Raw genomic sequence first — 177,159 nt, 5'->3', positions numbered from 1 at the left:
AAGTCTTTGTACATATTACTATGAACATTCATCGTTGCATTGAGTTTAAATTTTTGATTGCCAACATTCCGAAGAACAGAAGACAATTTCGAATAACTCAATACCTGTGAATGTCCACACAGATTTCTTGTTTAGATTGTTAAAGAACGTGATGTCGATTTTTCAGACATCGCCGTAAGACGCTAGGTCGTTGGCTTGGGGTGCGTATTCTACGCTTTCCCGTGTCGGCGTCAAGTGTTTTTTTCAAACTTTCTTTTCGCCTTGAATCCAGTGTTTTGAAGCACTTAATTCAACCTAACTCGGTAACCGCTTTCGCTATCTGCCGTGTCAGTGGATGCGCATTATAGGCACCACAAGATTTTGTGCAAGGCCTTTTTAAACGTTTTTAGCAAAACAGCATTCAACCGAACACTATTCAAACAACACAGTACTAAAATCATTCAATGAGGTTTATTTTTATGCAAAATAGCTATTGGTAACTGGAACCTTGCAATCACCCAGATCCCCTTTTAATACCAATAGGGATAAAAACTATAGTACAAACTTTAAGGATTGGTCAAAAAAGACATCATTTTATTAAGTTTTGCGAGAAAATGTTAGCTGGCTTTACTCTTTATACCTATTAGCAATAACGGTGAACCCTGTTGATAAGCACTATGCTAATAATTGAGTGTATTTTAAGTTTCACTTTTCTTATTTGCATTATGGCTATTACCACCTGCGTGAGTGATGTCATTAGACGAATCTGGAATTGGGGTTTGTTGTAGGTCTGGTGCGATCGGCTCATCACCAACCATGTGCGCTACTTTTAACTTCTTTATGGTGTTAATAGTAATCACAGGACCAGATAGTGCATATATATAGAAACCAAGGCAAAGGATAATAGCAGGTTCAACAGAGATAATGACGAATACCCCCACCAGCAATAACATCACGACAAAATTCACTTTTCCTCGCCAATCAACTTCCTTAAACGAGTGATAGCGAAAATTACTGACCATGAGCAGTCCAGTCATTGTCGTTATTAATGCCGCAAGATAATTTATGTCTGTAGGATCGAGCTTATATTCGGATCCACTCCAAATACTGCCAGCAATTAATGCCGCAGCAGCTGGACTGGCAAGGCCTTGAAAAAATCGTTTGTCAGCAACACCAACCTGAGTATTAAATCGAGCTAATCTTAATGCTGCGCATGCACAATAGATAAATGCCGCTAACCAACCTATTTTACCTAAATCCTGTAAAGCCCAGTTGTAGACAAGAATAGCTGGAGCCATGCCAAATGAGACCATATCGGCCAAGCTATCATATTCAGCACCAAAATCACTTTGAGTATTTGTTAGCCTGGCAACCCTGCCATCAAGTCCGTCACAAATCATGGCAATAAAGATAGCAATAGCAGCAGACTCGAAGTGACCATTCATAGATGAAATGACAGCATAGAAACCGGAAAACAATCCAGCTGTGGTAAATAAGTTAGGTAATAAGTAAATACCTTTATTTTTTACTGGGTGATTGGGTGAATTTTGCATACACTTTATACACTATCGTTTCAAATGTTGGATTTATACTCAAAGATAGCATATTTTTGAAACGTTCAAGCATAACGTCAATTAGCTCTAGGATACTCAAATGGGAATTATGCGTTTAGTTATCAGTTTAGCCGCTTTAGCATTTAGCACATCCTTATTTGCAGGGACTATTTACACTTGGGTAGATGATGCTGGAGTTGTACATTACAGTCAGCAACAACCTTCAAATGTAGATGCTCGCAAAATTTATACCGAAGATATGGAACCCGCAAAAATTGGCACTTATGTGCCCCAAAAAAAATCTTCTACTAAGGTTGAGACTGAACTAGAGAAATCGGCAAAAATTATTAACGAAAAAGATAAGCAACAAGCCAAAGATATCTGTGAAAATGCTAAACATAGCCTCAGTGTGTTACAAACTCACAGCAAATTAAATCAACAAAATAAAGACACTGGTGAGACTGTTGCGATGACGGAAGAGCAAAGACAAGCTGCAATAGCCGAAAATACCGAGCGAGTCAGCTTATTTTGTCAGAGTAAATAATCGAAAAAGGGAGCAAATGCTCCCTTTATTATAACCACTTTAGATGTTCAGGTTAGCGAGTCTTATTGAATGAAGGCTAGCTTGCCATCTTCCACAACGACTTTAATCATTTTACCTGGTAGTAATTGGCCGCGAAGTAGTTTTTGCGCTAAAGGATTTTCTACTTCTTGTTGCAATGCTCGTTTTAATGGCCTTGCACCATATACAGGATCAAATCCAGCTTCAGCAATTAAAGATAATGCGTCATCAGATAACTCTATATCGAACTCTTTTTCAATCAAACGCTTGCGCAGTAACTCGAATTGAATACTGGCAATGTGTTTAATGTTTTCTGCATCTAAGGGATGGAATACCACAGACTCATCGATGCGATTTAAAAACTCTGGACGAAAACTCTGCATCACCACATTCATGACTCCCGCTTTCATATCCTCATAACTTGTATGACCAAAGCCCTCTTGGATAATATCTGAACCGAGATTTGAGGTCATAATGATAACAGTGTTTTTAAAGTCAACCGTTCTGCCTTGGCCGTCGGTTAACCGACCATCATCTAAGACTTGCAGTAATACATTAAATACGTCTGGATGTGCTTTCTCAACTTCATCTAACAAAATGACTGAGTAAGGTTTACGTCGAACGGTTTCGGTTAAATATCCACCTTCTTCATAGCCAACATAACCTGGAGGTGCACCAACTAGACGAGAGACTGTGTGCTTTTCCATAAACTCAGACATATCAATACGCACTAAGGCTGACTCAGTATCAAACAAAAACTTGGCTAATGCTTTACACAACTCAGTTTTACCGACACCGGTTGGACCAAGAAATAAAAACGAGCCGATTGGACGTTGAGGATCAGCAAGTCCTGCACGACTTCGACGAATGGCATTAGCGACTGCATCAACAGCTTCATTTTGACCAATAACACGATGATGAAGCGCATCTTCCATGTGCAATAGCTTTTCTCGTTCACCTTCAAGCATTTTTGATACCGGTATACCAGTAGCTTTTGATAACACTTCGGCAATTTCAACATCGGTCACTTTATTGCGCAGCAATGTCATGTCTTGCATTTCAGCCTGTGAAGCTAAATCTAACTGTTTTTCAAGTTCAGGGATCCGTCCATACTGCAATTCTGACATCCGCGTTAAATCACCCGCACGCCTAGCCACTTCTAAGTCCATTCTTGCCTGTTCCAAATCGGCTTTAATGTGTTGGGTGCCCGCTAATGCAGCTTTTTCGGTATGCCAAATTTCATTCATCTCAGCCGCTTTACTTGCAACGTCTCTTAACTCAAGTTGCAAAAACTCGAGACGTTTACGGCTGGCCTCATCAGACTCTTTACTTAACGCCTGCTCTTCTAATTTTAGCTGAATAGCACGACGCTCTAATCGATCGAGAGCTTCAGGTTTTGAGTCAATTTGCATTCTAATACTCGACGCAGCTTCATCAATTAAGTCGATGGCTTTATCGGGTAGTTTTCGATCAGAAATATAACGATGTGACATAGTTGCCGCGGCTACAATGGCAGGATCGGTAATTTCCACATGGTGATGTAATTCGTAGCGCTCTTTTAAACCACGTAAAATAGCAATAGTGTCTTCAACACTGGGCTCATCAACAATCACTTTTTGAAAGCGACGTTCTAATGCTGCATCTTTTTCAATATATTGACGATATTCATCCAGAGTTGTTGCACCGACACAATGTAAATCACCGCGTGCTAATGCAGGTTTGAGCATATTACCCGCATCCATTGCCCCCTCACCTTTACCTGCGCCGACCATGGTATGCAGCTCATCAATAAAGAGAATGACTTGGCCTTCTTCTTGAGAGAGTTCATTTAATACCGCTTTTAGGCGTTCTTCAAATTCACCGCGATATTTGGCACCCGCTATTAACGAACCCATGTCTAATGATAATACCCGTTTATTTTTAATCCCTTCAGGGACTTCACCATTAACAATGCGTTGTGCTAAGCCTTCGACAATAGCCGTTTTACCTACACCGGGCTCACCAATAAGTACGGGGTTATTTTTAGAACGGCGTTGTAAAACTTGGATCGTGCGGCGGATTTCTTCGTCACGGCCAATAACAGGGTCTAATTTACCTTGTTCTGCGCGTTCGGTTAAATCAACGGTAAACTTTTTCAGTGCTTGACGTTGATCTTCTGCATTAGGATCATCGACTTTCTGTCCACCGCGCATATCTTCAATGGTTTTTTCCATTAATTCTTTAGTCGCACCAGAATCTTTTAAGGCTTTGGCGAGCGGATCGTTATTTTCCAATGCAGCCAAAACAAAGAGTTCTGATGAAATATATTTATCTTTACGTTTTTGGGCCAGTTTGTCGCACAGGTTAAGTAATCGAATTAATCCTTGTGCCAACTGGACATCCCCACCAGTGCCTTCAACTTGCGGTAAACGCTCTAAGTCTTGGCTAATTGCAGAGCGAAGCGCGCTTACGCGAATACCCGCTTGAGTGAGTAGAGAATGAATAGAGCCAGAATCTTGATTTAATAGTGCCATCATTAAATGAATAGGTTCAATAAATTGATGGTCGCGCCCCAATGCTAATGATTGGGCATCAGAAATGGCAATTTGAAACTTATTAGTCATACGATCGAGTCTCATACAACCTCCTAGGAATCTGATACTGATAAAATGGGAAATTAATTCAGAAACGAATAATTTGTTAACTTAAAGATGGGGCCATTTAATGTAAATTCAAGGTTAAAACTTAATCTAGATCAACAAATCGATTATTTTTTAGACTTGGATACTGTCAATAATAGCAGGTTAAGATTTAAGCCAAATTAATGATGCCATTCGACCTGTTTGCTGATCGCGGCGATAGGAAAAAAAATGTGGATCTGCAAAGGTACAAACATCGGCATTATAGGTTTGATGTACACCAGCGGCAGATAAGCGCAACTTAGCTAATCCGACTAAATCTCCGAAATATTTGGTGTTATGAGGAATAAAGCACTTTGAAGCCTGTGGATCTTTACTCATAAAAGCATCGCGCACTTCACTACCCACTTCAAATGCACTAGGGCCAATTGCTGGTCCAAAGTAAGCGATTAATGTTGCCGCTGGAGACTGAAACATCGCTAATGCTTGCTCGATTACTCCCTCACATAAGCCACGCCAACCAGCATGAACAGCAGCAACTTCAGTGCCCTGTTGATTACATAATAATATCGGTAAACAATCCGCCGTCATTACCGCACACACATGACCAAACTGATTACTGTAACTGCCATCGGCAAAGGTTAAAACACTATCAGCCGTCAATGTTTGAAGTTCGACAATGTTAGTACCATGAACTTGCTCGAGCCAAGTAGGCTCTGCCGGTAATGCAAATTGCTGACTTAATATCGCACGATTAGTCAATACATCTTGAGGCTTGTCGCCTACATGTAAGCCTAAATTTAAACTATCAAAAGGGCTAACACTAACACCACCAAAGCGATTTGTTATCGCAATGGCAACATTTTCAGGTATTGGCCAATCGTGCTTAAGCATTATAAATAGACTATCGGGTTAAGCTCAGTGTCAACTCGTAGTGCTTTTGTCAGCTCAACCATGTCATCAGGAATAGGCGCATGCCAAGTCATGATTTCACAGGTAAACGGATGAGCAAGTTCTAAACGCACCGCGTGTAAAGCTTGACGCTTAAAACCTTTGAGTAATTCAAAAAACTCAGGGCTAGCTGACTTAGGTGGGCGGGGACGACCACCATAAACAGGATCGCCAACTAACTCATGACCAATATGCGCCATATGAACACGAATTTGATGTGTACGACCAGATTCCAAACGTAAACGTAAACGAGTATGAGCACGGAATTTTTCAGCAACACGGTAATGAGTCACCGATGGGCGACCACCATGGATCACTGCCATTTGAGTACGTCGAGTAGCATGACGCTCGATAGGTTCATCAACCGTGCCACCAGCAGTCATAGTGCCCAATACAATCGCTTCGTATTCACGAACAATATCGCGAGCTTGTAATGCGGCAACTAAATGCGTTTGCGCTTCAACCGTTTTGGCTACAACCATTAGCCCAGTGGTGTCTTTATCTAAACGGTGCACGATACCAGCGCGTGGAACGAGCTCGATACTAGGACAATGATGCAACAGTGCATTCATCAATGTGCCGTCGGCATTGCCCGCACCAGGATGCACAACTAAACCTGCTTGCTTATTAACCACGATAATATGATCATCTTCATAAATAATATCGAGATCGATTTTTTGCGCTTGTGCACGCACTTCTTCTTCAAGAGTGGCGGTCACTTCAATCAGTTGAGTTTCGAAAACCTTTTCCCGTGGCTTGTCGACTGTGATACCGTCAACAGTAATTGCACCAGATAGGATCCATTCCTTGATGCGTGTGCGCGAGTAGTCAGGGAACAAACCAGCTAATGCTTGGTCTAATCTCAGACCAGTTTGTGTTGCTGTTATCTCGCTTTTTAGATTAATCTCTTGTGTCATAGGAACCGTACCCCAGTTTAGGGGTCCAAAGTGAATGTGCTATCTGTTACAATCGGATGTTTTCTATTTTACCGTGAAATGGAAAAATTCTTAACAACAACTTAAAAAGAATTAAATTCAAGTATGAATAAAATTGCCAAAGGTGCCGCCCTAGTATTACTTTCACTGGCTATAACAGCCTGTAGTAGCAGTCCTGAAGACGATGATGTTGCCAGTAAAGCATCACCTGAGGTCCTGTATTCTCAAGCAAGAACGTCAATGGAATTAGGTAATTACTCTAAAGCCGTCCGTTCACTTGAAGCATTGGACTCTCGTTTTCCATTTGGTCCGCACAAAACTCAAGTTCAATTAGACTTGATTTATGCGTATTACAAAATGGATGATGCTGCATCAGGACTTGCCAATATTGATCGCTTTTTACGCCTCAATCCAACGCATCCTAATATAGATTACGTCTATTATATGCGTGGTTTAACGAATATGCAGGCAGATAATTACTTATTTCACGATTTAATGAATATTGATCGTACCGATCGTGATCCTAAATATGCCCAAGATGCATTTAAAGATTTCGATAGATTGATTAAATCGTATCCAGACAGTAAGTATTCTGCTGATGCACAACAACGTATGCAGTTCTTAAAGAACCGTTTAGCTAAATATTCTATCCAAGTTGCTGAATATTATATTAAAATGAATGCATGGAGTGCTGCTGCTGTTCGTGCTCAATCAGTGATGGAGAAGTTTCCAGGAACGCCTTCAACCGAACGAGCATTAGAAATTATGGCTCAAGCGTATGAGGAGCTAGGTCAGGAAAAGCTTCAACAAAACGTCAAAACAGTAATGAAAGCTAACTTCCCAAATAATGAGCTTGTATCTAACTAGTCAAATGACAGCAACTGGTATTTAGTATTAAACGCTCCTAGGAGCGTTTTTTTATACCTAACTCAACAATATCAGCAGATCTCATCGCTACATAGTTAACGGTATTTTTACTTTGCGTGCTGATGCCACGGGTAAAAAAGGCACCTTAACATCATTTAATCCACTAACCATCATGAAATGCAATATTGATTACAATACGATGCTTTGGCCGAATAATATTCGATACGACCAAAATACGTTCAAATGAAACAAATTTTGATAAAAACATTAAAAACAAGTTGACTCAACAGGTCAAAATCCTTTAAATTGCGTCCGTCGCCCGAATAGCTCAGTCGGTAGAGCAGAGGATTGAAAATCCTCGTGTCCCTGGTTCGATTCCGGGTTCGGGCACCATATTGATATTGGTGGCTACTGCGACTAATAAAAATAAAGTTATTTCGCGATACATGTTTTGCAGGTGTGGTGGAATTGGTAGACACGTCAGCTTCAGGTGCTGATGCTCGCAAGGGCGTGGAGGTTCAAGTCCTCTCACCTGTACCAAATAACTTTATAAGATTTAACAAAAAGGCCTCGCATTGCGAGGCCTTTTTGTTTTAGTTGTATCGACAAGTTAACGCTACAGTGCTGTTGGTCTTAGAACACAGAACAAACCTAAAGCTCTAAGCTAAATAACAGTTAAATTGCGATCACAAGGGTTCAATGTAATCCACCATTAACTGCACGGTTTGGTTACCTCTAAACTCATTCACATCAAGCTTATAAACCACGCGAGCATGTTTAATCGTTGCATCTGGCCATATGGCTAAGTCCACATTAAAGGCAATTGCATCTAACATAGTGCTGCCACACTGCGTCTCTAATAATAGCTTTAAATGTTTCTCGCCGACGATACGCTGCTGGACAACATTAAACATGCCATCAAATAGCGGCTCTTCAAATGACTGCCCCCAAGGCCCAGCATTACGTAATAAAAAGGCCATATCGAGCGTCATTAAATCACTCGGTAACTCACCATCAGACAGAAGCTCTCCTGTGAGTTGCTCATAATCTAATACCTCCCTCACGGCATCATCAAAGGCTTGGGTAAAGAGTTCAAACACATCAGCTTTTAACGAGAGTCCTGCCGCCATCGCATGGCCGCCAAATTTAGTTATCATCCCTGGATAGAGGCTATTGATACGCTCGAGCACATCGCGCATGTGCAAGCCTTTAATTGAACGAGCCGAGCCTTTAATCGTCCCATCACCGGCATCAGCAAAAGCAATAACCGGCCGATGATAGCGATCCTTAATCCGTGAGGCCAAAATACCAATCACCCCTTGATGCCAATCATCCTGAAAGATAGCAATCCCCCAAGGTAAATGATCCTCATTTAGTGATACTTTCGATAGACTCTTTAATGCCTCTTGCTGCATACCCGTTTCAAGTTCACGGCGCTCTTGGTTCAAGCCATCTAATTCGGCAGCCATTCTTCTTGCAAGCATGATGTCTTCACACAGTAAGATCTCAACCCCTAAAGCCATTTCATCCAAACGACCAGCAGCATTTAATCTGGGGCCCACCGCAAAGCCAAAATCGGCGGCAACCATCTTTTCAGGGCTACGTTTTGCCACTTCAAGTAAAGTAGTAATACCGACACGACAACGACCACTTCTAACACGCTGTAAACCTGCATTAACTAAAATACGATTATTAGTGTCTAGCGACACCACATCAGCAACCGTCCCTAAAGCGACAATATCCAACAATGAGCCGAGATTAGGCTCTACAATGTGTTGTAGTTGATACCAATTACGTTGCCTTAATTCGGCGCGCAGTGCTGACATAAGATAAAATGCCACCCCAACACCAGCAATAGACTTACTGGCAAACTGACACCCTGGCTGGTTTGGATTTACAATAACATCAGCGTTAGGCAAGGTATTACCGGGCAAGTGATGATCTGTCACGACAACGGTCATCCCCAATAACTTGGCTGCAGCCACGCCTTCAATCGAAGAGATACCATTATCAACAGTAATTAATACATCAGCATTTTTAGAGTATGCCACGGCAACAATTTCAGGACTTAAACCATAGCCATAATCAAAACGGTTTGGAATGAGGTAATCAATATGCTGAGCCCCCATCATTTTCAGTGCCAACATACATACACTGGTTGAGGTAGCACCATCAGCGTCAAAATCCCCAACTATGAGTATCGACCGCTGAGCAGCAATGGCATCGGCAATGACAATGGCAGCTTCCGCTAGCCCTTTCATCGTCTCGGGGCGTAATAACTTACTGAGTAATAAATCACAGTTGTCTTCAGTCACGCCACGGCGAGCATAAAGTTGTTTCAATAATGGTGATAAAGAGGCGGGTAAATGGCTATCATCAACCTGAGGACGTCGGACTATTCTATGAGACAAAAGGCAACCTTAACCGGGTAATATGAGAAATAAGCATAACAAAAAGGTGAGCCTAAGCTCACCTTAATTTTACGTTTTTAGCACACGTTTTACGACATTGATTTATCAATATGCTTTATAAGTTTGCTTCTATCGTACGTAATAAGTCAGCTGGCGCTTGATAACCCGGCACCATAACACCATTTTCTAAAATCAACGCAGGAGTACCGTTAATACCAAAAGATGTGCCTAACTTATACTGGGCAGCGATATCGATATCACAACTCGCGGCAGTGACCTTACCACCTGACTTTGCTTCTGACATCGCTTTGAGAGGATCTTTAGCACACCATACCGCTTGCATCTCATCAGCATTAGCAGAAGGAATACCCGCACGAGGATATGCTAAATAGCGAATGGTAATACCTAAATCATTATAGCCTTGCATCTGACTGTGTAGCTTACGGCAATAACCACAATCGACATCAGTAAACACAGTGACAACGTGTTTCTCATTTTTAGCTTTATAAACCAACATCTCATCTTCAAATGGTTTCAACAGTTCGATACGAGGACCGGCCAATGCAGCCTCGGTTAAATTTTTCATCCCTTTGTCGATATCATACAGATTGCCATGAAACAGCTTAGCGCCATCTTTGGTTACGTATAACACTCCACGATCGGTTAGTACTTGATATAAACCATCAATTGGAGATTGTTGAATTAACGACACGTTGACACCCAAGGTATCTGTAAGCTTTTGCTTTAATGCAGATTCATTTGAGACATCAGTCGCAGGTGCAGCTGACACAATAGGAGCAATAACAAGGCTGGCAACAAGGGCTAATGTTTTGGTTAACTTCATGATAATTCCTAAATGGCACGGGTTCAGTTCAATAGACCCGACTTAGTGAATAAAACTTACAGACTTAGTTTCGTTAACGCAACTAGACTGACATGCTTAAAATGTAACGATTTGATCATTATCGCACTCAACCGCGCGGATGATGCTGGCTATGCAATTGCTGTAAACGCACTTTCGCTACATGAGTATATATTTGCGTGGTGGATAAATCACTATGTCCCAATAAAAGTTGAACAACTCGAAGATCTGCACCGTGATTCAATAAATGAGTAGCAAAAGCATGACGTAACGTATGCGGTGATATATGACAGCTAATCCCCGCCCTTGCAGCATACAACTTAACCCGATGCCAAAAGGTTTGCCGTGTCATCATTTGCCCTCGTCGTGATGGAAATAATACATCAGACTGCTTCATACTTAATAACTCAGCACGAGCAAACTTGATGTACTGCTCAACGGCTGAAATAGCCAACTCACCTAAAGGAACTAAGCGCTCTTTGCCGCCTTTACCCATCACCCTGACCAAGCCTTGGCGCAAACTAATTTGCTCCATGGTTAAACTGACCAACTCGGTTACACGCAAGCCGGTGGCATATAAGAGTTCCAACATGGCTTTATCACGATGCTCAATAGGCTCATCGGTATTCGGCTCAGATAATAAGCTGTCAATTTGTGCCTCCGACAAGGTATCAGGTAGTTGACGCGCGAGTTTTGGCGACTTAATTAATGCGGTCGGATCTTGGCTAATTTTTTGCTTCACTAATAAGTAAGCATAAAAACGCCGTAAACTGCTAAGCAATCTAGCGGTACTGCTTTTGGCAAATTGTTTATCAAAGCGCATAGCAAGATAGTCGCGTAATTGGGCTTGGTCAACATCGAGTAAATGGATCCCTTGAGCCGATACATAACGATCCAAATGTTGTAAATCAGTACGATAGGACACCAAAGTATTGTCACTTAACCCCTTGGTTGACCATAGATCATCAAGAAACTGGTTAATTAATGGATCCGGTTGATAAGCAGGTTTGGCCAAAGCATTATCCAATAAATAATAAAAAACGACGTTAGATAATTTATCATAACGTCGTTATATTGATGGGTATATTATGACTTATTTAAAGTTTAAATATCGGCTTTTTGAGGCATATTTTTAGGTAAAAACAAACACACTATCGCCGTTAACGCCGTGGGTAGCAACCAAGCCATTCCCTCGGCATGCAATGGCATAAAATCAAGGAAACTCATGTCCATACCAGCGGTTTGTAACCCGTCAAAAATACCAAAAAATAGTGCAACACTTAACACAATACGATGCGAAAACTCAGGTCTAGCAAAACGCTCCGTTAAAAACGTTACTAATACCAAGGCTATGGCGACCGGGTAAATGGTCATTAGCACTGGAATACTAATGCTAATTAACTGGGTTAACCCAACGTTAGCAACGGTAGCACAAATCACACTGAGCAAAACGACCAACAATTTATAAGACAAGCTTGGCATTAACTCGTTAAAAAATTCAGAACAAGCAGTGACTAAACCAACCGCAGTCGTTAAGCATGCTAGCGTTACTACCGTTGACAACATTAATGTGCCAATTGAGCCAAAATGATAAGTGACATAATTAGTTAAAATTTGACCACCATTGTCTGCGCCAATAGCAAAATCGCCAGCAGATGCACCAAGATAAAATAGCGACACATACACAAACGCGAGACCACCAGCAGCAATAAATGCTGCACGGACTAAATACTTAGTTTGATCGGCTGCGTCGTTAACACCTTTTTTGCGTAACAAATCAATAATCAACATACCAAACATCAATGATGCCAGGGTATCCATGGTGTTATAGCCTTCAATTATCCCTTTTGTTAATGGATTATTAATATACTCACCAACGGGTAAATTTACCGCTGCACCGGGGAGAATAATCACTGAACTGGCTAAACCGACTAATAATATAATTAATACTGGAGTAAGTATTTTACCTACGCTATCGAGTAATTTGCCTGGAAATAAAGATAAAAACATCACAACAGAGAAAAACACTAACGTATAAATCAATTGCGCAATATTAAACTCTTGCCCACCGAGTAACATCAATGCATCTGGGTGACTAATAAACGGTCTTGCACCAATTTCAAACGCCACCAAAGCGGTACGCGGGGCGGCAAATGCAGGGCCAATAATAATATAAATCGCCACTGCTAATGCGGTGGCAGCAAAGGCTGGTAATAACGCCATCACTTTACCGTTGGCTTTCGCCACGGCGATTAAGCCTATCAAAGGCATTCCTACTGCAGTTATTAAGAATCCAAACATTGCAAAAGACATATTCTCGCCAGCAAGCATGCCAGCAAAAGGTGGGAAAATTAAGTTACCCGCACCTAAAAAGAACGCAAAGGTCATAAAGCCTAACCCTAGCGTATCAGTTACACTCATTTTAGTTGTTTGCACTACTAGCCTCGTTTTATTGTTATGTTTTTTAACAAACCTAATTGATTACGCTTTAATTAGCTACTGATGAGCTGAACGAACAATAAATTGTAAAGTTAAAAATACACTTAAAAATAGTAAAACTTTTTTTGAAAGTAACGAAATAAATCGCTAGCTCAGTACTCAGCATCACATCCCTGTTAAAACAGTCTTAATTAGACCTTTTACTCAGCTTTAAGCCTAAAAAAGTGCGCAAACTAATAGCAAACATCGCTTAAATACTCAAGCTTCAGCACCTCATAAAAGCAAAATAAACGATTTAGTTACTATTTATGGCAAGACTTGCGCACATATTCACCACACCTATGAATGTTAAGTTAATTAACATAACAAAAAATCAACCACGATAGAGGTCGGTAATTAAAACGCGACAGTAAAAACTAAAGCAGTTATGATCCCGTCCGAGTCATTCAAACAGCCGAAAGAGTAATCAATTATCTATGTCTTTTACGTTTAAACAATTTCATATTGATGATAAAGAATGTGGTATGGCTGTTAGTACAGATGCGGTTTTACTCGGAGCTTGGGCTGAATTAACACAGTCGAACCATATTCTTGATATTGGTGCAGGAAGTGGCTTACTCAGCCTAATGGCGGCCCAACGCAGTCCTGAACACCGCCGTATTATTGCTGTAGAAATAGACGCTGCAGCAGCAAATGCTTGCCAACATAATATTAGACAAAGCCCTTGGCATGAAACGGTACAACTCTACCATGGTGCAATTCAAGATTTTCAACTACAGCACCTCAACGATTCGGCGCCATTATTTGATCATATTATTTGTAATCCTCCCTACTTTGAGCAAGGTACCCAGGCTAAAAATAGCGCTCGAGCAGACGCAAGACACACGAACACCTTATCTTTCGGTGAGTTACAAAGCGTGATCAGCAAATTACTTGCTCCCCAGGGCACTGCAAGTGTTATTTTACCGCAACAAAGTTTAGCGAGCTTTACACAACAACTTAATGCTTATGGTCTATTCGTTGCCAAGCAACTTGATATCATTAGCATTGAGGGAAAGCTCGCTAACCGATCAATATTGGCCATTCAGCATCACCTAGCGGTAACTGAACAACCAATATTGACTGTTCCACCGGTTGAAACTCAGTATCAGCAGATGACGATCCGCGATAAACAAGGGCGATACAGCGAAACGATGATAGATTTATGCCGCCCATTCTACTTAAAGCTTTAGCCTACTCATTAGGTCAGCTATAATACTCAACTATTTTTCAGCGAGACCAGCGCATGCAATTTGAAGATTTCCAGCTCGACCCTAGCTTATTAGAGTCACTCAAGGCCATGGGACACAACACCCCTACCACTATTCAGCAGCAAACCATTCCATTGGCCATGGATCAGCGGGATATTTTAGCGCGTGCGCCAACAGGCACCGGTAAAACGGCCAGTTTTTTACTGCCAGCTTTACAGCATCTTATCGATTTCCCACGCCGTTTTGAGGGGCAAGCACGTATTTTAGTGCTGACACCAACTCGCGAATTAGCCAGTCAAATTCATCGTTATGCGAGTCACTTAGCAACAGGGCTTGATCTCAACATCGTTATTATTACCGGTGGTGTGCCATATGGCCCACAAGAAGAAGCTCTTGCAGACAATGTTGATTTATTAATCGCTACCCCAGGTCGATTAATGGAATATTTAGACAAAGATAAATTTGACGCGACTGAAGTTGAAATTTTAATTATTGATGAAGCTGACCGCATGCTCGATATGGGGTTCTCATCCGTCGTGCAATCAATTGCCATCGAAGCTCAGGGTCGAAAACAGAACATGTTGTTCTCTGCCACGCTTGAAGGTAATGGGGTTAATCGTTTTGCACGTGAATTGTTAAACGATCCCGTAATGGTCGATGTTGAAGCACCGCGCAGTGAAAAAGCCAAAGTACATCAGTGGGTACACTTGGCCGATGATCAAGCTCATAAATTTGCCTTGTTGTGTCATATTCTTCAACAAGAAAATGTTAAACGCACCATAGTGTTTGTTAAAACGCGCGAAATGGTTGCCAGCCTTGAAGGCCTATTACTCAAAGCGAATATCCCTTGTGCATTTATGCGCGGCGATATGGAACAGAAAAAGCGCTTCCAAGCACTTGGACGTTTCTCTAAAGGCGAGGTCAATGTGCTATTGGCCACTGATGTTGCAGCTCGCGGTATTGATGTTGATGACATTACTCATGTGATTAACTTTGACATGCCTCGCTCTGCTGATGCATATGTTCATCGCATTGGGCGAACTGCACGTGCTGGTGCAAAGGGCACTGCAATTTCATTAGTTGAAGCACATGACATGCGCATAGTGTCTAAAATTGAACGCTACATTGAGCTCCCGCTAAAACGCCGTGTTATTGAAGAGCTTCGCCCTAAGCACAAAGAAGCCAAGGTGCCAGGAAAGAAAAAAGCCAACGCAAAAGATGCTCGAGTGAAATCAAAAAAATACAAGAAAAAGTAGTATTTAGGTTTATCTAGGCTTCCTTAGACAGCCTTAACTAGACAGCATTAAAGCGAATTACTCTGTAATTCGCTTTTTTTATATCTAAACCGTTATATATCATTATTAACTAGAGGCAATAGAGCAAGAAAGTGTCAACAAATGTTAATTTCAGCTCAAAAAACACCCAGGCAAATATTTCAACCTAAGCAACTAATTAATAACAATTTAAAATTTAATGGTATGGTATACCCCGATACGAACACCATAAAAAAATCAATTTACTGATATTTCGGGACCAAATGATAAAAAACATGAAACCCTGAAACATTTTATTTACATTAAGCTATTCAGATACGCTTCATACTCTGTTAATTTAGAGATAATGAGTAAAAATATTAATCAGTAAAACTTGTTAGCCAACGTAGTTAACAATCTTTCAGCATTATTTCAGCATGGATACGCAAAAAGAAATGATAAAAACCATACTTAGAAGATTATCACCGCTATTGATCATCGCCGTGTTTGCCGCCGCAGCGATATTATTAGTCAGCACCAAAGAAGCCCCTGAACAAAAAGATGAAGTGATCAGTGTGCCGATTATTAATGTGCAAACCGTCACCCCGCAAACCTTGTCGCTGAACTTACCATCATACGGCGTAGTGAATCCTAAGTATAAAACCCAGTTAGTCACAGAAGTTCAAGGACGCTTGCTCAGTATTTCAGCTAACTTTGTTGCTGGTGGTGTGGCTAAAAAAGGTGAGCAACTTGCCATTATAGAACCGTCAGATTATGAAGCCGACCTCATGCAGGCTGAAGCAACGCTTGCTCAAGCGACGGCGGCATTGAATGAAGAAAAAGCCCGCGGCGAAGTCGCTAAAATTGAATTTAAAGATTTTGGTAATGGCTTACCACCAGAGCTGGGATTACGTATCCCACAACTCAAAAAAGAACAAGCTAACGTTAAATATGCCGAAGCAGCACTCGCCCGTGCACAACGAAACTTAGCCCGCACCGTTATCCGAGCACCATTTGACGGTATCATTAAGGCGCGTAATGTTGACTTAGGTCAGTACGTTACACTAGGTACTAATTTAGGCGAGCTATACGACACCAGTATTGCTGAAATTAGATTGCCTTTAGCAAATGAAGATCTCGCGTATTTAGAATCTGTTGATAACCCTGAAACTGCAGTCACATTGACTGCATTGTTAGCCGGCAAGCAAGTCACTTGGCAAGGCGAAATTGTTCGCAGCGAAAACGTTATCGACGAACAAACTCGCATGGTATATCTAGTCGCAGAAATACATGACCCGTATTTACGTAACCATAAAACCGAAGGCCAATTACCGTTAAAATACGGCAGCTTTGTTAATGCTGTAATTACTGGGCGAACGGTGAATGATGTGGTAAAGCTGCCACGTCACGTAGTGCGCAATGGTCAAGTAGCAGTGGTTAGCGCAGACAATATTATCGAAATACGCCCTGTGAATATTATTCGTTCAGACGTTGACAATATTTATATTCAAGGCAGTTTCAAAGCAAAAGAGCGCGTATCAACCACGAGTATTAATAGCTTGAATGCTGGTCAGAAAATAAAAGTACTCGGCGAAGAAAGCAAGATCACTCCAGTCGATACTAATGTCCAAGTCGCGCCGACGGCAGGTGAATAAGCATGGAAACGAATAAAGGAATTATCGCCTGGTTTGCTCGCAACAGTGTCGCGGCCAACTTACTCATGGCAGCATTGCTTATTGGCGGTTTGTTTAGTGCCGTTCTTATTAATAAAGAAATATTTCCAACCTTCGAATTAAACCTCATCAATATTAATGTGGCCTATCCAGGTGCTGCGCCACAAGAAATTGAAGAAGGGATTAATATTAAAATCGAAGAAGCAATTCAAGATATTAGCGGCATCAAAAAAGTCACGTCAGTTGCCAGCGACAGTGTGGGCTCGGTGACCATTGAAGTTGAAGACGGTTACGATGTTCAGCAAGTCCTAGATGAAGCTAAGTTGCGTATTGATGCTATTGCCACCTTCCCAGATAACATCGAAAAACCTAATATTTACCAAATAAAGCCAGAAAACAATGTTATTTGGGTATCTGTCTATGGCGACATGAGCCTACATGACATGAAGGAAATGGCTAAAGCAATCAGAGACGACATCACCGACTTACCTGCAGTTACTCGCGCAAAAGTCACTGGTGTTCGCGACTACGAAATTGGTATTGAGCTGTCTGAAGACAAACTGCGCGAATATGGCATTACTTTCACCCAAGTGGCATTAGCGGTTCAAAACTCATCCATTGATTTGCCCGGTGGATCAATTCGTGCCCAAGACGGTGACATTCTTCTGCGGACTAAAGGCCAAGCTTATACTGCCGATGATTTTGCCCAAATAGTGGTAGAAACCCGTGCCGATGGCAGCCGAATTATGCTACCGCAAGTGGCCACCATTAATGATGATTTTGAAGAGCGTTTAGAATACACCCGCTTTAACGGCAAGCCCGCTGCAGTGATTGAAATCACCAGTATTGACGATCAAAACGCGTTAGATATTTCGTCGCAAGTTAAAGCTTATGTCGCTGAACGAAAAAAAACCTTACCGAACAATATTCAACTGGATACCTGGGGTGATTTAACCCACTACTTGCAAGGCCGTTTGAACATGATGCTGTCGAACATGTTTTACGGTGCTCTATTAGTGTTTATTATTTTAGCCTTATTCTTAGATCTTAAACTGGCCTTTTGGGTGATGATGGGCTTGCCTGTGTGTTTTTTAGGCACCATGTTATTAATGCCGCTTGAACCATTTAATATGTCGATCAACATGTTGACACTGTTTGCATTTATTCTCGTGCTAGGGATCGTGGTCGATGACGCCATTGTCATCGGAGAAAGCGCCTATACCGAGCTAGAAGAAAACGGCCACTCTTTAGATAACGTGGTAAAAGGAGTGCAAAAAGTGGCAATGCCGGCCACATTTGGGGTACTCACTACCATTGCCGCCTTTGTACCTATGATCATGGTCTCTGGCCCCATGGGTATCATTTGGAAATCCATCGGCATGGTGGTGATTTTATGTTTAGCATTTTCGTTGATTGAATCAAAATTGATTTTACCGGCGCATTTGGCTCACATGAAAATCAAAAAACGCACCACACCAACTAATCCTTTCTCGCGGCTTAAATTTGCCATCAATGAATGGTTACAGCACTTTATCCACCACACTTATCGTCACTTTTTAGAGCGTTGCATTTCGCGTCGTTACAGCGTAGTGGCGGTATTTGTTGGGGTACTGATTTTGTCACTTGCATTAGTACAAAGCGGCAAAGTGCGCTGGGTTTTCTTTCCTGATATTCCGTCGGACTTTATTCAAGTTCAGCTTGAAATGGAAGAAGGCAGCTCTGAGCAAAATACCTTAAAAGTACTGCAACAAGTCGAAGATGCGTTATATAAAATGAACACTAAGCTTGAAGAACAGTACGGTTACCCTATGGTAAAGCATAGCTATATCGAATTGAAATCACGCAGCAGTGCCTTTGTATTTACCGAACTGACTAAAGGCGAAGACCGTGAAATCGACGGTGTCGCAATTGCTGAAGAATGGCGTAAACAGTTACCGGAATTATTATCGGTTAAAAAACTTAATATCAATGCTAGCACCAACGATGCCGGTGGTGACTTATCATTCCGCTTAACGGCAACGGACTTAGACCAGTTATCTGAAGCCGCTAAAGTGCTTAAAGCAAAACTGGCTACCTATGAAGGCGTGTATGATATTACCGATAACTTCTCATCGGGTTCACACGAAATCCGCTTAAACATTCGTCCAGAAGCTGAAGCACAAGGATTAACACTGTCAGATTTAGCACGCCAAGTTCGTTACGGCTTTTATGGTTATGAAGCCCAACGAATTTTACGTAATAAAGAAGAAGTCAAAGTCATGGTGCGTTACCCACTAGAACAACGTCGTACTATGGGTGATCTTGAAAACATGCTGATCCGCACTCCATCTGGCGCCTCGGTGCCATTTTCAACCGTAGCCGATATCGAACTGGGTGAGTCGTACGCATCGATCACTCGGGTTGATGGTCGCCGAGCGATCACCATTAGTGCCAATGTGAATAAAAACAATGTTGAACCATCAAAAGTGGTCGCCGAAATTCAGCAAGACTTCTTGCCAGAATTAACCGCGCGTTTCCCCAAAGTGGCTTCGGCTTTGGATGGCGGCAGCTTGGATGAGCAAAATGCCATGCTCGGTTTAGCCCAAGGCTTCTTCTTTGCCATGTTCACTATTTATGCCTTAATGGCCATCCCATTAAAGTCGTACACACAACCGTTAATCATTATGTCGGTTATTCCATTTGGTATGATTGGCGCCTTGTTTGGCCACTATATTCTCGGGCTTTCAATGAGTGTACTGAGCTTATGTGGCATTGTGGCACTCGCTGGAGTGGTGGTAAACGACTCGCTTATTTTAGTCGACTTTGTTAACCGAGCGCGTGAAGAAGGCAAGTCGCTGCTGCAATCGGCTATCGATTCTGGTTGTTACCGCTTTAGAGCGATTATCTTAACCTCACTCACCACTTTTGTTGGCTTAGTGCCCATCATTATGGAAAAAAGCTTACAGGCTAAAATTGTTATTCCAATGGCGACATCACTAGCATTCGGTATTTTATTCTCTACCGTAGTGACGTTAATTCTAGTGCCGATTTTATACATTATTCTTGATGATATAAAACGCCTATGGCGACGATTTTTCTCTTGGTGGTGGCAACCTAAAACCCTTGCTGACCCCTTAGGTTCTGACGAGCACCATTAAGCCAATGAAACTCGATTATTAACCTAAAAAAACAGAGCTGACATGGCTCTGTTTTTTTTGCTTTAAAAACTGCGAGCTAAGCAACATAGTCACGCTGAATATTTAGCTAGAATACTCGCTATAATCTTGATGATAAAAAGCCATTATGAACACCTCCTCAGCCATGCCAACCTTAGTTTACGATATAGGTAATCACCGTTATCTGAACATTACCGCAAGATGTACCTTAAGATGCCAGTTCTGTCCTAAGCATAATGGCTCTAAGCAAATACATGAATATGACTTATCCTTGTCTCAACGTATTACAGCTGACGATATATTCCCCCTATTGGGTAATGTGCATGAAGTAGCAGAATATGTTTTTTGCGGTTTTGGTGAACCCACCTTAAACCTTGAGTGTTTGCTGCAGGTTGCACACGCGATAAAAGCCCAAGGTGGACGTGTAAGGCTAAATAGCGATGGCTTGGGTAACCATTTTCATCGCCGTAATATTTTACCCGAGCTAAGCCAATGTGTAGACAGTCTGTCAATTTCACTTAATGCCGATACCCCTGAAGCATACCAGCAACATTGCCGGCCTAAACTAGCAGGGTCCTATGAAGCGTTACTTGAATTTATTCATCTTGCGCCGAAATTCATACCTGAAGTCCATGTCAGTGCGATCAACGGGCTGGCTAATGTAAACATTGAACATTGCCGCAATATCGCTGAAAAAAACGGCGCAATATTTAAACAACGCGAGTTAGATATAATCGGTTAAACAAATCTATTCGATTAGTGTACAGACATTTTCGCCAACGCCGGCTTCATGCTAGTATTGCCAGCATGAGAATGCTAAAAAAGTGGCACCATGTCTAAACACACAGCAGTGAGTTCTTCAAACTCGTTATTAATTTCTTCACAAGCGACCCATTGGTCGCAACAGCATATTCTTTCGCTGCTAAGCCAATTGATTATTTTATTAATTGCGGTGTTTATCGTTACGAGTATGGTGGTTAATTTAGGCGAGCGTCGTCTGCAGGAAGATTGGGCCGATCAACGTTACAGTGAATTACAGACTGTTGCGTCGTTAGCCTCCGACAAAGTGTCATTTTTGCAGTTTAGAACCCAGACATTTGCCAAAGGTGAATTACTGCGACAATACCTGCAAAAACCCTCTGCACAACTACAATCAAGAACGATCGAAAGCTGGGACTCATTAACGAAAAATATTCCAGAACTGCTTGGACTTGCATTATTTAATCCCCAAGGACAACTGCAATTTTCGACCACAGGGAGTTTCAATAACATGCAACTTCCCGCAGCATTATTGGGCTCAGGGAGGAATATGGGGGGTAATGATATTTACACCTCACCCATGGCGTTTACACCTGTTGATGGCATATTAGAGCCGTATTTCTACCAGTTATCATGGATAGAAAATCCTGATCAGAGTATTAAAGGTTATTTGGTCACTTATAATTCTATTGTTAAATTACTTGAAACAATAAAACCTGCTTTTTTTAATCAGAATTCCCCCTTACTTTTACTTGATACCCAAGGCTTTCTGTATGCAGGTGCCAATCAACCTGAGCCATTAGACAGCATGCCTGACACTCTGGGGTCCAGTTTAAAACAAACTTATCCAGAATTATGGCGTGTAATGGCAATGAATAATTTTGGCCAGTTTCATAGTGAAGATGCCACATTTGTATACCTTAAGGTTGAGTTAACCAGCCAATATGAAACCAAGAGAGAATACTTTTTATTGTCGTACATTCGCCATGATGATATTTCTGCTCGGTATGAGCAATGGCGCATAGTACTCATTATCGCTGGATGCTTAGTCGCACTATTAGCCAGTTTACTAGTAATATTAAGACATAGATTTGTGCTTGAGCGTCGCTCAAACCAAAATAGTCTTCAATTGAGTAACGGTTTGTTTAACAGTGAATTAAGCTGTTTAATTGTTAATGATAGCGGCCGGATCCAGAGCGCTAATGCCAAAGCGGCTTCGGCGCTATCGCTGTCAATTGATGCCCTAAAAGATCGCAGTTTACAACGGGTACTGCATCTGGATGATGATCGTTTAAATCAGATTAAAGAGGCGTTAATCCAAGATAAACAATGGCATGGTGAGATCAGCTTGGAAACGCAGAATAGTAGTATGTTGCAAACTCATATTCGGAGTGAAAAGTGCCCCAACAGTAATGAACACTATTGGCTGATCACTTTTGAAGATATTAGTGCCTTATTTGATAGTCAGCGCCAAGCCTATCTGTATCAACTAATGAGTAATAGCGCCGTTGCTACCGCGCTAACCGATGCCAACGGAGTGCTCATAAAATGTAATGACCAATTTGATCAACTGATGTCTTTACACGGAGACACTGATATTTCACTGACGACATTACTCGGCGACGAAGTCAGTAATCAATGGCAAAATATTACCGCGCAAATCAGTTTACAGGGAGAATGGACTGCACAGATAATGCCGTTTAACCACAGTCGATATGATCATTGTTTAAAAACAACATTAGTAGGCCAATTAACATTTGACGGTGACATTGAATACCTTATTTGTACGTTTGAGCAAACAACCCCCACTGTATTAGCTAAAAACAGCAGTAATGTTATTGGCCATCGTAGTGCGATAGTGCTGCGTTTAAATGAACTTGAAAATTATTTTATCAACCTAGGTGACTCAATTAAAAAATACTCTAGCCTACTGGTGATGGACATTAATCCTGAAGGTATTTTTAGCAACATGGGTAATGTGAGTCAGCTTGAGAAACGCCAAAAAGACATTGAGCTACAATTACTGATTGAGTTACCGCTTCATTATCAAATAGCGCAATGGCAGCTCGGAAAGCTGGTTATCTTACTTACAGATACCAATGCCAATTCAGCGCATCAATATGCAATTAACATGATGAAAACCTTGGAAGAGAAAAATTTAGCAGAAGGTATTAATATCGGTATTGCCAGCTACCAGCCAGCACAAAGTTTAGACCAATATCTTACCAATGCTGAAATAGCCTTAAAACGCGCGAAACAGTCTGTAGATCAAAATATTTGCCAAGCTTTTACTCGACCAAGTAATAATGAAACGAATAACATTGGCTAAAATTGACGGCTTACATCACCTAACAAAGCATGGCTTAACGTCAGGTGATGTGCTTGTTGACAACCTTGATAATGTAACAGGAAATGGGGCATCAATGGCCTTATTCCTGAGTAACTTAAGTGTGCGACTGCGCAGGGCTAACAACTTCAGGAAGGACTTCGTCAGACTCTAATCTGAAAGGTTGAACATTATCAGGCAGTTTACTTTCATTAATTTCCACAATACTTGAACGGTTCATGGTCACTTTAAAACGAGCATATTCAGGTTGTTCCTTGCCATCACGGAGCACAGCAACCAGGTTAACTTGATAACGACGTTCAACAGACTCATTACTAATATTACCTTCACTTTCTGAGTATATTTTGGCTTTGCCTCGCTCTAGATGACGGGCAAAAGGAACTAAGCTGAAGTTCACTTGTTCTTGTATTTGCGAATAATCAGCCTCAAAAGGCTTGTTTGTCACCTTAGTCGCAATGCGATAATGCAGCACTTCTGAGTCGACTTTATTCTGACTGTGACGTTGCCTCATGATATCCGAAACCGCTTTGGGAATATCTTGACTACGCATAAATTCGAGCCAAACTAACTGCTTAGCAACTACAGTTTGAGTAGTGGTATCACGTAAAATACGGCTCCATCTTGGACGGCCACGTTGGATGTAACGCCACATCGCATTACGAAAATCCTCTTTAAATATTTCCCTGAAACCATAAATCACCGCTAATGTTAACAACAGGGTCATGGTTAATTCATTAAAAAAACCTTGGGCTTTAATAATCAATGCCGACACCACCAACATCACCATCCCAGTAGCGACTCCAGTAACAAATTTTTTGAGACCGACACCTAAGGGTTTTAACTCTTCTTTTAACACCACACCTTGTTGGATTAAGCGTCTTAACAAGAGCATTTTATTGGAAATTCGATTAGCATCTAGCTGAGTTTGCACAGAATTGTATTTGCACTCTTGCTCTCTATAGTGATTCTCACCTCGACATGCATTTAATACCTTGTCTTTAACATCACTAAAATCAGCACTTCTGGGGCTTCGCGCCAGTGTCTTTAATAACTGCTGCTCACAAAACCAAGATAAATAATTATCGGCATGCTCAAAATACGATTTCCACTTAGGATCACTCGGAGCATTGCGACGAAACTTTTTCAGTAATTGAGTCACAACATCGCAAAGCTCATCCAAGGCTGGATAAAACTCATTAGGATCGACTTTTTGTTGTAATTCTTTGACATCCGTTTCAATAGCAACGGCAAATTGGTAAGCAAATAAATTAAGATACAAGCGAAACTCTTCTAAGGTACGCTTGTTTAGACTAACAAAACGAGACTGGACTAAGGGTAGATGTAGCCCTTTAGAATAATAAGAGCGACGCCCAAGGATACTACTATGATAATAGTCCTCTTCATCTAAGGTATGCGAACCAATACCCATTTCTGTAGGCAAATAAAAATACAGGTCAAATACCCGCTGATCACCGGGGCCCATTTGATGACTGAACTTAATTGATAACGCTTCTTCTTGTTTTACTTTAACTTTTGCCACTATATATTTCACACACCTTTTTTCATTAACGCTTAGCTACTATACCGCAAAGGCAATATTAAGCTAAAAGTTAATTTATTCAATGAAAATCAGTGAGCGGTATCGGGCGATCTTAACTGGCAAGACCAAACGTTATTGCTGGGAAGAAATTTAAGTGTTGCACTGGTTAATGCATTATCTAAGTCAATCACCTGTACTTGCTGAGCAATGCTAACTCCCACTATTTTTTGAGAGGCCATAATGCCAAATTCATTGTGTAAATAGGGCTTTAATCGACTGCTAGTTTGCCAAAGTGTGGGCTGAAGAGTTAATCCTAAATGATATGTGAATGAGCCCATATCCACATGGTCAACCTTACCGACTAGCTGGGCTATTTCAGTACCATGGACCGATGACTCAATTTTGTAAATCAGTTTAGCTTGATGGTGATCAATGTCTAAGCTCAACCATAAATTACTTTTATCAACCTTTAATGACGATTCTCCTTGATGACTGAAATAACTGTCGGCATAGCAATCAAAATGCCAAACCGTATGAGTATTGGCAATACGATTAACCACACTGGTGATAAGAAAAATCATTAATACAATACTTAGTACAAAAATAAGTTTACCGCGTTTTGACTGCAGCAACCTTCGCATCTTAATGCGTGCCAATAGATTCGATGATCTAGCCACAAATGGCCACCTTTAATAGCCATTCTTGAGTGATAAATGGCACACTCATATTATCAACATTCACTTTAATGCTATTCACTAATGGTATTTCTGCTGTGGAGTCACCCAAGGTAAAACTAACGTAATGCTGATTAGATGATAATGTCATATTGATGGAGTCCCAGCGGATATGATGACATAAGCGTAATTGCGAAGATAAACAATCCGCATGTAATTGCGCATCTTGCGGATTATTATTACCAAATACAAACAGCTGAACAATACGACCATCTGAGGCCAATATTTGCTGTACTACATCAGCTTGAGTAAGCTCTGGAGGGTTAAGTTTAGAGTAAACAAATAACAATACACTTAATAGAATGACAATAATAAACAGGTACTGGCCTACAGATAATAGCTTATTAGGTTGCTCAAATATCTTGGTGTGTTTGGCGCTTGCAAAAGCATATAAAATAACGCCTTGATCAGGTACATACTCAATAAGATTGCTATGGTTGTTACACAAATAATCAGTGATTTTATCGATAATTTCTAGCAGCTCAACTTGAGATAGTGGCTGAGGGCTGTCAGCTGAAATCGCCACAGCTTCAAGTATAGATAGCGGCACGACTTGACCACGATGCTGGACTAATTGACTCACGACCCAATACTCGCGATCATTTAAATGCCACTGCACAGCAGAGGTCTGATCTATCAATAATCGTTGCGTACTGTCGAACCAACAACATCCTATTTGCATCGCACTGTTCCAGTGTATCGACCGATACAAAAAGTATACTCTCAAACTGAGAACCTAATGGCTGCTAAGTCGACTATCCTGCGGATAATATAACTAATTCGTGAACCAGTCCGCGAATATAGCGTTTTTTTGCGCGAGGTTTAATTGCACGATAATGAATGTAGAAAGGACTAAATTACCGCATTGGAGCTATGGCAAAATTCAGATTGAGAGATGGGATCAAGAAGTCGAACCAATAACAGGTAGCCTATAAAATAGTACTAACATATTGAGACATGCAAGGTCGCATTAAGTATCAAGACTGTTGATATGACACCATTTCAAACGAGCATAAAAAAAGCTGGCAAAGCCAGCTTTTTTTAAACGTTACTCGTATTAATGTCGCTTGAACATTAACTTAGAATGCATAAAGTAATGTCATGTTTGTTTCAGTATCTGTGCTTTCTTTATCATCAAGCGGTTCACTGTTATAACGAACAATAACGGCAAACTTCATCGCTAATGCACCAATAATATTGGCAGTCAGTGATGTTTCAGAACGAGCATCTAATTTAGACCCCCAATCGGCAATAAATTTCTGCTGGAACTTAGATGAGTCGCTGATCTTAGTTTGGAAATCGATAACTGCGTGAGCAATAATACTGTCTTGGCTATCGTAACCTTCAGCAAGTGATGATTCTTCATCAAGTTGTTGGTAAATATAACCAGGACCAGCCTCTGCTTTTAAAGACATTCTGTCAGTATCGATAAAGCGATGACCATAACCGGCAGACGTGGTAGACGTTAAATCGTAACCCGTAAATGGATCCACTTCATAGTTTGTGTTAGCAAACATATAGCTCACATCATTAATCTGGTAGTTACCTTGCACCCCAAGAAAATAACGTTTTGCAGTCACTTCTTTAGTGTCTTCTTTGTACAGTCCTTCTAACACATACTGATTTTCCCAGTTACCCAATTCTTGCTTTAACGCTAAGCGCGCTTTAAACGAAGAAGTATCAGTGTTACCTGTCGTTAATGTGGCACCTACTTCAGCCTCACCAGCTAAAGTCGCATCGCCTTCAACAAACTCACTTCCAGCATGTGCTGCAAATGGCATGGTTAGTGTAATAGCTGCAGCAATTAGCAGTTTTTTCATGTCATTTCGTCCTATATTTACAATTTACAAAAATCTAATGGAGGGTGTATGTCTAAAATTTCCACGCATATTACCACTTTGATCACAAAATTGAAAAAATAGTCTTGCCTCAAGTATTAGGCCACTAGGCTCTTATTATGCCAACGACCACTTCGCCAGCGCCATAGCATGGCTAATCCCCTAACCCATTCATCCAAGGCTAAAGCAGCCCAAATGCCCAGCAAGCCAAACTCAAGATGAATACCAAGATAATAAGCACCAGGCACAGCAATACACCACATGGAAAACACTCCCATGAAAAAAGGAAACTTGGCGTCACCACTGGCTCTTAAGGCATTAATCACCACTAAGTTAAAGGTTCTACCCGGTTCCATAATGAGTGTGATCACAAATAACTGCCCCACCAGCACAATAATATCTTGCTCATCCGTAAATAAAGCAACAAGATTTGGTCCCCATATTGCGGCGAATAAAGCCACAATACTGGTCACAATCAGACCTAACTTTAATGCTCGATACATTTGCTGCTCTGCGGCTTTTAATTGCTTAGCCCCCACCATATGGCCAATAATAATTTCATTACCGATCCCGATAGATAAGCCGAACAATAAAATAAACATACAGATTTGAAAATACAACGATTGCGCAGCTAAGGCTTTATCGCCCATTAAGCCAACAAATGAGGTAACGACCATAAATTGCAACATCCACGAGACGTTTTCGCCCGCGGCAGGTAAACCAATGTGAAACACCTTTTTCAGCATGGCTTTATTAGGGCGCAAAATACTCGGCAAGTGCAATGGGATTTTTGTGTAACGCACAAACAATAGCATCATAATGCTCACACCTACGAGTCGCCCAGCCACGGTACTAATAGCCACACCAGCGACACCCATTTGTGGCAAACCAAACCAACCATAAAGTAATAGTAAGTTGCCAATAAAAGTGATGATATTCATCGATAACGTCACCCACATGGCTTGCTGAGTAAAACCATGTGCCCGCATTCCCGCCGCTAAGCACATGGCCATCGCCTCAGGAATTAAACATAAACCAACAATCTGGAGATACAACTTACCATCGGCCATAAGCTCTGCTGGTAAATTCATTAAATTCAACATCATGGTTGAACCGGATAAAATACCTATCGCAGCGACCAACCCAACTAAAAAATTAAAGCCAATGGATGAATACACTACGGCACTTGCAGCAGCTTTATTTTGCGAACCTAAATACTGGGTAATGACCACACTGGCACCGATACTGACGAAACTAAATAACGTAATTGCCAGTTCAAATACCATGTTACCAACAGACAACGCCGCCACACCTTGATAAGACACATGGCTTATCATAAAGGTGTTAATTGCGGCAGTTAAAAAGTGTAAAGCAAAATCAACAAATAATGGCCAAGTCAATGAAAATAGCGATAACGGGGCATTAGGCTTAACAAGCATAGAATTAATTCAACTATAAAGTGGGCTAACAGATTTGGACTGTATGGGTAAATGATGACGTTTTAGCGTCAATTTTTAAGTCGAGGATAATGCTGGATAACGTTTAAAAAAACAACACTTTTCGTTATTTAGTTACAAAAAAATCAGCCCATTCAAAAAATGAGCTGATTTATTATGCTAGCGTTAATAGGTTTACATGATTTTAGGATCAAGTTCGCCAGATTGATAAGCTTTATACATTGCTTGCAGTGACTTAGGCTTAATTTTAGAGCCCATACCTGCACAACCAAATGCTTCATAACGAGTAGTACAAATGTCAGCCATCGCTTCCATTGATGCTTTCAAGAATTTACGTGGATCAAATTCTGCTGGATGTTCAGCCAAGAATTTACGCACAGCACCCGTTGATGCTAAACGTAAATCGGTATCAATGTTCACTTTACGCACACCGTGCTTAATGCCTTCAACGATTTCTTCCAGCGGTACGCCGTACGTTTCTGGAATTTCACCACCGTATTGGTTAATGATTTTCAGCCATTCTTGCGGTACTGAAGATGAACCGTGCATAACTAAATGCGTGTTAGGGATACGCGCATGAATTTCTTTAATACGGTCGATACGTAACACATCGCCAGTAGGTTTACGGCTAAACTTGTACGCACCATGGCTAGTACCAATGGCAATGGCTAATGCATCAACATGAGTATCGGCAACAAAACGCGCAGCTTCTTCTGGCGTTGTTAACATTTGGTCCATGCTAAGAATGCCCGAAGCCCCGACACCGTCTTCTTCGCCCGCTTGGCCAGTTTCTAAACTGCCTAAACAGCCAATTTCACCTTCAACAGACACACCACAAGCATGGGCAAATGCCACAGTACGGCGAGTGACATCAACGTTGTAATCGTATGACGCAGGTGTTTTACCATCAGCCATTAGCGAGCCATCCATCATGACTGATGACATGCCTAACTGAATTGAACGCTGACAAATGTCAGGATCAGTACCGTGATCTTGATGAATACACACAGGGATATCAGGATACTGCTCAAGTGCCGCTGCCATTAAATATTTTAAAAATTGTGGGCGAGCATATTTACGTGCACCAGCAGAAGCCTGAACAATCACAGGGCTGTCAGTCGCTTCAGCCGCTTGCATAATTGCACGCATTTGCTCAAGGTTATTCACGTTAAAAGCAGGGACGCCATAACCATGCTCTGCAGCGTGGTCAAGCAGTTGTCGTAGAGAGATAAGAGCCATTTTTTTGTTCTCCAATAATAGGGTGATTACTCACCTAGGTCACTATCGTTTGGACGGATTTTTTACTCTACCGCAGCTAAACAGCCACTGTGGTAGAGCAGTTTTTTTATAGTTATTATTTGGTTTTACGGCATCAATACTTGGTGTGGACTAAGCGCCACGCTTTTCAAGCATTGCTACTGCGGGAAGTTCTTTGCCTTCTAAAAACTCAAGGAAAGCACCACCGCCGGTTGAAATATAAGATACTTTGTCGGCAATATTGTATTTATCCACTGCCGCTAGAGTGTCACCACCGCCGGCAATAGAAAATGCTTTTGAATTAGCAATGGCCTCAGCAATACGCTTAGTACCTTCACCAAATTGATCGAATTCAAACACGCCCACAGGACCATTCCAGACTATGGTACCAGCTTGTTCAATTATCTTAGCCAGGGCTTCAGCACTGTCTGGACCAATATCGAAAATCATATCGCTGTCAGTAACATCATTGACAGATTTCAGTGTCGCGGCCGCTGTCGGGCTAAATTCACTGGCAACAACCACATCGGTTGGTACAGGAATATCACCACCACGGCTTCGAGCGTTAGCCACAAGACGTTTAGCTTCTTCAACTAAATCAGCCTCATACAGTGACTTACCCACTTTATAACCTGCTGCAGCAATAAAAGTATTGGCGATACCGCCGCCGACGACTAACTGGTCAACTTTGGTCGATAAGCTTTCAAGGACAGTTAATTTGGTCGATACTTTAGAGCCACCCACTATCGCCACCATTGGACGGGCAGGATTATCCAGTGCTTTGCCTAATGCATCTAATTCTTGGGCCAATAACGGACCGGCACAAGCAACAGGAGCATATACACCAACACCATGAGTAGAAGCCTGGGCACGGTGAGCGGTACCGAATGCATCCATGACATACACGTCGCATAATGCCGCCATTTTCTTCGCTAATGTGTCATCGTTTTTGCCTTCGCCCACATTGAAGCGAACGTTTTCAAATACCACAACTTCACCAACATTAACGTCAACGCCATCAAGGTAGTCACTGACCAGACGCACTGGGCAATCAAGTGCTTTAACTAGATAGTCCACTACCGGTTGCATTGAATACTCAGAATTAAACTCGCCTTCTGTTGGGCGACCTAAATGCGACATTACCATTACGGCAGCGCCTTTCTTTAATGCGAGTTGAATCGTTGGTAATGACGCACGTAAACGCGCATCACTGGTCACCACACCGTCACTGACAGGCACGTTTAAATCTTCGCGAATAAGCACGCGCTTATTTTGTAGATCTAAATCTGTCATGTTTATAATTGCCATAATTAGCCTTTCCTTTTTAAGTTAAAACAAAATTTTTACTGTGTAATCGGTTAACACCCATTACTCAAAATGTGATTAAGGTTATTGGTCCAGTTTTGCTTGGATCATCGCTAAACTGGTATCTAACATGCGGTTAGCAAAACCCCATTCGTTGTCGCACCATAATAATAATTTGACCAAGTGGCCTGCGCTGACACGAGTTTGAGTACCATCAACAATACTTGAACGGGGATCATGGTTAAAGTCGCACGATACCAACGGCTCGTCAGTATAGCCTAAAATACCATTAAAACTGCCGTTTGAGGCACGTTGTAACACACTGTTAATCTGTTCAATATTAACTTTTTTCTCAAGCGTGACAGATAAGTCGATCGCGGTCACATTTATGGTTGGCACTCGCACGGAAATGGCTTCAAACTTATCTTTCATGTGCGGCAGAATACGTTCAATACCGCGAGCTAATTTAGTGTCAACCGGAATAATAGACTGACCTGCGGCGCGCGTTCTGCGCAGATCATCATGGTAAGCATCAATAACCTGCTGATCATTCATCGCCGAGTGAATTGTAGTAATAGCACCACTTTTGACTTCAAAATGCTTATCGAGAACATCGATGACTGGAACAATACAATTAGTGGTGCAAGAAGCGTTAGAAATAACACTATGCTCTGGGCGTAATAAATCATGATTAACGCCATACACAATAGTGGCATCAACATCTGCAGAGGAAGGATGGCTAATAAGAACTTGTTTAGCGCCAGCGTGAATGTGTGCCTCGCAAGCTTGACGGTCGATTAAACTGCCTGTGGCCTCATAGACGATATCAATATCAAGTTCAGCCCAAGGTAGTAACTTAGCATCTGCTTGATTGAGCAACAAAATACTGTCGTCACCAATCAGTAACTGATCATCCTTTAGCTTAACGGTATGCTTAAAACGACCATGGGTGGTGTCATACTGGGTTAAATGACAAATGGCTTCTGGCTTTGCCAACTCATTGATTGCCACAATTTGGATCTGTTGACGTTTTCCTGACTCATACAAGGCACGAAGTATTGAGCGGCCAATCCGGCCATAACCATTAATTGCAACTCGAATCATTTAGGGTCCAGAGTAATTAACCTAGGCACTTATTATTTAATCAACCATGATAACATACTGAAATATAAGTGATTTAGCATATATTATTTTACGTGAATAAAAGACATAAAAAAACGGCCTGCAATCATATTGCAAGCCGTTATTATACAGATTATACACTTAATAGATAAGTGTTTAATCTCAGATGATTATCCTAAAGATTGGACAGTTTTTACTACATTATCAACAGTGAAGCCGAAATGCTTAAGTAAATCACCACCAGGAGCAGACTCACCGAAGGTCGTCATGCCAACAACACCGCCCTCAAAACCAATGTATTTGTACCAGAAATCAGTATGCGCAGCTTCAATAGCAACACGCTTAGTGACACCTTTTGGTAATACAGATTCTTTGTAAGCAGCATCTTGCTTATCAAACTCAGTCGTAGAAGGCATAGAAACCACGCGCACTTTCTGGCCGAGTTTGCTTAACTCAGCGGCTGAATCCATGGCTAATTGCACTTCGCTACCGGTTGCAATTAAGATCACATCAGCAGTGCCTTGACAATCAGACAGTACATAACCGCCTTTAGCAACGTTAGCTAATTGCTCCGCAGTACGCGCTTGAGCCTTAAGACCCTGACGACTGAAAACTAATGATGTTGGTGCATTACGGCGCTCAATTGCCGCCTTCCATGAAACAGCCGTTTCTGCTGCATCACATGGACGCCATACTGCCATATTTGGCGTTAAACGTAAGTTAGCTAATTGCTCAATAGGCTGATGCGTTGGACCATCTTCGCCTTGACCAATAGAGTCATGGGTATAAACGAAAATGTTTTGAATACCCATTAATGCTGACATACGTACTGCGTTACGCGCGTATTCCATAAACATCATGAAGGTAGCGCCATAGTTAATAAAACCACCATGCAACGAAGCACCGTTCATAATACCGCTCATACCGAATTCACGTACACCGTAATAGATGTAGTTACCGGCAGGATCGTCTTGAATACCTTTTGAGCCAGACCACAGCGTTAAGTTAGAACCAGCTAAGTCTGCGCTACCGCCAAGTAATTCTGGCAACATAGCACCAAAGAAACCAATCGCATTTTGAGACGCTTTACGGCTCGCAATACCTTCGGCTTTATCTTGGCTTTCTTGGATAAAGGCTTGTGCTTTTGCTTCAAAATCAGCAGGTAAATCACCCTTTAAAACACGGCGATCATATTCTGCAGCAAGTTCTGGGAACGCAGCTTGATATGCAGCAAACTTGTCATTCCATAATGACTCATTCGCCTCACCTTTATGTTTCGCATCCCAACCAGCATAAACATCAGATGGGATTTCAAAAGGAGCGTGTGGCCAGTTTAAGAACTCACGAGCGGCTGCAATTTCAGCATCACCTAATGGTGCACCATGACAATCATGGCTGCCCGATTTGTTCGGAGAACCAAAACCAATAATGGTTTTACAGCAAATCATCGATGGCTTATCGGTGACAGATTTAGCTTGTTCAATTGCTGCACGGATGGCATCAGGATTATGACCATCAACATCAGCAATAACATGCCAGCCATAAGCTTCAAAGCGCTTAGGCGTATCATCAGTGAACCAACCTTCAACATGACCATCGATAGAAATACCGTTGTCATCCCAAAATGCCACTAACTTACCTAGGCCTAATGTGCCGGCTAATGAACTGGCTTCGTGAGAAATACCTTCCATTAAACAGCCATCACCTAAGAAACAGTAGGTAAAATGATCAACAATATCGTGACCTGGACGGTTAAACTGAGCCGCTAAGGTTTTTTCGGCAATCGCCATACCAACAGCATTGCTCAAACCTGCGCCTAAAGGACCGGTGGTGGTTTCAACACCTGGAGTATAACCATACTCAGGATGACCAGGTGTTTTTGAATGTAATTTACGGAATTGCTTTAACTCTTCAATCGGCAACTCATAGCCTGATAAATGCAATAAAGAGTAGATAAGCATAGAGCCATGACCGTTTGACAGAACAAAACGATCGCGATCGACCCAGTTAGGATTAGTTGGATTGTGCTTTAGAAAATCATTCCATAGCACTTCGGCGATATCAGCCATACCCATTGGGGCACCTGGATGACCAGAATTGGCTTTTTGAACCGCATCCATACTTAAGGCGCGAATAGCGTTAGCGAGTACTTTACGAGATGACATGCTCTCTCCTGCTTGTTTGTAAGGTCTAGCGGGCAATTGTGAAGCCATATTTTCCCCTACAAGGCGATGTGACGCAAATTAAAATTTCTCTCATTACATTTTTAGTCAGTAATAAGCTCACTTTTACCTATTAAGGTCGTCTTACCGCTGATGTTTATTGGGTAGATAACATGCAAAAGCCCCGTAATGAACAGTTACACACTGAGTAATTATTTATTGACAGTCAGCTTAGAAAACAGCGCTGTGTAAATAAAACCTCAACTTGTCTCAACACACAACACCTCATAATCATCCTCAATATTGTTCAATTAATGGCACCAAAGTGTTTAAAGCAGACCAACAAAAATGATTAAAACTTAATTTAATCATAAGTTTAATTAACCCATTAGCTAAACACACTCATAGAGAGTAAAAAATATTCATGCACTACTGCACAATTATCTGCTTAAATTCGTATTAAGGGGTGTTATCAAATTAGATTTCGACTAAAATAGACGTCTAGACGTATATTCAAATGCAACCAACGAGATTTTCCTATTATGGCAAAGCACTTGTTTACCTCTGAGTCGGTCTCAGAAGGTCATCCAGATAAAATCGCCGATCAGATTTCTGATGCGGTATTAGACGCAATACTTGAGCAAGATCCAAAGGCTCGTGTTGCGTGCGAAACGTATGTTAAAACCGGTATGGTATTAGTGGGCGGTGAAGTCACCACTTCTGCTTGGGTAGACATTGAAGAAATTACCCGTAAAACCGTCCGCGAAATCGGTTACACCAATTCAGATATGGGTTTTGATGCTGATTCATGTGCGGTACTTAATGCCATTGGCAAACAGTCACCAGACATCAATCAAGGCGTTGACCGCTCAGATCCTGCTGAACAAGGCGCTGGCGATCAGGGCTTAATGTTTGGCTATGCCAGCAATGAAACCGACGTATTAATGCCTGCACCTATCACTTACGCTCATAAGCTAGTTAAGCGTCAGTCAGAAGTGCGTAAAGACGGCACTTTACCTTGGTTGCGTCCAGATGCAAAAAGCCAAGTAACCTTTGCATATGACGATGGCAAAATCATCGGTATCGATGCGATTGTATTGTCAACTCAACATCGTGAAGACGTAACACAAGCAGATTTGATTGAAGCCGTAATGGAAACCATCATCAAGCCTGTATTACCTGCACAATGGTTAAACAAAGACACTAAATACTTTATCAACCCTACTGGTCGCTTTGTTATTGGTGGACCTGTTGGTGATTGTGGTTTAACAGGACGTAAGATTATCGTTGATACTTACGGCGGAATGGCGCGCCATGGTGGCGGTGCATTCTCAGGTAAAGACCCATCGAAAGTAGACCGTAGCGCAGCTTATGCTGCACGTTATGTGGCTAAGAATATTGTTGCTGCAGGTCTTGCTGATCGCTGTGAGCTACAAGTGTCTTATGCTATTGGTGTTGCAGAGCCAACATCTATCAGTATCGAAACATTCGGTACTGGCAAAGTGTCTGAAGAAGTATTGATCAAATTGATCCGTCAGCACTTTGAGCTGCGTCCTTATGGTTTAACCGCAATGCTAGATTTGGCGCGTCCTATCTATCAACAAACTGCAGCTTATGGCCATTTTGGTCGCGATATATTCCCTTGGGAAGCGACAGATAAAGCTGAGATTCTCCGTGCTGATGCCGGACTATAATAAGCTAGGTATCGATATAGCCTTAACGCTTGTTGGCTAAGCTAAAACGATATCAAACATAAAACCGCCATTTGGCGGTTTTATGTTATTAGCGCTATCCAATTTGCACTAGCAGATGTAATAAGGTAATGATTTAATCTCGACACTGGGTCTCATTATGTATCAAGCCACTTGGCTAGAAAAAAATATAATAGCAAAGCAAGCTGTTGCACCGCCATCCATGGGGGCGGCACCCATTGAAGGTGATTCGATTGCGAATAAGTCGATTGCGAGTCATCCTACCGCTTTAGAAGGCAACGCGATTGAACTTGCTGAAAGCAAACTCTCAGCGATAAAGCTCTGTGCAATAAAAGAATGGTCAGCCATTAAATTATTCTATCGTCAGCATATGCCTTATGCGCGATTAGCTCAAAAAGAAGCCATAGCAGTTATTAATCACCTAAACTCAAGCGCTACTGATAATCAAGACAGGAGTGATGACGTTAATAGAGCGACATTCAGACCGCGAAATATTATTGCCGCTATAAGAGTCAAACCGATAGGCCACTATCAACTGGTAAATGGGTTGTTAGTTCACCCCGACTATCGTGGCCAACACCATGCAAGCCACTTATTACAGTTTATTGCACCTAGATTAAAGACTAAACATTGCTTCTTATTTGCTCACCCATGGTTAATAGGCTTATATCAACAGCAGCACTTTGTGGCGATAGAACCGCGGCAAATATCGCAGTTACCAGCAGAAATAACCCAATTATACTATCGTTACCACTCTGAAGAACGACCACTGGTACTGATGCAGTTAAATAACCCTGAGCAATAATGCACATCAATGATTTAGCTAAATCATCCTAATGCGTAAACATAAATGAAGATAGTACAATAAAATAGGTTAACAATGATCGAAATGCGCACTTTCAATGCACATAAATGACACTTGCTGCATACTCATTATTGGCACATCTTTGACACTAATTGATGCCATATTGATCTGCTCAATTTGAGTAAATAAGGCTATCGCAGCATGATAGTCATTGGTTACCCCACAAAATACCCATCTATCATGCCAGCGCACAAAATATCCTGATTGCTGCACTTGTAGATTATCCTTACAGTGCACACTTGCTTCAATACAATCATATGATTCATTTGCCTCAGCCAATACCGCGGCAATCAGCTTCATGTTGTCAAATGCTGATAATCTTAAACCAAGGTAAGGTGAAAAAAGGGTTTCAAAGTCAGTACTCATTATATTCCTAATTAATAACCACTTTATTCACGCACCAAGACATAGTTAGCTGATGACATTGGCTGTAGAGGTGGCCAATAAACAATAATCACGTTGTTCAAAACGAAATTGTTCAATCTGTGTCATCGCAGCTTTTTGTTGATGTGCCGCTAAAGAGCGAGCATTGTCTGCAGCAACATAGGTCACCATAAATGGAAAGCTAGTGTTTACTTGTTTTTTTAACTCACTCACTAACGCCGCAAACACGCCTTGGCCACGTTTTGACTCTTGGATCCAAACCGGCCCATATTGACACGAATTGGTCGTCGATAAAGCTTGCCCAGCCAACTCGGCGAACTTAATCTTTTGAATAATATGGCGATACAATGGTTGCGCAGAAAAAAATGACCATCTCGCTGCCATCACATAACCAATAATTTGCCCTTGCTCTTCTGCCACCATAAACCAATGTTGATTAATTAGCTGACCCACCTCACTTTTAGTAAATGAATGAGCATGTAATTGGTTATCTGAACCAGACAACTCATCATCTACATGAGCACGCTCTAACTGCACAATAGCAGTAACATCGGTGAATAACGCCTTACGGATAATAAATGACAATGATTATTCCTTTGGATCTGAATGGGGAGGTTGCTTCTTAGCCCATTCTATCACTAGCGCAACAGGCAGCGGAGACATAATTAATGTTCCTACGCCAATGAGCAATGCAATCACCAACATACCACTGACTTGCTGACCTATATCGCTTTGCCAATATAAGCCTACGCCCACCAGCAACATAATTAAGCCGATGATATGCAACACTTTGACTAATTTAATCATTTGATTCTCTTTAGTTCGTTAAATAATGTTCATTAATCCAAAAACTGACAATTATTTACTCTTTTATTAATGCTCAAGTAGTAGAATAGCGCCAATTTTTTCGTATTTGGAACCCTCTCAGCATGATAAAGCATATTCTCGGCGCCGCAGTTATAGTTATAGGCCTTAGTGCTTGCCAAAGTCCATCGGCCACTGTCTCAAATGAACAATTAATTGGTACTTGGCATGTCGACACCGTCCTCGACACTCCAACCATTAATAATAGTCCTGCAACGTTAGTTTTTGCCGCAGATGGCGAGTTAACAGGTAACAACAGTTGTAATCAATTTTTTGGCAGTTATGCCCAGCAAGGTAACTTTTTACAGCTGGCACCAGCAGGCACTACCATGAAAGCCTGCGTTGACAGCTTTATGAGCCAAGAAGCTGAGTTGATGCAAGCTATCTCATTAGTACAACAAGTTGATTTCTCAAAAGGAAAACTTAATCTATTGTCAGAAAAGGGTGATACCCTATTGGTACTGACAAGACAATCATCGCCATTATCTTAATCATTTATTGCTTAAATGAGTCACAGAACTAACACAAGTGTCAGCTTAAAGTTCCACGACAAAATGAATTTTTATTCAATAAATTTGATTTTTTCTTGACTTAATAAGTCAATCTATTCAAAATGTGCTAGATTTTTGAATAACAAATATAAGATGAAATATCATTATGCCAGCGACAAGAAATCAGGATGAGCTCGTACGAACTTTTAAATCGATTCTCAAAGAAGAACGTTTTGGAAGCCAGAGCGAGATTGTTAATGCGCTTCAAACCGAAGGATTCGGTAATATTAATCAATCTAAAGTATCGCGTATGCTCAGCAAATTTGGTGCTGTTCGTACTCGTAACGCCAAGCAAGAAATGGTCTATTGCCTGCCTGCAGAGCTAGGCGTTCCAACTGCGGGTAGCCCAGTTAAGAATTTAGTGCTAGATGTTGATCATAACCAAGCCATGATAGTGGTAAGAACCAGTCCAGGTGCAGCACAATTAATTGCTCGTTTGCTGGATTCAATAGGTAAACCTGAAGGGATATTAGGTACCATTGCTGGCGATGATACGATTTTCATTTGCCCTGCAAGTATAAAAACTATTGATGATACCTTAGAGACCGTTAGATCTTTATTCAATTATAGTGAATAAAATATCACTATAAAAAAAGCAATGCCATGGCATTGCTTTTTTTTTGCTTAACGCGGGTGGTTACGCATCATCGAATTGAGTTAAAAAATCTAATGATGGCACAAAGAATGATGATCCGGTCAACGCTTTGGTAAACAACATTAAATGATCATGATTTCCATGGCCATCACCGTGCACCATACTGCGAAGCATTTGTTCAAAATGTTCTGGAGTGCGGCACACAGAAATAAAAATCAGCCCTTGCTCTCGAATCGAACCATAAGGCATGCTTTGACGCAGGATTTCTAATGAATTACCTTGCGCATCTTTTAAATTAACTCGCTTGGTATGGCTGGTTAGTGGCTTATCTTCTGACTCATATTCAATATCATCAACTTTAGTTCGACCAAAAATATCTTCTTGTTTTTTCAGTGGTAAACGATGCCATTTACTTAAGTTATGCATGTATTTTTGTACATGAACATAACTACCAGAGGCAAACGCTTTATCTTCATTACCAACCAATGCAACCTCTTGACGATGGCGCCCCTTAGGGTTTTCGGTACCATCAACAAAACCGGTTAAATCACGGCTGTCCATAAAACGGAAACCACGCTCTTCATCAACTAGCTCAACCAAATCTTCAAACATTTGATTAATCTCATTTGCGACAAGATGTAAAATATCGTAACGGTCACAACGAATATGAATAAACAGATCATATTCCATTGCAGGTGCATCACGAATACCTTCATTCATAGCAGGAAAAGGTTTTAATAATGCTGGGCGCGCATCAGGATAAAAGGTATCCCAAAAATTAGCACCAATACCGACAAAGCCATTAAAAGCACTGTCTGCATATTGATCTGTGAGCTCATAGATGTATTGCGCCACATTAGCAATAGATGGACGTAACTGATCTTCAACACCATCATTGGCATTAAACATCAGGTACACACTGTGTAAATTACCTTCTGCGCAAATCCCTAACTGTTCACGAGGCATAGCTTGGTTATCCATATTAACTTGATCCACCTTAATACTAAATGTCGGCCTAAATGATGATAATTTAACGCATTGAACTCATTAGAGAGCGATTCACATATCGTCTTAGTTTAGCTAATGATTAACTAACAATGAGCTTATCTTAATCAAATATAAATTACTTGAAGTGTACTCACATTTAGCTGATTTGTATCACCTATTGCACTCATATTCTCTCAAGTAAAAGATTGAACAGCTGTTTTAATAGATGGCTCACTCAACTCAAGTTATAGGATATTCTTCGTTAGCCGAAATCATAATATTGAGCTTATTGACTCTCAAACTTGTCATTTATTTGATTAACAGACCCACACTTTTATGACTGCATGCTGCAAGTAATGGTCTATTTTAAATTAAAGCAGCACAGTGGGCTAGACAGTAAACGGTTTTATAACAGGTTATGATTCAAGTCTGATGTTAACAATTATGCTCCATATTAAGATGACCATAGCAATCGTTAATTAAAAATGACTAGCGGATGTGGCGCAATGTGAATATCAACTCGTTGGCCAGGTATTAGTGTCGTTGATTGACTACTTACATCCAAGATATCAGCGCCAACTTTCACTTGATAATGGCATACAGTACCCAAAAAATGCCTTTCAACAATACAGCCACGACCATTGGTATTAGGATGAACTTCAATTTGCTGCGGTCGTAATAATACTTGCCCTTGGCTTCCAATCGGCCAAGGTAATTTTTCAGTACTATTAAGATTTCCAAGAGCATAATCAACTTGATAACTCGTGGTTACAGTAACAGGTAAATAATTACCCGCGCCGAGGAAATCAGCCACGTAGCGCTCTTTTGGCGAACGGTATAAGGTTTCCGCTTTACCATGTTGAATAATGGCGCCATCTTTAAATAATGCCAGCTTATCTGCAAAGACAAATGCCTCATCTTTACTGTGTGTCACAAACACCGCACTCACATTTCGCTTTTTTAATATGGCACGAATTTCCAGCATCATCTCGTTACGTACTTGCGCATCAATATTGGAAAAAGGTTCATCAAGTAATAATAATTCAGGTTGATATGCTAAGGCTCGCGCAATTGAAACTCGCTGCTGCTGTCCGCCAGATAATTCATGAGGATAACGAGATGACAAGCCAGTTAATTTAACCAGCTCAAGCATCTCATCCAACCGAGTAAGGCGCTCCTTTGCATTAAGATTTTTAACGCCAAATAAAATATTATCCGCCACGGTTAAATGTGGAAATAAAGCATAGTCCTGAAAAATCATCCCGACACCACGTTGCTCACTGGCAACAAACACGTCATCACTGCTCATTACCTGGCCACTAATACTGATACTGCCTTGGCTAATGGTTTGCAAACCTGCAATCACGCGCAGCAGTGTGGTTTTGCCACAACCACTGGGGCCTAATAATGCGACAATTTCGCCTTGCTGCAAGGTAAGATCTAAATGACGCAAAATCACTTGACCTTGATAATCACTACAGATATTTTCAATGGTTAAGGTTGACATAATTAGCCTTGTTGCTCCAAGGAGCGATTAAGATAAATCAATGGAACAAGCCCGACTAACACAATAACAATCGCGGCTAATGCACCGTGTTCAAGCTTTTCATCTGAGACAAACTGAAACACATAAGTGGCTAAGTTTTCAAATCCGATGGGGCGTAATAATAATGCTGCGGGCAACTCTTTCATACTTTCAATAAACACCAACAATGCCCCGGCAAAAATCCCTTTACGCAATAACGGTAAATGAACCCGCCAAAGCAGTTGCAATGGGGTTTGCCCCAAGGTAATACATGCCATGTCCAAAGAAGGCGAAATGCGCTTATAACTGTTCTCTAAGCTACCGATAGATATGGCAATAAAACGTACACAAAAAGCAAAAATCAGAGCGAACACGCTGCCGGTCAATAACAATCCCGGTCCACGTTCACCCAGCCAATCGTAAACATCGTTAATCGCAAAATCAATAAATGTCAGTGGAACCAAAACACCAATTGCTAGGACTGTGCCCGGCAATGCATAACCAGTAGAACTGAGTCTAGAAGGAAGATAATCACTTTTACGCGGACTGACTCGACGGACAAACATCAATATCAGTGATAACAGCATACACACGGCACTCACGATAGCGGCAATGTATAAGCTGTTAAGGCTATATTGCCAAAAACGTGTATCCCAACTCTCGTTAAAATAATCAATGGCATAAACACATAACACGGTAAAAGGCAGCAAGAAGGCAAGAAATAACAATAAAGTGCAGTAGCCTAGCGCAATCCATGCCTTAGTTGATGACAACACATATCGATCGGCTTCATTGAAGGATGATTGTTTTTGAAATAATTGTTGTTTGCGACGGGCAAATCGTTCAACACCTATCATAGAGAACACCACCAGCAACATAATTGCCGATAATTTAGCGGCAGCCGTTAAACTGCCATAGCCAAGCCATGTGTCGTAAACGGCTGTGGTTAGAGTAGGAACGGCAAAATAGCTTACAGTGGCAAAGTCTGCTGCGGTTTCCATAGCCACTAGGGCAACGCCAACAGCTAAAGCAGGCCTTGCCATGGGTAATGCCAGTCGCCAAAAACTGCGCCACGGACTGCACCCCATTACCCGAGATGCATACAATAAACTTGATGATTGCTCCATAAAAGCGGTGCGGGCTAATAAGTAAATATAAGGGAATAGTACTAACGACAGTATTATTGCCGCTCCGCCGAGGCTGCGTATCGCGGGGAAATAATAATCATGGGGTGATTGCCATTCAAACCAATCCCTTAGTGTACGTTGCACTGGGCCGGCATAATCGAGCATATCAGTATAAACATAAGCAACAATATATGCTGGCATGGCTAATGGAAGCAGTAATAGCCACTGAAAGTATCGTCGAAAAGGAAAGTCACAGCGGGCAATTACCCACGCAGCAGGAATAGCTAATAGCAGCGAGCCGAGTCCAACCAACAACATCAGTAATAAGCTATTGGCTATGTATGTCGGCAACACTGTATTAAATAAATGGCTAAATACAGCTTCGTCAGGAAGAGTGGATTGCACTATTAAGGCAATCAGCGGCAATATTAATATTACCGCGATAAAATAACCAGTAAGCGACCAGCCTCTGGTTAGGCCTAAAATCATAAATAATACCGAGTTAACTCAGCGCACCCAACTCATTTTATCAATACTATTAATCGTAGTAATAGTGCGCTAAAAATGGTTACGTGCGCTTGGCTTGGAGGTTGATCGTCTATTGAGGATCGCCATAATTACAGATCGAATTTCACTTCGTCGAGTAATTTAACTGCCTCTTGGTGGTATTCTGCCAACTTATAAATCGGTAAGCTGTCGGCCTTAAAATCACCCCATGAGGCCACTAATTCAGACGGAGCCACATCAGCCTTTACCGGATATTCCATATTCACTTCAGCATACATTTTTTGCGCGACATCTGAGGTAAGGAATTCCATTAATTTAATGGCATTGTCTTTATGAGGAGCATGTTTGGCTAATGCCATTCCTGATACGTTGACATGAGCACCACGGTTCTTTTGATTAGGGAAATTAATATCGACAGCTTGTGCCCAGCTTTTCTGGTTTTTATCCATTAACATATTGCCGTAGTAATAGCTGTTACCGATAGCGATATCACACAAGCCTTCTTTAACGGCTAGTACTTGATCACGATCATTACCCTGAGGCTTACGGGCTAAATTAGCTTTGACCCCTTGTAGCCAGGTTTTCGTTTTCGCTTCACCATCATGAGCGATCATTGAGGCTACTAATGCGACGTTATAAGGGTGTTTACCACTGCGAGTACAAATTTTACCTTTGTATTCAGCTAAGGCTAAGTCCTCGTAATCAATATCAATTTTACCAGTACGATCTTTAGAAGAATATAAATTACGCACCCGCATAGTGAGTGCAAACCAATTATGTTGTTGTGAGCGATATTGAGACGGAATATTATGGTCGATAATGTTGCTTTGGACCGGTGAAACAAGATCTTTATCCACCAACTCCATCAAGCGAGAAAAGTCTGATGTCAGCACTACGTCAGCAGGGGATAAACGACCTTCACGCGCTATCCGTTCAGCAATGCCATCTTTAGCAAATACGACATTAACGTCGATACCACTTTGTTGGGTAAATTTTTCAACAATGGGCTCAATCAGGAAAGCTTGGCGATAAGAATAAACCGTTAATGCCTCTGCGGCACTGACCGAAGAAGCCACACAAGCCAAACCTAATAATGCGACACTTTTTAGCAATTTCATTAATCAACGCTCCCTAATTGAAACAATATTGCGCCATCGCCGACGCGATTGATAATGGTTATCAATTGCGATAGGGTAAGTGATCATCTTCAAAGGAGCAAGTGCTGTTTCACTCGGGGCAGTGAATTTTCAAGCGAGGGAAGCAATGACCACAAAAATCAGTGAGCACTGTTGAGGCTCTGCCATCAAGGCATTAATGGTTATGATTGATGCTATTACCAATATTTTTCGACTGTTATTTGTCCAGGAGCGCGTCGAAGATTTTTTGCTAATCCTTTTTCCACTAAAGCGATTTGAGCATCCGTTATCATGCCAGGGTTACCGCAGATCATCACTTGAGAATGCTCAGCATTTATCCCTAATCCCGCTTTCTGTTCAATTAATCCGCTGCTAATACCATCGGGAATACGACATGATAAAGCATTAGGATAATCTTCACGGGTCACAATAGGAATAAATACAAACTGCTGTGGATGCAGTTCAATAAACTGCTGGATGGTCTCTAAATAAGCAAGATCTTCACCAAGGCGAACACCATAAACGAGCACGACCTTTTCAAAACGTTGCCAAGGCCCATCAGTTGCCAGCATTGAGATAAAAGGTCCGACTGCGGTGCCTGTGGCAAAAAACCACAAATGTTTACCTTGCAAAGCACCATTTGGCACCTCGTCTAGAGTCATAAACCCTGTTGCTTTAGACGTCACTTCAATAGAGTCTCCTGGGGTTAATGCTTGTAGATCTGGAGACAGCAGCCCGTCCTCTACCGCAACAGCAAGCACTTCGACATAGTCCTTACCTGGGGGATTCACCAGTGAATATGCACGAGCAACACGCTTTTCATCTCGTATTTGGCTGAGCTTTATAAACTGACCAGCGATAAAAGGTTCGACATTGGCTTTGATCCGCAGTGAAAATAATTTGTCATTCCAATCAATGCGTTCAATTACTTTACCCGTAGTCCACATAGTCACGATCCTTTCACTGAGAGCCAATCTTAATCATAAGAGACTACGTCGCTTGAGTCACGCTTTGTGATTCATCTTTAGCAAGCTTATCTTGCTTAAATTGCGCTAACCCTTGCTGTATCAGTTCATATGTTTTATCCACACCAGCGGCTATATCACCTTCTAACACCTTTAAACCAGACAATATATCGCTAGCCTCTTTAAAGCCTTGATCTATGGCATCACCAATTTTGAGCATAAAACTATCAACTTGCTCATCTAGTCCCATAGATTTATTTTGTTGTTGGTGAATAGAGAAAAAATTTGTGGCAAAGCTCACAATGCGATCAGCTGTTGCCTCTGGTGAGTAATCCACTCCGCTATCGACGCCCTTCTGAATTGCGTTGTCTCCAAGCGTGGGGGCAAGTTCTTGGTTAATGGCTTCAATTGCGGCGCGATAAAGCAACGCCATAGACTTGTCACCCGCAGAAATACTCACTTCTTCCTGTGCGGCAAGAATACTGTTGTTCATCATTTGACGACTCAGTTGACTCACTGATACTTTAGCTGATGAATTTACCGCTGAACTCGTATTATTAGCTTTATTTTGAGTTGAAGTATTCGCTTCACTGGTTGGAGTATTGTTGTTTTCTCGTCCCTTCACATTTGAGGGCGCTGCGCTTTTAATGTCCATAATAGTGTCTTATTTAAAGTAACGGATAGCTTAATTATCGACCAAAAAATGCATACCTGAAGTCATAATGAAATAAATATACGATTTAATTCACTGCAATAATGACCATAAATGCTTCTTCGTTTTAAAACAAAGCAGTTAGATAGCAAGCAGAAAAAATAAACGATATAGTGAGATTATATTTGGCATTGCTAATATGGTTAATTAACCAGACTCAATTACTATCATTACTGCGACTAAATTACCGCGAATAAACACACAGTACTAGATTCAATTTAAGGACAATAATATGCCGCAACAACATTGGTTTATGTGGGGAATGGATATCTTCTCTGGTCTTTTCTTAGTGTTATTTTGGCTATTACTGATTGCGGTCATTTACATGTTTATTGCTGATAAATGGCAAACAAAACAAGCCATACGCCATAATTACCCTGTTATCGGTCGCTTTCGATATATATTTGAAAAACAGGGTGAGTTTTTTAGACAATACTTTTTTTCTCAAGATCGTGAAGAACTGCCGTTTAACCGTGCCGAGCGCAATTGGGTATATCGCGCAGCAAAAAATGTTGACCGTACAATTGCATTTGGATCAACACAAGTTCTAGATAAACCCGGTTCAGTGATGTTCATGAACTCAGCCTTTCCGGTCAGCGATCATGACTCTCACAAGACAATAGACGTAACCATTGGTCCAGATTGCACCCATCCTTACACAACCAGTAAAATTTGCCATATTTCAGCAATGAGCTTTGGTGCATTATCTCGACCAGCGATAACGGCGCTATCTCATGGTGCAGCGAAAGCAGGTTGCTGGCTCAATACTGGTGAGGGAGGATTAAGCCCGTATCATCTTAAAGGTCATTGTGACTTAGTGTTTCAAATCGGGACAGCCAAATATGGTGTCCGAGACGAACAAGGCCATTTAGATCCTCAAAAACTCAGCGATATAGCAGCCCACCCTGAAGTTAAAATGTTTGAAATTAAGTTGAGCCAGGGCGCTAAGCCAGGGAAAGGAGGGATTTTACCTGCAGTAAAAGTGACCAAAGAAATCGCAGCCATTCGCGGTATTCCAGCAGGACACGACTCAATTAGCCCTAATGGCCATATTGAATTACATAATGTTGCTGACATTGTCGATATGATAAATCAAGTAAGAGACATTACCGGTAAACCAACTGGCATTAAGGCTGTATTAGGCGATATGTCTTGGGTAACCGAATTTTTGGATGAAATTGAGCAACGTGGGATAGAATATGCCCCAGATTTTTTTACTTTGGACAGCTCAGATGGCGGCACTGGTGCAGCGCCACAGGCATTGATGGACAACGTTGGGTTACCACTAAGGCAAAGCTTGCCGTCTCTGGTTGATTTATTGAATCAACGCGGCTTTAAGCAACGCATTAAAGTCATCGCAACGGGTAAAATGATTATGCCATCTTATGTAGCTTGGGCATTGGCCACTGGCGCAGACTTTATTGCTTCAGCTCGCGGCAATATGTTTGCCTTGGGTTGTATTCAATCACTACAGTGCAACAGAGACACCTGCCCAACGGGTATTACAACCCATAATATCCGTCTGCAAAAAGGCTTAGACCCTAAAGATAAATCTGTGCGAGTGGCAAACTACAATCATTTCTTACATTATGATTTAACCATGATTGCCCACTCTTGTGGCGTAACGGACCCAAGGTATTTAACCCGTCATCACGCTCGAATAGTGCAATCGTCTGGAGTTGCAGTCACCCTTGATAATCATTACCGTCATATGCAGTAGAGAAGCGCATCAACCCCAGTAAACGACTGGGGTTCGCTACGCGCGATTACTTTGCCGAATATCATTAAAGGGTGTATAATAAAATTTGATGTTTGTCACAGTAAGCGGTCTTAGTGTGATTTTAAAGCGAAATCAAACAGAAGGATTTCATGTTGAATATCAAAAAGAATGCAGTAGATCTTAATGTTGATCTAAATGTCAAAAGCTTAAGTTTAAGCTGTAAAAACTGTAATCGAATGACAGAAATCGAAGGCGAGCTAGTGTGTTTTGAGCAAGGAAAAATCAAATGCTTAACTCTCGATCCTTCTCCAGCAGCATTGATAAAAATGGTGTGTATTAATTGGCAAAAAAAATAAGCCAGTCATCGCTATACTATCTACTAATCCATTGTTTCAGCCAATCCTCTTGTCCTTAAATTATCCAGAAAATCTCATTTAGCGATTAATCCTCTTTGAGCATTAAATGAAATCCACTTAAGCCAAAGCCAATACTTCAGCTTGTGATAACAGCCGCTACTAGAAAATAATTTTATTACACTCGATTAATCCCAAAGTACATGGGAATTGCATTGTGGGATGGCTAGATTGATATATTGCTCTTATCCAAGTCGCTGTCCATTGCCTTCGCGAGAGTCACTCCACGAGTCGTCACTCTTAAACCGGCACACAAATCGTTGTAGACTATTTTAATCGCATCATCAGACATGTTACGCCCTTTTAGCATTGCCATAATAGCAAACCAATCAGTTGTCACTTGATGTCGGGTGCCTTCTAGCGCCGCAATTAACGCAATATTATGCACAAGTCACCTCCATACACGAATTCGCACCTTTAATAAAATCCAATTGATTGAAAAGTATAGCTATCTGGGGATAATACACCATAAGTCGGACTATAGATTAACTGCGTTGATCACTGCCGTCAAAAATTTCAGTCACGATAGATCTAACAAGTCAGTTTACGCGCTATTCTTTGCTGCTTAAGTATTCAATTATAGCGTTTAGCGTTATAAATAGCGGCCATTTATGTACAACTTAAATGCTGTATAAGCCTTACTCATAGTCAATAAAGCATAAATGAAAAACAGCAACTTCGGTATTTTATTCTTTTATATCACCTAACAACATAGCAACGTCCACTAGGCATGTGGCAGATTTTTTTGTTCATGTTGAATATGCCAAAGTCGTGCATAAAGACCTTGTTTAGCTAACAAACTGACATGAGTACCATGCTCAACAATCTTACCTTTACTCAATACTACTATTTGGTCGGCATCAATAATGGTCGATAAACGATGGGCCACCACTAAACTTGTGTGTCCTTTAGCAGCATCTCTGAGCGCGCTGAGAATCGCTTGCTCAGATCGTGAGTCGAGAGACGATGTTGCTTCATCAAACACTAGGATGGGCGAGCCCTTCAACACAGCTCGAGCAATAGCAACCCGTTGTTTTTCTCCACCTGAGAGCTTTAAACCTCTCTCCCCCACTTTGGTATTGCCTTTATCTGGTAATGATTCAATAAAGTCACTCAAATGCGCTAGCTTAACTGCAGCGACAATCTCATCATGAGTCGCATCGGCACGACCATAGCGAATATTTTCGTAAATAGAATCATTGAATAACACAGTATCTTGCGGGACAACAGCAATAGCTCTTCGCAAAGCTTGCTGGCTAAAATGACGCACATCAATGCCATCAATAGTGATTGCACCACTGGCAACATCATAAAAGCGGAATAGCAATTTAATAATAGTTGATTTACCCGCGCCACTGTCACCGACTACAGCAATTTTTTTCCCTGCTGGCACCTCGAAGCTAACACTGTTCAAAATAGGGCGTTGGTCGTATTGAAAACTCACATCGGTAAACTTTATCGTCCCAATCGTTGGGCTAATCTCAATAGCATCATCCGAATCTAATACTTGTGGTTGTTTGTCTAAAATATCAAACATACGCTCAATATTGGCTAATGCACCGCGGATCTCACGATACACAAACCCTAAGAAATTTAACGGAATAAACAACTGCATCATAAATGCATTAATTAACACAAAGTCACCAATAGTCATTGAGCCCTGGCTTACTTCATAAGCCGCTAATGCCATCATAGCTGTCATAGCCACAGCGATAATTAACGCTTGACCACCGTTTAGGGCAAACAATGATAAACGATTTTTTCGTTTTGCCACTTCCCATTGCTCAAGTGCAGAGTCATATCGTTGTGACTCAAATTCTTCGTTATTAAAATATTTTACGGTTTCATAATTTAACAAGCTATCCACTGAACGAGTATTGGCCAGCGAGTCGGCTCGGGCAGCATCACGCACATAACCGGTGCGCCACTCAGTCGCTACGATAGAATACCCAATATAAGCTACAACAGAAACTAAGGTTATCAGCGCAAAACTGATGCCATAATTATAAAAGAAGACCCCAATAACAAGCATAATCTCAAGCAGGGTTGGTACGATATTAAATACCATAAAACGCATTAAAAAATTAACACCACTGGTGCCACGTTCAATGTCGCGGGATAAGCCACCGGTGCGACGATCTAAGTGAAAATCAAGATCGAGTCGATGCAAATGTTCAAATACCGCCCGCCCAAGACGACGGATAGCACGTTCGGTGACTCGACCAAATAAGGTGTCTCGAACCTCGCCAATAATGACATTGAGTAAACGAACCGCGCCATAAGCTAATACCAAACCAACCGGGACAGCAATAAGCTGGGCCGGAGATTGTTTATCTAAGGTATCGACTAATTCTTTCAAAAGAAATGGCAATGCAACACTGGCGAGCTTAGCAACCACTAAACAAATCATAGCCAAAATCACGCGCGCTTTAAATTCTAGTAAATATGGCCATAACAAGCGTAAAACATGCCAATTTAACTTCCCTACCGGGCCTTCAAAATACGCAGAAGGTCTCATTTATGCTCCAGTTATTTACCGCTGCTAGGCAGTTTACGACGATCTAATATTGATTGTCTTATTATATGCCATTTTCTTATCAGACATTGCTCACATTACGATGTAATAACGGCAAACTCACCAGGATCATAAAAGGGGGGGGGTAATCGCATGTAAGTAGTACGTAGGTAGCACTTTAGTAGTATATTTATAGGATCCGCATTAGTCATAAATACTATATTTCAAACTTTTTTAGCCCTTTTAAGCTTTTTTAATCTAAATTGAGTTATTTCTGTAAGCAGAATTTGTTATTCTTTGGTTACATAAAAATGCTTGTTTGATAGTAAACAAACAACGATTTACGAGTTTAAAGGATACTTTATGTTGGAGAATTCAAAAATTCAGTACCCACCATTACAACTAATACAAACATGGGTATGGATGATGATTGAATCAGGTAACCCTGAGTTGCAAGAAAAAGGCCGTGATAATCTAATATCAGCTTTTGGCAGTTTAGCTAAGGCCAATGAATACTTAGTACAAGGTATAAAAAAATAAGGCGCATTTAGCGCCTTATTTTTACGTCAGTTTACACCCACTTTATGCTTGGCGACGGTTCAGGACACTTTGATTTAATGTCGCTAGCAGCGTCTCGGTATCATCCCATCCTATACAAGCGTCAGTAATGCTTTGCCCGTAACACAGAGCACTGCCTTCAATTAAATCTTGACGCCCTTCAACTAAATGGCTTTCGACCATTACACCAAAAATAGCATAATTTCCTTGAGATATTTGCCCTGCCACATCTTCAGCAACCATCATCTGCTTTTTATAATCTTTACTGCTATTGGCGTGGCTAAAATCGATCATAATGTTATCAAGCAATTCTGATTTAGTCAGCTGCTGAGCAATATCAACCACATGTTCAGCGCTATAATTGGGAGTGCGTCCACCGCGTAAAATAATATGGCAATCAGGATTACCTTTAGTGGAGACAATAGCCGAATGACCAAACTTAGTCACCGACAAGAAATGATGTGGAGCATTAGCAGCCCCAATCGCATCAATGGCCACCTTAATGGTACCGTCGGTACCATTTTTAAACCCGACTGGGCAAGAAAGACCTGATGATAGCTCTCTGTGAACTTGCGACTCAGTCGTGCGTGCCCCAATAGCGCCCCAACACATCATATCGGCAACATATTGAGGTGTTATCATATCTAAAAACTCACCCGCGGTTGGGATACCAGCATCGTTCAAATCAACTAATAGTTTACGAGCAGTGCGTAAGCCATCATTTAATTGAAAACTGTTATCCATATAAGGATCATTGATTAACCCCTTCCAACCAACCGTTGTTCTCGGCTTTTCAAAGTACACTCGCATAACAATTTCAAGCTGATCTTTATACTGCTGACGTAACTTAACCAAACGTTGACCATATTCTAACGCGGCAACAGGATCATGGATTGAACAAGGGCCAATCACCACCAAGATGCGATCATCTTTACGCGCTAAAATATTATGAATACTGTTACGTGCATTGAAAACGGTTGTTGATGCATGTTCGGTTGCCGGAAATCGCTCTAGAATCGCAATTGGAGGTAGCAATTCTTTTATTTCATCGATACGAATATCGTCATTTTGATAATGCATAGTGGTTACAACTCCGGCAAAACATATAATTTATCTGATTTAATATAAGGCTAAATCAGCTGATACAATCCATTAAGAAATGATAAAAAACCATCGAGAAAATGAATAAGAATCTTCAATTTAACCAGTATTTATCGACAAATCAATCAAGTATTACTCATCTGGGCCGATAAAAGAGACAATAAAAATTGATTCGTTAGCAATACGCTAAAACAATGACTGATGATCCGACAGGACCTTGGTATAAACGGAGTATTAAGTAAGGCTATTTGATGATTTTTTTATATTCAATGACGCTAAAGATAACTTGTCTTATAATCAAAGTGTACTCATGCTGTTAATGTGCTTTACTTTGGTTATTACCATGAATCAACACAAGGATGATGATCTATTTAACACTAAGCAGTATCTCCTGAGGAGACTAACCATTGAAAAGCAATTTCGTTTTTTCTATCTGTTTATTTAACTTATTATTAGGCTTTTGTAGACCCTTATCTGCCACTTTATTATCCCCAATAGAAAATGTCCCGCTATCAGATAAATTGAACGCGCTGAGCAAGAATGAACAATCGCCGCTAATGATCGACAGCATTAGTTTTTCAACCAGTGATAGTATTGCTCCGTATTTCTTCGCTGATGAAGAGATTGGTGTGCAATATGATCTATTAAAAGCCGCCCTCGACAGTAAAAACATTGCTATTAAAGAAATTGTTCATGCACCAAATTTACGTGCGCAACGCTTAGTTAGAACCCATAAAATCGACTGCATGATTAATACGCCAAACAATGTTGCAGGTTTATTTTATACCCAAAGCTTGATTGAATATAAAAATAGCGCATTCTACTTATCAAAAAACAATCTTAATATAGAAAAAATAAGTGATCTCAATACCTTGTCCGTTTTAGGCTTTCAAAATTCAAAACAATATTTAGGTAATAAATTTAAAGATATTGCCAACGGCAATCCTCATTTCAGTGAGATTACCAATCAAAAAAGCCAAGTTGTGATGCTGTTTAATGGTTATGTACAAGTCATCGTTCTAGAAAGGCGGATATTTGAATATTATCGCTATTTACTCGCATCAAAACTCGATACGAGTGTTGAAGTAACAGAAGTCTCACTGTTTGAACCTGCCCAACGAAAAATTGCCTGTCATGATAAAATAACGGCTGAGGAAATTGATAGCGCAATTACTTCACTCAAACAATCAAATCGTTATCAAGACATACTCGAGCTTGCAGAAAAGAACTATTATCAACCACAGACTAAAACACCTTCGCAATAATCAGTGTTGCATCATTGCTTGCAACTTCATTTGGTAGCCTTGTTTATGAAGGGTATCGCTCAAGGCCATTGCACGCTTAAGGTTTTTCTCAGCAAGCCCTGCCTCACCTGTTGCCCAATACGCTCGAGATAAGCCAAAATAAAATTCATGCCGATAATCCGCTTTTTCAACAGCTCGTTTATACCACACCAGTGCATCTTGATATTGCTTATCAAAATACGCTTGTTGAGCCATATCATAGTAATAAAATGGATTATTAATTCTCGCTAACTCGAGAACCTTATGTATCTCGGCCCACTCTTGTAGACGTCCTTGCTCCCCTAAAATTAAGGCTAAATTATACAATGTCGTTAGATCTTGAGAGTCAACTTGTAGCGCTAACCGATATGCATATTCGGCCTCAGCTTCATAACCTTTATGACGATAAATAACCGCTATCGTATTGATTGCAGCTACATACTGCGGGTCTAGCAAAATACTTTTTTTTACCAGTGAATAAGCGGTATCATAATCAGCATCAACCAATGCCTCCGCGGCTATATTGTTATAAAACATCGCGGTTAATTGACGCTTATTGACTGTTTTTTTATGGTAAGCACGAACTGAACGTTCAGGTAAGAAATCCACCAAAATATCAGTCCCCCGAAATAACACAGTATGAGAATCCTTCACTGGTAACAGGCTCAAATTGACGTGACCGTTGACTAAATAAAAACCACCACGCCTATCCCAAACGGGTTCAATATCAATATCATAAAATTCAACAGGCACATTTAACACATCAGCTAAAGCTGCCGATAACACCACCAGAGACATACAATTACCTTGGCGATTAAGCGCTGTTTCACTTGCGGTATGAGTAACATTATCGCGGTATTCAAAACCACCATCTTGAGCACCAATATACTGAGCTAACCATTCATTGGCGATAATACTCTGGCTACGAAGCATATTATCCGCTTGAAACTGTCGCCTAAATTGAGCCACAAATGGCTCAGGTAAACGATAAATATCATCAACCTCCACAGTGTCTATTGGCGTAAATAGCTCATCATGAAATAAGTTCGCAATCTTGAATGCTTGATTTGGAGATGGCGTTGACTGACAAGCACTCATACCGAAAAGTAAGGTAACGAGTAGAAGTTTAATCCATTTGAATGATAAATAGTCATGATAGTAACAGGCATCAACCGCTGTCTTTTTTGAGTGACGAGTGAACATAATTCAGCCCTCAGATAGAAATACGCTATCTAAAAGCATAGTCAATAGTTGCCTATTCAGCCAAAGCTACTGAGATAAGGTTTGATACCAAGGCATTCACTATTGAGCAGGGATCTCACTCAAAGGAGGATCAATTTGGATAAACACTTGTGTGTCTTGATAGTCATAGGGACGATAAAATTGTTGGCCACAGCTAAAATAATTAAACGGTGACGCTATCGCCAAGCATCCAATCGGTAACGATTGTAGGATAGTAACCTGCTGTTGCTGCCGTAACAGCTCTTGCCATTGGTGCTGTTGTAACAATTGGTCGCGAACAGCAAAAGCATCAAAAGGCGTAGATGATTGACGCACCACAACAGTGCCAGCATGGCTCATGACACCAAACAACAAGCTAAAAAGTATCGCCGCGATCAATAAGTTTACCCCTGCTCGCATCATAGTTACCTCATCACTGTTTTTATCATCCAAATACCGATATATCACGCTAGCACATTGACTCGCTTTCCCCAACAGCGGCGTTAAGAATTTTATTGGATGCATAAAAAAACAGAACCTAAAGGCTCTGTTTTTTATTTTACTTAGATTAAAGAATTAACTTAACCAGCGCTTTTGACACTCACAAACTCAGGGTAAGCATCAACACCACAGTCAGAAGCATCCATACCGTTGTACTCTTCTTCTTCTGTTACTCGAATACCCATGGTCATTTTTAATATAAACCATACAAGTAACGATGCGCTAAAGACCCAAATAAAGATAACGGCGGCACCGTATAACTGGCTACCAAAACTAGCATCAGCATTTGATAATGGAACTAACATCACCCCAAGGAAACCAGCAACACCGTGAACCGAAATCGCGCCAACTGGGTCATCAATTTTAATTCGATCAAATGCGATAACCGAGAAGATAACAACAGCACCCGCCACTAAGCCAATCACACCAGCCATTAATAGTGAAGGTGATAGCGGGTCAGCAGTAATCGCCACTAATCCTGCTAACGCACCGTTTAATATCATGGTTAAGTCTGCTTTGCCCCAGACAACTTTACACACAATCAATGCTGAGATAGCACCAAAAGCAGCGGCAGAGTTAGTATTTACGAATATTTTAGCGACTGCACTGGCATTTTCAGCATCTGAAACTAACAGTTGTGAACCACCGTTAAAGCCAAACCAACCCATCCATAAAATGAACATACCTAAGGTTGCCATTGGTAAGTTAGATCCTGGAATTGGATGCACTTGACCATTTTCACCGTATTTACCTTTACGAGCACCAAGAAGCAGTACACCAGATATCGCTGCTGCCGCACCAGCCATGTGAACAATACCACTACCAGCAAAGTCGACAAAACCCGCTTCAGAGAGGAATCCACCGCCCCATGTCCAGTAGCCTTCGACAGGATAAATAACAGCTGTCATTACGATAGAGAAGACTAAGAAAGACCACAATTTCATCCGTTCAGCAACGGCACCAGACACAATCGACATTGCAGTAGCAACAAACACCACTTGGAAGAAAAAGTCTGACTCTAATGCATGGTCTGCACCTTCAGCTTGCGAACCAATTAATGTGCCAAAAGAAGGAATAAAGCCACCTTCGACATTATCTACATACATAATGTTATAGCCAACCAATAAAAACATGACACAGGCGATTGCATATAAACATACGTTTTTAGTTAAAATTTCAGTGGTGTTTTTTGAACGGACTAGGCCAGCTTCTAACATGGCAAAACCCGCGGCCATCCACATCACAAATGCGCCAGAGATAAGGAAATAAAATGTATCTAGTGCGAAACGTAATTCAGTAACCGTTAGGCCTAATTGAGTTAACTCTTCCATAACAGTCTCCTATAATGCTTCGTTATCAAGTTCACCCGTACGGATACGGATCGCTTGTTCTAAATCAGTAACAAATATTTTACCATCACCAATCTTGCCGGTATGGGCAGCACTGGTAATCGCTTCAATAAGCATGTCCAAGTTTTCATCTTTGGTCGCAATTTCTAATTTTACTTTAGGTAAAAAATCCACTTGATACTCTGCCCCACGATAAAGCTCAGTGTGGCCTTTTTGACGTCCGAAGCCTTTTACCTCAGTAACAGTCATACCTTCAATGCCCATGCCTGCAATGGCTTCACGGACATCATCCAACTTAAATGGCTTGATGATAGCGCTGACGAGTTTCATCTCGACCTCCAAAAGTGTGAAAAAATGTAATTGTTATTTATTTGTTGAATAGTTAATTCAATCATTAGGCCACATTTTCAAATCACTGTTCTGTATGAATTTTATTTTATTTTTCATTTTATTTGTTAACATAAAAGCACCATTCAAGTGCATCTCAAACATCAACGCATCATTTTAGTGCAATTATTGAGCTGGCTTTTATCACGTCGAGTAACAACGGCTTAAGCCAGAGGTTTTTAGAGCGAACGTAAAAAAATAGCCCTCAAATGAGGGCTATTTTTATGATTTAAGGATTAATAACACCATAAAGCGTTAAGGTTCAACACCAGTTATTTATAAGTCGCCTCACGCTTTTTAGCTTCTTCTTTCCACTTAGGAACAAGTGTTTTCTTGAATTCAGCTTTTTCAGCATTCATGGTTTTCATGTCCATGCCTAATGCTGCTTGCGCTTTAGCTTTAGTTGACGTATCAGGATATGCAATTGGTTGTTTAACTCCTTTAGCACCTAATAACTGAGCCAATTTAACCCGAGCATCAGCAGCTTTATCCAATGAAGTACCTAAAATACGTAATACTTCAGCAGGAGCATGAGACGATGCACCATGAGATGCAGTGGCATAATCCCAACGCCACTGTGAATGACGAATATCCATTAGGATTGGCTTCATTTCAACTTCAGTTGCGCCAGCATCCCACGCCGCTTTAGCTTCAAAGTGAGCTTTAACTAATTGAGTTTCAACACGTGCCTTTAAGTCTTGTGCTTTCTGTTTGCTTTCATTCACTAAATTGACCATAAACTCTTTGCTTTGACTGTGACAAGTGGCACATGTTTCTTCAAAGCGATCAAATGGGTTACCCACTTTATGGTCTGTAAATTTGCGACCTTTGTCATTAGTCACTTTAGGCATATGACAATCAACACAGCTCACGTTATTTTGACCGTGAACGCCCATTTTCCAAGTTTCATAACCAGGATGTTGCGCTTTTAACATTGGCGTTTTAGACACGGCATGAGTCCAATCAGAGAACTCCATGTTGTCGTAATACACTTCCATTTGCTCAACTGTGGTACCCATATCCCAAGGGAATTTAACAAAACCAGGACGTTCTGCTGTTTTCTCGAAATAGTACTCAACGTGACATTGAGCACACACCATTGATTGCTTGTCTTTACGAGAAGCTTTATCAAATGGCGTATTTAATGTTGCCATGGCGCGCTCAGCAAACGGACGAGACATGCGTAACTTTGAAGATCCTTTTTCATGACAGTCAGCACAACCGAGCACATTGACAATTTCTGGGCCACCTTTAGCCCATTTACCACTGAAATAGCCATCTTCACCTTGCTCTTCAATCACCCGTGGTACGTCAGGGCTTTTACAGCTCCAGCAGGCCATTGGCATTGGACCATCTTGTGCATTTTTTGGTGCGCCAGTACGCAATGTATTCGTTACGTCAGTTACTGCATACATATGACCACGAGGTGCATTGTAATCTTTAGCAAAACCGTAACCAGCCCATAAAACAACTAGGCTAGGTACTTTTTCTAACATATCGACAACTTCTTTGCTTTCATCTGTAGCATGCCAGCTGTCGAACTGTTTTGAGAATTTATCCTTATAAACTTCATTACGAGGTTCGGTTTTCTCACTAGCCATTGCGCCAGCGGCTAAAAAACTGGCTGCAATCACTGCACTCAGTGCAATTGATTTTGCGTTCATCTTCATCACCCTTTATCTCCGTGTTACATTATATTTAATTTAATAATCACGACATCTCTAGAGACAAAGTTAGCTATTTAAAACGGCTTTAAATATACCTCTTATGAGGTATAGCGACTAAAGTTTGCGCCAGATCAATATGTAGACAGGATGTGTTTCACACTTTTGCAAACTTGTTAATGTTTTCAAGCGACACCTAATGTAGAACACACTATTGAACCTGGTATAAAACTGGGCTTTTGCTTATTTTTAATCCCTTACCGTTATCGACAGCAGGACTTTATGTTTACTCGTGGCAGCCTTACCTCCACCATTTTAAGTTTAATGCTCGTGGTGATTTTATTGTCATCAAGCTTAGCGGTGTTTTCCATCGTCAGTTTAACTTTTAGCTTGGGAGACGCCAGAGGAATAAACGCCTCAGGCTCGCTACGAATGCAAAGTTACCGACTATTGCTTGACGCCAATATTGGCAGCCATAATATCGATGAAAAAATTGCTGATTTCGAAACAACACTCAATTCTGAAGCGCTTAAACGCTCCCTTGCATGGTATAGCCCAAAAGAAATGCGTGACCAATACGTATTGGTTATTCATAAGTGGCAAGTAATGAAAGTCTATATTGAGGAAGGAAACATCCGCCTATACTCCGCTTCGTTAACCGACTTTGTTAACACCATTGATACCTTAGTGCTGAATATGGAACAGTTCGCCGCCTTTAAATTAAAGTTACTGGTTATTGGGCAAATTATTGGTTTATCTATTTTACTGATTATTGCTTTTTTTGCGGTGGCATTTACCCGTAAGCGCGTCGTTAAGCCATTGCAATTATTGATAGAAAGTTCCACAACAATCTCTAAAGGAAACTTCAAAGTTAAAATGCCTAAAACGGACTATATTGAACTCACCGCCTTAGGTAATGCATTGCAAAAAACTGCCGCTGAATTAGCCAGCTTGTATGAAGATTTAGAAAACCAAGTCAACGAAAAAACCTTGGCATTGACCCGCACAAATAACGAGTTAAAGTTTCTATACGACAACCTTGTCATGTTACATGCCAATAAACTCGACTATAAAGCCTTACAATCAGCAATCAATCAATTGAAATATTATGAAAATTTATCCTATTTACGCTTAGTTATTGAACATGATGACGGCTCCAAAGACATCATTAAGGCTGAAGGGGGCTGGCCAGATGAATTACCGATTGAATCGTTACACTTTCCATTATTAATAGAAAAGACTCAATTGGGCTATTTGGATGTGATATCTCATCGACCAGTTAACCGATTACTGTTTGAAAACTTCGCCATGATGTTAACGCGATCTATTACTATCCATAATGCATCTGAACAACGCCAACAATTAGCGCTACTCGAAGAGCGTGCTGTGATTGCCCGAGAGCTACACGATTCAATTGGGCAATTATTATCTTTTTTAAAAATCCAAGTCAGTTTATTACGCAAAAGCCTCAATGACTCATGTAGAAGCCCAGAAGTAGAAGCCCAATTGATGGAGATAAACGAAGGTGTCAGTACGGCTTATGTTCAATTACGTGAACTGTTATCGACCTTTAGGTTAACCATTAAAGAACCTAATTTACCGCAAGCTATCGACGTAATGTTGGATCAGTTACGCCATCAAAGCCAAATTGATATCCAATTGAATTACAAACTATCAGCGCACTTACTTGAAGCAAAACAGCACATTCATATTTTGCAATTAATTCGTGAAGCGACATTAAATGCAATAAAACACGCTACCCCTGAGCATATAGTGATAGATTGTCAGTTAACCGACAAGGGCATGATTACTATCTCAATTTGTGATGATGGCATCGGTGTGACACATTTAGTAGAACGAGATCAACACTTTGGTATTGGTATCATGCATGAACGCGCCAACAAACTGAATGGGATAGTATCGTTCAATAGTAACCAGCTTGGTGGCACTACTGTTACGCTGAGCTTTCCACCTCAACAGGAGCCTTTAAATGGGTAAGCCGTATTCTGTACTTGTTGTCGACGACCATCCGTTATTACGTCGTGGTATTTGCCAATTAATCACCTCAGACAGTGACTTCAGCCTTTTTGGTGAAACCGGCACGGGACTAGAAGCACTGACCGCTGTGGCCGAAAATGAACCCGATATTATTTTGCTCGATTTGAACATGAAAGGCATGTCTGGCCTTGATACTCTTAATGCGATGCGTCAAGAGGGAGTAACAGCAAGAATTGTTATTTTAACGGTTTCTGATGCTAAACAAGATGTCACTCGACTGCTACGCGCTGGTGCCGATGGTTATTTACTCAAAGACACTGAGCCTGATTTATTGTTAGAGCAACTCAAAAACGCCATGCTAGGCCATCGGGTAATCAGTAATGAAGTAGAAGCTTATCTTTATGAATTAGAGAGCGCTATTGACGACAACAGCTGGGTAGAAACCTTGACCCCTCGCGAATTACAAATATTACAACAACTGGCAGAAGGTAAAAGTAACCGAATGATCGCTGAGGATTTACACATCAGCGAGGGCACGGTCAAAGTACACGTTAAAAATTTACTGCGTAAAGCCAATGCAAAATCACGGACAGAAATGGCAGTTCGCTACCTTAATAATTAGCCCACTATCAAAGTTTAAATCACCATTAACAATTAACAACAAAGCCATTTAAACCTGGTTTTGTTGTTAGTTAACATCAACGAGAATTAAGACATGATTATTTATCGTTAATAAATGCTAACCAACTCTCCAGTACTGACTCAAAATCTTCAAGACCACAATAAGATTCAGATTCCGCATTGTACAGGCTCATAGAGTCTTCTAATAAGTGCTCTTCCTCAAAATCAATCACACTGGCAAATACTCTCACTTGCTCAGAGTCAATATCGATGGTTAATTCTCCACCGACATCTCGCATGTGGTTTAGGGTCCCAGATTTGATTAATGCTATCTGCGTTAGAATATGAATCGCTTTGCTCTTGTCGTCACCAAGCTCTTCTGAAAACCATCTGCCTAACACTTCATGATCCATACTAAATTCAGCAAATACCGTGCCTTCTAGGCGGTTACGACGAAATTGATATTCCATACTAGAACTCTTTTTTGTTAGTATTTTTTCTATTTTAACCGATGATCGGCGACTCCGCTGCTAGTTAGCAGACCGAATAATGTGTTTGATGGTTAAATATACGATAACTAAAGGATTTCATTTTATAAGATTGCTTTAAACTTGGGCAAGATTAAAAAGTAGCGTAAATTATGACAATAGTGATCACATGGACTCTCTTATAATGAATAATGGTTTTATATACAGTTTGTTGCTAACGGGGCCCAATGCAGGCCAGTCATTGACTGAGGAACAAATAGCACAATGGCAACCTGCTGATGGTCTGTTATGGCTACATCTGCGTTACCGCGAACCTAAAGCGCGTAAATGGATCCTCAACTCTGGCTTAGATAGAGTTGAGAGGGATACCCTCTTGGCTACTGATACTCGCCCGCGAGTATTAAGCTCAGACAAAGGTATCTTACTGGCGCTGCGTGGGGTTAATTTAAATCCTAACTCAGATCCTGAAGACATGGTTGCTGTGCGGATCTACGCTGAAGAATCCAAAATCATTTCAACTTGCGAGCGCCAGCTTCAATCTGTAATTGATGTTGCCGATGCAATCGTTCAAGGTAAGGGCCCAATTGATAGCGCGGCGTTTATCATGGCCATTTGCGAACGCCTAACGCAACGCAAAGTAGAGTTTATTGGCAAGCTTGAAGAACAGCTCGATGAACTAGAAGAACGTGTTGTGACTCAAGTGAACAAGAGCTTGCGCACCGACATTGCAGAATTGCGCAGACAGACCGTAGTGTTGCGTCGCTACCTTGCACCACAACGAGAAGCATTTTCTCGAATGCTGCAAGAAACCAGCGAATTATTTGACCATAATGACAAAGTCCGTCTTCGTGAAATACATGAAACGCTGATTCGAGTGATTGAGGATCTGGATGCTATACGCGACCGCGCCAGCGTCACCCAAGAAGAACTACAATCGCAACAATCCGAGCAAGTGAATCAAAGACTGTATTTTTTATCTTTAATTTCGGCCGTATTTCTGCCATTAGGATTTTTAACCGGTTTATTAGGCGTCAATATTGGTGGCATTCCTGGTGCGGAATCAAACTGGGCTTTTGCAGCATTCTGTGGCGGATTATTTGCACTCATTGCCTTACAAATGTACCTATTTTACCGCTTAAAATGGCTATAACCTGACGATAATTTAACGGTAATCTGGCATTTGCATTTGTTCGTGAGTTTAGGCAATCATTAAATTAAGCGTCTCTGTTATATCAGCGCAATTATTGGCGTCGTTGCATCAGTATTACGACATTTGATACGCCTAACATAGCGCAACATTGGCAGACTGAATGATGCAATTATTTAGATCTAAGATAAACACCTTCAAGCCAAGTTCAATGTAAACAAAAAGGACGCCGAAGCGTCCTTTTTACTATCAAAATGTCAATCACTGAGCGACTGAACTATAGATGATATTACTTAGCATCTGCAGCAGGTGCCGGTGCTTTTTCTACTGAAACCAATTCAACTTCAAAAACAAGTGTTGAATTAGCAGGAATAGTACCCGTGTCGCGTTCACCGTAAGCAAGTTCTGATGGGATAACAAACTTGTACTTAGCGCCTACAGGCATTAACTGCACGCCTTCAGTCCAACCAGGAATAACGCGGTTTAATGGGAACTTAGCCGTTTCACCACGAGCATAAGAGCTATCAAACTCAGTACCGTCAATTAACGTGCCACGATAATGTACTTCTACAGTATCTTCAGCTGCTGGTTTCTCACCGGTACCTGGCTCTAATACTTCATACTGTAAACCAGACTCAGTAGTCGTTACGCCTTCTTTAGCTTTGTTTTCTTCTAAGAATTTTTTGCCTTCAGCAATCGATTTAGCCGCTAAAGCTTCAGCTTGCTCTAAACGTTTGTCATTTAACTTTTTATCTAGATTTTGCAATACAGTCTGCATTTCTTCTTCTGTTAACAGCATTTCTTCGCCTAAGCCATCGCTAAAGCCTTTAATCACCATATTACGGTCAACAGTAAAACCTAATTCTTCTTGTTCTTTGATGTGGCCAGACATGTACTTACCAATTGAACCACCAACACTATATGCTTCTTTTTGAACGTCAGTTGTTAATTCAACTTTCTTTTGAGCAACGTCTTGTGCTTCATTACACGCAGTAAGGCCAACAACGGCTAATGCAACTAACGATAATTTGTAAATAGATTTCATTAAAGCTTCCTCAGCATCCTTTAGTGGTTACAATAACCTTAATACATTCAATCAATGAGATGTTTAAGTGGTCATGTTCGTTTGCCACTTTATACTAGTTAAAACGGTTATACCATTGGGTAAACCTTATATGACAAGGTTTAGGACAATAATTCAAGGAGCAAGTTCATGACACGCGTTTCAATGCTGCTTTTTTGTTCAACACTCGTCCTAACAGGTCTGCTATCTGCATGCCAACCTAGCCCAACTCAAGTACACGTTATCACGACCGATGCCAGTTACAGTGCAAGCTTGTCAAACGATGCCACTATCGCCTTAGTAAGCACAGCCCATAACGGAGTACAAGTATGGGACCTCAGCCATTCAAGCCTGTCTTATCAGTGGTTCCAAGGGCAGCAACAAAATACCAGTAATGTTATTGACATTGCAATATCTGCTAATAACCTTTATGCCGCAACAATTAGTAGCCATTCCTTAGCCATATGGCGCTTAACCGATGGCTCTTCAGTGGGATGGTGGTCGTTACCCTCTTATGCCCAAAGTGTCGCCATTGCCAATACAGGGCAAACACTCGTTGGTTTAGTCGATGGATCAGTAATGTCATTGTCGCCAGAAAAATCGCGACTCATCCAGTTTTTAGCCCACAAAGAAAAGGTTAATAGTGTTTCAATTAGTGCCGATGGTAACAGCGCATTAAGTGGCGATAATGATGGCAAGGTGATTCTTTGGCAAACTCAAACTGGCCAGCCACAGCAACAATGGCAGTTGAGCTCACGCGTGACGAAAGTGCTAATTAATGACTCAGCTTCACTCAGTTTTGCCAGCGATATCACTGGTAACGCCACCCTGTGGCAATCTGATACAGGCATTCTCATTAGTCATCTGGATATTAATCGACGCCAAATGAACTTTTCAACGGCTCGTTTTGTCAATAATGATCAGCAATTACTCACAGGAACGCCATCAAGAGAAATCTTTTTATGGCAAATTAACTCGGGTAAACAGGTTTCGCATTGGCAAGTTCAATTGAGTAAAAACACCCAAAACAGAGGGGCTGTAGTATACTCTGCCACTATGCCAGCACCTGGCTCAATCGTCAGTATTAGCAGCCAAGGTTTAGTTGAATATTGGCAGCAGTAATTAATTAATAAGAGGTCTACATGGACAGCATTTTGCAAAAAATTGATGATCTTGAAATGAAACTATCATTTCAAGATATCTCTATTGAAGAGTTAAACCAAGAAGTGATAAAACTCAATGCATTAGTTGCCAGACAACAACAGCAAATGCTATTAATGGTAAATAAACTGCATTCTATTGAGCCAAGTAACATGGCGTCTCCAGCTGAAGAGACACCTCCGCCACATTACTAACTCTTTACAGTAAAGTACATCTCTCGAAAAAATGATAAATCGCACTATAGATTCGACGCCCAACTATGTGGCTAGACTCTCATCGAGAATCAGTTAATTATGGGTGAGATTGAAGATATTATGAGTACGTTGTAACATTTTTAAGTCGCTATATGTGAAGCAATCACGATTTGAAAAATAGATTAATGCCGATCGTCATTAACACAAACAACAAGGACAGCCGTCACTTATGCAGCTAAAGCCATTACTCAGCATTGCCACGACAGGCGAAGAGATACTGACTCAAAAAGCTGAACCCGTGACGGTGTTTGACCAAGCGTTACGCACTTTAGCTGATAATATGCTCAGCACTATGCTAAACGCAAACGGTGTTGGTATTGCGGCAACGCAAGTGTTTAGTAAAGCGGCCATGTTTATTATGGCGTCAAATCCCAACGAACGTTATCCCGATGCCCCATTAATGGCTCCAACTGTGGTCATAAACCCCCAGATATTAACCGCATCGGCTGCGACTGAAGTTGGGGTTGAAGGCTGTTTATCGATCCCAGGGCAGCGGCTATCGATTTCACGACATTGCGAAATTAAAGTGCAATTCCAGTCACTAGATGGCCAGTTACATCAACAAACATTAACGGGTTTTGTTGCCCGTATTTTTCAACATGAATATGACCATTTACAAGGCATAACCTTACTTGAACGGGTCAATCTGATAGCAACCAAGATCCAGGTGACACAATGTTAAGAACATTCTGTATTGGATTAATTCTCAGCCTTAGCCTATCCGGTTGCGCTTTTAACAGTGTATTTGTTAATTACCCGTCGCAAATTGCTCCATTTAAACAACAGCTCAACAGCGAGACTCCAGCAGCAAACATCACCGATTTAGCCAATAATATCAGCGGTAATGATGGCTTACTTTATGCCCAAGAATCGGGACGTATTATGCAAGTTGCGGGCGATTTTACTCGCAGTAAAACCTACTACCAACAAGCCATTGATGCTTATCAAAGATTTGATGACAAAGCCATCGTTAGCGCCAGCAAGTTAGGCGCAGGTGCAAGCAGCCTGTTACTAAACGATAATGCGATTCCATATCGAGGTCCAGGTTATGAGCGCATCATGCTACATCAATATCAGGCGCTTAATTATTTATTCAGCGGCGATATTCAAGGGGCATTAGTAGAAGTCCGCCGCAGCAATGAGCTGCAAAGCCTTGAGCAAGCACGCTATCAACAATCACAAAAGTCAGTGCAAGATATGGCTAATGGCGTCATTGACGATCAAGTTGAGCGGTTAGGTAAAGAAGCTGGAAATGTGACGAGTTCGTTTCTCAATGCTTACAGTTATTACACCACGGGGTTATTGCACGAACTGGCTAACGAACCTAACGATGCCTTTATTGATTACCGAAAAGCGGCGCAAATTAGCCCAGATAATGTTTTTCTTCAACAAGACTTGGTCCGTCTAGCCAAACAATTAAGCATGCCTCAATATGATGAGTTTAAACGGCGCTGGGGAGAGGCGACATTACCCACTGCGGGTCAGGGGCAAGTAATCTTTATTATTGAAAAAGGCTTTGTACCTGAAAAACAAAGTATTACGGTTCCTTTCCCCATCAACGGTAATATACAATCGGCCTCATTAGCCACTTACTTACCGCAACATCCGTTAGCGAATAATAACCAAATTCAAGGGCTCGATGCGCCACTGACCGCGCAAGCCATTGCCAATATTGATGCGTTAGCCATTAATGCATTAAAAGAAGATTTACCCGCAGCCTTGTTTCGTCAAGCGGCAAGAGTTTATGCTAAATACCAAATGAACCGTAGCGTACAAAACAGTGACCAACGCGCCAATAATCAAGTTGATGCTGCTGCGATGGTGATGCAAATATTTAATGTTATCACTGAGCAAGCTGATCGCAGAAGCTGGCTCACGCTACCACGACAAGCTCAAATTGCCCGACAATTTATCGACGCTGGCAGCTATAATATTCACCTAAATAACAGTAAAAATGTAAAAATTGACGTAACAGCAAACCGTACAACATTAATTTGGGCAATAGAGACTGGAAATCGTACCCGTTTTTATTCGATAATAATCTGATAAACGATAATTACATATCAACTGTCACTCATCACTAATGGAATTTACTATGAAAAATTTGAAACTGATATTGATACTCGCAGCAGTGATGGGGCTGAGCGCCTGTCAATCTAAAGTAGAGTATGGCGACGCTACTGAAGTTGAAACCGTTAACGAGAACTTCGGCTCCACCGATCTTCAAGCTATTGCAGCTAAAATGGTCGACAGCATGATGGCATTCCCACCAGTGGTGGTAATGACGCAGAGCAACCGTCCGATTGTATTTGTGGATAAAATTAAGAATAAAACTTCTGAGCATATTGATACTGAATCGGTAACCGATAGCATTAGCAACAAGCTATTACGCTCTGGTAAGTTCCGTTTTATTGATATGACTAAGGTTGATACTGTTCGCAAACAACTCGATTATCAAAACAACGCTGGCATGGTCGATCCATCTACTGCGATTAAATTTGGTCGCCAAATTGGCGCGCAATATATGCTTTATGGCAACTTGTCGAGCATTGTTAAACAAGATGGCAGCACCAAAGACGTTTATTACAAGATGACCATGCGTTTAATGGATCTTGAAACAGGTTTAATTGAATGGTCTGATGAAAAAGAAATCCGTAAAATGAAATCAAAGTCATTTTTAGGTTTATAAGTCACAACCTATAGCATTAAAGCCGACATTGTTGTCGGCTTTTTCATTAATCTAATAATAAGTTAGGAACACTAACGTGAAATTGTTATCCACTGAATTGTTTAGTCCTCGGGTTATTAAAACCAGTCTCATCGCATTATGTTGTGCTAGCGTTATTAGCTGCAGTAGCTCAATATCCACCACCGCCTTTCAACGGGATGGCTCTGCCTACATTAGCCAAGAACAAGCGCAAGCTAGATCCAGTGTGATATCAAATGCGCAATATGAGCTAACTTTCTTTCTGAGTGAACATAGTCAATTCAGTGCAAAATCAGTTGTTAACTTTGACTTAAGCAGCGTGCCAAAAGCGCTTACGCTCGACCTTAATAAAGCCAATATCAAACAATTTATCATTAACGGTACTAAGGTATATCCTAATTACAATGGTGCTTATATTGTACTAAATCAAAGCCTACTAGTAGATGGCCACAATACCGTAGAAGTCGAGTTTACTCGCGAGCACAGCACCAATGGTGAAGGCTTACATCGTTTTGTCGATCCCGTAGACGGTAAAGTTTACTTGTACTCGCATTTTGAACCTGCGGCTGCTCAACAAATGTTTGCCGTATTTGATCAACCCGACCTTAAAGCCAGCTATCAAATCAATGTTCATGCCCCCAAAGACTGGCAAGTGATCAGTGCTATGCGTGAAACCAATATCGTCGACCAAGGTGAAACCAACTTATGGACTTTCCCTGCCACGCCTAAGTTGAGCCCCTATAACTTTTCTATGCACGCTGGTCCTTACCATGTTTGGGAAGACAACTCAGGCCGTTATCCAATGCGCTTGTTTTCGCGTCAATCAGTCGCGGATCAAGTTTCACCACAAGATTGGTTTACTTACACCAAACAAGGGTTAGACTTTTTTGATCGCTACTTTGGTATTGCATACCCGTTTAAAAAATACGACCAAGTATTGGTTCCTGACTTCCTTTACGGTGCAATGGAAAATGCTGGGGCAATTACCTTTTCAGAAGACCGTTTCTTATTTAATGCCGCAATGACAGCTGAACAAAAAGAACGCTTAGCCGGCGTTATCATGCACGAAATGGCGCACCAATGGTTTGGCGACTTAGTGACAATGAAATGGTGGAATGGCTTATGGTTAAATGAAAGCTTTGCCTCGTTTATGGGCACCCTTGCCACCAGCGAAGCAACCGAGTTTAGCAATGCATGGCGTAGCTTTTATGCTAAAGGTAAGCAGGCAGCTTACCATCAAGACAGCTTAGTCACGACCCATCCTATTGAAGTACCTGTGGCCACCAGCAAAAATGCCTTTGATAACATCGATGCCATTACTTATCAAAAAGGCGCATCAACCATTAAGCAATTACGTCACTTGCTCGGTGAAGACATTTTTCGCCGTGGTGTAAGCCAATATCTTACACAATATAGCTATCAAAATGCTGAGCTCAATGACTTTATCAATAGCCTAGCTACTGCCAGTGGTCGAGATTTATCCCAATGGACCAAAGAATGGTTGTATGCCGCAGGGGTCAATACCATCAAAGCCCAGTACACCTGCCAAGGTGGACAAATTAACTCATTCGCGTTAGTACAAACAGCAGATAGCCAATTTCCTACGCTACGCGAGCAACGTGTTCAAATTGGGCTATTTAACAAAAACAGGTACGAACTTGAAAAACAACAAGTCATCGCGGTTACCTATAAAGGCGCTTACACCAAAGTTGATCAGTTAATCGGTGAGGTTTGCCCTGATTTAGTCTATCCAAACTATGACGACTGGGGATTTGTAAAAGTTGAGTTAGACACGAGTTCATTTAATACCGCTAAGCAGTCTCTAGGCCAAGTGAGCGATCCGTTATTACGCTCAATGTTGTGGCAAAGTATGTGGGACAGCGTCATTGATGGTAATACATCAATGGAACAGTTCTTAAATATCGCGTTAATTAATGCACCACTGGAAAAAGATTACACCATATTAGGTCAAGTGCTTGGTAATCTTCAGCAAGCCAAAAACTATCTTGATCTTATGGCGCCCATGCATGCAAGTTACAACAGCAAAATATCAAAGGCATTAAGCCAAATGAGCTTGCGTATGAGCATGGAAAGTTACCGTAACCGAGACTTCCAACGCCGTTGGTTCGATGCCTATATTAGCCTGTCTAGTCACGGTGAGGCGTTAAAACATATTCAATCTTTACTGCAAAGTAAAAGTCATATTAAAGGGTTAAGCATAGATCAAGACTTGCGCTGGGCCATGATCCGCCAGTTAAACCGCTATGATTATGGTGACGCTCAAGCGTTACTTGCTCAAGAAAAACATCTTGATCAATCTGACTCGGGCGAAAAAGCAGCCATTGCAGCTGAAGCCATCCGTCCGCAGTCAGCGCTTAAACGCCAATGGTTAAATACCATTGAGAATAATGACACTATGCCTTTCTCTAAGATCCGTATTGCGATGTTTAACCTCTATCCTGCGGAGCAAAAGCTATTAAGTGCGGCGACCGCAGAACAACGCTTTGCTAACCTACCGTTAATGGACGATAAAGGACCAGTATTTATGCGTAGTTTTGCCGCGGCACTGATCCCGACGCAGTGCAGTGCAGGCAACATTAATGCAATTAGTGATGTCCTAGATACGCAAACAGGTTTATCACAACTCGCGCGCCGCGCCCTACTTGAAACCCGTCAAGAAGAGCAGCGCTGCGTAAAAATAAAACTGCTATTGCAGTAACCGCTACTCTAGTCGTAATAACAATCAATGGATTAGTCATTTAATGATGAAGCCATGGGGTGAATACAAAAAAGCGCTGATAAATATCAGCGCTTTTTTATTAGCTCAATAAAACAACTCTATACTGAGCCTGTGGATTTTATAACATTTGATAAATTACATAATAAATATCATTAACTGCGTACGCTAAAACTCATCATCACAGGTGCATGGTCTGTACTGTCACTATCGCGTTCATAGTCAGGTCGAACGAGATGGCGATCAAACGTTTTATAATCAATTATATGAGCAAGATTTTGTTGCTGAGTTGGATTAAACTCACTCGATACTAATATGTAATCAAGCACAGAACCACTGTTGCCATAGTAATGTGTCGGCTGTCTGACCGGATGGGGTTGCTCATCAACTAATGCGCTTGATTCAAACTCATCTTGGGCCAAGGTCGCATTACACTTGGTGGCGGCAATAAACAACTCATAGCTGTCAAACAAACTGCTTTGGTGTAATTCAGCCATCAATGACGTTTCGCCTAACTTAGCCAGCCCAGGGTCTTCAATATCACTACGAAACACTCGTAATTGATTATTAAACGCGGCTAAGAGTTCACTACCCATAGTGTCATTAAAGTCACCCATTAACATGAAAGGTTGCTGACTTTGTTGTCGTCTCATTAACATTTGATGGCACAACAATGCCGATTCACTGCCTCGCTGTAAACTCGATGCCCAGCGCCCAAGCACTTGCCTTGCTACAAAATCTGCACCGCCATGTAAACCACTTTCACTGATATCGTCGCGACTGACACCGCTACGCTTAGACTTAAGATGAATCACATAACAATCACATGGCCCAAAAATAGGTAACTGTATGGTTGCTCGAAGTGGTTTACGGCTAAAACTAAATGACTCAGCTAAACCTAATTGATTGACCCATTGCGGATCTGGCACGACATTAACCGAATCGATAATAGGATACTTAGATGCAATCGCCACGACTGGACTTCGATACACATAGTCACTCACCACTTCAGGTAAATCTAGTGCCACAAAATATTCATACCCCAGAGACTTAGTCAGCACAGCTAAGGCATCGGGACTAAACACTTCTTGAAAAGCAATAATGTCAGCTTGAGATTGGTTAATAAAATCACTTAACCAGGCACACTTTTTTTGCCACTGTTTATCACTATAGATATTTTCAAAATCATAAAAAGCATAAGGCGGTTCAATAAAATTAAATAAATTAATGCTTACCACACTAAAGGTAAGCGCGGCTGACTGAGTCGATAACCCACCGTTTACGTCCAAAATATCTTGTCCCTCAGGTCTATCATCTGTTGATATGATTGCTCATCATCGAAGATAAATAGCCACTTAATAAAACCTATACCAAGGGTACTGACAAGATCCCAACTTGTCGAATATAACTCTCCCCCAGATGGGAAGGATCTGGCATTAAAAAAGAACGGCAAAATAAGTGAACCTAAATTGAATAGCACGCGTAATAAGTAATAGTTAAACCGTTAGATGACACCTGATGGACCAAAGCCCGATACGTTAGACCCCATGTAGCAAGACCCGATGCAGTAAGTAACATTATCCTCCGTAAGACCCTTTATGGCTTATCCCTCACCCTGATAAGCCATTTTTTTATGGCCTTTGGAGCGATATATCGAACGATAATGAATAGGAGTATATGATGGTATTACTCAATACACAGGACGGGCATATTAGCCGAAAAGTACCAATAGGTATTCGAACTGTCGCAGGAATTTTACTAATGTTTGGCCAACCCGCATGGAGTGCCAGTGAGGATAATATGTTATTTCATTTTACTGATCCGAGTCACTTTACAAAATGGTTAATCAATAATGACACTGTAATGGGCGGTATTTCACAAAGCAAAGTTGAAATTAACCAGCAAGTGTTGTTATTTACAGGGTCTGTGTCATTGGAAAACAATGGCGGGTTCGCATCGATAGAGTCGAATTATAAGCATCAAATTATCGATCAATCAGAGCTTAGCCTCACAGTTAAAGGCGATGGTAAAACCTATCAAATACGCCTAAAATCACCCAATTTATCGTATGGTGAAGCGTATGTAGCGAATTTTACCACTAGCCCAAATACGCTAACGCAACATACTTTTATCCCTGCTGATTTTACCGTTAACTTCAGGGGACGTAAGGTTGCAAATGCACCAGCATTAGATTTTAATGACATTGATCGGGTTGGCTTTTTAGTGGCACAAAAACAACAAGGTCCGTTTTTAATTGAGTTACACTCAATGCAATTTAACCGATAAATATAAATTAGATAAGGGTATTAATTGAATTTACCAATGCAAATTAAAGGTATTATTTTTGACTTAGACGGTACCTTAGTTGAATCCAGTTTAGACTTTAACTTAATTCGTCAGCAAATTGGTTGTCCTGATAGTATCGATCTCCTTAAATATGTCGACGAGTTAAGCTGCAAAGACACTCAAGCCAGCGCCAATCAGATTATCCTTGATCATGAATACCAAGATGCAATCAATGCCAAACCGATTAAAGGCATGGCAGAGCTGATTAATGCTATTGAAGCGGCAAAACTCCCCACTGCTATAGTGACTCGTAATAGCCTTGCCGCTAGTGCTATGAAAGTAAAACAGAATAATATCGCCATCAATCACGTATTGACCAGAGAAGATTATCCAGCAAAACCGGCCCCGGATGCATTGCTAGCGATAGCAACTCAATGGCAAATTTCGCCGCAACATATTATCTATGTCGGCGATTATTTATATGATATTCAGGCAGCTAACAATGCCGGCATGATAGCTTGTTTTATTAATCATGGGGTTGATAGCGAATATCAACATCTCGCCGATATTATTATCAATGATCTAAGCCAATTGCAGCAGTTATTAGTTAGTCACTCTCACAATGATTAACACCAGTACTGATTAGGTTCGTCATGAGTCATAACATGAATATTAATATGGGCATCGAAATACTGAGAATAGGAGAACGAATATGAACCCAATTCATCCTAAGAAATTACTCAATAGCAAATGGACCAAGGTGAACGTGGTTCAGAAACTGAAGCATTTTAGCATCAGTAAAGTGGAATATGACGAGCAGCAAAACGTCATTGAATGCATCATAAGGGCAGAAATGAATGCACAAGAGTTTGCTATTGACTGGCGCAACCTTAAAGATCCGCAACAGTGGAAAATTGGCTGGCAATAATCTATTGCAAAACATATTCATTATGACGTTTGTAAAATAAAAAAGTGACTCTTGACCCTATAAAAGGTTCTGTGTAGCTACCTACTTTATATATAACCTGAAATTCATTATTCAAATTCAATAATAAAACGATTCAGTGCCGCTTACCTATTCCTAATCGGCATTATCCTTTTCCTCGACGCTTACCAAATATGTTTTTTTGCATCATGCTAATTCCATTTAGTAAGTGTATTTATACTATATTAAGGCTAAACATATAATTATACATAGCATAAATGAATGATAAATAAACATAACGAAGTCAGATTAGCCTATAAATTAACAGCGTTAACTAGTGTAATGTATTTTAAATTGATCTAAAAAATTAACTACCAAATCGAGTCGCTGCAAATTGATTCAATAAGCGATGCACTAAATAACACAATAATAAAGTTGCCACTATTGCTACTAGAATACTACTGACTCGATACAAAGCACTAAATACTAGATCGTTATTGGGGGTTAAATATTGGCCAAATAGTATGCCTAATGTGGTCATGGCGCCAAACCCCACTCCTGAGCCACTCGCCTCTCTCACATGCACTTGGCTAAATAACATTAAGCCTATCCACAATAGCGGTATGACAAAAATCAGTTGCCCAGACCAATCATAAAGTAATCCTTGTCCTAGTAAACCAAAGGTCACTCCAAGCAGGGTACCGATAGCACGCTTGCGGGCATAGCCGAGTGCACCATTCCAATGCATGGGGAATAACAATAATAAGGTGGTGGCTTGAGCTGACATAGAGTCTCGCAAGTTAAATACCTGAAAAACCACAAATGATGCTGTCGCAATTGATGCACCGAGTAATGCTTCATGACGCATTCGATTAGGCGCTTTAGCAACCGATGCCATTGGCGGACGTGGTTCGACATCTGGCCAAAGAGCGGTCATAGCGTAAGCAATGATGACAGATGCTGCCGTCGCCCAAAAATTATTAAAAATAAGATTATTAATATCGACACTCGGATAACTGGCAAAGTGCAGCATAATGCTTAAGCTGATCACCCCGTTAGCGCCGAACAAAAACAAACTGCCTCGTGACATTGCCGCAAATCGATACAGAAAAAGTATAAACACAATTGGCAAGATCATGCCTGGATGAGTACCAAATAAACCACCTAGAATACCCACCTCAATTCCAGCCATCACCGATGATGCTAATAGTTGCCGCATTGCATGGGCATTCATCACTGGTACTAAACCCAACAGTAACATTGGGGTAACGGTAAAAAATACCCCATAACTTAGGTCGAAAAATTTACAAATAGCAAACCCAAGCGTAGCGCCTGTTGCAATGCGAAGGCATTGACGTAAATCGTTTGTAGTCAAAGGACTGTGGCGTAGCAACATGTAAAATACCTTCGCATTGGAGAGAATACTGCACCCTAAATCACCCACCCTAATAAATGGTTTGTTCAGTCAACACTAAAAAAGTGGTAACCAGCTATAAGTATGGATTAGGGAAATAATGATTGAAGTTAATGCTTCATTTAATAAATATAGTGCAGCACACTAATGACTTTAATTTGTACCTTGGCCAAAAAACCGAGGAAACTGCTATTGGGCACCAATTGCACCGTGGCGCGAGCCCCTGCAGGCAATAGGCTAACGGCTTGTTGATCGAGCTCTAAATGTAAACGCAAGCGCTGGGCATCACGTACCCATCGCACCGACTCTTGGGGATCTGCCAAGCGGCCATTGGCATCAAATTGTCCGGCACTCACACCTGCATCAACAGAACTCACTTTAGCCGAGTATAAATGTCCAGGTTGGCCATCAAATGAAACCAGCGCAATTGATTGTGGCTCAATACCTTGTAAACTTTTCTCTCTGAAATCAGCAATAATATCAACGTTTTCTGATACGAGTGCTAATAAAGGCTGACCGACTGTAGCAAAGCTACCGACTTCTAACTGTAAGTTAGTGACAACCCCATTTTGATCTGCGCGAATTTGAGTATATGACAAGTCTAACTCGGCTTGAGCTAAATGATTTTGAGCTTGGCGAACTTTTAAATTATCCGCGCCGTTAAACCCACGACTAACGATTAACTTAGTTAAGCGAGCTTTAGCGGCAAGTAAGTTAGCTTCGGCGGTTGCGGCATCATTTTGAGCTTGATCGGCTAACTGCTGCGATACACCGCGTGTGGAATAAAGAGCATCAATACGCTTTGCCTCGCTGCTTTTTTGCTGTGCATTACTTTGATTTGCCTGCACGTCGGCTTTGGCGGCTAATATCGATGCATCGAGTTCTGCATTATCTTGTTTGGCTTGCTCTAAGGCTAATGTTGCTCGCTCAATCGCTAACTCATAAGAGGCTGAATCGATACTAAACAACACATCACCTTCGGCCACAAATTGGTTATTTGCGACCTTAATAGAGGCTATTTTTCCACTGACTTGTGGTGTTACCTTGGTGACCATCCGTGTTGCCATAGCTTGTGGCGTCATTGGCATGACAGCATCGGCAAACATAAAGTAACCGAATACGAATACAAACATCGCAATCGATATTTTAACGAGACGGGCAAATTGTTGATCTGGAGTCATGTTACTTCTCACTAAAAGGGTCATCAGACTGATTAAGCTTAGCCATAGCATTAGCACTAATCAGACTGATCACACGTTCAAATTCATTTAATTCTTGATGACTAATGCCATTGAGTAATTCAGCACGGATTTGCATAATCCGTGCTTCTATTTGCTTCAGAATGTCGGTTCCTTGAGGGGTCAAACTGACAATTCGTGCTCGCTTATCAGTATCGCAACAACGCCTTTTAACATATCCATGTTCTTCTAATTGTCCCAAAGTGCGCATTAATGATGGCAATTCTATTTCTAACGCGTCGGCGAGTACTTTTTGACTGACGTTATCGCCTAAGCGTAATAGCTTCCACAGCGCGGTCCAGCGAGGATGAGTTAAGCCTAAAGGAATTAATTCAACATCTGCGACAGTGCGCCATAATCGATGTAACCGGCCGAGTTGCTCAGCAAGATGTAGCTCTTTTAATCGCTCTAATTCTGTAGAAATCATATTAAGTCACCACTTAGTTAGCATGCTAAGCATTATAACTGGTTAGCATGCTAACTAAAAGTGCAACAATTTATTTTGATGAGGAATAAGCAGAGTAAAAAAATAACCAATTGATATATAAATTAAAAATAAACATTAATTTAAATAAATGTTCACTAGTATCTGGTTTTACTGTCGTCTTGTACGTACTTTGGGGATTCATCGAGGACATCTTTTACTGCAATTTTCCTCGGTAAATACTGAGATAGCTATATAGGCAAAAATCCAAATACATATTTTTAGATGCGATAGGAGCTTAACCCAACATCGTTAATTAAAGAGGCTGAAAGTGTGCATCATCGCTTACGGTGTTAAGGCCGATTGCATAAAATACCCATAAGCTTAAGTCTTATAAAAAATCCATTTAAGAGTCATTCTTCCACAAAATAGACACTCAAATAGGTTATAAGTTAACGCTAAAAGAACATCAGTTGCCAATCGCTCCAGACAACTTACATCAGCTTACTAAACGTTTAGGATTTAAATAACGAAACAGGAAAAAATCAGTTGAAATATTAAGCGTAATAAGTGAGGATGCGCGCTAATAATATGTACTAATGACCAGTACAAAATAGTCAAACTTGGTAAGATATTGTAGTCTGACTGGTATAACGTCTGTTTTTGGAATGATATAACGCTTATGATGAATTCGTTACGCACTACTTTAATTGCAGCAACGGCTATGGTACTCAGTTTTTCGAGTGCTGCTGTTGAATATCGTCTACCTGCTAAAGGCAGCAATTTAGTCGGTGAAAATCAATACTATGTTGTTCCTGAGGGCAAGTTAACCCTAGAACAAATCGCCTCAAAATTTCAGCTCGGATTAACTAACTTATTAGAAGCAAACCCTGGCGTGGATCCCTTTTTACCCAAAGCCGGTAGCACTTTATTAATTCCACATCAGCTAATTTTGCCGAACACTAAACGTGAAGGCGTAGTGATAAACAGCGCTGAAATGCGTTTATATTATTTCCCAAAAGGAAAAGATATTGTTGAAGTATTGCCTATTGGTATTGGCCAAATTGGTAAAGACACTCCAGAAAAGTGGGTAACAACCATTCAACGAAAACGCGCAAACCCAACGTGGACACCAACTGCTAATATTCGTAAATCTTACGAAGCAAAAGGAGTGACATTACCAGCGGTATGGCCTGCAGGCGCTGATAATCCAATGGGTTTGTTCGCACTGTATGTGGGTAACTTATATGCAATCCATGGCACTAACGCCACCTTTGGTATTGGTTTACGCGTCAGTTCTGGTTGTGTTCGTTTACGTGATGAAGATATTGAACATTTATTTAATACCGTGCCAGTAGGTACTCGTGTTGAATTTATTAACCAACCCATTAAAGCGACTGAAGAACCTGATGGTAATCGTTATTTAGAAGTTCATCAGCCGCTATCACGCACTCAAGCTGAGTTTGATTCGACTGAGCCAGTAGCATTATCATTTGATAAAGAAACCACTCGCTTTGTTGCTCACCCACAAACTGACTCATTTATATTAAAGCGATTACTAGAGCAACGTACAGGTATGCCAACTCGCATTAATCCATAAGTAATATAAAAATATTTGGCTGTATCAAAACAGCATAAAATGGTTTTATTACTCCACTAAACACTGTGGTTAATAAAACCATTTTTTTATGGGTTTAATAAAAAAAGATGCTTACTTATCTGGCGAGCCAAACGCTGGCTCGATTTGTTCGACATCGTCACTCGCTGTTTGGCTATCCCCCATAGCCTCACTGGTTTTAGCGAGTTCATGTAAATCTTCCATCGCCACATTAATATCACTTTGACCAGCCCCCATCAATGCTTCGGCTTGATCGACAAATGAAGTCTGTTGATCTATATCTTGAAATAAGACCTCAGCATCTTCTGCTGTTGCAGTTGATTGTGAGTATTGCTCTACGCTGGCTTGATTGTTGTCAGATGACAATATTTGACCACGATTTAATGCCGAGCTAATGGTTGGTTGTAATATTGTGCCGGCAATAATCAAAATAGTCGCAACTGCGGCATAAGTGAATTTACGCCCAGAAAAAACCGAATGAGTAACACTAGCCTGCTGCGCCTGTTGATGTGATGATTGCTCTGCTTCAGCTTGTGGTAACTGCTTTGCATCAGGACCTTTAGTGCGCATACCGATGAATTGACCGCCATCATAAATTTCCATCTGATGACTCGACACTTCACCTTCTACAATACCCGAGCTGACAATAATTAACTTATTGCAATGTAACTTGCCTTTAAATAATCCTGACACGCGCATCTCTTGGCAAAAAACGTCACCCTCAATCACGCCTCCCAGCTCAATTTTGATTTGATCAGTAGAGTTAATAGTACCTTTAGTGTGGCCAGCAACCATTGCAGGACCTTGAATACGTACATTACCTTCTAATGTCATATCCGCACCAATATAGGTCATCCCCTTATTTTTATGATTCATGTCTGGGTCCTTGTTAGGATTAATACTCAGGGTTCACGCTCAGAGTTAATAGATTGTTATTTTTGTCACAAGAGCTTAAAGGAAATACGCACCATAATAAAGGCAACAGTTAATGGTATACTACTCAGCTCAACAATTTAGCTTAAGTGTTATGTCGCCATTACAAGCCTATCAGCAGCGCATTAAACAAAACATGCTTGATGATCCTGCGCAACAGCAAGCAGTACTCGCCTTAGATTCGCTCTATCAGCAATGTCTATCGATTAACAAAAAAAACCGCGGTTTATATTTGTGGGGAGATGTTGGTCGTGGGAAAACCTTTCTGATGGATCTGTTATATCAAAGTTTGTCTGAGCAGTACCTATATAGCCCGCAGTCTGAAGTAAATAAAACCGTATTACGTCTTCATTTTCATCGTTTTATGGCTATGCTCCATCAGCAATTAAATCAAACATCGGGGATCCGCGATCCATTAGCTCATATCGCTAAGCAAATTGCAGCCAAATATTCTGTCATTTGCTTCGATGAATTTTTTGTATCTGATATCGGTGATGCCATTTTACTTGGGCGATTATTTGAGACATTATTTCAGTCAGAAGTGACCTTAGTTGCAACGTCAAATGTGCCGATTGTTGACTTGTATAAAAACGGATTACAGCGCGATCGTTTTTTACCCACTATTGATCTGCTTCTACAATATACCGAATCAATCCATTTAAATGGTCAAATTGATCATCGTTTACACGCTAACGCCAACATATTAACGACTACACCACCTTGGCTAAAACAGCCATCATCAATGGCGCCCGAAGTTGTTTTTCAACAATTATGTCAACAATACCCACAACCTCATGCGAGTCTCAAAAACCTGCCACATTCAATTGAGGTATGCCATAGAGACATTGCCGTTATGGCTATACACGGCCAGCTTGCTTGGTTTACCTTTTCAGCCTTGTGCCAAGGCCCACGATCAGCATTAGATTATATTGAACTCGCGGGACAATTTAGCCATATCTTACTCAGCGATGTACCGATATTAGGCGGAGAACTACGAAGCTGGATTAGAGCACGTGGCACCGAAGATGGTTCACTAGCAACCATCACAGGCGAGCGACAACTATCCTATGCCAGTGAGGATGATCCAACCAGACGCTTTATTAGTTTAGTTGATGAACTATACGATCAAAAAGTGATGTTAATTCTCAATAGCAGGTTTAGCTTGGAAGATTTATACATTGATGGGGCATTACAATTTGAATTTAGACGCACTTACAGTCGCCTAATCGAAATGCAACAATGGGCGTAAAGTATATGATGCAAGGTTATGAGTGCTTAATAACCTTAATGCTTTACTCAAGATGCTTGGAAATTTTCAACGTCATTAAATCGACGTAAAAAATTATCGAGCGCATCATTGGTAGGATATTCGAACTGATACTTATTGTGAAAAAACACCGTTAAACTAACTTGGGCATCAGACAAGGTAATGGTGTAGCCATCGTGATCCGTTTGGGCACTAATACCACACAACCAATAATCATGGCCACTAAGACCATCTTCAAGCGCACGTTTTTCGCCATATTGAGTGACTTTGTTAAACACTTTTAACGCACGATGAATATCAATTTCATTTTTCATTACAGGCTCTACCATTAATATTGCTATGTTCTTATTCAACGATACTATACGCTAGCAATACTTAATAGATCAGTACTTCACAGATCTGCTATTAATAACTATAACAGCCTAGATTTATTCAATATTACTGCGCCATTTTGATTTAAAATATTTCACTTTGTTATGACTACAAGGCAGCATCACCATAGTTTATAACAGATAGAAGCGATAACATGCTTAGTACTATGATGGATTTTTTGCCCTCGGTTTAAGTGCAGGATTAATCAAGTCAGATTTAAAAGTCCCTAAGGCGACCTGCGAAACCTTATCCACTTTGTTAATGCTCATACTAGGAATAGCAGAGGGCATGACAAGGCAAAAAAGTCATTTAGCGATCACTAAATGCCGTCTGTTATTGCGCTTGGATTTATTATTCTTCTGCGTGTGTATTCAATGCTACGCCAACTTATCAAATTGCCGCAAAAAGAAGCCATTAAGGCGGCAATACCCTATGCCAATATTGGCTTGGCTATGCTGGTATCGCTTGAGACAGCGCCTGAAATTAAATCGTTGATTTTAAATGAATTTATTCATTATAATTCACTAGGTATTAGGCTAAGCCATCAATAGAGGTAATCTGCTGAGTGTAGATAAATTAATAATTGAGTAAGTTGAAATGAAAAATAATAGTAGTGAAAGGACATCATCTTTTACTAAGATTAAGCACAAGGATATATCCATTATCGGCGAGTAATTCAGCATCATTCATGAGTAACAGGCTATTTAATTACCGTTTCGTTTTTCTGGTGATGTTTTGCTTTGTCAACAAACATGGCTTTATCGACAGTCACCAAATATTCATACAAGGATAATGCCTGATTTGCTTGTCGATGCACCACACCTTTGCTGTAAGTTAATTGGTAAGGTTTAGCATTGTGCTGGTTATGCTGCTCAACAGACTGCTGGAACCTGCGTAATACATCATTGACAATAGTTTCATCAGTTTGACTCAGCAATACCACAAATTCATCACCAGCAAATCGAGCAATAATATCTGAGCCACGAAAACTACTGACTAATAAACGGGCAAAGATTTTTAATGCATTATCTCCTTCTTCATGACCAAATGCGTCATTAATAGATTTAAAATCATTTAAATCTAAAAAAATCAAACAGGTGTTAAAGCCGAGCTTATCACTGCGGGCCATTGTTCTATGAGAAAGTAACTCAAAGCCGCGACGATTAAAAATACCCGTTAACGCATCCAAAGTATTTTGCTTAATCGATAACAGCTCATCTATAACAATATTGCCAAGATCTTCTAAAGTTGCTTCATCATCTTTAGAAAAGGACCTCGGCTTGTCATCAATAATACACAAGGTTCCGACTATCACGCCATTAGGCATAGTTAATGGATAACCGGCATAAAATCGAACATTAGGTGGCCCGAGTACCAGTGGGTTGTCGGCAAAACGCTGATCTTTTAGCGCATCAGGTACAATGAAAATGCCATGCTGATTAATGGCGTGACCACAAAAAGAAATATCACGTTGGGTTTCGCATACATCTAATCCTTGTGAGGATTTAAACCATTGACGATCGGCATCAATTAAACTTATCACGCTAATCGATACTGAAAATAAGCGTTTTGCTAGCCGAGTGACACGATCAAAGCGATCTTCAGCTGCGGTATCGAGCATGTTTAATCCTCGAAGCGTTTCGAGTCGAGTATGCTCATTTTCAGGTATCGGAGCTAGAAGCATTAAAAGTCCAACTTAATCAAATAACACCAGTTCAATAAGACAGTTATAGAACTAAATATCGATCTTAACCACTTCATTTAGTATCAAATGTGTAAAATATTATTATAAATTTCAATGACGCTATCAGTTTTGGGTTGCACGCTTTGCTGCGGTAATTTACCGGGCAATTGCTGTAAGGTCAGTTCATGATTCTCATCACGCAGCCAACAGTAAGTTTGAGTTAAATGCTGAGCTTGCATTACCGGCAATAATTCCAACTCGGCTAACACTTCAAAAATGCGCACATTATCAGACCAAATAGTTAACTCGTGATATTGATGCGCATAGGCTAAGACTAAATACTGGGCTATAAATTCAATGTCCGCAATACCACCTGCGCTCTGCTTTAAATCAAATATTGTTGCTTCTGCTTGAAGTAAATGCTCGCGCATTTTTGTGCGCATATCCCTAACAGCTTTAGCCAACTCCACTTTATCGCGCTCAATTTGCAACACTTGCGCACGTAGTTCACTAAAACGACCCGCAAGTGAATAATCACCAAACACGAAACGAGCGCGCACTAAAGCTTGATGCTCCCAGGTCCAAGCCTCTTGCTGCAAATAAGCACCAAAATGCTCTATTTCACTAACTAATAAGCCTGATGCACCCGATGGGCGTAAACGCATATCAACTTCATATAATTCTCCAGATGTGGTGCGGGTAGCAAATAAATGCACCACACGCTGAGCAAGCTTTAGGTAAAAATGGCCATTATCAATAGATCGTTCGCCATCTGTACTGCCAGAACCGCTGTCACCGTGTAAGAAAACCAAATCTAAATCAGAACCATAACCCAGTTCAATACCACCAAGCTTACCGTACCCAATCACTGCAAACCCCATATTACTTGGGCTTGTTCCCTTAGGCGTGCCATGGCGAGACGCTACTTGATGCCAAGCTTGCAGCACGACTTGCTCAATAATTGCTTCGGCTAAAAAGGTTAAATGATCGCTGACCTGCATGACAGGTAAAACACCTGTGACATCGGCCGCAGCAATCTTGAGTTGTTGAGACAATTTAAACTGGCGCAGCGCTTCCATTTGCTGCTCCATGTCATCTTCTGGTACTCGTAATAAATATTGGCGTAATTCGCTCGGATAATCATCAATGGAAGTGATGTCATACAGTTGCGACGGGTCAATAAGCTCATCGAGCAACATAGGAAAATTAGCTAGCTCACGCGCAATCCAGGGGCTTGCACAACATAAACTGACTAATTGTTGTCTAGCACCCGGGTTTTCACATAAAAGCTCAAGGTAAGTAGTTCGAGTTAATATTTTATCTAGCACGTTGGCAACGGGCTTAAAAGCTTGACTCGGTTTCGCCTGATTAACCAATTCCTCGAGTAATTTAGGCATTAATTTGTCTAAGGTTTCACGCCCTCGAGGTCCGATAGAACGTTTTGACACCATTTGATGCCATTCACTTAATAACGGCCATAATTCGCTATCATCGATTTGTTGTTCTTGCAGCAAGGCATTAGCGTCTTCATCTTGCTGCACATTCCAAAATAATGATGTCCAATGATCATTCTGTTCGTGACTGTCAGTGCCACCGACCGTGGCATTAAAATGGCCGTGAATGGTAGCCATCGCAGTATTAATTTTTTGACGAAGTTCTTCTTCGTTTTCAACATCTAATGGATAACATAGCCGCTGCCAATCAAGCTCATTGTTGGGCAGAGTTTGTGTTTGTTTATCATCGATAGCTTGTAATAAATTCTCCACCCGACGCAAAAGAATATAGCTATGTTTAAGCTCATCAACCGCTAAATATTCCAATTGCCCAAGGCTATACAAGGTATCAATGGCACCAAATAAACTTTGTTGCCGCAATGCGGGTTCGCGGCCGCCACGGATCAACTGAAAACTTTGCACTACGAATTCGACCTCGCGGATCCCTCCCGCACCCAACTTAATGTTATCGGTTAACTGGCGACGCCTGACTTCTTGAGCAATAAGTTGCTTCATTTTACGTAGTGATTCAATCGCAGAAAAATCAATATAACGGCGATATACAAATGGGCGTAATAAATCATGTAGCTCGTCACAATAGCCAGACCAAGGGCCCAATACACGAGCTTTTACCATGGCGTAGCGTTCCCAATCGCGACCTTGTTCTTGGTAATAATCTTCTAGACCACTGAAACTGACGACTAACGGACCACTTTCTCCGTAAGGCCGTAAACGCATATCAACACGAAATACAAATCCATCAACCGTCACTTGGTCGAGTAAATTTACCAAGCGTTGGCCCATGCGAATAAAGAATTGTTGATTGGCCTGAGTACGTCTTCCACCTACCGTGTCACCATGCTCTGGAAAGGTAAAAATTAAATCAATGTCAGATGAAAAATTAAGTTCACGGCCACCCAGTTTACCCATACCTAAAATTAATAAAGGTTGCGGCTTACCTTCGGCACTCATGGGGGTACCATATTGCTGACACATTTCTTGATATAACCAATCTCGTCCAGCAATAACCAATGCTTCGGCAAGTGCTGATAAATCGAGTAGAGATTCTTCTACTGGGGTGTAATTTAAAAAATCACGCCATGCTAAACGCACCATTTGTAGATTACGATAACAACGTAAGGCTGACTTAACCTGCTCTTCTTGAGTTAACTCAACTAACAGCGAATGTAACTGAGCATCAAAATCACTGCGCACCACATCATCTAATAGGCCATCAAATAACTGCACAATCCATTCTGGATGACGACAAAGTTGCTCAGCAATATAATCACTCAAGCCAAATACGACTTTTAGCTCTTGCTGCTGCGAGGGGGGCAGTGCGGTTTTAGCCTCAGGCCAACTGTCGCAGAGTCTTAACCAGTAACGATCTGCGCTGTCTAACATAGCGGCAGATAATACCTTGTTACCTTGGTTTTGCATGGCAATAATGATCCCTAAAGAAAATGAACGTTGGACATATTATGTCGTGAATGGTATATCTATTGGTCAGTAAAATGATCAGATTAATATCATTGATACCCAGATTACTATAACCTGTGTCATATTGAATTAGCACATGAAAAATCTACATTTTGGAGAAAACATGGTAGGTCACCTCCCCCGTGTACTCATATTGATAACGGTATTGTTTGCCACGTTAGCCCTTAGCGGTTGCGGTGACGACCGACCGGAACAAATTGCTAAGTACCAGCAACTGACCCAACAACGTCTTGATCTGTTGGCCAGTTCACTCGACAACAATCAGCTGCGTAATGCGACGTTACTTAAACAATACACCAGTATTCTCGCTCAGCGCCAATCAGACTTAACACCTTTACTCGAAGAGTTGGCAAAAGATGCCGGCACTGAAGGTCCAATGTTTCAGTCATTAACGCGTCGTTATAAAGACTTAAACGATAGCGCTAACTTTATTGATTTAGACCAGCAACTGGCTGAAGCTCAAAATGTTTATCAAGCTGCAGACAGCAGTTTGTATAATGATATGCTGTCTGATCCAGTCAATGTTGTCGCTGATATGTCTAATGGCCAACTGGCCAGAGTCAATGCAATCAGCCGTGAAGCCGAAGCGCTCGCGAATGGAACCGACGTTGGTGGTGCAGGCAGCCAGCTTGTGGGTAATCCTGCTTATGGTAGCTGGCAAAACAATTCAAGTGGCACATCGATTTGGGCTTGGTATGGCATGTATGCGATGTTTTCTAACTTCACTCGTCCAACAAGTTACGACCGTTGGTCGGGTAACCGTGGTTACAGTTATTATAATGATGTAGGACGTTACCGTTATACCTCACCAAAACAAGCCACTTCGCAAGCAAAAACCTTTGAACAAACCAAGAAACGTTTTGACAGCCAGGGGAAGCGATTTGACAGCCCTTATGCAAAAACTCGAACAGGTTCTACAAGCTTGTCGCGTCAAAGTGCTAGCGCACCTAAAGCCAGTAGTACCACTCAGAGCGCGAGTAGAAAATTTCGTTCGAGCTATTCAAAAGACAGCAGTTTCCGTAACTCAAGCAGCCGCACTAGTCGCGGTGTTAGCCGTGGAAAATAGGTAAGGACTCACCATGACATTTTTTCAAGAATATGGCTTAACTCAACATTTGGCGATTATCTTAGCCATTGATTTAACCATCGCTATCGTTTTACTGACGCTAATGCGTTACTTGCAAGGCTGGAGTGTTAAAGTTAACAGCAGTGCCGAGCTAGCAGAACGTGACAATTTCGCCTTTGGTATTAGTACAGCAGGTGCAATCGCAGCATTGGGCATTGTGCTTACCGGCGCCATAACTGGCGAGGCAGCACCGTCTTATTTAACCGAAGCGATTGGCATGTCGGCTTACGGTTTATTTGGTTTAGTACTGATTAAATTGGGCCGTTTTTTACACGACAAAATCGCCTTAAATGAATTTGCGAAAAACGCTGAAATTCTCAAAGGTAATGTCTCTGTGGCTGTGGTTGATGCTGCGGCGGCTATTGCCACTGCCATTATTATCCGCGCAGTATTAATGTGGGCAGAAGATATTACCATCGATACCTTCATCGCTATTTTCAGCGCCTTCTTAATCTCCCAATTAATGTTAGTTATTCTCACCAGACTGCGCGAAAAACGTTACGCTCAACGTAATCAAGGTGCGTCAATGCAACAAGCCTTAACCCAAGGCCAAACGGCATTAGCATTGCGTCATAGTGGCTACATGATTGCCATGGCGTTAAGCTTTAACGCCGCAAGCCATTTCATTGCATACAATCCAACGGCTCACGTCAGTAACATTATTGGTTGGTGCGTATTTTCACTGATTATGTTGGTGGTATTATCGCTATTGATAACCGTGGTAAAAAAACTGGTATTGGCCGGTATTAATCTTGCCGAGGAAGTCGAAAAACAACAAAACATCGGTATCGCAGCCGTTGAAATGGCGATTAGTATTGCCGTGGCTCTTATTCTTACGGCGTTAATGGCTTAATTTATGACAACACCTTTGCTCGATGAACTTCCCGCTAACACTACACCAGGGGGCTCACAGCAAAGTTCCCCTCCATCCCGTCAAGTATCGTGGTTTGATGATGCCTTATTACTCGGCATCATGGCCTCGTTGGCGGGATGTGGTCTTATTTATGAATATCTATTATCTCACTATGCGGGCCGAATTCTTGGCGCACTAGAAGCAGCTATTTACACCATGATAGGCTTGATGATTGTGTCTATGGGTGTGGGAGCCTTTGCTGCACGGAAAATTAAATGCGCTTTCACTGGCTTTGCTATGCTCGAATTAACCGTAGCACTGTGTGGCTCATTTGCGATTATCGTTACCGCTGCCGTAATTGGCTTTGGTCAACAACTGCCATTAACCATCGCCAATACTTTAGGGCTGCCGCCAGATCACCTACCTAATGGTGGCTTTATTGCAAGTTTGCAAACCCTTAGCGCATACCTACCCTATGTTTGGGGCGTACTGCTGGGGTTAATGATTGGCATGGAAATACCACTGATTGCCCGCGTTCGGCAATCTTTGTCTGAAGCACACTTACTGCATAATGCCGGCACCATATATGGTGCCGATTACATTGGTGCTGGCATAGGTGCCGCTATTTGGGTCGGCTTTATGTTGGCCATCGATATTCAACTGGCTGCAGCACTCACCGCCAGTGTTAACCTCATTGCAGGGCTAATCTTTATTTGGCGTTTCTGGGCAAAAATAAATCATGTTAAATTGCTGCTCATAGGCCATATTATTGCCAGTGTCGTGATTGGCTTATTGGCCGTTAAAGGCCCTAGTTGGGAACAGCATTTTAATAACCTGTTATATAAAGATCATGTGGTGTATGCCAAAGCAACGCGCTTCCAGCAACTCAATTTTACTGAGCGTCTGCGCGGAGGTGGTTTACCGCCAGTTTATAATTTATACATCAATGGCCGTTTGCAATTTTCGAGCAGCGACGAACACATCTATCACAGCTTTTTAGTTCACCCAACATTAGCAGCCAGCGCAAGGCACGATAATGTGTTAATTATTGGCGGTGGTGATGGCCTAGGGTTAAAACAAGTGCTCAAATGGCAACCTAAAGCCGTTACTTTAATGGATTTGGATAAAGACCTATTAGCCTTATTTAAATCGCCACCAGCAGATATGCCCAAACGCTTAAGCGATGCATTATTAGCATTAAATGGCGATGCGTTAAACGATCCTCGCTTAACCTTAATGGTCGATGATGCGTTTAACGGGGTTGATAAGCTGATCCAAAAAGGTCAAATATTTGATGCCATCATTGTCGATTTGCCTGACCCAAGCCACCCAGACTTAAATAAATTGTATTCAGATTTATTTTATCGCAAGCTCAATGAATTACTCAGTGCAGATGGCGTGATCACTGTGCAGTCAACGTCACCTTATCATGCGCCAAAAGCGTTTATATCGGTGGGAAAAACCCTTACTGCAGCAGGATTTAATGTAAAACAGTATCATCATAATGTGCCGAGCTTTGGGGAATGGGGTTGGAGTATCGGCAGTAAGATGGGCAAAAATCCACAGCAGCGATTAGCCGCCATCGATAATATTCCGGTGCCAGAAGAATGGCTTACTCCTGGGCTTATCCATGGTTCATTTGAATTCCCTAAGCATTTTTATGCCGATATAGACAAGATCAAAGTGAACGAAATTGGTTCACTGCAGCTGTATTACTACCATTTAGCAGCTTGGTCAGAAAATGAAGTAATTAATCTTTTTTAATTGGACCAGATAGCGCTTGACATATTATGTCTAGATGCTATCTTTACTCACAGACATAATATGTCAATTAAGGACGAATATGAACATCCATACTATTGCAAGTCACCTAAACGGACTGTGTGATCACAGCAAAACCGGTTTTCAATTTGATTGTTATCCTATTGACGGTGATGTTGAAGTGTTACAAGTCAATATTGTCGGCCGCGAAGAAATTCCGGTGTTTGTATCAGTAACTGATAACCAAATATTGTGCATCAGTTACTTGTGGGGCGAAAACGAAGTAAATCAAGCTCGTCGGTCTGAAATGTTTGAGACCATGTTAGAACTGAACATTCCAATGCCATTATCATCGTTTGCTAAAATTGATGATAAATATGTGGTTTACGGAGCTTTATCTGTGCTTTCAAGCATGGAAGAGATTGAACAAGAATTAGCAGTACTGTCAGACAACTGTCTGGAAGTCATCGACGAACTCGTCGAATTTTTAAACTAAGGAGCCAATTATGGGCATTCTAAACAAGATTCTTACAGCGTTTCGTGGTGGTGCAACAGAAGTTGGCCAAAATATCGTTGACGCAAACTCAACTCGTATTTTTGAACAAGAAATTCGAGATGCAGAAAAACATTTAACTCGCGCTAAACGTGAATTAACCGACGTGATGGCCAAAGAAATGCAAGCTAGCCGCGAAATTGATCGCTTAAAGCGCAGCGTTGCTGAGCACGAAGGTTATGTCACCCAAGCGCTAGAAAAAGGCAATGAAGCATTAGCGATTGAAATTGCAGAAAAGATTGCTCAATTAGACGAAGAGTTAGCCGAGCAACAAACTGCCAATGACAGCTTTAGTTCGCATGCAGTGCGTTTAAAAGACTTAGTTAAAAAGACCGAGCGTCAGTTAAATGATTATCAACGTCAATTAACCATGGTCAAAACAACTGAAAGTGTACAAAAAGCGACTGCGACTATCACTGACTCATTTGCTTCAAGCAACTCAAAACTGCTTAATGCTAAAGATTCACTTGAGCGCATCAAAGCACGTCAGCAGCAGTTTGATGACCGCTTAAAAGCGTCTGAAACCTTAGCTGAAGAAAATAGCGATAAGTCATTACACGCAAAACTAGCAGAAGCGGGTATTGGTGAGCAAAAGTCGAATGCTAATGCAGTGTTAGATCGCATCAAAGCACGTAAAGGCTAAGCGATTATGGGATTTCTTAGCGGCCTATTCGGCAAAAAAGAAGCCCCGAAGCGTCAGCTTGACCACCCTAATAAACTGCTCAAGGGTGATATGATCACCTTTGATGACAGTTTTGCTTTGCCCACGCAATTGCGTGGGCAACAGCTTAAGGTTGAGGCTATTCATACTTATGAATACCAGCGCTCGCAGCTTTGTGAATTCTTATTGCGTGGCCACAGCGGCACGGCAATTTACCTATCCTATATTCAAGAAGACGAATCTTACTTAAGTATTTCAATCAAAATAAATCGTGACCTGGTTGAACAATTGTTTGACCTTGATGCATTTGCAGAAATATTTGAAGAACCAGGTAAAGCAACACTCACTCTGCAAACTCTGAATGACGAATTAGCGACCGAGCTAGATAAATGGCTCAGTGATGAATATCATCAAGCCGAATTTGCTAGTTTTGGCTACTTCCATCGTCAAGATTATCGAGATTTAAAGCCGCCTCAAAATGACGATGATGCCCGCGGTGAAGGTTTTGAAGGCTACAGCTTAGTCAACTCTGCTGACTCTCATGCGGTAGATATTGAAGTTTACGAAAGTGGCGACACTGAAGTGATGTTGACATTATATCGACCACTGACAGATATTAGAGAATACTGGCCAGCAAGCTGATACAGGTAGGAGACGATTTTCTAATGAGTTCAGGCAAACCGTTACCAGAGAAATGGCTTAAAAACCAACAAGCGGCGAAAGCGACTCAAGTGGCTTTTGATCTGGATGAGAAGTTTCAATACTCAATCCGCAAAGCGGCCTTAGACAAAGGCGTGAGTCCATCAGACCAAATTAGGACGATACTAGGATTATCGGTATCTAAACGACCTAAACGTCCGCGTTTAACCGTGTCATTAGATGCTGCTGACTATGTTATTTTAGCGCAGAAATACGGTTTAGACAGTGAGTCACAACTGGAAATTAAAAAGCGTGTGTTAGATGACTTAGTCCACTTCGTTGATAATAAATCAGCAAAATAAACACGGTTTTATGCTAATTATGCCAACTAAAAAAACGCACTAGGCCCCTGCCTTGTGCGTTTTTTGTTATGATAAAGCTAATCAATTCACTAGGCCTAACGGCTAACGAATGTAAACGGATTTAACGACATGCTCGAATCTAAAAGTTGGTCAATTAAAAACGTCGATGGTCCGAGTCCATTCGAACTCGCGATGATGGTGTTATCATTAATTTCAGTGGTTATTGTATTGACCATGACTTTCGGCAAGTTAGGCGCTGAAACGAACAAAGTCTTACTCTATATCGACACGACCATATGTGTCATTTTTATGACCAAATTTTTCTATGGTTTAGTCAAAGCACGCAACAAAGCCTTTTACATCCGCCATCATTGGATTGACTTTATTGCCAGTATTCCGGCTATTGAAGCACTGCGTTTTGCACGTATATTCCAAATATTAAGAGTCATTCGGTTAATCCGCATGAGTCGCTCATTACTCATCCCATTATTGCGTCAACGTAAACAAACGACTCTGGCCAGCTTATTGGTCGCTATGGTGTTAATTTTAGCGGCTGCATCAGTACTTATTTTATTAGTGGAAAGCGCTGAGCCTAACGCCAACATCCAAACTGCAGAACAAGCCATTTGGTGGGCTTTAGTGACCATATCAACAGTCGGTTATGGGGATTTTTACCCTGTCACTACAATTGGTCATGTTATTGGTGGGCTAGTGATTATCAGCGGGGTTAGCTTTTTTGGGGTGATATCGGGTTACATGGCTTCTGTTTTCGTCGCTCCTGATGAGCAAGAACGTACCGAGGCACAAGAAGCCCAAACGGCACATAAAGAACACATTAACAATCAGCTAAATCTGGCGCTGGAGCAAATGCAGCTAAACCAGCAGAAAATGGAACAAAACCAACAACACATGCTCGATGAAATCAAAAAGTTAAGGCAACAGCTAGATAAACATTAGCCATTATTAAACCAACGTTGAATCCAATAAAAAGCCCAAGGTTATTTAACCTTGGGCTTTTTATATTCAGATGTCTTGCCCTGAAATAGGCTTATACTTTAAGACGAGTTAGCAGATCAATTATTGCCCCACCAGCTTCTGCCACCACGAGAGTGACTCGCCACAATTAGCCACTGGGTGAAAGCTTGATTCTAAAGCCGGTAAGCCAACAATATTGTCACAATTACCTTGTTTAGCCGCGCCAGTTGTTCGATCAAAATAACCGTTTATTACGCCATTAACAGGCATCATACGCAAACTAAGCGGCGGACGTTCATTTAGAAAAGCTTGATACACAGCCATTGCACCACTACTGCCGTATAAACCAGTTTTACTGTTATCGTCTTGACCAACCCAAATAGCTGCCACGTTACGTTCATCAAAACCTGCAAACCATGAGTCGCGACTGTCGTTACTGGTCCCCGTTTTACCCGCTAGACGTACGCCAGGGAATGCAGCACCTAAGCGCTTAGCGGTTCCAGAACGCACCACTTGATTCATTGCATATTGGACTAAATAATCGGTAGCAGGATCAATCGCCATCGACGATGGCACACGGCTAACATCTAATGCTTGGTTTTGACTGTCGAGCACAGCAGTAATCGATGATAACTTACGATAACGTCCTTCATCTGCAAGGGTTTGATAAACTTGAGCCACCATTAATGGTGAACCATTTACAGCACCAAGTAACATGGATGGGTAAGGAGAAATATCATCATCCCAACCTGAACTTTTTAACGTAGCAGCAACCTTGTCTACTCCAACAGCCAAACCAACATTTACCGTTGGAACGTTCATTGAATCTTTAAATGCACTTAATAACGGCACTTGACCACTGAACTTTTTATCGACATTTTTAGGTGACCAGGTTTTACCTTGCTCATTTTGAAGCGTAATAGGTTTATCTTCAATTGGGGTCGCTAAGGTAAACTTATCCGCTTGGCGTAATGCGCTGGCATACACGAATGGCTTAATTAACGATCCGATTGGGCGTCTAATTTCTACCGCACGATTGAAGCCTTCATAACTGGGTTGCTTATCGCCCACCATGGCAGCAATACCACCGGTGTATTTATCGGTAACCACCATACCGACTTGAATATTTTTAGCCCGTTTATCCAGTGATGCCATGGTAGATAACACGGCTTTTTCAGCTGCTTCTTGGGCCATAGGATCAAGCGTGGTATAGACTTTAACACCCGATTGCTTGAGTAATGAGTCGCCATAACGGTCGCGCAACTCTTGTTTTACCACGGCAAAAAATGCCGGTAATTTTTGATGTACCGATTTTGTCGCACTGCGAAGACCAATAGGCGACTCTACAGCAGCTTTATATTGAGCAACGGTTAATTTATCGTTTTCCATCAATAAACGTAATACTAGATCACGTCGCTCTTGGGCTCGCTCAGCATAACGCCAAGGATTGTAATAAGAAGGCCCCTTAATAACCGCAACTAAAAAGGCTTGTTGCGACACGGTCAGCTCAGCAATGGGGCGACCAAAGTAAAACTGTGATGCTAGCCCCATACCATGCACACCACGGGCTTTATCTTGGCCCATGTACACTTCATTGAGATAAGCCTCTAAAATTTCATCTTTGCTATATCGAAAATCAATGATCAGCGCCATAAGGGCTTCACGTACTTTACGCACAATTGAACGTTCACTGCTTAAAAAGAAATTTTTGGCTAACTGTTGAGTTAAGGTTGAACCACCTTGAACGGTACGACCCGCGGTGATATTGACAACTGCAGCTCTTGCAATGGCCAATGGGTTTACCCCGAAGTGATCATAAAAGCTGCGGTCTTCTACTAAAATAAGCGCATCGATGATCATCGAAGGCATTTCAGGCGCGCGCACAAATAAGCGATCTTCGCCATCGCCGGCAATAATACGGTCAAGTAAAACTGGTTCTAAATGAAATACGGCTAATTCACGTTTATCAGACATGCGCTTAACCGAGCTCACGCCCTGAGAGTCAAAGCTAATCATCACTTTTTGTGCGACTTGGTTACCTTCTGGGTGCAAAAACGGCCGACGCCATAATTCAATGCGGGTGCTGGATGCTGAAAACTCGCCAACTTGACGTGGGTTAGCCACTTTACGATAACCCAATAGCTTTAATTCAGCCATTAGCTGAGGATGGCTTATCGCAGCTCCCGGATATAGCGCCATTGAACGGCTAAAAACTTGCGCAGGTAAATGCCACTTTTGGCCTTCAAATTTTTGCGCAATAATTTGGTCTAAATAAATAGCATAAAAGCTTACAACGGCAATACCAACTATGGATAATTTCCATGTGAGTGACCACAGCTTTCGCCACCAAGAGGGTCCTGTCTTTTTTGTGGTTGCCGAAGACTTTTTGGTTTTTTTAGTCATAAATAATGATTTCATTTTCCATATAACGCTGAATAATTACATGTTATTAATAAGCTAGATAACTTATTTACACGCCAGGAGTTTTCTTTTTAGTAAATTTTGTAGCCACAGTATTCACTGGGTCATCAGGCCATAAATGCCTAGGATAACGGCCACGCATTTCTTTTTTCACATCAATATAAGGGCCTTGCCAAAAACTGGCTAAATCAGCCGTTGCGGCTAATGGTCTTTGTGCTGGCGATAATAACTCCATAGTCACGGTCATTTTACCGTGCAATATTGTCGGGCTTTGCGCCATCCCTAATGCTTCTTGTAATCGTACACTGAGCAACGCACGCCCTTGTTGATCATGGTTATGATAAAAATGTCCATCGGCGTCAAGGGGCATCTGGTAACGAATTGGCGCACGAGTACCTGTTGCCATCGGCCAGTGTGTAGGCACCAACTGCTCTAACCTTTGCTGCTGCTGCCAATTGAGTAAGTTTTTCACCAATCCATAAGCGTCAACTTTAGCTAATGCGGCCAATGAACGAATATTGTCTAAATGTGGCCCAAGCCAATCTTCTAATGAAGCCAGCAAGAACTCATCACTTAAGCAAGGCCAATCATGCTCTGGATCAAAGTGTCGTGCTAATTCAACCCGATATTGTAACTGGATTAATAGCTCGTCACGATTAAGGATTGTTAACCCTTTAATGCGGATTTGTGCTAACAACGCGGCGGTAATGTGTGCTCGTTCAGGTGTAATACCGGTGTCGACTTTAATAATAATCTCACCGATTTTAGTGTGTCTCTCTGCAAAGAAACGCCCTTTTGCTTCATCCCAACCAGCGTGTACATGAGTGGTCACTAACGAGGTAAGCTCAGCCGTAAATAAACGTTCATCCAACCTTGCAGCAAGGTAAACCTGACCAGCATTACGACCTTGAGTCTCTTGAAAGTCAGCAACCACTAACCAAGGTTCATGTGCCAAACTATCATCGGCACTGATCACTACGCCAGTACCATTACTTAATAAAAAGCCTTCATGACCACGGGCTTTGGCAATACGATCAGGGTAAGCAAGTGCTAACAAATAACTAATATCGCGAGTGGATGCATTTCGTATGGCTTCATTGATCTGACCCGATATCGCCAAGGATTGCTGCCATTGCCTTACTTGCTGCTTAATCTGTCCCTGCAAAGCCTCAGTCAAATAATGATGAATATCGGCGCCTTTTTTGGGTAAGCCGCGAGCTTCAATAATGCCCGCTAACACACATGCCAATAAACACAGTTGCGGCTGATTGTCATCCTGAGTAAGTTGCTTAGCTTTAAGCAGCATATGCGCTAAACGCGGATGGCAACCTAATGCATAAGCATCTCGACCTAATGGCGTTAATTTACGTTGTGAGTCAATCAATTCAAGTTGCTGAAGTAATCCCCAAGCAACCTGTTCATGAATGGCCGGCGGCGGCGTAAGCAATGACAATTCGGCAAATGATTTAGCGCCCCAATTGGCACAATCAAGAGCCATCGAAGTCAGTTCAGCTTGCGTAATTTCAGGTTCGTCGACCTTGCGCATACGTCCTTGTTCTTCTTGGCTCCATAAACGCACGCAATAACCCGCCGCTAAACGCCCTGCACGACCACTTCGCTGAATGGCAGAAGCTTGGCTAATGCGCTTAAGCCCTAAGCGTGTCACGCCGGTTTTAGGGTTAAAACTCGCTTCACGTCGATAACCACTGTCTATCACTAGCGTAATGCCTTCGATAGTTAAACTCGATTCCGCCACATTGGTCGCAAGGACTATCTTACGTTTACCAAGCTCTGCTGCTCGAATAGCTTGATCTTGTTCTGCAGACGATAAATCGCCATACATAGGACAAATTAGCCATGATGCATCCAAACGCTCACGTAACAATCCAGCGAGCTTGCGGATTTCACCTTTGCCGGGTAAAAATGCTAGCACACTGCCTTGTTGATAAGCGGCTAATTCAATCGACGTGATGGTGTCGAGAATGACCCGAGACATGTGCGTAAGCCACATTTGCTGACTTGGACAAGGTCGATAAGCAATCTCAACCGCAAAACTGCGGCCATCACTATGGATCTGAGCTGCATCGGGCATTAAGGTGTCGAGCGGTAAACCAGACAGGGTTGCAGACATGGCAATAATGCGTAAATCGTCACGCAATGATTGCTGCACTTCTAATGCTAAAGCTAAGCCTAAATCGGTAGTGAGGTGACGTTCATGTATTTCATCGAAAATAATCACATCAATACCACTCAGTTCAGGGTCTTGTTGGATCATGCGGGTCAAAATACCTTCAGTCACAATTTCGAGTCGAGTATCAGCACTGACTTTTGATTCGCCGCGAACACGATAACCCACTTGTTGACCAACCGCCTGGCCCAATTGTTTAGCGATAAATTGTGCTACATTGCGGGCGGCAACTCGGCGTGGCTCTAACATGAGAATTTTGCCACTAATTTCAGGCCAGGCTAGCATGGCTAATGGCAAGGCTGTTGATTTACCCGCACCGGTAGGTGCTTCGAGAATAATCTGCGAATGATCGGCAAACTGCACCCGCAACGAGTTAAGTACCGCCTGTATGGGTAATGAAGTGATAATCGATGATTCTGGGCGCGGTAATGCTTGTTTTGAGGTCAACGCTATTAACTTTTACGGCAATTTTATGGGGCTCATTTTACCCACAATCATATCAAGGTGTCATTAATTGCAGATGGCATACATCAATTAATCATTTAAGGCCGTAAGATTATCTCCTAACGTAGCGGATGTTAACCAAGGTGTTCGCAAACCGTGTGGTAATTCGGCCAAGCGCGTCGGTTTATTAATGGCATAACCTTGAGCATAATCAACGCCGATATTTTTCAGATATAAGCCAATCTCAATATTCTCAACGAACTCGGCGATAACCTCAAACCCCATGTCTCTACCAAGTTGACAAATTGCTGTCACAATCGCTTTATCGCTGCGGTTTTCACATAAATTGACCACAAATTGGCCATCAATTTTAACGTAGTCCACATCGAGGCATTTTAAATAAGCAAAACTTGAAAAACCAGAACCAAAATCATCTAAAGCAATTTTACAGCCAAACGGACGTAACAAATCAATTAACCCTGTGGCTTGGTCTAACTGGCTTACGGCTGCGGTTTCGGTGATCTCAAAACATAACTTACTCACCAACTCTGGTTCAACCATTAAGCGCATTTCAAGCCAATTCATGAACTTTTGATCGGCCAGTGACATTGCCGACAAATTAACCGAAACCATAGACAATTGACGCCATATGGTTAAATTATTGCCACCCCATTTCAATAAATTATCGATAACCCATCTATCAACACGAGGCGCTAAGTTATAACGCTCAGCAGCAGGTAAAAACACGCCAGGTGATACATATCGGCCATCGCTTTGTACCATGCGCAGTAATATTTCGATGTGTATCCCAGTTTCGGGCTTATTTAGCGGCTCAATAAGTTGATAAAATAACTCAAACTGATTTAACGCAAGTGCTCCAGTAATATCTACAGATGCAAGCATTTGGTTATACATGAGGTTCATTTGTGGGTCATCAGGATTGTAAAAATGCCAGCGGTTACGGCCTTCCTCTTTGGCTAATCGACAAGCAGCATCCGCTTTACTCATGACACCATAGATATCTGGAGCAACATAATCAACTTTAGCAATGCCAATACTGGCACTAATATTATGCTTAACCCCCTTCCAAATAAATTCATGCTCAAATAATTGCTGACAAATTCGTTGCGCCACTTGTTGTGCTGATGACACATCAGAATTGTTCATCAATAAGCCAAATTCATCGCCCCCTAGCCGCGCAACAACATCGCCTTTGCGTAATAATTGTTTTAAGCGTGTGGCCACTTGCTGCAGTAACAAATCACCCGCTTGATGACCACTTAGATCATTAACTACCTGAAATTGATCGAGATCGAGAAAGGCAATACAAGCAGGTGTATGATCTTCATCGTCTAATAACTCTTCGAGCATATTTTCAAACTGCAGCCGATTCGGTAAGCCGGTTAATACGTCATGATTGGAGTGAAATGATAATTCATCAGCAAGTCGATAACGCTCGGTGACATCTTCAATCATTAACAATAACTGCTGCTGCTTATTAAGAGCATGGCAAAAGCTAAACTTGTACCAATGAATTTGCCCACCATTCCGCAGCGGTACTTCACACCAAGCTTGACGTAAAATACCTTCGCGGACAATGTGCAACGTATCGAGTAGCAGTGGGTGATCTTCTTCACGCAATAAGTTAAATAAACTTTGGCCTTCACTAATAAGCAGACTGTCTTTACTCGCATCATTTTGCAATACAATATTATTCTGTAAATCAATGAGCGCACAGGCTATCGGCAACAACTGAAACAGCTCTTGATATTGTTTATCTTTACTATCGAGCAAAACGGCTAAACGACGTAACTCAAGTGACGATGCCAATTGATAAGCGGTATCTTCGAGTAGCTTGTGTATAAACGAAATGGGATCTTTATGCTGATTCACAACAGGATTAGCATCTGAAGCACACAGAGTGCCTAACACAACTCTGACATTGCCTACCTGTAAAACGGGGCTGAGTGCAATATGCTGGCAATTAATATTGAGACCGTTAAAAAGGCTAATGAGTGGAGTTAATATTGGATCTTGTTGGTCGGTTAACCCTTGCGTAGCATTATGAGCATAAGTGATAAGCTGATGATTAGATAATAAGGATTCGCAAAGCGACAGATGATCTTTAAACTGTTGATTGAACAGTGCTTCAGAAGCGGGGGAAGTACCAAAATAACTAGCACATTGCTGCTCTGACGTGTCGATAATTTCAACATCGACCGAAAATACTTTATCGTACTGATTTGTCAGTACAAATGCCGCGCTGCATTCTAGTCTTTTACAGACTAACTCTAGTGCTTGATTAAGCAGCGATAACACCGAAGTATTACTACTCTCAATAGGTCCATTTGTAAAAACACTTTTCAATAGTTGCTGGGTGCTATCTGCCATTCATCAACTCAGTCAAGGTTAGCAATTCAATTTGCTTAGGAATAAAAAAACATGCGCTATATTATCGTTAACATTCACCTAAGTGTAGTTTAGTCACTCACAAATAACGATATTTGTTTACATCATTCAATATTAATAATCTATTCGGCTTAGGGTTTCAACTCATTACTAATTAAGGATAAGCGTATGCAAGCCACATCTTCGCGAAGATTGTTTGTCGGCTTTGGCTTAAAAAAGTCAGAAATAGAAAAAACATCTCTAATAAAACAGCGTCTTAGCCCATTTGTTAATGATACAGCAAAGGTAGTGGATAATAGTAATTTACACATGACACTCGGTTTTTTAGGCCAGATAGATCAGACCAGTTATGCCAGTGTTGTCGATGCGATCGAGTTGATGCCAAAACCGACTTTTATGCAAGAGTTAGATACACTTTCGTTATGGCAATCAGCACGATTAATTTGCCTAAAAGGACACGCTAGCGAACCGCTATTGCTTATGGCTCAATCGCTACTCTTGATTGCGAAAAATCACAAGGTATTGATTAGCGAACACCAATACGTCCCTCACATTAGTTTATTTCGCCAAGTTAACATCACTACTTTACCTACGTTGAGATGCACCACTAGGTTATCGTTGATGCCAACTGAGTTACATCTGTATCAATCTATCAAGAATAAACGCCAAACTGACTACTCTGTTCTTAAAAGTTGGCCGCTAACTGAAGACAACAAAAAAGCCGCTATTATCTAATGCCCAGCTCTTAAACTGAGTTAACATTAAGTAACGACGGCTTCAAATCTGCCTTATATTCGCACTTTTATCGGCTAGTCTTTCAATAATTCAGCAATGGTCAATACACCATGAGTTGTCGCACCTGCGGCCCATAGCGCCGACGCTGATGATTCAAACGCTGCAGCTAAATCGACATGCAACCAATTGGCTTGTGGTGATACAAAACGCCATAGAAAACCTGCGGCGTTAGAGGCGCCACCTGCGCCGCCACCTTTTACTGGACGACTGTTGGCGGTATCGGCATACGCTGATGGGCACATGTCTTTATGCCATGGATCTAACGGTAATGGCCATACGTTTTCAGACACAGCGGCAGCACTTTTTTGTGCTAATTGTAATGTCGCGGTTTGTGGTGAGAAAATCGCATTATAATTTGAACCAACCGCCATCACTGCTGCGCCGGTTAAGGTTGCGGCATCGATAATCAAGCCTGCACCAGTTTCTGATGCGGCTTGTAGACCATCAGCCAATACTAAGCGTCCTTCAGCGTCGGTATTGACGACTTCAACCGTAGTACCATTTTTATAGGTTAAAATATCACCTAGTTTAAAAGCACGTCCGCTGACGAGGTTTTCTGCGCAACATAAGAATAACTTAACGCGTTTATTCAAACCGGAGTTAATCGCTAATCCCAAAGCGGCAGTGACAGTCGCAGCGCCACCCATATCACATTTCATTGTCAGCATACCTTCGGTCGACTTTAGGCTGTAACCGCCTGAGTCAAACGTAATGCCTTTACCGACTAAGGCAACAGATACAGGAGCATCAGCGCCTAATGGATTAAAATCAAGCTCTAATAGCGCAGGAGGACGCTCGCTGCCACGACCAACAGCATGAATACCAACCCACTTTTTCTCTAATAATTCTTGGCCTTCAATAATGTTGAAACTAACATGGTCGCCACCAATATTTTTTAACCAAGATGCCGCCTGGTTAGCTAACGCTAATGGCGATAAATCTTCAGGAGTGTCATTAATTAATTTACGGGCAAACTGAGTCGCGACAGCGCGTTGATTCAAGGTCTCTTTATCGGCGTCACTGCCACACCAGTCAACTTGGTAACCAGCTTTCGCTGTCGCAAAACCTTGCGCAAATGCCCACTGAGAATGCAGGTTCCATAAGCCGCCATCTAATTGCACATAATTAATCCCTTGGGTGCGGATTTTGCGTGCCGCCATTTGCACTTGGCGAAGTTCATCGCTACCTGATAAATGAATTGTCGCCAAAGAGCCTTGATAGGTCACATCAGCTTTACCCCAATGAGCGGCTGGGGCTTCTGTGGTCAGAGTAACGGTCATAATATTCATAATAATCCCTTGTTGTAAGCCTAAGAACACCAATACTCGCACGTAATCACGAGCTAATGGCAGTAGTGTAGACAAAACATAATCGATAAACCAAGCTAAAGTTTGTTAGCATTGTTGTAAATCAACTCAACACTTGGGTCATGGATGAAATTTATCCCCGAATTAGAATCTGGCATATTAATTAAACGTTATAAGCGTTTTCTTGCCGACATCATGCTTGCCAATGGCGAACAGATCACCATTCATTGTCCTAATACTGGTTCAATGAAAAATTGCTTATTTCCTGGTGAGACGGTGTGGTTTTCTACCTCAGACAATCCAAAACGTAAATACGCCCACACCTGGGAATTGATGCAAACCGATCAGCAGCACCTTATCGGGATTAACACAGGACGTGCCAATGCTCTTGCCGAAGATGCCATAAAGAGGCAAGTGATTTCGGAACTGTTAGGTTATGAGCATCTAAAACGTGAAGTGAAGTATGGCAGTGAAAATAGCCGAATCGATATATTGCTCACCAGCCCTAATCGAGCAGATTGCTATATCGAAGTGAAGAGTTGCACCCTTTTAGAACAACACATAGGTTATTTTCCTGATGCCGTTACCACTCGGGGGCAAAAGCATCTTAGAGAATTGATGCATATGGTCACTCTAGGTCATCGAGCGGTATTATTATTTGTGGTACAACACAGTGGCATAACCACTGTTCAACCCGCGCGCCATATTGATCCGCAATACGCAGACTTACTTCAACAAGCCATGGAACATGGCGTTGAAGTGCTAGCCTATAAAACAGCACTTTCACCGCAAGCAAGTTCCATCACCGATTCTTGTAATGTGGTCGTATAGATAAAAATATAAAGCTCAAATACATGTAAAAAATTTGCCACGCTATAGAGTTTCTGGTATAGATAGCGGCCATAAATTTAAGACGTCCTTAAACGCAAATGATTACAGGAGATGCGTTATGCCTCAAGGCACGAAAAAACTTGGCGTACTCGCTATCGCTGGAGTAGATCCTTACCAGGAATCGGCTGGTGAAGAGTATATGAATACCAAGCAACGTGGTCACTTTACATTGATCCTCGAAGCATGGCGTAACCAATTGCGTGAAGAAGTCGACCGTACGTTAACTCACATGCAAGATGAAGCTGCAAACTTTCCTGATCCTGTCGACCGTGCAGCACAAGAAGAAGAATTCAGCTTAGAATTACGCGCTCGTGACAGAGAACGTAAATTGATCAAAAAGATTGAAAAGACCTTACAGCTGATCAAAGAAGATGATTTTGGTTTCTGCTTCTCATGTGGTGTAGAAATTGGTATCCGTCGACTTGAAGCCCGTCCAACAGCCGATCAGTGTATCGACTGTAAAACGCTAGCTGAAATAAAAGAAAAACAAATGGCGGGTTAATCCGCTATCGAAGAAGGGCGAGATTATCTCGCCCTTTTGTTTTATTTTATTCATCAATAAAACACGCCACTCATTTAATTGGTTACCCGCGCTAGAGTGTTGTCACTTTGACAGAAGATAATGGCACAGCGATGTTAATTAAGACTACGCTACAAAATAACATGATCACCCCATCGTATATTGGCCGTTTTGCGCCATCCCCGTCAGGCTCACTGCATTTTGGTTCACTCATTGCGGCATTAGGCAGTTATCTGCGTGCGCATAGTCTTAAAGGCCAATGGCTGGTCCGCATAGAAGATATCGATCCTCCTAGAGAAGTACCCGGTGCCAGCGACAATATCCTCCGCACACTTGATGCCTATGGCTTACATTGGCATGGTAGCGTGCTATATCAGCATCAACGACATCAAGTATATCAAGATCAGATTGATGCGCTTATCGAAAGTGATGCGGGTTATTATTGCCAATGCACACGTAAAATTATTCAAACCAGTGGCGGAGTGTACGATGGCCGATGTGGGCGATTGACACCACGGCTGACCCAGGGTGCAATTCGGATTCGTAACCAAGTTAAAATGGACCACTTTGTTGATCAACTGCAAGGTCATGTGATGGTTGATAAAGCCTTCGCTGATGAAGACTTTATCATTAAACGTAGCGATGGTTTGTTCGCATACCAGCTCGCCGTGGTGCTTGATGATGCTTATCAAGGTATTACTGAAGTGGTTAGGGGCTGTGATTTACTTGAAGCAAGTTGCCGCCAAATAAGCTTGTTTACTCAATTGAATTTTCCGTCACCTGATTGGTTACATTTACCTTTAGTCTGCACACAAAAAGGCTTTAAATTATCAAAGCAGAATCATGCCTCTGCCATCGATATCGTCCACCCTCAAGCCAGTATCAACGCCGCGCTGACATTTTTAGGTCAACAAACAGTGGATATTGATGCAGTTGATGTGATGCTTAAGCAGGCAGTAGCACAATTTGATCTCAGTGCGATTCCTGCACAAAAAGAAATTATCATATCGACTAGAAACGACTAGGTATCATCATTACCATGACGAGTTATTGCATTAAGCCCTTTTTAGCGCCACTGTACGTATACTCATTCAGTCACATTTAATGTATTATACCCGCCAGATTTTTAATCAAATTATTCTAGCATCCCGAGGTGTATTATTTTTCGCCGTATTAGCCAATTCTGTAAACAGCTATTTGAAAACAACAAAGTAGCTCCAGTCCTTGAAGAGCCAATTCAAGAAGATGGCTTACGTCTGGATATTATCTCCAGAGATGGTCACTCAATTTCACGTCGCCAAATTAGTGAAAATGCACTTAAAGTACTTTATCGTCTGAATAAATCGGGCTACAAAGCCTATTTAGTCGGCGGTGGTGTTCGCGATATTCTGCTTGGCATAGAACCAAAAGACTTTGATGTAGCGACGAATGCTACCCCAGATGATATTAAAAAGTTATTTCGCAACTGTCGTTTAGTTGGCCGTCGCTTTAGACTGGCACATATCGTTTTTGGTCGTGATGTTATTGAGGTTGCCACGTTCCGCGGTCACCACAGTGAAAGCAATGACAAAGTATCGAAATCAAACGCTGAAGGTCGTTTATTACGTGATAACGTTTATGGTGAGATAGATGAAGATGCTGAACGTCGTGACTTCACTATCAATGCACTCTACTACGACATTAGCGACTACTCTATTCGCAGTTATGGCGGTGGAATAAACGATCTTAATGCACGCAAGATAAAACTTATCGGCGATCCAGATACCCGTTATCGTGAAGATCCGGTGCGCATGCTTCGAGCCGTTCGTTTTGCGACTAAACTTGATATGCAAATCGACGCCGTTACCGCCGATCCTATCAAAGCACTCGCACCACTATTAGGTGATATTCCCGCGGCGCGCATGTATGAAGAAGTATTGAAATTATTCTTTGCCGGTAAAGCCGAAGCGAATTACCACATGATGCAAGATTTTGGTTTATTTGCTCCGCTGTTCCCACAAGTGAGTGCCCTGATTGAAGAGTCGCCTAAAGGTCATACAGCTAAAATGCTGCAAACCGTTATGCGTAATACTGACCTACGAGTCAGTGAAGATAAAACCGTTACGCCAGCATTTTTCTTTGCCGCAATATTATGGTACCCAGTTAAACAACGCGCAGATGATATCGCGATTGAAAGTGGCCTAACGCATTACGATGCCTATGTTGCAGCTATGGGTGATGTGCTTGAGAAACAGTGTTTAACCATTAGCTTACCACGTCGTTTTAGTACTCCAGCACGTGACATTTGGCAATTACAACTGCGCTTAGAACGTGGTCAAGGCACCCGTGCCTTTAAACTGCTAGAGCACCCGAAATTTAGAGCCGCTTATGATTTGCTGCTACTGCGCGGTGAAGTTGAAGCGGGTAATACCGCCAAGATAGCGGATTGGTGGCAAGCGTTTGTTGAAGCCGATGAAACTGATCGCAGTGATATCGCCAAAAGCATCAAAGGCAGTAATACTCGCAATCGAAATGCACCACAGCGCAAACGTCGTCGAAAACCCGCTGCCAAGCCTGCAGAAGAGTAACCACCATGGCGGTGCAAGTGTATGTCGCCTTGGGCGCAAATTTAGCAGAGCCGGTACAACAACTCGATGTTGCTGTAACGGCGCTCAAAACATTAGCACTTAATAACACCTTGACGGTGTCAGCTTATTACCGCTCTAAACCTATGGGCGATGTGATACAACCCGATTATGTCAATGCTGTAGCAGGGTTTCAAACCGAGCTATTGCCGATTGAATTGCTCGATGCTTTACAAGATATCGAGCAACAACAAGGACGTTTGCGTCTCGAACGCTGGGGACCTCGTACCTTAGATTTAGATTTGTTATTGTATGGTACACAACACATAAACCAACCTCGTCTTTGCGTGCCTCACTACGGCATGAAACAACGTAGTTTTGTGTTAGTACCATTAGCAGACATTGCACCCACTTTGACACTGCCTTGTAACACAAGCCTTGAAAGTCTTATTAGTGTGACAATGCGTGATGAATTGCAAAAGCTTATCGATTAAAGTTGATATTAATGCACAGCACATTAAGCTCAGCTTTTAGTATTTCAATATTGTTTTAAGAGTCTACTATGTCAAAAGTCACCAGCTCTACCCTGATCAAGTTCAAACAAGAAGGTAAAAAGTTCACCGCATTAACAGCTTATGACGCGAGTTTTGCCAGCGCATTTGACAGCGAAGGTGTGGATGTACTTTTAGTGGGCGACTCACTCGGTATGGTACTTCAAGGCCATGACGACACCTTGCCCGTTACGACTGCCGATATTGCTTATCATACAGCTTGTGTTAAACGGGGGATTTCGCGCGCATTACTGATCGCAGATATGCCATTTATGAGTTACGCCACCCCAGAACAAACCATGACTAACGCGGCAATTCTTATGCAAGCTGGTGCCAGCATGGTTAAATTAGAAGGCGGTCATTGGTTACTTGAAAGCGTAAAAATGTTAACCGAGCGTGGTATTCCAGTCTGTGCCCACTTAGGATTAACCCCACAATCGGTCAACGTATTTGGCGGCTTTAAAGTGCAAGGTCGTGATGCTGATAATGCCCAGCGTATTTTAGATGAAGCCAAAGCAATACAAGCAGCTGGTGCGCAATTATTAGTGGTTGAATGTATTCCTGCATCGCTTGCTAAAGCCATTACTGAAGCACTGACCATTCCGGTTATTGGGATTGGTGCTGGAGCAGACACTGACGGCCAAATCTTGGTAATGCATGATGTATTAGGCATTTCCAGTGGTTATATCCCACGTTTTTCTAAAAACTACCTCAAACAAACTGGCGAGATCCGCTCAGCAATCAAAGCTTATATTGATGAAGTCGCTAACGGTAGCTTCCCTGCCGAAGAGCATACATTTAACTAATGATTTAGTTGCTCCTTTAACGAGCCATTGAATGTACATCAATTAACGACATTGTTTTTATTAAGGTTTCAACAGAAAATGATTACCACTGCTGCTATTTCAACTATTCGCGAACATGTAAATGCTTGGCGTCGTAAAGGCGAAACCGTTGCCTTCGTGCCAACAATGGGTAACTTACACCAAGGCCACATCACCTTAGTGAATGAAGCTAAAAAGCGTGCAGATCATGTGGTGGTATCTATTTTTGTTAATCCAATGCAGTTTAGCGCTAACGAAGACTTGGACGGGTACCCACGTACATTAGAACAAGACAGTGATAAGCTGATGGCTGCCGGAACAGAAATATTATTTACCCCAACGCCTGAGATAATCTATCCCAACGGTTTAGCACAACAAACATTTGTTGAAGTACCCGACATTGGCGATCAACTGTGTGGAGCAAGCCGTCCTGGACATTTTCGTGGCGTGGCAACCATAGTGACCAAACTGTTTAATATTGTCCAACCAGATATCGCCTTATTCGGTCGTAAAGATTTTCAACAATTGATGATTATTAAAACCATGGTGAGTGACTTATCCATGCCGATTGAAGTGATTGGTGTTGACACTATTCGTGAAGCATCAGGACTGGCAATGAGTTCTCGAAACGGCTATTTAACCGCAGAAGAAAAACACTCAGCTGCAGCGTTAAAACAAGCATTAGATACTATTGTTGAAGCCATTAAACACGGCGAATCAACAGAAGTAGCGATTGAAATAGCCAAAAAGCAGCTAACTAATGCCGGCTTTACCCCAGATTACCTCGAAGTGAGAAATGCCAAGACGTTACGTCAAGCAACAGCAACAGACACTGACTTAGTGGTTATTGCAGCCGCTTATTTAGGTAAAGCTCGCTTAATTGATAACGTGTCATTCTCACGTAACTTAAGCTAACTAAACAGCTAATCATCACCAAAGAAAACATTCCGTTTTCGGTTTAAGTACATCAAATAACAGTAAAGATGGTTTTTTATTCAAATTTCGATTGTCAAAAAACTGGTTTTATCGATAAACTTGGGCCATATTTAACCGATAACATTATGTTATCGGTATGAATGTGGCTATATTATCAGCCAGCATAGCAACTATGTATGAAATTCCTGCCGCTTATTGTGGTTTATTTGTTACTAATTTTGCGTGTAGCTTAATCTAAAAATATGCTAATATTCTTAACGTTATAGATAAATAACACAAATAAAACCAACACGAGGGTAACAAAAGCAAGTGGCTTGGTAACAGGCAAAAATACAATGACACTGGTAGTACATTTACAATAAATGCCACTACCATTGGCAGCTAGACAAGGTAGTCGGTTGTTAAATTGAATTAATGTCGAAAACTCTCGCATAGAAAATGTAACCAACTGATATCAAGTCATAATTGTGATGACAAAAGGATGTGTGGCCGCATGGCAAAAAGACTGCTATTTATCATACTCGCCATGAGCGCATTTACCGCTCAATCCAATACTATTTACAAATGTATGATGGATGACAAAGTCGTTTTCAGCCAAACCGTCTGCCCACAAGAGTATCGTCAGCACAAAATTGAATACCAATTAGGTATTACCACCGAAGTCGACTCCGACAAGCACGAATTGAAAGAAGATCCATTAAAAGCCCTGCTGAATAAACAAACTATTTCTAAAGAGAAGTTACTGCAACTCCTTGATGGTGAAATGTATCGTCTAAAGCAAGAAAACAGCTACTTTGAAATATTACGTGCTAGCGAAATACAAAAACTTGATCGCAAACGCTTTTGGCAAACTAAGCCTAAAGACGATCCAAGTTATGGCTTAGAATTACAAGAGATTAACGATCGCTTTGATGATCTTACTCAGAATAACGTCGATGTGATTAAGGTACTAAATCAGCATAAAATGAAGATAACCGCTGAAACACAACCAGATGAATACATGAGTAATTAACCTCAACGGCTGAAAAGTATTGAGGTTTGTTGTGAGTAAAATGTTTAGTCAGGCTTAATCTGGTTTAAATACCCCTATCATGCTGCCATTCGTTTTTTGCGGCACTTTAATGTCCGTTTGCTGCTCACGATAATCACATTCAGTACATTCAACCGTTTCAATCCCATTTTCTTTAAACAATAAAATACTGTCTTTGGCACTGCATTTAGGACATTTAGCGCCTGCAACAAAACGTTTCTTAATTTTGGTCATGATTTACTCGACTTAGTGTTTATACAATGAGCTGTTGACTCAATACGGCATTTATCAATTTATACGCCTATTTTGCCATGATTAGCCCACATGAGTCCCGTGATTGTGGGAAATAAATCGGATATGCGATATTATCTGCACCATTATTCTATTCTTAAGTATCAAGTTGTAATTAATGATCAACATAAGCCAAGCTCAGTTAATTCGCGGCAGTAAAACCTTACTCGATGAAACCTCACTGACAATTTATCCCGGACACAAGGTAGGCCTTGTCGGCGCCAATGGTACAGGTAAATCATCATTGCTTGCCTTAATTCTGGGTCATTTACATCTTGATAAAGGTGAATTTAGTTTCCCATCAGGTTGGCAAGTCGCCTCTGTTGCACAGGAAACACCAGCATTAGATGTGTCGGCATTAGAATACGTGCTTGATGGCGACACTGAATACCGTGATTTAGAGGCACAACTAGAGAAAGCTCAAGCAGAGAATAACGGTAACGCCATTGCGCTTATCCATGGCAAAATTGATGCTATTGGCGGATATGCCATTAAAGCTCGAGCAGGGTCGTTATTAGCAGGCCTAGGCTTCAAAGATGTAGACCAAAGTAATCCGGTTAAAAGCTTCTCTGGTGGTTGGCGTATGCGTCTTAACCTAGCCCAAGCACTACTATGCCGCTCAGACTTATTGTTACTCGATGAGCCAACCAACCACTTAGACTTAGATACCATGTATTGGTTAGAAGGTTGGATTAAATCCTATCAGGGAACACTGATTTTGATCAGTCACGATCGAGACTTTATCGATGGGATTGTCGGTGAAATTGTTCATGTCGAGAATCACAAATTAAATTACTACAAGGGTAACTACTCTTCTTTTGAGCGCGTACGCGCCGAACGTATGGCCCAGCAGCAAGTTGCCTTTGAACGTCAACAAAAAGAACGCTCGCATATGCAGTCGTTTGTTGACCGTTTCCGCTATAAAGCCAGTAAAGCTAAACAAGCACAAAGCCGCTTAAAGGCGCTAGAACGGATGGCGGAGTTATTACCATCGCAAGTAGATAATCCATTTCAAATGGCCTTTAGAGAGCCCGAAGCGCTGCCTAACCCATTAGTAGTGATGGAAAATGTCTCTATTGGTTATGAAGATAATACGATTCTTAAACAGGTTGAGTTAAACCTTGTTCCTGGCGCGCGTATTGGTTTATTGGGTAGAAATGGTGCTGGTAAATCGACACTGATCAAACTGTTGTCTGGGCAGTTACAAGCTAAAACGGGCAAGTATCAACCTAACCCAGGATTGAATATTGGTTATTTTGCTCAGCATCAAGTTGAGTTTTTAACCCTTGATGATTCGCCAATGCAACACTTGATCAGACTGGCGCCAGCAGGCGCGCGCGAACAAGAATTACGTAACTTCTTAGGTGGATTTGGCTTTAATGGTGATATGGCCTTATCGCCAGTGCGACCATTTTCGGGCGGCGAAAAAGCGCGTCTGGTTTTAGCATTAGTTGTTTGGCAACGTCCAAACCTATTATTACTCGATGAGCCCACCAACCATTTAGATTTAGAGATGCGCCACGCGCTCACCATGGCATTGCAATCATTTGAAGGCGCCATGGTAATTGTGTCACATGACCGTCACCTATTACGATTGAGTTGTAGTGACTATTATCTAGTTGATCAAGGTGTAGTAACACCTTTTGATGGCGACTTAGATGATTATCATCAATGGTTACTTGATGCCGCTAAATTAGCCCAAGCCAACAACAAATCAGAAACGCCCACCAGCGGTGATGCAGTTGATAAAAAGCAGCAAAAGAGAATGGAAGCTGAGCTGCGCCAAAAAGTATCACCACTGAAAAAACAACAAGTAAAGTTAGAAACCCAGCAACAGAAAATGAGTACCAGATTAGCTGAATTAGAAATTGAATTAGCCGATGGCAGCTTATACGAAGCCGAGAACAAAGCTAAAATGACTAACGTTCTCAACGAGCGAACCACACTGACTCAAGCCATGGATGAAAGTGAAATGCATTGGTTAGATATTCAAGAACAAATTGAGCTTATCGAGCAAGACTTCCAATAAGCGGTTAGTCTTGATTATTTTATTGGCATTTGTGCTGTTAATCCACACCACAAATGCCACAAGGAATACAGTATGTCGCAGCCTTTAAATCGCCAAAATTTTAGTCACACTATTTGGCATAATTGCGAGCAAAGTTATTCTATTAACCCTATATTTTACATAAATCTACAAGACAGTTATCACGTCAATATTAACATTTTATTATTGGCGCAATACCTCGATGAACAGTGTTATATGTTAACGCAGCAACATTGGGAAACATTGACTAAAGTCATAGAGCAATGGGAAGCAAGTGTACTTCAGCCTTACCGAGGCTTACGCCGGATCGCCAAAGCCCATTTAAACAGCGACGAATATCAGAAAATGCTCGAAGTAGAGTTAATTATGGAACGTAAATCTCAATACATGTTATTGCATAAATTGAATTTACTGGATGGTAAAATCATCGATGCTGATGATTGTGATAACCCTGAACCGACAAACACACAACACTATCTTAGTTTATTTGGCTTAGATAAAAGCGTTATGGCTGAGTTAACCTCGTAGGTTCTTATTCACTGGTAATAGATGTAACTTAATTCCTTCTCCAGACTCCAAAGCTATACTACTAAGTGTCAAATAGATCATAGCGCATATTTTGGCCTAAAAGTAACCTCCTCCAATGGCTTACATGCCAACGTCTTACTTTGTATTGGCTTGATTTCGCTCTTTCACTCGCGAACTTTTTGGCATCGAAAGGCCCTTTGGGCATCAATTGGGTGATCAGCTCTTTGCCAACTCAGAAAGGTTCCTCTATTTATTCAACCAGGCCACGCTGCAGCTGTTTAACAAAATGGTTATATTCTGGATACTTAAACACTGTCTAAACCGGCATAAATATCAAAAAAGAAATAGGCTGTGGTGGCAATACTCGCCACAATAACAAACTGTCTGACATGCTTTTGCGGGAGTTTGCGTGACACATTTGCCGCAACATAGCCACCGACGATAGTGCCACATAACACAATAGAGCCTTCATACCAGGCTATGACATCATTAAAAATGAACAGTACGATAGCGATGAGTGAGATTGTCGATGAGATTAATAGCTTTAACCCATTCATAGCATTGATGTTAGTGTGACCAGCTAATGCTAAGTAGCTCAGTGAAATGATGCCTAGCCCAGCGTTGAAGAAACCGCCATAGATCGATACTCCTAAGAGTATTATGGCTAATAAAACTCCGCCGATGGATGATGCATGCCGGTGATGGGATGCCATTTTTTTTAACCAAAAATTAATTGCCCCACCAAAAATAAACAGTACGGTAGCAAATAGAAGTAACCAGGGAATGGCCTCTCGAAACACTGCTTCAGGTATTTTTAGCAATAACCATGCACCAGTAATCCCGCCCATTAAGCTGATTGTTACGATTAGGAGCAGTTCATCTTTATGAGCAGAAATCTCCTTTCGAAAGGCATAAGTACCACTCATATAACCAGCACATGATGCAAAAGTATTTGTTGCATTGGCTATAATGGGAGGTATACCAACAAACATAAGCGCAGGAAAGGTAATAAAGCTTCCTCCGCCTGCAATTGAATTAAGAACGCCGCCAAAAACACCTGCAAAGAAGAGAAAAACCATTTCAAATAACATACTTAATAACAATCCCTTGAGCATTAAATTGGCTAGACGATAACACATTTTGATTGAGTCAAATAGGGGCTAAAACAAGCCTTGCGAAGGCTCGACTCTTCATCGAAACGAACAAGCTTTGCAGTAAAAACAAGTTAGGGTTCTTAACGTTAAAATGTATAAACTCGACTCAGAGCTTAAGGCCGTTGAAAAATAACATCAACGACCAATAAGCATTCAAGGGAAACGCCCTCCTTGAAAACGTTAACACTTTCATTGTGGAATAAAATAAGCTGAAGCTGATTTTTAAGCGACGTTAAACCTTAGATTAATTTCCATCGTAATCTTGTCGAAGTGAATGTGGTTAGCTTGAAAATAACACTATATTACCGACATCATTAAGCCAACAGAAAGGCAAACCCACTCAAAATTTTTAGCTAATAGCGTCGATAACAGTAAAAGTCCACCAATTCAGCAAGGCAAAGGCTCTGAGCCTACTATCCTATCGACGAGTAATACGGATTTTTTATTGGCATATTTTAAGCGCTAGATATGGCATCGATTGATAAACTTTATCAAGTCGTGAATGTTCAAGCTGACTCTTATGCAACCGCAAGCCATCAATGTAAAAAACACCTATCAGCGGTATAGGAGCCAGTTCAGTTAGCTCGTTTTAGTCAGCTTTTGGGCTAATGCTGTCGCATTTCGGGCGACAAGGCCATAAATAGACAATTGAGGATTAGCCCCCAAACTGGTTGGAAATACCGAACCATCCATCACAGATAAGTTTTCCAAGTAATGTGAATTACCAAATGTATCAACCATTGACAGCGTTTTATCTTCACCCATAGCACAGCCGCCCATAACATGAGCCGACGCAACGATGGTTTTTAGTAAGCCTAAATCGACATCATTGATAGCCTGCTTTGCTTCACTCCATGAGTTTAAAAATGACAAGCCATCGTGCATTGGTAATACTTTTTTAGCACCTGCAGCAAATTGTAATTCAGCCATCGACAAAAATGCTCGACGAGCACCATCCCAGAAACCTTGGCCTAAAGGATAATCTAATGCAAAGCTGTTATCAGTTAACCGAACCTGACCACCAGGACATTGCTGATTGAAACCATCACGTATAAGCGCAATAGTCACCTGCATTTGGTTAAAGTTAGCCATTAACTGGGCATGACTAACGCCATAACCAATAGTTTTTGACGCGATTAATACCGGATGAACAGGGGCAACTTCAAGTTTATAACCTAGCTCTCCAGCAGCGCCATCATGCCAGACAAATTCATCGGAATAGATAGATTGTGGCGCTCCACTGTGGCCATTAATTTGCTCATCAAATATCCCGCCTGACAACAATGAAGGGTGTAAGAAGGTTTTGCCTAATTGTTTGTGCGGATCGGGGGCATTAGAACGCATTAAAATAGTCGGGGTATGAATCGCACCGGCACTTAAAATATAATGCCTGGCACTGAAAGTGATGTTCACCGACGTGGGCTTTAAGCCTTGCGTTAAAGCCTGCGCGGTTAAGCCGACAACTTTATCACCTTTATGCTCAAGCTTAATCACTCTGGCGCGTGAAATTAGCGTAGCGCCTTTATCAAGCGCTGCGGGTATGGTGGTAACCAACATTGATTGCTTAGCATTAACAGGACAACCCATACCGCAATAACCAGTATTCCAACAGCCTTTAACATTACGTTTGATGACGGTGTAATCCCAACCTAATTTTTCGCAACCTTCGCGTAATGCACCGTTATTACGGTTAGGTTCATATTGCCATTGTTCAATATTGAGGCGTTTTTCCATTAACTCAAACCACGGCAGTAACACTTGCGAAGATAACCCTTTGACCGACTTTTCTTGTTCCCAAAAAGCCAATGTTTGTTCCGGCGTTCTAATCGCTGTAGTCCAATTGACTGTGGTTGAACCACCTACTGCACGACCTTGGAATATACCTATGCCTTTATCTGCCGTTTTCATCGCAGCAGCCTGCTGGTATAGATTAGGATAAGCGTGGCGCTCTTCCATATCAAAGTCTGTCGATGATTTGAGCGCACCGCCTTCAATCATAATCACTTTTAAGCCAGCTTCTGTGAGTATTTCTGCTGCAGTACCGCCACCCGCACCAGTACCCACAATAACCACATCCGCGTCAAAGTGACGATCAATCGCTAAGGTGCTAGCATCGATATGATGCCAACCCGCGCTTAAACCAGTAATAATAGGATCAATAATGGCCAAGGTAATACTCCCTATACAGTAGGATTAATGCGCGTTAGGCACCAAGAAAGTGGGTTTTACATAACGTAAATTTCCCCAATGCTCTGGACAGGCGTAATAGCTTGCCATAATCAATTCACGTAATCCGCCATAAGCGGTGGTTAACATGTCTAAATAGTTATGACGCCAAAACTCTAGCATGTCGATCAATTGCTGAGGTTCTCGCATTAACAGCGGCGTCATACTGCCACTGAGTAGCAACAATCCTAAACGACCTTCGAGTAAATTTAATAACTCCATCAACTCTTGCTGCTGTTCAACAGGCAGGTGGGTAATTGATTGTGAGATAGCATCCAGAGTGCGATTAATAGCAAGCTCTCTCTGACTAGGAACCTCAGGTAATGCGCCATCTAGGAATACCGGGATCAACACACCAAATAATACACGGTGATGAATATCCTCCGAAGAAGTTGTGATGTTTGGCAAATATAAATTAACGCCTAATGCTAATGCAGCCGTTCCAGCAAAAGCACCAGTGAGAAAGGTACGCCGCTTCATTTACTTCCCCTTGAGTTTATTGTTGTCTATATTTTTTATGTGGTAGAGTGGCATGAGTAACATTTAAACATACGTTTAAATTTTCACAAACAATTACAGAAATATTCCGTCTATGAAAACCTTGTTCACTCCGCCATGGTGGGCTGCTAGCCCCCATGTGCAAACGATTCTACCATTCCTATTTAAAGTGGCCAAACCAATAACATTTCGGCAAAGGCAAGAGCTACCTGACGGCGATTTTGTCGACTTAGATTGGTTAGGACAAGCCCAGAATGGCCTGCCTATCTTAGTAATTATTCATGGTCTTGAAGGTAACACAGAATCTCACTATGTACGCAGAATGCTGATTGAAGCCAAAAAAGCCAAGCTGGCAGCTGTTGTCCATCATCATCGCGGTTGTTCAGGTGAGCCTAATCGCTTAGCTCGCAGTTATCATAGCGGCGATGTTAACGACTTAGCCTATACCCTAGGGCAACTCAAACACTATTATCCGGACTCACCGCTTTATGCTGTAGGTTACAGCTTGGGCGGTAATGTATTGGCAAAATATCAAGGTAGCACTCAGCAACATAGCTTACTCGAACGTGCTGTAGTGGTATCAGCACCGTTAACGTTAGGAGCTTGTGCCAAACGCTTGGAGAGTGGCTTTTCAACTCTCTATCAACGTTTTTTGATTAAACGTTTGCAGCAAAAAATGCTCGATAAAATTAATACTACAGATTTAACCGAACAAATGCCGATCACAAAAGAGCAGCTCAAAATGCTCAACACCTTTTATTTATTTGACGATAAAGTGACAGCACCATTACACGGTTTTACTGACGTTAATGACTACTATCAGCAAGCTAGCGGCCTAGGTTATTTACAGTATATAACTAAGCCCACACTGGTTATCCACGCTCAAGACGACCCTTTTATGACCGCTGAAGTGATCCCGACCCAAGATCAATTATCGCCAATGGTTGAATACGAGTTACATGAGTTTGGTGGTCATGTGGGATTTATTGCTGGCGGCTGGCCTTGGAAGCCACATTTTTATCTTGAGCAACGTGTCATCGCGTTTATTTTCTCTGAAGAACATACGCTAACCGAGCCAGACGGACCATCTTCTTCACTAAGTCATTAATAGGAATACACCATGCTTGTGCCTTATGAAGCGTTACTCTCATTACCTCAAGAAGTACTTCAACGTATGATAAAAGAGTATCTATTATCACAACTTGAAGATGGCAGTTTTAGTGACGCCAACGAGCAACAATTAACCAGAGCAATAGAACAATGTAAGCTTGCGCTCAAAAAAGGCGAGTTAGTGGTTGAATTCAGTGAAGATGATGAGTCTATTGCCATTCGGCAACGGGAACACATTTCACGTCCGTCTTTCGACTAGATACAATACAAAAACACTGATTTTGCGACAAAATGATCACATTGTTACCCTTGAATAATTGACCCACGGGTAAAGATTACCGTATAACTAGTGACTGGTTTTTTCGCGTCCACACATTACCTAGGCAAATAACATGTCAGCAAAACATCCTATTATTGCTGTAACCGGCTCTTCCGGTGCTGGCACAACCACAACTACAACTGCCTTTATTCATATTTTTAGACAGCTGGGTATTAATGCCGCATTTGTTGAAGGTGATAGTTTCCACAATTTCACTCGCGCTGAAATGGAAGTGTTAATTAGAAAATCACAGGCTGAAAATCGTAATCTGAGTTATTTTGGACCCGAAGCGAATAATTTCAAAAAACTCGAAGAGTGTTTTACCAGCTACGGCAACACAGGTAATGGTCAAACTCGCAGTTACTTGCATACGTTTGACGAAGCCGTGCCATTTAATCAAATGCCGGGCACATTTACTCAATGGCGTGATTTACCTGCCAATACCGATATGCTCTATTACGAAGGTCTTCACGGTGGTGTGGTAACTGAAGATGCTGATGTGGCTAAACATGTCGATCTGCTGATTGGCATGGTACCAATTGTTAATTTAGAGTGGATCCAGAAGATCATTCGCGATACAAACGATAGAGGCCATAGCCGTGAAAAAGTCATGGGGTCGATTGTGCGCAGTATGGATGATTATATTAAGCACATGACGCCACAATTTTCACGGACTCATATTAATTTTCAACGCGTGCCGACCGTGGACACCTCAAACCCCTTTAGCGCAAAAGACATACCCAGCCTAGATGAAAGCTTTTTAGTCATCCGCTTTCGCGGTATTAATAATGTTGATTTTCCTTATTATCTCAACATGATCCAAGGCTCATTTATGTCACGCGTCAACACACTGGTTGTTCCCGGTGGAAAAATGTCATTGGCAATGGAATTAATTTTGACGCCATTAGTGAAAGACTTAATGGATAAACGCTTAGAGCTGCAAAATCTTAATGATATCAAACTCGATTAAGTTTGATTTAAGTCAGAACCACTAATATAGGGGCATCGTGATTTCAAGCGAAAGAACGGCAGTTGATGTGCTTGAAGAGCTAATTCCCCCTTTTTGATCTGTTAGTGCATTAAGCACATCAACGAAACCCAATAAAGCCGATAATCAAGCACGAGATAAGCCCTTACCTATCCCGCGACAACAAGATAACCACAGGGTTTGGCTGGTGCGTTACATCAGTGGGATAACTTCTCGATAAGCCTGCTTATTTTTATACTGCTCCAAACGTAAAATAAACTCATCGCTGCGCACAATCTCAGGGTTATCTTTTAGTGCATCAATCGCTTTTTTCTGCGTATCTATCGCTGCAGTAAAATCGCCCAGTTCTGCATAGCCGGCGGCAAGGTTATCTAATACTGTGGGATCGTTTTTATTATTCTCAAGTAACTTTAGCGACATCGATACCGCACGTGAACCATCTCGATATTCGGCTTCCGGACACGTGGCTAATATCCACGCAACATTCCCCATTGAAACCGCATCACCTGCTGCCAAAAACTGCTCCATGGCTTTGCCACAATTTCGTGCCACGCCATCGCCACCAGCAGAATAAATAAACCCTAAACGAAAATGAGCCCACTTATCACCTTGCTCAACCATTTTTAGGTACCATTTTTCTGCAAGCGCTAAATCACGCGGAAATAATTTATGCCCCTCAAAAGCTAAATCAGCTAAGGTTTGCTGCGCCTTAATGTGTTGCTGCTGTGCCGCAAGGTTAATCCAGTACAAACCTTGTTCTGTGTCTTGAGTAACAAATCGCCCCGAGAGATACATTAAACCCAATAAAAATTGCGCATCTGCATTACCCTGCTTAGCTTTAATTTGAATATTGACTAGCTTAGTGGCGGCCTGAGACTGAATAGAAGGCGGGATAACAAATGCGTTCACGGGCAAACTTAGCCCACTCAATAACATAACACTGACAATAACCCCGATTTGACTCAGTTTTTTCACGCATACCTCGACAACTATTTATGATGCTGATTAGATAACACTAGCTAACTCATGGATCCAATACAATAGACACATGTATTTTGCAATAATTCAATAGTCGTGATGATTAAGACAAATTGGCCAAAAAAGTCGACCGTCATCACAAACAAAATAAATTTAATCTAAAATTTAACAAGTTAATATACACTACACACACTTCTAAATACGATCTCTATCAAAGTTTTCGCCGCACCAATAGCGTAGAATGCTTAATTAGACATTACTTACTTTCATTTTTAATCAATCGAGGAATATCGTATGGCTCTGATTGGTAAGCCAAAACCTGACCCAACATTAGAATGGTTTCTTTCACATTGTCACATTCATAAGTATCCAGCAAAGAGCACCTTAATTCATGCTGGTGAAGAATCTGACACTTTATATTACATAGTCAAAGGTTCTGTCGCAGTATTGATCAAAGATGAAGAAGGTAAAGAAATGATCCTGTCTTATCTTAATCAAGGCGACTTTATCGGTGAACTTGGATTGTTTGAAGAGCAATCTGAACGTACAGCATGGGTTCGTGCTAAGCAAGCATGTGAAATTGCAGAAATTTCTTATAAGAAATTTAAGCAACTTATCCAGGTTAATCCTGAAATCCTCATGAAACTTTCGGCGCAAATGGCCTATCGTTTACAAAGTACTAGCCAAAAAGTGGGCGACTTAGCGTTCCTTGACGTCGCTGGCCGTATTGCACAAACACTATTACATCTTGCTAAGCAGCCTGATGCAATGACACATCCTGATGGCATGCAAATTAAAATTACCCGTCAAGAGATTGGTCAAATTGTAGGTTGTTCACGTGAAACGGTAGGCCGTATTTTAAAAATGCTTGAAGAACAAAGTTTGATTCAAGCACACGGTAAAACTATCGTCGTTTACGGCACACGCTAAACAACTAAGGCTTTATAGGGCTAAAACGTAATGTTTAAGCCTTAATCATATAAGCTTCAGCTTGATTTAAGCCAATATACTTAAAGTGGTGTTCATACTCTGAACGCCACTTTTTTTATTTTGGAGCGACCATGAATAGCTTGTTCTCCATAGCAATAAGCAGCTTAATGGCCATCACGATTAACCAGCAAGATATTCCCACAAAAGAACTCGCTCTGGATCATGATAACGTCCAAAAATTAGTATCTTCTGGTAATATAAGGTCATTAGATGATTACTTAGCTTGGATATCACAGTATTGTGATGGCCACTTAATCGATGCGCAACTATACCAATATCAGGATAAGTGGCGCTATGACCTGCAATTTAGGCTAAAACAAGGGCATGTTGTTAATCTGCAATTAGATGCAGCCAATGGCATGCAAGATCCATTGACTCAATTACCGAGCGAATGTACTAAACATGAAACTGTTACTCGTTGAAGATAACCCATTACTGGTTGCTGAACTTGAAAAACAACTCAAGCAAGCAGGTTATATTACGGACGTCACAGATAAGGCTATTGAAGCCGATTATTTGATGAAAGAAACAGATTATGACTGTGTCATTCTCGATATTGGCTTACCCGATGGCAATGGCTTGTCATTAGTGACTCAATGGCGTGAACGTGGCATCAGTACTCCAGTTATTATGCTAACGGCCCGCAGTCAGTGGCACGAAAAAGTGGAAGGTTTTAATGCTGGTGCTGATGATTACTTAGGTAAACCTTTTCACACTCAAGAGCTACTCGCAAGAATTCAGGCACTTATCCATCGAGCTCATGGACGGGTGAATTCATCATCAAAACAACTCTGCTACGCTGGGGTTAATCTCGACGAAAATGAGCAGAAAGTGACGGTGGGCGGACAAGAGTATGAGCTAACATCAATGGAATTTAGGCTACTGAAAATCTTCTTAATGTCGCCAAGAAAACTATTATCTAAACAGCAGCTTACAGACAAGCTTTACCAGTTTGATGATGAAAAAGAAAGTAACGTCGTTGAAGTATACGTGACTCATTTACGTAAAAAACTGGGTAAAACAGCTATCGAAACCCGTCGTGGTCAAGGTTATATCTTTCATGGCATCATTGAATGATGTCAATTCGCTTTAAATTAAGCTTATGGCTGAGTGGATTGATCATCATTGCCACTCTCATAGGCTTATTTTTATTTGAATCTATGCTGCGAGATGCGTTTCATGACTCCATCATTAACCGTTTAGAAGAAGATTTAGAACATATTATCATTGCTACTAGGCTCGATGATGGCGAACTGGTTATCGACCAAAGCCAATTATCCAGTTTTTATCGCCCAGCTTATTCAGGCCGCTATTTCCAATTAAATTTACCTGACCGTACTATTCGTTCTCGATCCTTATGGGATGCAGAGCTGCAGATCGAACCCTTACAAGCGCAGCAAAAACGCGTATGGCAAGCTAAGGGGCCAAAAAATAATGATATGCAGCTGCTCTCTATTGGTATTGGCGCGCCTAACAGTCCCAACACGGCAACACTGACAGTAGCCCAAGATCTTAGTATTGGTCGCCGCGTTTTCAGTGAAGTCTTTGGCGCTAAACTGGCAATCAATATTGGCATGTTATTGGCGATGATCGCCGGTATCTTCATTATTTTACGCCAATCGTTTAAACCAGTGAATCAAATCCAAGGCGCACTGGCTAAATTGCGCGAAGGTGAGATAGCTTCGTTAACCATGTCGCAAATACCGGCGGAGATCCGTCCGCTAGCAGAAACCTATAATGAGCTATTAGACTACACAGCCAAACAAATTGAACGCAGTCGAAATAACCTAGGCAATTTAAGCCATGGCTTAAAAACACCATTAGCAGTGATGCAGCAACAAGTTGAAGCCCTCGGGCTCACCCACCCTGATGCCGCAATAGCAATGCAGCAGCAATTAGATTTAGTGCATAAAATGATTGAGCGTAAACTGGCTGCGGCGCGAATAACGGGTGACATGCTACCCGCTGCACAGCTGGCTGTTCCAAAAGATTTCGATAGCTTAATTCAAACCTTACATAAGGTGCATCATCAGCGCGTCATTGAATGCCGAGTGGTTAACGCACAACATATTAGTCGCATCCCCATTCATCGTGAAGATGGCATGGAGTTGTTTGGCAACCTGCTCGATAACGCCTTTAAATGGGCAAATTCACAGGTGAACATCAGCATAGTTGATTTGCCATCAGGAGAGATATTAATCCAAATAGAAGACGATGGCTGTGGTGTCATGCAAGAGCAAATTGCATTATTAACCGCTCGTGGAACCCGCCTCGATGAAGCAACTACAGGCCACGGACTGGGCTTGTCGATTGTGAAAGAGATCTGTGAGCAATATGGGTTTATATTAAAATTTAATCGTAGTGAGACATTACAAGGGCTTAATGTCAGCATTTTGATCAATCCATAAGCTTCCATGCTGTCCTTTTACTGAACCAAGCCTTTGCTACGGCCAACAAAAAGACCTAATTGATAACTCAATTAGGTCTTTTTTAGTTGTACACAACATTACATCATTGAATTGGTACTTTCAAAAATCTTGTCTGCAGATGCTGCAACAAAACCAGTATAAAGCTGACCATTATCCATTGGGTAACGACGGGCGAATTCATAAAAACAACTTGGAATTTCTACATCGCCATCAGTGAAGTTAACCACGACTTTATCGGCCATGGTAGAAGACTGTTCTAGCAGTACTTCTGGCGAACCTTTAATCTCACCACCTGAACTATTTAATACAAAACCGGCCTGTTTTAAGGCTTGGTTTACATCCTCAATACGCTCAAACTCTGGCAGGTCATTAATTGATACTGTGAAGTGATTAGCGCGGTAACCTAACGCAGCGACCCAAGCGGCATATTCACTTTCAGCAAGTAAGGCTTGATAAGTGGCTTTGTCTAGATCCCAATGACGACCTGAATAAATGAAATTATCGGCAGTCGTTGCTGTAACATCCACTTGGTCGATTAAACCGTGGATAGTTTTTTGCAGTTCAGGGCTAAACTCCTCGACTAACAGCTCAGAGATAAACACCTTTGGCTGTGTTGGATCTGGATGTTCAAAATGCTTGGCTATCAGTTTTTTCTGTACAAACTGATAATCGCCACAGTCGACATAACCGATAGAGGTGAAATGCTCAGCCAATACGCTTAAATTCACTTTGGCGATATTAAACGTACGCAACGCGATATGGTCATTGATGATAGGAGCACCATGACCTAATAGTTGATGAATTTTCGCCGCTGAAGGCGTCATCTTAATGTAGTCTTGCCATAGGGCAGCAAATAAAGCATTAACGTCAGTATGCATGGTTAAATCCTTCTAAAATAAGGCTGGCGAACACGTCACCAGCACGGATCATGCGATGAATTTATCAGTTAAATTGATAAACCAGGGCTTAAAGTTGCAGGTAAGCTTACTGAATCAGCTTCCATTGAAGCGACAGGGTAAGCGCAATAATCAGCAGCATAAAATGCACTTGCGCGATGGTTACCCGATGCGCCAACGCCACCAAATGGTGCCGCACCTGATGCACCTGTGATTTGCTTATTCCAATTAACAATACCAGCACGAATGCGCGCGAGGAAGTAATCGTAATCTTCACGGCTGTCAGCGAGTAAACCGGCAGATAAACCATAACGAGTCGCATTCGCTAAATGGATAGCTTGGTCAAAATCACGGTAACGAACTAACTGTAATAATGGACCAAAATATTCTTCATCTGGTAACGCTGCCACTTGAGTAACGTCAATTAAACCTGGAGTCACCAAACCCGTTCCAGCTTCAACTTGCACTAACTCAACTAACGGAACGCCACCTAATGACTTGAGTGTTGCTTGCGCAGCAACCATACCAAGCGCTGCAGTTTCAGAAATCATTGAGCCCATAAAAGGTTGTGGTTGAGCGTTCCAAGCACCTACTTTGATTTGCTTAACAGCCTTGACTAGTTCGGCAATTAACGCATCGCCTTGCTCGCCCTCTTCAATGTATAAACGACGGGCACAAGTACAACGCTGACCAGAGGAAATATATGCAGACTGAATAATGTCATGGACTGCCGCTTTAGTATCAGTAACGCCTTTAACGATAAGCGGGTTATTACCACCCATTTCAAGGGCTAAAATTTTACCCGGAAGGCCTGCATATTGTTCATGTAAAATATGCCCAGTGCGAGAACTACCGGTAAAGAATAGTCCATCAATTTGCGGGTGTGATGCTAACGCTTTACCTGTGTCAACTTCGCCTTGCACTAGGTTAATCACACCTTGTGGCAAGCCGGCTTTGTCCCAGCACTTTAGCATTAACTCAGCCACTTTAGGCGTTAGTTCTGAAGGCTTAAACACCACTGTGTTACCAGCTAATAATGCGGGCACTATATGACCGTTAGGTAAATGTCCCGGAAAGTTATATGGACCAAATACAGCCACAACACCATGAGGCTTGTGACGTAATACCGCACGACCTGCTGGCAGGTCATTGGTTTCAGTACCAGTACGTTTGTCGTGAGCTTTTGCTGACAAAGCGATTTTGCCAATCATGGCACCAACTTCAGTGGCGGTTTCCCATTGTGGCTTACCGGTTTCTTGAGCGATGGTTTCAGCTATCTCGGCTTTATTATTTTCTAGTTGTGCGCGATAAGCTTCAACAATGGCTAAACGGGCGTCATAACCCAGCATAAACCAATCAAATTGCGCCGCACGAGCGGCATCTACAGCAGCGTTCACTTGAGTAGCGGTTGCAGTGTTGCCTTGCCAAATGACGTCACCGTTGGCTGGGTTTTTTGAGTTAATTTCATGACCTTCGCCAGCTAACCACTGACCTTGAATATATTGTGTCATTTCTTGCTCCTACATTGCTAAAACACGAATTTGCTCGCCTTCGCTGACCATAAGACCGGCAGCAATTTCAGTACTAAGCACCACATTATCGTGTTCATCAGAGACCAACAGTTTTGCCGCCGATGCGCGATAATCAGCTAGCAAGGTGTTGGAAATAATAAAATGGTGATCGGCATGTGGCATTTTACCAATGCTCACAGTAAGTAAACGGCTCTTTTTTACCGAGCGAATATCTCCGATTGAACATTCAACCGTTGGACCACCATCAAAAATATCGACATAATTTCGGAATTTAAATCCTTCCGCTTGCAGTAACCGCAGTGCTGGCTTAGTGTTTTTATGCACTTCCCCAATCACTTTTTGGGCTTTTTTAGGCAGCATACAAACGTAAACAGGGTTACGTGGCATCATTTCAGCCATAAACGCTTTTTTACCTAAGCCTGATAAATAATCAGCCTCAACAAAGTCGATACCTAAAAAATGATGCTGCAGCCATTCGTAAAATGGTGATTCACCATGATCGTCACTGACCCCTCGCATTTCTGCGATAACAGTTTCACCAAAACGATGTTGATGCTGCGCTAAAAATAAAAAACGCGAACGCGACAACATGCGCCCGTTATTACCTTTGCGATAACCGTCTTTTAAAAACAAGGTGCACAGCTCAGCCGCTCCCGTATAGTCATGGCATAGAGTCAGGGTTTCAACTTCATTACGAACTGAGATTTGTTGAGAGTGATACACCTCAGTACCTAAACGGTAATGATAAAAAGCATCTTCCATGCCGACAGCAGCTTCAATACCACAAGTGCCGACAACTTCACCGGTTTTCATGTCTTCAAGCACCATTAAATAACCTTCGTCAAAAGGTTTATCAACATGCTTGGTAAAAGATGCTTCTGCCCTAGCAATCTTTGAACGCAGTAACTCTTCGTTAACTGGTAAAGATGTAAAACCGTGGCCTGACTCGACTGCAATACCATAAAGTGCATCGTAATCACTTGCACGGATAGGACGTATGATTAACATCTTAATCTCCTCATTGCGCCACAAATAAATTGCGCTGAAATACTTTTCGGCGCAATTTTACTTTGTTGGCGTACCCAAACAAAAAAGTGCAAGCTAGGCTCACACTTTTTGTTCATTAACCTGCAACCACTTTTGCTACCGCGCGATCAAAACGCAATAGACCTTCAGCGATATCAGCTTCAGGGATAACCAATGAAGGAGCAAAACGAACAACGTTTGCACCCGCCATCAAGCTCATTAGACCTTCAGCAACAGATGCCACTAAAAAGTCACGACTACGGCCTTCATATTGCTCATTTAATACCGCACCAAGTAATAATCCCTTGCCACGGATTTCACTGAATACGTTGTATTTAGCATTAATTGCCGCTAAACCATCACGGAATAGCTGTTCACGATGTTTAACGCCATCAAGTACTTCTTTGGTATTAACCACGTCCATTACCGCATTACCAACTGCACAAGCAAGTGGGTTACCGCCATAAGTAGAACCATGAGTACCAATTTTTAAGTGAGCAGCAATTTTTGCAGTGGTTAGCATTGCAGCAATCGGGAAGCCACCGCCTAACGCTTTAGCGCTAGTTAAAATATCAGGCACGATGTCAGTACCCATGTAAGCAAATAACTCACCAGTTCGGCCTACGCCTGTTTGTACTTCATCAAAAATAACCAATGCGTCATGCTTATCGGCTAAGCGACGTACTGCTTTTAAGAATTCAGGGTCACCATTGATAATACCGCCTTCACCTTGAAGAGGTTCAAGCATGATGGCACAGGTTTTGTCTGAAATAACCGCTTCAAGTGCAGAGATATCATTAAAAGGTACATGGGTAATACTTTGAGGCTTAGGGCCGAAACCATCTGAATATGCTGCTTGACCACCAACCGTAACAGTAAAGAATGTCCGGCCGTGGAATGCTTTATCAAAGGCGATAATTTGATCTTTGTCTGCACCATGGTTGTCTAGAGCATAACGGCGCGCTAATTTAAGTGCTGCTTCGTTCGCTTCTGCACCAGAGTTGGCAAAATAAATACGCTCAGCAAATGTGGCATTGACTAACTTTGTGGCTAATTCAAGTGCAGGCTCGTTAGTCATCACGTTAGATAAGTGCCATATTTTTTCGCTCTGCTCTTTTAATGCAGACACTAATGCTGGGTGACAATGACCTAAACAATTTACTGCAATACCACCAGCGAAATCGATGAATTCCTTACCTTCTTGATCCCACACTCGGCTACCGGCTCCACGAACAGGTATAACGGCCGCAGGCGCATAATTAGGCACCATAACTTCATCGAATTGGGCACGGGTTAGGTTCATTTCTACACTCATTGCATTTTATCCTTCAGGTTGTAAACGGTTTTAAAGCCGCTGTTTCCGCTGTTTGCTTTATATTCTGTAAGTGCATTAGCGGAAGTTTGTATTATTTATGCGACATTATTAGCGAAAATGTGATCAAAATACCAGTTCAGTACAATTAACTTCTGCAGGCCAGATCAGCATTATGCATAAAGAATTAAAAATATGAATAAACAAAGCGTTTATTGGAGGTTATGAAGCATAACTAGTCATAAAAAAAGTTATTTGGCTCCATTTTGTGTAGCTATTCATCAAAAGTGAATAATTACACAGATTTAACATTTGCTCGAAACACAAAAAACAGCGTTAAAGTAAATTGAGTTTACGGAAATTTTTCCCTTTAAGACGAATTAATTCTTGAGCTGAAAATTGATAGTAATCGAACATAATTCTTTTTTCTTGTGGGTCGATTTGTTGCTGCTCTTCTAGCAAAAGCACTTTGGCGTAACAACTCGCTTTAGCCACAATTGCAGCGTCGACGGATAACTCGGTAAAGTGGTAATCGTGATCGAGTTCTTTTAGCACTTGAGTCATCGCTGAGTCATCAAATTGCAGTAAACTGAGTAGTTGCCAATTTAAGCTATGACTATGCTGCAACACTTGTTCTAAAACGGCCTCAGCAGGAAAATCTGTTGCCATAATAGCATCATAAACTTGTTTCTCTCGACTAAGGCTGGCTTCTCGTAGCCATGTCCCCCAAGTTTTATCAAATATATGCCCGCTTTGACTGAGAATGATCGAAGTAGCAAATTGATACATTAAGGCACAACAATAAGCCAAGCTGGGCTCTTTATGATGTAACTCAGCTAAGGTTTGCGCGGCAATGGCGCTCACCATGCTATATCGCCAAAGCTTGCGGGTTATCCACAATAAATTGGCATTACCTGTAGGTAGCCAATGGCGTAAACAAAAATAAGGGATCAATAAACGTAAATTTTCAATACCAATGTAATTGAGTACCAGCTTGATATCGGTCACTTGGACATCGGAGTTTTTGGGGCGGCGGTGGCCAGATGCAGGGCTGTTAATTAAATTAATTAAATCACGCGATAACCAACTAATACTTTCAATAATTGGTCGTAGTCGATTGATGTTAAGATCTGGATCTAATAATAAATCAAGCAATAAAATTTGGCCTTCACCAATTGCTGATGCTTCTAATATCATTTGTGGATTAGCTAACTGATGCTCTATTGCATTATTAACCGTATGGGTTAGCAGTGCAGACACCTCAAGATATACTTGTTTCTCTTTTGCTTGCTTATCAATGCGCAGCTTTAATGCTTGACGCTCAATATCAAGCTTATTGGCGTTTTCTTCTAAGTCTTCGCTGATCTCATCTGGCATAGCATTAACTTTATGCTTACCCACAATAAGCTGCTTATAGAGTCGGCGCTCAATTTCGATGACTTTTCCGGGCCTAACCCCACCTGCTATTGATATTGCCACTCACATTGCCTTTTATTGTGTTAATCGCTTAATAATAAAAATTAAGGCTTCTCAAAGGAAGCCTTAATAAATATTTATTTGTCTTTCTGAACTTAACGCTGACTATTTCAGCTCTTGTTCAAACAACTTATAAATACGACGATACTGATCTAACCAACTAGAAGGTTGCTTAAATCCATGTGGCTCAACAGGATAGATTGCCGTTTCAAACATCGGTTTTTCTAATTCAATTAGACGTTGCACCATGCGCACACTGTCTTGGAAAAATACGTTATCATCTAAGACACCACTCATGATCAGTAATGGTTTTTGTAAACCTTGAGCATGTTCTATCGGCGAACTACGCTCATAAGCGATAGGGTCAACGTCAGGCGTATTTAAAATATTAGAGGTATATGGCGCATTATAATGAGCCCAATCGGCTACAGGACGTAATGCGGCCCCTGCTTGGAATAAATCAGGTTCATTAAATAACGCCATAAAAGTAAGGAAGCCGCCGTATGAACCACCATAGGTGCCTACACGTTGAGGATCCACATTAGCATTGCTTGCCATCCAAGCCACACCATCTTTTAGATCTTCCACTTCTGGATGGCCCATATTACGATAAACCGACGTACGCCAATCACGTCCATAACCTTTTGAACCGCGATAATCCATATCCATTACCACGTAACCTTGTTGGGTTAACAAGTTATTGAACATAAATTCACGGAAGTAACCCGAAAATCCATAATGAGCATTCTGTAAATAACCCGCGCCATGATTAAACATCACTGCCGGATATTTATCAGCCTGTTTAGGATCATAACCTTGCGGCAAATAAACCCGCGCATAAATGGGCTCTGCACCATGGGTTGAAGGTAACGCAACAACTTGCGGTACTTGCCATGGATATTGTTTAAATGCAGTGCTGGTATAGTCGGTTAATTGGCTAATCTCGCCACCAATAGGCTGAATATAGAGTTCATCGGGGTGAATAGCAGATGAAGCTGTTAATAACAGTGATTGGCCATCAGGGCTTAAGCTGTAATCCAATGTCCCTAACCACTGAGTCAGTTGTTCTGATTTTCCGCTGGCAATTTCTACACGGTAAACATTATAACTGCCCGGATGGTCTTTATTAGCACGGTAATAAAAGTATTTTGCATCTGGAGATAAGGTCACATTATCAACCACAAATTTACCCTTAGTTAATGCCGATACCTTACCTGCGGCTGTTTTGGTATATAACTGAGAGAATCCAGACTCTTCAGATAAGTAGTACATGGTATCTGTACCGGTTATCCAACCGAATTGATTAAAATTATAGTTAACCCAAGCATCATCATGTAAGCGATGCTCAGTGGAGAGTTTGCCTTTTTGAAGATCGACGCTCGCGATCCAGCGATCTTTATTATCAACCGCTTCAAGCATCACTAATAATTTATCGCCAGAATCATTCCACTGAATAGCGCTTTGACTCCACTCCCAATCTTGCATTAACTGCACTAAACGCGGCGCTTTGTGGCTTTCGTAGGTTTTACCTTGGGCTTTTGCATTTTCAGCTTTAACGCTAGCAAGTACATCCTCATCAAAACCGGCTAGGCCTTCAATGGTAATATCTTTTTTACTGTGTTCAGTAAGGTCGAGTAATACTAAACGCTGACCTGGGAAAACATCTTCTGCCACACGAGCACGAGCAGGCACGGGATCAACATAACCTTCTTGCCCTAAATAATTGGGCATAATGTCGTGTTCTGCACGCCAACTATAATTTTTATCCGTTAACGCCAATAGAACGTAACGTCCATCTGGCGATAAACTCATTTCTGACACAACTTCCGTATCACCTAAATACCAAGGTTTTGCAGAAAAAGTCGGATCAGCTTTAGCCAATGATTCACTATATTCATCACGCGTCAAACTGTTATCGTGTTGCATGGCAACATATTGGATTAATCTTTGCTGCTGTTTGGCCATAAAAGTACTGGGGGCTGGCGTATTTTTAGGCTCATTTTCCATTAGGATTGCAGCCATTTGCTCCACAAGTCCACTAGATTGGTATAAACGAAAAATATTATTACCTTGCCAAAATGCAAGATCGCCGCCGCTCAAAAAGCGAACGCCGCTAATCGGATCATTTTGGCGAGTCATTTGAGTAATATCGCCGTTTGATAAATCTTTTACAAATACGTTACCTTGATAAATGTAAGCTTTTTTAGTTTTAGCTTGATTCAACACACCATTGCGCTGATCAGCAAGGTGTAACTGATCCAATGCTAGTTTATTTGCTTCAGACTGGCCGATGGCTTGTTGATAAAAATCACGAATAGGCGACTGGTGTGCTTGGCGACTAAAATACACCGATTGGCTGTCATCACTCCAATAGGCTCCTTGGGCAAATATTCCCATCCAATCCGGATTAGCCATGATTTGATTAAGCGTTAATAACTGATCGGCTTTTGGAGGTTGGGCTAATGGCACCATCAATGATGTAGCGGTAGGCTTTGCGATAACCATCGTATCGTCATTTTTTGCTGTCGCAGCACAGCCACTGATCATCGCCAAAGAAATTGCGCTCACCGCAAAGTTTCGCATAAAGCTTGTCATGGTTATCCCTTTTATTATTTTTAAGCGCTCTTTATAGCATAAATATACGCGAGAATTTAGCCAGATTGGTTGCAGAAGTTGTAACAGAATAAGTGATAATGAACTTAAATAGGTAGCCTTGATTACGCTTTATAACTGTAAAAAGTTATTCAGCAATTCATGTCCTTGCTGGGTCAAAATAGACTCAGGATGAAACTGCACACTGTATATACGTAAATCAGCATAGCTCATCGCCATAATTTCACGCCCATGAACAGGGTCATCAAACCATGCATCCAGCGTAAAATTCTTGGGAACATCATTAATCAATAATGAATGGTAACGCGTCACTTGCAAAGGTAATGCTAACTGAGAAAATAATCCCTGTTGATTGTGCTCAATTAAGCTGGTTTTACCGTGCATAACACGCTTTGCACGAACAACATCAACACCAAACACTTGAGCGATGGCTTGATGGCCGAGACAGACACCTAAAATTGGCAATCTCCCAGCAAAATATTCAATGGCGGCAAGCGAGATCCCTGCTTCGTTTGGAGTGCATGGACCAGGAGAAATGATTAAATGAGTGGGCGCTAATGCTTCAATTTGTTCAATGGTGATTTCATCATTACGCTTAACAAGGATCTCTTGTCCAAGCGTTTGGAAATATTGCACTAAGTTGAACGTAAAAGAATCATAATTATCAATCATCAACAACATTTGGGGTTCCATTTGAGCGATAAAAAATGGTAATACTGCAATTTTAGCTTAAAAAAAACCAGCCTTGCGACTGGTTTTATGTCATGGTAACGAATCGTTACTTCACCACAGTTAAATGGTTTTTACGCTTAGCTTTGTCACCAGTAGTAGATTTAGGCGATGGTGGTAATGTCGAAGTATCATCAACAGATTTCATTGATGGTGGCACAGATGACAACTCATCCTGCTCACCTTCGATCATATAAGCATCTTCCATATCAAATACAGTGCCGGCACCGTTTTCACGAGCATAAATGGCCACAATTGAGGCCATTGGTAAATACACATTTTGTGGAACACCACCAAAACGGGCATTAAACTCGACGGAATCATTCGACATGTGAAGATTTGCCACAGCTCCAGTTGCAATATTCAAGACAATTTGACCGTCTTTAACAAATTGCTGTGGAACTTGTGTACCGTTAACAAATGCATCCACGACTACGTGTGGCGTCAAATGGTTATCCATCAACCACTCATAGTAAGCACGCAACAAATATGGACGATTAGCTGTTATTGGTTTCATCACATGCCCATGCGCATTTCGCGCTCAGCCTCAGTTAACGATGCTTTAAATGATTCACGTTCAAAAATACGTGTCATATAAGCACTGATATCTTTCGATGTACGCGGGTCTAAGTGAATACCTAATACCGGTAAGCGCCATAATAATGGGCCTAGGTAGCAATCAGATAAACCAAACTCTTCGCTCATGAAGTATGGCATTTCAGCAAATACTGGCGCTAAAGCGATTAGACTTTCCATTAACTCTTTACGCGCAGCATCAGCTTTTTCACCTTTACGGATACGCTCAACAAGCGCATACCAATCGGTGTCGATTCTGTGCATCATTAAACGGCTTTGGCCGCGAGATACTGGGTATACAGGCATTAGTGGAGGATGAGGAAAACGTTCATCCAAATATTCCATAATAATGCGAGATTCGTACAACACGAGTTCACGATCAACTAAAGTTGGTACCGAGTTGTATGGATTTACTTCAAGTAAATCTTCAGGCATCTCACTTGGGTCTACCTGTAAAACATCAACGGTAACCCCTTTTTCAGCCAATACGATACGTACTTGGTGACTATATAAATCATCGGCACCAGAAAAAAGTGTCATGATAGAGCGTTTGTTGGCAGCAACAGCCATTGATACCCTCCAGAATGTAGAAAAAACAAAACAAACGAGGGGCTAAGCCCCCCGTTTACAATATGCGGATAATGTATATTAACCGTTATTGATGGCTAGTGCACATCTTTCCAGTATTCTTTCTTCAACAAATAAGCAATGATGAAGAAAATAAACAAGAATCCAAGTACCCACCAACCTAAAGCTTCACGCTCTAACTGGACGGGTTCAGCTGAATAGACTAAGAAACCCGTGATATCACGAACTGCTTGGTCGTACTCTTCTGCACTCATTTTGCCACCAGTAGGAGGATTCATGCCGACCAACGTCATAGTTTCAACACCATCAATGACAGTCTTTTCATATTGAGGAGTTGCAACACCTTGTAAGTCTTGTAAAACGTGCGGCATAGCCACTAATGGAAACACGGTGTTGTTCACACCAAATGGACGCGTTTCATCAGCATAGAAACCTTTTAGGTATGAAAATACCCAATCAGCTCCACGTACACGAGCAACCAAAGTTAAGTCTGGAGGCGGAGCACCAAACCATTTAGCCGCATCAACAGGAGGAATAGCGTTTTCCATTAAATCACCGATTTTAGCATCAGTGAACATGTACTTATTACGCATATCATCGCCACTGATGTCTAAGTCAGTTGCTACACGCTCATAACGTTGGTATTTAGTGCTGTGACAACCTGAACAATATTGCTGGAATAAATCCAGACCACGCTCTAATGACGCTTTATCATGCAAGTTAACGTTAGCGCTTTCTAAATGAACCTCGTTTCCACCTGCAGCCATAGCGAGAGATGGCAGTAGTGTAACTAATGCAATTAATAACTTTTTCATTAGTGTGTCACCCTCGTAGGAACTTCTTTTGTTTTCTCATTCTTACTGTAAACCCATAGGGCTACGAAGAAACCAAAGTAAGTGAAAGTGAATACACGTGCCGCAATAGTTAGCTCAGGCGTTGCAGGAACCACACCTAAATAGCCAAGAATAATGAACGACACAGTAAATTGTGCGATGTTAATTTTGTGAATCAAACTACGGTAACGGATAGATTTGACTTTACAACGGTCAAGCCAAGGCAGAACAAATAGCACTGCAATCGACAGACCCATAGCAACAACACCGATTAACTTGTCGGGAATTGCACGTAAAATCGCATAGAATGGTGTGAAATACCAAACCGGTGCAATATGCGCAGGAGTCTTCATTGGGTTAGCCGCTTCAAAGTTTGGCTTCTCAAGGAAGTATCCACCACCTTCAGGCATAAAGAACAGCACATAACAGAACACGATTAAGAAGCCTGCTACACCCATAATATCTTTTACAGTGTAATAAGGGTGGAATGGAATACCATCAATAGGCCATCCGTTCTCATCTTTGTTCTTTTTAATTTCAACACCATCAGGGTTGTTCGATCCCACTTCATGTAATGCGATTAGATGTAAGAACACCAACACAACCAATACAAGTGGCAGCGCAATAACGTGTAATGCGAAGAAACGGTTTAGTGTTGCACCGGAAATAACATAGTCACCACGTATCCACAATGTTAGGTCATCACCAATAACAGGAATAGCACCAAACAAAGAGATAATTACCTGTGCGCCCCAATAGGACATTTGTCCCCAAGGCAGTAAGTAACCCATAAATGCTTCAGCCATCAACACTAAAAATATCAACATACCAAACAGCCATAAAAGCTCTCTTGGTTTTTGATAAGAACCGTAAATTAATCCACGGAACATGTGCATATAAATGACAAAGAAGAACGCTGACGCACCTGTAGAGTGCATATAACGTAATAACCAGCCGTATTCAACATCACGCATTATGTATTCAACAGAAGCGAATGCACCTTCTGCTGTTGGTACGTAATTCATGGTTAACCAAATACCAGTCAGTAACTGGTTAACTAAAACTAATAATGCTAATGAGCCAAAGAAATACCAAAAGTTGAAATTCTTTGGTGTGGCATACTGACCCACATGACGGTTATACGTTGCCGTCATTGGGATGCGAGCATCAATCCAATCAATAATATTCTTAACCATTACGCCGCTCCTGTATCTACACCGATGATAACGTTAGCGTCATCGATATATTTGTGCGGTGGAACCACTAGGTTTAATGGTGCAGGAACACCCTGGAATACACGACCAGCCATGTCAAATTTAGAACCATGACAAGGACAGAAGAACCCAGATGTTACACCCTCAACCTGCTCACCGAATGAATCAGGTAGATAAGTTGGTGAACAACCTAAGTGGGTACAGATACCGACTGCTATGAAAAATTCAGGCTTAATAGAACGTGCAGGGTTAGTTGCATATTCTGGTTGCTGCATTTCTTCGGAAGCAGGATCACGTAATTGACTGTCTAATGTTTTAAGATTATTTAGCACAGTTTCTGTACGACGAACGACCCAAACCGGTTTTCCGCGCCATTCGACACGAATTAACTGACCTGGTTCAACTTTACTAATATTTACTTCAACCGGCGCACCTGCAGCTTTCGCTTTGGCGCTCGGATTCCATGACTTGATGAAAGGAACCGCTACAGCGACGGCACCAGCACCACCTACTACGGCGGTTGCAGCTGTCAGGAATCTGCGACGTCCGGTATCGACTGGCGCATTGCTCATCCACTTATCTCCCAGAGGGTGTTGGAATTTTTATATTTCAATACTTTAGCTATCACAAAGGGTGAAGCGCTAAAATCATACTTTGAGGCGGTGCTCATTATAGCGAAAAATTAGAACTAGATCATAGAGAAAACATACATCTAGAGTGAGGATATTAACATTTTTTTCAAAAACGCTTATAAATCAGCCAGATTATAACAATTAGTCGTCCCTTAATTAGTGCTTGAGGAGGTAATAAAGACATTTAAAACAAGCAATTATTAATAAAAAATAATCAAAAACACAATAAAAAGTCTTCGTTATGATTTATGACCGTTTTTAGAAAAACTGAATTCATACTAATTAGATTAACTTTCAGCCACAAAAAAGCTCGGTAAAGACCGAGCTTTTTGAACTAAATGATATAAATGTTACTTACCGCTAGACGATTTCATGTATTTGAAGAAATCACCTTCAGGCTCTAACACCATAATGTCATTCTTACCGGCAAAACTTGCTTTGTAAGCTTCTAGACTACGTAAAAAGCTATAAAACTCAGCGTCTTTACTGTAGGCATCAGCATAAATTTTTGCCGACAATGCATCACCTTCACCACGAATGGTAAGCGCTTTACGTTCAGCTTCAGCAACCTTTACTGTCACATTGGCATCAATAGTCGCACGGATAATTTCAGCTTGTTCTTTACCTTGTGCACGGTGCTCTTTTGCCACAGCTTGACGTTCAGCACGCATACGTTGGTAAATACTAGTACTGACATTAGCAGGTAAGTTAATTTGCTTTACGCGCACATCAACCACTTCAATACCAAGATTCTCAGCACTTTCAGAAGCGTTTTGTAATGCGTCGGTTTGCAACTCATCACGCTTACCAGAAACAATCTCTTTGATAGTGCGACGACCAAATTCAGTACGTAAGTCATTGCTGATTTTGGCTTGTAATAAGCTTTCTGCATTGGCTTTAATACCGCCATTGGTAGAAAGATAGTACTTTTCAAAATCACGAATACGCCACTTAACATAAGAGTCGACCATTAAGTCTTTCTTTTCAGAAGTCACAAAACGATCCGCGGCACCATCCAATGTCTGAATACGAGAATCCAGATATCGAACTTTATCTACCAAAGGAAATTTAAAGTGAAGGCCTGGTGCAAAGACGGTTGTTACGTCATCTTCTTTGAGCACCTTACCGAAACGTGCAACGATGGCACGTTCACCTTCGCTTACCACCATTAAAGAGGAAAAACTCACCCCTAAAATGATGACAAGAATGATCACTGCTAATCTACCCATTGTTAGTTCCTCCCTTGGCGAAGACGATCTTCGCGGCTGAGACGACCATCAGTCGGCATACTAGTAATCGGCGTATCAACACCACTACTAGAGACAGAGTTGATGTGACGTTCTACCTCAGGTTCTACTTGATTACGCTGACTCTTGGAAGAATCCATCAGCTTATCCAAAGGTAAGTACATCAGATTACCGCTACTTTTGGTGTCGACAAGTACTTTATTAGTATCCGCCAACACAGATTGCATTGCATCTATGTATAAACGATTTCGAGTTACATCTGGCGCAGCTTTATACTCAGGTAATAACTTCTCAAATCGAGCGACTTTACCTCTAGCTTCTAGAACTTCACGCTCTTTATAAGCACTAGCTTGTTGTGCCATACGTTCAACTTGTCCACGCGCTTTAGGTTCGATTTCGCGAGCATAAGCTTCAGCTTCACGAATAAAGCGCTGTTCATCTTCCTGAGCTGAAATTGCATCATCAAATGCATCTTTTACTTCTTCTGGAGGACGAGCGGGTAAAAAGTTAACGTCACGAATTTCTAAGCCTAGTTTATATGGCTCAATAATACGTTCTAACTCTGTCCAAGTATCACGACGAATAGCATCACGCCCTGTGGTTAAAATGTCATCCATACGATTGTGACCAATGACATAACGCAATGCACTGTCAGTCGCTTCACGTAAACTCGAGTTGGCATCAACAGCACTGTACAGATATGAATAAGCATCTGATACGCTGTATTGAACCACAAGCTCAACATTCACAATGTTTTCGTCAGATGTCAGCATTCTGCCTGACGCAGGGATCGAACGGAACGTTTCCACGTCAACCATTGTCACCTCATCAATAAAAGTGGCTTTCCAATGTAAACCGGAACTCACTTCACCAATGTGTTGACCAAAACGGAGTAACACACCACGCTCAGCTTCCTTAACTGTATATAAACCAGACAATGCCCAGATAATGACGGCAATAACGGCAAAAACAATCAATAAAGATGAATTAAATGGCTGACCAGAGGCGCCATTGCCCCCCTTGCCACCAAAACGTTTTGATAGGTTACGAAATACTTCGTCAAGATCTGGTGGCCCTTTATCGTTACCACCTTTATTTCCCCAAGGGTCTTTGTTCCCCTTGTTACCGGGCTCATTCCAAGCCATTTAGCACTCCATAATTGGATGAAATAAATGAGATTAACAAGAGATGTCTACTTCTGAGTCGTCAAAAATAAATGTCTCTAATTCCCCTTGACTCTGTTTAGCTAATCGGCGCCAATCGGCATCCGATAAACGAACAGATAAAATACAGTTCCCCAGATCGTCATACTCTTTCTGCTGTATTGCATCCAGTCGATAAAACTGGCCAAGATAATGTCCTGCTGATGCAGGTATTTTCAATGTAAGCTCGCAAATAACTTGACCGATTAATTCGGTTATCGCTTTAAGCAGCAAATCAAATCCAATGCGTTTTTGCGCAGAGACCCAAACCCTTTCAGGTTTACCGTCTTCACCGTAATCGATACGAGGCGCGAAATCTTCAAGCAAATCAATCTTATTACACACGACTAATTGCGGGATTTCATCGGCATCGATTTCTTTAAGTACACTTTGTACTTGTTCAAAATTTTCAGCCATATTGTCATCGGCACAATCAACGATATGTAAAAGGATCTCTGCTTGTCGAGTTTCTTGTAGTGTGGCTTTAAATGCTGCAACAAGGTCGTGAGGTAAATGACGAATGAAACCAACTGTGTCTGCTAAAATTACCGCACCGTCGGGTAAGGATAATTTACGCAGTGTTGGATCTAATGTTGCAAATAATTGATCTGCAGCATAAACGTCCGACGAAGTTAGCGCATTAAATAATGTCGATTTACCCGCGTTGGTATAACCCACCAAAGACACTGTTGCTAAATCACTTCGCTTACGAGCTCGGCGGCTTTGCTCACGTTGTTTATCCACTTTATCAAGTCGACGATTAATGTTCTTAATCCGCCCTCTTAATAAACGTCGGTCTGTTTCAAGCTGGGTCTCACCCGGCCCTCGCATACCAATACCGCCTTTTTGTCGCTCTAAATGAGTCCAACCACGGATAAGGCGCGTCGACATGTGGCGCAATTGCGCTAGCTCCACTTGCAATTTACCTTCATGAGTCCTTGCTCTCTGAGCAAAAATATCAAGAATCAGCGTAGTTCTGTCTAAGACTCGGCACTGGCATACTAATTCAAGATTACGCTCTTGAGCAGGACTCAATGCATGATTAAAAATCACTACATTGGCCTCTGTAGCAGCTACCATTGCGGCTAGTTCTTCAGCTTTACCGGTACCGATAAAAAATTTACGATCTGGCGAGCGTCTACTGCCAGTAATCACTCCAACAGAGCGAGCACCAGCAGATTCAACTAATAGCTGTAACTCAGTGAGATCCTCTCGACGTTCGTCGTCGGAAAAATCTATGTGTACTAATACCGCTGTTTCACCCGCTTCATAACGATCAAACAAAAATTGTATTCCTTTTCAAATTATTCAGCATCGCTTTCTTCACCATGGGCAGTCCCTTGGTGAGCAGTAACGTTAAATGGGCGTGCTGGTACGACTGTTGAAATAGCGTGTTTGTAAACCATTTGGCTTACAGTATTTTTCAACAAGATAACAAATTGATCGAATGACTCAACTTGGCCTTGTAATTTAATACCATTCACTAAATAGATAGAGACTGGTACACGCTCACGACGCAATGCGTTCAAAAATGGGTCTTGTAAAGATTGCCCCTTAGCCATTTGAATTTCCTTTTTTATTTTAAAATATGTTGAATTAAGTTTTATTGTTTAGTTTTAGTATTATACAGCAACGGCTAATAAGCTAGCGGCTTTGTCGCATAAGCGTAACTAAATTCCCTTCGACACCACTTTCAAGCCACTGTAATTCCGGCCAACTCCTCAACCATGTTAATTGACGTTTGGCCAATTGCCTAGTGGCTGCGGTAGCTTTTTCGACCATAGTCGCATGATCAAATTCTTTATCAAGGTATTGCCAGCACTGCCTGTAACCTACACAACGCATTGATGGCATGTCTAAATCTAAGTCACCACGCGCTTTTAAGCGTGACACCTCATCGATAAAGCCTTGCTCAAGCATGATATTAAATCGCTTAGCAATTAATTCATGTAATACACTTCGATCGTTAGGTGCAATAGCAAATTGCACTACATCATACGGCAAAGCGACTGATTTAGTTTGAGTCAATTCAGTCATTGTTTTGCCACTGATCCGATAAACCTCTAATGCACGCGATAATCGTTGTGGATCGTTAGGATGAATTCTTGCTCCAGCAACCGGATCTATTTGACATAATTGTTGGTGTAATACGTCCCAACCGTCTGTTTGCGCTTGCGCCAATATTTGCTGCCGAATACCTTCATCTGCACTGGGTAGAGGAGATAAACCTTCTAACAGTGCTTTAAAGTACATCATGGTGCCACCCACGAGTAAAGGGGTCTTACCGCGGCGAATAATGTCTTCGATAGCCAATAGTGCATCACGGCGAAAATCTGCCGCTGAATAACTTTCGCTAGGATCAAGTATATCAATTAACTTGTGCGGAGCCATTTGCAACTCTTTCGCCGTCGGTTTAGCTGAACCGATATCCATACCACGATAGATAAGCGCTGAATCGACTGAAATAATCTCGCAATTATGCTTTGTCGCCATTTCAATGGCTAATGCCGTCTTGCCTGAGGCTGTAGGCCCCATTAAAAAAATGATTTTCGGCTTATCGACACTGTTCACGTTAATTATTTTTCATCCAATTTTGCCAAGGCAATACGTGCTCTTGGTCATAACAAGTTTGTTTCGTTTCATCGTCAAGTGCACAAAATTGCTGCCATAAGACTTGTACTGGCTCAAATTGCGATAAACTTTGTTGTGCAAGCCAACCCACAATAGCATTATCTGAAGGCTGCTCTATTTGTATCCATTGCAATAATTCAGGTATCACAACAGCAAGTTGGCTTTCCCTCAAATATGGGGGCACTTTTTTAATAATCAACTGCTGAAAGCGAATTGTTAATTCAATACCCATTTTACGCAGTAATTGATCACGCTTGGCTAAGGTTTCTGGCCAATCTAAATCTGCAGCAACTGATATTGGCATTAATAACGGTTGTGACACTAAGCCATTAGCGAGTTTGATTTCAATTTGCTGCTTTCTCACTGCCAATTGCACCTTTTTTATAGGCAACAATGACAACTTATCATCTTTGCATATCACCCAATACTCACCCGCTAACAATGGGGGGATGGCCAACTCAGTCGCGACTTCATTAACATATGATATCGCGCTATTCATCGGGGTATGCAATAACTGTCCATAGCTAGCAATGGCAGATTTGGTCTGGGCAGCAGTTAATGGGCTAGCAGGCTTTTTATCATAACTAGGCTTAATTGCAGCTGAATACCCCCCAGATAAACTATTATTCTTTCCCGGAACATGCATTGAGCCGAACGCGCTAACACTATTAATCGCTTTAGTGGAGTCGCGATTAAGTGAAAATACGTCTTCAATGCTAGCGACGCTATTGGCATCATCCATCACAGTTGGATCTTGGGGCACCATTGCACAATCATCATGTTTATCTAGTGAATTAGATTCAGGTTCATGCTCAGATAAGGCTAACGCAGGCATTTGCACTAATGCCGATTGCACCGCTTGTAATATAAAATCATGCACATAGCGAGATTGATGAAAACGCACTTCATGCTTGGCTGGGTGCACGTTCACATCAACTTGGTGTGGATCAAGTGATAACATCAACACATATCCAGGTTGATGCTCAATACCGTACTCAGCAAAAGCTTGTTTAACAGCATGATTAACCAGTCGATCTCTAATTAATCGTCCATTGACATAAAAGAAATTCGTCTCTGTGATGACTGTATCTTGTGGTGACTGTAAATAACCATTTAGAGATAAGCCTTCATGTTCACAAGCAATGCTTAAAGCTTGCTCCGCAAATGCTCGGCCACAAATTTGTGCTAAACGTTGCTGCGTTTGAATCTCGGTATTTGCAGGACGATACTGACGCACTAATTTACCATTGTGGGTCAGGGTAAAATGAATATCGCGGCGCACCATGGCAATCCGCTTTAACCACTCATCAATATGAGTGAATTCGGTTTTATCACTTTTTAAGAAGCGTCTTCTAGCGGGGGTATTAAAAAACAAGTCGACCACTTCAATGGTCGAGCCTTGTGGATGTGCAGCAGGGGTCACTTTGACATCCATTTGCGAGCCTTCAGCGTAGGCCTGCCAAGCTTCAGACTGTTCAACTGTTTTTGAGGTTAATGTTAGCCGTGACACTGAGCTAATACTGGCTAGCGCCTCACCGCGAAAACCGAAGCTTAAAATAGCTTCGAGGTCATCGAGCGTATGAACTTTTGACGTTGCATGACGCGACAGTGCTAATGCCAACTCATCCCTAGGAATACCCGCACCGTTATCGCGGATGCGAATCAGCTTACTTCCGCCTTTATCGATATCAATATCAACTCTAGTCGCGCCGGCATCAAGACTGTTTTCAACCAGTTCTTTCACCACTGATGCAGGTCGCTCAACCACCTCGCCTGCTGCGATTTGGTTTGCAAGTTGTGGCGGTAACAGTTGAATAGCCATATTAAGCCCTTGGTATTACGAGTTTTTGACCAATACGTACTACATCACTCTTTAAATTATTGGCTTGCTTAATACTGCTTACAGAAACACTGTAACGCTGCGCAATAATTGATAACGACTCGCCACGCTTTACACTGTGTTTAACGTTTGACGTCTTGGCCATCAAAGAGTCAGCGGGCGGATTACCTTCAAAATAACGCAGCACACCTTTATAAATGGCATTAGCCAGCTTTTCTTGATGATTACCGTTAGACAACAACCGTTCTTCACCTGGGTTAGAGATAAAGCCAGTTTCAACTAAAATAGAGGGAATATCTGGTGATTTAAGTACAGCAAAACTGGCCGATTCTGGATTTCTTTTGTGAAGGTGAGTAATCGTATCTAAGTCACGAAGAATATCACCAGCTATAGAATGACTTATCGCCATCGAACTGTTCATCGACATATCGAGTAATGTCATGGCTAAATATTGTTCACTATCGGTATTTTGAATGATCTCGCCTGCACCGCCTAATAACTCGGAGTGTTTCTCTTTTTGCTCTAACCAGCGACCAATTTCACTATTAGCTCTTCGCATTGATAGCACCCAAACAGACGCGCCACTAGGCTGCGGTGAAGTGAAGGCATCAGCATGAATCGATATCAATAAATCAGCTTTACTGTTTCGTGCCAGTTCAGAGCGTTTATTCAAGTTAACAAAATAATCGCCAGTACGCGTCATCACCGCTCGCATGCCCGGAGTTGCATCCACTTTACGCGCCAAACGCTTGGCAATTTCAAGCACTACCCGTTTTTCATGCATGCCAGAAGGTCCAATAGACCCTGGATCTTCGCCGCCGTGGCCCGCATCAATGGCAACCACAATGTCTCGCGATGACTGATTAGCAGAGCGGCTAACGGTTTGACCTGTAGAGGATCCACCGTCAACATTTTCTAAGTCGACTACCAGACGGTTGCCATAAGGAGCTGTCGGAGGCAAAGTAAACAAACTGGACTTTACCGGCTTAGTTAAATCCATAACCAAGCGCAGTATGCCTTTTTTAGGCGGCGAGCTAAAACGTATCTTTTTGATAATTTTGCTGTTATTCGCTATTTTATCTAAATTAACTTTAGCGCCAGTATCCTGAATATCAACCACCAAACGATCTGGCCCAGTTAAGGTAAAACTGTCGTATTTAGGAGCTTGAGTTAAATCAAACACCACTCGAGTCGATTCTGGAGCAGCCCAAATACGCACGCTATCAAGTTGATTGGCTGCCCAAACTAAATTAGGCAAAAACAACAGCGTGATGATAATAGGAATAAAAAAAGTTTTTTTAAAAGTCATTATTATTTATATTAATTTTATTTAAAATTGCCTGCCCTGCAGGGGATATGGCTTGTAATTCAACCTGTCTTTGAGATTCTTTATAACGTAAATGCAAATGGATGTCAGCCTTAGGAAGTAATCCATGACCATTATCAGGCCATTCAACTAGACACACACTTCTATCAGTGAAGTAATCACGGATCCCCATATACTCGAGTTCCTCTGGATCAGCTAATCGATACAGATCAAAATGATACACATCCATATCGTTAAATTCATAAGGCTCAACCAGGGTATAAGTCGGACTTTTCACCGCGCCTTGATGACCCAAACTTTGGATAATACCCCGACTAAACGTTGTTTTACCCGCGCCTAAGTCACCAGTAAGATAAATCGTTAATGGTGGCACAATCCACTGCGCAATTTGTTGCCCAAGAGCGACAGTAGCTTGTTCATTTTCAAGGGTTTTAAGCAGCGATGTCATGGGTAAAGTCAGCTTCCATAAAAAAGAGTTACAAGAATGCTAAATATAACAGAAGTTATAGGGGAACTCCCACAGTTATGGTGGTTATTTTTTGTTAATAAAAAAAGCCAGCTACTGGGAATAGCTGGCAAACTAACACTTCAGGAAGTTATGTCAAAATTTAATATGTCGTTTAGATATCATCCATACGAATTGTGCTGTGAACTAAACGTTTTTGTTGAGTTTGCGCCACTCTGACCAAATCCATTAATGCACTCTTAATTTCATCAGTAGGGCTACTCATCGCTGTTTTTTCTAGCAGCGCGATTAAGCGATTTTCTAAATCAAGATGCAGCTCAAGCACTTGGTCTTCTTGCATATTGGCGGCTAATGAGGTTTCAAGACAACGTTTGCTAAAATCTTCGAAAGTAATGTCTTTATACCAAGTATTTAAGATTCTTGAGGGCGCATCTTCTATGTAACTTTCAAGTGTTTCGTATATATGTCTCTCATGCTGTTGAAAATAAGTTAGCATCATTTTTACTCTAGAGGAGTCTGCGTTACGATCTAAACGCTTATATAATTTCTCCATATCGAGATGGCAATTAGCAACATAATCAAGTAGCTCACTCAGTTGTTGGATCCGCATAACACTCACCTCGTTTAAAGCCCTAACTTCTTAGGAAAATCTATCTTGAGTTGATTATCAGAGATAACACCAGTAAATGATTTGAACCAGATCATGTTTTACTTCACCAATATGCTCTTACTTTAGAGATCCATGAAGAAGTGAGTACTAGATCACTTGTTTGTTGATTGCAAAAACAATTTGCTCAAACGTAGATGATGCAAATTTATTAAATGACAACATTCGGGATGAGTTAGATTGCAGTGGTGAGCATAAGAAAATGTGAATTTAGCTTTGGTAAGCCTTATGCAAAAGTAAACACTTCACCAGTTTTGGAATAAACAAGATTTGGAGTGACTTTTCTTTATAAACAAAGAGAGGTTCGAACCGATGACCTATACCTTAACAATGTATCGCATTTTCTGAAAACGCAACTGAGTCTAGTGTCGTAATAGTAATTAATTGGATTTTTAACAGAGGAAGTGATTTTGAGTGACTTTTCTTTATAAACAAAGAGGGGTTCGAACCGATGACCTATACCTTGGCAAGATATCGCATGTTCTAAAAGTAAGGATTTTAACAGACGAAGTGATTTGGAGCGACATATCGGGTTCGAACCGATGACCTATACCTTGGCAAGGTATCGCTCTACCAACTGAGCTAATGTCGCGTACTGTTTGCTTCATTATAAAGTTAGCAAGGTATCGTCTTTCAACCTATGCCAACTGAGCTAATGTCGCATTTCAAAAATCCATCTAGAAATTTGGAGCTGCCTTTCTTTATAAATAAAGAGAGGTTCGAACCGATAACCTATACCTTGGAACAAGATGGGTATCGACTCTTGCGATTAACTCAACTGAGCTAATGTCGCATTTCAAAAATTGTATCTAGAAATTTGGAGCGACATATCGGGTTCGAACCGATGACCTATACCTTGGCAAGGTATCGCTCTACCAACTGAGCTAATGTCGCGTACTGTTTGCTTTATTACTAACTTAGCAAGGTATTATCTTTCAACCTATGCTAACCGAAATAATGTCGCATACTTTAAAATTTCATGACAACTTCCTATGCCTCAGAGTTTGGCGCTCTGTAGAAAGTTGAGGCCGCATTATAGGTAAATTTTACTATGCTGCAACCCCCTTTTTGAAAAAAATTGTTCAATTGCTTAAATTTTAAATACTTCACTGCGATAAAACTGCATTTCGGCAATAGACTCTTTGATATCTTCTAATGCTTGGTGAGTATTTTTCTTGCTAAAGCCATTCATTGTTTCAGGGCTCCAACGACGAACCAACTCTTTGATGGTGCTCACATCAATGTTGCGATAATGAAAATACTCTTCAAGCTCTAACATGTATTTATTCAAAAAGCGGCGATCTTGACCAATGCTATTGCCACACATTGGTGATGCGCCTTTAGGCACGTACTGAGATAAAAAATCAATCGTTTGTGTTATCGCATCTTGTTCAGAACATTTACTGGCACGAACACGCTCAATTAATCCTGACTCTCCATGATGTTTTTGGTTCCAATCGTCCATCCCAGCTAACACATCATCTGTCTGATAAATGGCTAGAACAGGGCCTTGAGCAATGATATTGAGGTCTTGGTCAGTCACTAAAGTTGCAATTTCAATGACTCGATCAACAGCGGGTTCTAAGCCTGTCATTTCCAAATCAACCCAAATTAGATTATTCGCATCAACAGCCATTTATGCCGCCTTATATTATCTGTAGCCTAAATTCAGGCATTTTTATAAAAGAGTGTGTATCATACTGTTTTTTTGATACACAAAAAAACACCTATTTAATGAAGATAAGCCTGTGAGTAAAAAGAAACCCCTAAGTCAGGGCCAATTACGCCGAATGCGCGCCAATCAGACTAAACGATTAAAGCGTAATGACGATAATAGTCAACATGCCGAATTACAGGATAATTTGTTAGGTCCTGAACAAGCCGGTGTGGTGATTTCTCGTTTCGGTCAGCATGCCGATATTGAAACTACAGATGGCATGGTCTCGCGCTGTAATATTCGCCGAGCAGTGACCAGTTTAGTCACCGGTGATAAGGTCGTGGTGAGACTCGCGACTGAAGTTCAATCGGGCTCCAGTATTGGTGGTATTGTCGTCGCAGTTCACCCGCGAAAATCCTCTTTAACTCGACCAGATTTATACGATGGCGTCAAAATTATTGCCGCTAACATCGATCAAATCTTAATTGTGTCTTCAGTTCTACCTAGCTTTACCACCCAAATTATTGATCGATATCTAGTGGCTTCAGAAGACACAGATATTACGCCGATCATCATTCTCAATAAAATTGATTTATTAGATGACACTAATCGTGATGAAATCGAAACGGCATTAACGCGTTACCAAAATATTGGTTATCAAGTTTTCCGTGTCAGTAGTCACACTGGTGAAGGCGTTGAAGACCTCAAAGCATTACTCAATGACAGCGTCAGTGTTTTTGCCGGTCAGTCTGGTGTTGGCAAATCATCTTTGATCAATGCATTAATGCCAGAAGCTGAACTATTAATTGGAGATGTATCCGATAACTCAGGTTTAGGCCAACACACCACCACGACCGCAAAGTTACTCCATTTTGTTAGCGGCGGGGATTTAATCGATTCACCCGGTATACGTGAATTTGCCTTATGGCATTTAGACGCTATCAGGGTCGGTTGGTGCTTTATTGAATTTAGAGAATTTTTAGGCACCTGCAAGTTCCGTGATTGTAAACATGGTGACGACCCAGGATGTGCTTTACAACAAGCACTAGCTGATGGAAAAATAACTCAAGACCGCTTTAGCAATTATCAGCGTATTATTGCCAGTTTAGATGAACAACGTCATGCACGACACTTTCGTGCAATTGATGAATTAGACTCCTAGAGTCAGTAACCTTTAGGAATACTATTCCTAGTTCAACCTGCTTAGAAAAAAAGGGAAAAACATTGGACTCAATTAAAATTGCCTTGCAATACATGTTGCCAAAACACTTTCTGTCGCGCTTAGTCGGTAAATTTGCTGCTGCTGAAGCTGGAATGATTACCACGGCAGGGATCAAATGGTTTATCAAACAATATAAAATTGATATGTCTGAAGCACAGCAACCTGAGCCCGAAGCCTACAAAACCTTTAATGCATTTTTTACCCGAGCATTAAAACCTGAACTCAGACCGATAAACCAAGACAACAGCGTTATGGCACATCCGGTTGATGGAGCTGTGAGTCAATGTGGCCCAATTGAAGCTGGCAATATTTTTCAAGCCAAAGGGCACACTTATACCTCTGAAGCATTGTTAGGTGGTGATAAATCTGATGCGGCACGTTTTGACGGTGGCGATTTTGCAACCATTTATTTGGCGCCCAAAGATTACCATCGCATCCACATGCCTATCACTGGCACATTATCAAAAATGACTTACGTGCCAGGCGACTTATTTTCGGTTAACCCACTGACTGCGCAAAATGTACCCGGATTGTTTGCTCGCAATGAGCGCGTAGTTGCCATCTTTGAAACCGAAGCCGGTCCACTTGCAATGGTATTAGTCGGTGCAACAATTGTTGCTAGTATTGAAACGATATGGTCGGGTACTGTGACACCACCAGGTGGCAAACAAGTGTTTAGCTGGGATTATCCCACTACAGGTCCAGAAGCGGTTACGTTAGAAAAGGGCGCTGAAATGGGTCGCTTTAAATTAGGCAGTACTGTGGTGATGTTATTTGCACAAGACGCCATCGAAACATTTGCCGATGGGGTCGAGCCAGGTGAAACCACGCGTATGGGCCAACCGTTTGCTAAACTGCCTCAAGCATAATCAATATAATTATCAGGATACTGACTCCAGTATCCTGGTGTTATTGCTACATCAAGCCGTACTACTTTTAAGTCGTACGGCTTTATTTTATGACCTCTCTCCATTTTCTTTTTACCTTGTGGGGTTGCAGAAATACCTCGCATAATCACCATTAACCACTAGTTAAATAATGACTCGAAGACGATTACAGCACACTTGCTTTAGATGCCTGAGCCTAATCAAATAGCAAAGCATAGTTGCTTATATTGGCCACTGACGTATTCCCTTTTATACTTAGCTCATCATGGCAATCATCATTACGCGGCTCATCAATAAATAAACATCATACCGCTTGCGGGTGAAATAATTATTGTGGAATCAACTTTGCTTGAAACGATCTAAAGTCATCAAAAATATAGATTATAATCATTCAAATTTGCTACCATGTCCTGACTCCAATCTGGGCAAAGTATTATGTTACGTTTAGCGTGTTTATTCCTGTGTTTCCTTATAGTTAATACACTGTCAGATTCTGTATTTGCTAGCACTCCCCTAACCCTTGATAAACGATTGGGGCTAAATAGCCAAGCCGAAAATCAGCCACTTGATATACCATCGCAAATTGCCGAACTGCAAAGCAGTATTGAAAAACTGCAAATAGAACAGCAAACTTATACCAATATCGAACGCTCTAACAGTGAAACCAAGCTCTCATTGGCAGGACAAATTCGTGAAGCACAAATCCCATTAAGCCTTGATGATGATATCGATCTGGATCAGCAGGCTTCAATGGCTTATTTCCATTTATCAGAATTAAAAGAGACTGAGTCGAGCCTCAATGAGCAATTACGGACTATTTCACAACGTCAAAGACAACTACCTGATTTAATTGTTCAAGCAGAAAATGCCTTAACTCAGCACAATAAAACCCAACAAGTACCGATTGAGACACCCTTAGGCCAACGAAACCAGCTTCAAACCGAACTGCTCACTCAGCATATTGCGACCTTACAGGCGGAACGATTAGCGAGTCCGAAACAACTCGAGATTACCCAGCTTCAACAGCAGCTCAACCGCTTGTTATTAAGCCAACAAGAAAGCTTTATTGAGCTTATCAACAAACACAATATTGAATCTCGTCAGCAAAAAACCGCTGATACTATAGCCAATAACTTAGTTGATGCCCAAGAGCTAGCCGATCCTTTATCTCAAGAGCTGAGTAGATCAAACCAACAATATGCTGAACAATTACAAACGCTCACCAGTAATATTAAATCAGCAATAGAGAAGCAACAGCGGGTTGAGAAACGCTATCAGTCTCAAAATGCACAGCTTTCAAACGTACTAGAACAAATTACTTGGGTAAAAACCAACTCGGCATTTGGCGACCGTTTTTTGCAAATGCTGCAATCATTACCTAAACCGCCCAACCTAGACAAACTGCAAACAGAATTAGCTGATGCACGGCTGGAGCGCTATCAATTAGAGCAACATCAAGCATTAAACAGTCAACAACTTGATGACAGTGAAATGTTTAATGAAACCCAGATAAAACTCTTACAGTCACAGCAAGTACTCATAGATCAACTATTACAAAGTTATGATCAATATTTAGCTGAGTTTGCCAAGTTACGTATTGGTTATGAGCAGCTAAACCAACTGCATAACACATTAAAAAACACCCTTAATGAACATTTATTTTGGGTACCTAATGCCCCCAGCATTGGTCCATTGTGGCTCATCGATTTAAGTCACAGTAGTGTATGGTTACTGCAACCTAGCCAGTGGCAAGCGTTACAACAATCATGGTCTGAAAACAGCAATTATTGGGCTTGGTGGGGCATTTTATTATTATGCTGCCTGATGGCACATGACATGCTTACCCCTAAGTTTAATACCGCAATTAGTCGCTATGCGGTATTTGTTGGTAACGTGACGCAAGATAAATTTAAATACACCATCAAAACCCTCATCATCAGCTTAGTGTATGCCTTAATAAAGCCTTTACCGGTTATTGTGGCCGGCTTTATTTTCTCCCGTTCTGAGCAAAACATGGTTCATGCCGTGGGAGTCGGTATTTTAGCTATTGGTGTCAGTTATCTGATTTATCAATTCTTTTTCTTATTAACGGTAGAAAAAGGTATTTTAATCAGCCACTTCAGACGGCCGAAAAAAATAATCAAACAAGCGCAGCAAACCTTGGCTTCATTTGTGATCATTTCCGCACCCTTAATTGGCTTAATGGGCTTCACTGAAGCATTAGATACTTCATTAGTACGTAACAGTCTTGGCCGTGGGGCGTTTATCGTTTTCTGTGTTGTGCTGTTTCTCCTGTACAAAGATGTCATGTTATTGATTGGCCAATATCGCCAAAATAAGCCTAGCGCGACGAATATGGCGATCATTCACAAAGCCCTATGGGCCATCTTAATTGTTACGCCTATTTTTAGCGCCATCTTGGCTGCGGTCGGCTACTACTTCACGGCTTTCCAGCTTCTGTTACAACTGCAAATATCAGTATTATTAGGCTTAGGCTTTTTACTAACTTACCAGCTCATTAAACGCTGGATGCTGATTGAGCGCCGTTTAATCGCATTCGATCGCGCTAAAGCCAAACGTGCAGAGCGACTTGCGCAACGTGAAAGAGGCGAGTTGCAAAACAATGAGCCAATAGAAACCTATGAAGAACCAATTGTTGATTTAGAAACCATCTCCAGTCAGTCGCTCGGCTTAGTGCGATCGATTTTATTTTTAGCTTTTTTTGCCAGTTTATTGGGTATTTTGTCGCAGACTCATACCGCTGTATTCTCATTTTTAGATGGCATCACCTTATGGACCACCAACAGCAATGTGAATGGCATTGAGCAGCAAGTGCCAATCACATTAAAATCAATTTCATTCGGCATCATGTTAGTGGGCTTCTCGGTGGTGATTGCTAAAAACCTCCCAGGATTAATGGAACTGACGTTATTGCAAAGATTAGATTTATCGCCAGGAACCGGCTTTGCTATTACCACTGTGAGCAGTTATTTGGTGGTATTTTTTGGCATACTGTTTGGCTTTTCAACTCTTGGAATGGAGTGGTCTAAATTACAGTGGCTAGTTGCCGCATTATCAGTGGGTTTAGGTTTTGGCCTGCAAGAAATTTTTGCTAACTTTATTTCTGGTTTGATCATCCTATTTGAAAAACCCATTCGAATTGGCGATACCGTCACGATTCGCGACCTGTCCGGAACGGTCAGTAAAATTCAAATCCGAGCCACCACGATTGTCGACTGGGATCACAAAGAAATTATTGTGCCCAACAAAGCCTTTATTACTGAACAACTGGTTAACTGGTCGCTATCCAACCCGATAACTCGTGTCATCGTCACGGTATCGGTATCTCGTGATGCCGACCCAACCAAAGTGGAAATGCTACTGCATCAAGCGGTTCGAGAATGTGAATTATCGCTAACCATGCCAGAACCAGAAGTATGGTTTGCCGGTTTTGGTCAGCACACTCAAGATTACGAAATTCGCTCTTATGCTAAAGACATGTCGGCTCGGTGGCCACTACGCCATAGCCTGCATAAACTGATTAATAAAAAGCTCAAAGAAAACAATGTTGAACTTGCCTACCCACAAATGGAAGTTCATATTAATCATACCCCTAAAGAATCTACTGGATTATATAAAGGCTAAGCTAGCTATTGATTAAGGAGTGCTATGCTCGTTTTTGCTCACCGCGGCGCTAGCGGTTATGAACCTGAAAACACCTTAGTTGCGATGGATAAAGCACTCGACTTGGGTGCCAAAGCCATTGAATTAGATGTGCATTGCGTTGAGGGAGAATTAGTCGTGTTCCATGATCGCCGCTTAGAGGGCAAATCAACCGGAACTGGGCTTATCCACTTAACAACAAAAGCAGCACTGGCTCAGTTTACCGTTAGCGGGCAAGCTATTCCCACCCTATGGCAAGTTCTCGAACGAGTCAGTGTTAAAAGCAATGGCTTGTGCAGTGTTAACATCGAATTAAAAGGTGTTGGCTGCGTACAACCCTTTATTGCCTTATATCCGCAACTCCTTAAACAGTTGAAGTATGCTCCAGAGCAGCTATTAATCTCATCATTTAATCACCCGTATTTAGCGGCGATAAAACACGCCTTTCCACACGCGATTATCGCGCCATTACTCGGCGGGATCCCGCTCGACTTGGCGAAAATAATGACCACTCTCAATGCCTACTCGATCAACCTAGATCTGAGTTTTGTTAGTCAAGCCATTGTTGATGATGCCCACCAGCGTGGTGGCAAAGTGTTTGTTTATACCGTGGATAACCCAAATGATATTCAAGCGTTAAAAGCCATGGGAGTAGATGGTGTTTTCAGTAATTACCCAGACAAAGCCATTGCAGCAACCATGATGCCGATAACAATGGATTACACTGGATGGTTTGAGTAAGTAACCTGTTCTTCAATGCATGCTAACGGGGGGAATGTGGCACATAAACTATTATTGCTCACCAGAGAGAATGATAAATATCGGCAATTGCTGGCACAACAATCATTATTCGATCTAGAGATTGTCGAAGACATAACAGATCACATTGGTGATCGCCCTGATAACAGTATTTCAGATAACATTCATCAGGCAGATATTTGGTTAGCTGAACCCCATTTAGCGGCTGCTATGCTGCCGCATGCAACTAAACTTAAATGGATACAATCTACTTTTGCAGGTGTCGATGCCTTGATGAAGCCTTCGTTACCACATGATTATTTACTTACTAATATTCGCGGTGTATTTGGCCCATTAATGAGTGAATATGTTTTTGGTTACCTATTAAGCCATTATCGACAGCACGCCCAGTATACTCAACAGCAACATCAGCAACTTTGGCAGCCAGCTCAATACCGCACTTTACAAGGATTACAACTGCTGATACTTGGTACAGGTTCTATCGCTCAACACCTTGCTCGAACCGCTCATCATTTCGGTATGATTGTCAGCGGCCTCAATCGCCAAGGCGCGCTCGTTAATGACTTTGATCGTATCGATACCATAGATAAATTAGCAGATTACATACCTGCCGCTGATGTGATTGTGAGTGTATTGCCCAATACCCCACACACCACACATGTATTAAATGCTGCTAATCTGTGTTTATTAAAACCAGATGCCATGCTATTTAATATTGGCCGAGGCAACGCAATTGATTTGGCAGCGTTGCAAACTGAGTTAACACTATGCCCTCAGCGACGCGCGATTGTCGATGTATTCGAGCAAGAGCCTTTACCAGCTAATCATCCCCTGTGGCATTGCGATAACGTCACCATTACACCACATATTGCTGCACCAAGCTTTCCTCAACAAGTGGTACAAATATTCACCGAAAATTATTGTCTTTGGCAGCAATCTAAACCATTACAATATATCGTCGACGCTAATCAAGGCTATTAAAAATAGCCGAGTTATCATGATTTGATCTTTGCTCTGTGAGTCAAAGATCAAATCATCATTCCAGTTCGACTAAGTAACTTAAATTCCCGCCACTTGATCGCACTTAATAATGACATTAATACACCTTGAGCAACAATCATCAAAACCCTAGATAATTGATTTAATTAATATTCAAGCATATTTTTCTCATGCCATCTCAATATCTCATCACAGCGTGCCATTTTGATAAAAAAGTGAAGCAGATCAAACTGTATTAAAAATAATCATTCTTTGTGAAAAAAGTTATTGCCAATGATAACTGTTTTCATTTAGAATTAGATTACTTTCTTAGCCCTGGTCCATTTTGAATGAAGAGGCTTTCTCTATGTACGTTTGTCTTTGTCATGCCATTACAGATACTCAAATTAAAGCTGCCGTTAGCTTAGGTGACAGTTCACTGGCTGACGTAAAGAAACGTCTTGGCGTTGCAGACCAATGTGGCAAATGTGCCCGTATGGCAACTCAAATTATTCAGACTCAACTAGAGTACGAACCTAATTTTTATGAAGTGGCCTAATCCCCCGTCCACTTTTGTATAAAAAAAATGCTGCTCATATGAGCAGCATTTTTTTTATGCTTAAACGGGGTAATTTATTAACCGGGGAGCGGCTTAATGCTTTCATCCCCGATTAAGCTTATATGCCCAGATTATCGTCTTGAGCACTCTCGTCAAGCGGTCCCATCTCGACTTCAACACTGTCTACGCGCTGTAATCCTCGTGGTAATTTAGCCCCGCGACGGCCACGCTCACCACGATAATGCTCTAAATCACTTGGCTTCAAGGTTAGCTTGCGCTTACCAGCCCATAAGGTCACAGCCTTATCATGTGGTACTACATCAAGATGCAAGAGTAACTCTTCGCGATTTTTAGCACGATCGCTAGGAATACCAATAATTTTATTGCCTTTACCTTTTGATAACTGCGGTAAAGCATCCAAGCTAAACATCAGCATCCGACCTTCAGAGGTAATCGCTAACAAAGATTGATCGCCAGATTTATTAATTAACTTTGGCTGCATAACGCACGCATTTGATGGCAGGCTTAGCAGTGCCTTACCGGCCTTATTACGACTGACTAAATCTGGATAGGCGCAAATAAAGCCGTAACCGGCATCACTTGCTAATAAGAAAAATTGTTCATCCTCGCCCATCAATACATGCCGCATTGTCGCACTCGGTGCCATATTAAAGCGCGTCGTAATCGGTTCTCCTTGGCTACGGGCTGACGGCAACGTATGACTGTCGGTAGCAAATGCGCGACCGGTAGAATCAATAAATACCGCCGCTTGATTACTCTTACCCATCACACTACACAGGTAACTGTCGCCAGACTTATACGATAAACCTTCTACATCGACGTCATGGCCTTTAGCACAACGTACCCAGCCTTTATCAGACAAGACAACGGTCACCGACTCTGTTGGGGTTAACTCCTGTTCAGTTAGTGCTTTGGCATCAATACGCTCAATAATTGGTGAACGACGATTGTCACCATAAGTCTCACCATCTTGAACTAACTCTTTTTTCACTAAGGTTTTTAAACGACGATCTGAGCTTAGCAATAACTCTAACTTATCGCGTTCTGCTGCCAGTTCGTTTTGCTCTGCAGTGATTTTAAATTCTTCAAGCTTGGCTAAATGGCGTAACTTTAATTCTAAAATTGATTCGGCTTGTTTATCTGACAAGCTAAAGCGAGACATCAGCTCAGCTTTAGGTTCATCGTTAAAACGAATAATCTCGATCACTTCGTCAATGTTTAAAAACGCAATCATTAACGCTTCTAAAATGTGCAAGCGCGCTAATACTTTATCGAGACGATACTGTAAGCGGCGGGTAACTGTGGTAATACGGAACTCTAACCATTCCGTTAACAGCGTTTTTAACCCTTTCACTTTAGGACGGCCATCGAGCCCCAACACATTTAAGTTAACTCGGAAGCTTTTCTCCAGATCCGTAGTCGCAAATAAATGGGTCATTAACTGATCGCAGTCGACACGATTTGAACGCGGTACAATAATTAATCGCACTGGGTTTTCATGATCAGACTCATCACGCAAATCAGACACCATAGGCAACTTTTTCGCCTGCATTTGATTAGCGATTTGTTCTAAAATCTTGCCACTACTGGCTTGATGCGGCAATGAAGTAATGACAATCTCGCCCTGCTCTTCACTGTAAACCGCACGCGCTCTAATTGAACCACGGCCCGTGTCATAAATCCGCTCAATATCCGCTCTAGGAGTGATAATTTCAGCTTCGGTTGGATAATCAGGACCAGGGACTAACTCCATTAACCGTGCTAATTCGGTTTTAGGGTTATCGATAAGCTCAATACAAGCTGCGACTAATTCGCGCACGTTGTGCGGCGGAATATCGGTTGCCATGCCCACAGCAATACCGGTAATACCATTTAATAATATATGCGGTAATCGAGCTGGTAAGGTTAATGGCTCTTTCATGGTGCCATCAAAGTTAGCCCCCCATTCGACAGTACCTTGACCTAACTCCGACAATAATACTTCAGAAAACTTTGATAATCTGGCTTCGGTATAACGCATTGCAGCAAATGACTTAGGGTCATCTGGCGCACCCCAGTTACCTTGACCATCAACCAATGGATATCGATACGAAAATGGCTGAGCCATTAACACCATTGCTTCGTAACACGCACTATCACCATGGGGATGATACTTACCTAAAACGTCACCCACAGTACGGGCTGATTTTTTGTGTTTAGATTGCGCTGATAATCCTAATTCGCTCATCGCATAAATAATACGACGCTGTACAGGCTTGAGACCATCACCAATATGCGGCAAGGCGCGATCCATAATCACGTACATGGAATAATTTAAATAAGCCCCTTCAGTAAAGCGCCTCAGCGGCATCTGCTCTACACCATCAAGGCTTAATTCAATCGCATCACTCATTATTTCATTTCCTGTGATTGTTCGGGTGCGTTATAAAACAAGCGGTAAATATTACCTTTTAGATCATCTGAAATGTACATGGCACCATCGGGCGCATTAATTACATCAAATGGACGTGCCACCGGAAATTCTCCATCCAAAAAACTCACCACGGTTTCACGTTTACTGACTTTGCCATCTGTAATATCAAGCATCACAATTTGATAACCGACTTTACTTGACCGATTCCACGAACCATTTTCAGCAACAAACAGCTGATTACGATAGCGCGGAGGGAATTGCTTGCCGCGGTAAAAACTTAATCCGGTTGCCGCTACGTGAGCGGGTAATTCAAATACTGGCAAGGTGATATTTAAATTTTCCGGCTTGTCATAGGCGGGTTCAACTACATCTGAGCCATGTAAATAAGGAAAACCAAAATGGCTGCCTTTAACGTCTAAACGGTTTATCTCATCAGCAGGAAGATTATCACCCATCCAATCTCGACCTAAATCGGCAAACCATAATTTGTTGGTATCGGGTGACCAATCAAAACCAATAACACTGCGAAGACCAGAAGCAATTTGTTCACTGGCTCCGGTATCGACATTAATCGCCAAAATACTGCCAAAGGGTGAAGCGGCTTCACACACATTGCATGGCGAACCAATGGATATATATAAACGTCCATCGGGTCCAAAATGCATTGAGCGAGAATACTTTTTATCTAAGCTTGGCAAATTCGCATACACTTCACGCGCACGGCTCGGACGGCGCAAACGAGATTCAATTTCTTCAAAGCGAATAATGCGATCGTCTTCTGTGACATAAAGCGCACCATCATGAAAGGCTAATGCTTCCGGATAGTCCAAACCTCTGGCAATCAAATAACGTTTATCCACTTGGCCATTTTGGTCACTATCAACTAGTGCATACACGGTGCCACTTTTTTGCGAACCGACAAAAAGAGTACCTTCATCGCCGACAGTTAATTGTTTAATATCACCTAAATCAGAAGCATATAGACTTAAACCAAAGCCCTTAGTGACTGTGATCATTACCGATTGTGCCGCAGAGGCAGCAGTAGAAAATAGGGTGAAAAATAGCACCCCAATGAAGGCTAACCGCCCACTAAAATTGGAGTAAGAGCGTAATCTAATATAATGCATGTTAATTATCTTTCGCCTTATGTTATTTATTATTGGCATTAAGAAACACGACTAATGTTGATTACTGCATAAGCTGTCATAAAAGTAATCACATTCGCATTCTTGCATAAACCGGCTCAATAGCTTTATGCACCTACATATTACTATGAAAAACCATATTAAAAACACAGTAATCTTTAGTGACCGAAAAAACCACAAATTACACCATATGATGTCATAAAAGACAAAAATTACACCATATAATGTCACAAAATAATTACGCGCAAATAAAAAAACAGCACATAGTGTTGCGCAAGATAAGTGTAACATAACTGATAATGCAAACGTTGTTAACTATTGTGACTACAAACAACATCCCAAGATATAAATACTTATCCATATCCTCTAGTTTCATACCAAGTCAGATGTACAACGCCATCAATTCAAGCCTCTTCAGAACAACTTAATCTAGGGTGAGGCAGTTTTATTAACAATGAGTAACAGCTCACGGTTAAGTAAGGTTCTTATCGATTCGTTAAGTGTCTCTATAATCTTGTGCCCCCCGCCGCTTATCAGTACACTTCTTTTACCAAGGCGCAGTGCTATTCTCTCCAAGCTAAACCCCTGTGCTAACTGAATTAATAAGAGAAGCAAAGTGACTAATCAAATCACACTCCAGCAATTAGAGTCCTTCCTGTGGGAAACGGCTGACATTCTTCGTGGCAACATGGATGCGTCAGAATTCAAAGACTATATCTTCGGCATGATGTTTCTTAAACGTTTGTCAGACTCATTCGACGAAGCCCGCGAAAGCGTGGTGGCATACTACCTTGCCAAAGGTAAAACCCAGGCAGAAGCTGAGGCTTATGCTGAAGACCATGATGAATACGACAGTACCTTCTATATTCCTGATATTGCCCGCTGGAATAACCTTAAAGATTTAAAGCATGACATTGGCTCTAAGCTCAACTCGGCCACAGAAGCGATTGAAGAACACAATAAAAGCCTGGAGGGTGTGTTAGTCACTATCGACTTCAACATTAAAAACAAACTGTCCGACAGTAAATTGCGCGACTTACTTAGCCATTTCAGCAAATACCGTCTGCGTAACTGCGACTTTGAACGTCCTGACTTACTTGGCACCGCTTATGAATATCTTATCAAGATGTTTGCCGACAGCGCGGGTAAAAAAGGCGGTGAGTTTTATACCCCAAGCGAAGTGGTGCAATTATTGGTGGCGCTATTAAAGCCCCATGCAGGTATGCGGATTTACGATCCAACTGCTGGCTCTGGCGGTATGCTGATCCAAATGCGTAATCACCTTGCTAGCCATGGTGAAAATGCGGCAAACCTATCGTTATACGGCCAGGAGATGAACCTCAATACCTGGGCTATCTGTAAAATGAACATGTTTCTGCATGGGGTGCAAAGTGCCGATATCCGCAAAGGCGATACCTTGCGCGAACCTAAGCACACCCATGATGGCAGCCTAATGACGTTCGATCGAGTCATTGCTAACCCGCCGTTCTCTTTATCTAAATGGGGTAAAGAAGACTGCGAAAAAGATGCTTTTGGCCGTTTCCCTTATGGAACACCGCCAAAAGACTCCGGCGATCTCGCTTTTGTGCAGCACATGATAGCCAGCACCAATAGCGATGGCATGGTAGGCGTAGTGATGCCCCATGGCGTGCTGTTTCGTGGTTCAAGCGAGAAAGAAATACGTAAAGGCATATTAGAAGATGACTTGCTCGAAGCGGTTATCGGCCTACCATCCGGCTTATTTTACGGTACAGGTATTCCTGCCAGCTTACTTATCATCAATAAACAAAAGCCAACCGAACGCCAAGGTAAAGTATTGTTTATTAATGCCGAGCTTGAGTACCAAGAAGGCAAAAACCAAAACAGTCTGCGCCCACAAGATATTGCCAAAATCGTCGAAACATTCGATAACTACACCGCACATTCACGCTACTCAAAAGTGGTTGATTTAAGCGACATAGCCGATAACGATTACAACCTTAACATTCGCCGTTATGCCGACACTTCACCACCGGCTGAAATATTCGATGTGCGTGCAATTTTGCATGGCGGCATTCCAGTACGTGAAGTGGAAGATGAATACATTCAACAAGAAATTCTAAAAGGCTTCGATGTCTCGGCTGTGTTCGATAAAGCTAATGATGGCTATTACGAATTTAAAGCCGAAATCGAAACCAAAGAACAGATCCGCCCGCTTGTAGAAAAGAGTGTTGAGAAAAATGTAGAAAGCAGCCTTGAGCAGGATAATAGTGCGGCTGCGACGGTTCTTGTATTAGTCGGACAACTAGAGCGCTGGTGGGACAAGTACCAAGTATCACTGCATAAGCTTGATGCGGAAGTAGCGAACGCGGAGCAAGTGATGCAAGGGTACCTGAAGGAGCTGGGTTATGAGTGATTTTTATCCTAGCCGTTGGGCTGAAGTGATACTTGGGGAATATGCTTATATTAAAGCGAGAATAGGCTGGAGAGGGCTGAGCAGTTCTGAATATACTGAAAAAGGTCCATATTTGATTGCTGGAACACATATCAAAGGATTATCGGTTGACTGGGGTAATTGTGACCATATTTCAGAGTATCGATATGATGAGTCTCCAGAGATTCAGCTTCAAGAAATGGATGTTGTGATATCTAAAGACGGAACAATTGGGCGGCTAGGCTTCATAGAAAATATGCCCGGCCCGGCAACAATTAACGGTACAATGATGTTGGTTCGTCCTAATGATTATTTCTTTTCTAAATTCATTTATTACTATTTACAAGGTGATAGTTTTCAAACGTTAGTGAAAGAAAAGGTATCAGGAAGCTCTGTGCCTCATATATTTCAAAGGGATATGGTATCCTTAAAAGTTCCATTCCCCCCACTTCCAGAACAGCAAAAGATTGCTGCGATTTTGACGTCAGTGGATGAGGTGATTGAAAAGACACAGGCGCAAATCGATAAGCTTAAAGATCTCAAAACCGCCATGATGCAAGAGCTGCTAACGGATGGTGTTGGCACCAAGCAAGCCTCAGCCGGTGCGGCTCTTAACAATAGCACTGCTTGTAGAGAAAGTTACATCCCCCACACCGAGTTCAAAGACTCACCCGTCGGCAGAATCCCGAAGAGCTGGGCGGTTGTTACATTACGTGATGTCGTAATAGCCAAAGGTTTACAGACTGGACCATTTGGTAGCCAGTTACATGCACACGAATACGTTGAAAATGGCGTACCTGTAGTTATGCCCAAAAATATGAAGTCAAATAGAGTAAGTTGCAAAGGCATAGCACAGATTACAGCGGAAAAAGCGGCGACTTTAAGCAAACATAAAGTGTTATCTGGTGACATCCTATTTAGTCGGAGGGGGGATATTGGCCGTTTTGCTTTGGTTGAGGATGTTAATGAAGGTTCGATATGTGGTACTGGCTGTCTGAAGGCTAGGCTTAATGATTCGATGAGTTCGAGTTTTTTTGCTGCATATTTAACTTTAGAATATGTTGTTGAATGGTTGATTAATAACTCCGTTGGTCAAACAATGCTAAATCTAAATACTTCAATACTTGCAACCCTTCCTGTATTGAAACCACCTTTAGAAGAGCAAAATAAGATTTCTAGCGTTATAACATCACTTGATATGAGTATCACACTTAAAGAAAGAAAATTGTTAGCACAACAAAACACTAAAAAAGCACTGATGCAAGATCTTCTTACGGGTAAAGTTCGCGTTAATATGGAGGCAAGCTGATGAGCCACAAGCCAACGTTCAAGTTAATCTCCCATATAGGAGATAACGCCTTGAACAATGTTGAACTCCTTGATGAACTTGACCCACTGCACGGCCAACTAAATAGTGTACTCAACCCAAATCAGCTTTTCAGCAGCACCATATAACTGAACTGGCCAGACACTAATTAAACAAAAGGATAATCATGAGCAAGGATGCTTCGCTGCAAAAATCGTTTTCTGCATTGTTAAATGCATCATTTGAACAAGCTAAAACTGAATCTCAAGTTGGGAAGCCTTTCGTGCTTGGTTCAGGGTTTGAAAATAACTTATTTTTACCTACCATCAATACCACAATGAAAATGCTTGGTGTGAGTAACCCTTTACTCACAGGTATTGCAGCATCTGAAGACATTTATGCGTTACCTCTGGATATAAAGCGAAGCAGCCGGCATAAACTCACATCGACAGGTGTGGGATTTCCTTCTTCAAAAAAGTTTATAGCATGGCTAAGTAAAGTGCTTGATCAAACATTTAGTGCAGAATCTGTTATTTCAGAAAGCACAATGTCTGAGGCCTTTCAAGTTAACTCTAACGCAAATGCTTGGTATTCAGTAATCAATCACTCTGAAGACCTTTGTGAAGCTAGCCGTGGCGAAAGCATGACGCAATTTAAGCCGCTTCTTCGGTTTTTAATGGCGCGCTGCGAAGACGACATTGTTATGCAACAGCAAGTAAATAAAACACTATTGAGCAAAGAGTTTGATAACGAAAACTTAGCTTGCCGGCTGTCGTTACAAGACACTCTTTGGCTAACCCATTCTAATCTTGATAATACTGTTTGGCTCAAATTCACTGCGTTGCTTATTGAGAATGCTACAAGCAAGCTTAAAGATAAACAGCAGATCCTTGAAGTAGCAAAGTACATGGTGTCTTTACAGTTAGATTTTTATTTAGAAGCGATTGCGCACTATGAAGTGGGTTGTATGCTAACAATGCATGCTGACAAAAGTGAATTAACCAAGCCGAATGGTGTTTTAACGCGTGGTTTGCTTTTTTATGCCAATGGCAAAGTTAAAAATTGTTTTGATGGCTTTTTACATGAATTGAAACGTGCTTATACCATTAAGTTGGGCAAGGTAAGTTGGCGACAACTCGCTCGGTATATTGAAATTGATGAAGATGAAAACGCTGCTTCTGGATATTCGCTTGAAGAGAAACAATATGCACGTTTAAAGAAATGGCGAAACGGTGACGGCGCTATATCGAATGCCAAGCTTCAGAGTTTTTTTGTTAATTTAGTAGGTACTGAAGAATTAGATTTTTTAGTGATGATTTGTTCTTATGCTCGTATATCGCTTGGACTAGATAAGCTGTTGACTCAGTTAAAAGCACAACACAAAGATAAAGCTTTTTCTGATGACGATTTTGATGTTGTATGTCGAAAGGTACTCGCTCAATACTCTAGCTATTATTTGCGCTGCATTGAAGCTGAACTCAGCAAGACGGTGCAAAATGAAGCCTAATAAACAAGGCAAGTATGTAATAGCATCACCAAGCTATAAGAGTACTTTTTTACCGTCCCCATCAGATGTTGCTGAGTTGCTCGGTCTTCCCGCTAACATTATAAAAATGATCCCCTTTGCCGAAGATCATCACGGAATACCATTAAATGTAGGAAGAAGCTCTCGGGCAGAAATGACAAACAATGGCGTAGCAAAACCTACGATGAGTAAGTTAGCTGGTTGGATGAATAAGTTACCCATTCCATTTAAACAATTAATTGATATTCCGTTAATGTTAAAAACGTATCGAGCAATGCGTGTCGGCTCAAATGCAGGGATGTGGAAATCATCATCCCATGGTTTAAAGCTTTCACCTTATGATAGTGAGTTTATTACTTTATTCGATTTTATTGATGTCAGAGCCGAAGCTGACTATCAAATGCTAAAGACACTCAATCATCAAATTGAGAATAAAAAATTAGACAAGACTGATACCAATGCGATTTGGCAAGCTCAACTTGATACATGGACAAGGCACAGTATGGTGCCAGCAGAGCAACTAGCGTGTTTATCCCATTTCTTTCACAACATTAATGACCCCATATTTAGCGTTGAAGCCAATGCTATAGCAGTAAAGAAAGCACAATATCACCTAATATTTGATTTTTATTTATCTGCAATTGCGAGTTACGAGGTCGGTCTTTTACTTTATGCCTCGAGGCAAATGTCGGAGATTGAAATAGAGTCTAATGACGGTGTATTTTCTTCGGTCATCAATACTTACGCAGTATCTGATGAAGACTGCACTTGCTTTGGTGCTATGTTAATGGAATTAAGAAATACATTAAAACGCCATGGCCTCAATTCTGGTTGGCGAGCATTAGCTTCTTACATTGATATTGAAGAGTCTGGTAACAGAGAAGATACTTTAAACGACAAGCAGTATGGGCAGATTAGAGATTGGCGTAATCGTAAAAGTATGCCTTCAGATAAGAAGCTACGACAGTTTATTACTCATTTTGTAAATGACTTAGGGGATTACGAAATTGAGTCGACGTTAATCTATTTACGTATAGCTAACGCTATCGATACCTTAGTCGAAAGGTTATTTAAAGAGACAAATGATCAAAGATCCCTTGTGATTATTGCTGAAGTATTAGAGTGCTACCCTAAGTATTTTGAACATTTTAAGCAGGTTTATATTAATAAAAACGCACAAACAACATGATGTTGCATGTGCGCTTTATTTACACATAAAACCTAATCGTCTAGCTGCTCTTGCCAATCATCAGGGCGTCCGTCTTCGCCACGACTTTCCCAATAGGCATCGTGCTCAGGGTTGAGTTGCTGTGAACGATTATCATCGTCATGTTTAGACATGGTTACTGACCTCCCTGTTTGCCGCTAACTGAATTCTTTGCTGCTGCACTTGTTGCCTTAGCAGCAAAGCTACCTTTAGCGACTGTGCCACCGTTTTGCTTTGCCGTTGTACTTTGAATACGAGCGGCCGCTTTTGGTGTCATTGGTGTTTTGTTATTACTCATTTTTGTATCTCCAAGATTAGGTTATGTTGGTAGAAGCCTCTGCCAACGCCAAGAATAATATCCGAGTCTTTTATTGCTTGGATGGGGGGGAAACTGTCCAAATTGCAATTATTTGAAATCTTTTACGAATATTGGTTGTTAATAGCTGCAAATTAATTGAGGCAGATGTAGGATAAAAATAATAGGACATGAGCCACTGATACAAATTACACGGATGAATGTGCATGATAAACGAACAGTTTTTTAGTTACGTGACGCTATTGGAGCAGAAGTACTTTAAAAAACCTCAATACAATTTATTTAGGGTGCTTAGGTCTGAATCTGATGAGGTCAGGCTTCATTCTCGTTTTCTTGCGGATTTACTGAACCCAAGTGGTGGCCATCATCATGGCGATAAACTACTGCGGTTATTTCTAGATAAATTTAACTTAGCTATTCCAAATGAAACCACGGCACTGGTCAATGTTGAATATAAAAATATCGATATACTCATTAGGTACAATGACACTGCGGTTATTGTTGAAAACAAAATCTATGCGGGCGATCAGAAAGAACAGCTCTCACGTTATTATGAAACAATGAAACGCGAGGGTTTTAACCATATAACAATCATCTACCTCACACTAACCGCTTACCCTGCGAGTGATGACAGCACTGCCAATCTGACTCAAGACTTCATTGATAACAACCTGATTAATGCAAGCTATGTACAAGATATTTATGAGCTCATTGAACGCTATATAGAATTGTCGGCCACAGAAGCGTCTTTGCGTGAAGCGCTTATCCAATATTTAGACATCATTTCTAATTTAACTGATAAACTTGAGAATAAAGAACACATGGAAGAACTCAAAAACCTTTTAAAATCTGGTGATAACATCTCCCAAATACCGGACTTGATGTCTGCCTATAATGAAGTGTTAGTCGATTATCAATTGGATATTTGGCATAAAATAGCTGATGGAGTCACTCGTGAATTTGGTCCTTTATTTGAAGATTCTATTACTGAACAAGAGGCCCCCCGGCAGCTAGTAAAAGATTATGTTGATAATAGGCGAAACTCTAAATATTTAGAGGTTAGTTCTAAACTTGAAGATTATGAAAATTCGTATATTTATATCGAGCAAGATCATCGTATTTATTTCGGTATTTTTTGTGACGATGGTAAGAATTCGAACGAATATAAGCGTATCAGACTGGCAGTGGAAGGCCTTGCAAATGCTGAAGCTTGGGACAACATGCCTGTCGCATTTTATGTGGAACCCAGAATCAACTTTAAAAATTTAAACTCTGATGAGCTCACCTATCTATCATTGGAAAGTAATCGTCAGATGTATGCCGATTATATAATGTCTAAGCTACAAGAGATTATGTCATTGATCCGACAACGTAATTAGTTATTTATTCAATTTATCTAGCACCTTAGATTGAATACCTGTGGTGAAACTAGGTACTAAGTAAAACCTTTTTGAATTGGAATCGTTATGGATCAGGATGAACTAAACAAGGTTGAATTGCCTGCTATCAGTCAATTACAACTACTAGGCTGGCAATTTATCGCTGGTGCAAAGCTCACGCCTGAGCAGAACGAACGGCCTTATCTTCGTGATGTTGTGTTAGTTGGTCGCCTTGAATCAGCCATAAAGCGCATCAATCCCTGGATCAATGATGAGAACCTTCGTAAGGTTTGCCGTGAGATAACCCATCCTAATTTTGTTGGCTTGATGGAATACAATCAGGCTATCCATCAAACGTTAGTAAACTACCTTTCTGTTGAACAAGACCTAGGTAAAGGCCGTAAGGGCCAAACCGTTAAGTTAATTGATTTTGATAATATTGAAACCAATGAGTTTATCTGTACTTCACAATTTAAAATTGAAGGGGTAAACCAGAATATTATCCCTGATATTGTATGCTTTATTAATGGTTTGCCACTGGCGGTCATTGAATGCAAATCCCCCTATATTTCTGACCCTATCAACGAAGGCATTAATCAACTACGCCGTTATGCTAATTTGCGTAATAGTGCCGATGATGAGGGCGCACAACGCCTTTTTTGGTACAACCAACTCATGGTATCAAGCTGCCGCGATAGGGCAAAAGTCGGCACAATTAGCTCGAATTCATCCCACTATGCAGATTGGAAAGACGCTTACCCTTTTACCGACGATGCACTTTCGGCACAAAACTTAAGTCTGGCAATAACTGGCAGTAATACAGCTATATTTAGCGCAAAAGAAGATATACAGATTCACGACAACCCAGCCCTTTACAGCGCAACGAGCTCACAATATGAATCAATAGCAGGGATTACTGCGCAGCAAAGGCTGATTGCGGGGATGTTTAACCGAGTAAACTTTCTCGACCTTTTGCAAAACTTTATTCTGTTTGAGCCTGTTGAAGGCAAATTGATTAAGAAAGTAGCGCGCTATCAGCAATATCGCGCTGTTAACAAAGTGATTGAACGCCTCAAAACAGGCAAAGATCGTAAAGAGAAATCTGGTGTAGTGTGGCATACACAAGGCAGTGGTAAATCACTCACCATGGTCATGCTTGCCATTAAAATGCGCCGCGACCCCATCCTTAAACAATACAAACTGGTGTTTATTACTGACCGTACTCAGCTAGATGAACAGTTATCGAGCACCTTCCGTGCTGCGCAAGGCGAAACCATTTATAACGCTGGCTCTGTTACAGAACTAAAAACCTTACTCAAAAAAGACAGCTCTGATTTAGTCACTGCAATGGTACAAAAATTCTTAGATTTAGAAAAAGAGCTCAGTACCGATAATGACGCTGAAGGTTTTAGTAACCTAAACCCCTCCGATAAAATCATTGTGCTTGCCGATGAAGCCCACAGAACCCAGTTTGGTGGTCTTGCCATGACCATTAATGCTGCTCTACCCAATGCACCTAAAATTGGATTTACTGGCACACCGTTACTGAAATCCCAGAAAATGGGCAAAGCTTTTGGTGGTTACATTGATGAATATAAAATTAACCAGGCAGTTGATGATGGTGCAACTGTGCGCATTTTATATGAAGGTCGCCAGGTACAAACTGAAGTAGCAGGCGAATCATTAGACAAACTATTTGAAGCTTATTTTGGTCATTACACCAAAGAAGAACAGCGTGAAATTAAACAAAAATACGGCATAGAACGAGCTGTTCGTGAAGCCCCTGCCCGAATTCGCTGGGTATGTATTGATTTGCTGTCTCACTACAGGCAACACATTCAGCCTGATGGCTTTAAAGCCATGATAGTGGTTGGCAGTCGTCATGCCGCTGTTATCTTTAAAAAAACCTTAGATGAATTAGGTTCACCACCTGCTGAAGTGATTATTTCTGGTGATCACAACGATGAACAATACATTGCCGAACATACTGACAAAGTAAAACAAAAGAAAATCATCCAAGACTTCACCAAACCATTATCTGAAAATCCGACCGCATTTTTGATCGTGAAAGACATGTTACTGACAGGGTTTGATGCGCCGATAGCTCAGGTGATGTATATAGATCGTAAGCTGCAAGACCACACCTTGATGCAAGCCATAGCGAGGGTTAACAGAACTTACAAAGGCAAAACTTGCGGTTATGTGGTCGATTATTTTGGGTTATCAAAACATTTAGTCGATGCGATGGAGATGTTTAGTAGTGATGATGTTGAAGGAACTTACCAGAGTCTAAAGGATGAGATACCTAAACTTAAAGCCACTCACACCTTAGCGATTTCTTTTTTTAGACACATTAAAGTTAAAGATGTCGATCATTACGTACTCGCGTTGAAAGAAGAAGCAGTCCGTTCGCAGTTTGATATGGCCTTTAAGCGATTTGCTAAACAGATGAATATCATTTTACCCGATGTAGCTGCTGCGCCATTTTTAGCTGATATGAAGTTACTGGGTAAAGTACATAACGCGGCACGTAATCAGTACCGCGATACAGGTCTTGATATGTCTGACATAGGCGCAAAAGTGCGTAAGCTTGTAGACGAGCATATTTTAAGTACCGGCGTAGACCCTAAAATTCCGCCTGTAGATCTGTTAGCAGCTAACTTTAAAGAGAGTATTCGACCAGAGAAATCAGCTGAGTCTAAAGCATCTGAAATCGAGAGTGCGATTAAGCATCACATCACCATAAAACTGGAAGATGATCCAGAGTATTACAAGTCTCTGAGTCTGCGATTAAGGGACATTATTGAAAAGAATGCTGGCCAGTGGGATCAACAATTAGAACTGTTGTTGTCGATGATAGACACGATTGAAATTGATCGTAGAAAAGCAGCTAAAAATGCGGGGTTATCTGAAACTGAATATGCTTTTTATAACATTTTAACCGCTGAAGTCACGCAAACTAGCGACATAGAAATCATCGATGAACATCAACTAATAGAGATTAAAACGATTACACAAAATCTTGTGGCCATGTTTGATGATGCGACCCAGATAGTCGATTTTTTTGATAAAGATGATGAAGTTAAGCGTCTAAAAAAAGAGATAAAGAGAGCGGTGATTGACGCCTCATTCAGCAACCCAATCTTAATCACCAATCTACAAGATAGGTTTATGGAATTAGCTCAGCACAAGTTTAACAAGTAATGATTAGGGCGATGAAAAAACAAGAACTGATTGAAGCCAATGGCTTTATAGCTCAAATATCCAGAACGGCTAGAGCAAAAACGGCATCAATTACCGTAGAAAAAGGCATGGTTACAGTCACTGTGCCTAAGCTATTAGCCACTGAACGCATTGAACAGATTTTAAAAGATAAACACCAATGGGTTATGGATAAAATAGCCCTGCATGACGAACTAACAACGTCTGGTGATAAAGAGTTTATATCGGGTGAAGCTATGCCTTACCTCGGCCGGCATTATCGCTTAAAAGTTCATGCTGGTAATTTCGAGCCTGTTAAGCTTGTACAGGGACGTTTGGTCGTTACCGTCCCTACGGGGTCGGCACGGCCTAATTTGGTGAGAGAAGCGCTTGTGGGGTGGTATAAACGCCATGCACTACTCAAACTAAAAGAAAAAGTACGTCGATATGCAAAAGTAATGAACGTTTCGCCTAAATCCGTCAATATCAAAACCTTCAAAAGTCGCTGGGGAAGTTGTAACCCAAAGGGAGATTTAGACTTTAACTGGGTAATTATGATGGCTCCTAACCGTGTTGTTGATTACGTCGTTATCCATGAGCTGAGCCATTTAAAACAACTTGACCACTCTCCCCTATTTTGGCGAGAAGTCGAACGAGTAATGCCTGACTACATGGAATACAAGCTATGGCTAAAAGAAAATGCAGCGAGATTGGTTATTTGATCGGTTAATCAGGCGTGGAATCTTCGAATTGAATAGGAATAAACCCGTAAGTCAAATTACACATATTTACCTGTCTTGCGTATAATTATACATGAGTTAGATAATTGCGTGTAATTAGAGGTAACAATGAGTGATTGGAATTTTTCTAGACCAGAATTAGCAGAGCATTATCTTATGCGGTTAACGGCGTTTTTCAAGACAGTTGTCGCCTAAATTGTTAGGCAGCTTCTTTATGTTGCTCTGGATTTAACGCCGCAGCGCCTATTGACTGCCAGTTTCGCTCTTCTTTTGACCATCGCTCTGGATGTTCATTTCTTTTTGTCTGATACAACGCTTTTCGCTTCGCCAGTATTCCAACATCAAGACCATCATGCCTCTGGTTTGGTGTCACAAACTTAATCCTGCTATGGCGATGCTCGTTGTTGTACCAATAAACAAATACATTAACCCATTTACGCGCTTCATCTAACGATTTAAAACCTTCACTTCAAGCGTCCGGCAAACTACGCCTTGCCTAGTTTGACCTGCCAGGGTAAGAGGCTGTTGAGGTCACAATTAGGGTTTGATAATTGCTCTAAGCAGTGTTCGATGTAATCGAACGGGGGTGAGTTTATTCGCTTTGGCCGTTTCTATGATACGGTACAAAATGGCACTCGCCTCTGCGCCACGGTGGTTGTGGTTAAACAGCCAGTTTTTGCGCCCTATCACAAACGGTTTCACAGCCCGCTCTACACGGTTGTTGTCGATATTAAGTTGGCTGTTTTCTGTATAACGGCCACGCTAACTTGAAAATGGACATTTTCGAGTTAGACCATTAATTCTAATTCATGAGTTTCAGGTTAAATTTTCTATGGGTAACGCCGTTGTATGGCGCCTCCGTTCCGTTGGCCTTTTTTGTGGCATTCGCCACCAAAAAGGCCAACGGAACGGAGGTCGCACATGACAACTTTGTTAAGTGCTTACTGCACAGCATTTGTATGTAGGTTGTCAATTACACGCTCTGTTAATTCAAGTGTGATTGGATAATTAATAACTGGATTAGCGAGCCAAAACACCATCTCATCCAGTGTTTCTTTATGGGTTTCCAACAGCCCAATATCATCTCTTTGTTCAATAGCATTTGCCCAATCTTGTACCTCGGCATTAGAAACTTCACCGGATGTGTATTGATTTAGAACATTTATAATATGCTGTGGTGTTAATGTAACCAATTCATTTTCTGAGTCCCAACCATAGAATCTCAATTCTTTCACCAGATCAGGTGTAGATCCCCGAAATTCAATAAGTGCTAAGACTAGCTCCTCTCTCGATTTCATACTTGCCACTTAACGCTGCCAGCAGGGGCCGAAAAACCAAAGCGAAGCGGCGGTTTTGGGTCCCTATGGCTGGCTTTGTTAGCCAAATCGACCACCCGAACCGCCTGGGCCGCTTCTTCCATTTCGGCGAGTATTTGCTTGCGCTAATTTTTTCGCGTTGTCAGCAACCCACTTTTGCATCATTTCTACGCTAGTAAATGGTACTCCTGCGGCTCTTCGATTAAACGGGTTAGAAACTAACAGCTCTAGATACCCGTTGGTATTAGTTTCATCACCTAAATTAAGTAGCCATTGCATATACTCATTAAAAACCTTGAAGCTCGCTCCTTCTTTCCCTACGAGGAAGGAGTCTATGAAGTCATTTTCACTTTGTCGAGTATTTATAGTTGGCGATTCAATATGACTGAAGCTATCACCCCAAAATTCCTTATTACACACTTCGTTGTAGTAAATATTAGCTTCAATCGTTATTTCTTCTTTGTTATCGCTCCATGCAGCAAAATGACATTTATTATGCAAGGGACGTATTTTTGTGTTCTCGTGCAGTGCCTTGCATAGTTGAAGCCTCTTTTCCTTCTTAACTTCTGACAGTAAGTCACCCTCTCTGTACTTGAATTCTACTATTGAAAATGAAGCATGATTCGTGAATAGATAGTCAGCTCCGACCAATCTATCCTGCCCATCTAATGAGGCGGATGTGTATATATAACCTTTTTCACGAGCGGCTTCTTCAAAGTTGTCTTTGAATATATTTTCAACTGACTTTTCATGTTTAAACTTTGTACTCAATATTCACATTCCTTGAGATATAAGTTGATATGTAAACTAGCTAACGCTTTGCTAAGCGGCAATAAAATAGCTGGCTAAAATTAGCGGGGAACGAGCAAAAGCCAGCTGTTTTTTGTCCGTTTAAGCAACTTGTTAGAGCACCATTACGCCACATTTTCAGCAGCTTCTTCTTCAATATTATCCTTTGCTACACTCTCATAATATTTCTTAGTTAATTCAGATTGTAAGAAATCGTCGTTTAATAGTTTAAGGAATAAGCTTTGAGATTTTTTAGTTTTCAAATCGAATTGAGAGCCATCGGAACTATATTTAAACTTACCTTTTAATGCAGGGTGAGTATTTGTAAAAGATAATATTTCACGATTAGGTATTACTGATAAAACAGGTGATTGACTAGCCGATTTAACCAACTTTCTTGAAAAGGTTATATCATCAAGACGAGAGTCAAATACACCACAATCCATTACTAAATCAGATGATTTAATATTCTCTACACCCTGTTTAGCAATATTTTTAATGGCATCATGGAAACCGAAAAACCTCTCTAATGCTTTAATGTCGAGGATATAATATTTACCATTCGATTTGATAAACTGAAACTTGGGATCAATTTTAAGAATATCTTGATCTAGTTTATGAAACCTATTTGAGCCTCGCATTTTAGTAAGGCTAAAGCCACTATCTTTTTGTAATAATGTTATTGGGTAGTGGTGCTTATAAATGGCAAGTTGAACGTCTTGATTACCAATTAGAATAAGTACACCTTCAAGTTGCTTTAATGAGTCGTCACTAAATGAGAAAGGATCAAATTTTTCACTTTCAATGATTTTTTTTAAGTTCGACAGTTCATCTGGAATATCATCTAAATCATATTCGTATAAAGCATTTTTCCGATCATCTGCACTTGATATTGGAATAAGTGACAGATCATCATTAAGGAGAATATTACGACTCAATGACTCCGTAAACATTTCTGCCAATTTTGTCTGATCTGCTTCATTAATATCAACAGATTTAACACACATGCCTTCATCGCCATCTAAAAGAAAGAAAAATTCAGCAGAACATCCTTTCGCTGTTATAACCGATGAAATTTCTTCCTTTAAGTTTTCAATAGTCATTCGACTTTCCTCGCAAAATATACTTTGTTATCTAAATCTAAGGTTTTTAATTGATCAAGTTCACTTAACCTGTCTTTTGTTATTACAACAATATTTTCTTTTATACCGGTTCTTGTCTTAACCGTTACTTTGTATAATCTAAATCCTAAAACAGCAAGAGTCGGGTTGGCATAAAATTTATCTGTTTTTACATAAATAATACCGATGACAATTAACAAAAACGCTAAAGCTATCAAATATCTTGTACTTGTCAGGTTAAAGCAGATTAAGGGGATTATATAAGTAGTTAGAAATGTAAGGTGCTCGTAATTTAGGTCTTCAATATCTGTAATTTCAACAGGTAATTTCTTACTACCTGAAACCCTGTAATCAAAGCGGTAATAAAAAATAACCCCAAATAAAAGCAACAGCAAAGAAATAGCAGGAACTATGTTCTTTTTAATAACGTCCAAAAACCCAATGAATTGGCAGTTTTCTCCAAAACACATAGGAATATCTACTGTGATCACAATGATTAAGAAAAAAAGAAACCAAAGTGACATTATGTATAATTCGAATTTGTCCCAAATTTCACCAAACTTCATATGTTCATCCATGCTTGATTACTGGTGCTCTAACGCCGCAATAAAAGGCGAGCGTTAGCGAGTCCAGCCCACGTTTTTTGTGGGCGATTTTTCATTGCCTTGTTATACGATTGCAAGCGCTTCATCTTGAACAGTTACCTCGCACCCTTTTTCAGTTGGCAGGAGATTTGACTTGTCTGGCCAAAACATTACCAGCGCCCTAAATTCCTTTCCGTAATAGTCCACGGCAGTGCCTAGGTATTCTTTGTAAGCGGAACTGATAATGGGCTTGAACATCACCTCAAAATCTCCGCCGATTATATTGCCAAGTTTTTTATTAGGCTCCATTTTCACGCCAGACTTTATGTCTTCGAGGATGTCCGCGATTATCGCGTGAGCCGAATCTTTTTTAAGCCCAAAGATAACTATTTCTGGGTGATCGAATGTTTCTTCTAAACCGACTGAGTACGAGAAATCTTCATGCTCGCCGTTTGGATCGAATACAAAGAGAAAATGCCACCCGTACCCTTCGATATTCTTCTTTATTTCATTCTTGCTCATACTCGACTCGTATAACGAGCCTGTAGAATTACTCGTTTTTAAATTTATTTTGATTAATGAATAAACAATATCTGAGTTTATATTTTGATTCAATTATTTAGTGGTACTTAGATTATTATTTAGCATGCAGTTTTGTTGGTTTTTTAGTGCGCTTTAGGGGGTATTGAGGCCGGTTTGTAGCGTTTTTCGAGGTAAAAAGGGCTTCCCCCTTCTTAGTGCATCGCTTGTTGCAACTTTTCTATGTTATGAACAAGACAGTA

At 41.4% G+C, this 177,159-nt stretch carries 153 protein-coding genes, 4 tRNA genes and 2 pseudogenes; 72 read left to right on the top strand and 87 right to left on the bottom strand.

Annotation, left to right across the window (positions count from 1 at the left end):
- Positions 1 to 677: 677 nt before the first annotated feature.
- Positions 678 to 1,532 (bottom strand): CDP-diacylglycerol--serine O-phosphatidyltransferase, encoded by an 855-nt coding sequence (gene pssA / locus ACED29_RS07820; protein ID WP_259395561.1) that lies wholly within the window; start codon positions 1,530 to 1,532, stop codon positions 678 to 680.
- A 100-nt stretch (positions 1,533 to 1,632) separates the two neighbouring features.
- Between pssA and ACED29_RS07815 the strand changes: the two genes are divergently transcribed.
- On the top strand, positions 1,633 to 2,076 hold the full coding sequence (locus ACED29_RS07815) for a DUF4124 domain-containing protein (protein ID WP_371697403.1): 444 nt from the start codon (positions 1,633 to 1,635) through the stop codon (positions 2,074 to 2,076).
- A gap of 62 nt (positions 2,077 to 2,138) precedes the next feature.
- Here the strand turns inward: ACED29_RS07815 and clpB are convergent, their stop codons facing one another.
- The 3 genes from clpB to rluD all read right to left on the bottom strand — a co-directional run bounded on the left by clpB (position 2,139) and on the right by rluD (position 6,580).
- The gene (gene clpB, locus ACED29_RS07810; RefSeq protein WP_124018017.1) at positions 2,139 to 4,712 is read right to left on the bottom strand and encodes an ATP-dependent chaperone ClpB; all 2,574 of its coding nucleotides are present in this window, start codon (positions 4,710 to 4,712) and stop codon (positions 2,139 to 2,141) included.
- Positions 4,713 to 4,877: 165 nt separating this feature from the next.
- Positions 4,878 to 5,606: a peptidoglycan editing factor PgeF gene (pgeF, locus tag ACED29_RS07805; RefSeq protein ID WP_371697402.1), complete on the bottom strand. Its 729-nt coding sequence runs from the start codon at positions 5,604 to 5,606 to the stop codon at positions 4,878 to 4,880.
- On the bottom strand, positions 5,606 to 6,580 hold the full coding sequence (gene rluD / locus ACED29_RS07800) for a 23S rRNA pseudouridine(1911/1915/1917) synthase RluD (RefSeq protein WP_124018019.1): 975 nt from the start codon (positions 6,578 to 6,580) through the stop codon (positions 5,606 to 5,608). Before rluD ends, pgeF begins: the two co-directional genes overlap by 1 nt.
- A gap of 123 nt (positions 6,581 to 6,703) precedes the next feature.
- Between rluD and ACED29_RS07795 the strand changes: the two genes are divergently transcribed.
- The 3 genes from ACED29_RS07795 to ACED29_RS07785 all read left to right on the top strand — a co-directional run bounded on the left by ACED29_RS07795 (position 6,704) and on the right by ACED29_RS07785 (position 8,005).
- Positions 6,704 to 7,465 carry an outer membrane protein assembly factor BamD gene (locus ACED29_RS07795; RefSeq protein ID WP_124018020.1) on the top strand — a complete coding sequence of 254 codons (762 nt, stop codon included), beginning with the start codon at positions 6,704 to 6,706 and terminating at the stop codon, positions 7,463 to 7,465.
- Between the two features lie 317 nt (positions 7,466 to 7,782).
- Positions 7,783 to 7,858 (top strand) — tRNA-Phe (locus tag ACED29_RS07790).
- A gap of 60 nt (positions 7,859 to 7,918) precedes the next feature.
- A tRNA-Leu gene (locus ACED29_RS07785) sits at positions 7,919 to 8,005 on the top strand.
- 146 nt (positions 8,006 to 8,151) lie between these two features.
- Here ACED29_RS07785 and recJ read toward each other — a convergent pair.
- The 4 genes from recJ to brnQ form a co-directional block, all read right to left on the bottom strand.
- A complete protein-coding gene (gene recJ, locus ACED29_RS07780; protein ID WP_182696648.1) occupies positions 8,152 to 9,876 on the bottom strand; it encodes a single-stranded-DNA-specific exonuclease RecJ in 1,725 nt (574 codons plus the stop codon).
- Positions 9,877 to 9,991: 115 nt separating this feature from the next.
- Positions 9,992 to 10,720 (bottom strand): bifunctional protein-disulfide isomerase/oxidoreductase DsbC, encoded by a 729-nt coding sequence (gene dsbC / locus ACED29_RS07775; RefSeq protein WP_124018022.1) that lies wholly within the window; start codon positions 10,718 to 10,720, stop codon positions 9,992 to 9,994.
- Positions 10,721 to 10,847: 127 nt separating this feature from the next.
- Entirely contained in the window at positions 10,848 to 11,753 is a 906-nt protein-coding gene (gene xerD / locus ACED29_RS07770) for a site-specific tyrosine recombinase XerD (RefSeq protein ID WP_165870173.1), read from the bottom strand.
- Between the two features lie 89 nt (positions 11,754 to 11,842).
- Positions 11,843 to 13,174, bottom strand: a complete 1,332-nt coding sequence (brnQ, locus tag ACED29_RS07765; RefSeq protein WP_235781757.1) for a branched-chain amino acid transport system II carrier protein — start codon at positions 13,172 to 13,174, stop codon at positions 11,843 to 11,845.
- Positions 13,175 to 13,653: 479 nt separating this feature from the next.
- On the opposite strand from brnQ, the gene ACED29_RS07760 reads away from it, so the two are divergent.
- From ACED29_RS07760 to ACED29_RS07735, 6 genes are all read left to right on the top strand, one after another.
- Positions 13,654 to 14,409 carry a tRNA1(Val) (adenine(37)-N6)-methyltransferase gene (locus ACED29_RS07760; protein WP_371697401.1) on the top strand — a complete coding sequence of 252 codons (756 nt, stop codon included), beginning with the start codon at positions 13,654 to 13,656 and terminating at the stop codon, positions 14,407 to 14,409.
- A gap of 53 nt (positions 14,410 to 14,462) precedes the next feature.
- A complete protein-coding gene (gene srmB, locus ACED29_RS07755) occupies positions 14,463 to 15,683 on the top strand; it encodes an ATP-dependent RNA helicase SrmB (protein WP_124018025.1) in 1,221 nt (406 codons plus the stop codon).
- Between the two features lie 452 nt (positions 15,684 to 16,135).
- Positions 16,136 to 17,335, top strand: a complete 1,200-nt coding sequence (locus tag ACED29_RS07750) for an efflux RND transporter periplasmic adaptor subunit (RefSeq protein WP_371697406.1) — start codon at positions 16,136 to 16,138, stop codon at positions 17,333 to 17,335.
- A 2-nt stretch (positions 17,336 to 17,337) separates the two neighbouring features.
- The gene (locus ACED29_RS07745; RefSeq protein ID WP_124018027.1) at positions 17,338 to 20,490 is read left to right on the top strand and encodes an efflux RND transporter permease subunit; all 3,153 of its coding nucleotides are present in this window, start codon (positions 17,338 to 17,340) and stop codon (positions 20,488 to 20,490) included.
- 145 nt (positions 20,491 to 20,635) lie between these two features.
- Positions 20,636 to 21,250: a TatD family nuclease-associated radical SAM protein gene (locus ACED29_RS07740; RefSeq protein WP_371697400.1), complete on the top strand. Its 615-nt coding sequence runs from the start codon at positions 20,636 to 20,638 to the stop codon at positions 21,248 to 21,250.
- Between the two features lie 90 nt (positions 21,251 to 21,340).
- Positions 21,341 to 23,596, top strand: a complete 2,256-nt coding sequence (locus tag ACED29_RS07735; protein ID WP_182722305.1) for a PAS domain-containing protein — start codon at positions 21,341 to 21,343, stop codon at positions 23,594 to 23,596.
- Between the two features lie 115 nt (positions 23,597 to 23,711).
- Here ACED29_RS07735 and ACED29_RS07730 read toward each other — a convergent pair whose 3' ends face one another.
- From ACED29_RS07730 to tkt, 9 genes are all read right to left on the bottom strand, one after another.
- Positions 23,712 to 25,154 carry a hypothetical protein gene (locus tag ACED29_RS07730; protein WP_182722306.1) on the bottom strand — a complete coding sequence of 481 codons (1,443 nt, stop codon included), beginning with the start codon at positions 25,152 to 25,154 and terminating at the stop codon, positions 23,712 to 23,714.
- An 89-nt stretch (positions 25,155 to 25,243) separates the two neighbouring features.
- Positions 25,244 to 25,831, bottom strand: a complete 588-nt coding sequence (locus tag ACED29_RS07725; protein WP_371697399.1) for a hypothetical protein — start codon at positions 25,829 to 25,831, stop codon at positions 25,244 to 25,246.
- Positions 25,824 to 26,570: a hypothetical protein gene (locus ACED29_RS07720; RefSeq protein WP_371697398.1), complete on the bottom strand. Its 747-nt coding sequence runs from the start codon at positions 26,568 to 26,570 to the stop codon at positions 25,824 to 25,826. Before ACED29_RS07720 ends, ACED29_RS07725 begins: the two co-directional genes overlap by 8 nt.
- Positions 26,571 to 26,967: 397 nt before the next feature.
- Positions 26,968 to 27,708: a DUF481 domain-containing protein gene (locus tag ACED29_RS07715; protein ID WP_124018033.1), complete on the bottom strand. Its 741-nt coding sequence runs from the start codon at positions 27,706 to 27,708 to the stop codon at positions 26,968 to 26,970.
- A 116-nt stretch (positions 27,709 to 27,824) separates the two neighbouring features.
- Complete coding sequence (locus tag ACED29_RS07710; RefSeq protein ID WP_371697397.1) at positions 27,825 to 29,165, bottom strand: MATE family efflux transporter; 1,341 nt, start codon at positions 29,163 to 29,165, stop codon at positions 27,825 to 27,827.
- 192 nt (positions 29,166 to 29,357) lie between these two features.
- Positions 29,358 to 30,422: a class II fructose-bisphosphate aldolase gene (gene fba / locus ACED29_RS07705; protein ID WP_124018035.1), complete on the bottom strand. Its 1,065-nt coding sequence runs from the start codon at positions 30,420 to 30,422 to the stop codon at positions 29,358 to 29,360.
- A 150-nt stretch (positions 30,423 to 30,572) separates the two neighbouring features.
- A complete protein-coding gene (locus ACED29_RS07700; protein ID WP_371697396.1) occupies positions 30,573 to 31,748 on the bottom strand; it encodes a phosphoglycerate kinase in 1,176 nt (391 codons plus the stop codon).
- An 81-nt stretch (positions 31,749 to 31,829) separates the two neighbouring features.
- Positions 31,830 to 32,849 (bottom strand): erythrose-4-phosphate dehydrogenase, encoded by a 1,020-nt coding sequence (gene epd / locus ACED29_RS07695; RefSeq protein WP_182696657.1) that lies wholly within the window; start codon positions 32,847 to 32,849, stop codon positions 31,830 to 31,832.
- A gap of 188 nt (positions 32,850 to 33,037) precedes the next feature.
- Positions 33,038 to 35,032: a transketolase gene (gene tkt, locus ACED29_RS07690; protein ID WP_371697395.1), complete on the bottom strand. Its 1,995-nt coding sequence runs from the start codon at positions 35,030 to 35,032 to the stop codon at positions 33,038 to 33,040.
- A 539-nt stretch (positions 35,033 to 35,571) separates the two neighbouring features.
- Between tkt and metK the strand changes: the two genes are divergently transcribed.
- Both metK and ACED29_RS07680 read left to right on the top strand, forming a co-directional pair.
- Positions 35,572 to 36,723 carry a methionine adenosyltransferase gene (gene metK / locus ACED29_RS07685; RefSeq protein WP_124018039.1) on the top strand — a complete coding sequence of 384 codons (1,152 nt, stop codon included), beginning with the start codon at positions 35,572 to 35,574 and terminating at the stop codon, positions 36,721 to 36,723.
- Positions 36,724 to 36,880: 157 nt separating this feature from the next.
- Entirely contained in the window at positions 36,881 to 37,546 is a 666-nt protein-coding gene (locus ACED29_RS07680) for a GNAT family N-acetyltransferase (protein WP_371697394.1), read from the top strand.
- A gap of 69 nt (positions 37,547 to 37,615) precedes the next feature.
- Here ACED29_RS07680 and ACED29_RS07675 read toward each other — a convergent pair whose 3' ends face one another.
- From ACED29_RS07675 to ACED29_RS07665, 3 genes are read right to left on the bottom strand one after another with little or no spacing between them, the layout of a single operon-like run.
- Positions 37,616 to 37,972 (bottom strand): hypothetical protein, encoded by a 357-nt coding sequence (locus ACED29_RS07675; RefSeq protein WP_182696659.1) that lies wholly within the window; start codon positions 37,970 to 37,972, stop codon positions 37,616 to 37,618.
- A gap of 45 nt (positions 37,973 to 38,017) precedes the next feature.
- The gene (locus ACED29_RS07670; RefSeq protein ID WP_371697393.1) at positions 38,018 to 38,575 is read right to left on the bottom strand and encodes an N-acetyltransferase family protein; all 558 of its coding nucleotides are present in this window, start codon (positions 38,573 to 38,575) and stop codon (positions 38,018 to 38,020) included.
- Positions 38,576 to 38,578: 3 nt separating this feature from the next.
- Positions 38,579 to 38,797, bottom strand: coding sequence for a hypothetical protein (locus ACED29_RS07665; protein ID WP_124018043.1), 219 nt, complete (start codon positions 38,795 to 38,797; stop codon positions 38,579 to 38,581).
- A gap of 122 nt (positions 38,798 to 38,919) precedes the next feature.
- Between ACED29_RS07665 and ACED29_RS07660 the strand changes: the two genes are divergently transcribed.
- Together ACED29_RS07660 and argR are read left to right on the top strand one after the other, a co-directional pair.
- The gene (locus ACED29_RS07660) at positions 38,920 to 39,345 is read left to right on the top strand and encodes an META domain-containing protein (protein ID WP_124018044.1); all 426 of its coding nucleotides are present in this window, start codon (positions 38,920 to 38,922) and stop codon (positions 39,343 to 39,345) included.
- Between the two features lie 166 nt (positions 39,346 to 39,511).
- A complete protein-coding gene (gene argR / locus ACED29_RS07655; RefSeq protein WP_124018045.1) occupies positions 39,512 to 39,982 on the top strand; it encodes a transcriptional regulator ArgR in 471 nt (156 codons plus the stop codon).
- A 60-nt stretch (positions 39,983 to 40,042) separates the two neighbouring features.
- Here the strand turns inward: argR and ACED29_RS07650 are convergent, their stop codons facing one another.
- The 6 genes from ACED29_RS07650 to ACED29_RS07625 form a co-directional block, all read right to left on the bottom strand.
- Positions 40,043 to 40,981, bottom strand: coding sequence for a Dyp-type peroxidase (locus tag ACED29_RS07650; protein ID WP_124018046.1), 939 nt, complete (start codon positions 40,979 to 40,981; stop codon positions 40,043 to 40,045).
- Between the two features lie 481 nt (positions 40,982 to 41,462).
- Positions 41,463 to 42,494: an ABC transporter ATP-binding protein gene (locus ACED29_RS07645; RefSeq protein WP_182722315.1), complete on the bottom strand. Its 1,032-nt coding sequence runs from the start codon at positions 42,492 to 42,494 to the stop codon at positions 41,463 to 41,465.
- Positions 42,495 to 42,496: 2 nt separating this feature from the next.
- Positions 42,497 to 44,128, bottom strand: coding sequence for an iron ABC transporter permease (locus tag ACED29_RS07640; protein ID WP_182696661.1), 1,632 nt, complete (start codon positions 44,126 to 44,128; stop codon positions 42,497 to 42,499).
- A gap of 128 nt (positions 44,129 to 44,256) precedes the next feature.
- Entirely contained in the window at positions 44,257 to 45,264 is a 1,008-nt protein-coding gene (locus tag ACED29_RS07635; RefSeq protein ID WP_371697392.1) for a Fe(3+) ABC transporter substrate-binding protein, read from the bottom strand.
- A 215-nt stretch (positions 45,265 to 45,479) separates the two neighbouring features.
- Positions 45,480 to 46,229: a ferredoxin--NADP reductase gene (locus ACED29_RS07630; protein WP_371697391.1), complete on the bottom strand. Its 750-nt coding sequence runs from the start codon at positions 46,227 to 46,229 to the stop codon at positions 45,480 to 45,482.
- Between the two features lie 43 nt (positions 46,230 to 46,272).
- Positions 46,273 to 46,902 (bottom strand): DUF5610 domain-containing protein, encoded by a 630-nt coding sequence (locus ACED29_RS07625; RefSeq protein ID WP_182696663.1) that lies wholly within the window; start codon positions 46,900 to 46,902, stop codon positions 46,273 to 46,275.
- A gap of 289 nt (positions 46,903 to 47,191) precedes the next feature.
- On the opposite strand from ACED29_RS07625, the gene ACED29_RS07620 reads away from it, so the two are divergent.
- On the top strand, positions 47,192 to 48,679 hold the full coding sequence (locus ACED29_RS07620; protein WP_371697390.1) for an FMN-binding glutamate synthase family protein: 1,488 nt from the start codon (positions 47,192 to 47,194) through the stop codon (positions 48,677 to 48,679).
- Between the two features lie 149 nt (positions 48,680 to 48,828).
- The gene (locus ACED29_RS07615) at positions 48,829 to 49,035 is read left to right on the top strand and encodes a hypothetical protein (RefSeq protein ID WP_235781755.1); all 207 of its coding nucleotides are present in this window, start codon (positions 48,829 to 48,831) and stop codon (positions 49,033 to 49,035) included.
- Between the two features lie 223 nt (positions 49,036 to 49,258).
- Here ACED29_RS07615 and ACED29_RS07610 read toward each other — a convergent pair whose 3' ends face one another.
- Positions 49,259 to 49,480: a hypothetical protein gene (locus ACED29_RS07610; RefSeq protein WP_124018053.1), complete on the bottom strand. Its 222-nt coding sequence runs from the start codon at positions 49,478 to 49,480 to the stop codon at positions 49,259 to 49,261.
- 336 nt (positions 49,481 to 49,816) lie between these two features.
- Positions 49,817 to 51,610 (bottom strand): ABC transporter ATP-binding protein/permease, encoded by a 1,794-nt coding sequence (locus ACED29_RS07605; RefSeq protein WP_124018054.1) that lies wholly within the window; start codon positions 51,608 to 51,610, stop codon positions 49,817 to 49,819.
- 360 nt (positions 51,611 to 51,970) lie between these two features.
- Here ACED29_RS07605 and ACED29_RS07600 point away from each other — a divergent pair, with 360 nt between their 5' ends.
- Positions 51,971 to 52,147, top strand: coding sequence for a hypothetical protein (locus ACED29_RS07600; protein ID WP_124018055.1), 177 nt, complete (start codon positions 51,971 to 51,973; stop codon positions 52,145 to 52,147).
- A 42-nt stretch (positions 52,148 to 52,189) separates the two neighbouring features.
- On the opposite strand, the gene aroG is transcribed toward ACED29_RS07600, so the two are convergent.
- Positions 52,190 to 53,245 (bottom strand): 3-deoxy-7-phosphoheptulonate synthase AroG, encoded by a 1,056-nt coding sequence (gene aroG, locus ACED29_RS07595; protein ID WP_124018056.1) that lies wholly within the window; start codon positions 53,243 to 53,245, stop codon positions 52,190 to 52,192.
- Positions 53,246 to 53,673: 428 nt separating this feature from the next.
- Here aroG and ACED29_RS07590 point away from each other — a divergent pair, with 428 nt between their 5' ends.
- Positions 53,674 to 54,531, top strand: coding sequence for an amino acid ABC transporter (locus ACED29_RS07590; protein WP_371697389.1), 858 nt, complete (start codon positions 53,674 to 53,676; stop codon positions 54,529 to 54,531).
- On the opposite strand, the gene ACED29_RS07585 is transcribed toward ACED29_RS07590, so the two are convergent.
- From ACED29_RS07585 to nrfA, 5 genes are all read right to left on the bottom strand, one after another.
- The gene (locus ACED29_RS07585; RefSeq protein WP_371697388.1) at positions 54,532 to 55,752 is read right to left on the bottom strand and encodes a tetratricopeptide repeat protein; all 1,221 of its coding nucleotides are present in this window, start codon (positions 55,750 to 55,752) and stop codon (positions 54,532 to 54,534) included.
- Positions 55,753 to 55,851: 99 nt separating this feature from the next.
- Positions 55,852 to 56,295 carry a hypothetical protein gene (locus tag ACED29_RS07580; protein ID WP_371697387.1) on the bottom strand — a complete coding sequence of 148 codons (444 nt, stop codon included), beginning with the start codon at positions 56,293 to 56,295 and terminating at the stop codon, positions 55,852 to 55,854.
- A gap of 56 nt (positions 56,296 to 56,351) precedes the next feature.
- Positions 56,352 to 57,602 (bottom strand): ammonium transporter, encoded by a 1,251-nt coding sequence (locus ACED29_RS07575; protein ID WP_124018058.1) that lies wholly within the window; start codon positions 57,600 to 57,602, stop codon positions 56,352 to 56,354.
- A gap of 9 nt (positions 57,603 to 57,611) precedes the next feature.
- Positions 57,612 to 57,950 (bottom strand): P-II family nitrogen regulator, encoded by a 339-nt coding sequence (gene glnK / locus ACED29_RS07570; RefSeq protein WP_011636110.1) that lies wholly within the window; start codon positions 57,948 to 57,950, stop codon positions 57,612 to 57,614.
- Between the two features lie 329 nt (positions 57,951 to 58,279).
- Entirely contained in the window at positions 58,280 to 59,671 is a 1,392-nt protein-coding gene (nrfA, locus tag ACED29_RS07565) for an ammonia-forming nitrite reductase cytochrome c552 subunit (RefSeq protein ID WP_371697386.1), read from the bottom strand.
- A gap of 282 nt (positions 59,672 to 59,953) precedes the next feature.
- Here nrfA and narQ point away from each other — a divergent pair, with 282 nt between their 5' ends.
- Positions 59,954 to 61,669: a nitrate/nitrite two-component system sensor histidine kinase NarQ gene (gene narQ / locus ACED29_RS07560; RefSeq protein ID WP_273057927.1), complete on the top strand. Its 1,716-nt coding sequence runs from the start codon at positions 59,954 to 59,956 to the stop codon at positions 61,667 to 61,669.
- The gene (locus ACED29_RS07555) at positions 61,662 to 62,291 is read left to right on the top strand and encodes a response regulator (protein WP_182696666.1); all 630 of its coding nucleotides are present in this window, start codon (positions 61,662 to 61,664) and stop codon (positions 62,289 to 62,291) included. Before narQ ends, ACED29_RS07555 begins: the two co-directional genes overlap by 8 nt.
- 97 nt (positions 62,292 to 62,388) lie before the next feature.
- On the opposite strand, the gene ACED29_RS07550 is transcribed toward ACED29_RS07555, so the two are convergent.
- A complete protein-coding gene (locus ACED29_RS07550; protein WP_371697385.1) occupies positions 62,389 to 62,760 on the bottom strand; it encodes a YacL family protein in 372 nt (123 codons plus the stop codon).
- Between the two features lie 202 nt (positions 62,761 to 62,962).
- On the opposite strand from ACED29_RS07550, the gene ACED29_RS07545 reads away from it, so the two are divergent.
- Positions 62,963 to 63,928 carry a zinc transporter ZntB gene (locus tag ACED29_RS07545; protein ID WP_124018096.1) on the top strand — a complete coding sequence of 322 codons (966 nt, stop codon included), beginning with the start codon at positions 62,963 to 62,965 and terminating at the stop codon, positions 63,926 to 63,928.
- 286 nt (positions 63,929 to 64,214) lie between these two features.
- On the opposite strand, the gene fkpA is transcribed toward ACED29_RS07545, so the two are convergent.
- Positions 64,215 to 64,970, bottom strand: a complete 756-nt coding sequence (gene fkpA / locus ACED29_RS07540) for an FKBP-type peptidyl-prolyl cis-trans isomerase (protein ID WP_124018063.1) — start codon at positions 64,968 to 64,970, stop codon at positions 64,215 to 64,217.
- Positions 64,971 to 65,138: 168 nt separating this feature from the next.
- Between fkpA and ACED29_RS07535 the strand changes: the two genes are divergently transcribed.
- The 6 genes from ACED29_RS07535 to pepN all read left to right on the top strand — a co-directional run bounded on the left by ACED29_RS07535 (position 65,139) and on the right by pepN (position 71,829).
- On the top strand, positions 65,139 to 66,110 hold the full coding sequence (locus ACED29_RS07535; RefSeq protein WP_371697384.1) for a WD40 repeat domain-containing protein: 972 nt from the start codon (positions 65,139 to 65,141) through the stop codon (positions 66,108 to 66,110).
- Positions 66,111 to 66,130: 20 nt separating this feature from the next.
- A complete protein-coding gene (locus ACED29_RS07530) occupies positions 66,131 to 66,343 on the top strand; it encodes a SlyX family protein (RefSeq protein WP_124018065.1) in 213 nt (70 codons plus the stop codon).
- A 229-nt stretch (positions 66,344 to 66,572) separates the two neighbouring features.
- Positions 66,573 to 67,085 carry a peptide deformylase gene (def, locus tag ACED29_RS07525; protein WP_371697383.1) on the top strand — a complete coding sequence of 171 codons (513 nt, stop codon included), beginning with the start codon at positions 66,573 to 66,575 and terminating at the stop codon, positions 67,083 to 67,085.
- Positions 67,079 to 68,449 (top strand): COG3014 family protein, encoded by a 1,371-nt coding sequence (locus ACED29_RS07520; protein ID WP_182755302.1) that lies wholly within the window; start codon positions 67,079 to 67,081, stop codon positions 68,447 to 68,449. Before def ends, ACED29_RS07520 begins: the two co-directional genes overlap by 7 nt.
- A gap of 49 nt (positions 68,450 to 68,498) precedes the next feature.
- Positions 68,499 to 69,092 carry a penicillin-binding protein activator LpoB gene (gene lpoB, locus ACED29_RS07515; protein ID WP_182696671.1) on the top strand — a complete coding sequence of 198 codons (594 nt, stop codon included), beginning with the start codon at positions 68,499 to 68,501 and terminating at the stop codon, positions 69,090 to 69,092.
- Between the two features lie 76 nt (positions 69,093 to 69,168).
- Positions 69,169 to 71,829: an aminopeptidase N gene (gene pepN, locus ACED29_RS07510; protein ID WP_273057926.1), complete on the top strand. Its 2,661-nt coding sequence runs from the start codon at positions 69,169 to 69,171 to the stop codon at positions 71,827 to 71,829.
- Positions 71,830 to 72,002: 173 nt separating this feature from the next.
- Here the strand turns inward: pepN and ACED29_RS07505 are convergent, their stop codons facing one another.
- Complete coding sequence (locus ACED29_RS07505; RefSeq protein WP_273057925.1) at positions 72,003 to 73,136, bottom strand: endonuclease/exonuclease/phosphatase family protein; 1,134 nt, start codon at positions 73,134 to 73,136, stop codon at positions 72,003 to 72,005.
- A 388-nt stretch (positions 73,137 to 73,524) separates the two neighbouring features.
- Between ACED29_RS07505 and ACED29_RS07500 the strand changes: the two genes are divergently transcribed.
- From ACED29_RS07500 to ACED29_RS07490, 3 genes are all read left to right on the top strand, one after another.
- On the top strand, positions 73,525 to 74,133 hold the full coding sequence (locus ACED29_RS07500; protein ID WP_371697382.1) for a CIA30 family protein: 609 nt from the start codon (positions 73,525 to 73,527) through the stop codon (positions 74,131 to 74,133).
- Between the two features lie 24 nt (positions 74,134 to 74,157).
- Positions 74,158 to 74,763: an HAD family hydrolase gene (locus ACED29_RS07495; RefSeq protein ID WP_124018072.1), complete on the top strand. Its 606-nt coding sequence runs from the start codon at positions 74,158 to 74,160 to the stop codon at positions 74,761 to 74,763.
- 82 nt (positions 74,764 to 74,845) lie between these two features.
- Positions 74,846 to 75,061 (top strand): TIGR02450 family Trp-rich protein, encoded by a 216-nt coding sequence (locus ACED29_RS07490; protein WP_124018073.1) that lies wholly within the window; start codon positions 74,846 to 74,848, stop codon positions 75,059 to 75,061.
- A gap of 364 nt (positions 75,062 to 75,425) precedes the next feature.
- Here ACED29_RS07490 and ACED29_RS07485 read toward each other — a convergent pair whose 3' ends face one another.
- The 3 genes from ACED29_RS07485 to slyA all read right to left on the bottom strand — a co-directional run bounded on the left by ACED29_RS07485 (position 75,426) and on the right by slyA (position 78,134).
- Positions 75,426 to 76,454: a DUF2955 domain-containing protein gene (locus ACED29_RS07485; protein WP_371697381.1), complete on the bottom strand. Its 1,029-nt coding sequence runs from the start codon at positions 76,452 to 76,454 to the stop codon at positions 75,426 to 75,428.
- 140 nt (positions 76,455 to 76,594) lie between these two features.
- The gene (locus tag ACED29_RS07480) at positions 76,595 to 77,653 is read right to left on the bottom strand and encodes an HlyD family secretion protein (protein WP_371697380.1); all 1,059 of its coding nucleotides are present in this window, start codon (positions 77,651 to 77,653) and stop codon (positions 76,595 to 76,597) included.
- Position 77,654: 1 nt separating this feature from the next.
- A complete protein-coding gene (gene slyA / locus ACED29_RS07475; protein WP_182696899.1) occupies positions 77,655 to 78,134 on the bottom strand; it encodes a transcriptional regulator SlyA in 480 nt (159 codons plus the stop codon).
- 685 nt (positions 78,135 to 78,819) lie between these two features.
- On the opposite strand from slyA, the gene ACED29_RS07470 reads away from it, so the two are divergent.
- Positions 78,820 to 79,734: a L,D-transpeptidase family protein gene (locus tag ACED29_RS07470; protein ID WP_124018098.1), complete on the top strand. Its 915-nt coding sequence runs from the start codon at positions 78,820 to 78,822 to the stop codon at positions 79,732 to 79,734.
- Between the two features lie 111 nt (positions 79,735 to 79,845).
- On the opposite strand, the gene ACED29_RS07465 is transcribed toward ACED29_RS07470, so the two are convergent.
- A complete protein-coding gene (locus ACED29_RS07465; RefSeq protein ID WP_371697379.1) occupies positions 79,846 to 80,628 on the bottom strand; it encodes a polymer-forming cytoskeletal protein in 783 nt (260 codons plus the stop codon).
- A gap of 112 nt (positions 80,629 to 80,740) precedes the next feature.
- Here ACED29_RS07465 and zapE point away from each other — a divergent pair, with 112 nt between their 5' ends.
- Positions 80,741 to 81,934, top strand: coding sequence for a cell division protein ZapE (zapE, locus tag ACED29_RS07460; RefSeq protein ID WP_371697378.1), 1,194 nt, complete (start codon positions 80,741 to 80,743; stop codon positions 81,932 to 81,934).
- Positions 81,935 to 81,981: 47 nt separating this feature from the next.
- On the opposite strand, the gene ACED29_RS07455 is transcribed toward zapE, so the two are convergent.
- Entirely contained in the window at positions 81,982 to 82,266 is a 285-nt protein-coding gene (locus tag ACED29_RS07455; RefSeq protein WP_165870174.1) for a DUF3081 domain-containing protein, read from the bottom strand.
- A gap of 262 nt (positions 82,267 to 82,528) precedes the next feature.
- Here ACED29_RS07455 and ACED29_RS07450 point away from each other — a divergent pair, with 262 nt between their 5' ends.
- Positions 82,529 to 82,819 carry a hypothetical protein gene (locus ACED29_RS07450; RefSeq protein ID WP_371697405.1) on the top strand — a complete coding sequence of 97 codons (291 nt, stop codon included), beginning with the start codon at positions 82,529 to 82,531 and terminating at the stop codon, positions 82,817 to 82,819.
- Positions 82,820 to 83,024: 205 nt separating this feature from the next.
- Here ACED29_RS07450 and ACED29_RS07445 read toward each other — a convergent pair whose 3' ends face one another.
- The gene (locus ACED29_RS07445; protein WP_182741067.1) at positions 83,025 to 84,008 is read right to left on the bottom strand and encodes a sensor domain-containing diguanylate cyclase; all 984 of its coding nucleotides are present in this window, start codon (positions 84,006 to 84,008) and stop codon (positions 83,025 to 83,027) included.
- 83 nt (positions 84,009 to 84,091) lie between these two features.
- On the bottom strand, positions 84,092 to 86,941 hold the full coding sequence (gene glnE / locus ACED29_RS07440; RefSeq protein ID WP_371697377.1) for a bifunctional [glutamate--ammonia ligase]-adenylyl-L-tyrosine phosphorylase/[glutamate--ammonia-ligase] adenylyltransferase: 2,850 nt from the start codon (positions 86,939 to 86,941) through the stop codon (positions 84,092 to 84,094).
- A gap of 163 nt (positions 86,942 to 87,104) precedes the next feature.
- Between glnE and ACED29_RS07435 the strand changes: the two genes are divergently transcribed.
- The 8 genes from ACED29_RS07435 (at position 87,105) to ACED29_RS07400 (ending at position 93,913) form a co-directional block, all read left to right on the top strand.
- Positions 87,105 to 88,067 carry a hypothetical protein gene (locus ACED29_RS07435; RefSeq protein ID WP_124018100.1) on the top strand — a complete coding sequence of 321 codons (963 nt, stop codon included), beginning with the start codon at positions 87,105 to 87,107 and terminating at the stop codon, positions 88,065 to 88,067.
- Between the two features lie 13 nt (positions 88,068 to 88,080).
- Positions 88,081 to 88,980, top strand: a complete 900-nt coding sequence (locus ACED29_RS07430; protein ID WP_124018082.1) for a DUF350 domain-containing protein — start codon at positions 88,081 to 88,083, stop codon at positions 88,978 to 88,980.
- A gap of 3 nt (positions 88,981 to 88,983) precedes the next feature.
- Positions 88,984 to 90,744 (top strand): polyamine aminopropyltransferase, encoded by a 1,761-nt coding sequence (locus tag ACED29_RS07425; protein ID WP_371697376.1) that lies wholly within the window; start codon positions 88,984 to 88,986, stop codon positions 90,742 to 90,744.
- A gap of 79 nt (positions 90,745 to 90,823) precedes the next feature.
- Positions 90,824 to 91,237: a YjfI family protein gene (locus tag ACED29_RS07420; RefSeq protein ID WP_124018084.1), complete on the top strand. Its 414-nt coding sequence runs from the start codon at positions 90,824 to 90,826 to the stop codon at positions 91,235 to 91,237.
- A 10-nt stretch (positions 91,238 to 91,247) separates the two neighbouring features.
- Entirely contained in the window at positions 91,248 to 91,937 is a 690-nt protein-coding gene (locus ACED29_RS07415; RefSeq protein ID WP_124018085.1) for a PspA/IM30 family protein, read from the top strand.
- A gap of 6 nt (positions 91,938 to 91,943) precedes the next feature.
- Complete coding sequence (locus ACED29_RS07410; protein WP_182696683.1) at positions 91,944 to 92,597, top strand: hypothetical protein; 654 nt, start codon at positions 91,944 to 91,946, stop codon at positions 92,595 to 92,597.
- Between the two features lie 23 nt (positions 92,598 to 92,620).
- The gene (locus ACED29_RS07405; protein WP_124018087.1) at positions 92,621 to 92,956 is read left to right on the top strand and encodes a hypothetical protein; all 336 of its coding nucleotides are present in this window, start codon (positions 92,621 to 92,623) and stop codon (positions 92,954 to 92,956) included.
- Between the two features lie 129 nt (positions 92,957 to 93,085).
- Positions 93,086 to 93,913, top strand: coding sequence for an ion transporter (locus ACED29_RS07400; protein ID WP_182696684.1), 828 nt, complete (start codon positions 93,086 to 93,088; stop codon positions 93,911 to 93,913).
- A 120-nt stretch (positions 93,914 to 94,033) separates the two neighbouring features.
- Here the strand turns inward: ACED29_RS07400 and mrcB are convergent, their stop codons facing one another.
- The 3 genes from mrcB to ACED29_RS07385 form a co-directional block, all read right to left on the bottom strand.
- Positions 94,034 to 96,334, bottom strand: a complete 2,301-nt coding sequence (mrcB, locus tag ACED29_RS07395) for a penicillin-binding protein 1B (RefSeq protein ID WP_371697375.1) — start codon at positions 96,332 to 96,334, stop codon at positions 94,034 to 94,036.
- Between the two features lie 67 nt (positions 96,335 to 96,401).
- Positions 96,402 to 98,945, bottom strand: a complete 2,544-nt coding sequence (gene hrpB / locus ACED29_RS07390) for an ATP-dependent helicase HrpB (protein ID WP_371697404.1) — start codon at positions 98,943 to 98,945, stop codon at positions 96,402 to 96,404.
- Between the two features lie 129 nt (positions 98,946 to 99,074).
- Entirely contained in the window at positions 99,075 to 101,375 is a 2,301-nt protein-coding gene (locus ACED29_RS07385) for a putative bifunctional diguanylate cyclase/phosphodiesterase (RefSeq protein WP_371697374.1), read from the bottom strand.
- Between the two features lie 186 nt (positions 101,376 to 101,561).
- Between ACED29_RS07385 and thpR the strand changes: the two genes are divergently transcribed.
- Positions 101,562 to 102,128 carry an RNA 2',3'-cyclic phosphodiesterase gene (thpR, locus tag ACED29_RS07380; protein ID WP_371697373.1) on the top strand — a complete coding sequence of 189 codons (567 nt, stop codon included), beginning with the start codon at positions 101,562 to 101,564 and terminating at the stop codon, positions 102,126 to 102,128.
- 74 nt (positions 102,129 to 102,202) lie between these two features.
- Here thpR and pepB read toward each other — a convergent pair whose 3' ends face one another.
- Entirely contained in the window at positions 102,203 to 103,477 is a 1,275-nt protein-coding gene (gene pepB, locus ACED29_RS07375) for an aminopeptidase PepB (RefSeq protein ID WP_124018103.1), read from the bottom strand.
- 144 nt (positions 103,478 to 103,621) lie between these two features.
- Between pepB and sfsA the strand changes: the two genes are divergently transcribed.
- The 8 genes from sfsA to ACED29_RS07335 all read left to right on the top strand — a co-directional run bounded on the left by sfsA (position 103,622) and on the right by ACED29_RS07335 (position 110,793).
- Complete coding sequence (gene sfsA / locus ACED29_RS07370) at positions 103,622 to 104,326, top strand: DNA/RNA nuclease SfsA (RefSeq protein WP_182755321.1); 705 nt, start codon at positions 103,622 to 103,624, stop codon at positions 104,324 to 104,326.
- A gap of 118 nt (positions 104,327 to 104,444) precedes the next feature.
- Positions 104,445 to 104,888, top strand: coding sequence for an RNA polymerase-binding protein DksA (gene dksA / locus ACED29_RS07365; protein WP_011638715.1), 444 nt, complete (start codon positions 104,445 to 104,447; stop codon positions 104,886 to 104,888).
- Between the two features lie 131 nt (positions 104,889 to 105,019).
- Entirely contained in the window at positions 105,020 to 105,931 is a 912-nt protein-coding gene (gene gluQRS, locus ACED29_RS07360; protein WP_371697372.1) for a tRNA glutamyl-Q(34) synthetase GluQRS, read from the top strand.
- A gap of 240 nt (positions 105,932 to 106,171) precedes the next feature.
- Complete coding sequence (pcnB, locus tag ACED29_RS07355) at positions 106,172 to 107,473, top strand: polynucleotide adenylyltransferase PcnB (RefSeq protein WP_182722431.1); 1,302 nt, start codon at positions 106,172 to 106,174, stop codon at positions 107,471 to 107,473.
- A gap of 5 nt (positions 107,474 to 107,478) precedes the next feature.
- The gene (gene folK / locus ACED29_RS07350; protein ID WP_347690705.1) at positions 107,479 to 107,964 is read left to right on the top strand and encodes a 2-amino-4-hydroxy-6-hydroxymethyldihydropteridine diphosphokinase; all 486 of its coding nucleotides are present in this window, start codon (positions 107,479 to 107,481) and stop codon (positions 107,962 to 107,964) included.
- Between the two features lie 68 nt (positions 107,965 to 108,032).
- Positions 108,033 to 108,827, top strand: coding sequence for a 3-methyl-2-oxobutanoate hydroxymethyltransferase (panB, locus tag ACED29_RS07345; protein ID WP_182696690.1), 795 nt, complete (start codon positions 108,033 to 108,035; stop codon positions 108,825 to 108,827).
- A gap of 78 nt (positions 108,828 to 108,905) precedes the next feature.
- Positions 108,906 to 109,760, top strand: coding sequence for a pantoate--beta-alanine ligase (panC, locus tag ACED29_RS07340; protein ID WP_273057913.1), 855 nt, complete (start codon positions 108,906 to 108,908; stop codon positions 109,758 to 109,760).
- A gap of 514 nt (positions 109,761 to 110,274) precedes the next feature.
- Entirely contained in the window at positions 110,275 to 110,793 is a 519-nt protein-coding gene (locus ACED29_RS07335) for a DUF4124 domain-containing protein (protein ID WP_182696691.1), read from the top strand.
- Between the two features lie 54 nt (positions 110,794 to 110,847).
- Here the strand turns inward: ACED29_RS07335 and ACED29_RS07330 are convergent, their stop codons facing one another.
- Positions 110,848 to 111,045, bottom strand: coding sequence for a YheV family putative zinc ribbon protein (locus ACED29_RS07330; protein WP_165870192.1), 198 nt, complete (start codon positions 111,043 to 111,045; stop codon positions 110,848 to 110,850).
- A gap of 175 nt (positions 111,046 to 111,220) precedes the next feature.
- Here ACED29_RS07330 and ACED29_RS07325 point away from each other — a divergent pair, with 175 nt between their 5' ends.
- Both ACED29_RS07325 and ACED29_RS07320 read left to right on the top strand, forming a co-directional pair.
- Complete coding sequence (locus tag ACED29_RS07325; protein WP_371697371.1) at positions 111,221 to 113,131, top strand: ABC transporter ATP-binding protein; 1,911 nt, start codon at positions 111,221 to 111,223, stop codon at positions 113,129 to 113,131.
- Positions 113,132 to 113,203: 72 nt separating this feature from the next.
- On the top strand, positions 113,204 to 113,677 hold the full coding sequence (locus tag ACED29_RS07320; protein WP_182722337.1) for a TIGR02444 family protein: 474 nt from the start codon (positions 113,204 to 113,206) through the stop codon (positions 113,675 to 113,677).
- 305 nt (positions 113,678 to 113,982) lie between these two features.
- Here ACED29_RS07320 and ACED29_RS07315 read toward each other — a convergent pair whose 3' ends face one another.
- The 3 genes from ACED29_RS07315 to ACED29_RS07305 all read right to left on the bottom strand — a co-directional run bounded on the left by ACED29_RS07315 (position 113,983) and on the right by ACED29_RS07305 (position 117,537).
- Positions 113,983 to 114,768: a sulfite exporter TauE/SafE family protein gene (locus ACED29_RS07315; RefSeq protein ID WP_124018337.1), complete on the bottom strand. Its 786-nt coding sequence runs from the start codon at positions 114,766 to 114,768 to the stop codon at positions 113,983 to 113,985.
- A 642-nt stretch (positions 114,769 to 115,410) separates the two neighbouring features.
- Positions 115,411 to 117,000 (bottom strand): GMC family oxidoreductase N-terminal domain-containing protein, encoded by a 1,590-nt coding sequence (locus ACED29_RS07310; protein WP_371697370.1) that lies wholly within the window; start codon positions 116,998 to 117,000, stop codon positions 115,411 to 115,413.
- A 24-nt stretch (positions 117,001 to 117,024) separates the two neighbouring features.
- Positions 117,025 to 117,537, bottom strand: coding sequence for a TAT leader-containing periplasmic protein (locus ACED29_RS07305; RefSeq protein ID WP_124018333.1), 513 nt, complete (start codon positions 117,535 to 117,537; stop codon positions 117,025 to 117,027).
- Between the two features lie 112 nt (positions 117,538 to 117,649).
- On the opposite strand from ACED29_RS07305, the gene ACED29_RS07300 reads away from it, so the two are divergent.
- From ACED29_RS07300 to ACED29_RS07290, 3 genes are all read left to right on the top strand, one after another.
- Entirely contained in the window at positions 117,650 to 118,663 is a 1,014-nt protein-coding gene (locus ACED29_RS07300) for a hydrolase (RefSeq protein WP_371697369.1), read from the top strand.
- Positions 118,664 to 118,675: 12 nt separating this feature from the next.
- Positions 118,676 to 118,924 (top strand): YheU family protein, encoded by a 249-nt coding sequence (locus tag ACED29_RS07295; RefSeq protein ID WP_124018331.1) that lies wholly within the window; start codon positions 118,676 to 118,678, stop codon positions 118,922 to 118,924.
- 133 nt (positions 118,925 to 119,057) lie between these two features.
- Positions 119,058 to 119,954 carry a phosphoribulokinase gene (locus ACED29_RS07290; RefSeq protein WP_124018330.1) on the top strand — a complete coding sequence of 299 codons (897 nt, stop codon included), beginning with the start codon at positions 119,058 to 119,060 and terminating at the stop codon, positions 119,952 to 119,954.
- 210 nt (positions 119,955 to 120,164) lie between these two features.
- Here ACED29_RS07290 and ACED29_RS07285 read toward each other — a convergent pair whose 3' ends face one another.
- Positions 120,165 to 120,908, bottom strand: a complete 744-nt coding sequence (locus tag ACED29_RS07285; RefSeq protein WP_182741076.1) for a tetratricopeptide repeat protein — start codon at positions 120,906 to 120,908, stop codon at positions 120,165 to 120,167.
- Between the two features lie 336 nt (positions 120,909 to 121,244).
- Between ACED29_RS07285 and crp the strand changes: the two genes are divergently transcribed.
- The 4 genes from crp to ACED29_RS07265 all read left to right on the top strand — a co-directional run bounded on the left by crp (position 121,245) and on the right by ACED29_RS07265 (position 124,348).
- Complete coding sequence (gene crp / locus ACED29_RS07280) at positions 121,245 to 121,880, top strand: cAMP-activated global transcriptional regulator CRP (protein ID WP_124018329.1); 636 nt, start codon at positions 121,245 to 121,247, stop codon at positions 121,878 to 121,880.
- A gap of 131 nt (positions 121,881 to 122,011) precedes the next feature.
- On the top strand, positions 122,012 to 122,362 hold the full coding sequence (locus ACED29_RS07275) for a PepSY domain-containing protein (RefSeq protein ID WP_124018328.1): 351 nt from the start codon (positions 122,012 to 122,014) through the stop codon (positions 122,360 to 122,362).
- Positions 122,343 to 123,017: a response regulator transcription factor gene (locus tag ACED29_RS07270; protein WP_124018327.1), complete on the top strand. Its 675-nt coding sequence runs from the start codon at positions 122,343 to 122,345 to the stop codon at positions 123,015 to 123,017. Before ACED29_RS07275 ends, ACED29_RS07270 begins: the two co-directional genes overlap by 20 nt.
- Positions 123,014 to 124,348, top strand: coding sequence for a sensor histidine kinase (locus ACED29_RS07265; protein ID WP_124018326.1), 1,335 nt, complete (start codon positions 123,014 to 123,016; stop codon positions 124,346 to 124,348). Before ACED29_RS07270 ends, ACED29_RS07265 begins: the two co-directional genes overlap by 4 nt.
- 98 nt (positions 124,349 to 124,446) lie before the next feature.
- Here ACED29_RS07265 and ACED29_RS07260 read toward each other — a convergent pair whose 3' ends face one another.
- The 24 genes from ACED29_RS07260 to orn all read right to left on the bottom strand — a co-directional run bounded on the left by ACED29_RS07260 (position 124,447) and on the right by orn (position 148,812).
- On the bottom strand, positions 124,447 to 125,247 hold the full coding sequence (locus ACED29_RS07260; RefSeq protein ID WP_182696698.1) for a DUF1338 domain-containing protein: 801 nt from the start codon (positions 125,245 to 125,247) through the stop codon (positions 124,447 to 124,449).
- Positions 125,248 to 125,315: 68 nt separating this feature from the next.
- Positions 125,316 to 126,776, bottom strand: a complete 1,461-nt coding sequence (gene astD / locus ACED29_RS07255) for a succinylglutamate-semialdehyde dehydrogenase (RefSeq protein ID WP_124018324.1) — start codon at positions 126,774 to 126,776, stop codon at positions 125,316 to 125,318.
- Positions 126,777 to 126,785: 9 nt separating this feature from the next.
- Positions 126,786 to 127,805, bottom strand: coding sequence for an arginine N-succinyltransferase (gene astA / locus ACED29_RS07250; protein ID WP_182696699.1), 1,020 nt, complete (start codon positions 127,803 to 127,805; stop codon positions 126,786 to 126,788).
- Between the two features lie 115 nt (positions 127,806 to 127,920).
- On the bottom strand, positions 127,921 to 129,138 hold the full coding sequence (locus ACED29_RS07245; RefSeq protein ID WP_371697368.1) for an aspartate aminotransferase family protein: 1,218 nt from the start codon (positions 129,136 to 129,138) through the stop codon (positions 127,921 to 127,923).
- A 333-nt stretch (positions 129,139 to 129,471) separates the two neighbouring features.
- A complete protein-coding gene (locus ACED29_RS07240) occupies positions 129,472 to 130,614 on the bottom strand; it encodes an HDOD domain-containing protein (protein ID WP_347690708.1) in 1,143 nt (380 codons plus the stop codon).
- Positions 130,615 to 130,716: 102 nt separating this feature from the next.
- Entirely contained in the window at positions 130,717 to 133,206 is a 2,490-nt protein-coding gene (locus ACED29_RS07235) for a prolyl oligopeptidase family serine peptidase (RefSeq protein ID WP_371697367.1), read from the bottom strand.
- 129 nt (positions 133,207 to 133,335) lie between these two features.
- Positions 133,336 to 133,905, bottom strand: a complete 570-nt coding sequence (locus tag ACED29_RS07230) for an aminodeoxychorismate/anthranilate synthase component II (RefSeq protein ID WP_182696702.1) — start codon at positions 133,903 to 133,905, stop codon at positions 133,336 to 133,338.
- A 97-nt stretch (positions 133,906 to 134,002) separates the two neighbouring features.
- The gene (locus tag ACED29_RS07225; RefSeq protein WP_124018318.1) at positions 134,003 to 134,470 is read right to left on the bottom strand and encodes a ClpXP protease specificity-enhancing factor; all 468 of its coding nucleotides are present in this window, start codon (positions 134,468 to 134,470) and stop codon (positions 134,003 to 134,005) included.
- Positions 134,470 to 135,099, bottom strand: a complete 630-nt coding sequence (gene sspA / locus ACED29_RS07220; protein ID WP_011638743.1) for a stringent starvation protein SspA — start codon at positions 135,097 to 135,099, stop codon at positions 134,470 to 134,472. Before sspA ends, ACED29_RS07225 begins: the two co-directional genes overlap by 1 nt.
- A 95-nt stretch (positions 135,100 to 135,194) precedes the next feature.
- On the bottom strand, positions 135,195 to 135,932 hold the full coding sequence (locus tag ACED29_RS07215; RefSeq protein WP_124018317.1) for a cytochrome c1: 738 nt from the start codon (positions 135,930 to 135,932) through the stop codon (positions 135,195 to 135,197).
- Positions 135,932 to 137,146, bottom strand: coding sequence for a cytochrome bc complex cytochrome b subunit (locus ACED29_RS07210; protein ID WP_124018316.1), 1,215 nt, complete (start codon positions 137,144 to 137,146; stop codon positions 135,932 to 135,934). Before ACED29_RS07210 ends, ACED29_RS07215 begins: the two co-directional genes overlap by 1 nt.
- Positions 137,146 to 137,736 (bottom strand): ubiquinol-cytochrome c reductase iron-sulfur subunit, encoded by a 591-nt coding sequence (petA, locus tag ACED29_RS07205; protein WP_124018315.1) that lies wholly within the window; start codon positions 137,734 to 137,736, stop codon positions 137,146 to 137,148. The genes ACED29_RS07210 and petA overlap by 1 nt, the downstream gene beginning before the upstream one ends.
- A gap of 410 nt (positions 137,737 to 138,146) precedes the next feature.
- Positions 138,147 to 139,025, bottom strand: coding sequence for a protease modulator HflC (gene hflC, locus ACED29_RS07200; protein WP_124018314.1), 879 nt, complete (start codon positions 139,023 to 139,025; stop codon positions 138,147 to 138,149).
- A 2-nt stretch (positions 139,026 to 139,027) separates the two neighbouring features.
- A complete protein-coding gene (gene hflK / locus ACED29_RS07195) occupies positions 139,028 to 140,188 on the bottom strand; it encodes an FtsH protease activity modulator HflK (protein ID WP_124018313.1) in 1,161 nt (386 codons plus the stop codon).
- A gap of 33 nt (positions 140,189 to 140,221) precedes the next feature.
- On the bottom strand, positions 140,222 to 141,529 hold the full coding sequence (hflX, locus tag ACED29_RS07190) for a ribosome rescue GTPase HflX (protein ID WP_124018312.1): 1,308 nt from the start codon (positions 141,527 to 141,529) through the stop codon (positions 140,222 to 140,224).
- Positions 141,530 to 141,549: 20 nt separating this feature from the next.
- The gene (hfq, locus tag ACED29_RS07185; RefSeq protein WP_124018311.1) at positions 141,550 to 141,807 is read right to left on the bottom strand and encodes an RNA chaperone Hfq; all 258 of its coding nucleotides are present in this window, start codon (positions 141,805 to 141,807) and stop codon (positions 141,550 to 141,552) included.
- Between the two features lie 82 nt (positions 141,808 to 141,889).
- Positions 141,890 to 142,816, bottom strand: a complete 927-nt coding sequence (miaA, locus tag ACED29_RS07180; RefSeq protein ID WP_182722343.1) for a tRNA (adenosine(37)-N6)-dimethylallyltransferase MiaA — start codon at positions 142,814 to 142,816, stop codon at positions 141,890 to 141,892.
- Between the two features lies 1 nt (position 142,817).
- The gene (gene mutL / locus ACED29_RS07175) at positions 142,818 to 144,698 is read right to left on the bottom strand and encodes a DNA mismatch repair endonuclease MutL (RefSeq protein ID WP_371697366.1); all 1,881 of its coding nucleotides are present in this window, start codon (positions 144,696 to 144,698) and stop codon (positions 142,818 to 142,820) included.
- 1 nt (position 144,699) lies between these two features.
- Positions 144,700 to 146,025 carry an N-acetylmuramoyl-L-alanine amidase gene (locus ACED29_RS07170; RefSeq protein ID WP_124018308.1) on the bottom strand — a complete coding sequence of 442 codons (1,326 nt, stop codon included), beginning with the start codon at positions 146,023 to 146,025 and terminating at the stop codon, positions 144,700 to 144,702.
- A complete protein-coding gene (tsaE, locus tag ACED29_RS07165) occupies positions 146,015 to 146,491 on the bottom strand; it encodes a tRNA (adenosine(37)-N6)-threonylcarbamoyltransferase complex ATPase subunit type 1 TsaE (RefSeq protein ID WP_124018307.1) in 477 nt (158 codons plus the stop codon). The genes ACED29_RS07170 and tsaE overlap by 11 nt, the downstream gene beginning before the upstream one ends.
- Positions 146,492 to 146,663: 172 nt before the next feature.
- Positions 146,664 to 147,119, bottom strand: a complete 456-nt coding sequence (locus tag ACED29_RS07160) for a hypothetical protein (protein WP_124018306.1) — start codon at positions 147,117 to 147,119, stop codon at positions 146,664 to 146,666.
- Positions 147,120 to 147,692: 573 nt separating this feature from the next.
- Positions 147,693 to 147,768 (bottom strand) — tRNA-Gly (locus tag ACED29_RS07155).
- A 226-nt stretch (positions 147,769 to 147,994) separates the two neighbouring features.
- A tRNA-Gly gene (locus ACED29_RS07150) sits at positions 147,995 to 148,070 on the bottom strand.
- A gap of 196 nt (positions 148,071 to 148,266) precedes the next feature.
- The gene (orn, locus tag ACED29_RS07145; RefSeq protein WP_124018305.1) at positions 148,267 to 148,812 is read right to left on the bottom strand and encodes an oligoribonuclease; all 546 of its coding nucleotides are present in this window, start codon (positions 148,810 to 148,812) and stop codon (positions 148,267 to 148,269) included.
- A 112-nt stretch (positions 148,813 to 148,924) separates the two neighbouring features.
- On the opposite strand from orn, the gene rsgA reads away from it, so the two are divergent.
- The 6 genes from rsgA to ACED29_RS07115 all read left to right on the top strand — a co-directional run bounded on the left by rsgA (position 148,925) and on the right by ACED29_RS07115 (position 156,901).
- Positions 148,925 to 149,995 carry a small ribosomal subunit biogenesis GTPase RsgA gene (rsgA, locus tag ACED29_RS07140; RefSeq protein ID WP_124018304.1) on the top strand — a complete coding sequence of 357 codons (1,071 nt, stop codon included), beginning with the start codon at positions 148,925 to 148,927 and terminating at the stop codon, positions 149,993 to 149,995.
- Positions 149,996 to 150,057: 62 nt separating this feature from the next.
- The gene (asd, locus tag ACED29_RS07135; protein ID WP_371697365.1) at positions 150,058 to 150,924 is read left to right on the top strand and encodes an archaetidylserine decarboxylase; all 867 of its coding nucleotides are present in this window, start codon (positions 150,058 to 150,060) and stop codon (positions 150,922 to 150,924) included.
- Positions 150,925 to 151,377: 453 nt separating this feature from the next.
- On the top strand, positions 151,378 to 154,587 hold the full coding sequence (locus ACED29_RS07130) for a mechanosensitive ion channel domain-containing protein (protein ID WP_371697364.1): 3,210 nt from the start codon (positions 151,378 to 151,380) through the stop codon (positions 154,585 to 154,587).
- Positions 154,588 to 154,611: 24 nt separating this feature from the next.
- Positions 154,612 to 155,346, top strand: a complete 735-nt coding sequence (locus ACED29_RS07125; RefSeq protein ID WP_124018301.1) for a glycerophosphodiester phosphodiesterase — start codon at positions 154,612 to 154,614, stop codon at positions 155,344 to 155,346.
- A 36-nt stretch (positions 155,347 to 155,382) separates the two neighbouring features.
- Positions 155,383 to 156,345 (top strand): D-2-hydroxyacid dehydrogenase, encoded by a 963-nt coding sequence (locus ACED29_RS07120; protein ID WP_182722347.1) that lies wholly within the window; start codon positions 155,383 to 155,385, stop codon positions 156,343 to 156,345.
- A gap of 364 nt (positions 156,346 to 156,709) precedes the next feature.
- Entirely contained in the window at positions 156,710 to 156,901 is a 192-nt protein-coding gene (locus tag ACED29_RS07115; RefSeq protein ID WP_124018299.1) for a bacterioferritin-associated ferredoxin, read from the top strand.
- Between the two features lie 118 nt (positions 156,902 to 157,019).
- Here ACED29_RS07115 and parC read toward each other — a convergent pair whose 3' ends face one another.
- Together parC and ACED29_RS07105 are read right to left on the bottom strand one after the other, a co-directional pair.
- Positions 157,020 to 159,314: a DNA topoisomerase IV subunit A gene (gene parC, locus ACED29_RS07110; protein WP_124018298.1), complete on the bottom strand. Its 2,295-nt coding sequence runs from the start codon at positions 159,312 to 159,314 to the stop codon at positions 157,020 to 157,022.
- Positions 159,314 to 160,351 carry a sorbosone dehydrogenase family protein gene (locus ACED29_RS07105; RefSeq protein ID WP_235781984.1) on the bottom strand — a complete coding sequence of 346 codons (1,038 nt, stop codon included), beginning with the start codon at positions 160,349 to 160,351 and terminating at the stop codon, positions 159,314 to 159,316. Before ACED29_RS07105 ends, parC begins: the two co-directional genes overlap by 1 nt.
- A 745-nt stretch (positions 160,352 to 161,096) precedes the next feature.
- Between ACED29_RS07105 and ACED29_RS07100 the strand changes: the two genes are divergently transcribed.
- From ACED29_RS07100 to ACED29_RS07085, 4 genes are all read left to right on the top strand, one after another.
- Positions 161,097 to 162,875, top strand: a complete 1,779-nt coding sequence (locus ACED29_RS07100) for a type I restriction-modification system subunit M (protein WP_371697363.1) — start codon at positions 161,097 to 161,099, stop codon at positions 162,873 to 162,875.
- The gene (locus ACED29_RS07095; RefSeq protein WP_371697362.1) at positions 162,868 to 164,202 is read left to right on the top strand and encodes a restriction endonuclease subunit S; all 1,335 of its coding nucleotides are present in this window, start codon (positions 162,868 to 162,870) and stop codon (positions 164,200 to 164,202) included. Before ACED29_RS07100 ends, ACED29_RS07095 begins: the two co-directional genes overlap by 8 nt.
- A gap of 184 nt (positions 164,203 to 164,386) precedes the next feature.
- Positions 164,387 to 165,706 (top strand): hypothetical protein, encoded by a 1,320-nt coding sequence (locus ACED29_RS07090; RefSeq protein WP_371697361.1) that lies wholly within the window; start codon positions 164,387 to 164,389, stop codon positions 165,704 to 165,706.
- A complete protein-coding gene (locus ACED29_RS07085; RefSeq protein ID WP_371697360.1) occupies positions 165,696 to 166,913 on the top strand; it encodes a hypothetical protein in 1,218 nt (405 codons plus the stop codon). The genes ACED29_RS07090 and ACED29_RS07085 overlap by 11 nt, the downstream gene beginning before the upstream one ends.
- A gap of 154 nt (positions 166,914 to 167,067) precedes the next feature.
- Here ACED29_RS07085 and ACED29_RS07080 read toward each other — a convergent pair whose 3' ends face one another.
- Positions 167,068 to 167,229 carry a hypothetical protein gene (locus ACED29_RS07080; protein WP_371697359.1) on the bottom strand — a complete coding sequence of 54 codons (162 nt, stop codon included), beginning with the start codon at positions 167,227 to 167,229 and terminating at the stop codon, positions 167,068 to 167,070.
- Between the two features lie 224 nt (positions 167,230 to 167,453).
- On the opposite strand from ACED29_RS07080, the gene ACED29_RS07075 reads away from it, so the two are divergent.
- The 3 genes from ACED29_RS07075 (at position 167,454) to ACED29_RS07065 (ending at position 172,549) form a co-directional block, all read left to right on the top strand.
- Positions 167,454 to 168,626, top strand: a complete 1,173-nt coding sequence (locus ACED29_RS07075; protein WP_371697358.1) for a PD-(D/E)XK nuclease family protein — start codon at positions 167,454 to 167,456, stop codon at positions 168,624 to 168,626.
- Between the two features lie 87 nt (positions 168,627 to 168,713).
- A complete protein-coding gene (locus ACED29_RS07070) occupies positions 168,714 to 171,830 on the top strand; it encodes a type I restriction endonuclease subunit R (RefSeq protein ID WP_371697357.1) in 3,117 nt (1,038 codons plus the stop codon).
- An 11-nt stretch (positions 171,831 to 171,841) separates the two neighbouring features.
- On the top strand, positions 171,842 to 172,549 hold the full coding sequence (locus tag ACED29_RS07065) for a M48 family metallopeptidase (protein ID WP_371697356.1): 708 nt from the start codon (positions 171,842 to 171,844) through the stop codon (positions 172,547 to 172,549).
- Between the two features lie 217 nt (positions 172,550 to 172,766).
- Here the strand turns inward: ACED29_RS07065 and ACED29_RS07060 are convergent.
- The 7 genes and pseudogenes from ACED29_RS07060 to ACED29_RS07030 form a co-directional block, all read right to left on the bottom strand.
- Positions 172,767 to 173,036 (bottom strand): annotated as a pseudogene (locus tag ACED29_RS07060) (IS3 family transposase); the annotation flags it as partial.
- A 16-nt stretch (positions 173,037 to 173,052) separates the two neighbouring features.
- Positions 173,053 to 173,323, bottom strand: a pseudogene (locus tag ACED29_RS07055) (transposase); the annotation flags it as partial.
- A 185-nt stretch (positions 173,324 to 173,508) separates the two neighbouring features.
- Positions 173,509 to 173,865 carry a hypothetical protein gene (locus ACED29_RS07050; RefSeq protein WP_371697355.1) on the bottom strand — a complete coding sequence of 119 codons (357 nt, stop codon included), beginning with the start codon at positions 173,863 to 173,865 and terminating at the stop codon, positions 173,509 to 173,511.
- A 78-nt stretch (positions 173,866 to 173,943) separates the two neighbouring features.
- Positions 173,944 to 174,654, bottom strand: a complete 711-nt coding sequence (locus ACED29_RS07045; protein WP_371697354.1) for a hypothetical protein — start codon at positions 174,652 to 174,654, stop codon at positions 173,944 to 173,946.
- Positions 174,655 to 174,797: 143 nt separating this feature from the next.
- Positions 174,798 to 175,775, bottom strand: a complete 978-nt coding sequence (gene kwaB, locus ACED29_RS07040; protein WP_371697353.1) for an anti-phage protein KwaB — start codon at positions 175,773 to 175,775, stop codon at positions 174,798 to 174,800.
- Entirely contained in the window at positions 175,772 to 176,359 is a 588-nt protein-coding gene (kwaA, locus tag ACED29_RS07035; protein WP_371697352.1) for an anti-phage protein KwaA, read from the bottom strand. Before kwaA ends, kwaB begins: the two co-directional genes overlap by 4 nt.
- A gap of 102 nt (positions 176,360 to 176,461) precedes the next feature.
- Positions 176,462 to 176,899 carry a DUF4262 domain-containing protein gene (locus ACED29_RS07030; RefSeq protein WP_371697351.1) on the bottom strand — a complete coding sequence of 146 codons (438 nt, stop codon included), beginning with the start codon at positions 176,897 to 176,899 and terminating at the stop codon, positions 176,462 to 176,464.
- Positions 176,900 to 177,159 lie beyond the last annotated feature (260 nt).

The sequence above is a fragment of the Shewanella sp. 5S214 genome, from assembly GCF_041439795.1.
GTDB lineage: Bacteria > Pseudomonadota > Gammaproteobacteria > Enterobacterales > Shewanellaceae > Shewanella > Shewanella vesiculosa.
Note: the sequence above shows the minus strand (reverse complement) of the source record. Positions and strands in the feature narration are given on the sequence as shown.

What these genes read in the sequence shown, in the direction of transcription:
- crp (WP_124018329.1), top strand. Translation starts at nt 121,245, where the DNA reads ATGGCTCTGATTGGTAAGCCAAAACCTGACCCAACATTAGAATGGTTT.
- ACED29_RS07795 (WP_124018020.1), top strand. Translation starts at nt 6,704, where the DNA reads ATGAATAAAATTGCCAAAGGTGCCGCCCTAGTATTACTTTCACTGGCT.
- gluQRS (WP_371697372.1), top strand. Translation starts at nt 105,020, where the DNA reads ATGTTAATTAAGACTACGCTACAAAATAACATGATCACCCCATCGTAT.
- ACED29_RS07745 (WP_124018027.1), top strand. Translation starts at nt 17,338, where the DNA reads ATGGAAACGAATAAAGGAATTATCGCCTGGTTTGCTCGCAACAGTGTC.
- mutL (WP_371697366.1), bottom strand. Translation starts at nt 144,698, where the DNA reads ATGGCTATTCAACTGTTACCGCCACAACTTGCAAACCAAATCGCAGCA.
- ACED29_RS07530 (WP_124018065.1), top strand. Translation starts at nt 66,131, where the DNA reads ATGGACAGCATTTTGCAAAAAATTGATGATCTTGAAATGAAACTATCA.
- ACED29_RS07630 (WP_371697391.1), bottom strand. Translation starts at nt 46,229, where the DNA reads ATGTGGACTACGGGTAAAGTAATTGAACGCATTGATTGGAATGACAAA.
- ACED29_RS07715 (WP_124018033.1), bottom strand. Translation starts at nt 27,708, where the DNA reads ATGAAAAAACTGCTAATTGCTGCAGCTATTACACTAACCATGCCATTT.
- ACED29_RS07640 (WP_182696661.1), bottom strand. Translation starts at nt 44,128, where the DNA reads ATGATTTTAGGCCTAACCAGAGGCTGGTCGCTTACTGGTTATTTTATC.
- mrcB (WP_371697375.1), bottom strand. Translation starts at nt 96,334, where the DNA reads ATGACTAAAAAAACCAAAAAGTCTTCGGCAACCACAAAAAAGACAGGA.
- ACED29_RS07225 (WP_124018318.1), bottom strand. Translation starts at nt 134,470, where the DNA reads ATGAAACCAATAACAGCTAATCGTCCATATTTGTTGCGTGCTTACTAT.
- ACED29_RS07435 (WP_124018100.1), top strand. Translation starts at nt 87,105, where the DNA reads ATGGTAGGTCACCTCCCCCGTGTACTCATATTGATAACGGTATTGTTT.
- dsbC (WP_124018022.1), bottom strand. Translation starts at nt 10,720, where the DNA reads ATGAAGTTAACCAAAACATTAGCCCTTGTTGCCAGCCTTGTTATTGCT.
- argR (WP_124018045.1), top strand. Translation starts at nt 39,512, where the DNA reads ATGCCAGCGACAAGAAATCAGGATGAGCTCGTACGAACTTTTAAATCG.
- ACED29_RS07490 (WP_124018073.1), top strand. Translation starts at nt 74,846, where the DNA reads ATGAACCCAATTCATCCTAAGAAATTACTCAATAGCAAATGGACCAAG.
- ACED29_RS07545 (WP_124018096.1), top strand. Translation starts at nt 62,963, where the DNA reads ATGAATAATGGTTTTATATACAGTTTGTTGCTAACGGGGCCCAATGCA.
- ACED29_RS07115 (WP_124018299.1), top strand. Translation starts at nt 156,710, where the DNA reads ATGTACGTTTGTCTTTGTCATGCCATTACAGATACTCAAATTAAAGCT.
- ACED29_RS07170 (WP_124018308.1), bottom strand. Translation starts at nt 146,025, where the DNA reads ATGACTTTTAAAAAAACTTTTTTTATTCCTATTATCATCACGCTGTTG.
- ACED29_RS07235 (WP_371697367.1), bottom strand. Translation starts at nt 133,206, where the DNA reads ATGACAAGCTTTATGCGAAACTTTGCGGTGAGCGCAATTTCTTTGGCG.
- ACED29_RS07520 (WP_182755302.1), top strand. Translation starts at nt 67,079, where the DNA reads ATGTTAAGAACATTCTGTATTGGATTAATTCTCAGCCTTAGCCTATCC.
- ACED29_RS07415 (WP_124018085.1), top strand. Translation starts at nt 91,248, where the DNA reads ATGGGCATTCTAAACAAGATTCTTACAGCGTTTCGTGGTGGTGCAACA.
- ACED29_RS07215 (WP_124018317.1), bottom strand. Translation starts at nt 135,932, where the DNA reads ATGAAAAAGTTATTAATTGCATTAGTTACACTACTGCCATCTCTCGCT.
- ACED29_RS07130 (WP_371697364.1), top strand. Translation starts at nt 151,378, where the DNA reads ATGTTACGTTTAGCGTGTTTATTCCTGTGTTTCCTTATAGTTAATACA.
- panC (WP_273057913.1), top strand. Translation starts at nt 108,906, where the DNA reads ATGATTACCACTGCTGCTATTTCAACTATTCGCGAACATGTAAATGCT.
- ACED29_RS07615 (WP_235781755.1), top strand. Translation starts at nt 48,829, where the DNA reads ATGTTGAATATCAAAAAGAATGCAGTAGATCTTAATGTTGATCTAAAT.
- ACED29_RS07400 (WP_182696684.1), top strand. Translation starts at nt 93,086, where the DNA reads ATGCTCGAATCTAAAAGTTGGTCAATTAAAAACGTCGATGGTCCGAGT.
- ACED29_RS07735 (WP_182722305.1), top strand. Translation starts at nt 21,341, where the DNA reads ATGTCTAAACACACAGCAGTGAGTTCTTCAAACTCGTTATTAATTTCT.
- ACED29_RS07085 (WP_371697360.1), top strand. Translation starts at nt 165,696, where the DNA reads ATGAAGCCTAATAAACAAGGCAAGTATGTAATAGCATCACCAAGCTAT.
- hflC (WP_124018314.1), bottom strand. Translation starts at nt 139,025, where the DNA reads ATGGGTAGATTAGCAGTGATCATTCTTGTCATCATTTTAGGGGTGAGT.
- ACED29_RS07600 (WP_124018055.1), top strand. Translation starts at nt 51,971, where the DNA reads ATGTTGGAGAATTCAAAAATTCAGTACCCACCATTACAACTAATACAA.
- hflK (WP_124018313.1), bottom strand. Translation starts at nt 140,188, where the DNA reads ATGGCTTGGAATGAGCCCGGTAACAAGGGGAACAAAGACCCTTGGGGA.
- ACED29_RS07030 (WP_371697351.1), bottom strand. Translation starts at nt 176,899, where the DNA reads ATGAGCAAGAATGAAATAAAGAAGAATATCGAAGGGTACGGGTGGCAT.
- dksA (WP_011638715.1), top strand. Translation starts at nt 104,445, where the DNA reads ATGCCTCAAGGCACGAAAAAACTTGGCGTACTCGCTATCGCTGGAGTA.
- ACED29_RS07315 (WP_124018337.1), bottom strand. Translation starts at nt 114,768, where the DNA reads ATGTTATTTGAAATGGTTTTTCTCTTCTTTGCAGGTGTTTTTGGCGGC.
- ACED29_RS07480 (WP_371697380.1), bottom strand. Translation starts at nt 77,653, where the DNA reads ATGACTCCAGATCAACAATTTGCCCGTCTCGTTAAAATATCGATTGCG.
- ACED29_RS07455 (WP_165870174.1), bottom strand. Translation starts at nt 82,266, where the DNA reads ATGAAAAATGAAATTGATATTCATCGTGCGTTAAAAGTGTTTAACAAA.
- kwaA (WP_371697352.1), bottom strand. Translation starts at nt 176,359, where the DNA reads ATGAAGTTTGGTGAAATTTGGGACAAATTCGAATTATACATAATGTCA.
- ACED29_RS07645 (WP_182722315.1), bottom strand. Translation starts at nt 42,494, where the DNA reads ATGTCAACCTTAACCATTGAAAATATCTGTAGTGATTATCAAGGTCAA.
- ACED29_RS07420 (WP_124018084.1), top strand. Translation starts at nt 90,824, where the DNA reads ATGAACATCCATACTATTGCAAGTCACCTAAACGGACTGTGTGATCAC.
- pepB (WP_124018103.1), bottom strand. Translation starts at nt 103,477, where the DNA reads ATGAATATTATGACCGTTACTCTGACCACAGAAGCCCCAGCCGCTCAT.
- ACED29_RS07410 (WP_182696683.1), top strand. Translation starts at nt 91,944, where the DNA reads ATGGGATTTCTTAGCGGCCTATTCGGCAAAAAAGAAGCCCCGAAGCGT.
- ACED29_RS07555 (WP_182696666.1), top strand. Translation starts at nt 61,662, where the DNA reads ATGGGTAAGCCGTATTCTGTACTTGTTGTCGACGACCATCCGTTATTA.
- ACED29_RS07305 (WP_124018333.1), bottom strand. Translation starts at nt 117,537, where the DNA reads ATGAAGCGGCGTACCTTTCTCACTGGTGCTTTTGCTGGAACGGCTGCA.
- sfsA (WP_182755321.1), top strand. Translation starts at nt 103,622, where the DNA reads ATGAAATTTATCCCCGAATTAGAATCTGGCATATTAATTAAACGTTAT.
- pgeF (WP_371697402.1), bottom strand. Translation starts at nt 5,606, where the DNA reads ATGCTTAAGCACGATTGGCCAATACCTGAAAATGTTGCCATTGCGATA.
- ACED29_RS07700 (WP_371697396.1), bottom strand. Translation starts at nt 31,748, where the DNA reads ATGGCAATTATAAACATGACAGATTTAGATCTACAAAATAAGCGCGTG.
- hfq (WP_124018311.1), bottom strand. Translation starts at nt 141,807, where the DNA reads ATGGCTAAGGGGCAATCTTTACAAGACCCATTTTTGAACGCATTGCGT.
- ACED29_RS07675 (WP_182696659.1), bottom strand. Translation starts at nt 37,972, where the DNA reads ATGAGTACTGACTTTGAAACCCTTTTTTCACCTTACCTTGGTTTAAGA.
- ACED29_RS07580 (WP_371697387.1), bottom strand. Translation starts at nt 56,295, where the DNA reads ATGCATCCAATAAAATTCTTAACGCCGCTGTTGGGGAAAGCGAGTCAA.
- srmB (WP_124018025.1), top strand. Translation starts at nt 14,463, where the DNA reads ATGCAATTTGAAGATTTCCAGCTCGACCCTAGCTTATTAGAGTCACTC.
- glnE (WP_371697377.1), bottom strand. Translation starts at nt 86,941, where the DNA reads ATGCAAAACCAAGGTAACAAGGTATTATCTGCCGCTATGTTAGACAGC.
- ACED29_RS07465 (WP_371697379.1), bottom strand. Translation starts at nt 80,628, where the DNA reads ATGAATCATAAAAATAAGGGGATGACCTATATTGGTGCGGATATGACA.
- ACED29_RS07430 (WP_124018082.1), top strand. Translation starts at nt 88,081, where the DNA reads ATGACATTTTTTCAAGAATATGGCTTAACTCAACATTTGGCGATTATC.
- epd (WP_182696657.1), bottom strand. Translation starts at nt 32,849, where the DNA reads ATGATTCGAGTTGCAATTAATGGTTATGGCCGGATTGGCCGCTCAATA.
- parC (WP_124018298.1), bottom strand. Translation starts at nt 159,314, where the DNA reads ATGAGTGATGCGATTGAATTAAGCCTTGATGGTGTAGAGCAGATGCCG.
- metK (WP_124018039.1), top strand. Translation starts at nt 35,572, where the DNA reads ATGGCAAAGCACTTGTTTACCTCTGAGTCGGTCTCAGAAGGTCATCCA.
- fba (WP_124018035.1), bottom strand. Translation starts at nt 30,422, where the DNA reads ATGGCTCTTATCTCTCTACGACAACTGCTTGACCACGCTGCAGAGCAT.
- ACED29_RS07080 (WP_371697359.1), bottom strand. Translation starts at nt 167,229, where the DNA reads ATGAGTAATAACAAAACACCAATGACACCAAAAGCGGCCGCTCGTATT.
- kwaB (WP_371697353.1), bottom strand. Translation starts at nt 175,775, where the DNA reads ATGACTATTGAAAACTTAAAGGAAGAAATTTCATCGGTTATAACAGCG.
- zapE (WP_371697378.1), top strand. Translation starts at nt 80,741, where the DNA reads ATGGTATACTACTCAGCTCAACAATTTAGCTTAAGTGTTATGTCGCCA.
- tsaE (WP_124018307.1), bottom strand. Translation starts at nt 146,491, where the DNA reads ATGACATCGCTGCTTAAAACCCTTGAAAATGAACAAGCTACTGTCGCT.
- panB (WP_182696690.1), top strand. Translation starts at nt 108,033, where the DNA reads ATGTCAAAAGTCACCAGCTCTACCCTGATCAAGTTCAAACAAGAAGGT.
- ACED29_RS07125 (WP_124018301.1), top strand. Translation starts at nt 154,612, where the DNA reads ATGCTCGTTTTTGCTCACCGCGGCGCTAGCGGTTATGAACCTGAAAAC.
- ACED29_RS07160 (WP_124018306.1), bottom strand. Translation starts at nt 147,119, where the DNA reads ATGCGGATCCAACAACTGAGTGAGCTACTTGATTATGTTGCTAATTGC.
- ACED29_RS07230 (WP_182696702.1), bottom strand. Translation starts at nt 133,905, where the DNA reads ATGTTGTTGATGATTGATAATTATGATTCTTTTACGTTCAACTTAGTG.
- ACED29_RS07095 (WP_371697362.1), top strand. Translation starts at nt 162,868, where the DNA reads ATGAGTGATTTTTATCCTAGCCGTTGGGCTGAAGTGATACTTGGGGAA.
- ACED29_RS07605 (WP_124018054.1), bottom strand. Translation starts at nt 51,610, where the DNA reads ATGAGACCTTCTGCGTATTTTGAAGGCCCGGTAGGGAAGTTAAATTGG.
- glnK (WP_011636110.1), bottom strand. Translation starts at nt 57,950, where the DNA reads ATGAAACTCGTCAGCGCTATCATCAAGCCATTTAAGTTGGATGATGTC.
- ACED29_RS07300 (WP_371697369.1), top strand. Translation starts at nt 117,650, where the DNA reads ATGAAAACCTTGTTCACTCCGCCATGGTGGGCTGCTAGCCCCCATGTG.
- orn (WP_124018305.1), bottom strand. Translation starts at nt 148,812, where the DNA reads ATGGCTGTTGATGCGAATAATCTAATTTGGGTTGATTTGGAAATGACA.
- ACED29_RS07265 (WP_124018326.1), top strand. Translation starts at nt 123,014, where the DNA reads ATGATGTCAATTCGCTTTAAATTAAGCTTATGGCTGAGTGGATTGATC.
- tkt (WP_371697395.1), bottom strand. Translation starts at nt 35,032, where the DNA reads ATGTCATCTCGTAAAGTACTCGCTAACGCTATTCGCGCCTTAAGTATG.
- ACED29_RS07210 (WP_124018316.1), bottom strand. Translation starts at nt 137,146, where the DNA reads ATGGTTAAGAATATTATTGATTGGATTGATGCTCGCATCCCAATGACG.
- folK (WP_347690705.1), top strand. Translation starts at nt 107,479, where the DNA reads ATGGCGGTGCAAGTGTATGTCGCCTTGGGCGCAAATTTAGCAGAGCCG.
- sspA (WP_011638743.1), bottom strand. Translation starts at nt 135,099, where the DNA reads ATGGCTGTTGCTGCCAACAAACGCTCTATCATGACACTTTTTTCTGGT.
- ACED29_RS07335 (WP_182696691.1), top strand. Translation starts at nt 110,275, where the DNA reads ATGGCAAAAAGACTGCTATTTATCATACTCGCCATGAGCGCATTTACC.
- ACED29_RS07750 (WP_371697406.1), top strand. Translation starts at nt 16,136, where the DNA reads ATGATAAAAACCATACTTAGAAGATTATCACCGCTATTGATCATCGCC.
- ACED29_RS07470 (WP_124018098.1), top strand. Translation starts at nt 78,820, where the DNA reads ATGAATTCGTTACGCACTACTTTAATTGCAGCAACGGCTATGGTACTC.
- ACED29_RS07325 (WP_371697371.1), top strand. Translation starts at nt 111,221, where the DNA reads ATGATCAACATAAGCCAAGCTCAGTTAATTCGCGGCAGTAAAACCTTA.
- ACED29_RS07740 (WP_371697400.1), top strand. Translation starts at nt 20,636, where the DNA reads ATGAACACCTCCTCAGCCATGCCAACCTTAGTTTACGATATAGGTAAT.
- rluD (WP_124018019.1), bottom strand. Translation starts at nt 6,580, where the DNA reads ATGACACAAGAGATTAATCTAAAAAGCGAGATAACAGCAACACAAACT.
- lpoB (WP_182696671.1), top strand. Translation starts at nt 68,499, where the DNA reads ATGAAAAATTTGAAACTGATATTGATACTCGCAGCAGTGATGGGGCTG.
- ACED29_RS07105 (WP_235781984.1), bottom strand. Translation starts at nt 160,351, where the DNA reads ATGATCACAGTCACTAAGGGCTTTGGTTTAAGTCTATATGCTTCTGAT.
- ACED29_RS07270 (WP_124018327.1), top strand. Translation starts at nt 122,343, where the DNA reads ATGAAACTGTTACTCGTTGAAGATAACCCATTACTGGTTGCTGAACTT.
- ACED29_RS07620 (WP_371697390.1), top strand. Translation starts at nt 47,192, where the DNA reads ATGCCGCAACAACATTGGTTTATGTGGGGAATGGATATCTTCTCTGGT.
- ACED29_RS07535 (WP_371697384.1), top strand. Translation starts at nt 65,139, where the DNA reads ATGACACGCGTTTCAATGCTGCTTTTTTGTTCAACACTCGTCCTAACA.
- ACED29_RS07585 (WP_371697388.1), bottom strand. Translation starts at nt 55,752, where the DNA reads ATGTTCACTCGTCACTCAAAAAAGACAGCGGTTGATGCCTGTTACTAT.
- nrfA (WP_371697386.1), bottom strand. Translation starts at nt 59,671, where the DNA reads ATGAACGCAAAATCAATTGCACTGAGTGCAGTGATTGCAGCCAGTTTT.
- ACED29_RS07075 (WP_371697358.1), top strand. Translation starts at nt 167,454, where the DNA reads ATGATAAACGAACAGTTTTTTAGTTACGTGACGCTATTGGAGCAGAAG.
- ACED29_RS07405 (WP_124018087.1), top strand. Translation starts at nt 92,621, where the DNA reads ATGAGTTCAGGCAAACCGTTACCAGAGAAATGGCTTAAAAACCAACAA.
- ACED29_RS07815 (WP_371697403.1), top strand. Translation starts at nt 1,633, where the DNA reads ATGGGAATTATGCGTTTAGTTATCAGTTTAGCCGCTTTAGCATTTAGC.
- def (WP_371697383.1), top strand. Translation starts at nt 66,573, where the DNA reads ATGCAGCTAAAGCCATTACTCAGCATTGCCACGACAGGCGAAGAGATA.
- ACED29_RS07330 (WP_165870192.1), bottom strand. Translation starts at nt 111,045, where the DNA reads ATGACCAAAATTAAGAAACGTTTTGTTGCAGGCGCTAAATGTCCTAAA.
- clpB (WP_124018017.1), bottom strand. Translation starts at nt 4,712, where the DNA reads ATGAGACTCGATCGTATGACTAATAAGTTTCAAATTGCCATTTCTGAT.
- ACED29_RS07385 (WP_371697374.1), bottom strand. Translation starts at nt 101,375, where the DNA reads ATGGCAGATAGCACCCAGCAACTATTGAAAAGTGTTTTTACAAATGGA.
- ACED29_RS07710 (WP_371697397.1), bottom strand. Translation starts at nt 29,165, where the DNA reads ATGCTTGTTAAGCCTAATGCCCCGTTATCGCTATTTTCATTGACTTGG.
- ACED29_RS07760 (WP_371697401.1), top strand. Translation starts at nt 13,654, where the DNA reads ATGTCTTTTACGTTTAAACAATTTCATATTGATGATAAAGAATGTGGT.
- ACED29_RS07665 (WP_124018043.1), bottom strand. Translation starts at nt 38,797, where the DNA reads ATGATTAAATTAGTCAAAGTGTTGCATATCATCGGCTTAATTATGTTG.
- ACED29_RS07625 (WP_182696663.1), bottom strand. Translation starts at nt 46,902, where the DNA reads ATGGACATTAAAAGCGCAGCGCCCTCAAATGTGAAGGGACGAGAAAAC.
- ACED29_RS07445 (WP_182741067.1), bottom strand. Translation starts at nt 84,008, where the DNA reads ATGCTTCTAGCTCCGATACCTGAAAATGAGCATACTCGACTCGAAACG.
- fkpA (WP_124018063.1), bottom strand. Translation starts at nt 64,970, where the DNA reads ATGAAATCTATTTACAAATTATCGTTAGTTGCATTAGCCGTTGTTGGC.
- ACED29_RS07070 (WP_371697357.1), top strand. Translation starts at nt 168,714, where the DNA reads ATGGATCAGGATGAACTAAACAAGGTTGAATTGCCTGCTATCAGTCAA.
- ACED29_RS07720 (WP_371697398.1), bottom strand. Translation starts at nt 26,570, where the DNA reads ATGCAAATAGGATGTTGTTGGTTCGACAGTACGCAACGATTATTGATA.
- ACED29_RS07260 (WP_182696698.1), bottom strand. Translation starts at nt 125,247, where the DNA reads ATGCATACTGACGTTAATGCTTTATTTGCTGCCCTATGGCAAGACTAC.
- ACED29_RS07320 (WP_182722337.1), top strand. Translation starts at nt 113,204, where the DNA reads ATGTCGCAGCCTTTAAATCGCCAAAATTTTAGTCACACTATTTGGCAT.
- pssA (WP_259395561.1), bottom strand. Translation starts at nt 1,532, where the DNA reads ATGCAAAATTCACCCAATCACCCAGTAAAAAATAAAGGTATTTACTTA.
- narQ (WP_273057927.1), top strand. Translation starts at nt 59,954, where the DNA reads ATGTTTACTCGTGGCAGCCTTACCTCCACCATTTTAAGTTTAATGCTC.
- ACED29_RS07635 (WP_371697392.1), bottom strand. Translation starts at nt 45,264, where the DNA reads ATGAAATTGCTAAAAAGTGTCGCATTATTAGGTTTGGCTTGTGTGGCT.
- ACED29_RS07275 (WP_124018328.1), top strand. Translation starts at nt 122,012, where the DNA reads ATGAATAGCTTGTTCTCCATAGCAATAAGCAGCTTAATGGCCATCACG.
- ACED29_RS07065 (WP_371697356.1), top strand. Translation starts at nt 171,842, where the DNA reads ATGAAAAAACAAGAACTGATTGAAGCCAATGGCTTTATAGCTCAAATA.
- ACED29_RS07680 (WP_371697394.1), top strand. Translation starts at nt 36,881, where the DNA reads ATGTATCAAGCCACTTGGCTAGAAAAAAATATAATAGCAAAGCAAGCT.
- ACED29_RS07575 (WP_124018058.1), bottom strand. Translation starts at nt 57,602, where the DNA reads ATGGAAGAGTTAACTCAATTAGGCCTAACGGTTACTGAATTACGTTTC.
- ACED29_RS07485 (WP_371697381.1), bottom strand. Translation starts at nt 76,454, where the DNA reads ATGTTGCTACGCCACAGTCCTTTGACTACAAACGATTTACGTCAATGC.
- astA (WP_182696699.1), bottom strand. Translation starts at nt 127,805, where the DNA reads ATGTTAATCATACGTCCTATCCGTGCAAGTGATTACGATGCACTTTAT.
- ACED29_RS07500 (WP_371697382.1), top strand. Translation starts at nt 73,525, where the DNA reads ATGATGGTATTACTCAATACACAGGACGGGCATATTAGCCGAAAAGTA.
- ACED29_RS07295 (WP_124018331.1), top strand. Translation starts at nt 118,676, where the DNA reads ATGCTTGTGCCTTATGAAGCGTTACTCTCATTACCTCAAGAAGTACTT.
- ACED29_RS07425 (WP_371697376.1), top strand. Translation starts at nt 88,984, where the DNA reads ATGACAACACCTTTGCTCGATGAACTTCCCGCTAACACTACACCAGGG.
- ACED29_RS07050 (WP_371697355.1), bottom strand. Translation starts at nt 173,865, where the DNA reads ATGAAATCGAGAGAGGAGCTAGTCTTAGCACTTATTGAATTTCGGGGA.
- aroG (WP_124018056.1), bottom strand. Translation starts at nt 53,245, where the DNA reads ATGCATTATCAAAATGACGATATTCGTATCGATGAAATAAAAGAATTG.
- petA (WP_124018315.1), bottom strand. Translation starts at nt 137,736, where the DNA reads ATGAGCAATGCGCCAGTCGATACCGGACGTCGCAGATTCCTGACAGCT.
- astD (WP_124018324.1), bottom strand. Translation starts at nt 126,776, where the DNA reads ATGACACAATATATTCAAGGTCAGTGGTTAGCTGGCGAAGGTCATGAA.
- ACED29_RS07245 (WP_371697368.1), bottom strand. Translation starts at nt 129,138, where the DNA reads ATGAGTGTAGAAATGAACCTAACCCGTGCCCAATTCGATGAAGTTATG.
- ACED29_RS07660 (WP_124018044.1), top strand. Translation starts at nt 38,920, where the DNA reads ATGATAAAGCATATTCTCGGCGCCGCAGTTATAGTTATAGGCCTTAGT.
- ACED29_RS07285 (WP_182741076.1), bottom strand. Translation starts at nt 120,908, where the DNA reads ATGTTATTGAGTGGGCTAAGTTTGCCCGTGAACGCATTTGTTATCCCG.
- ACED29_RS07290 (WP_124018330.1), top strand. Translation starts at nt 119,058, where the DNA reads ATGTCAGCAAAACATCCTATTATTGCTGTAACCGGCTCTTCCGGTGCT.
- ACED29_RS07550 (WP_371697385.1), bottom strand. Translation starts at nt 62,760, where the DNA reads ATGGAATATCAATTTCGTCGTAACCGCCTAGAAGGCACGGTATTTGCT.
- ACED29_RS07090 (WP_371697361.1), top strand. Translation starts at nt 164,387, where the DNA reads ATGAGCAAGGATGCTTCGCTGCAAAAATCGTTTTCTGCATTGTTAAAT.
- thpR (WP_371697373.1), top strand. Translation starts at nt 101,562, where the DNA reads ATGCAAGCCACATCTTCGCGAAGATTGTTTGTCGGCTTTGGCTTAAAA.
- ACED29_RS07650 (WP_124018046.1), bottom strand. Translation starts at nt 40,981, where the DNA reads ATGGATAACCAAGCTATGCCTCGTGAACAGTTAGGGATTTGCGCAGAA.